Origin of the sequence: Paracoccus versutus, from assembly GCF_029909795.1 — a bacterium.
GTDB lineage: Bacteria > Pseudomonadota > Alphaproteobacteria > Rhodobacterales > Rhodobacteraceae > Paracoccus > Paracoccus versutus.
This window is the reverse complement of record NZ_CP038196.1, coordinates 2,015,044-2,205,000: the sequence shown is the minus strand read 5'-3', so window position 1 is coordinate 2,205,000 and position 189,957 is coordinate 2,015,044. Positions and strand designations below refer to the sequence as shown.

The 189,957-nt window shown below is 69.3% G+C and carries 187 protein-coding genes (1 of these 187 only partly in view); 67 read left to right on the top strand and 120 right to left on the bottom strand.

Annotated elements, in window-relative coordinates:
* From rpsI to E3U25_RS10865, 3 genes are all read right to left on the bottom strand, one after another.
* Positions 1-388, bottom strand: the 5' portion of a protein-coding gene (rpsI, locus tag E3U25_RS10875; protein ID WP_036749038.1) for a 30S ribosomal protein S9. It extends 92 nt beyond the left edge of the window; 388 of the gene's 480 nt are visible here — the first part of the coding sequence; its start codon is at positions 386-388; the stop codon falls past the left edge of the window.
* Positions 389-391: 3 nt separating this feature from the next.
* A complete protein-coding gene (rplM, locus tag E3U25_RS10870; protein ID WP_024845806.1) occupies positions 392-856 on the bottom strand; it encodes a 50S ribosomal protein L13 in 465 nt (154 codons plus the stop codon).
* A 150-nt stretch (positions 857-1,006) separates the two neighbouring features.
* Complete coding sequence (locus E3U25_RS10865; protein ID WP_036749037.1) at positions 1,007-1,429, bottom strand: PaaI family thioesterase; 423 nt, start codon at positions 1,427-1,429, stop codon at positions 1,007-1,009.
* An 84-nt stretch (positions 1,430-1,513) separates the two neighbouring features.
* Between E3U25_RS10865 and E3U25_RS10860 the strand changes: the two genes are divergently transcribed.
* On the top strand, positions 1,514-2,314 hold the full coding sequence (locus tag E3U25_RS10860; protein WP_116220419.1) for an enoyl-CoA hydratase: 801 nt from the start codon (positions 1,514-1,516) through the stop codon (positions 2,312-2,314).
* Between the two features lie 11 nt (positions 2,315-2,325).
* Here the strand turns inward: E3U25_RS10860 and E3U25_RS10855 are convergent, their stop codons facing one another.
* The 8 genes from E3U25_RS10855 to E3U25_RS10820 all read right to left on the bottom strand — a co-directional run bounded on the left by E3U25_RS10855 (position 2,326) and on the right by E3U25_RS10820 (position 13,654).
* Entirely contained in the window at positions 2,326-3,069 is a 744-nt protein-coding gene (locus tag E3U25_RS10855; protein ID WP_036749030.1) for a cytochrome c biogenesis CcdA family protein, read from the bottom strand.
* A 77-nt stretch (positions 3,070-3,146) separates the two neighbouring features.
* Complete coding sequence (locus E3U25_RS10850; protein ID WP_116220420.1) at positions 3,147-5,837, bottom strand: Rne/Rng family ribonuclease; 2,691 nt, start codon at positions 5,835-5,837, stop codon at positions 3,147-3,149.
* A gap of 553 nt (positions 5,838-6,390) precedes the next feature.
* Positions 6,391-7,716: a sigma-54-dependent transcriptional regulator gene (locus E3U25_RS10845; protein ID WP_036749029.1), complete on the bottom strand. Its 1,326-nt coding sequence runs from the start codon at positions 7,714-7,716 to the stop codon at positions 6,391-6,393.
* A gap of 19 nt (positions 7,717-7,735) precedes the next feature.
* A complete protein-coding gene (locus E3U25_RS10840; protein ID WP_036749022.1) occupies positions 7,736-9,529 on the bottom strand; it encodes a sensor histidine kinase in 1,794 nt (597 codons plus the stop codon).
* A gap of 64 nt (positions 9,530-9,593) precedes the next feature.
* Positions 9,594-10,262 (bottom strand): phosphoribosylformylglycinamidine synthase subunit PurQ, encoded by a 669-nt coding sequence (gene purQ, locus E3U25_RS10835; RefSeq protein ID WP_116220421.1) that lies wholly within the window; start codon positions 10,260-10,262, stop codon positions 9,594-9,596.
* A 240-nt stretch (positions 10,263-10,502) separates the two neighbouring features.
* Positions 10,503-11,717, bottom strand: coding sequence for an NADP-dependent isocitrate dehydrogenase (locus E3U25_RS10830; RefSeq protein WP_116220422.1), 1,215 nt, complete (start codon positions 11,715-11,717; stop codon positions 10,503-10,505).
* Positions 11,718-11,833: 116 nt separating this feature from the next.
* Complete coding sequence (locus E3U25_RS10825) at positions 11,834-12,958, bottom strand: HD domain-containing protein (RefSeq protein ID WP_116220423.1); 1,125 nt, start codon at positions 12,956-12,958, stop codon at positions 11,834-11,836.
* Positions 12,959-12,994: 36 nt separating this feature from the next.
* Positions 12,995-13,654 (bottom strand): alpha/beta hydrolase, encoded by a 660-nt coding sequence (locus tag E3U25_RS10820; RefSeq protein WP_036749011.1) that lies wholly within the window; start codon positions 13,652-13,654, stop codon positions 12,995-12,997.
* Positions 13,655-13,819: 165 nt separating this feature from the next.
* Between E3U25_RS10820 and iscR the strand changes: the two genes are divergently transcribed.
* The 13 genes from iscR (at position 13,820) to E3U25_RS10755 (ending at position 27,604) form a co-directional block, all read left to right on the top strand.
* A complete protein-coding gene (iscR, locus tag E3U25_RS10815; RefSeq protein WP_024845794.1) occupies positions 13,820-14,278 on the top strand; it encodes a Fe-S cluster assembly transcriptional regulator IscR in 459 nt (152 codons plus the stop codon).
* A gap of 3 nt (positions 14,279-14,281) precedes the next feature.
* Positions 14,282-15,307 carry a Gfo/Idh/MocA family protein gene (locus tag E3U25_RS10810; protein WP_036749005.1) on the top strand — a complete coding sequence of 342 codons (1,026 nt, stop codon included), beginning with the start codon at positions 14,282-14,284 and terminating at the stop codon, positions 15,305-15,307.
* Positions 15,308-15,430: 123 nt separating this feature from the next.
* Positions 15,431-16,537 carry a carboxynorspermidine decarboxylase gene (locus tag E3U25_RS10805; protein ID WP_114536013.1) on the top strand — a complete coding sequence of 369 codons (1,107 nt, stop codon included), beginning with the start codon at positions 15,431-15,433 and terminating at the stop codon, positions 16,535-16,537.
* Between the two features lie 46 nt (positions 16,538-16,583).
* Positions 16,584-17,807 (top strand): saccharopine dehydrogenase family protein, encoded by a 1,224-nt coding sequence (locus E3U25_RS10800; RefSeq protein ID WP_116220424.1) that lies wholly within the window; start codon positions 16,584-16,586, stop codon positions 17,805-17,807.
* A 109-nt stretch (positions 17,808-17,916) separates the two neighbouring features.
* Positions 17,917-19,251, top strand: coding sequence for an AI-2E family transporter (locus E3U25_RS10795; RefSeq protein WP_114536015.1), 1,335 nt, complete (start codon positions 17,917-17,919; stop codon positions 19,249-19,251).
* Between the two features lie 71 nt (positions 19,252-19,322).
* Positions 19,323-20,336, top strand: coding sequence for a GlxA family transcriptional regulator (locus E3U25_RS10790; RefSeq protein WP_036749313.1), 1,014 nt, complete (start codon positions 19,323-19,325; stop codon positions 20,334-20,336).
* Between the two features lie 81 nt (positions 20,337-20,417).
* Entirely contained in the window at positions 20,418-20,870 is a 453-nt protein-coding gene (locus E3U25_RS10785) for a hypothetical protein (RefSeq protein ID WP_116220425.1), read from the top strand.
* A 220-nt stretch (positions 20,871-21,090) separates the two neighbouring features.
* A complete protein-coding gene (locus tag E3U25_RS10780; protein ID WP_036748986.1) occupies positions 21,091-22,266 on the top strand; it encodes a toxic anion resistance protein in 1,176 nt (391 codons plus the stop codon).
* On the top strand, positions 22,263-23,291 hold the full coding sequence (locus E3U25_RS10775; protein ID WP_116220426.1) for a DUF2927 domain-containing protein: 1,029 nt from the start codon (positions 22,263-22,265) through the stop codon (positions 23,289-23,291). Before E3U25_RS10780 ends, E3U25_RS10775 begins: the two co-directional genes overlap by 4 nt.
* 82 nt (positions 23,292-23,373) lie before the next feature.
* A complete protein-coding gene (locus tag E3U25_RS10770; protein ID WP_116220427.1) occupies positions 23,374-24,513 on the top strand; it encodes an SPFH domain-containing protein in 1,140 nt (379 codons plus the stop codon).
* 1 nt (position 24,514) lies between these two features.
* A complete protein-coding gene (locus E3U25_RS10765; RefSeq protein WP_072463746.1) occupies positions 24,515-25,801 on the top strand; it encodes a TFIIB-type zinc ribbon-containing protein in 1,287 nt (428 codons plus the stop codon).
* An 18-nt stretch (positions 25,802-25,819) separates the two neighbouring features.
* Positions 25,820-26,740: a carbohydrate kinase family protein gene (locus E3U25_RS10760; RefSeq protein WP_116220428.1), complete on the top strand. Its 921-nt coding sequence runs from the start codon at positions 25,820-25,822 to the stop codon at positions 26,738-26,740.
* Between the two features lie 183 nt (positions 26,741-26,923).
* Positions 26,924-27,604 (top strand): exopolysaccharide biosynthesis protein, encoded by a 681-nt coding sequence (locus E3U25_RS10755; RefSeq protein WP_084197434.1) that lies wholly within the window; start codon positions 26,924-26,926, stop codon positions 27,602-27,604.
* A gap of 9 nt (positions 27,605-27,613) precedes the next feature.
* On the opposite strand, the gene E3U25_RS10750 is transcribed toward E3U25_RS10755, so the two are convergent.
* The 17 genes from E3U25_RS10750 to E3U25_RS10670 form a co-directional block, all read right to left on the bottom strand.
* Positions 27,614-28,339 carry a GntR family transcriptional regulator gene (locus E3U25_RS10750; protein ID WP_281029255.1) on the bottom strand — a complete coding sequence of 242 codons (726 nt, stop codon included), beginning with the start codon at positions 28,337-28,339 and terminating at the stop codon, positions 27,614-27,616.
* Positions 28,340-28,398: 59 nt separating this feature from the next.
* Entirely contained in the window at positions 28,399-29,427 is a 1,029-nt protein-coding gene (locus E3U25_RS10745) for a Gfo/Idh/MocA family protein (protein ID WP_116220430.1), read from the bottom strand.
* Complete coding sequence (locus E3U25_RS10740) at positions 29,424-30,164, bottom strand: SDR family oxidoreductase (RefSeq protein ID WP_116220431.1); 741 nt, start codon at positions 30,162-30,164, stop codon at positions 29,424-29,426. Before E3U25_RS10740 ends, E3U25_RS10745 begins: the two co-directional genes overlap by 4 nt.
* A gap of 14 nt (positions 30,165-30,178) precedes the next feature.
* Positions 30,179-31,492 (bottom strand): TRAP transporter large permease, encoded by a 1,314-nt coding sequence (locus E3U25_RS10735; protein ID WP_116220432.1) that lies wholly within the window; start codon positions 31,490-31,492, stop codon positions 30,179-30,181.
* 4 nt (positions 31,493-31,496) lie between these two features.
* Positions 31,497-32,012: a TRAP transporter small permease subunit gene (locus E3U25_RS10730; protein WP_052096274.1), complete on the bottom strand. Its 516-nt coding sequence runs from the start codon at positions 32,010-32,012 to the stop codon at positions 31,497-31,499.
* A gap of 58 nt (positions 32,013-32,070) precedes the next feature.
* Positions 32,071-33,060, bottom strand: coding sequence for a TRAP transporter substrate-binding protein (locus E3U25_RS10725; RefSeq protein ID WP_166435370.1), 990 nt, complete (start codon positions 33,058-33,060; stop codon positions 32,071-32,073).
* A 46-nt stretch (positions 33,061-33,106) separates the two neighbouring features.
* Positions 33,107-34,795 carry a hydantoinase B/oxoprolinase family protein gene (locus E3U25_RS10720; protein ID WP_116220434.1) on the bottom strand — a complete coding sequence of 563 codons (1,689 nt, stop codon included), beginning with the start codon at positions 34,793-34,795 and terminating at the stop codon, positions 33,107-33,109.
* Complete coding sequence (locus E3U25_RS10715; RefSeq protein ID WP_244294828.1) at positions 34,788-36,845, bottom strand: hydantoinase/oxoprolinase family protein; 2,058 nt, start codon at positions 36,843-36,845, stop codon at positions 34,788-34,790. Before E3U25_RS10715 ends, E3U25_RS10720 begins: the two co-directional genes overlap by 8 nt.
* A 257-nt stretch (positions 36,846-37,102) precedes the next feature.
* Positions 37,103-37,990: a LysR family transcriptional regulator gene (locus E3U25_RS10710; protein ID WP_052096272.1), complete on the bottom strand. Its 888-nt coding sequence runs from the start codon at positions 37,988-37,990 to the stop codon at positions 37,103-37,105.
* A gap of 151 nt (positions 37,991-38,141) precedes the next feature.
* Positions 38,142-39,026 (bottom strand): formyltetrahydrofolate deformylase, encoded by an 885-nt coding sequence (purU, locus tag E3U25_RS10705; RefSeq protein ID WP_116220436.1) that lies wholly within the window; start codon positions 39,024-39,026, stop codon positions 38,142-38,144.
* Between the two features lie 132 nt (positions 39,027-39,158).
* Positions 39,159-40,064, bottom strand: a complete 906-nt coding sequence (gene folD / locus E3U25_RS10700; RefSeq protein WP_116220437.1) for a bifunctional methylenetetrahydrofolate dehydrogenase/methenyltetrahydrofolate cyclohydrolase FolD — start codon at positions 40,062-40,064, stop codon at positions 39,159-39,161.
* A 74-nt stretch (positions 40,065-40,138) separates the two neighbouring features.
* Entirely contained in the window at positions 40,139-40,570 is a 432-nt protein-coding gene (locus E3U25_RS10695) for a RidA family protein (RefSeq protein WP_116220438.1), read from the bottom strand.
* Positions 40,567-41,784: a pyridoxal phosphate-dependent aminotransferase gene (locus tag E3U25_RS10690; protein WP_116220439.1), complete on the bottom strand. Its 1,218-nt coding sequence runs from the start codon at positions 41,782-41,784 to the stop codon at positions 40,567-40,569. The genes E3U25_RS10695 and E3U25_RS10690 overlap by 4 nt, the downstream gene beginning before the upstream one ends.
* 88 nt (positions 41,785-41,872) lie before the next feature.
* Complete coding sequence (locus tag E3U25_RS10685) at positions 41,873-42,463, bottom strand: sarcosine oxidase subunit gamma (protein ID WP_116220440.1); 591 nt, start codon at positions 42,461-42,463, stop codon at positions 41,873-41,875.
* A complete protein-coding gene (locus E3U25_RS10680) occupies positions 42,456-45,389 on the bottom strand; it encodes a sarcosine oxidase subunit alpha family protein (protein WP_116220441.1) in 2,934 nt (977 codons plus the stop codon). Before E3U25_RS10680 ends, E3U25_RS10685 begins: the two co-directional genes overlap by 8 nt.
* Positions 45,386-45,670 (bottom strand): sarcosine oxidase subunit delta, encoded by a 285-nt coding sequence (locus E3U25_RS10675; RefSeq protein ID WP_116220442.1) that lies wholly within the window; start codon positions 45,668-45,670, stop codon positions 45,386-45,388. The genes E3U25_RS10680 and E3U25_RS10675 overlap by 4 nt, the downstream gene beginning before the upstream one ends.
* Before the next feature lie 9 nt (positions 45,671-45,679).
* Positions 45,680-46,930: a sarcosine oxidase subunit beta family protein gene (locus E3U25_RS10670; RefSeq protein ID WP_116220443.1), complete on the bottom strand. Its 1,251-nt coding sequence runs from the start codon at positions 46,928-46,930 to the stop codon at positions 45,680-45,682.
* A 113-nt stretch (positions 46,931-47,043) separates the two neighbouring features.
* On the opposite strand from E3U25_RS10670, the gene E3U25_RS10665 reads away from it, so the two are divergent.
* Together E3U25_RS10665 and E3U25_RS10660 are read left to right on the top strand one after the other, a co-directional pair.
* Positions 47,044-48,075: a GlxA family transcriptional regulator gene (locus tag E3U25_RS10665; RefSeq protein ID WP_243700313.1), complete on the top strand. Its 1,032-nt coding sequence runs from the start codon at positions 47,044-47,046 to the stop codon at positions 48,073-48,075.
* Entirely contained in the window at positions 48,042-48,839 is a 798-nt protein-coding gene (locus tag E3U25_RS10660) for a response regulator (protein WP_052096227.1), read from the top strand. Before E3U25_RS10665 ends, E3U25_RS10660 begins: the two co-directional genes overlap by 34 nt.
* 11 nt (positions 48,840-48,850) lie before the next feature.
* Here the strand turns inward: E3U25_RS10660 and E3U25_RS10655 are convergent, their stop codons facing one another.
* Positions 48,851-51,256 carry an ATP-binding protein gene (locus E3U25_RS10655; RefSeq protein ID WP_116220444.1) on the bottom strand — a complete coding sequence of 802 codons (2,406 nt, stop codon included), beginning with the start codon at positions 51,254-51,256 and terminating at the stop codon, positions 48,851-48,853.
* An 8-nt stretch (positions 51,257-51,264) separates the two neighbouring features.
* Positions 51,265-51,918: a substrate-binding periplasmic protein gene (locus tag E3U25_RS10650; protein WP_166435371.1), complete on the bottom strand. Its 654-nt coding sequence runs from the start codon at positions 51,916-51,918 to the stop codon at positions 51,265-51,267.
* Positions 51,919-52,168: 250 nt separating this feature from the next.
* Between E3U25_RS10650 and E3U25_RS10645 the strand changes: the two genes are divergently transcribed.
* Genes E3U25_RS10645 through E3U25_RS10630 form a run of 4 tightly spaced genes read left to right on the top strand, consistent with a single transcriptional unit; the run spans position 52,169 to position 55,403 of the window.
* Positions 52,169-53,002, top strand: coding sequence for a transporter substrate-binding domain-containing protein (locus E3U25_RS10645; RefSeq protein WP_036759698.1), 834 nt, complete (start codon positions 52,169-52,171; stop codon positions 53,000-53,002).
* A 13-nt stretch (positions 53,003-53,015) separates the two neighbouring features.
* Entirely contained in the window at positions 53,016-53,771 is a 756-nt protein-coding gene (locus E3U25_RS10640) for an amino acid ABC transporter permease (RefSeq protein ID WP_036759696.1), read from the top strand.
* A complete protein-coding gene (locus E3U25_RS10635; protein ID WP_116220446.1) occupies positions 53,761-54,642 on the top strand; it encodes an amino acid ABC transporter permease in 882 nt (293 codons plus the stop codon). The genes E3U25_RS10640 and E3U25_RS10635 overlap by 11 nt, the downstream gene beginning before the upstream one ends.
* 11 nt (positions 54,643-54,653) lie before the next feature.
* A complete protein-coding gene (locus E3U25_RS10630) occupies positions 54,654-55,403 on the top strand; it encodes an amino acid ABC transporter ATP-binding protein (RefSeq protein WP_116220447.1) in 750 nt (249 codons plus the stop codon).
* 293 nt (positions 55,404-55,696) lie between these two features.
* Here E3U25_RS10630 and E3U25_RS10625 read toward each other — a convergent pair whose 3' ends face one another.
* From E3U25_RS10625 to E3U25_RS10610, 4 genes are read right to left on the bottom strand one after another with little or no spacing between them, the layout of a single operon-like run.
* Positions 55,697-56,308, bottom strand: coding sequence for a hypothetical protein (locus E3U25_RS10625; RefSeq protein WP_116220448.1), 612 nt, complete (start codon positions 56,306-56,308; stop codon positions 55,697-55,699).
* Between the two features lies 1 nt (position 56,309).
* Positions 56,310-59,192, bottom strand: a complete 2,883-nt coding sequence (locus E3U25_RS10620; protein ID WP_116220449.1) for an FAD-dependent oxidoreductase — start codon at positions 59,190-59,192, stop codon at positions 56,310-56,312.
* Entirely contained in the window at positions 59,189-59,458 is a 270-nt protein-coding gene (locus E3U25_RS10615; protein ID WP_116220450.1) for a sarcosine oxidase subunit delta, read from the bottom strand. The genes E3U25_RS10620 and E3U25_RS10615 overlap by 4 nt, the downstream gene beginning before the upstream one ends.
* A gap of 9 nt (positions 59,459-59,467) precedes the next feature.
* Positions 59,468-60,709 carry an FAD-dependent oxidoreductase gene (locus E3U25_RS10610; protein WP_116220451.1) on the bottom strand — a complete coding sequence of 414 codons (1,242 nt, stop codon included), beginning with the start codon at positions 60,707-60,709 and terminating at the stop codon, positions 59,468-59,470.
* Between the two features lie 172 nt (positions 60,710-60,881).
* Between E3U25_RS10610 and E3U25_RS10605 the strand changes: the two genes are divergently transcribed.
* Entirely contained in the window at positions 60,882-61,784 is a 903-nt protein-coding gene (locus E3U25_RS10605; RefSeq protein WP_036759713.1) for a LysR family transcriptional regulator, read from the top strand.
* Between the two features lie 9 nt (positions 61,785-61,793).
* Here the strand turns inward: E3U25_RS10605 and E3U25_RS10600 are convergent, their stop codons facing one another.
* The 3 genes from E3U25_RS10600 to E3U25_RS10590 are packed head-to-tail and all read right to left on the bottom strand — an operon-like array spanning position 61,794 to position 63,132.
* Entirely contained in the window at positions 61,794-62,234 is a 441-nt protein-coding gene (locus E3U25_RS10600) for a DUF2269 family protein (RefSeq protein ID WP_244295101.1), read from the bottom strand.
* A 53-nt stretch (positions 62,235-62,287) separates the two neighbouring features.
* Entirely contained in the window at positions 62,288-62,791 is a 504-nt protein-coding gene (locus E3U25_RS10595; protein WP_116220452.1) for a Rossmann-fold NAD(P)-binding domain-containing protein, read from the bottom strand.
* The gene (locus E3U25_RS10590; RefSeq protein ID WP_116220453.1) at positions 62,731-63,132 is read right to left on the bottom strand and encodes an NAD-dependent epimerase/dehydratase family protein; all 402 of its coding nucleotides are present in this window, start codon (positions 63,130-63,132) and stop codon (positions 62,731-62,733) included. The genes E3U25_RS10595 and E3U25_RS10590 overlap by 61 nt, the downstream gene beginning before the upstream one ends.
* A gap of 318 nt (positions 63,133-63,450) precedes the next feature.
* Here E3U25_RS10590 and E3U25_RS10585 point away from each other — a divergent pair, with 318 nt between their 5' ends.
* On the top strand, positions 63,451-63,996 hold the full coding sequence (locus E3U25_RS10585) for a CAP domain-containing protein (protein WP_114535702.1): 546 nt from the start codon (positions 63,451-63,453) through the stop codon (positions 63,994-63,996).
* Between the two features lie 21 nt (positions 63,997-64,017).
* Here E3U25_RS10585 and E3U25_RS10580 read toward each other — a convergent pair whose 3' ends face one another.
* The 8 genes from E3U25_RS10580 to tauA all read right to left on the bottom strand — a co-directional run bounded on the left by E3U25_RS10580 (position 64,018) and on the right by tauA (position 72,612).
* Positions 64,018-64,998 carry a phosphate acetyltransferase gene (locus E3U25_RS10580; protein WP_116220454.1) on the bottom strand — a complete coding sequence of 327 codons (981 nt, stop codon included), beginning with the start codon at positions 64,996-64,998 and terminating at the stop codon, positions 64,018-64,020.
* Positions 64,999-65,001: 3 nt separating this feature from the next.
* Positions 65,002-66,018 (bottom strand): YeiH family protein, encoded by a 1,017-nt coding sequence (locus E3U25_RS10575; RefSeq protein WP_072462047.1) that lies wholly within the window; start codon positions 66,016-66,018, stop codon positions 65,002-65,004.
* 211 nt (positions 66,019-66,229) lie between these two features.
* A complete protein-coding gene (gene xsc / locus E3U25_RS10570) occupies positions 66,230-68,011 on the bottom strand; it encodes a sulfoacetaldehyde acetyltransferase (protein WP_116220455.1) in 1,782 nt (593 codons plus the stop codon).
* A gap of 12 nt (positions 68,012-68,023) precedes the next feature.
* Positions 68,024-69,415, bottom strand: a complete 1,392-nt coding sequence (locus E3U25_RS10565) for an NAD(P)/FAD-dependent oxidoreductase (protein WP_116221637.1) — start codon at positions 69,413-69,415, stop codon at positions 68,024-68,026.
* Between the two features lie 8 nt (positions 69,416-69,423).
* The gene (locus E3U25_RS10560) at positions 69,424-69,846 is read right to left on the bottom strand and encodes a nuclear transport factor 2 family protein (RefSeq protein ID WP_116220456.1); all 423 of its coding nucleotides are present in this window, start codon (positions 69,844-69,846) and stop codon (positions 69,424-69,426) included.
* A 92-nt stretch (positions 69,847-69,938) separates the two neighbouring features.
* A complete protein-coding gene (locus E3U25_RS10555) occupies positions 69,939-70,766 on the bottom strand; it encodes an ABC transporter permease subunit (protein ID WP_036756128.1) in 828 nt (275 codons plus the stop codon).
* Positions 70,759-71,568 carry a taurine ABC transporter ATP-binding protein gene (locus E3U25_RS10550; RefSeq protein WP_036756131.1) on the bottom strand — a complete coding sequence of 270 codons (810 nt, stop codon included), beginning with the start codon at positions 71,566-71,568 and terminating at the stop codon, positions 70,759-70,761. Before E3U25_RS10550 ends, E3U25_RS10555 begins: the two co-directional genes overlap by 8 nt.
* Before the next feature lie 66 nt (positions 71,569-71,634).
* Complete coding sequence (tauA, locus tag E3U25_RS10545; protein WP_281029283.1) at positions 71,635-72,612, bottom strand: taurine ABC transporter substrate-binding protein; 978 nt, start codon at positions 72,610-72,612, stop codon at positions 71,635-71,637.
* Between the two features lie 205 nt (positions 72,613-72,817).
* Between tauA and pdxR the strand changes: the two genes are divergently transcribed.
* From pdxR to E3U25_RS10520, 5 genes are all read left to right on the top strand, one after another.
* Positions 72,818-74,305, top strand: a complete 1,488-nt coding sequence (gene pdxR / locus E3U25_RS10540; protein WP_072462061.1) for a MocR-like pyridoxine biosynthesis transcription factor PdxR — start codon at positions 72,818-72,820, stop codon at positions 74,303-74,305.
* A gap of 397 nt (positions 74,306-74,702) precedes the next feature.
* Positions 74,703-75,212 carry a bifunctional 3-hydroxydecanoyl-ACP dehydratase/trans-2-decenoyl-ACP isomerase gene (fabA, locus tag E3U25_RS10535; RefSeq protein ID WP_036756139.1) on the top strand — a complete coding sequence of 170 codons (510 nt, stop codon included), beginning with the start codon at positions 74,703-74,705 and terminating at the stop codon, positions 75,210-75,212.
* A 21-nt stretch (positions 75,213-75,233) separates the two neighbouring features.
* Complete coding sequence (fabB, locus tag E3U25_RS10530) at positions 75,234-76,463, top strand: beta-ketoacyl-ACP synthase I (protein WP_072462122.1); 1,230 nt, start codon at positions 75,234-75,236, stop codon at positions 76,461-76,463.
* A gap of 19 nt (positions 76,464-76,482) precedes the next feature.
* Positions 76,483-77,271 (top strand): enoyl-ACP reductase FabI, encoded by a 789-nt coding sequence (locus E3U25_RS10525; protein WP_036756142.1) that lies wholly within the window; start codon positions 76,483-76,485, stop codon positions 77,269-77,271.
* The gene (locus E3U25_RS10520) at positions 77,271-78,098 is read left to right on the top strand and encodes an alpha/beta fold hydrolase (protein WP_116220457.1); all 828 of its coding nucleotides are present in this window, start codon (positions 77,271-77,273) and stop codon (positions 78,096-78,098) included. Before E3U25_RS10525 ends, E3U25_RS10520 begins: the two co-directional genes overlap by 1 nt.
* 433 nt (positions 78,099-78,531) lie before the next feature.
* Here E3U25_RS10520 and E3U25_RS10515 read toward each other — a convergent pair whose 3' ends face one another.
* Positions 78,532-79,566 (bottom strand): Ldh family oxidoreductase, encoded by a 1,035-nt coding sequence (locus tag E3U25_RS10515; RefSeq protein ID WP_116220458.1) that lies wholly within the window; start codon positions 79,564-79,566, stop codon positions 78,532-78,534.
* A gap of 141 nt (positions 79,567-79,707) precedes the next feature.
* On the opposite strand from E3U25_RS10515, the gene E3U25_RS10510 reads away from it, so the two are divergent.
* Both E3U25_RS10510 and aspA read left to right on the top strand, forming a co-directional pair.
* Positions 79,708-80,604 carry a LysR family transcriptional regulator gene (locus E3U25_RS10510; RefSeq protein WP_114537646.1) on the top strand — a complete coding sequence of 299 codons (897 nt, stop codon included), beginning with the start codon at positions 79,708-79,710 and terminating at the stop codon, positions 80,602-80,604.
* Between the two features lie 157 nt (positions 80,605-80,761).
* Positions 80,762-82,168, top strand: coding sequence for an aspartate ammonia-lyase (gene aspA / locus E3U25_RS10505; protein ID WP_116221638.1), 1,407 nt, complete (start codon positions 80,762-80,764; stop codon positions 82,166-82,168).
* Positions 82,169-82,205: 37 nt separating this feature from the next.
* Here the strand turns inward: aspA and E3U25_RS10500 are convergent, their stop codons facing one another.
* Complete coding sequence (locus tag E3U25_RS10500; protein ID WP_116221639.1) at positions 82,206-83,408, bottom strand: pyridoxal phosphate-dependent aminotransferase; 1,203 nt, start codon at positions 83,406-83,408, stop codon at positions 82,206-82,208.
* Positions 83,409-83,513: 105 nt separating this feature from the next.
* Between E3U25_RS10500 and E3U25_RS10495 the strand changes: the two genes are divergently transcribed.
* Both E3U25_RS10495 and E3U25_RS10490 read left to right on the top strand, forming a co-directional pair.
* Positions 83,514-83,759, top strand: a complete 246-nt coding sequence (locus E3U25_RS10495) for an FAD assembly factor SdhE (protein ID WP_051419801.1) — start codon at positions 83,514-83,516, stop codon at positions 83,757-83,759.
* Between the two features lie 91 nt (positions 83,760-83,850).
* Positions 83,851-84,369: a MarR family winged helix-turn-helix transcriptional regulator gene (locus E3U25_RS10490; protein ID WP_370362661.1), complete on the top strand. Its 519-nt coding sequence runs from the start codon at positions 83,851-83,853 to the stop codon at positions 84,367-84,369.
* A 328-nt stretch (positions 84,370-84,697) separates the two neighbouring features.
* Here E3U25_RS10490 and E3U25_RS10485 read toward each other — a convergent pair whose 3' ends face one another.
* Entirely contained in the window at positions 84,698-85,126 is a 429-nt protein-coding gene (locus E3U25_RS10485) for a VOC family protein (protein WP_116220459.1), read from the bottom strand.
* Between the two features lie 156 nt (positions 85,127-85,282).
* On the opposite strand from E3U25_RS10485, the gene thyX reads away from it, so the two are divergent.
* Entirely contained in the window at positions 85,283-86,188 is a 906-nt protein-coding gene (gene thyX / locus E3U25_RS10480) for an FAD-dependent thymidylate synthase (RefSeq protein WP_036756272.1), read from the top strand.
* Positions 86,189-86,245: 57 nt separating this feature from the next.
* Here thyX and E3U25_RS10475 read toward each other — a convergent pair whose 3' ends face one another.
* On the bottom strand, positions 86,246-87,028 hold the full coding sequence (locus E3U25_RS10475; RefSeq protein ID WP_036756275.1) for a 3-hydroxybutyrate dehydrogenase: 783 nt from the start codon (positions 87,026-87,028) through the stop codon (positions 86,246-86,248).
* 396 nt (positions 87,029-87,424) lie between these two features.
* Between E3U25_RS10475 and E3U25_RS10470 the strand changes: the two genes are divergently transcribed.
* The 3 genes from E3U25_RS10470 to E3U25_RS10460 are packed head-to-tail and all read left to right on the top strand — an operon-like array spanning position 87,425 to position 89,750.
* On the top strand, positions 87,425-89,281 hold the full coding sequence (locus E3U25_RS10470) for an extracellular solute-binding protein (RefSeq protein WP_116220460.1): 1,857 nt from the start codon (positions 87,425-87,427) through the stop codon (positions 89,279-89,281).
* Entirely contained in the window at positions 89,278-89,412 is a 135-nt protein-coding gene (locus E3U25_RS10465; protein ID WP_255469645.1) for a hypothetical protein, read from the top strand. Before E3U25_RS10470 ends, E3U25_RS10465 begins: the two co-directional genes overlap by 4 nt.
* Complete coding sequence (locus E3U25_RS10460) at positions 89,412-89,750, top strand: hypothetical protein (RefSeq protein ID WP_036756157.1); 339 nt, start codon at positions 89,412-89,414, stop codon at positions 89,748-89,750. The genes E3U25_RS10465 and E3U25_RS10460 overlap by 1 nt, the downstream gene beginning before the upstream one ends.
* 60 nt (positions 89,751-89,810) lie before the next feature.
* Here the strand turns inward: E3U25_RS10460 and ade are convergent, their stop codons facing one another.
* A complete protein-coding gene (gene ade, locus E3U25_RS10455) occupies positions 89,811-91,586 on the bottom strand; it encodes an adenine deaminase (RefSeq protein ID WP_116220461.1) in 1,776 nt (591 codons plus the stop codon).
* A gap of 63 nt (positions 91,587-91,649) precedes the next feature.
* Between ade and recO the strand changes: the two genes are divergently transcribed.
* Positions 91,650-92,378: a DNA repair protein RecO gene (gene recO, locus E3U25_RS10450; protein WP_116220462.1), complete on the top strand. Its 729-nt coding sequence runs from the start codon at positions 91,650-91,652 to the stop codon at positions 92,376-92,378.
* On the opposite strand, the gene E3U25_RS10445 is transcribed toward recO, so the two are convergent.
* The 3 genes from E3U25_RS10445 to E3U25_RS10435 form a co-directional block, all read right to left on the bottom strand.
* Complete coding sequence (locus E3U25_RS10445) at positions 92,347-92,736, bottom strand: META domain-containing protein (protein WP_036756165.1); 390 nt, start codon at positions 92,734-92,736, stop codon at positions 92,347-92,349. The two genes, recO and E3U25_RS10445, sit on opposite strands and share 32 nt — an antisense overlap.
* Before the next feature lie 25 nt (positions 92,737-92,761).
* The gene (locus tag E3U25_RS10440) at positions 92,762-93,181 is read right to left on the bottom strand and encodes an META domain-containing protein (protein WP_036756167.1); all 420 of its coding nucleotides are present in this window, start codon (positions 93,179-93,181) and stop codon (positions 92,762-92,764) included.
* A gap of 77 nt (positions 93,182-93,258) precedes the next feature.
* Complete coding sequence (locus tag E3U25_RS10435) at positions 93,259-94,914, bottom strand: acyl-CoA dehydrogenase family protein (protein WP_116221640.1); 1,656 nt, start codon at positions 94,912-94,914, stop codon at positions 93,259-93,261.
* A gap of 732 nt (positions 94,915-95,646) precedes the next feature.
* On the opposite strand from E3U25_RS10435, the gene E3U25_RS10430 reads away from it, so the two are divergent.
* The 5 genes from E3U25_RS10430 to E3U25_RS10410 are packed head-to-tail and all read left to right on the top strand — an operon-like array spanning position 95,647 to position 99,955.
* Positions 95,647-96,420, top strand: coding sequence for a sulfite exporter TauE/SafE family protein (locus E3U25_RS10430; RefSeq protein WP_116220463.1), 774 nt, complete (start codon positions 95,647-95,649; stop codon positions 96,418-96,420).
* Positions 96,421-96,448: 28 nt separating this feature from the next.
* Complete coding sequence (gene dapE, locus E3U25_RS10425) at positions 96,449-97,597, top strand: succinyl-diaminopimelate desuccinylase (protein ID WP_116220464.1); 1,149 nt, start codon at positions 96,449-96,451, stop codon at positions 97,595-97,597.
* Entirely contained in the window at positions 97,594-98,013 is a 420-nt protein-coding gene (locus E3U25_RS10420) for a GNAT family N-acetyltransferase (protein ID WP_116220465.1), read from the top strand. The genes dapE and E3U25_RS10420 overlap by 4 nt, the downstream gene beginning before the upstream one ends.
* Positions 98,010-98,525 carry a hypothetical protein gene (locus E3U25_RS10415; RefSeq protein WP_116220466.1) on the top strand — a complete coding sequence of 172 codons (516 nt, stop codon included), beginning with the start codon at positions 98,010-98,012 and terminating at the stop codon, positions 98,523-98,525. The genes E3U25_RS10420 and E3U25_RS10415 overlap by 4 nt, the downstream gene beginning before the upstream one ends.
* A 50-nt stretch (positions 98,526-98,575) precedes the next feature.
* On the top strand, positions 98,576-99,955 hold the full coding sequence (locus E3U25_RS10410; RefSeq protein ID WP_116220467.1) for a glutamate--cysteine ligase: 1,380 nt from the start codon (positions 98,576-98,578) through the stop codon (positions 99,953-99,955).
* Positions 99,956-99,988: 33 nt separating this feature from the next.
* Here the strand turns inward: E3U25_RS10410 and E3U25_RS10405 are convergent, their stop codons facing one another.
* From E3U25_RS10405 to E3U25_RS10380, 6 genes are all read right to left on the bottom strand, one after another.
* On the bottom strand, positions 99,989-100,432 hold the full coding sequence (locus tag E3U25_RS10405) for a DUF2852 domain-containing protein (RefSeq protein WP_036756180.1): 444 nt from the start codon (positions 100,430-100,432) through the stop codon (positions 99,989-99,991).
* Between the two features lie 98 nt (positions 100,433-100,530).
* The gene (locus E3U25_RS10400) at positions 100,531-101,142 is read right to left on the bottom strand and encodes a TetR/AcrR family transcriptional regulator (protein WP_072462075.1); all 612 of its coding nucleotides are present in this window, start codon (positions 101,140-101,142) and stop codon (positions 100,531-100,533) included.
* 9 nt (positions 101,143-101,151) lie between these two features.
* The gene (locus E3U25_RS10395) at positions 101,152-101,442 is read right to left on the bottom strand and encodes an HPr family phosphocarrier protein (RefSeq protein ID WP_116220468.1); all 291 of its coding nucleotides are present in this window, start codon (positions 101,440-101,442) and stop codon (positions 101,152-101,154) included.
* Positions 101,439-101,864: a PTS sugar transporter subunit IIA gene (locus E3U25_RS10390; protein ID WP_036756189.1), complete on the bottom strand. Its 426-nt coding sequence runs from the start codon at positions 101,862-101,864 to the stop codon at positions 101,439-101,441. The genes E3U25_RS10395 and E3U25_RS10390 overlap by 4 nt, the downstream gene beginning before the upstream one ends.
* Before the next feature lie 24 nt (positions 101,865-101,888).
* Positions 101,889-102,848 carry an RNase adapter RapZ gene (gene rapZ, locus E3U25_RS10385; protein ID WP_052095936.1) on the bottom strand — a complete coding sequence of 320 codons (960 nt, stop codon included), beginning with the start codon at positions 102,846-102,848 and terminating at the stop codon, positions 101,889-101,891.
* Between the two features lie 9 nt (positions 102,849-102,857).
* Positions 102,858-103,286 carry an HPr kinase/phosphorylase gene (locus tag E3U25_RS10380; RefSeq protein ID WP_036756192.1) on the bottom strand — a complete coding sequence of 143 codons (429 nt, stop codon included), beginning with the start codon at positions 103,284-103,286 and terminating at the stop codon, positions 102,858-102,860.
* A 235-nt stretch (positions 103,287-103,521) separates the two neighbouring features.
* On the opposite strand from E3U25_RS10380, the gene E3U25_RS10375 reads away from it, so the two are divergent.
* Positions 103,522-105,120, top strand: a complete 1,599-nt coding sequence (locus E3U25_RS10375; protein ID WP_036756195.1) for a phosphoenolpyruvate carboxykinase — start codon at positions 103,522-103,524, stop codon at positions 105,118-105,120.
* A gap of 214 nt (positions 105,121-105,334) precedes the next feature.
* On the opposite strand, the gene rnr is transcribed toward E3U25_RS10375, so the two are convergent.
* The 9 genes from rnr to purC all read right to left on the bottom strand — a co-directional run bounded on the left by rnr (position 105,335) and on the right by purC (position 115,639).
* The gene (gene rnr, locus E3U25_RS10370; protein WP_116220469.1) at positions 105,335-107,599 is read right to left on the bottom strand and encodes a ribonuclease R; all 2,265 of its coding nucleotides are present in this window, start codon (positions 107,597-107,599) and stop codon (positions 105,335-105,337) included.
* Positions 107,600-107,643: 44 nt separating this feature from the next.
* Positions 107,644-107,865 carry a formate dehydrogenase subunit delta gene (locus tag E3U25_RS10365; RefSeq protein WP_036756200.1) on the bottom strand — a complete coding sequence of 74 codons (222 nt, stop codon included), beginning with the start codon at positions 107,863-107,865 and terminating at the stop codon, positions 107,644-107,646.
* Between the two features lie 6 nt (positions 107,866-107,871).
* Entirely contained in the window at positions 107,872-108,687 is an 816-nt protein-coding gene (gene fdhD / locus E3U25_RS10360; protein ID WP_116220470.1) for a formate dehydrogenase accessory sulfurtransferase FdhD, read from the bottom strand.
* A 4-nt stretch (positions 108,688-108,691) separates the two neighbouring features.
* Positions 108,692-111,571 carry a formate dehydrogenase subunit alpha gene (gene fdhF, locus E3U25_RS10355; RefSeq protein ID WP_116220471.1) on the bottom strand — a complete coding sequence of 960 codons (2,880 nt, stop codon included), beginning with the start codon at positions 111,569-111,571 and terminating at the stop codon, positions 108,692-108,694.
* Positions 111,568-113,109 (bottom strand): formate dehydrogenase beta subunit, encoded by a 1,542-nt coding sequence (locus E3U25_RS10350; protein WP_116220472.1) that lies wholly within the window; start codon positions 113,107-113,109, stop codon positions 111,568-111,570. Before E3U25_RS10350 ends, fdhF begins: the two co-directional genes overlap by 4 nt.
* Positions 113,106-113,597, bottom strand: a complete 492-nt coding sequence (locus tag E3U25_RS10345; protein ID WP_036756210.1) for a formate dehydrogenase subunit gamma — start codon at positions 113,595-113,597, stop codon at positions 113,106-113,108. Before E3U25_RS10345 ends, E3U25_RS10350 begins: the two co-directional genes overlap by 4 nt.
* A gap of 76 nt (positions 113,598-113,673) precedes the next feature.
* Positions 113,674-114,546 (bottom strand): LysR family transcriptional regulator, encoded by an 873-nt coding sequence (locus tag E3U25_RS10340; RefSeq protein ID WP_036756288.1) that lies wholly within the window; start codon positions 114,544-114,546, stop codon positions 113,674-113,676.
* A gap of 76 nt (positions 114,547-114,622) precedes the next feature.
* Positions 114,623-114,862, bottom strand: coding sequence for a phosphoribosylformylglycinamidine synthase subunit PurS (purS, locus tag E3U25_RS10335; protein WP_024843653.1), 240 nt, complete (start codon positions 114,860-114,862; stop codon positions 114,623-114,625).
* Positions 114,863-114,874: 12 nt separating this feature from the next.
* Complete coding sequence (gene purC, locus E3U25_RS10330) at positions 114,875-115,639, bottom strand: phosphoribosylaminoimidazolesuccinocarboxamide synthase (protein ID WP_024843654.1); 765 nt, start codon at positions 115,637-115,639, stop codon at positions 114,875-114,877.
* 147 nt (positions 115,640-115,786) lie between these two features.
* On the opposite strand from purC, the gene E3U25_RS10325 reads away from it, so the two are divergent.
* Positions 115,787-116,101, top strand: coding sequence for a DUF1476 domain-containing protein (locus E3U25_RS10325; RefSeq protein WP_116220473.1), 315 nt, complete (start codon positions 115,787-115,789; stop codon positions 116,099-116,101).
* 46 nt (positions 116,102-116,147) lie between these two features.
* Here E3U25_RS10325 and E3U25_RS10320 read toward each other — a convergent pair whose 3' ends face one another.
* Genes E3U25_RS10320 through E3U25_RS10310 form a run of 3 tightly spaced genes read right to left on the bottom strand, consistent with a single transcriptional unit; the run spans position 116,148 to position 118,439 of the window.
* The gene (locus tag E3U25_RS10320) at positions 116,148-117,485 is read right to left on the bottom strand and encodes an MATE family efflux transporter (RefSeq protein WP_116220474.1); all 1,338 of its coding nucleotides are present in this window, start codon (positions 117,483-117,485) and stop codon (positions 116,148-116,150) included.
* A gap of 5 nt (positions 117,486-117,490) precedes the next feature.
* Complete coding sequence (locus E3U25_RS10315; RefSeq protein ID WP_116220475.1) at positions 117,491-117,994, bottom strand: PaaI family thioesterase; 504 nt, start codon at positions 117,992-117,994, stop codon at positions 117,491-117,493.
* A gap of 1 nt (position 117,995) precedes the next feature.
* Entirely contained in the window at positions 117,996-118,439 is a 444-nt protein-coding gene (locus E3U25_RS10310) for a PaaI family thioesterase (RefSeq protein ID WP_036756218.1), read from the bottom strand.
* 137 nt (positions 118,440-118,576) lie between these two features.
* Here E3U25_RS10310 and E3U25_RS10305 point away from each other — a divergent pair, with 137 nt between their 5' ends.
* The 6 genes from E3U25_RS10305 to E3U25_RS10280 all read left to right on the top strand — a co-directional run bounded on the left by E3U25_RS10305 (position 118,577) and on the right by E3U25_RS10280 (position 125,626).
* Complete coding sequence (locus tag E3U25_RS10305) at positions 118,577-119,017, top strand: MerR family transcriptional regulator (protein ID WP_036756220.1); 441 nt, start codon at positions 118,577-118,579, stop codon at positions 119,015-119,017.
* Between the two features lie 92 nt (positions 119,018-119,109).
* Positions 119,110-119,499, top strand: coding sequence for a MerR family transcriptional regulator (locus E3U25_RS10300; protein WP_036756222.1), 390 nt, complete (start codon positions 119,110-119,112; stop codon positions 119,497-119,499).
* A gap of 22 nt (positions 119,500-119,521) precedes the next feature.
* Positions 119,522-121,300 (top strand): acyl-CoA dehydrogenase C-terminal domain-containing protein, encoded by a 1,779-nt coding sequence (locus E3U25_RS10295; protein WP_116220476.1) that lies wholly within the window; start codon positions 119,522-119,524, stop codon positions 121,298-121,300.
* 280 nt (positions 121,301-121,580) lie between these two features.
* Positions 121,581-122,222, top strand: coding sequence for a glutathione S-transferase family protein (locus tag E3U25_RS10290; protein ID WP_116220477.1), 642 nt, complete (start codon positions 121,581-121,583; stop codon positions 122,220-122,222).
* On the top strand, positions 122,219-123,430 hold the full coding sequence (locus tag E3U25_RS10285; protein ID WP_116220478.1) for an acetyl-CoA C-acetyltransferase: 1,212 nt from the start codon (positions 122,219-122,221) through the stop codon (positions 123,428-123,430). The genes E3U25_RS10290 and E3U25_RS10285 overlap by 4 nt, the downstream gene beginning before the upstream one ends.
* 12 nt (positions 123,431-123,442) lie before the next feature.
* Positions 123,443-125,626 carry a 3-hydroxyacyl-CoA dehydrogenase NAD-binding domain-containing protein gene (locus E3U25_RS10280; protein WP_116220479.1) on the top strand — a complete coding sequence of 728 codons (2,184 nt, stop codon included), beginning with the start codon at positions 123,443-123,445 and terminating at the stop codon, positions 125,624-125,626.
* Between the two features lie 226 nt (positions 125,627-125,852).
* Here the strand turns inward: E3U25_RS10280 and E3U25_RS10275 are convergent, their stop codons facing one another.
* Positions 125,853-126,860: an adenosine kinase gene (locus E3U25_RS10275; protein WP_036756234.1), complete on the bottom strand. Its 1,008-nt coding sequence runs from the start codon at positions 126,858-126,860 to the stop codon at positions 125,853-125,855.
* Positions 126,857-127,525 carry an endonuclease III gene (gene nth, locus E3U25_RS10270; protein WP_051419489.1) on the bottom strand — a complete coding sequence of 223 codons (669 nt, stop codon included), beginning with the start codon at positions 127,523-127,525 and terminating at the stop codon, positions 126,857-126,859. Before nth ends, E3U25_RS10275 begins: the two co-directional genes overlap by 4 nt.
* A 101-nt stretch (positions 127,526-127,626) precedes the next feature.
* On the opposite strand from nth, the gene E3U25_RS10265 reads away from it, so the two are divergent.
* Entirely contained in the window at positions 127,627-128,223 is a 597-nt protein-coding gene (locus E3U25_RS10265; protein ID WP_114537669.1) for a methylated-DNA--[protein]-cysteine S-methyltransferase, read from the top strand.
* Between the two features lie 161 nt (positions 128,224-128,384).
* On the top strand, positions 128,385-129,032 hold the full coding sequence (locus E3U25_RS10260; RefSeq protein ID WP_114537670.1) for a YiaD family glycine zipper/OmpA-like lipoprotein: 648 nt from the start codon (positions 128,385-128,387) through the stop codon (positions 129,030-129,032).
* A 171-nt stretch (positions 129,033-129,203) separates the two neighbouring features.
* Here the strand turns inward: E3U25_RS10260 and E3U25_RS10255 are convergent, their stop codons facing one another.
* The 5 genes from E3U25_RS10255 to E3U25_RS10235 all read right to left on the bottom strand — a co-directional run bounded on the left by E3U25_RS10255 (position 129,204) and on the right by E3U25_RS10235 (position 131,874).
* Complete coding sequence (locus E3U25_RS10255; protein ID WP_036756240.1) at positions 129,204-129,758, bottom strand: F0F1 ATP synthase subunit B; 555 nt, start codon at positions 129,756-129,758, stop codon at positions 129,204-129,206.
* Positions 129,755-130,414, bottom strand: a complete 660-nt coding sequence (locus E3U25_RS10250; RefSeq protein ID WP_181180816.1) for a F0F1 ATP synthase subunit B' — start codon at positions 130,412-130,414, stop codon at positions 129,755-129,757. Before E3U25_RS10250 ends, E3U25_RS10255 begins: the two co-directional genes overlap by 4 nt.
* 77 nt (positions 130,415-130,491) lie before the next feature.
* On the bottom strand, positions 130,492-130,725 hold the full coding sequence (locus tag E3U25_RS10245; RefSeq protein WP_010394077.1) for a F0F1 ATP synthase subunit C: 234 nt from the start codon (positions 130,723-130,725) through the stop codon (positions 130,492-130,494).
* 58 nt (positions 130,726-130,783) lie between these two features.
* Positions 130,784-131,530, bottom strand: coding sequence for a F0F1 ATP synthase subunit A (locus E3U25_RS10240; protein ID WP_036756242.1), 747 nt, complete (start codon positions 131,528-131,530; stop codon positions 130,784-130,786).
* A 2-nt stretch (positions 131,531-131,532) separates the two neighbouring features.
* On the bottom strand, positions 131,533-131,874 hold the full coding sequence (locus E3U25_RS10235; protein WP_036756244.1) for an AtpZ/AtpI family protein: 342 nt from the start codon (positions 131,872-131,874) through the stop codon (positions 131,533-131,535).
* 185 nt (positions 131,875-132,059) lie between these two features.
* Between E3U25_RS10235 and E3U25_RS10230 the strand changes: the two genes are divergently transcribed.
* The gene (locus E3U25_RS10230) at positions 132,060-132,416 is read left to right on the top strand and encodes an ArsR/SmtB family transcription factor (RefSeq protein ID WP_036756246.1); all 357 of its coding nucleotides are present in this window, start codon (positions 132,060-132,062) and stop codon (positions 132,414-132,416) included.
* Positions 132,417-132,471: 55 nt separating this feature from the next.
* On the opposite strand, the gene E3U25_RS10225 is transcribed toward E3U25_RS10230, so the two are convergent.
* Positions 132,472-134,073 (bottom strand): bifunctional metallophosphatase/5'-nucleotidase, encoded by a 1,602-nt coding sequence (locus tag E3U25_RS10225; RefSeq protein ID WP_116220480.1) that lies wholly within the window; start codon positions 134,071-134,073, stop codon positions 132,472-132,474.
* Between the two features lie 133 nt (positions 134,074-134,206).
* Here E3U25_RS10225 and E3U25_RS10220 point away from each other — a divergent pair, with 133 nt between their 5' ends.
* Together E3U25_RS10220 and E3U25_RS10215 are read left to right on the top strand one after the other, a co-directional pair.
* Entirely contained in the window at positions 134,207-134,539 is a 333-nt protein-coding gene (locus E3U25_RS10220; protein ID WP_072462128.1) for a DUF952 domain-containing protein, read from the top strand.
* A complete protein-coding gene (locus E3U25_RS10215) occupies positions 134,536-135,594 on the top strand; it encodes a quinone-dependent dihydroorotate dehydrogenase (protein WP_116220481.1) in 1,059 nt (352 codons plus the stop codon). Before E3U25_RS10220 ends, E3U25_RS10215 begins: the two co-directional genes overlap by 4 nt.
* Here E3U25_RS10215 and cysE read toward each other — a convergent pair.
* The 26 genes from cysE to E3U25_RS10085 all read right to left on the bottom strand — a co-directional run bounded on the left by cysE (position 135,591) and on the right by E3U25_RS10085 (position 159,510).
* The gene (cysE, locus tag E3U25_RS10210; RefSeq protein WP_114537672.1) at positions 135,591-136,430 is read right to left on the bottom strand and encodes a serine O-acetyltransferase; all 840 of its coding nucleotides are present in this window, start codon (positions 136,428-136,430) and stop codon (positions 135,591-135,593) included. The genes E3U25_RS10215 and cysE overlap by 4 nt on opposite strands.
* Before the next feature lie 62 nt (positions 136,431-136,492).
* Positions 136,493-137,215, bottom strand: a complete 723-nt coding sequence (locus E3U25_RS10205) for a DUF2793 domain-containing protein (RefSeq protein WP_114537673.1) — start codon at positions 137,213-137,215, stop codon at positions 136,493-136,495.
* Positions 137,208-141,098 carry a baseplate multidomain protein megatron gene (locus E3U25_RS10200; RefSeq protein ID WP_116220482.1) on the bottom strand — a complete coding sequence of 1,297 codons (3,891 nt, stop codon included), beginning with the start codon at positions 141,096-141,098 and terminating at the stop codon, positions 137,208-137,210. The genes E3U25_RS10205 and E3U25_RS10200 overlap by 8 nt, the downstream gene beginning before the upstream one ends.
* A 15-nt stretch (positions 141,099-141,113) precedes the next feature.
* Positions 141,114-141,539, bottom strand: a complete 426-nt coding sequence (locus tag E3U25_RS10195; RefSeq protein WP_116220483.1) for an NlpC/P60 family protein — start codon at positions 141,537-141,539, stop codon at positions 141,114-141,116.
* Entirely contained in the window at positions 141,536-142,354 is an 819-nt protein-coding gene (locus E3U25_RS10190) for a DUF2163 domain-containing protein (RefSeq protein WP_116220484.1), read from the bottom strand. The genes E3U25_RS10195 and E3U25_RS10190 overlap by 4 nt, the downstream gene beginning before the upstream one ends.
* Positions 142,351-142,983: a DUF2460 domain-containing protein gene (locus E3U25_RS10185; protein WP_116220485.1), complete on the bottom strand. Its 633-nt coding sequence runs from the start codon at positions 142,981-142,983 to the stop codon at positions 142,351-142,353. Before E3U25_RS10185 ends, E3U25_RS10190 begins: the two co-directional genes overlap by 4 nt.
* A gap of 3 nt (positions 142,984-142,986) precedes the next feature.
* Entirely contained in the window at positions 142,987-143,649 is a 663-nt protein-coding gene (locus tag E3U25_RS10180; protein WP_036760248.1) for a phage tail tape measure protein, read from the bottom strand.
* A gap of 24 nt (positions 143,650-143,673) precedes the next feature.
* Positions 143,674-143,883 (bottom strand): phage tail assembly chaperone, encoded by a 210-nt coding sequence (locus E3U25_RS10175; protein ID WP_036760250.1) that lies wholly within the window; start codon positions 143,881-143,883, stop codon positions 143,674-143,676.
* Positions 143,880-144,197: a gene transfer agent family protein gene (locus E3U25_RS10170; protein WP_036760252.1), complete on the bottom strand. Its 318-nt coding sequence runs from the start codon at positions 144,195-144,197 to the stop codon at positions 143,880-143,882. The genes E3U25_RS10175 and E3U25_RS10170 overlap by 4 nt, the downstream gene beginning before the upstream one ends.
* A 1-nt stretch (position 144,198) precedes the next feature.
* Positions 144,199-144,612 carry a phage major tail protein, TP901-1 family gene (locus E3U25_RS10165; protein WP_024843686.1) on the bottom strand — a complete coding sequence of 138 codons (414 nt, stop codon included), beginning with the start codon at positions 144,610-144,612 and terminating at the stop codon, positions 144,199-144,201.
* A 12-nt stretch (positions 144,613-144,624) separates the two neighbouring features.
* Entirely contained in the window at positions 144,625-145,044 is a 420-nt protein-coding gene (locus tag E3U25_RS10160; protein ID WP_116220486.1) for a DUF3168 domain-containing protein, read from the bottom strand.
* On the bottom strand, positions 145,041-145,391 hold the full coding sequence (locus E3U25_RS10155) for a head-tail adaptor protein (protein WP_036760254.1): 351 nt from the start codon (positions 145,389-145,391) through the stop codon (positions 145,041-145,043). The genes E3U25_RS10160 and E3U25_RS10155 overlap by 4 nt, the downstream gene beginning before the upstream one ends.
* Positions 145,388-146,011 (bottom strand): head-tail connector protein, encoded by a 624-nt coding sequence (locus E3U25_RS10150; RefSeq protein WP_116220487.1) that lies wholly within the window; start codon positions 146,009-146,011, stop codon positions 145,388-145,390. Before E3U25_RS10150 ends, E3U25_RS10155 begins: the two co-directional genes overlap by 4 nt.
* A 127-nt stretch (positions 146,012-146,138) precedes the next feature.
* Positions 146,139-147,305: a phage major capsid protein gene (locus tag E3U25_RS10145; RefSeq protein ID WP_072462096.1), complete on the bottom strand. Its 1,167-nt coding sequence runs from the start codon at positions 147,303-147,305 to the stop codon at positions 146,139-146,141.
* A gap of 23 nt (positions 147,306-147,328) precedes the next feature.
* Positions 147,329-147,886: an HK97 family phage prohead protease gene (locus tag E3U25_RS10140; protein ID WP_181180864.1), complete on the bottom strand. Its 558-nt coding sequence runs from the start codon at positions 147,884-147,886 to the stop codon at positions 147,329-147,331.
* Complete coding sequence (locus E3U25_RS10135) at positions 147,867-148,100, bottom strand: GTA head formation protein, RCAP_rcc01685 family (protein ID WP_024843692.1); 234 nt, start codon at positions 148,098-148,100, stop codon at positions 147,867-147,869. The genes E3U25_RS10140 and E3U25_RS10135 overlap by 20 nt, the downstream gene beginning before the upstream one ends.
* Before the next feature lies 1 nt (position 148,101).
* Entirely contained in the window at positions 148,102-149,301 is a 1,200-nt protein-coding gene (locus E3U25_RS10130) for a phage portal protein (protein ID WP_116220489.1), read from the bottom strand.
* Positions 149,302-149,449: 148 nt separating this feature from the next.
* Positions 149,450-150,841: a DNA-packaging protein gene (locus E3U25_RS10125; RefSeq protein ID WP_175562342.1), complete on the bottom strand. Its 1,392-nt coding sequence runs from the start codon at positions 150,839-150,841 to the stop codon at positions 149,450-149,452.
* Entirely contained in the window at positions 150,741-151,100 is a 360-nt protein-coding gene (locus tag E3U25_RS10120; protein WP_052096250.1) for a hypothetical protein, read from the bottom strand. The genes E3U25_RS10125 and E3U25_RS10120 overlap by 101 nt, the downstream gene beginning before the upstream one ends.
* 317 nt (positions 151,101-151,417) lie before the next feature.
* Positions 151,418-152,596 carry an endolytic transglycosylase MltG gene (gene mltG, locus E3U25_RS10115; RefSeq protein ID WP_116220490.1) on the bottom strand — a complete coding sequence of 393 codons (1,179 nt, stop codon included), beginning with the start codon at positions 152,594-152,596 and terminating at the stop codon, positions 151,418-151,420.
* Complete coding sequence (fabF, locus tag E3U25_RS10110) at positions 152,593-153,855, bottom strand: beta-ketoacyl-ACP synthase II (RefSeq protein ID WP_114537680.1); 1,263 nt, start codon at positions 153,853-153,855, stop codon at positions 152,593-152,595. The genes mltG and fabF overlap by 4 nt, the downstream gene beginning before the upstream one ends.
* Before the next feature lie 107 nt (positions 153,856-153,962).
* Positions 153,963-154,733 carry an enoyl-CoA hydratase-related protein gene (locus E3U25_RS10105; protein WP_072462101.1) on the bottom strand — a complete coding sequence of 257 codons (771 nt, stop codon included), beginning with the start codon at positions 154,731-154,733 and terminating at the stop codon, positions 153,963-153,965.
* Between the two features lie 9 nt (positions 154,734-154,742).
* Positions 154,743-155,870, bottom strand: a complete 1,128-nt coding sequence (locus E3U25_RS10100; protein ID WP_116220491.1) for an acyl-CoA dehydrogenase family protein — start codon at positions 155,868-155,870, stop codon at positions 154,743-154,745.
* A complete protein-coding gene (locus E3U25_RS10095) occupies positions 155,867-157,051 on the bottom strand; it encodes an acetyl-CoA C-acyltransferase (protein ID WP_281029282.1) in 1,185 nt (394 codons plus the stop codon). Before E3U25_RS10095 ends, E3U25_RS10100 begins: the two co-directional genes overlap by 4 nt.
* A 23-nt stretch (positions 157,052-157,074) precedes the next feature.
* Positions 157,075-157,842, bottom strand: a complete 768-nt coding sequence (locus tag E3U25_RS10090; RefSeq protein WP_116220493.1) for an SDR family NAD(P)-dependent oxidoreductase — start codon at positions 157,840-157,842, stop codon at positions 157,075-157,077.
* Positions 157,843-157,851: 9 nt separating this feature from the next.
* Entirely contained in the window at positions 157,852-159,510 is a 1,659-nt protein-coding gene (locus E3U25_RS10085) for an acyl-CoA synthetase (RefSeq protein WP_116220494.1), read from the bottom strand.
* 128 nt (positions 159,511-159,638) lie between these two features.
* Here E3U25_RS10085 and E3U25_RS10080 point away from each other — a divergent pair, with 128 nt between their 5' ends.
* A complete protein-coding gene (locus E3U25_RS10080) occupies positions 159,639-160,661 on the top strand; it encodes an AraC family transcriptional regulator (RefSeq protein ID WP_116220495.1) in 1,023 nt (340 codons plus the stop codon).
* On the opposite strand, the gene E3U25_RS10075 is transcribed toward E3U25_RS10080, so the two are convergent.
* The 3 genes from E3U25_RS10075 to E3U25_RS10065 form a co-directional block, all read right to left on the bottom strand.
* Positions 160,618-161,601: a Fic family protein gene (locus E3U25_RS10075; protein ID WP_116220496.1), complete on the bottom strand. Its 984-nt coding sequence runs from the start codon at positions 161,599-161,601 to the stop codon at positions 160,618-160,620. The two genes, E3U25_RS10080 and E3U25_RS10075, sit on opposite strands and share 44 nt — an antisense overlap.
* 147 nt (positions 161,602-161,748) lie before the next feature.
* Complete coding sequence (locus tag E3U25_RS10070) at positions 161,749-162,858, bottom strand: ParB/RepB/Spo0J family partition protein (RefSeq protein ID WP_036759866.1); 1,110 nt, start codon at positions 162,856-162,858, stop codon at positions 161,749-161,751.
* The gene (locus E3U25_RS10065; protein ID WP_036759868.1) at positions 162,855-164,159 is read right to left on the bottom strand and encodes an AAA family ATPase; all 1,305 of its coding nucleotides are present in this window, start codon (positions 164,157-164,159) and stop codon (positions 162,855-162,857) included. Before E3U25_RS10065 ends, E3U25_RS10070 begins: the two co-directional genes overlap by 4 nt.
* A gap of 482 nt (positions 164,160-164,641) precedes the next feature.
* Between E3U25_RS10065 and E3U25_RS10060 the strand changes: the two genes are divergently transcribed.
* From E3U25_RS10060 to E3U25_RS10025, 8 genes are all read left to right on the top strand, one after another.
* Positions 164,642-165,316, top strand: a complete 675-nt coding sequence (locus E3U25_RS10060) for a DnaA N-terminal domain-containing protein (protein WP_072462107.1) — start codon at positions 164,642-164,644, stop codon at positions 165,314-165,316.
* 81 nt (positions 165,317-165,397) lie between these two features.
* Positions 165,398-165,655, top strand: coding sequence for a PepSY domain-containing protein (locus E3U25_RS10055; protein ID WP_072462108.1), 258 nt, complete (start codon positions 165,398-165,400; stop codon positions 165,653-165,655).
* A 147-nt stretch (positions 165,656-165,802) separates the two neighbouring features.
* On the top strand, positions 165,803-166,765 hold the full coding sequence (gene bioB / locus E3U25_RS10050) for a biotin synthase BioB (protein ID WP_181180863.1): 963 nt from the start codon (positions 165,803-165,805) through the stop codon (positions 166,763-166,765).
* The gene (locus E3U25_RS10045) at positions 166,762-167,877 is read left to right on the top strand and encodes an aminotransferase class I/II-fold pyridoxal phosphate-dependent enzyme (protein WP_116220498.1); all 1,116 of its coding nucleotides are present in this window, start codon (positions 166,762-166,764) and stop codon (positions 167,875-167,877) included. The genes bioB and E3U25_RS10045 overlap by 4 nt, the downstream gene beginning before the upstream one ends.
* Positions 167,865-168,485, top strand: a complete 621-nt coding sequence (bioD, locus tag E3U25_RS10040; protein WP_072462111.1) for a dethiobiotin synthase — start codon at positions 167,865-167,867, stop codon at positions 168,483-168,485. Before E3U25_RS10045 ends, bioD begins: the two co-directional genes overlap by 13 nt.
* Complete coding sequence (bioA, locus tag E3U25_RS10035; protein WP_116220499.1) at positions 168,485-169,774, top strand: adenosylmethionine--8-amino-7-oxononanoate transaminase; 1,290 nt, start codon at positions 168,485-168,487, stop codon at positions 169,772-169,774. The genes bioD and bioA overlap by 1 nt, the downstream gene beginning before the upstream one ends.
* Complete coding sequence (locus E3U25_RS10030; protein WP_116220500.1) at positions 169,771-170,379, top strand: pimeloyl-ACP methyl esterase BioG family protein; 609 nt, start codon at positions 169,771-169,773, stop codon at positions 170,377-170,379. The genes bioA and E3U25_RS10030 overlap by 4 nt, the downstream gene beginning before the upstream one ends.
* A 103-nt stretch (positions 170,380-170,482) precedes the next feature.
* Positions 170,483-171,226 carry a methyltransferase domain-containing protein gene (locus E3U25_RS10025; protein ID WP_116220501.1) on the top strand — a complete coding sequence of 248 codons (744 nt, stop codon included), beginning with the start codon at positions 170,483-170,485 and terminating at the stop codon, positions 171,224-171,226.
* Here the strand turns inward: E3U25_RS10025 and E3U25_RS10020 are convergent.
* The 7 genes from E3U25_RS10020 to dld all read right to left on the bottom strand — a co-directional run bounded on the left by E3U25_RS10020 (position 171,223) and on the right by dld (position 178,935).
* Positions 171,223-171,888 carry a GntR family transcriptional regulator gene (locus E3U25_RS10020; protein ID WP_036759884.1) on the bottom strand — a complete coding sequence of 222 codons (666 nt, stop codon included), beginning with the start codon at positions 171,886-171,888 and terminating at the stop codon, positions 171,223-171,225. The two genes, E3U25_RS10025 and E3U25_RS10020, sit on opposite strands and share 4 nt — an antisense overlap.
* A 58-nt stretch (positions 171,889-171,946) precedes the next feature.
* Positions 171,947-172,516 (bottom strand): 2'-5' RNA ligase family protein, encoded by a 570-nt coding sequence (locus E3U25_RS10015; protein WP_072462115.1) that lies wholly within the window; start codon positions 172,514-172,516, stop codon positions 171,947-171,949.
* A gap of 48 nt (positions 172,517-172,564) precedes the next feature.
* A complete protein-coding gene (locus E3U25_RS10010) occupies positions 172,565-173,203 on the bottom strand; it encodes a LutC/YkgG family protein (RefSeq protein WP_116220502.1) in 639 nt (212 codons plus the stop codon).
* Entirely contained in the window at positions 173,200-174,627 is a 1,428-nt protein-coding gene (locus E3U25_RS10005) for a lactate utilization protein B (protein WP_072462117.1), read from the bottom strand. The genes E3U25_RS10010 and E3U25_RS10005 overlap by 4 nt, the downstream gene beginning before the upstream one ends.
* Positions 174,624-175,394, bottom strand: a complete 771-nt coding sequence (locus E3U25_RS10000) for a (Fe-S)-binding protein (RefSeq protein ID WP_116220503.1) — start codon at positions 175,392-175,394, stop codon at positions 174,624-174,626. The genes E3U25_RS10005 and E3U25_RS10000 overlap by 4 nt, the downstream gene beginning before the upstream one ends.
* Before the next feature lie 9 nt (positions 175,395-175,403).
* Positions 175,404-177,170 carry an L-lactate permease gene (locus tag E3U25_RS09995; RefSeq protein WP_036759893.1) on the bottom strand — a complete coding sequence of 589 codons (1,767 nt, stop codon included), beginning with the start codon at positions 177,168-177,170 and terminating at the stop codon, positions 175,404-175,406.
* Positions 177,171-177,249: 79 nt separating this feature from the next.
* Positions 177,250-178,935, bottom strand: coding sequence for a D-lactate dehydrogenase (dld, locus tag E3U25_RS09990; RefSeq protein WP_116220504.1), 1,686 nt, complete (start codon positions 178,933-178,935; stop codon positions 177,250-177,252).
* 215 nt (positions 178,936-179,150) lie between these two features.
* Between dld and E3U25_RS09985 the strand changes: the two genes are divergently transcribed.
* The 4 genes from E3U25_RS09985 to E3U25_RS09970 all read left to right on the top strand — a co-directional run bounded on the left by E3U25_RS09985 (position 179,151) and on the right by E3U25_RS09970 (position 182,285).
* On the top strand, positions 179,151-179,924 hold the full coding sequence (locus tag E3U25_RS09985) for an FCD domain-containing protein (protein WP_114537699.1): 774 nt from the start codon (positions 179,151-179,153) through the stop codon (positions 179,922-179,924).
* A gap of 63 nt (positions 179,925-179,987) precedes the next feature.
* The gene (locus tag E3U25_RS09980; RefSeq protein WP_036759899.1) at positions 179,988-180,266 is read left to right on the top strand and encodes a hypothetical protein; all 279 of its coding nucleotides are present in this window, start codon (positions 179,988-179,990) and stop codon (positions 180,264-180,266) included.
* Between the two features lie 130 nt (positions 180,267-180,396).
* A complete protein-coding gene (locus E3U25_RS09975; protein ID WP_036759901.1) occupies positions 180,397-181,773 on the top strand; it encodes a GntP family permease in 1,377 nt (458 codons plus the stop codon).
* 26 nt (positions 181,774-181,799) lie between these two features.
* Entirely contained in the window at positions 181,800-182,285 is a 486-nt protein-coding gene (locus E3U25_RS09970; protein WP_036759907.1) for a gluconokinase, read from the top strand.
* A 185-nt stretch (positions 182,286-182,470) separates the two neighbouring features.
* Here E3U25_RS09970 and E3U25_RS09965 read toward each other — a convergent pair whose 3' ends face one another.
* The 5 genes from E3U25_RS09965 to E3U25_RS09945 all read right to left on the bottom strand — a co-directional run bounded on the left by E3U25_RS09965 (position 182,471) and on the right by E3U25_RS09945 (position 189,762).
* A complete protein-coding gene (locus E3U25_RS09965) occupies positions 182,471-183,907 on the bottom strand; it encodes a cryptochrome/photolyase family protein (protein WP_116220505.1) in 1,437 nt (478 codons plus the stop codon).
* A 153-nt stretch (positions 183,908-184,060) separates the two neighbouring features.
* The gene (gene ilvD, locus E3U25_RS09960; RefSeq protein WP_116220506.1) at positions 184,061-185,899 is read right to left on the bottom strand and encodes a dihydroxy-acid dehydratase; all 1,839 of its coding nucleotides are present in this window, start codon (positions 185,897-185,899) and stop codon (positions 184,061-184,063) included.
* 402 nt (positions 185,900-186,301) lie between these two features.
* Positions 186,302-186,478, bottom strand: a complete 177-nt coding sequence (locus E3U25_RS09955; protein WP_166435372.1) for a hypothetical protein — start codon at positions 186,476-186,478, stop codon at positions 186,302-186,304.
* Between the two features lie 136 nt (positions 186,479-186,614).
* Positions 186,615-188,555, bottom strand: a complete 1,941-nt coding sequence (locus E3U25_RS09950; protein WP_116220507.1) for a MacB family efflux pump subunit — start codon at positions 188,553-188,555, stop codon at positions 186,615-186,617.
* A 1-nt stretch (position 188,556) separates the two neighbouring features.
* Positions 188,557-189,762 (bottom strand): efflux RND transporter periplasmic adaptor subunit, encoded by a 1,206-nt coding sequence (locus tag E3U25_RS09945; RefSeq protein ID WP_116220508.1) that lies wholly within the window; start codon positions 189,760-189,762, stop codon positions 188,557-188,559.
* Positions 189,763-189,957: the final 195 nt, after the last annotated feature.

Below are 189,957 nucleotides of genomic sequence, written 5' to 3'. Positions count from 1 at the left end.
CCGCCTTCAGCGCGGCGCGCAGGCTGGGCTCGTGCAGTTGCAGCGCCTTCGAGATGCCGTGCTTGACCGCACCCGCCTGGCCCGACAAGCCGCCGCCGGCAACCGTGGCATAGACGTCGTACTGGCCCGAGACGCCGGCCACTTCGAAGGGCTGGCGCAGGATCATCTGCAGCACCGGACGGGCGAAATATTCCGCGATGTCCTTGCCGTTCACGACCACCTTGCCCGAACCCGGCTTGACCCAGACGCGGGCGACCGCGTCCTTGCGCTTGCCGGTGGCATAGGAGCGGCCCAGCGAATCGCGCTGCGCCTCGCGAACCGGGGCAGCCGCCGGGGCAGCCGTCGCGACCGATTTCAGATCGTCGAGGGTTTTGATGTCTTCGGCCATGGCTTACGCGCTCCGGGTATTCTTGGCGTTCATGGACTTGACGTCCAGCACTTCGGGCTGCTGAGCTTCGTGCGGATGCTCGGCGCCGGCATAGACGCGCAGGTTGGTCATCTGCTTCTTGCCCAGCTTGTTGCGCGAGATCATGCGCTCGACGGCCTTGATCACCACGCGCTCGGGGTGGGCGCCTTCCAGCACCTGCCGCGCGGTGCGGTGCTTGATGCCGCCCGGATGGCCGGTGTGCCAGTAGTATTTCTTGGCGTCGCGCTTGTCGCCGGTCATCTGCACCTTGTCGGCGTTGATGATGATGACATTGTCGCCCATGTCCATGTGCGGGGTGAAGGTCGGCTTGTGCTTGCCACGCAGGCGCATCGCGACGATCGAGGCAAGACGGCCCAGAACGACGCCCTCGGCGTCGATCAGGATCCACTTCTTCTCGATTTCCGCCGGTTTCGCGGTATAGGTTTTCATCTGTCGGTCCCTTTGGGGGCTGTAATTCGAGATGGGCGTATATCGGCAAAAGCCGGGCGCAGGTCAAGTGCGCGATGCCTGGAATCCCGCAGCCATATCAATGGCTTGTGAAATAGGTATCAAAATACCGCAAAACAACCCCCGCCCACATCAGCGTTTCGGCGGAATCGCATAGGTCATCGAGCAGCGCGCCACCGGCTCCTCGGTCCCGTCCGAGCGGATCAGCACCTCGCCCACGGCCAGCATGCGGCCCAGCTTGAGGATGCGGCAATCGGCCAGCAGGTCGCGCCCCGCCTCGGGCTTGCGCATGAAGTCGATCGAGGCATTGGTGGTCACGGCCAGCGCCACCTCGCCGATGCGGGCCAGGATGGCCAGGTAGATCGCCACGTCGGCCAGCGCGAACATGGACGGGCCGCTGACGGTCCCGCCGGGGCGCAGGTGCCGGTCGTCCACCTTCAGCCGCGCGGTCAGCCCCGTCTCGTCCAGCGATTCCACCCGCACCTGGCCCGCGATCTGCGGAAATGCCCGGTCCAGAAATTCGTTCAGCGCCTCGCGGCCCATTGCCAATGCCATGCTTCCCCCCTGCCGGAACGGCGGCTAGACTGCCCGGCAAAGCCCGGTAAAGACAAGCCGCGCCGTGGCGTCAGGAGGAATGGCATGAAGGATGGAAACCCCCAGCCGCTGGTGCTGCGCCAGGACGACGGCCCCGTTGCGCGCCTGATCCTGAACAGCCCGATGAATTACAACGCGCTGTCCACGGCGATGATCGACGCGCTGTCCGATGCGCTGGACGAGATCGCGGCGGAGGACGCCATCCGGGTGGTGGTGCTGGCCGCGCGCGGCAAGGCGTTCTGCGCCGGCCACGACCTGCGCGAGATGCAGGGCGCCCGCAATGACGAGGATGACGGCCGCGCCGCCTATGAACGGCTGTTCTCGCGCTGCGCCCAGATGATGCAGAAGCTGCCGGCCCTGCCCCAGCCCGTCATCGCCGAGGTGCAGGGCATCGCCACCGCCGCCGGCTGCCAGCTGGTCGCCAGCTGCGACATGGCCGTGGCGGCCGAGGGCGTGCGCTTTGGCGTGAACGGGGTGAACATCGGGCTGTTCTGCTCGACCCCGATGGTGGCGCTGACCCGCGCCATTCCGCCGCGCGCCGCCTTCGAGCTGCTGGTGACGGGCGAATTCATCGACGCCCGGCGGGCGCACGAGCTGGGCCTGGTGAACCGCGTCGCCGCGCCCGCGGCACTGGAGGCCGAGACGATGGCCCTGGCCCGCGGCATCGCCGCCAAGCTGCCCGCCGCCGTGCGCATGGGCAAGCGCGCCTTCCACGCGCAGCGCAACCTGGGCCTTGCGGATGCCTATGAGACCGCGGGCGCGGTGATCTGCGAGAACCTGCTGCTGCCCGACACGGCCGAGGGCATCCAGGCCTTCCTGGAAAAGCGCCCGCCCAACTGGGATTGACCGAACTGGGATTAACCCAGCGCGGCCAGCCAGGGAAAGGTTTCCAGCAGCCAATAGGCAAAGGTCGGGAAGGCGCCGGTCAGCAGCGCCGCCCCGACCACGACCAGCAGCACGCCCATCATGCGCTCGATCAGCTTCAGATGCGGCTTGATGCGGTTCATCACCCCGATGGCGCGGTTGACGAAGATGGCCGACAGCAGGAAGGGAATGCCCAGCCCCAGCGCATAGACCGCCAGCAGCGCCGCGCCGCGCCCTGCCTCGGCCCCGGTGGCGGCCAGGGACAGGATCATGCCAAGCTGCGGCCCGATGCAGGGCGTCCAGCCAAAGGCAAAGGCCAGCCCCAGGATATAGGCCCCCAGCGACGAGCCGCCCTTGTCGCCGGCATCCAGCCGCGCCTCGGTATCCAGGAAGGGGATGCGGATGATGCGCAGGAAATGCAGGCCCATGATGATGACCACCACCCCGGCCCCGCGCGCCAGCCAGTCCTGCCATTGCAGGAACATCCGGCCAAAGGCCGATGCCGCCATGCCCATCAGCAGGAAAACCGTCGAAAGCCCCAGGACGAAGAACAGCGCCGGCACCACCGCGCTGCGTTCGCCCGTCTTCAGCCCGCCAACGCCGACCCCCGTCATATAGGCCAGATAGGGCGGCACCACCGGCAGGACGCAAGGCGACAGGAAGGACAGGATCCCGGCCAGCAGCGCGACCGTCGCGGCGGGCAGAAAGGCGGCGTCTGCAAGCTCGATTCCCAACATGTCCGGCACCTTGGCTCATGGAAAGGGCGCGGGAAAGCCCCGCGCCCGTAACGCTTTCGTGGGAAGGCTGCGACAGATCAGCCCAGGGACCACCAGCCGCGACGCTTGGGACGCGCCGACTCTTCGTTCGCGGCAGCTGGAGCCGGCTCGGGCATGGGCGCCGGTACGGCCTCGGGTGCAACGGTCGATTCGGCCTCCGCCACGGCGGTCTCGTGCTCCGCGGCCTCGGGTTCCGCGGCTGCGGCTTCCTCGGCGTCGGTCGCCACGGGTCCGGCAGCTTCCGCCTCCGCCTCGGCCTCGGCCGCCTGATCGGCAGCAGCCTCGGCAATCGGCTCCTCGGCCTGCGCATCCTGCGCAGCATCCGCCGACGCGGCCTCCACGACAGGCTCCGCGACGGGCTCGACCGCCTCGACGGCAGGCCCCGCCTCAACACCCGCCTGCGGCGCGTCCGCGGCGGCGTCGCTCGGCTCTTCCGTCTTGCGGCGGCGGGTCCGGGTGCGGCGGCGCGGCTTCTCGGCGGCGTCGGCATCGGCTTCGACCGCATTCTCGGCCTCGGCCACCACTTCCGCCACGGCCTCGGCCGGCGTCACCTCGGCTTCGGCGGGCTGCTCGGCCGGCTCGGCTTCAGAGGCCGCATCCTCGGCACCCTCCTCGGCGTGATCCAAGCCATCCTCGGCATGGGACGCCTCGCCCTCGCCGTTCTTGCCGCCGCGGCGACGGCGGCGGCGACGCCGGCGCTTGCTGCCGTTCTCGCCCCCCTCGCCATTCTCGCCGCCTTCGGCATGGCTGTCCTCGGCGCGGTCTTCCTCCTCGGCGATCTCCTCGACCTCTTCCTCGACCGGCTCCTCGTCGTCGATCTGCGCCATCAGCCGGGCATCGACCGAAACCACGGGCGAGACCACCTCGGGCACATTGCGGGTCGCGGTCTTGAACTTCTCGATCGCGTAATCGGGCGAGATCAACGCCGGATCGGCCTCGACCCGGACCGACAGCCCATAGCGCGCCTCGATATTGGCGATATGCTCGCGCTTGGCGTTCATCAGGAAGTTCGCCACCGCGACCGGCGCCTTGACCAGCACCTCGCGGGACCGCTTGCGGGTGCCCTCTTCCTCGATGGCGCGCAGAATGGTCAGCGCCAGGCTGTCGTCCGAACGGATCAGCCCGGTGCCGTGGCAATGCGGGCAGGGCTGCGTGGTCGATTCCAGCATCCCCGGCCGCAGGCGCTGGCGCGACATCTCCATCAGGCCGAAGCCCGAGATGCGCCCGACCTGGATGCGCGCCCGGTCGGTCTTGAGCTTGTCCTTGAAGCGCTTCTCGACGGCGGCGTTGTTCTTGCGCTCCTCCATGTCGATGAAGTCGATGACGATCAGCCCGGCCAGGTCGCGCAGGCGCAGCTGGCGGGCGATTTCCTCGGCGGCCTCCAGGTTCGTCTTCAGTGCGGTGTCCTCGATCGAGCCTTCCTTGGTGGCCCGGCCCGAGTTCACGTCGATGGCGACCAGCGCCTCGGTGACGCCGATGACGATATAGCCGCCGGATTTCAGCTGCACGACCGGGTTGAACATGCCGGCCAGATAGCTTTCCACCTGATAGCGCGCGTAAAGCGGCATCGGGTCGGTGTAATGCTTCACGTTCTTGGCATGGGACGGCATGATCATCTTCATGAAGTCCTTGGCCGTGCGATAGCCGCGCTCGCCCTCGACCAGGACCTCGTCGATCTCCTTGCTGTAGAGATCGCGGATCGTGCGCTTGATCAGGTCGCCTTCCTCATAGATCGGCGCGGGCGCGATGGACTTGAAGGTCAGCTCACGGATCTGTTCCCACAGTCGCATCAGGTATTCGTAGTCGCGGCGGATTTCCGTCCGTGTCCGCTGGCTGCCGGCGGTGCGGATGATCAGCCCGGCGCCTTCCGGCACCTCCAGCTCGCTGGCGATCTCCTTCAGCTTCTTGCGGTCGGCGGCATTGGTGATCTTGCGGGAAATCCCGCCGCCGCGCGCGGTATTGGGCATCAGCACGCAATAGCGGCCGGCCAGCGACAGATAGGTGGTCAGCGCGGCGCCCTTGTTGCCCCGCTCCTCCTTGACGACCTGGACCAGCATGATCTGCCGGACCTTGATCACCTCCTGGATCTTGTAGCGGCGCGCGCGGGGCTTGCGGGGGGGCGAGATCTCCTCGGCCACATCCTCCTCGGCGACCGATTCGATGCCATCGTTCTCGGCGGCGTCATCGCCTGCCGGCTCGTCGGCTGCATCGGGGGCGACCGCGGCAGCATCCTCGGCCGTCGCCAGCGGTGCGGCCTCGGCCACGGCCACCGCAAGATCCTCGCCCCCCGCGGCCTCGCCTTCCGAGGGGTCCAGCACGGCCATCCCCGCGATCTCGTCCGAGACCACGACGGCATCGCCGCTGTCGGCGGCAGCGGCCTTGGCCGGCTTGCGGCGGCGCGGGCTACGCTTCTTCTCGCCCTCGTCGGCCTCGGCGGCGGCGGCCTGGCGTTCTTCCTCGATCAGCGCCTTACGGTCGGCGGCGGGGATCTGGTAGTAATCGGGATGGATCTCGGCAAAGGCCAGGAAGCCGTGGCGATTGCCGCCGTAATCCACGAAGGCGGCCTGCAGCGAGGGTTCGACCCGCGTCACCTTGGCCAGGTAGATGTTGCCAGCAAGCTGCCGCTTGTTGACCGTCTCGAAATCAAATTCCTCGACTTTGGTTCCATCCACCACGACAACCCGAGTTTCCTCGGAATGCGTGGCGTCGATCAGCATTTTCTTTGACATGTTTCCGTCTTTCGGGCCGCCGGACCGGCCCGCACGGTGGCGGGGGCAAGGTTCGGCTGCCGCATGAGAGGACAGCGAAAGCCGCACCGCCAGCAGCAATCGCGGCGGCCGGGGAACCCCCCTGCCACCGTTGCCGATCAAGCTGCGTTGCGCGATCCATCGCGTCTGTTTACCTTTCTTGGCCCATCCCGCTCGCGCGGTCGGGGCTGCGATCTACGGTCGCCCAGAGGCCCCCTGGGGGCGTGGGCAGGATTTTCCGCGCGTGGCACCACCGGCACTTTTCAGGTGTCGCGGCTGGCTGGCGCGCTGCGAAACTGGCGAGGTCGAGCAACCATTGGTTGTGGCGCCCACCCTACAGGGGCAAGATAGCGGGGAAGGGCGCGCCGTTACAATCTGTTTTTGGTCAAAGCGCCGGGATTTGCCGATCCGCCCATCCCGCCCGCCCCCCGGCAGGGGCGCGCCGCGGCAGGCAAATCCCCAGGCCAGATCCCGCGCCCCGGCTATTTCTCCGTTCCCCAAATACCCATGTCCGACCGGGCCGGAGGCGTGCCGCTCACAGGTAATCGCTGCGGCTCAGCCCGTATTTCGCCATCTTCTCGTTCAGCGTCCGGCGCGGCAGACACAGCTCGTCCATGACCGCGGCGATGCTGCCCTTGTGGCGGCGCATGGTATTGTCGATCAGCATCTTCTCGAAGCTCTCGACATATTCCTTGAGCGGCTTGCCCTCGGTCGTGGTCGCCTCCTGCGTATCCTCGCCGTCGGCCATCAGCAGCGAGGCGATGGATCCCGAGCCGCGGCGGTTCTGCAAGACCGCGCGCTCGGCCACATTGATCAGCTGGCGCACATTGCCCGGCCAGGGCGCCTGCAACAGCTGCGCCGCCTCCTGCGCCGTCACCTGCGGCGGCTCGCAGCCGTATTCCTCGGCGAATTGCTCGGTCATGCGGGTGAACAGCGTCAGGATGTCCTCGCCGCGCGAACGCAGCGGCGGCAGGGTGATCTTCAGCGCGGTCAGGCGATAGAACAGGTCGGGACGCAGCGAATCCTCGGCCCGGCGCCCCTCGCCGCGGGCGTTGGAAATGGCGATGATCCGGGTCTCGGCCGGGCTGCCCTGCTCGGCGATGAAGGCCAGAAGCCGCGCCTGCAGGGGATCGGACAGCGCCTCGATGTCCTCCAGGCACAGCGTGCCGCCGCGGGCCTCCTCGACCGCGGGCAGCCCGCTCTCGACCGGGCCGAACAGCTTGGCCGAAAGGATCTCGTCACTATAGGCCGCGCAGGAGATCGGCACGAATTTCTTCGAGGCGCGCGGCCCCACCGCATGCAGCGCATGGGCGACCAGGGTCTTGCCGGTGCCGGTCTCGCCGTCGATCAGCACATGGCCGTCGGCCTGGCCCAGGTCCAGGATGTCCTCGCGCAGCCGATCCATGACCGGGCTCGACCCGATCAGCTTGGACATGACCTGCTGGCCCTCGGACAGGTCGCGGCGCAGGGCGCGGTTGTCCAGCGTCATGCGCCGGGCCTGGGTCGCCTTCTTGACCAGCTCGGTCAACCGCTCGGGGTTGAAGGGCTTTTCCATGAAGTCCATGGCGCCGATGCGCATGGCCTCGACCGCCATCGGCACATCGCCATGGCCGGTGATCATGATGACCGGCAGGCCCGAATCGATGCCCATCAGCCGCTTGAGAAAGGCCATCCCGTCCATGCCCGGCATGCGGATGTCGGAAATCACCACCCCCGGCCAGTCGGCGCCGATCGCCTTCAGCGCCTCTTCGGCGGTGGCGAAGGTCTCGGCGTCGAAGCCCGACAGCGCCAGCCACTGGCTGATGGATTCGCGCATGTCCGGTTCATCGTCCACGACGGCTATCTTCAAAGTGCGGCTCATGGGCCTTTACCTCTTTTCTTCATTCCGCCGCCAGCCGCGTCCCGGCCTTGTGGCCGGGATCGTGCAGCGGCAGCTCAAGTTCGAATACGGCGCCCCTGCCCCCCTCGTCCGAGGCGTTATGCGCCGTCAGACGCCCGCCGAAATCGGCCGCGATCCCGGACGAGATCGCCAGCCCCAGGCCGGTCCCCTCTCCGGGCTTCTTCGTGGTGAAGAAGGGTTCAAACAGATTTTCCAGATCCGATACACCCGGACCGTTGTCGCGCACGGACAAGAATGCGTGAGAGCCGGCGCTGACGGTGATCTCGATCGCCGGGTCGCGCAGCCCCTTGATCGCATCGACCGCGTTGCGCAGCAGGTTGATGATGATCTGCTCCAGCCGGATGCGGTCGCAATAGACCATGACCGGATAGCGCGGGATGTTGCGCTGCAGGCGGATGGTGCGGCTTCGCAGCTGCGGCTCCATCATCACCAGCGCGCTCGACAGCGCGGCGCGCAGGTCGACCGGCTCGAAGGCCTCGCCGCCCTTCCTGGCATAGGATTTCAGCTGCCGGGTGATGGCGCCCATGCGCTCGACCAGGTCGTCGATGCGCTGGAAGCTCGACAGCGCCTCCTCGGCCCGGCCGCGCTGCAACAGAAGCCGTGCCCCGGCCAGATAGGTCTTCATCGCCGCCAGCGGCTGGTTCAGCTCGTGGCTGACGCCCGCCGACATCTCGCCCAGGGCCGCGAGCTTGCTGGACTGCTGCACGGTCTGCTCGGCCACGCGCAATTCCTTCTGCATCCGCTCGCGCTCGGCGATCTCGCGCGTCAGGCGCAGGTTCAGCGCCCGCAGGTCGGCCGATTCGCGCATCCAGGCCGCCGATTCCACCCGCGCCCGGCGCGACAGCAGATAGAACACCGCCGCCAGCAGGATGGCAAAGCCCATGATGACCATGGCCAGCACCGCATTCACCCGCTCGCGCACCGACTCGTAGGTGGTGAAGGCGATCATCTTCCAGCCGCGGAAGGGGATGCGGGTCTCGGACTGCATCACCGCGCGGCCCTGCACATAGGCGTCGGCCGGGGTCGCCGCCCAATCCGCCGTGACCTGGAAGGCCCGCGCGATGGCCGAGGGCGCCGAGCGCACCGCCAGGGCCTCGGGCAGGGTCAGCCCGCGCCAGCGCGGCTCGGTCGACAGGATGATCTGCCCCTCGCTGTCCGTCACCGCGATCGCATCGGAAATCCCCGCCCATGACCGCACCAGCCGGGTCAGGTCCGCCCCCACCACGACCACGCCCAGCGTGCGCCCGTCCGACATGACGGTGCGGGAATAGGTGAACTCATAGGCCCCCTGCGGCGAAGGCGAGACGGTGAACACCGTGTCCCGCGACCGCAGCGCCTCGACGAAGAACGGCTCCTGCACGTAATTGGTGCCGATCAGGTTGCGGTCGGTCGAGCCCACGACCCGCCCCGAGGCGTCCAAGAGCTTGATCGAGGCCGCCGCGATCTCCTTCTGGGCCGAGATCAGCCGCGCCGAGGTGCCCGAGAAATCATTGCCCGACAGCGCCGAGATCAGCGCCGGGTCGCGCGCCAAGAGCAGGGGCACCACCGAGGTGCGCTGCAATTCCGACAGCAGGTTGCCGGTATAAAGCGCCGAGCGCAATTCGGTGCGCACCCGCGTCGTCTCGGAAAACCGCGCCGTCAGCCAGGCATTGGTGAACCAGATCGTGCCCGCGGCCACGACCAGCAGCACGGCGATCACGCCGCGCAGTCCCCAACGGCTGGTCAGACCCGCCCTGCCTTCCGGGAACCCGATGGAACTGTCTTCCTCTCGCATGAGCCTCCGGCACCGCCCTCGTAAGGGTCGATGCAGTCTAGTGCGCGAAAGAGCGCCGCTCAAGTCAGGCCGCGACAAGCTCCTGCATCAGCGAGGCAAAAAGCCTCGCGCCATCGGTGCCGCCATGGGCCGGATCGGCGGCACGCTCGGGATGGGGCATCATGCCCAGCACCCGGCGGTTCTCCGACAGCACCCCGGCGATATCCTCGACCGAGCCGTTGATGCCCGGCGCATAGGTAAAGGCGATCCGGTCCTGGTCCTTCAGCGCCGCCAGCCCCTCGGCGTCGATCTGGTAGTTGCCGTCGTGATGGGCGACCGGCACCCGGATCTCCTCGCCCGCCCGATAGGCGGCGGTAAAGGGGCTGGCCGCGGTCGCGACCCGCAGCACCGCCTCGCGGCACAGGAACCGCAGCCCGGCATTGCGCATCAGCGCGCCGGGCAGCAGGTTCAGCTCGGTCAGCACCTGGAAGCCGTTGCAGATGCCCAGCACATAGCCGCCCCGCGCCGCATGGGCCTTGATCGCGCCGGCGATGGGCGAATGCGCGGCGATGGCGCCGCAGCGCAGGTAGTCGCCAAAGGAAAACCCGCCCGGCACCGCGACCAGGTCGGTGCCCGCCGGCAGCGCCTCGTCCTTGTGCCAGACCCGCACGACCTCGGCGCCCGCCTGCTGCAGGGCGACGGCCAGGTCGCGATCGCAATTCGATCCGGGAAAGGTGATGACGGCAGCTTTCATGGCGGGCCTCCGGGATTATGCCTCGCGCTTCCCATACTCCAGTCCGCGCCGCGTGTTAAGCGGCTTTGCACCGCCCCCGGATTTCTTCGTTCCCCAAATACTCAAGAATCCGCGACGCAGCGCCGCCGCCGGCCTCCTGCCCGCTTCACCGTTTCGCAAATACGCCGGAATCCGCGCCGATCATGCGAAAAGGGCCGGGATCCCTCCCGGCCCTCGCAATCCGACATCTTTCCGGGCGGATCAGCCCGCCAGCGCCTTGTTCAGGTATTCGTCGACCTTTTCCAGATAGCCCATGGTGGTCAGCCATTTCTGGTCCGGCCCGACCAGCAGCGCCAGGTCCTTGGTCATGTGGCCGTCCTCGACCGCCTGCACCGTGACCTTCTCCAGCGTCTCGACGAAATTCATCAGCGCGGCGTTGCCGTCCAGCTTGGCGCGGTGCTTCAGCCCGCCGGTCCAGGCAAAGATCGAGGCGATCGAGTTGGTCGAGGTCTGGTTGCCCTTCTGGTGCTCGCGGTAATGCCGCGTCACCGTGCCATGCGCGGCCTCCGACTCGACGATCTTCCCGTCCGGCGTCATCAGCACCGAGGTCATCAGCCCCAGCGAACCGAAACCCTGCGCGACCGTATCCGACTGCACGTCGCCGTCGTAGTTCTTGCAGGCCCAGACATAGCCGCCCGACCATTTCATCGCCGAGGCGACCATGTCGTCGATCAGGCGATGCTCGTAATGGATGCCCTTCTTCTTGAACTCGGCCTCGAACTCTTCCTCGTAGACCTTCTGGAACAGGTCCTTGAAGCGGCCGTCATAGGCTTTCAGGATGGTGTTCTTGGTCGAGAGATAGACCGGATAGCCGCGGTTCAGCCCGTAGTTCATCGAGGCGCGGGCAAAGTCGATGATCGACTGGTCGAGGTTGTACATCGCCATGGCCACGCCGGCGCCGGGCGCCTGGTAGACCTCGTGCTCGATGGTCTCGCCATCCTCGCCGACGAACTTGATCGTCAGCCTGCCCTTGCCGGGAAAGAGGAAATCGGTGGCCTTGTACTGGTCGCCGAAGGCGTGGCGGCCGACGACGATGGGCTGGGTCCAGCCGGGGACCAGGCGCGGCACGTTCTTGCAGATGATCGGCTCGCGGAAGATCACGCCGCCCAGGATGTTGCGGATGGTGCCGTTGGGCGATTTCCACATCTTCTTCAGGCCGAATTCCTCGACCCGCGCCTCGTCGGGGGTGATGGTGGCGCATTTCACGCCGACGCCGTATTGCTTGATCGCCTCGGCCGCGTCCACGGTGATCTGGTCCTGGGTGCGGTCGCGCTCCTCGATGCCCAGGTCGTAGTATTTCAGGTCGATGTCCAGATAGGGCAGGATCAGTTTCTGCTTGATGAAGTCCCAGATGATCCGGGTCATCTCGTCGCCGTCGAGCTCGACGACGGGGTTCTCTACCTTGATCTTCGACATGGGTGGTCCCTTCGATTAGGATTCGGCTCGGCCGCGCTATAGCGGCATTCCGAACGAAAGGAAAGCCCGGTATGCGATTGCATACCGATTGACCCCAAGCCCCCGCAGCCGTGGGATCAGCCGCGGAAATACACCTGCGCGCTTTCGCTGAGCCAGTGCCACAGCGTCGGCGCGCCGCGTTCGATGCGCAGGCCCACGCGCTCGACCAGCTGGGCATAGGTCACGCGGTATTCCGCCCAGGTGCCGCCGCCCGAAGCGATGTTCTGCATCACCGGCTGCGCCCGGTCCAGCGACTTGGCAAAGACCGCGTCGGGGGTCTCGTTCGCCTCGAACTCGGCCCAGAGCGCGCGCAATTCGGCCCCCTGGGGCGCGGGCAGCAGGCCGAAGATCCGCTCGGCCGCCTCGGCCTCGGCCTGCAATTGCGCGGTGCCGTGATGGGCGGCGCCGTTCTGGGCGTGGATCGGCACGTCGCCGGTGTCGATCTCGACCAGGTCGTGGATCAGCAGCATGCGGATCACCCGGCCGATCTCCACCGCCGGCCCGGCATGGGGCGCCATGACCAGCGCGTAAAGCGCCAGGTGCCAGCTGTGCTCGGCGCTGTTCTCGCGCCGCGAGCCGTCGCAAAGCAGGCTGGCGCGCAGCACCGATTTCAGCCGGTCGGCCTCGGCCAGGAAGGCCAGGCGCTGCGCCAGTTCGCCGCAGGGCGCGCAACCCTCCAGCAGGGCCTGCGCCGCCTCCATCGCCTCGGGCCATTCCGCCCAGAGCCGCCGGGCGCGGCCCGAGGTCATGTTGTCGCGCACGATGGCGACATGATCGGCCAGGGGCTCGGGCGCGCAAAGCACCTGGAACAGCGGCTGGACATGGTCCATGCGCTTGGCCATGCGGGCATCCGGGCTTTCGCCCGCCTCGAACTCGTGCCACAGGGCCATCAGCGCCTCGCCGCCCGGCAGCATGCCGAACAGCCGGCGCGCCGCGGCTTCCTCGGCCGCCTGCACGGCGGCCATGTCATGGGCCAGGTGGATCGGATGGTCGCCGCAGTCGATCTCGACCAGGTCGTGCAGCAGCAGCATGGCGATGGCGCGGTCCGAGGCGCCGAAGACCAGCGCATAGAGCGCGACGTGCCAGCTGTGCTCGGCGCTGTTTTCCGGCCGCGACAGGTCCATCAGCACATTCGCCCGCTCGACCGATTTCAGCCGGTCGGCCTCGGTCAGGAAGGCAAAGCGCAGGGTCAGGTCGGTCATGGCAAAGCCCCAGGCCGGCCCGGCCGGCCCGGTTCCCTATCGCGTGTTCTCGGTCAGGCGGCGGCGCACATAGGCCTGCACCGTGTCGATCATCGGCTTCATATGCGCCTCGTCGTCGCGGAAGAAATGGTCCGCGCCCTCGATCTCCTCATGGGTGATGGTGATGCCCTTCTGCTCGCGCAGCTTGCCGACCAGCGCATGGGTGTCCTTGGGCGGCGCCACGCGGTCGGCGGTGCCGTTGATGATCAGCCCCGAGGAGGGGCAGGGCGCGAGGAACGAGAAGTCATACATGTTCGCCGGCGGCGCGACCGAGATGAAGCCGGTGATCTCGGGCCGCCGCATCAGAAGCTGCATGCCGATCCAGGCGCCGAAGCTGAAGCCCGCGACCCAGCAATGCTTGGAATTGGGGTTCATCGCCTGCAGGTAGTCCAGCGCCGAGGCGGCATCCGACAGCTCGCCGATGCCCTGGTCGAACTCGCCCTGGCTGCGGCCGACGCCGCGGAAGTTGAACCGCATGACGGTGAAGCCCATGCGGTGGAAGGCATAGTGCAGGTTGTAGACGACCCGGTTGTTCATCGTGCCGCCATATTGCGGATGCGGGTGCAGGATGATGGCGATGGGGGCGTCGGGCGCGGCTTGCGCGTGATAGCGGCCTTCCAGACGACCTTCGGGACCGGGGAAAATCAGTTCGGGCATGGGCTTCCTTTGAAACTCGGGTTCCTTGACCCTGTGACGGCGCGGCTCTAGATCGTCAATCTGGGAAGCGCGCCCGACATAGGCAAGACGCATTCAAGGACGGCGCCGGGGAATTAGCCCCTGGCTTACGCGTCGTCAATGGTTTGCGGCTGGAGGAGAGGCAAGATGAAACTGTCCACCAAGGGACGTTACGCAATGGTCGCCCTGGTCGACCTGGCCATCGCCAAGGGCGACGAGTTGACCTCGCTGGCCGAGATCTCCAAGCGGCAGGACATCTCGCTGCCCTATCTGGAGCAGCTCTTCGTCCGCCTGCGCCGGGCCGGGCTGGTCGATTCGGTGCGCGGGCCGGGCGGCGGCTACCGGCTGGCCAAGGCGCCCGAGACGATCCGCGTCGCCGACGTGCTGGAGGCGGTGGACGAAACCGTCAGCGCGCTGCATGTCGGCGCCGGCGCCTCGGGCGGGGTCTCGGGCTCGCGGGCGCAGACGCTGTCGAACCGGCTGTGGGAAAGCCTGTCGGCACATGTCTATGTGTTCCTGCACAACCACACGCTGGCGGACGTGGCCCGCAACCAGCTGCTGCCCTGCCCCGCCCTGCCCAAGATCCTGTCGATCGTGGACGACTAGGCCATGCGGGTGCTGGTCGCCGGCCTGGGCAACATGGGGCGCAGCCACGCGCTGGCCTGGCTGAAGCAGCCGGGGGCCGAGATCGTCGGCCTGGTCAACCGCTCGCCCGTGGACCTGCCGCCCGAACTGGCCGCGATCCCGCAAAGCCAGGACTTCCACGAGGCGCTGCACCGCCTGCGCCCCGACGTGGCGGTGATCGCCACCTATTCCGACAGCCATGCCGAATATGCCATCGCCGCCATGCGGGCGGGCGCGCATGTCTTCGTCGAAAAGCCCCTGGCCACCACGGTCGAGGACGCCCGCCGCGTGGCCGAATGCGCGGGCGAGACCGGCCGCAAGCTGGTCGTCGGCTACATCCTGCGCCACCATCCCAGCTGGCAGCGCCTGATCGCCGAGGCGCGCGCATTGGGCGGGCCCTATGTCTTCCGGCTGAACCTGAACCAGCAAAGCTCGGGCCCGACCTGGCAGGTCCACAAGGCGCTGATGCGCACCACGCCGCCCATCGTCGATTGCGGCGTGCATTACGTCGACGTCATGTGTCAGATCACCGACGCGCCGCCGGTCGAGGTGCGGGGGATGGGCCTGCGCCTTTCGGACGAGATCGCGGCGGACATGTACAACTACGGCCATTTCCAGGTGCTGTTCCAGGACGGCTCGCTGGGCTGGTACGAGGCGGGCTGGGGGCCGATGATGTCCGACACCGCCTTTTTCGTGAAGGACGTGGTCAGCCCGCGCGGCGCCGTCAGCATCCGCATGCCCCAGGACGCGCGCTCGGACGACATCGACACCCATACCCGCACCGCGACCCTGCGCCTGCACCGCGTCGGAGAACCGGACCACGACATCTCGATGCGCGACGAACCCGGCCACCAGCAGCTTTGCGACGCCGAGGCCGCCTTCATGGCCCGCGCCATCGCCGGGGACATGGACCTGGAGCGGCACATGCGCGACGCGGTCTCCTCGCTCGCCGTTTGCCTGGCCGCGGACGAATCGGTGCGCACGGGCCAGCCGGTGCGATTGCGCATCTGACGCACCCGTCCATCGCACCCGCCGTCACACGCCCGTCACGCTTTCTTGCGAAATGCGGCCCGTGGCCCTAAATGAGCCATTCGTTTTCCGCTTTCACGGTCGCAAGGCCAGAGGTTCCGCGCCATGTCCGATCTGCAGACGCCCTATTACCTGATCGACCTTGCGAAGCTGCGGGTGAACATGGAGCGAATCCGCTATCTGCGCGAACGCTCGGGCGCGAAATGCCTTCTGGCGCTGAAATGCTTCGCCACCTGGTCGGCCTTCGACTTCATGCGCGACTTCATGGACGGCACCACCTCGTCCTCGCTGTTCGAGCTGCGGCTGGGGCACGAGGAATTCGGCAAGGAAACCCACGCCTATTCCGTCGCCTGGGCCGATCACGAGATCGACGAGGCGCTGGGTTACGCCGACAAGATCATCTTCAACAGCCTGGGCCAGCTCGACCGTTTCGGGGCCAAGGCGGCCGGGCGCGGCATCGCCATGGGGCTGCGGCTGAACCCGCGCTTCTCGACCTCGGGCTTCGACCTGGCCGACCCGGCCCGCCCCTTCTCGCGGCTGGGCGAATGGGATCTGAACCGGCTGGAGGCGGCGCTGGACCGCATCTCGGGCGTGATGATCCACTACAATTGCGAGAATGCCGATTTCGAGCTGTTCGACGCGCAGCTGGGTCGGATCGAGGCCGAGTTCGGCGGCTTCCTGGAAAAGCTCGACTGGGTCAGCCTTGGCGGCGGCATCCATTTCACCGGCGAGGGCTATCCGCTGGACCGGCTTGCCGACCGGCTGCGGGCGTTCTCGGACCGCTTTGGCGTGCAGGTCTTCCTGGAACCGGGCGAGGCCAGCATCACCCGCTCGACCTCGCTGGAGGTGACGGTGCTGGACACCATCCACCACGGCAAGGACGTGGCCATCGTCGACTCGAGCATCGAGGCGCATATGCTCGACCTGCTGATCTATCGCGAAACCGCCAAGCTGCCGCAGGACGGCGAGCATCCCTGGCAGGTCGCGGGCAAGACCTGCCTCGCGGGCGACATCTTCGGCGAGGGCCGCTTTCCCCGGCCGCTGAAGGTCGGCGACCGCATCAGCATCGCCGATGCCGGCGGCTATACCATGGTCAAGAAGAACTGGTTCAACGGCGTAGCCATGCCCTCGATCGCGATCCGGGACGAGGACGGAACGATCCGCCTGGTCCGCCGGTTCACCTATGACGACTACAAAGCCAGCCTGTCCTGAACAGGCGCAAGCCATCCCCTTTCCCAGCCCCGAAAAGGAGACTGAATTGGCCAAGAACGTGCTCATCATCGGCGCCGGCGGCGTCGCCCAGGTGGTCGCGCATAAGGTGGCGCAGAACGCCAAGGAATTCGGAACGCTGCATATCGCCAGCCGAACCGTGTCCAAGGCCGAGAAGATCATCGCGAGCATTCGTGAGAAAGGCCATTCGGTCGAATTCACCGCCCATCCGCTGGACGCCATGGACAGCGCCGCCGTGGCCGCGCTGATCCGCCAGATCGACGCCGGCATCGTCATCAACGTCGGCTCGGCCTTCGTCAACATGACCGTGCTGCAGGGCTGCATCGAGACCGGCGCCGCCTATATCGACACCGCGATCCACGAAGACCCGGCCAAGATCTGCGAGACGCCGCCCTGGTATGCCAACTACGAATGGAAGCGGCGCGAGGATTGCGAGAAGGCCGGCGTCACCGCCATCCTGGGCGCGGGCTTCGATCCCGGCGTGGTCAACGCCTATGCCCGGCTGGCCGAGGACGAATATTTCGACAAGATCGACTCGATCGACATCGTCGACATCAACGCCGGCAGCCATGGCCGCTGGTTCGCGACCAATTTCGACCCCGAGATCAACTTCCGCGAATTCACCGGCACCGTCTATTCCTGGCAGGGCGGCGAATGGCGGCAGAACCAGATGTTCGAGGTCGGCCGCGAATGGGATCTGCCCGTCGTCGGCAAGCGCACCGCCTACCTGTCCGGCCATGACGAGGTCCACAGCCTCTCGGCCCGCTACAAGGACGCCGACGTGCGCTTCTGGATGGGCTTCGGCGAGCATTACATCAATGTCTTCACCGTGCTGAAGAACCTCGGCCTGCTTTCCGAGCAGCCGGTCAAGACCGCCGAGAGGCTGGAGGTCGTGCCGCTGAAAGTGGTCAAGGCCGTGCTGCCCGACCCGGCCAGCCTGGCGCCCGACTACGAGGGCAAGACCTGCATCGGCGACCTGGTCAAGGGCACGCTGGACGGCAAGCCGGGCGAGATCTTCATCTACAACGTCGCCGACCACAAGGACGCCTATAACGAGGTCGGCAGCCAGGGCATCAGCTATACCGCGGGCGTGCCCCCGGTCGCAGCGGCGATCCTGGTCGCGCGCGGCACCTGGGACGTGAAGCGCATGGTCAATGTCGAGGATCTGCCCGCCCGCCCCTTCCTGGAGCTGCTGGGCGACCTGGGCCTGCCCACCCGCGTCATCGACGCCTCGGGCGACCACCCGCTCTAGGCACGGCCCGGACGGCTTGCCGAAAACGCCCGCGGCGGGGGAACCCGGCCGCGGGCTTGGCGTTTCCCTCGGCGCCGCACGGGGGGCGCGGAACGGGGGGAGGGGACGCATGCCGCCAGATCAGGAACGCCGCAGCCACATGTTTCCCTTTTCCGCCCCCACCGACAAGGGCGTGGCCAAGGTGGCGAACTGGGCGGTGATCGGCATCTTCCTCATCCTGCTCTTCAGCTTCTTCGCGCAGGCGCGCAGCTTCCTGATGCCGGTGACGCTGGCGATCCTGCTGTTCTTCGTCTTCGTGCCCTTCCGCCGGCTGATGGAGCGGCTGGGCATCGGCGCCATCGTCACCGCCGCCATCGTCTCGCTGGGGCTGGTGGTGGCGGTGGTGCTGATCGGCTTCGTCATCTCGGGCCCGGCCAACCGGCTGATCGAGAACGCGCCGCAGATCACCGAGCGGCTGGAACAGCGCTTTACCGAGATCCGCAGCAATTTCCGCGGCCTGGAGCGCGCCGCCGAAAAGATCGACGAGATCGCCGGCGGCGGTTCCTCCCCGCCCGAACCGGCCACGCCGCCCGGTGAAACCTTGCCCGACGCGACGCTGACCGGCACGCTCAGCGCGATCCCCGCCCCTGGTGCGCCGCAGCCCCCCGACCAGCAGATCCAGGTCGAGGTGAACGCCACCCCCGAGACCTCGACGCTGGCCAGCGCGCTGGACCTTGGCCCGGCGCTGGTCGGGCAGATCATCTTCACGCTGTTTTTGCTGTTCTTCCTGATCTCCTCGGGCGACCTGCTTTACCTCAAGATCGTGCAGAGCTTCGATTCCATGCGCGAAAAGCGCGCGGCCTACCTGGCGCTGCGCGAGATCGAGGACAGCCTGGGCACCTATCTTGGCGCGATCACCCTGATCAACGCCTGCCTGGGGCTGGCCATCGGGCTGGCGATGTGGGCCTGGGGCATGCCCAGCCCGGTGCTGTTCGGGCTGGCGGCCTTCCTGCTGAACTTCATCCCCTACCTGGGCTCGGTCGCCGGCATCATCATCGCGACGCTGGTCGGGGTCTTCGTCTTCGACGACCTGTTCACGCCGCTGATGGTCGGCCTGACCTACCTGGGCCTGACCGCGCTGGAAGGCCAGCTCATCACGCCCTATTTCGTCTCGCGCCGCCTGCAGCTGAATACGGTGGTGGTGTTCCTGACCGTCGCGCTCTGGGCCTGGCTCTGGTCGGTGATCGGCATGATCGTCGCCGTGCCGTTGCTGGTGGTGATGCGGGTTCTGGCCGAACACATCCCCGGCCTGCAGAAATTCGGCAATTTCCTGGCCGGCGAGGATCCGCCCGCGCTGGAGGACGAGGACGAGGAAGAGGCGCGGGAACTGGTCGAGGCCGGCGACGAGGCCGAGGATGCGGCCCAGGCCTCGGCGGCCACCATGGTCCTGGCCACCAAGGATTGATCGCGCCGGCTCTGGATAAATGGCGAAAACATGGCATGATCGCGACGCCATCCATGGACGAATCGCGACAGATGCCTGAACACGATCCCTCGCCCGACCCGAACCAGCCGCGACTGCGCATCGGCTTCGTGCTGACGCCGCGCTTCACGCTGTCGGCCTTTGCCACGTTCGTGGACGTGCTGCGGCTGGCGGCCGACGACGGCGACGGCTCGCGGCCGATCCGCTGCCGCTGGCGCGTGCTCTCACCCGACATGGCGCCGGTGCAATCCTCCTGCGGCATGCGCATCGAACCCGAGGAGCGGCTGGGCGACCCCACCCGCTTCGACTACATCATCACCGTCGGCGGGCTGATCGACGGGGGGCCGGGCCTTTCGCCGGACCAGGCCGCCTTCCTGCGCCGCGCCGCCCTGGCGCGGGTGGCGCTTGGCGGGCTTTGCACCGGGGTCTTCGCCATGGCCCGCATCGGGCTGATGGACGGCTATCGCTGCTGCGTCAGCTGGTTCCACCACCAGGATTTCCTGGCCGAGTTCGAGCGGATGCGCCCGGTCTCGGACCAGATCTTCGTGGTGGACCGCGACCGGATTTCCTGCTCGGGCGGGGTCAGCGCGGCGCATCTGGCCGCCTTCCTGGTCGACCGCCACCTGGGCCGCGCCGCCGCGCGCAAGGCGCTGTCGATCCTGATGATCGACGAGCCGATGGCCGGCGACCGCCCCCAGCCCGGCCTGCCGCTGGAACTCAATGCCCGCGACCCGCTGGTGCGCCGCGCGCTGCTGGCCATGCAGCAGAACCTGCATGCGCCGCTGTCCATCGCCCGCATCGCCAAGGATCTGGGCGTCGGGCGGCGCAAGCTGGAGCGGCATTTCAACGCCGACCTGGGCCTTCCGCCCGCCGATGCCTCGATCCGCATCCGGCTGGCGCAGGCGCGCATGCTGCTGGCGCGCACCGACCGCACCGTCACCCGCATCGCCGAGGAGACCGGCTTTTGCGACGCCTCGCACCTGATCCGCGTCTTCCGCGAGACCGAGGGCACCACGCCCGACCTCTGGCGCCAGAACCGCGTCCCCCTGGCGCAGGACGCGCCCTGACCGGCCGTTGCACGGCGCCATCCTGCAACGCGCCGCGCCGCGCCGGATAATGCGGCGCCATTCGGATGAGGAGAGGGTGAGATGCCGAACAAAGCCACAGTCAGGGGCGTTCTGATGGATGCGACGCTTGCGCCGATCGCGGCGGGCAAGATCGTCGCGACGCTTCAGGGCTCGGACATATTCGACGGCGGGCTGCGGGTGGTGACGCAGAAGGTCGAGGCGACGACGGACGCGCAGGGCGGCTGGTCGCTGGATCTGATCGTGAACGGCGAGGGCGAGCGGGCGGGCACGACCTGGACCATCGAGGGCTACAACCACTATGTCGCCAAGGTGTTCGAGGCGAAATCGCTGTTCCTGGCCTCGGCGCTGGCGACGACGCTGGGCGAGCTGGAGCGGACCAGCGCGCAGAACCTGCGGGCCGCGCGCGAGGGCAACGTGGCGCGGCTGATCAGCGTTTCGGACCATGACAGCTACCTGGCGCTGCCCGAAAGCCAGCGCCGCCCGAACGACCTGGTCCTGGTCAAGCCGCAGTAGCGCGCCCCGTCCGGGCGATGCGTGGCGGTCCCGCTGGCCGGGGCCGCCATTTTTCATGCGCGGCTGCCCGGCGATTCGCCGCGCCGCTCGCCCGCTTTCCGGCAGGATGGCAACACCGGAAAGGCAAAGGGAACCTTCGCGCCGGCCTCTCGTTGAACTCGGCTGCAAACGGCCTATTCTGCAACCGGGCCCTTGTTCCATCACGAAAGGACGACGCCGGATGACCACCCAGACGCAGGCCAGCGCCCAAGCCGCCTTGGACGAGATCCAGACCGTGACCGCGGTCGTCCTGCCCGAACCCCCCGCCGCCGCGCCGACGCTGACCGAGGCCGAGCCTGCCATCGCCGAGGAGATCCGCAAGCGCATGGCCGAGGTCGACATCCGCGACTCGGGCTCGATCGTGCATTTCGGCGCCCGCGCCCAGAACGAGCTGCAGGAAATCAGCCAGGCGATGCTGGCGGACGTCAAGAACAAGGACGTGGGCCCCGCCGGCGAGTCGCTGCGCGAGATCGTGACCACCATCCGCGGCTTTTCCGTCAGCGAACTCGACGTGCGGCGCGAGCGCAGCTGGTGGGAAAGGCTGCTGGGCCGCACCGCGCCCTTTGCCAAGTTCGTGGCCAATTACGAAGAGGTGCAGGGCCAGATCGACCGCATCGCCATGGATCTGGACCAGCACCAGCACCGGCTGCTCAAGGACATCAGGTCGCTGGACCTGCTTTATGAGCGCACGCTGAACTTCTATGACGAACTGGCGCTCTACATCGCCGCGGGCGAGGAGAAGCTGGCGCAGATCGACCGCGACGAGATCCCCGCCAGGGAAGCCGCCGTCGAATCCGCGGCCGAGAACGACAAGGTCATGGCGGCGCAGGAGCTGCGCGACCTGCGCTCGGCCCGCGACGACCTGGAGCGGCGGGTCCACGACCTCAAGCTGACCCGGCAGGTGACGATGCAGTCGCTGCCCTCGATCCGGCTGGTGCAGGAGAACGACAAGTCCCTGGTGACAAAGATCAATTCCACGCTGGTGAACACCGTGCCGCTGTGGGAAACGCAGCTGGCCCAAGCCGTCACCATCCAGCGCAGCGCCGAGGCCGCCCGCGCGGTCAAGGAAGCCAACGACCTGACCAACGACCTCTTGACCGCCAACGCGAAGAACCTGCGCGAGGCCAATGCCCAGATCCGCACCCAGGTGGAGCGCGGCGTCTTCGACATCGAGGCGGTGCGCACCGCCAATGCCGAGCTGATCTCGACCATCGAGGACAGCCTGCGCATCGCCGACGAAGGCCGCACCCGCCGCGCCGCCGCAGAAGAGGATCTGAAGGTGATGGAGGCCGAATTGCGCAAGACCCTCGCCTCGGCCAGCGCCCGATCCGCAACCCCCGCAGCAAAGACGCCGTGACCCTGCCAGCCCGATCTCGCCTGCCCCTGTCCCTTGCGCTGGCCTTGCTGGCGCTGCTTGCCGCCTGCGCGCCCGAGCCGCCGGCCGAGGCGCCGCCCACCCCGGTCGAGGCCCCGCCGCCGCCCGAACGTCCCGACCCGCCGGTCGACCAGGCGGCCCTGCGCCGGGAACGCGCCGAAAGCGCCCGTGCCGCCACCGCCCGCGCCGAGGCCGCAGCCACCTCGCCCGCCAGCCGCAACATGCGCGACTACCTCGCCGGCGTCGAGCAGGCGCTGATCGCCCGCGGCCGGCTGCGCATCGACAGCGGCGACGAAATCGCGCTGACCCCGGAAAAGCTGACCGACACCTTCATCGAGGTCGCGCTCTACGACGAATATGTGCGCGAGGGCGGCAAGCTGGTCTCGCGCCCCACGCCGGCGCCGCTGCGGCGCTGGCAGCAGCCGGTGCTGCTGCGGCTGGAATTCGGCGATTCGGTCGCCCCCGACCAGCGCGCCCGCGACCGCGCCGAGATCGCGGGCTTCGCCGCCCGGCTTGCCCGCATCAGCGGCCATCCGGTCGCGGTGACGGGCGGCGCCGGCAATGTCGCCGTGCTGATCCTGAACGAGGACGAGCGCCGCGCCGTCGGCCCGCGCCTGGCCGCGCTGGTGCCCGGCATCCCGCCCGGCGACATCGCCGCGCTGCGCGACCTGGCGCCGCAGAACTATTGCACGGTCTTTGCCTATTCCAACGGCAATTCCCCGGTCTATGCCCAGGCGGTGGCGCTGATCCGGGCGGAACTGCCGCCGCGCCTGCGCCGCTCCTGCATCCACGAGGAACTGGCCCAGGGCATGGGGCTGGCCAATGACAGCCCGCGCGCGCGGCCCTCGATCTTCAACGACAACGAAGAATTCGCCTACCTGACCCGGCATGACGAGCTGCTGCTGCAGATCCTCTACGACGCCCGGCTGCGTCCAGGCATGACCGAGGCCGAGGCCCGCCCCATCGTGCTGCAGATCGCCCGCGAATTGCTGGAGACCGAAGCATGAGCCGCCGTCCGGGGGCTTGACGCCGGGCCGCTGCGGGTCACTATCGCGGGCAAGCGTCCCGCAGAGCGAAAGGCAGCCCCCCATGAGCATCTTCGACATCCTCGGCGGCGAGTTCATCGAGATCATCGAATGGACCGACGACTCGCGCGACACCATGGTCTATCGCTACCCGACCGTCGGCAAGGCGATCAAATACGGCGCCAAGCTGACCGTGCGCGAGGGCCAGGCCGCCGTCTTCATCCATGAAGGCCAGCTGGCCGACGTGTTCCAGCCCGGCCTCTACATGCTGGAGACCAACAACCTGCCGGTCCTGACCCGGCTGCAGCACTGGGACCACGGCTTTCGCAGCCCGTTCAAGTCCGAGGTCTATTTCGTCAACACCACCCGCTTCAACGACCTGAAATGGGGCACCAAGAACCCGGTGATCGCCCGCGACCCGGAATTCGGCCCGGTGCGCATCCGCGCCTTCGGCACCTATTCCATGCGCGTGACCGACCCCGGCCGCTTCATGACCGAGATCGTCGGCACCGACGGCGAATTCACCCGCGACGAGATCAGCTTCCAGCTGCGCAACATCATCGTGCAGGAGTTTTCGCGCATGATCGCCGGCTCGGGCATCCCGGTCCTCGACATGGCGGCGAACACCGGCGACCTGGGCCAGATGGTCGCCAAGGCGATCAGCCCGACCGTCGCCGCCTATGGCCTGACCATCCCGGAATTCTACATCGAGAACATCAGCCTGCCCGACGAGGTGGAACGGATGCTCGACAAGCGCACCTCGATGGGCATCGTCGGCGACCTGAACCGCTTTGGCCAATATGCCGCGTCCGAGGCGATGCTGAACGCCTCGAACCAGCCGGGCGGCATGGGCACGGGCATCGGCGCCGGCCTGGGTGCGGGAATGGGCGCGGGGCTGGGCGCCGCCATGGCGCAGCGCGGCCCCTGGGGCGCTGTGCCGCAGCAGCAGGCGCCCCAACAGGCCCCGCAAACCCCACCGCCGCTGCACCACCCCGAGACGGTCTGGCACATCGCCGTGAACGGCCAGGCCGACGGCCCCTATGGCCGCGCCCATCTCGGCCGCCTGGTGCGCGAGGGGGCCTTCACCCGCGAGACGCTGGTCTGGACCCCCGGCCAGGACGGCTGGAAACCGGCCGAGGAGGTCGCCGAACTCGCCCAGCTCTTCACCGTCGCGCCGCCGCCCCCGCCGCTGCCCAAGGGCTGAGATGCCGACACCCCCCTCGGAATACCGCTATCCTTGCGAGAATTGCGGCGCGAGCCTGGAATTCTCGCCCGGCCAGCAGGGGCTGGTCTGCCCCTATTGCGGGCATAAGCAGCATATCGGCCCCGGCCCCGCCCGCGCGCCCGCCCGCCAGGCGCAACAGGGGCCATGGGGCGAAAGCGCCATCCTGCTGGACCCGGCAACCGGGCGGGCGCTGCAATGGGACGGCGGGCACAAGGCGCCGCAATTGCAGGAACTGCCGCTGGAACACGGGCTGTCGCTGGACCAGCACAGCGACCTGACCGAGACGGTGCGCACCCTCTCCTGCCCGAACTGCGGCGCCAAGGTGGAAATCACCAGCGACCGCCACGCCTCGGCCTGCCCGTTCTGCGCCACGGCCGTCGTGACCGACACCGGCACCACCCGCCTGATCAAGCCGCAGGGCCTGCTGCCCTTCGTCATCACCGAGGCGCAGGCCAAGACCGCGCTCGAGGACTGGCTGCACGGGCTCTGGTTCGCCCCCTCGGGCCTGACCGCCTATGCCCGGCGCGGCAAGAAGATGAGCGGGGTCTATTCGCCCTTCTGGACCTTCGACGCCGACACCGCCTCGCGCTACAGCGGCGCGCGCGGCGACTGGTATTACGAAACCGTCTACGTCACGCAAATGGTGGACGGCCGCCAGCAGCGCGTGGCCCGGCAGGTGCGCAAGACGCGCTGGACCCCGGTCTCGGGCCAGGTGGCGCGGAATTTCGACGACGTGCTGGTCTTGGCCTCAGGCTCGCTACCGCGCCGGATCACCGATGCGCTGACGCCCTGGGATCTGTCGCACCTGGTGCCCTACCAGCCCGAATACCTCGCCGGCTTCCTGGCCGAGGGCTATACGATCCCGCTCGGCTCGGGCCATGACATCGCCCGGCAGGAAATGGCCGGGGTCATCGCCATGGACGTGCGCCGCGCCATCGGCGGCAACGAACAGCGCATCACCGGCATCGAGACCCGCTACGGCGACGAGACCTTCAAGCATATCCTGCTGCCGGTCTGGACCGCCGCCTATCGCTACAACGGCAAGAGCTACCGCTTCGTCGTCAACGGCCAGTCCGGCCGGGTGCAGGGCGAACGGCCCTGGTCGGCCTGGAAGATCGCCTTCGCCGTCCTGCTGGCGCTGGCCCTGCTTCTTGCCGCGCTGTGGCTGAACGAGCGGGGCGGTTTCATCCGCATTGGCGCGGCGCCGGTCACGCAGGATATTTCCATCGCCGGCAGTTACCGCTATCAGGAGGCAGGAGCGGGCTGACGAAGGAAGGGAGAGGCTATGATCCTTTGCGCCGGGGAATCGCTGATCGACATGGTGCCCGAGGGCGCCGGCTACCGTCCCCTGCCGGGGGGCGCGGTCTACAACACCGCCATCGCGCTTGGCCGCATGGGCATCGACACGGGCTATCTCTGGCCGATCTCGCGCGACAGCTTCGGCGAGATGCTGCTGCGCCCGCTGGCCGAGGCCGGGGTGGATACCGGGCTTTGCCCGCGCAGCGACCGGCTGACCACGCTGGCCTTCGTGACCCTGACCGGGGGCGAGGCGCGCTATTCCTTCTACGACGAGGGCTCGGCCGGGCGCATGTTCGCCCCCGATGACCTGCCCGAGATCCCCGATACGGTCTCGGCGCTGTTCATCGGCGGCATCAGCCTGGTGCCCGACCCCTGCGGCGCCGCCGTCGAGGCGCTGGCGGAGCGCGTCCGCCACCGCATCCCGGTGATGCTGGACCCGAACATCCGCCCCTTCTTCATCGCCGACGAGGCGGCCTATCGCGCCCGGCTCGACCGGCTCATCGCCATGGCCGACCTGGTCAAGCTTTCGGGCGACGACCTGGAATGGCTGATGCCCGGCACAAGCTTCAAGGAAGCGGCCGCCGCCATCCTTTCCCGCGGGCCGCGGGTGGTCTTCCAGACCGGCGGCTCGGCCGGGGCGCGGGCGCATTGGTCGGGCGCGCCGCTGGCCGCCCAGGCGGTCCGGGTCGAGGTCGCCGACACCATCGGCGCCGGCGACACCTTCAACGCCGGGGTGCTGGCCGCGCTGGACCGCGCCGGCGTGCTGACGCGCAAGGGGCTGGAGGCGCTGGCGCCGGAATCCATCGCCCAGGCGCTGGCGCTCGGCACCCGCGCGGCGGCGATCACCGTCTCGCGTCCCGGCGCCAACCCGCCCTGGGCGCATGAACTGGCCGCCCTGCCGGGCTGAATGGCGCGGGCACCCGCATCTTCTCTGTTGCCCAAATACCCGAACGCCAAGGCGGCAACCCCAGGCCGCCGCGCGCCTCGGGAAGCCGCCTGGCAAGCGGACGACAAGGCATTTCCGCCTTGAAACCCCGGCCGCCCGACCCAAGATAGAACCACCGAACCGCGGCAACCGTCAGGAGACAGAATGCCTGCGCCAGGCGAAAGCCCGCCCACAGGCGATCCCGGTCCGGCGGCAGGGGACCGAGGCCCGCGGCCGGGGCACGGCCCGCCCCGGCGGCGCCAGCATCTTTCGGACGTGCTGACCCGGATCGCCGGCGACGCCGGCCGCGACCGGATCAGCGTCACCGACCTGCTGGTCCTGCTCGAAGGGCGGGCGACGGCGGGGCTGCTGCTGCTCTTCGCCTTTCCCAACATCCTGCCCATGCCGCCGGGCACCTCGGGCATCCTGGGCCTGCCGCTGGTCTATCTGTCCTTCCAGATGATGCTGGGCCAGCGGCCCTGGCTGCCGCGCTTCATCGCCCAGCGATCGCTGCCGCGCACGGAATTCGCGGCGATCCTGTCGCGCAGCGCGCCCTTTCTGGTCCGGGCGGAAAGGCTGCTCTCGCCCCGCATCCCGCCGCTGTCCGCGCCGCTGGCGGTGCGGCTGGCGGGCGGGCTGTGCCTGGGGCTGTCGGTCGTGCTGCTGCTGCCGATCCCGCTGGGCAACATGCTGCCGGCGCTGGCCATCGCCATCCTCGCGCTTGGCGTGCTGGAGCGGGACGGGCTGTGGATCATCGCCGGCAGCCTGCTTGCGGTCCTGGCCTTCGCGCTCATCTGGGGCGTGATCTGGGCCTTCCTCCGCGGCCTGGCCCTGCTGCTTGCCTGAACCGCCCGCTCAGGACAGCCCGGCCGTCAGGTCCAGGCCCTCCACGGCGGGGTCGATGCGGAACAGCACCTTCTCGACACGGTTGCGGGTCAGGACGTAATGGTCCACCGCAAACCGGTCGGCCAGCTCGATGTCGCAAGCCTGGATCGCGGCATACAGGGCGCGGTGCTGGCGCTCGGTTTCCGCCAGATGCGCCGCCAGCTCTTCCTTGGTGGTCGGGTTCAGGTATTCCACCGTGCTGACCTGGGCAAAGCAGGCGCGCGCCAGGCGAATGGTGCCCAGCAGCGCATTGTCGTAGAAAGCCGAGAAATAGCGGTTATGCGCCGCGCGCGAGATCGCCAGGTGGAATTGCAGGTTCGCCTCGGACCGCTCGACGCCGTTCGACACGTCCTTGCTGCGCTCAAAGGCCAGCATGGTCTTTTTGATCGCGGCGAGGTCGTCGTCGGTGCGGTGTTCGGCGGCCAGGCGATGGATCAGCCGGCTCGACACCAGCAGCGCGTCGTAAAGCTTGGGCACCTCGTCGAAATCCATCGTCGCGACGATGGCCTTGCGGCCGTGGCGCTGGACCAGCCCGTCCGAGATCAGCTGGATGATGGCCTCGCGCACCGGCGTGCGCGACACCTCCATCTGCTCGGCAAGGTCGGCCTCGTCCAGCACCAGCCCCGGCCGCAGTTCAAGCCTCAGGATGGCCTCCCGGATCTTCCTGGCGACTTTCTGGCCGTCCCGTTCATCCACGGATCTGTTCATCGTCATCCCGAAATGCGTTCTCTTTCAATGGCCGCGGCCCAGGCACGTCAGGCCGTGGCATCCAATATGGATGTAGCCGGGCGCGCGACCTGCGTCCACTCCGCATCGGCCGCGGCGGAAATCGCGATGGCCTCCATGGCCGCCACGCCCTGCAGCGCCTGGAGAGGCGAGACCGGATAGGGCCGGTCCGACCGGGCCTTGCGGGCGAAGGCGTCGAGTTCCTGCGCCAGGCTGTCGCAGGGATCGAAGGCCCGCCGCTCCTGCCGGCCCGACAGGTCCGAGGTGATCAGGGTGGCCTGGTCCGGCATCTGCGCCCAGCCCTGCGAGCCAAAGACGTGCAGCCGCCAGAAGCCGGCGGTCGCCATCAGCGTCGAAAGGCTGCCGGTCGCGCCCGATTCGAAATCCAGCATCACGCTGGTCACGTCCTTCAGCTGCGCCGAAACCGCGGCGCGGCGGCTGATGGCCGAGACCCGCCGCACCGGCCCCAGCAGCGCGATCATCGCATCGAGGACGTGGATGCCCATCGCGGCCATGCCGCCCGCCGGGTTTTCCCGGTCGTCGCCGCGCCACATCTGGTCGCTATAGTGATAGCCGAAATCGCCGGAAAACGCGCCCTCGACATGCAGGGCCCGCCCCAGCGCACCCGCTTCAAGCTGTCCCGCAAGCGCCTGGAAGGCCGGCAGGAAGCGGCGGTTGAACCCCACGCACAGCGCGACGCCCGCCGCCTGCGCGGCGGCCAGCGCCGCCTCGGCCTCGGCCAGCTCCAGGGTCAGCGGCTTTTCCACGAAGATATGCTTGCCCGCCTGCGCCGCCCGGCGGATCTGCGCGCCGTGCTGGCTGTGCGGCGTGGCCAGGACGACGGCATCGACCTCGCCCTCTTGCAGCACCGCGTCCAGGCCCGGCAGCAGCGCCAGCCCCTGGTCGCGGCAGAAATCCTGGGCCTTGGCGGGCGAACGGGTGGCGGCATGGGTAAAGCGCAGGGCGGAGCCGGGATTGCCGGCATTGGCCCGGACCAGGTTCTGGCCCCAGCGGCCCAGGCCCACGATCGCCGCGCGCAGGGGTGCGATTTCCGTCACAGCTTCGCACCCCCGTCAATCACCAGCTGGCTGCCGGTCATGAACGCCGACAGATCCGAGGCAAGATAGACCGCCAGTTCCGCGATCTCGGCCGGGGTTCCCATGCGGCCAAGCGGCTGGCGCGCGGCAAAGTCGCGGCGCGCGGCGGCGCTGTCGGGCATGGCCTCGATCCGCGCGGTCATCGAGGGCGTCTCGACGGCCGAGGGGCAGATGGCATTGCAGCGGATATTGGCCGAGGCATAGTCTCGGGCGACCGATTTGGTCATGCCGATCACCGCCGCCTTGGTCGCGCCATAGGCAAAGCGGTCCGGCGCCGCCCCGATGGACGAGATGACCGAGGCGACGTTGATGATGCTGCCGCCCTTTTGCGGCACCATCCGCCCGACCGCCGCCCGCATCATCAGAAAGACCGAGGTCGCGTTCAGGTCCAGCGACCTTTGCCAATCCTCGGCCGTGCAGGCTTGCAGGTTGCCGACCGCGACCATGCCGGCGCAGTTGACCTGCACGTCCAGCCGCTCCAGCCCGGCGTGGAAGGCCTCGACTGCCGCCGCATCGGTGACGTCGATGCGGGCGACGCGCAGGCCGGGGTGCCGGGCCGCCAGTTCCGCCAGCCCCCGTTCGTCGCGGTCGAGCGCATGGACCCTTGCCCCCTCGCGCAGATAGGCAAGCGCGGTTTCCCGGCCGATGCCCGATGCCGCGCCCGTCACCACGCAGACCTTGTTCTCCAGCCGTCCCATTTCCTTGCCTCGCCTCATTTCTGGAACAGGTAGTCGGGCAGCCACAGCACGATCTCGGGGAAGACGGTGATCAGGACCACGCCGAAGCACATCAGGAAGAAGAACGGCACGCAGGCGACGATGATCCGCGCGATGGACGCCTTGGTCAGATCCTGGAGGATGAACAGGTTGAAGCCCACCGGCGGGGTGATCTGCGCCAGTTCCGCCATCAGGATCAGGAAGATGCCGAACCAGATCGGGTCGAAGCCCGCCGCCAGGATCAGCGGCAGCGTGATCGGCAGGCTCATCACCATCATCGAGATGCCTTCCAGGAACATGCCCAGCAGCAGGTAGAACAGCACCAGGATGAAGATCAGCTGATAGGGCGACAGCGCCAGCCCGTCGATCACCGCGGCGATGTTGTGGGGCACGTGCATGAAGCCCATGGCGGTGGACATGAAGGCCGCGCCGATCATGATGGCCGAGATCATGCAGCTGGTATGGACCGAAGCCTTGAGGCTGGCGATGAACGTTTCCCACGACAGCTGCCAGGTGCAGGCCGCATAGACCAGCGTCACCGCCACCCCGATCGCCGCCGTTTCCGAAGGCGTGGCCAGGCCGGAATAGATCGCGCCCAGCACCACGCCGATCAGGATGCCGATCGGGGCCAGGTTGGCGATGCCGACCAGCATCTCGCGCAAGGTCGGGGCGGTGGTGTCGGCGGGCGCCACCGCCGGCCGGATCAGGCTGTAGATGATGACATAGACCGAATAGATCCCGGCGATCATCAGGCCGGGGATCAGCCCCGCCGCGAACAGCCGCGAGATCGAGACCTCGGCCAGCACGCCATAGACGATCATCATGATCGAGGGCGGGATCAGCAGGCCCAGGCTGCCCGCCCCGGCCAGCGAGCCATAGGAAAGCGCGCTGGAATAGCCGCGTTTCTTCAGCTCGGGGATGGTGATCTTGCCGACCGTGGCGGTGGTCGCCGCGCTCGATCCGCAGATGGCGGCAAAGACGGCCGAGCCGAAGATGTTGGTGTGCAGCATCCGGCCGGGCAGGTAATAGGTCAGCGGCGACAGCCCGCGGAACAGCCGGGTCGAGACGTCGGTGCGCAGGATGATCTCTCCCATCCAGATGAACATCGGGATGGCCGACAGCTCCCATGCGGTCGAGCTGCGGATGACCAGCGGCGCCAGGATGGTACCGATGCGGTGGACGGGCATGTCGATGAACAGCGCCAGGCCCAGGGTGCTGACGACAAGCAGCCCGGCAAAGACCCAGACGCCGATCCCCAGGAAAAAGATGACGAGGGCAAGGACGCCGAAGGCGACGATCAGGGATTCCATTGGTTCATTCTCCCTCGATATGCTCTTCGGGGACGCCGTGGATCACGGTGTCGAGCGCGGATGCGACCAGCTGGATCAGGAAGATGACCAGCCCGGCGAAGATCGCCGCGGCGATATACCAGGTCGGCGTCGCCGTCAGGCCGGGGCTGACCGAGCCGCGCAGGAAGTCGCGCACCAGGATCAGCCAGATATAGCGGGCCATGAAGGCGAACATCGCGAAGGTCGTCGCAACGCAGAACAATTCGACCGCGATGGCGGCCCGGCCGCGCAGGAAGCGGCGCAGCAGGCTGACGCGCACGTGCTTGCGGCTCATGAAGGTGTGGCCCATCGCCAGGAAGGCCATCGCCCCGGTCGCATAGCCGACATATTCGCCCATCGAGTTGGTCGAGCTGGCGAAGAAGTTGCGCAGGATGATTTCAAGGATGATGTGGACGACGATATAGACCAGAAGCGCGGCCGAAACCGCTATCCCGGCGCCCGAGCAGATTTCCGATATGCGAATGACCGCACGCGAAAGCATGTTTCCGACCTCATGATGATTGCGATGGGGGCGCGCAATCCCTGCGCGCCCTGCCGGGTCACGAACCGCGCTTTGCGGCGTATTCGTCCAGGATCTGCTGGCCGACGGGGCCGACGGCCTTCAGCCATTCGTCATAGACCTCCTGGCCGGACTGGCGCAGGAACTCCAGAAATTCGGGCGGCACGTCGGTGGTGATGGCGACGCCGTTGGCGCGCATCTCCTCGAAATTCTGCGCCACGCGCTTTTCCAGGTCGGCCCAGGCCGCATCGCTGGCCTTTTCGGCGGCATCGCGGATGATGGCCTGCTGTTCCAGGGTCAGGCTGTCGTAGATGTCCTTGTTCATATGCGTCATGTTCAGCGCCATCGAATAGTTCACCGCGGTGAAGTTATCGAGGAATTCCCAGAACTTGGAACTGGCGCCGCCATCCGCCGAGGTCAGCACCGAGTTGATGCTGCCCGCGGCAAGCTGCGGGACGGTGTCGGCCCAGCTGATCTGGACGGCCGTCGAGCCGGCATTGGACAGGGTGCGCACGCCGCTGGCATCCCAGCCGCGGATCTTCAGCCCGGCCATGTCGCCCTCGGCGGTGATCGGCGCCTGCGCCCAGATGCCCGAGGGCGGCCAGGGCGTCGCCCAGAGCAGCACCTGGTTGTGCTTTTCGAACACCGCCTCGTAATGCGGGCGCGCGACGTCCCAAAGCAGCTTCGCATCGGCGTTGGTATTGGCGACGAAGGGCAGGGACGACAGCAGGAACAGCGGCTCGATGCCCGACAGCGAGGTGGTGATGGTATCGGCCATGTCCAGCGCGCCGTCGCCCACCGCGTCGAACTGGTCCACCGACTTGTAGCCGATCGAGCCGCCGTAATGGCCGGTGATCTTGATGTCCCCGCCCGAGGCTTCGTGGACCGCCTCGATGAACACCTTGTCCGCCTGGCCCATGATGGTGCTTTCGCCGTATTCGTTGGCAAGATCCCAGGAATGGCTTTGCGCCAAGGCGGCGCCCGACAGGGCCACCAGGGAAAATGCCGCGCTCAGGATTCTGTTTTGCATTTGTTTTTCCTCTCTGTTGAACTGCGGGCCGCACCGGGCCCTGGCCCTAGGCGACCTTTTGCGGCGCGTAATGCGCGGCCACGAAATCCGCGGTGAACTTGCCCGAGGCCAGATCCTCGCGGATCGCTTCGGGCGTCCGCTCGCGCGGGTCGCCATAGCCGCCGGCGCCGGGGGTCTCGATGACGACCACGGTTTCGTCGGTGACGAAGATGCCGGTGATCTTCGAGGGCAGATCCCTGGACGAGCCGTCGTCGTTGCGCAGGCGGAACTGGCCCGTCGCGCCCGGCATGCCGCCGAAGATGCCCCAGGGCCGGTGGCGGAAGCGGTCGCCGACGCCGTTGAACTCGCAAAGATGGCCGATGGGGCGGATGGCACGGCGGATGCCCATGCCGCCGCGGTGCTTGCCCGCGCCGCCGGAATCGGTGATCAGCGAATATTCCTCGACGCGCAGCGGGTATTCCAGCTCGATCGCCTCGACCGGCAGGTTGGCGGTGTTGGTGATATGGACCTGGACGCCGTCCTTGCCGTCCTTGGCCGCGCGCGCGCCCATGCCGCCGCCCAGCGTTTCCAGGTAGACATAGGAATGGCCGGTCTGCGGATCGGTGCCGGCAAAGACCGCGCTGGTATTGGCGCCGTTGGCCGCGCCGATGACGCGGCCGGGCAGCGCCTCGGCAAAGGCGCCCAGCACCACGTCCACCACGCGCTGGCAGGAATTGGCGCGCATGGCGACGCCCGCCGGATGGGCGCAGTTCACGAAACTGCCCGGCTCGGCCCGGATCTCGATCGCGTCGAAGATGCCCTGGTTGTTCGGCACCTCGGGGTCCAGCAGCGCCTTGAGCGCATAGCAGACCGCCGATTTCGTGGTGTTCAGCGTCATGTTGAAATTGCCCGGAACCTGCGGCGAGGTGCCGGTGAAGTCGAAGACCACCTTCTCGCCCGCCTTCCTGACGGTCAGGGCGATCCTGACGTCCTCGGTGCCCAGCCCGTCGTCGTCCATGACATCGGCAAAGCTGTATTCGCCGTCCGCCACCCCGGCGATCGCCTTGCGCATCCGCTGGTTGGTGCGGCTGACGATCTCGTCGCACAGGGCCGCCAGGTGGTCGGCGCCATGCCGCGCCACCATCTCGCCGATGCGCTTGACGCCCAGCTTGACCGCCGCGATCTGCGCGTTCAGGTCGCCCAGCCGCTCGTCCGGCAGGCGCATGTTCAGCAGCAGCAGGCGCATGATGTCGTCGCAGCGCTCGCCCTTGCGGAACAGGCGCAGGATCGGGATGCGCAGCCCCTCCTTGTAGATCTCGTTCAGCCCGCCCGACATCGAGCCGACCGAGGCGCCGCCGACGTCGGCATGGTGGACGATATTGGCCACGAAGCCCAGCAGCCGGTCGCCGTCGAAGATCGGCATCGCCATGTTGATGTCGGGCAGGTGCGAGCCGCCCGCGACATGCGGGTCGTTGGCGATGAAGATGTCGCCCGGCGTCAGGCTGCCTTCATATTGCTCCAGGATCAGGCCGATCAGCCCCGACATCGAGGCCAGGTGGATCGGCAGCGCGTTTTCCGCCTGGACGATCAGCCGGCCGTTGCGGTCGGCGATGGCGGTCGAATGGTCGTGGCGCTCCTTGATATTGGTCGAGAATGCGCTGCGCATCAGCGTCAGGAAGCATTCGTCGGCGATCGACCGCAGGCTGTTCCAGCTGATTTCGATGGTGATCGGATCCAGCGACAGGGGTTTAGTCATCGTTGCGTTCCATAATCATGTTCATTGCGCCATCAATGCGAAGCGTCCATCCGGGCGGCACCAGCGTCGTGGTGTCGAACTGGGTGATGAGCGCCGGGCCGATGATGCCGACGCCCTCGGCCAGTCCGTCGCGGGCATAGACCGGGGTCGGCACGAAGCCGGTCTGCTCGAACCAGATCTGCTCGGTCGCGGCGGGCTTGGCCTCGCCCGCCGGGCGCGCCGCATCGACCGCCTGCTTGGCGAATTCCATCGTCGCCCGGATGCGGACGTTGACCACCTCGACCGGGGCGTCGGGGTTGCAATGGCCATAGGCCGCCTCGTGCTGGCGGAAGAAGGCCTGCTTCAGCTCTTCGACCGGGGGCAGCGCGGGGGCGTGTCGGCTGGTGCCCAGTTCGACCGGCAATTCGTAGTTCTGCCCGATATAGCGCAGGTCCAGGATGACGGTCTGGCTGCGGCTGACGACATGGGCGGCATCCTCGGCATCGGCGGCCAGCCATTCCTCGGCCTGCGCGCCCAGCCGGCCGATCGACTCGGCGATGACGGCCAGGTCGCCGTCCAGCGGGCAGCGGCAGGTGGTGACGTAGTTCTCCTGCAGGTCCGAGACGATCAGCCCCTCGGCGCACAGGATGCCCGGCGCGCGCGGGACCAGGATGCGGCGCATGGCCAGGATCTCGGCCACGTCCGCGGCATGCAGGCCCCCCGCGCCGCCAAAGCACATCAGCGTATAGTCGCGCGGATCCTGCCCCTTCTCGATCGAGACCGCGCGGATGGCCCGCGCCATGTTCGAGGCGGCGACGCTGACGATGCCATGCGCGGCCTTCTCCAGTGATACGCCCAGCGGCTCGCTGATCCGGGCGACGGCGGCCCTGGCCAGGTCGGCGTCGATCCTGAAGCCGTCGGCCAGCCGCGCCGGCAGCCGGCCCAGCACCACGTTCGCATCCGAGACCGTGGGCTTGTCGCCGCCGCGCGCATAGCAGGCCGGGCCCGGCACCGCCCCCGCGCTCATCGGGCCGACCTTCAGCAGCCCGTCGGCGCCCAGATGCGCGATCGAGCCGCCGCCGGCGCCGACGGTGTGAATGTCGACCGTGGGCAGGCGGATGCGGAAACCGGCGATGTCGCGCAGGTTCGAGGTGCCGACCTTGCCGCCCTGGATCAGCGCGACATCGGTGCTGGTTCCGCCGATGTCCAGGGTGATGATGTCCTCGATCCCCGACATGGCCGCGGCCGCGGCCGCACCCACCGCACCCGCGGCCGGCCCGGAAAGCGCCGTGCGCACCGGAAAGCGCGAGGCCAGCTCGATCGACATCAGCCCGCCCGCCGACTGGAAGATGCCCAGGGCGGCCTTGGGCGCCGTCTTCTGGATCGCCGCGCTCAGCCGGTCCATGTAGCGGCTGACCTCGGGTTGCAGGAAGGCGTTGATGACCGTGGTCGAGAAACGCTCGTATTCGCGGAACTCGGGATGCACCTCGCTCGAGATCGAGACGTAGAGGTCGGGATAGGCCCGGCGCAGCGCCGCCGCGATCCGCTCTTCATGCTCCGGGTTCAGGAAGGAGAAGATCAGGCAGACGGCCAGCGATTCCACGTCGCTCATCGGGCCGAGTTCCGCAATGATGGCATCGATCTCGGCCTCGGTCAGCGCGACGATCGCCTCGCCGCGGGGGCCGATCCGCTCGCAGACCTCCAGGCGATGCTCGCGCTCGACCAGGGGCGGCGGCGCGTCGGTCTGCAGGTCGTAGATGGCCGGGCGGACCTGGCGGCCGATCTCCAGCAGGTCGCGAAAGCCCTTGGTCGTCACCAGCCCGGTTTTCGGCCCCTTGCGCTGAAGCAGCGCGTTCGTCGCCACCGTGGTGCCATGGGCGAAGCGGACGATGTCCTCGCCGTCGATCCCGGCCTTGTCCTGCAATTCCCGCAACCCGTTCAAGATCGCCTCGGACGGATCATGCGGCGTCGAAGGCCGCTTGTGCAGGACCGATTGCCCCGTCGACAACCGCCGCGCCGAAAAATCGGTGAAGGTTCCGCCGACATCGACCCCGATTACCCAGTCTCCCATCATATGCTCCTGAAATTTCCAATGAATTTCGCGGCGATCCAGGCCGGGAAATTCGATTCTTGAAATTCAGTATGCAAATCGGATGCCCTGCGTCAAATGATTCCGACGCCTCGCAGGCAAGAAAATCGCGTTTCGGTGTTCAAACTGGATTCTGAAACCGGGCGCGCCGGCCCCTGCCCACGCGCCGGGCAGAGCGCGCGGAAAACAGCCATGCGTGATGCGAAAAACCCCGAATGCCGGCGCAAGGACCGGGCGGGCTAGCGGGCCGCAGGATCGCCGGAGAAATGGCCCGACACCCATTCCATGAAGCTGCGGACCGCGCCGGTTTCCTTGCGCTTCGGGTTGCGGCTCATCGCCAGCACATGCGGCACGGCGACGCCCGGCCCCAGCGGCGCGGTGATGCTGCCGCCGGCCAGCAGCCTTTCGGCATAGGTCGAATAAAGCACCGTCAGCCCCGCCCCGGCCGCGGCCAGTTCCAGCGCCGAGACGGCGGTATCGACCCGCAGCAGCGGCAGGCCGGGTGTCCGGCGCAGGCCCATCCCATCCGACCATATGTCCCAGAGCGAGTATTTCCCCTGGATCTCGATCTGGGGGATCTCCTGCAAGGGGGTGCTGCGCGCCGCGGATTCGGCATGCCGGCCGGCGCCGACCAGGACCAGCCGCTCGCTGCACAGGACGATCGCCTCGGGCGCGATCAGCTCCGGCTTTTCAAAGGCGAAGCTGACATCCGCCAGGTCGATGTTCGGATCGGTCCAGATCGAGCTGTTCAGCTGCACGGCGATGCCGGGATGGCCGGCCAGGAATTCGCCAAGCCGCGGCGCCATCCACAGGTTCAGAAACGAGATCGGCGCCGAGACGGTGATGCCCTGCCGTTCGCGGCGCCCCGTCAGCCCCCTGGTCGCCGCCTCGGCCATGTCGAGGGCCTGGGTGATGCCGGGCAGATAGGCCTTTCCGGCAGAGCTGAGTTCCAGGCCGCTCGCCTGGCGCCGAAACAGCGGGCGGCCGAAATACTGCTCGAGCGCCCGCACCCGCTGGCTGATGGCCGCCTGCGTGCAGTTCAGCTCGTCCGCGGCGCGGGTAAAGCTCAGATGCCGCGCCGCCGCCTCGAAGGCCTGGAGATAGACGAGATGGGGAAGTTCGCGCATGACGCCGGCTCATAATTCCTCAGGCGGGCATAGCGAATTCGAGGCCAGGCCGCAAATGCGCCGCCTGCCGTGCCTTCCCCGCTGCTTGCCTCCGGCGGGGATATTTGTCCACGGAAGACCGGGGCGGGGGCTGGGGGTGGGGGGCGCTGTTTCACCCCATTCTTTCGGATGCGTAGCTTCCTGGCGAGGCGGGAAAGACCACGGTCTTGTTGCCGTTGAGGAACACCCGGCGGTGGATATGGGCGTGGATGGCGCGGGCCAGGACCTGGCTTTCGACGTCGCGGCCGAGGCTGACGTAGTCCTCGGGCGATTGCGCATGGGTGACCCGGACGGTGTCCTGCTCGATGATCGGGCCCTCGTCGAGGTCGGCGGTCACGTAATGGCTGGTCGCCCCGATCAGCTTCACCCCGCGCTCGAAGGCCTGCTTGTAGGGGTTGGCGCCCTTGAAGCTCGGCAGGAAGGAATGGTGGATGTTGATGATCCGCCCCGACATCTTCTTGCACAATGCATCCGACAGCACCTGCATGTAGCGCGCCAGCACCACCAGCTCGGCCCCCGAATCCTCGACCACCGCCATCAGCTGCGCCTCGGCCTGCGGCTTGTTCTCGCGCGTGACCTTGATGCAGTGGAAGGGGATGTCGTGGTTCACCACCACCTTCTGGTAGTCCATGTGGTTCGAGATCACCGCCACGATCTCGATCGGCAGCGCGCCGATGCGCCAGCGATAGAGAAGGTCGTTCAGGCAATGGCCGAAGCGGCTGACCATGATCACCACCTTCATCTTCTCGGCCTCGTCATGGATGGCGTAGTCCATGGCGAAGGGCTCGGCCGGGCCGGCCAGGCCCGCACGCAGCGCCTCCAGCCCCACGCCCTCCTCCGAGACGAAGCTCACCCGCATGAAGAAGCGCCCGGTCTCGGTATCGTCGAACTGCGAACTGTCGGTGATGTTGCAGCCATGCTCGGCCAGAAAGCCGGCCACGGTGGCGACGATGCCGCGCGTCGAGGGGCAGGCGACCGTCAGCGTGTATTTCTTCATCTGGCTCTCCACTGAAAGGGCAAGCGCCCTGGTTTCTTCCGTGTGCAAATATCCCGGGGGGACGCTCCTGCGGCCCCCTCGAGGGGCCGCAGGAGCGGGGGGGCAGCGCCCCCCGCCGTCCCGCGCCATCCCTCAGGCCGCCGCGCCTTCGGCCCGGCCCGGGTCCGGCTCGGGCAGGCCATGCGCCCGGCAGCAGGCCACCAGCGTATTGGCCAGCAGGCAGGCGATGGTCATCGGCCCCACGCCCCCCGGCACCGGGGTGATCGCGCCCGCCACCTGCGCCGCGCCCGCGAAGTCCACGTCGCCGACCAGCCGCGACCGGCCCTCCTCCTCGATGCGGTTGATGCCCACGTCGATCACCGTGGCGCCGGGCTTGATCCACTCGCCCCGGATCATCCGCGCCCGGCCCACCGCCGCCACCAGGATGTCGGCCCGCCGGCAGACCGCCGCCAGCTCGCGGGTGCGGCTGTGGGCGATGGTCACCGTGCAGTTCTCGGCCAGCAAGAGCTGCGCCATCGGCTTGCCCACGATGTTGCTGCGCCCCACCACCACCGCCTCCAGCCCCGACAGATCCCCGAGCGTCTCGCGCAAGAGCATCAGGCAGCCCGAGGGCGTGCAGGGCACCAGCGCCTTCTGCCCGGTCCCCAGCAGCCCCACGTTCAGCGCATGGAACCCGTCCACGTCCTTTCGCGGGTCGATGGCGGCGATCACCGCCCCGGCGTCCATATGCGCGGGCAGCGGCAGCTGCACCAGGATGCCGTGCACGGCCGGGTCGGCATTGAGCCGCGCGACCAGCGCCAGCAGCGCCGCCTGCGGCGTCTCGGCCGCAAGCCGGTGCTCGAAGCTCGCCATCCCCGCCTCGCGCGTCTGGACCGCCTTGTTCCTGACATAGACCTGGCTCGCAGGATCCTCGCCCACCAGAACAACCGCAAGCCCGGGCACCAACCCGTGCCCAGACCGCAGCCGGTCCACAGCCTCGGCAACACGCGCCCGCAACCCGGCCGCAAAGCCCCGCCCGTCGATGATCCTTGCACCCATAAGCCATTCTCCTTGCAATGTCCGCAGCCCGCCCCAAGGCAAAAGCCCGGCGCCCACACGCGCGGCGCGGCAGATCAGACCGCCGCCACCATCTGGATTTCGACCGGCGCATTCCCCGGCAGCGTCGCCACGCCCACCGCGCAGCGGCTGCCGATGCCGCTTGCGCCCAGCTGTTCCTTGAGGAACTGCGAGGCGAAATCGGCAAGCGCGGAATGCGCGGCAAACCCCGCTTCCGCGGCGACATAGACGGTCAGGCTGAGGACGGCCGCCAGATCCTCGCCCGGCGCCAGGGTCGCACGCGCGGCCCGCAGGGCGTTGCTGCAGGCCAGCACCACCGCCTCGCGCCAGGTTTCCAGCGGCTGGTCCCTGCGGACCGGGCCGCTGAACATCAGCCGGCCGTTCACGCGCGGGGTCATCCCGGCGGTGAAGATCAGCGATCCGTGCCGCGTTGCCGCGACGTAATCGCCCTGCGGCACCGGGTTGCCCTGTCCGGGAGCCGCGCTCATGCGCGATACCGTTCAACCAGCGCCGCCAGGCGCTCGACCGCGGCCGTCGCCGCCGCATGGTCCTGCGAGAAGTTCAGCCGGATGCTGTCGCCGGAATGCGGGCCGAACTCGGTGCCGGGGGTGACGATGACGCCCGCCTGCAACCGCAGCGCCTTGACGAAATCCACGTGGCCAATGGTCAGCGCGGGCAGGCTGGGAAACAGGTAGCTGCCGGCCTGCGGCGCGCGGACGAAACACCCCTCGATGCCGCCGAACAGCGCCAGCAGGTCGTCGCGGATCGCCTGGTGGCGGGCGATGCGCTCGGCCATCCAGCCCTCGGGCTCGGCGAACCAGGTCCGCAGCACCGCCTGCGAATAGCCTGCCGCGCGCAGGGACACGATGGCTTGCAGCTTTTCCATGCGGGCGATGACCTGGGTCGAGCCGAAGGCGACCCCCAGCCGATAGCCGCTGAGCGATTCGGTCTTGGACGGGCCCATGATGGTCACGACGTTTTCCGCGTCGATGTCCATGGCCCGCAGATGCGTATAGGAGGCCGAGGGGTAGAGCAGCCGCGAATACAGCTGGTCCACGATCACGGTCGCGCCGTATTGCGCCGCCAGCGCCGCGATCCGGGCGATCTCGTCCTGCGAATAGACCACGCCGGCGGGGTTGTTCGGGTTCGAGAACAGAAACAGCCTTGCCCCGGCGCGGAATGCCGCCTCCAGGCCGTCCAGGTCCAGGCCCGCCTGCCCCGCCGCAGCCTCGCGATAGGCCAGCCGGACGGGAAGCATCTCGCCCTCGAAGAACTCGACCAGCTTGCGGTTGGCGAAGTAGTCGGGCTGGACGATGGCGACCTTGTCGCCCCGCGAAACCGTCGCGGCCACGGCCAGGAACAGCGCGCCCTGCGTGCCGGGGGTGATGATCAGCCCGTCCCGCGCATCGACGGGCGCGCCGGTAAAGCCGGCCAGCCGCGCGCCCACCACCTCGCGGATGCCCAGGTCGCCGCGATATTCGGTATAGGCCTGCGCCCCGCCCAGGGCGACGCCGGCCGAAAACGCCTCGAAGGCGCCGGGCGTCGGCTCATGCGCATCCACGTCGCCATGCGAGAAATCGACCGGGCGGCCCGAGAGCTTGTCCCCCCGCAGGAAGCCCTCGGCGCCCGCCGGGCCTTGCCGGACCTCTTGTCCGGGGGCGTTATCGGTGCCCAACTTGCTGAATTTGCTTTGGATCGACATGGTGGTTTTCCCTTTCCCGCAGCGGGGGTTTGACGTTGCGGGCAGCCTATTGCCTTTGGGTCGATGGTAAAAACTGGCTTTTGTAGAATCAGACGATAGGAAAACCGTCGTCCGGCGCCGCGGCCGCCCCCTGCCGCCGCAGGGTGGTGGCCAGCGCATGCCACAGCGACCCGGCCATGCTGCGCATCCCCAGCACCGCCAGCCGGTCGGGGGCGCGGCGGATCAGGAAGACGCCCATGTGATGCGCCAGGGTCCGGGTGGCGCTGCCGGGGCCGAAGCCGTCGGGGTCGATATTGGCCAGCCTTTCCAGCAGCGCCCGGATCGGCGCCTCGCCCCGGTCCGAGACGATCTCGAACGCCGCCCAGCCGTCGGTCTGGTCCGTGACCGAGCAGCCCGGCGTCCCGGCGGCCAGCACGGCCGCGAAATCTTCGGCGGCGCGGCCGGGGGCCTCGATCATCCACTGGCCGGGGCCGGTCCAGAAGGCGGCGATGCCCTGCCCCTCGGCCCATCGCCCCGGTCCGGGCAGGGCCAGCCCCAGCGGCGCGGGCTGGGCGGCGCCCTGGCGCAGCGCCAGCGACGCCAGGGCAAGGCCGGCATTCTCGGTGATGCGCAGCGCGCCGAAACGCTGGTCGGCGGGCGTGGCGGCGCCAAGCGCGGTGATCGGGGTCAGGTCAGTCACGCAGGCGCCCTCCTTCGGGGTCGATGAAATGGGGCGAAACGACGCGCAAAGGCACGCTCTGCCCCTGCAACGGGTTGGCGGCGACGATCACCTCGCCCATGCGGGCAGCGCCGTTTTCCAGAAAGCCCAGGCCGATGGCATGGCCCAGATGCGGCGAATGGCAGGCCGAGCTGATCCAGCCCTGATCGGTCCAGGTGTCCTGCGCCTCGCCCTGGCGGAACAGGTGCGAGCCGGGGACCACCGGCTGCGCCGGATCGACCGGCTGCAAGCCGACCAGCACGCGGGTCTCGGCCAGCATCCCCTCGCGCCGCGACATGACCGCGCCGATGCCATCCTTTTTCGCCGACACCATCCGGCCCATGCCCAGCATCTGCGCGCTGGTCTGGCCGTTCAGTTCGTTGCCGGCGGCATGGCCCTTTTCGATGCGCAGCACCCCCAGCGCCTCGGTGCCATAGGGGGTGGCGCCCAGGTCGGCGCCCGCCTCGACCAGCCTTGCCATCAGCGCATCGCCATAGCGCGCCGGCACCGCGATCTCATAGGCCAGCTCGCCCGAGAAGCTGATGCGGAAAAGCCGCGCCCGAAGCCCGCCGCAGACGGTCAGCCCGGCGCAGGCCATGAAGGGAAACGCCTCGTTCGACAGGTCGAACCCGTCCACGATCCGCTCCAGCAGCCGGCGCGCGTTCGGGCCGGCGACGGAAAGCTGCGCCCAGGCGTCGGTGGTCGAGATCAGCTGCACGTCCAGCTCGGGCCACAGGCATTGCCGGGCGAACTCCATGTGGCGATAGACCGGGCCGGCCTGCGCGGTGGTGGTGGTCACGACGTAATGGTCCGCGGCCAGCCGGGCGCAGGTGCCGTCGTCCCAGGCCACGCCGTCCTCGCGCAGCATCAGCCCATAGCGGGTCATCCCGACCCGGAGGCTGGCCATGGCGTTGCAATAGAGCCGGTCCAGGAACGCGCCCGCGTCCGCGCCCTGCACGTCCACCTTGCCCAGCGTGGTCACGTCGCAGATGCCGACGCCCTTGCGGGTGGCCAGAACCTCGCGGTCCACGGTCTGGCGCCAATGCGTCTCGCCCGCGCGGGGGAAGTATTGCGCCCGCATCCAGGGCCCGACCTCGACGAAGACCGCGCCCTGGGATTGCGCCCAGGCATGGGTCGGCGTCAGGCGGCGCGGGCGGAAATGCGCGCCGCTGTCGCCGCCGCCCAGCACCGACAGCGAGACCGGCGTATAGGGCGGGCGGAAGATCGTGGTCCCGGTCTGCGCGATCGGCTTGCCGGTCAGTTCCGACATGACCGCAAGCGCGGTGACATTCGCCGTCTTGCCCTGGTCGGTCGCCATCCCCAGCGTGGTCCAGCGCTTCAGATGCTCGACCGGGCGCATGTTTTCCTGATGCGCAAGCGCGATGTCCTTGACCGTCACGTCGTTCTGGAAATCGACCCAGGCCCGGCCCTTGCCCGGCACATGCCAAAGCGGGCGCAGGTTCTGCGCCTGGTCCTCGGCCTGCGGCAGGTCGGGCAGCGGGGCATCCATGTCCAGCTCGGCCAGGGCGCGGCGCGCGGCCTCGGCGCCCGAGCGCAGGGCCTGCGCGGTGCTGCCCCGGCCCTCGGCCGCGCCGGCCGCGATCAGGCCGGCCAGGCCGTCCTTGCCGGGGACAAAGGCGTGCAGCGCGTCGCTCCAGACCGGCCGGCCGCGGTGATGCGAGGCCAGGTGCAGGTTCGGGTTCCACCCGCCCGTCACGCCCAGCGCCCCGCAATCCAGCCATTGGCTGCGGCCATGCTGGCGGACCTCGATCCGGGTCAGGCCCAGCCGGCCCCTGGTGTCACCAACCACAGCGCCGGCGAACAGCGGATAATCCCCCATCGCCACCGCATCCGCGCGGCTGTCGATGACGCCGGCGATGCCGACCCCCTTGGCCGCCAGGTCGAGCGCGGTGCGATGGCCGTCGTCGTTGTTGGTAAAGACGGCCACCCGCCCGGCCGGGCTGACCGCCCAGCGGTTGGCATAGGCCCGCATCGCACCCGCCAGCATGATGCCGGGGCGGTCGTTGTTGGCAAAGGGGATATGGCGCTCGGTCGCGCCCGCCGCCAGGATCGTCCGCCTGGCGGTGATGCGCCAAAGCACCTGGCGCGGCCCGCCCTGCGGTTGCGGCAGGTGGTCGGCCAGCCTTTCGACCGCGCCGTGGACGCCGTGGTCGAATGCCCCGAAGACGGTGGTGCGGCGCATGATGCGCAGGTTCGGCAGGCTGGCCAGCTCCGCCTCGACCCCGGCCACCCATTCGGGGGCGGGCGCGCCGTCCAGCGGATGCGTCTCGGCCAGAAGCCGGCCGCCCAGGCGGAAATCCTCGTCCGCCAGGATGACCCGGACCCCCGCGCGCGCCGCGGTCAGCGCCGCCGCCAATCCCGCGGCCCCGGCGCCGATCACCAGCAGGTCGCAATGCAGGAAGCCCTTGTCGTATTCGTCGGGGTCGGGCTGCATCGACAGCCGGCCCAGCCCCGCCGCCCGGCGGATCGCGGGCTCGTAGAGCTTTTCCCAGAAGGCGCGCGGCCACATGAAGGTCTTGTAATAGAAGCCCGCCGCGAAAAAGGGCGACAGCCGGTCGTTCACCGCCATCAGGTCGAAACGCAACGAGCCGACGCGGTTCTGGCTGCGCGCCCGAAGCCCGTCGTAAAGCTCGGCCACGGTGGCGCGGGTATTGGGCTCTTGCCGGGCGCCGTCGCGCAGCTCGACCAGCGCGTTCGGTTCCTCGGACCCGGCCGAGATGGGGCCGCGCGGGCGGTGATACTTGAAGCTGCGCCCCATCAGCCGCACCCCGTTGGCCAAGAGCGCCGAGGCCAGCGTATCGCCGGGATGGCCGGAATAGCGGCGCCCGTCGAAGGTAAAGCTCAGGCTGCGCGAGCGGTCGACCAGCCCACCGGACAGCCGGGTCATGCCGCACCGCCTTTCAGCTTGACGTCGCGGGCCAGTTCGGCGCCCAGGATGCGATGCGTCACCGTATCGCGGGTCACGATCAGCCACGAGCGGTCGCCCTGTTCGTGGAACCACAGCTCGCGATGCACCCCGGCCGGGTTGTCGCGCAGATAGATGTATTCGGCAAAGGCCGCCTCGGCGCCCTCGGCCATGCCATCGGGCCGCGCGATCAGGCGGGCATCGCCCAGATAGGTGAACTCCTGCGCGTCGCGGGGGCCAAGCAGGGGATGGGGGATCAGCATCACATGACCTCAGTGCAGGTTCGGCGTGGGGCCCACGCCCTTTTCGTCGATGACATGGCCGCGCGCGAAACGGTCCAGCCGATAGAAGCGGGCGGTGTCGTGCGGGGTGTCGGTGGCCATGAGATGCGCAAAGGCATAGCCGCTGGCCGGCGTCGCCTTGAAGCCGCCATAGCACCAGCCCGCATTCAGATAGAGCCCCTCGACGGGGGTGCGGTCGATGATCGGGCTACCGTCCATCGACATGTCCATGATCCCGCCCCAGATCCGCAGCAGCCGCGCCCGCCCGATCATCGGCATCAGCGCCATGCCGCTTTCGGCGACGTCCTCGACCACCGGCAGGTTGCCGCGCTGCGCATAGGAGTTGTAGCCGTCGGGATCGCCACCAAAGACCAGCCCGCCCTTGTCGGACTGGCTGACGTAGAAATGCCCGGCGCCGAAGGTGATGACCCCCGGAATGGTGGGCTTGAGCCCCTCGGACACGAAAGCCTGCAGGACATGGCTTTCGATGGGCAGGCGCAGCCCCGCCGCCGCCATCACCCGGCTGGACGAGCCCGCCACCGCCACCCCCACCTTGCCCGCGGCAATAGGGCCGCGCGAGGTCTCGACCCCGCGGATGCGGCCGCCTTCGATGCGAAAGCCGGTGACTTCGCAGTTCTGGATCAGGTCGACCCCGGCCATGTCGGCGCCGCGGGCATAGCCCCAGGCCACCCCGTCGTGGCGCGCGGTGCCGGCCCGGCGCTGCAGCAGCCCGCCCTTGATGGGAAAGCGGGCGTTGTCGAAATTCAGGAAGGGCGCCATCGCCCGCACCTGCTCGCGGTCCAGCAATTCCGCATCCGCCCCCGCCAGCAGCATGGCATTGCCGCGCCGGCGATAGGCGTCGCGCTGGCCGTCGCTGTGGAACAGGTTCAGGATGCCGCGCTGGCTGACCATGGCGTTGAAGTTGAACGCCTGCTCCAGCCCCTCCCACAGCGTCATCGAGAACTCGTAGAAGGGCTCGTTGCCCGGCAGCAGGTAGTTCGAGCGGATGATGGTGGTGTTGCGGCCGATATTGCCCGACCCCAGCCAGCCTTTTTCCAGCACCGCGATGCGCGACTGCCGGAAGGTGTTGGCCAGGTAATAGGCCGTCGCCAGCCCATGCCCGCCGCCGCCGACGATGACATAGTCATAGGCCGGCTGCGGATCGGGATTGCGCCACAGGGGCTTCCAGCCCTTGTGACCCCTGATCGCCTCGGCAAATACCCTGAGTGCTGAAAAGCGCACCTTCGACCCCGTATTGACGTTTCGCCGCCAGATTACGGCTTTCCCGCCGCCAGTCTTTATCCAAGGCGGCCATGTTCTTGCCCATATGCGCCAGGGCTGCTATGCGGCGGCGCATGACCCCGCCCGCCTCCATCGGTTTCCTGCTCTTGCCCGGCTATGCGATGATGTCGCTGGCCTCGGCGATCGAGCCGCTGCGGGCGGCCAACCAGCTGGGTCCACGCCCGCTCTACCGGCTGGATTTCCTTGCCGCCGAAAGCGGGTTCGTCGCCTCATCGGTCGGCGGCGGCTTCAACTGCGCCGCCCTGCGCGAGGCGGCGGCCGACCTGGACCTGCTGTTCGTCGTCGCCGGCGGCAACCCGATGCTGCATGACGATCCGGCGCTGATCCACGGCCTGCGCAACCTTGACCGCCGCGGGGTCCGGCTGGGCGGGATTTCCGGCGGCGCGGCGGTGCTGGCGCGGCATGGGCTGATGGAGGGGCGGCGCTTCACCGTCCATTGGCTGCATATCGAGGAATTGCAGGAACTCGCGCCCGGCCTGCTGATCGAGCGCGCGCTTTATGTCATCGACCGCGACCGCTACACCTGCGCCGGCGGCGTCGCCGCCTTCGACATGATGTGCGCGATGATCGCCAGCCAGCACGGCGCCGCATTCGCGCATGAGGTCAGCGACTGGTTCATCCATTCCCGGATGCGCACCGCCTCCGAGCCGCAGCAGCTTGATCCCGCCCGGCGCTACAACCTGCACCACCCCCGGCTCGAGGCGGCGGTGCGGCTGATGACGACGCATATCGCCGATCCGCTGTCCGCGGCGCAGCTGGCCGGCCTGTCCGGTTGCAGCACCCGGCAGCTGCAGCGCCGCTTTGCCGATCATTTCGGCATGAGCATCTCGGATTTCTATCGCAACCTGCGGCTGGAAAAGGCCGACGAGCTGCTGCGCCATTCCGCCCTGCCGCTGGCCGAGATCGCCCAGCTGACCGGCTTTGCCACCGTGCAGCATTTCTCGCGCTGCTTTGCCCGGCATTTCGGCACGCCCCCCGCGCGGCGCAGGCGGGACGGGACGGTGGGCGGGGGCCTTGCGCCGCCGCCCGCGCCCGCGCAATCTGCAACGCCATGGAAAACCTCAAGCGAAACCTGCCGCCGCTGACCAGCCTCGTCGCCTTCGAGGCGGCCGCCCGGCTGGGCAGCTTTTCCGACGCGGCGCGCGAACTGAACGTCACGCGCGAGGCGGTCAGCCGCCAGATCCGCGCGCTCGAGGCCCATCTGGGCCTGTCGCTTTTCGAGCGCAGCGCCAACAGCACCGTGCTGCGCGACTGGGGCGCGCGCTATTTCGAAACCGTGTCGGGCAACCTGGAAAACATCGCCCTGGCCTCGGTCGCGATCCGCGGCGACGAAAACGACGAGGAACCACCCGAGCTGCCGATGGAATCCGACCAGGAGCGCATCCTGATCGTGGACGACATGCCGGCCAATATCCGCAGGCTGCACGACGTGCTGCACGGCCGCTACCAGGTCGTCGCCCATACCCGCGCCGAGGACGCGCTGGACTGGCTGCTGGCGGGCGGCGAGGCCGACCTGATCATGCTGGACGTGCGGATGTCGGGAATGGACGGCTATGCGCTGTGCCGCCGGCTCAAGGCGATGCCGCGCCTGGCCAAGGTGCCGGTGATGTTCCTGACCAGCCTGGACGCGCCCGAGGACGAGACCGAGGGCTTTTCGGTCGGCGCCTGCGACTATGTCGCCCGGCCCTTTGCCCCGGCGGTGCTGCTGGCGCGGATCCGGGTGCAGCTGGACCTGCGCCGGTCGAACATGGCGCTGGAAAACCTGCTCCAGCGCCGCGCCGACCGGCTGGAGCGGGCCGAGGCGCTGCTGGCCGGCATCCGCCGCAGCCTGGCCGATTTCCAGGGCTGATCGGGGCGCGGCTAACCGGGCGACGGCTCGCGCGTCTCCTCGGGCCGGGTCGCGGCCTCGTCCAGCCGGTCCAGGGCCGCGGCGATGCGGTCCATGTCCACCGGGTCTTCCTGCACCGCATGGCAGACCTCGGCCGCGCCCAGTTGCAGCGCCGCGCCCCTGATCGCATGCAGCGCCTCGGCCAGCGGCATCCCGCCCGCCAGCAGGCCGCGCCATTCCTCGATCTCCTCGGGGATCCGCGCCCGCCATCGCGCCGCAAGCTGCCGGTCGCCGCCGGTGTTGCGGTCCAGCGCGGCATAATCCAGCACCGGCAGGGCATCCTCGAGCACCGAGGCCAGCGTCCCGGCCAGGGCGGCGCCGGTCACGGGCTTGGGCAGGAAGGCCGCGAAACCGGCATCGCGGCAGGCCAGCCGCGTCTGGGTGGACACGTCGGCGCTCGAGGCGATGACCGGGATCGCCAGCCCCCGCGCCCGCAATGCGCCCATCAGGGCGATGCCGTCCATTTCCGGCATGTGCAGGTCGGTGATGATCGCATCGGGCAGCGGATGGTCCAGCGCCGCCAGCGCCACACGCCCGCCCGGCGCCGAGGCGACCCTGACGCCAGAGCGCCGCAACAGCTCCTCCATCACGTCGCGGTTGATCTTGCGATCCTCGACCACCAGGACGCGCCTTGCCCGCAACGCCGGCGAGGGGGCGGGACCGGCGGGCGGGCGATCCGGGGCCAGGCGCAGCTCGCGATGGGTCAGGGGCTGCGGCAGGGCCGCCCCGGCCAGGGTCAGCCCGCCGTCGGCAAGCCGCAGCACGGCGCCGTCCGGCGTGCCCGTCATCCGCGCGCGATCCAGCATCCGGCCGATACGGCGGCGCAGGGCCGGGTCGGGGATGTCCAGCAGCGGGCGCGGCAGGACCGGCGGCGGGTCGGCGGCCGGCGGACCGGGGTCCAGCGGCAGTTCCAGCACGAAGAGGCTGCCCACCCCCGGCCGGCTGTGCAGCGTCAGGCGACCCTGCATGCCCTGGGCCATCTGCCGGGCGATGGCCAGGCCCAGGCCCGTGCCCGACACCTCGCGCGAGATCGTCGCATCGGCCTGGGTGAAGGGATCGAAGATGGCGGCCTGGTCCTGTTCGGCGATGCCGTTGCCGCTGTCGAAGACCGAGAGCCGCAGCCGATCGCCCCGGCGAAAGACCCGCAGCGCGATCCGGCCCTGGGCGGTGAACTTGACGGCATTGCTGGTCAGGTTCAGCAGGATCTGCGTCAGCTTCTGCCGGTCGCCCAGGATCGTCGCCGGCACGTCGGCGGCGATGTCGCCCTCGAGCCGCAGCGGGCGCGACCCGATCAGCGCGCGGGTCTGGGCGATCACCTCGTCGAAGACCGCGTCCACCGCAAAGGGCCGGCGCTCGAAGACCATGTGCCCGCCTTCGAGCTTGGACAGGTCCAGCACGCTGTCGATGCTGCCCAGAAGCTGCCTTGCCGCGCCTTGCATGTCGGCGACCTGCCGGCGCGAGGCGGCGGGCAGCCGGTCGGCCAGCAGCAGTTCCGACAGGCCGGTGATCGCGTTCAGGGGCGTTCGCAGCTCATGGCTCATATTGGCCAGGAAGGCCGATTTCGCCCGCGACGCCGCCAGCGCGTCGTTGCGCGCCACCACCAGCTCGGCGGTGCGCTGCTCGACCTCGTCGCGCAGGTGGTCGCGATAGCGTTCCATCTGCGCGACCGTGCGGGTGAAATCCTGCGCCAGCCGCGCGATCTCGTCGTCGCGGGAACGCAGCCGCCCGGCCGCCGGGCCGGTCAGGCGGAACCCCCGCCCCTCGCGCAGGCCCTGCGCCGCCCGGCTCAGCGCGCCCAGGGGCGAGATGACGTAGCGCCTTGCCAGCAAAAACAGCAGCCCGGCCAGCAGCAGCGCCTGCAGGACGGCGGTCAGCACGATGCGCAGCGCCTGCCGGGTGAAGTCGTTGTAAAAGCCCACGAACGAGAAGGTGACGTCGAGCCTTGCGATCTCGGCCACGCCGTCGGGCGCCCGCAGGACGACCGAGCGGGTCTGCGTCAGGCGCTCGGGCGGCAGCATCCAGCCCTTCAGCCAGGCCGGCAGGGCGGCGGCGGGACGCTGGACCTGGAAGCGGGGGATCTGCGCCACCCGCAGCTGCTCGGGCGACAGCAGCAGATCCTCGATCCGCAGCGACAGGATCAGCGGCGCATCGACCAGCCGGTCCAGGATGGCCTGGACCGTGGTCAGGTCCACGTCCCAATAGGCGCGCTCAAGCTGCGGCGCGGCGGAATAGAGGATCCGCTCGGCATTGCCCGTCGCCACCGCGATGCCGCGGCGCAGGTCCGCGACGGCGCTGGCCCCGCCCAGCCCGATGCCCGAGACGATGCTGACCAGCGCCCCGGCCAGCACCATCCGGCGCGCGATGCTGCCCGTGCCCATGCCGCGCCTCACCCGCCCAGCCTGTGGCGCAGGATCGCCGCGATCCGGCCCTCGGCATGCATCCGGCGCAGCACGGCGCCCAGCCGCTCGGCCTTGTCCCGCCCGGCATCGCTGCGGGGAAAGCCGACATAGCGGCCGCGCACGTCCAGCGCGGTGGGCAGGACGCGGACCCGATCCTCGACCGCCAGCTTGCGCATGGCGTGGCGCAGGTTGGCCTCGCCGCCCACCACCACGTCGGCCCGGCGCAACAGCAGCTTGCGCAGGCTGGTCTCGTCATCGACCGAGCCTTCGTGCAGGAAATGCGTCGAGGCGTCGAAGGCGGGGGTATAGGTAAAGCCGTCGACCACGCCCACCGAATACCCGGCCAGCACGCCCAGGCCGGCAAAGTCGCGCAGGGGCGAATCCGCCATGACGACGAAGACCAGCCGCGTCGTCCGCAACGGCCCGACCATCAGCCAGTTGCGGAACCGCTCGGGGGTCGGCGCCAGCTGGAACAGCCCGTCCGCCTCGCCCATGCCCGGCGCCAGCAGCGCCCGGCGCCAGGGCAGGGGCACGAAGCGCATCCCGATCCCCAGCCGCAGGGCGGCATCGCCCAGGATGTCGATGTCGGCGCCGACGAACCGGCCGCTGTCCAGGTAGTTGTAGGGCGCGAACTCGTCCATCCCGACCATCGTCCAGGTTTCGGGCCCCGCGCGCAGGGCCGAGGGCGCGGCACAGGCAGCCGCCCAGCCCGCAAGCCCGCCCAGCACGCGGCGGCGCGCGACTGCGGCAGGGGGCGCGGCGCATGATGGCGCGGCCTTCCCGCCTTTGTCCGGGGAAATAATGTTGCCGCAGCAGGGCAATGTTTTCGTCTCTCACGCTCTGTCGGAGGGCTTTGCTAGTCCTCTCATAATCAACAGGAGAGTCCCATAGATGAAAACCATCCTCGCCACCCTTCTGGCGTCCGCGGTCGCGCTTGCGCCGCTGGCCGCCGCCGCCGAAAGCTGCACCAATGCCGGGCTGAAGCGCATCCAGGATCGCGGCACCCTGATCGCCGGGGTCAAGGCCGACTACAAGCCCTGGGGCTATCGCGACACGGCCGGCAACATCGTCGGGCTGGAGATCGACATGGCGCAGATGGTCGCCGACACGCTGGGCGTCAAGCTGGAGCTGGTGCCGGTGATCGCGTCGAACCGGATGCAGTTCCTGCAGCAGGGCCAGATCGACCTGATGATCGCCACCATGACCGACACCGCCGACCGGCGGGCGATGGTGGGGATCAAGGGGCCGAACTACTATGCCTCGGGCACGGCGGCGCTGACGCCCAAGGCGATGGGCCTGACCGATTGGAACGCATTGCGCGGCAAGCCGGTCTGCGGCGTGCAGGGCTCGTTCTACCTGCAGAAGATCGAACAGGAATACGGCGCCACCATCGCCGCCTTCGGCAACGCGGCCGAGGCCAAGCAGGCGCTGCGCGACAAGAAATGCGTGGCCTTCGTCTATGACGACACCACCATCGGCGCCGATTACGCCGCCGGCGGCTGGGACGATTTCGAGATCTCGCTGCCGGTCGAGGATTTCGCGCCCTGGGGCCTGGCCGTCGCCAAGTCCGAGGAAAGCTGCGCGCTTGGCCAGATCGTCTCGGGCCTGCAATACGCCTGGCACCGCGACGGCACGCTGATCGAGCTGGAAAAGAAATGGGGCGTCGCCGCCAGCCCCTTCCTGGCCGACATGCACGCGCGGATGGCCGATCCGCTGGCGCAGTAGGGGCCGCGCGCCGATGCTGACGGACATGCAGGATTTCTTCCGGGAACTGGCCGCCACCTCTCCGCACTGGAACTTCATCTGGCTTTACGATCCGGTCCAGATGGACCGGGTTCTGGGCGGGCTGTGGATGACCATCAAGCTCAGCCTGGCCTGCCTGGTGTTTTCCGTCGTCATCGGCGTCGTCGGCGCCTGGGCGCAGGAGGCGAAAAGCCGCCTTCTGCGCAGCGCGGTGCAGGGCTATGTGCAGTTCTTCCGCAACACGCCGCCGCTGATCCAGCTGCTGTTCTTCTATTTCGCGCTGGGGCAGTTCACCCCCAGCTACAGCCCCGACGGCTGGCTCGAGGTGCCGATCATCTCGAACGTCGGCTGGGCGATCATCGCGCTGTCCTTCTTTGCCGGCGCCTTCAACATCGAGATCTTCCGCGCCGGGATCGAGGCCGTGCCCCATTCCACCCGCGAGGCTGCGGAATCGCTGGGGATGACGCGGCTTCAGGCCTATACCAACGTGGTGCTGCCGCTGACCCTGCGGATCTCGCTGCCGGCGCTGTCGGCCAATCTCATCAACCTGGTCAAGACCACCAACCAGGCCTATGCCATCGCGGTCCCCGAACTGCTTTACCAGTCCGTCTCCATCTGGAACGATTTTCCCTCGGCCCAGAACCCGACCATGCTGCTGATGATGGTCTGCTACCTGGGGCTGGTCGGGCTGTTGTCCCTGGGCATGGGCCAATGGGAACGCAAGCTGAGGATTCCAGGCTATGGCGTATAAAACCCCCGTCCCGATGGCCAAGGGCGCGCTGCCGGTGCTGCTGCCCTTTGCCCCGCGCGGCCCGGCCTATGACGCGTTCTTCGCGACGCGCTGGCTGGCCGCGATCCCGGCCGGCTGGATCGTGGCGCTGGCGGCGCTGTTTCCCGCCATGGTCCTGGCGCAGGCCGGCGCCGCCGCCGCCATCGAAACCCCGCTGGAAAAACTGCTGCGCTGGATGCCCTTCCTGTTCACGCAGGGCTTCCTGTTCAACGTGCTGATCTCGGTCCTTGCCATGGCGATCGGGACGGCGGTCGGCGCCTTTGCCGGGCTGGCGCTGATCTCGCGCGCGCGGCTGTTGCGCGCCGTCGCGCGGGTCTATGTCACCTTCTTCCGCAACGTGCCCTGGCTCGTGCTGCTGTTCATCGTGCTGCTGGCCTTTCCGTTCCAGATCAAGGTCTTCGGCATGACGATCCCCCTGCCCGGCTGGATCAAGACGGTAATCGGCCTGGCCATCCCGGTATCGGCCAACATCGCCGAGGTGGTCCGCGGCGCCGTCCAGTCCGTGCCCACCGCGCAATGGGAGGCGGCCGAGTCGCTGGGCTTCACCCGCCGCCAGACCATCTGGCAGATCATCCTGCCGCAATGCTTCAAGCGGATGCTGCCGCCCTGGATGAACTGGTACGCGATCCTGACCATGTCCACGCCGCTCTGCTCGCTTCTGGGCGTGGGCGAGATCATCAGCCTGACCCGGCAGGCCATGGAGGCCGAGGGCAACCGCCCCGAACTCCTGATCCCCTTCTACGGCTTCGCGCTGCTTCTGTTCCTTGCATACTGCTATCCGATCGCCCGCCTGACCCTGCGGCTGGAACGTCGGTTCGCGGTCAAAAACTGAAAGGGTGTCCCATGACAAACTGGACCGCCGACCAGCCCATCGTCCGCCTGCGCGACGTCCACAAATCCTATGGCCAGGTCGAGGTGCTTCGCGGCATCAGCATGGACGTGATGAAGGGCGAGGTGATCTGCATCATCGGCCCCTCGGGATCGGGCAAGTCGACGCTGATCCGCTGCATCAATGCGCTGAACGACATCCAGGCCGGCTCGATCCAGGTCGAGGGGCAAGAGGTCCACGACCCCAGGCTGGACAAGCTGGCCTTGCGGCGCAAGGTCGGCATGGTCTTTCAGCAATACAACCTGTTCCCGCACAAGACCGCGCTGCAGAATGTGATGATGGCGCCGGTCAAGGTGCTGAAGGAAAAGCCTGCCGAGGTCGAGACCCGCGCCCGCGCCCTGCTGAAGAAGGTGCGGCTGGAGGGCAAGGAGAACCACTATCCGGGCGAGCTTTCGGGCGGCCAGCAGCAGCGCATCGCCATCGCCCGCTCGCTGGCGATGCGGCCCGACGTGATGCTGTTCGACGAGGTGACGGCAGCGCTGGACCCCGAGACGGTCAAGGAAGTCCTTGTCACCATCAAGGATCTGGCCGCCGAGGGCATGACCTGCATCCTGGTCACGCATGAGATGGGCTTCGCGCGCGAGGTCGCCGACCACATCTATTTCACCGACCGCGGCGTGATCGTGGAACACGGGCCCCCGGCCGAGTTCTTTACCCAGGCCAAGGACGCGCGCACCCGCGATTTCCTGGACCAGGTGCTGTAGCGCCGGCTAGAATCCGAACGCCTGCCCGATCCGGCGGATCGGGCGGGCATTTTCGCGGCCGGCAGGGCAAGGCGTGCGGACAAAGGCGGGCGATCAGCCCCCCAGGCGGCCCATCCCGAATACCCGGCGGCACATCGGTGACGAAATCCGTCGCGTAATCGAACAAGGCCACGTCGAGACGCGCGCACCCGCGATCTCCTGGGCTAGGTGCTGTCGCGCCCCAAGAACGCAACGCCCGCCCGATCCGGCAGATCGGGCGGGCGTCTTCATGTTCGCCAAAGGGGGGCGGGCGATCAGCCCGTCAGGCGGCCCATCTGGAATCCCGCCAGCACGTCGGCGACGAAATCCGCCGCATAGTCCGACGAAGCCACGTCGAACAGCATGTCCAGGCCGGGCTGGCCGTTGCGGTCGTTGCGGACCAGCACCGCATCCATGTGCAGGGCGCGGGTCTGGACCACGGCGCCGGGACCGAAAACATGCGGCCGGGTATCGACCGCGGTCAGCAGCGGCAGGGCATCGGCCAGGCCCGGCCCGGTCAGGGCCAGCCAGCACCAGGTCTCCTCGCGCCAGGCGTCGAAGCCCTTGGGGCCGGCGGCCTGCTGCCAGTCCTGCCGCAACGCGGCCAGCCCCGTTGGTCCGGCGAGGGGATCGGCCAGCAGGACGACCTCGTCGCCGCCCAGCCGGACGACGGTCATGCCGGGGGCCTCGGCCGTTCGGTGGATGGTGTCGGGCAGCGGGCAGCCGCGGCCGGACAGCCACGCGGCCGTGCCGGGCCCGCGCAACCCGAAACGCGGCAGCGCGGACAGGTCGAGCATCCAGTCCCGGCCGTCCTGGGGCCAGGCGTCCAGCAGCGGCAGCCGGTCGGCAAGCGGCCATATCCGGGCCGGTGCGGCAAGCGCGGTCATGTCACATCTCCTGTCGTGCGTTGTCTTTGTCATGGAAGGGCAGCGCGACGACGGGCGCCTCGACCTCGGCGCCGGCAAAGCCGCGCAGGGTGATCCGCGACCCCGGCTCGGCCTGGTCGGGGGCGACATGGGCCAGCCCGATCCATTGCCCCAGCGTCGGCGAATACCCGAAGGAGGTGACATGGCCGACAGGCTTGCCGTCCTGAAGCACCAGCGCGGATTCGCCCACCCCGGCCGCATTCCCCTCGTCCGGCAGGGCAAAGCCGCAAAGCCGGCGCTTGTCGCCCAGGGCGCGGCGGCGCTCGACCGCGGGCTTGCCGATGTAGAAGGGCTTCTTGCGCGACAGCGCCCAGCCCATGCCCAGCTCGTCCGGCGTGGACAGCGCATCGGTGTCCTGCCCGATGATGATATGGCCCTTTTCCAGCCGCAGGATGCGCGACGCCTCGAGCCCATAGGGCCGCAGCCCCAGGTCCGCCCCCGCCTCGAGCAGCGCCGCCCAAAGCCCGGCGGCATGGGATTGCGGCAGGTGGATCTCGTAGCTCAGCTCGCCGGTGAAGCCGATGCGCATGACCCGGACCGGACAACCCGCCAGTTCGCCCTCGCGCCCGTCCAGGAAGGCAAAGCCCTCGCGGCCGAAGTCGATGCTGCCGGGCAGGCGCTCCAGCACCTCGCGCGCCCTGGGGCCGGTCAGATTCATGGCGCCGAAGGCCGCGGTCACGTTCTGGATGTCCACCCTGGCGCCCATGATGGTCTTTTGCAGCATCATCTCGGCGAAAAGCCGATCGACCGCGCCGGTGGTCGCCGTCACGTAGAAATGCTCGTCCGACAGGCGGAAGGCCACGCCGTCGTCCAGGATCGACCCCATCTCGTTCAGGGCCAGGCAATAGCGCACCCGGCCCACCGGCTGCCCGGCATGGGCCATGGTATAGATGCGGTCCAGGAAGGCCCCCGCATCCGGCCCGCGGATCTCCAGCTTGCCCAGGGTCGAGACGTCCAGCATCCCCGCCGCCTCGCGCACCATGCGGATCTCGCGCCGGATCGCATCCTCGGGCGCGTCGGCGCCGGGATAGACCAGGGGCCGCCACCAGGCGCCCACCGGCGTCATCCGGGCCCCGGCCGCCAGATGGGCAGCGTGCAGCGGCGTGCGGCGGTGGCGTTCGGGCGTGGTATCGGCCAGAAGGCCCAGCCTTTCCGGGCCGAAGGGCGGGCGCGCGGTGGTGATGCCGACCTCGGCCAGGCTGCGCGCGGTCTTGCGGGCGACGATGCGCGCCGTGGCCAGCGCCGAATGCCGCCCCTGCGACGGCCCCATGCCGACGGTGGAATAGCGCTTCACCAGCTCCAGTTCGCGATAGCCGTCGGCGATGGCGTTCTCGATGTCCTTGACCTGGAGATCCTCGTCGAAATCGACGAAGTCGCGGCCCTTGGGATGGGCTGGCGAGGGCGCGGCGCGGCGCCAGCCGGCCTGCACCGGCGCCGGCGCCGGCAGTTCCTGCGCGGGCGCCAGGCCCAGCCCGGCCGCGGCGCCCAGCCCGGCGATCCGGCCGCTTTCGATCACCGCCGCCAGGTCGGACAGGCCCGCCGCCGCCCCGGCAAGGTGGACATGATCCGGCACCCCGGTGATCGAGAAGCGCGTGCCGCCGTCGTCCGAGGACAGCCGCGCCCCGGCATGAAGCGCAAGCTGGTAGCCCGGCGTATAGCCGCCGGCCATGACCAGCAGGTCGCAGTCCAGCCGGGTCCGGCCGCCCTGGCGGTCCTGGACCTCGACCGCCTTCAGGTGCAGGCCGCCGCGGGCCTGCCGGATGGTGCAGCCGCGCATGACCGGCACCCCGCGCCGCGCCAGTTCCGGGGCAAGGCCGTCGCGGTCCTCGACCTCGGGGTCGATCACCGCGGCGATCCTGACGCCGGCGTCGTCCAGGTCCAGGGCCGCCAGATAGCCGTCGCGGTCGCCGGCATAGACCACCGCCCGCCGGCCCGGACGCACGCCGTAATGCCGCATCAGGCGCTGCGCGGCCGAGGACAGCATGACGCCGGGCAGGTCGTTGTTGCGAAAGATCAGCGGCTGCTCGTGCGCGCCGGTGGCCAGCACCAGCTCGGCCGCGCGGATGCGGATCAGGCGGTCGCCTTGCAGCACCGGCAGCCAGTTGTCGGCGAAATGCCCGTTGCAGGTCGCGCCGGACAGGACCGCGATCCCGGCCGCCGCCGCCTGCCGGCGCAGCGCGTCCAGGTGGCGGGCCGCATCGGCGGTTTCGACGCCGAAGCGGGCATAGGTCAGCGCGCCGCCCAGTTCCGGCTCCTTCTCGACCAGGATCACGTCGGCGCCCGCCTCGGCGGCGGCGATGGCGGCGGCAAGGCCGGCCGGCCCCGCCCCCACCACCAGCACGTCGCAATGCCGGGTTTCCTTGAGATAGCTGCGCGGCGCCGGGTCCAGGCTGACGGTGCCCAGCCCGGCCGAGGCGCGGATGATCGGCTCCCACAGCTTCAGCCAGCTATTCCTGCGCGGCCCGAAGAAGGTGCGGTAATAGAAACCCACCGGCAGGAAGCGGCCCAGGTGGTCGATGATGCGGCCGCGATCCCGGCGCAGGCTGCCGCTGACGTTCAGCGGCGTGACCGCCATGCCCTCGGCCACCTGGCGCAGGTCGGCGCGGACATTGGCCTCGTCGCCGATCTGCACCAGGGTATTGGCGTCCTGCCCGGCCATGGTCAGGATGCCGCGCGGGCGGTGATACTTGAAGGACCGCGACAGGATCCATTCGCCCTTCGCGGCCAGCGCGCTGGCGATAGTGTCGCCGGGATGGGCAGAGACGGGCCGCCCCTCGAAGGTGAAGCCGATGGCGGCGTTGCGGTCGATGCGGCTGCCCCAGCCGTGGCCAAGTCTGTTGCTCATGCGGCGCTCGTGGGTTTGTCTGCGTCCGAACCCTTCAGCCAGGTGCGCAGGATTTCATCCGAGATCAGGTTGCGTTCAGCGATGAACACCGTGTTCGAGGGGGTGTGGCGCCACCATTCGCGCAGCACGCCCATCGGGTTCGGCGCCAGGAAAAGCCGCTCGACCAGGGTTTCGTCGCGGGCCTCGTCCTCGGCTTGGACGGGGCCGAGCCATTGGAATTCGGAAATATTGCGGGGCCCGTTCACCGGGCAGGTCATGATCTTCATCGCAGCACCTCAATGCCCGGCCGCCGTGGCGCCCATTTCGTTCAGAAGCTCGAATCGCGCAAAGCGCTCCAGCGCAAAGGGCATCAGGATGTCGGGCACCCGGCCGGTCGCGATGGTTTCGGCCATGCGCTTGCCCGCCACCGCCGTCGCCTTGAACCCCCAGGTGCCCCAGCCCGCGTCCAGCCAATAGTTCTGCAGGGGCGAGGCGCCCATGATCGGGCTGAAATCCGGGGTGATGTCGGTGATCCCCGCCCATTGCCGCAAAAGCTTGACGTTGTGCAGGAAGGGCATCAGCTGCAGCGCGCCGGTGGCCAGCGCCTCTTTCTGCGGCAGGCTGGAGCGGGTCGAGGCCAGCTGGTAGGGGTCGGTCCCGCCGCCGATCACGATCTCCCCGCGCGAGGACTGCACCAGATAGGTATGCAGGTTCGACGAGGACAGCAGGATGTCCAGGAACGGCTTGAGCGGCTGCGTGACCATGGCCTGCAGGGGAAAGCAGCGGATCGGCAGCCGGATGCCGGCCATTTCGGCGATGCGCCCGTTCATCCCGCCCGCCGCCTGCAAGACCTGCCCGGCCAGGACGGTGCCGCGATTGGTCCGTATCTCGGTCACGCGGCCGCCGGCGATGCCGAAGCCCGTGACCTCGGTGCGCTGGTGGATCTCGACCCCGCGCTCGGCGGCGCGCTTGGCATAGCCCCAGGCGACGGCGTCGTGGCGCGCGGTGCCGCCGTCGGCGTGCCACAGCCCGCCCAGGACCTCGTGCTGGCCGCCGAAATCCATGTTCACATGCGGGCACAGCTCCTGCACGGTCTGGGCATCCACGACCTCGGCGCGGATGCCGGCATGCTTGCCCATCTCGGCCCGCAGGCGAAAGCTGCGCATGGCCGCGTCGGAATGGGCCAGCGTCAGCTGGCCGCGCTGCGAGAACATGACGTTGAAGCCCAGCTCCTGCGACATGGTCTCGAACAGCGAGACGCCTTCGCGATAGAACTCGATCGAGGGCAGCGTCAGGTAGTTCGAGCGCACCGTCGTCGTGTTGCGCGCCGTGTTGCCGCCGGCCAGATAGCCCTTTTCCAGCACGGCGATGTTCGAGATGCCGTGGTAATGCGACAGGTAATAGGCCGCCGCCAGCCCGTGGCCGCCGCCGCCGATGATGACGACATCGTAGCTTTTGCGCAGCTCGGGCGTGGAGGGAATGTCGCGATAGGGCCGGTGGCCCCGTCTCAACCCGTATTTCAGCAATTCGATCGGCATGCGTCGTCCCCGGTTTTCCGCCGCCAGTCTTGCCGCCGGCCGCTGCGCGGGCAAGAAACGGAACCTGGCCCTCAGACCCCGTTTTCGTAATGGCCGGAAAAGAAAACCCGCTGGCAAGGGGCAGGCCGTCCCGCTATAATGGCCGGCGGCCCGGCAGATGAGGATCGGCCCCATGGACCTGCGCTTTCTGGAAACCTTCATCGCCATCGCCGATTGCGGCTCGATCGCCGAGGCGGCCCGGCGGCTGAACCGCACGCCGGCGGCCCTGACCCAGCGCCTGCACGCGCTGGAGCAGGAGCTGGGGCACAAGCTGGTCCTGCGCTCGGGGCGCACGGTGCAGCCCACGGCCGAGGGGCTGGCGATCCTGGATCACGCCCGCGCGCTGGTGCAGGGCGCGCGCGATCTTCAGGCGCTGGCGGCGAACGGGGTGCCGGCGGGGCAGTTGCGGCTGGGCGCGACCGCGACCTCGCTGACCGGATTGCTGCCGGCCATCATCACCCGGCTCAGCGCCGACTATCCCTCGATCGAATATTTCGTCCAGCCCGGCTCGTCGGTCGATCTCTACCATCGCGTGGTCGAGGGACAGCTGGACGCGGCGATCATCGTCAGGCCGCAATTCGCCATCCCGAAATCCACCGACTGGCTGACCATCCGCGACGAGCCGCTGGTCTTCATCGCCTCGCAATCCGCGCCGCCGCTCGACCCGCATGTGCTGATCGAGCGGTCGCGCTTCATCCGCTACGACCGCAACCAATGGGGCGGGCAGATCGTGGACAAATACATCCGCGACCACGGGCTGAAGGTGCAGGAATGGCTGGAGCTGGACGCGCTGGACGCCATCGCCGCGCTGGTGGACCGGGGCCTGGGGGTGGCCATCGTCCCCGACTGGGCGCCGCCCTGGCCGGATGGGCTGCGGCTGCGCAAGACCCTGCTGCCCGCCGGCGAGGCGCGGCATACCGGGGTGATCTGGCAGCGGTCCGGCGCCCGGCATCCGGCGGTCCACGCCTTTGTGCAGGCCTGCCGGACGGTCTTTGCCGGGCCGGCCGCCGGCGGCAGGGGCCGGCCGCAGCCCTGAGGCGGGGCCCTACCAGATCTGCGCCGGCCGCGCGATCATCAGCCAGAAGATGCCCGGCACGGCGGCAAAGGCCGGAAAGCCGAAGGCGAACCAGGCCCGGAACAGCCGAAAACAGCGCGGCGGCAGCGCCCCCCGGTGCAGCGCCGAGACGGCCAGGCCGCGCATCTGCATCTGCATCTGCATCCAGACCACCGGCAGCCAGAAGGCGCCGGTCAGCAGATAAAGCAGCAGCGACAGCACGATCCGATGCTCGCCCAGCCCATGGCCCAGGTGCCAGGCCAGCGCGCCCGCGACCACCCCCGGCCCGGCCAGCGCCCGATGCATCAGTTCCAGCCCGTTCTCGAAATCCGTGGTCAGCGAGATGATCGCGGTCAGCGTCCAGAACAGCACCAGCACCACGAACAGCACCGGCTTGATGGGATAAAACCGGGCGAACCAGCGCTCCCGCACCGTGGCCGGGCGCGCGCGCAAGGTCTCCTCCAGGCCGCGGGGCCGGATGCCGGTCAGCTGGGTCCAGGGCGCCGGGTCGCCGACGGCGCCGTGGCGGATCTCGGCCCGCGCGGTGCTGCGCAGCGGCGGGCGCCGGCCCAGCCTGCCCGCCAGGTCGCCCGCCCGGTAAAGCAGGCCCGCCACCAGCCAGGCAGCGCCAGCGGCCGCGCCGGGCGCCAGCCCAGCCAGGCGCGATGCAGCGCCCCCACCTGGGCAAAGGACAGTCGCTCTGGCCCGGCCAGTTCCAGCGCCAGCCGTGCCGGCCGGTCGGGCGGGACGAAGAACGCCACGGTTTCGGCCACATCCTCCAGCGCCGCCCCCTGCAGGGGGCCGGTCTCGGGCATCACCGGCAGCACGGGCAGGGCCGCCAGGCCGCGGATCAGCGCGCTGGCGCCAAAGACCGGCCCGCCCAGCACCACCGAGGGCCGCAGGATCACCCAGTCCGGGTCCAGCGCCATCAGCGCCCTGTCGCCCTTGAGCTTGCTGGCCGAATAGGCCGAGGCCTGCCGCCGGTCCACCCGATGGCCGAGAAATGCACGGCCCGCCGCACCCCCGCCGCCGCGCAGGCGCGAAACAGCGCCTCGGCCCCGGTGGCATGGGCGGCGGCGGTATCCTCGCGCGCATTGTCCTGCAGCACGCCGACGCAGTTCACCACCGCGTCGATGTCGCGAAGATGCGGCAGCCAGGTCTCGGGCTCGCGCGCCTGGCGGAAATCCACCCGGATCCAGCCCGAGACCGCGCCGGGTGCCGCCGGCGCGGCGCTGCGGGTGGTGCCCAGGACGACATGGCCGTCGGCGACCAGCCGGGTGCAGACGCTTTGCCCGATCAGCCCCGTCGCCCCCGTCACCAGCACCCCCATGGCCGGCCTGCATCGGGGGCTGTATCGGGGGCTGGGCCGGCCGCCTCACGCCTGATCGGGCGGCTCATCGGTCGTTTCTCCCTGGGATTTGCACGAGAATTCCGCGAGGACCAGGTGAAGCGCCCGCAAGCGGCCTTGTTCCAGCGCCGCAGCGGATCAGGAACCATGTCCCCTTCCGGGTCGTTCTACACGCATGACGTGTCCGAAGATCGCCGGCACAGCCCCAGGGCGCCGCGACCCGCATTTCCATCGTGCTTTCGTTCAGGTTTTTCCAGTCGTGCCGCAGGCGTTCTTCCATCGCATCAGGAGGAAAACACGATGCCGCACGAAATCCCCCACCCCGCATGCACCGCGGTTGCGGCCTGCCTGCTGCTTGCCGCCTGCACCGCGCCGCCAAGCGCCGGGCCGGACAAGGCCTATGACGTGCAGGTCTCGGCGCCGGGCCTGGTCGAATGCAGCACCCCCAGCCCGCAGGTCGTCCGTTCCGGCCTCAGCGCCACCAACCGCGCCCGCAGCCAGGCCGGGCTGCCCGCGGTCCAGGCCAATGCCCTGCTGTCGCAGGCCGCGGCCGCCCATGCCTGCGACATGGCGCAGCGCGGCCGGATGAGCCATGCCGGCAGCCGCAGCAGCGGCCCGGCGCAACGGCTCAAGGCGCTGGGATATGCGCCGCGCATCACCGCCGAGAACATCGCCGCCGGCCCCTACGGCGCCGACCAGGTGCTGGGGGAATGGAACAGCTCCAGCGGGCACCGGGCCAATATCCTGATCCCGCAGGTCCGGCAGTTCGGCATCGGCCACGCCACCGGCGCGGATGGCCGGACCCGCTTCTGGTCGGCCGTCTATGCCGCGCCAGCCGGGCGCTGAACGCAGCGGGTCGGGCCGCCGCTAGGACGCGGCGACCGGCCCGGGCTTTGCTGTCTGGACGGCTGTTACGGCTGCTGCGTCGACGATGTCTTTGACGGAGCATCCTCGCGAGAGGTCGTTTGCGGGTTTTGCCAGTCCCTGCAGGATGGGCCCGATGGCGGTGAGGCCGCCCAGGCGCTCGGCGATCTTGTAGCCGATATTGCCCGCGGCGAGGTCGGGAAAGACGAAGACGTTCGGCCGCCCCGACAGCCGGCTGGCCGGCGCCTTCCTCGCCCGGATCGCCTCGTCCAGCGCGGCGTCGAACTGCATCTCGCCATCCACCTCGAGATCCGGGGCCGCGGCGCGGATCAGCGCCAGCGCCTCGCGCAGCCGGCCGAGGCTCGGGTGGTCGGCCGAGCCCGCGGTCGAGAAGGACAGCAGCGCCACCCGCGGCTCCTCGGCCAGCAGCCGGCGGCAGCTTTCGGCGGCCGAAAGCGCGATGGCGGCGAGCTCCTGCGCGTCGGGCTGGATCACCAGCCCGCAATCGGCAAAGATCATGCCGCCCCTGATCGGCGCGCCCGGCCCGCAGGACAGCATCAGGAAAAAGCTCGACACGATGCCGGCATCGGGGGCCCGGCCGATGATCTGCAATGCGGCGCGGACGGTGTCGGCGGTGGTGGCGACGGCGCCGCCCAGCGTGCCGTCGGCCTGGCCCAGCCGCACCCGCATCGCCGCCTGGCGGATCGGGTCGCGCATCTCGGCCAGCGCGCGTTCGCCGGTCATGCCCCTGGCCGCGCGCATGCGGTGCCAATGGTCGGCCAGTTCCGCCAGGTCGGGCGCGCCGGCCGGGTCGATGCGGCGGGCGCCGGGGATCTCGGGCCCGCCCATCAGGGTGACGCGCGCCAGCCCCTCGGCCAGCAGCCGGCGGGCGGCCTCGGCCACGCGCGGGTCGTCGCCCTCGGACAGGATGATGTGGCGGTCCAGCGCCTTGGCGGTCTGGTGGATGCGCTCGAGCGGTTTCATCTCTTACCCCAGGAAATGCAGGCCGGCGACGACGAAGACGCCCAGGAACACGGTCTCGGCCACGATCAGCCCGATGGCGCCGGCGCCGACCTCGAGCATCTTGCCGAGCGAGGTCTTGATGCCGACCGCGGCGATGGCGATCAGCAATGCCCAGCGGGACAGCTGCCCGGCGAAGTCCGAGACCGCCGGCGGCACCAGCCCCAGGCTGTTGAGCGTGGCGAGCGCGAGAAAGCCGATGACGAAGCCCGGCAGCAGCGGCGGCGCCTTGCCGCCCCGGCGGTCCGAAAGCCCGCGCGCCCGGATCGCCAGGGAAAAGCACAGCACCACCGGCGCCAGCATGGCGACGCGGATCAGCTTGACCAGGGTCGCGGTCTCGCCCGCCTCGGGGCCGATCGAGAAGCCGGCGCCGACCACCTGGGCGACGTCATGGATGGTGCCGCCCAGGAAGACGCCGGAATCGCGGGCGGTGAAGCCGAAAAGCCCGGCCAGCATCGGGTAGAGCACCATGGCCACGGTCGAAAGCACGGTGACGGAGAGCACGGTGAAGACCAGGTCGCGCTCGGATTTCTCGTGCCGGGGCAGGACGGCGGCGATGGCCATGGCCGCCGAGGCGCCGCAGATCGCCACCGAGCCGCCGGTCAGCAGCGCAAAGCGCCAGCCGCGGCCGGCCAGCCGGCTGGCGGCAAGGGCGAACAGGATGGTCAGCACCACGCCCGCCGCCACCAGCGCGATGGCGCCCGGCCCCAGCGCCGCCAGCATGCCGGCCGAGATGCGCGCGCCCAGAAGCGCCACCCCCAGCCGCAGCACGGTGCGCGCGGTAAAGGCGATGCCGGGGGCGGTGCGGGTGCCCTCCTCGGCCAGGAAGTTCAGCGCCAGGCCCAAAAGCAGCGCCATCAGCATGGCGGGGGCGCCGTAATGATCCGACAGGAACTGCGCCGTGGCCGCGACCAGCGCCGAGACGGCGAAGCCCGGAAAGGCTTCCTCGATCAGGCCGCGCGAAGGGATCATGGTGGAAATCATCGTCCTCACCGGGATGCGGGGATGGGCCGGGGCGCTTGTTGCTGCGCGCCGGGGGGTGTCATGGGGGCCGCGGGCGGGGCGGGGCGCCGAGGGGGGCTCTGCCCCCCTCGCGCTTGCGCGGCCCCTCGATGGGGCCGCGCAAGCGCCCCCCGGGGTATTTGGGAAACGGAGAAAGGCAGGGGACGCCCCGGCCTTCCGCCGCCGTCCCGCCTCAGGCCGCGCCCTGCTGGGGGCGCATGTCGGCCGGGTCGATGCCGGCGACCACCACCGGCTTCTTCATCGCGTCGCGGCGGAAGGGCTCGCCCAGTTCCTGGTTCAGCAGCACCTCGATGAAGGTGGTCTCGCGGTTCTTCATCTGCCGCTCGACCGCATCGTGCAGCGCCGCGGTCAGTTCCTCCTGGCTCTTCACCTGCACGCCGACGAGCCCGCAGGCCTGGGCGATCTTCGCATAGGAGGTGTCGCGGTCCAGCTCGGTGCCGACGAAGTTGTTGTCGTACCACAGCGTGGTGTTGCGCTTTTCCGCCCCCCACTGGTAGTTGCGGAAGATCACCATGGTGATCGCCGGCCAGTCCTCGCGGCCGCAGGCGGTCATCTCGTTCATCGAGATGCCGAAGGCGCCATCGCCGGCAAAGCCGATCACCGGCACGTCCGGATTGCCGATCTTGGCGCCCAGGATCGCCGGGAAGCCGTAGCCGCAGGGCCCGAACAGCCCCGGCGCCAGGTATTTCCGCCCGGCCTCGAAGCTCGGGTAGGCATTGCCGATGGCGCAGTTGTTGCCGATGTCCGAGCTGACGATCGCCTCTTTCGGCACCGCCTGCATGATCGCCCGCCAGGCCTGGCGCGGGCTCATCAGCCCGGCGTCGCGCCTGCGCGCGTCCTCGTTCCATTCGGTGCCGGGATCGTCCTCCTCGTGGTCCAGGCTCGACAGTTCCTGCGCCCAGCGGGACCTGGTCTGCGCCACCAGCGCCTTGCGTTCCGCCCGGCCGGCATCGCCGGCGGTGGGGGCAAGCTGCGCCAGGATGCCGCGCGCCACCTTGGCCGCGTCGCCCTGGATGCCGACCGTGACCTTCTTGGTCAGCCCGATGCGGTCGGCGTTGATGTCGACCTGGATGATCCTGGCGTCCTTCGGCCAGTAGTCGATGCCATAGCCCGGCAGGGTCGAGAACGGGTTCAAGCGCGTGCCCAGCGCCAGCACCACGTCGGCCCTGGCGATGATCTCCATCGCCGCCTTCGAGCCGTTGTAGCCCAAGGGGCCCATGGCCAGCGGGTGCGAGCCGGGGAAGCTGTCGTTGTGCTGGTAGTTCGAGCAGACCGGCGCATCCAGCCGCTCGGCCAGCCTGGCCAGCTCCGGGATCGCGCCCGACAGCACCACGCCGGCGCCCGACAGGATCACCGGGAACTCGGCCCCGGACAGCAGCTTTGCCGCCTCGGCCACCGCCTGCTCGCCGCCCGCGGGCCGCTCGAAGGCGACCACCTGCGGCAGCTCCACGTCGATGACCTGGGTCCAGAAGTCGCGCGGGATGTTGATCTGCGCCGGGGCCGAGTTGCGCCAGGCCTGCATGATCACCCGGTTCAAGACCTCGGGGATGCGCGAGGCGTCGCGCACCTCTTCCTGGTAGCAGACGCAATCGGCGAAGATGCGCATCTGCTCCATCTCCTGGAAGCCGCCCTGGCCGATGGTGCGGTTCGCCGCCTGCGGCGTGACCAAGAGCAGCGGGGTGTGGTTCCAGTAGGCGGTCTTGACCGGCGTGACGAAGCCGGTCACGCCGGGGCCGTTCTGCGCGATCGCCATCGACATCCGGCCGGTCGAGCGGGTGAACCCGTCCGCCATCATCCCGGCGTTCGTCTCGTGCGCGCAGTCCCAGAACGTGATCCCAGCCCTGGGAAACAGGTCCGACACAGGCATCATCGCAGAGCCGATGATCCCGAACGCATGCTCGATCCCGTGAAGCTGGAGAACTTTCACAAAAGACTCCTCAGTGGTCATTCTCATGGCGATGGCTCCTTATTTGCGCTCGTCGCGGAAGTGATAGAGTTTGTAGAGGCCCCATTGGCCGAGGCGCCGGAACGGCGTCCTCCAGCCCTCATGCGGCAATTCGTCGTTGAAGATCGGCAGCCTGGGCACAGCCTCGCCCGCGACCAGCTGCGCCATGCGCCGCCCGGCCATGGCGGAATACATCACGCCGTTGCCGCCATAGCCCAGCGCATAGAAGGCGCCGGGCAGGTCGGCCAGTCCGGTGATGCGCGGCATCATGTCGTGGCTGACATCCACCCAGCCCCACCAGCTGTAGTCCAGCTCGATCCCGCGCAGGGCGGGGAACTTGCGGGCCATCCCCTGCTTCAGCGCCTCCAGATGCGCCGGGTTCGCGGCATCGCGGCCGGTGATCGCGGCACGCGAGCCGATCTGCAGCCGGTTGTCGGGCAGCAGCCGGTAGTAATGCCGCAGCGTCCGGGTGTCGGTCAGCGGCGAGAGCTTTTGGATGCCGACCGCCTCCAGCTCGCCCGGCGTCAGCACGCGGGTGACGATGCTGTTCGACATGATCGGCATCAGCCGGTCCCTGAGCCGCGGGTGCAGGCCGCGCGGCGCATAGGCCGCCGTCGCCACCGCCACGCGCTTGGCGCGCACCGTGCCGCCCGGCGTGCGCAGGTGATGCACGCCGCCGCGGTATTCCCAGCCCTGCACCGGGCTGTCGACATGCACTTTCGCGCCCAGTTCGCGGGCGACGCGCAGGTAGCCGAAGGCCAGCTTCGCGGCATGGATGCCGACGCCGTCCACCTCCCACATGGCGCCATGCGCCTCCATGTCGCGCACGACGGTCCGGTGCAGCTCGTCGCGCGAGATCATGCGGGCGTCATAGCCGAAGGTCTCGCGCAGAAGCGCCGCCTCCTTCTGCAGCGCGGGCATCACGCTGGCCTTGTGGGCGATGTAGTAATGCCCGCCGTCCTGCGGATCGCAGTCGATCGCATGGTCGCGGATCAGCCCGCGGAACAGCTCGAACCCTTCGCAGACCTCGGCATGCAGGCCCTTGGCGGTATCGAGGCCCCAGCGCTCGATCCACTGGCTGCGCTTGAGCCGGCCCGAACTGACCTGCGCCTGCCCGCCGTTGCGGGTCGAGCAGCCATAGGCGACGCCGTTCGCTTCCAGCACGGTCGCCTTGATGCCGTGCATCTTGGCCAGGTGGAGGGCGCAGGAAAGGCCGGTATAGCCCGAGCCGATCACCACCACGTCGGCATCCATGTCGCGCGTGACCGGGCCGTCGTCCGCAGGCGGCTCGCCGGCGGTGCCGATCCAGTAGGTCGGCGCGTAATCGCTGCGCGGGCCCAGGCTGCGGCTGGTGATGGGGTCATAGAACGGGTCGTAGGGCTGCGCGCCCGCTCGTTTCTCGATCGCCTGCATGGCGGGCCTCATTTCTCGGCAAGGGCGGAGGCGGGGGCAGGGGCGGGGATGGCCGGGCGCTGCTTGCGGATCGCCTGCTTCTCGACGATCCGGCCGTCCGCGATGCGGAACAGGTCCACGCCCTGAACTTCGGTCCGGCTGCCGTCCGGGTTGGTGGCGCGGAAGGTCCATTGCGACACGCCGCGGGTGCCGTCCTCGGACAGGAAATGCGTGTGGTCGGCCCATTCGACGTCCGGCATCGTGGTCCAGACGGTCTCGAAGGCCCTGGCGATGGCGGCCTTGCCCTCGACCTTGTTGCCGTATTCATGCTCGCCGGCGACGGTGTAGAACACGCAATCCTCGGCGAAATGGGTCATCACGCCGTCGATGTCGTGGCGGTTGAAGGCGTCGAAGGTGGCCTTCAGGTCGGCGGCGGTCAGCTTGCGGGTCATCGGTGGATACTCCTCTCCCGGTCGGCGGCGCGCGGGCGCGCCTCCGGGACGTTTGCGGTGAATGGTTGCGGGTCAGCTCCGGCGGACGGGGGTCAGACCTTGCCCTTCCAGGGGATCAGCGCGCGCTCGATGCGGCGGATCAGCAGGTCGAAGGCAAAGGCCAGGATGCCGATCACGATGATCCCCATGATCACGGCGTCGCTGGCCAGGTATTCGGCCGAGTTCAGCACCATGAACCCCAGGCCGCGGTGGGCGGCGACCATCTCGGCCGCGACCAGCGTCGTCCAGCCCACGCCGATGCCGATGCGCATGCCGGTGAAGATCTCGGGCAGCGCCGCCTTCAGGATGACGTGGAAGATCACCTGCAGCTTGCTGGCGCCCATGGCGTAGGCGGCATGGATCTGCTCGATCGAGACCGAGCGCACGCCGGCGCGCGCCGCGATGGCCATGGGGGCAAAGATCGCCAGGAAGATCAGGAAGACCTTGGGAAACTCGCCGATGCCCAGCCAGATGATGATCAGCGGCAGATAGGCCAAGGGCGGCAGCGGGCGGTAGAACTCGATGATCGGGTCCAGCAGGCCCCGGACCACCCGGTTCACCCCCATCAGGATGCCGACCGGCACCGCGACGGCCAGCGCCAGGAAGAAGGCGCCCAGCACCCGGCCAAGGCTGGCCAGCGTATGCTGCACCAGGGTCGAGTTCGACACCCCCTCGGTCGCGGCCAGCACGAACTTGCCCCAGACCGCGGCGGGCGAGGGCAGGAACAGCGGCCTGACCCAGCCCATGCCGGTGACCAGGAACCACAGCGCGATCAGCGCCAGCGCCGTGGCCAGGCTGATGAGCGCGCTGGAGCCGTCGCCGGGGGCGCCGTAGGATACGCCGGGCCGGGCCGGGCGTGCTTTCATCAGCCGGTCAAGCATGGATCTTTTCCTGCTCGCCGGCGCGTTCGTCGCCATAGATGATGCCAAGGATCTGCTCCCTCATCTCGATGAAATCGGGGCTGGACTTGATGGCGCGGGCATTGCCCTCGGCCAGGAAGCGGCGGTTGAAGTCCAGCTCGTAGGTGTGGGTGATGCGGCCCGGCCGCGGCGACATGACGATCAGCCGCGAGCCGAGGAACAGCGCCTCCTCGACGCTGTGGGTGATGAAGAAATACATCTTGTCGGTCTGCTGCCAGATCTGCAGCAGCAGTTCCTGCACCGTCTCGCGGGTCAGCGCGTCCAGCGCCGCCATCGGCTCGTCCATCAGCAGCATGGCCGGGTCGCAGGTCAGGGCGCGGGCAATGCCGACGCGCTGCTGCATCCCGCCCGACAGGTGATAGATCATGTGCTTGTGGAAGTCCTGCAGGCCGACCAGCGCCAGGTTCTTCACCGCGCGCTCGCGCCTTGTCCTGGCATCCACGCCCTGCAGTTTCAGGCCGAATTCCACGTTGTCGATGACGTTCAGCCAGGGCAGCAGCGCGTGTTTCTGGAACACCACGCCGCGCTCGGCGCCGGGGCCGGCGACCGGGCGGTCGCCCAGCGTGATCTGCCCGGCCGAGGGCGCCATGAACCCGGCCATCAGGTTCAGGAGCGTGGTCTTGCCGCAACCCGAGGCACCCAGCGCCACGACGAAATCGCCGCTCTTGACCTCGAGGTTCACGCCTTTCAGCGCCGTGACAGGGGCGCCCTTGTGATGGCCCGGATAGATCAGGCTGACGTCGGAAACTTTCAGTGTCTGCATATCAGCGGTCTTTCAGAGGAAAGGGTTGAAGCGCGCGGGAAGGCGGCCCCGCAGGGGGCCCGCCGCCTATTGCGCCGCGGCCTGGGCGAAGCTCGGGTTCACGAAGGGGGCGTAATCGTCCAGCGCGCCGTCGATCTGCTTCTGCTCGACCAGGAAGCGGGCGCTTTCGCCCAGCGCGCGCACCGCGCCGCCGGTCAGCCAGGTCTCGGATGCCTGCTCGGCCGCATCCGGGAAGGACAGCATGTTCAGCGCCTCGACCGTGCCGGCGGCGTCGCCGCCGATCATCTTGACGATGCCCGCGACCTGCGGGGAATCCTCGGTCCAGGCCGCCTTGTCGGCATTGTAATCGGCATAGGCCCCGGCCAGCGCCTTGGTAAAGGCGGCCATGAAGTCCGGGTTCTCGGCAGCGAATTTCTTGTCCGCCACCAGCCCGTCGAAGGTCGGCACGCTGGCCGCGCCGATCTGTTCGCTGTCGGCGATGACCGCGCCTTCCTTCATCAGCTCGGTCAGCACCGGCGGCCAGACATAGGCCGCGTCGATGTCGCCGCGCTGCCAGGCGGCCAGGATCTGCGGCGGCTTCATGTTCAGGATGTTGACGCCGCGCGGGTCGATCTTCCAGACTTGGTCCATGCCCACGAGCAGGTGGAAATGCGAGGTCGAGACGAAGGGCACGGCGACGTTCTTGCCGGCCAGATCCTCGGGCTTCTCGATGCCCGAGCCGTTGCGGGCGACCAGCGCCTCGGACTTGCCGATATTGTCGAGGATCCAGAACAGCTCGAACTCCACCCCGCGCGTCGCCGCGGCGGCGATCCCGGTCGAGCCGATCACCCCCACCGGCACGTTGCCCGAGGCAAGCGCCGTCGAGATGTCGCCGCCCGAGGAAAACTGCCGCCAGTCGATCTTGTAGCCCGCCTCCTTGGCCGCGGCGTCCAGCCGGCCGTCGGCGATGGCGGCGATGAAGGGGCCGACGATCTGCTGGTAACCGACGACCACGGTGGTCTCGGCATGGGCGGGGGCCAGGCCGAGGCCGGCGCCAAGCGTCATCGCGGCCAGGAAGGCTCCGGCCCGGTTCATGTTGGTCATTCTTGTGACTCCCTGTCTTTCGATTGTTGGTCTTGCGACGCGGCCGAGCCTGTCGGCTCAGCCCCGGTGATTGGCATGGGCAACTCTGCACGGTTGCTTCTGCGGCAAAATGTTGCAGGTGACGGGGCGTAACGATATGTCCAGATGAAAGCAAAGATAAGGCCAGATGAGCGACCGGATTCCCGTCGAAATGTTCTTTTCCCGCGACAGCGATGCAGGCACGCTGCAGGCGCGGCTGGCGGCGGCCATCGTGCGGGCGATCCTGGAGACGCGGGCGCGGCCGGGCACGCGGCTGCCCTCGTCACGGGGGCTGGCCGCTGCGCTGGGGATTTCGCGGATGACGGTGACGCTGGTCTACCAGGAGCTGGTCAGCCAGGGCTATCTGGAGACGCGGGCACGGTCCGGCATCATCGTCGCCGCCACCGTGCCGCACCGCCGGCTGAAGGTGCAGGAGCCCGTGCCGCACGAGACCGCGCTCGACTGGGACAGCTGGCTTGCGGGCCAGCTGCCGCGGCAGCGGGTGATCCGCAAGCCGGCGAACTGGCGCGACTTCCGCTATCCCTTCATCTACGGGCAAAGCGACGCGGCGCTCTTCGACCACAACGCCTGGCGCGACTGCGCCCGCCGGGCTTGGGGGACGCGGGATTTCGGCGAGCTGGCCTCGGATCTCTACGGCGCCGACGACCCGATGCTGATCGACTACATCTGCTCGCATTCCCTGCCCCGCCGCGGCATCCAGGCCGAGCCGGACGAGGTGCTGGTGACGCTGGGGGCGCAGAACGCGCTGTTCATCGCCGTCGAGCTGCTGGCGCGCGGCGACCGGCTGGCCGTGACCGAGGATCCGGGCTATCCCGATTTCGCCGAGACCCTGCGCCGCGCCCACAGCCCGACCACCTTCCTCGACGTGGACGAGGGCGGGCTGAACCCCGAGCTGCTGCCGCAGGGGACGCGGCTGGTGATCGTGACGCCCAGCCACAACATCCCGACCGGCGCGACCATGCCGCTGGCGCGGCGCCGCGACCTGCTGGCCCGCGCCGCCGCGCATGATTTCCTGATCGTCGAGGACGATTACGACTTCGAGATGTCCTATCTGGCCCCGCCGGCGCCGGCGCTGAAATCGCTCGACCGGTCGGGGCGGGTGATCTATGTCGGCAGCTTCTCGAAATCGCTGTTTCCGGGGCTGCGCATCGGCTACATGGTGGCGCCGGCGCCCTTCATCGCGCGGGCCCGCGCGCTGCGCGCCATCATGCTGCGCCACCCGCCGAACCACCTGCAAAGGATCACCGCCTATTTCCTGGCGCTCGGCCATTACGACGCGCATATCGTGCGGCTGCGCGGGGCGCTGAAACGCCGCCGCGCGCTGATGGAGCAGGCGCTGGCGGCCACCGGGCTGCGCATCGCCGGGGCGGCGCGCTCGGGCGGGTCGAGCCTGTGGATCGAGGGACCGGCCGGCATCGACAGCGCCGTCCTGGCGGCAAGGCTGCAAGAGGACAGCGTGCTGATCGAGCCGGGCGAGGTCTTCTTCGAAACCCCGCCGCAGCCCTGCGCCTTCTTCCGGCTGGGCTATTCCTCGATCCGCGAGGGGGACATCGCACCGGGCATCGCCCTGATCGCCCGCCGCACCCGCGAACTGGCCGCGGAACAGGCCGGCTGACCGCCCGTTCCCCCGTCATGGGGGCTTTGCCCCCGCGCGTTCCGCGCTCCCCCAGGATATTTCGGCACGAAAGAAGCCGCGGCCCGGTATCCTCCGCCCGGTTCTTTCGTGTTGAAATATCCTGCGGGGGTCTGGGGGCGCAAAGCCCCCGGATGCGGCGCCGGCCATGGCGCGCAAGGCCCGCCCGTCCTGCCGGGCGGGGAAAGCTGCGGCAAATCGTCCGCCGCGCCTCCGTCTTTGGCAACCGCCGGCATATCCGACGCAAAAACCCGCAAAACCTGCGCCCTTGCGCCCTGCCGGGACGGAATGATAGACCCGAAAGCAAGTGCGGCGCGGGCCTTGCCCGGCAGCCGCCGCAGCAGTTAACGCAACGTCGGATCGAGGGGAACACACGCGCATGACGATGACACGGACCAGCTTTGACAAGGAAGATCTGCTGGCCTGCGCCCGTGGCGAGTTGTTCGGCCCCGGAAATGCCCAATTGCCCGAGCCGCCGATGCTGATGATGGATCGCATCACCGAGATTTCCGCCGATGCCGGCCCGCATGGCAAGGGCCATGTCGTCGCCGAATTCGACATCCATCCCGACCTGTGGTTCTTTGCCTGCCATTTTCCCGGCAATCCGATCATGCCGGGCTGCCTGGGCCTTGACGGGCTGTGGCAGCTGACCGGCTTCAACCTGGGCTGGCGCGGCTGGCAGGGGCGCGGCTATGCGCTTGGCGTGGGCGAGGTCAAGCTGACCGGCATGGTCCGCCCCGACCGCAAGCTCTTGCGCTATTTCGTCGATTTCACAAAGGCGGTCCAGACCCGTCGCCTGACCATGGGCGTCGCCGACGGCCGTGTCGAGGCCGACGGCGAAACCATCTATGAGGTCAAGGACATGAAGGTTGCCCTGTCGGCCGCCTGACACATGAACAAGGAGCACGCCATGCGCCGTGTCGTCATCACCGGGCTGGGCATCGTCTCTCCCATCGGCAACAATGCCACCGAGGTCACCGAAAGCCTGCGCGCTGGCCGCTCGGGCATCGTCTTCGCCCCCGAATATGCCGAGCACGGCTTTCGCAGCCAGGTTCACGGCATGCCGCAGATCGCCGTCGAGGACCATATCGACAAGCGCAACCTGCGCTTCATGGGCGCGGGCGCGGCCTATAACTTTATCGCCATGCAGCAGGCGATCGAGGATGCGGGCCTGGCGCCCGAGGATGTCTCGAACGAGCGCTCGGGCCTGGTCATGGGCTCGGGCGGGCCGTCGACCGCCAACCTGTTCGAGGCGCATCGCACCGTGATCGAGAAGGGCGCGCCCAAGCGCATGGGCCCCTTCATGGTCACGCGCTGCATGTCCTCGACCAATTCGGCCTGCCTGGCCACGCCCTTCAGGATCAAGGGCGTGAACTATTCGATCACCTCGGCCTGCTCGACCTCGGCGCATTGCATCGGCAACGGCACCGAGCTGATCCAGATGGGCAAGCAGGACATCGTCTTCGCCGGCGGCGGCGAGGAGCTGGACTGGACGCTCAGCTGCCTGTTCGACGCCATGGGCGCGATGTCGTCGAAATACAACGACACGCCCCAGACGGCCTCGCGCCCCTTCGACGCGACCCGCGACGGCTTCGTCATCGCTGGCGGCGCCGGGGTAGTGGTGCTGGAGGAGCTGGGCCACGCCCTGGCCCGCGGCGCCCGCATCTATGCCGAGGTCACCGGCTATGGCGCGACCAGCGACGGCTATGACATGGTCGCCCCTTCCGGCGAGGGCGGCGAGCGCTCGATGCGGCTGGCGCTGTCCACCCTGCCCGAGGGGCGGCGCGTCAGCTATGTCAATGCGCATGGCACCTCGACCCCGGTGGGCGACGTGGGCGAGATCAAGGCGCTGCGCCGGGTCTTTGGCGAGGGCGCGGTGCCGCCGGTGTCATCGACCAAGTCGCTGACCGGCCATTCGCTGGGCGCGACCGGCGTGCATGAGGCGATCTATTCGCTCTTGATGATGCAGCAGGGCTTCATCGCCGCCTCGGCCAACATCACCGAGCTGGACCCCGAGATCCGGCCCGAGGAGATTGCGCAGACGCGCATGGATGACGTCGATTTCGATAGTGTCCTTTCCAACAGTTTCGGTTTTGGCGGCACCAACGCCACGCTGCTCCTGTCGAAATACCGCGAATAAACCAAGAAAAGGTTAAGCCATGAGCGAATTGATGAAAGGCAAACGCGGCCTTGTGATGGGGGTCGCGAATGACCGCTCGATCGCTTGGGGGATTGCGAAGGCGCTGGCGGATCAGGGCGCGGAACTGGCCTTTTCCTATCAGGGCGAGGCTTTCGGCAAGCGGGTCGAGCCCTTGGCGCAATCGCTGGGCTCGGACTTCCTGATGGATGTCGACGTGCTGGACGACGAATCGCTCGACCGCGCCTTTGCGGCGATCGAATCGCGCTGGGGCGGGCTGGATTTCCTGGTCCATGCCGTCGCCTATTCCGACAAGAACGAGCTGACCGGGCGATTCATCGATACGACCCGCGACAATTTCAAGAATTCCTTGACGATTTCGTGCTATTCGCTGATCGACCTGGCCCGGCGGGCGCAGCCCCTGATGACGAATGGCGGCTCGATCATCACGCTGACCTATGCCGGCTCGAACCGGGTCACGCCGTTCTACAACGTCATGGGGGTGGCAAAGGCCGCATTGGAATCCTCGGTCCGCTACCTGGCCAACGACCTGGGCCCCGAGGGGATTCGCGTCAACGCGATCAGCCCCGGCCCGATGAAGACCCTGGCCGGCGCGGCCATCGGCGGCGCCCGCAAGACCTATCGCCATACCGAGGCCAATGCCCCGCTGCGCGCCAATGCCACGCTGGAGGCGATCGGCGGCACGGCGGTCTGGCTGTGTTCGGACTGGGGCGCCTGCACCACGGGCGAGATCGTGCTGGTCGATGGCGGCTATCACGTGCTGGGCATGCCGCAGTCGGAAAACCTGTGATGCCCGTCCGCTTCTTCCAGGCCGAGGACGGCGCCCGGCTGGCCTATCGCGACGAGGGCGAGGGGCTGGCGGTCCTGGCCCTGCCGGGGCTGACCCGGACGGGGCGGGATTTCGACTATCTGGCGCCGCATCTGGCCGGCGTGCGGCTGATCCGGCCGGATTACCGCGGCCGCGGCGATTCGGATTGGACCGGCGCGGACAGCTATACCGTCCCGCAAGAGGCGCGGGACGCGCTGGCGCTGCTGGATCACCTGGGCATCGCGCAGGCGGCGGTGCTGGGCACCTCGCGCGGGGGGATCATCGGCATGCTGCTGGCCGCGACGGCGCGCGACCGGCTGTTGGGCCTGTGCCTGAACGATGTCGGCCCGGCATTGCAGCGCAGCGGGCTGGAGCGGATCTTCGACTATGTCGGCCGCAACCCGGCCGCGAAAAGCCTGGAGGACATGGCAGAGCGCCTGCCCGCGCTCATGCCCGGCTTTGCCGGCGTGCCGGCAAGCCGATGGCTGGACGAGGCGCGGCGCCATTACGCCGAGACGCCCGCGGGCCTGCGCATCAACTACGACCCCGCCCTGCGCGAGGCGTTCCTGGCCGCCTTCAATGGGCCCGAGGTCGATCTGTGGCCGCTGTTCGACGCCGCGCAGGGGCTGCCCCTGGCGCTGGTGCGCGGGGCAAACTCGGACCTGCTGGCGCATGAGACCGCGACCGAGATGCGCTGCCGGCATCCCCAGATGATCCTGGCCGAGGTGCCCGATCGCGCCCATGTCCCCTTCCTCGACGAGCCCGAATCGCTCGCCACGATCCAGGATTGGCTTGCCGCCATGCGCTAGGTTGATCCGCCCGCCGCAAGGTCCGGGCATGATCGAACGGCCCGTCGCGGTTCTGGATCGGCACCGCGGCACCGCGCGGGCCTGTCCGCGGGGCCGTGGCAGCGCGGCCCGGCGGCCTGCCAGTCCGGCGGCTGGCGTGGCGAGGATCCGCCGCTCCAGTTCCGCCGATGCCGCGCCCGGTGGCCCGCCCTGAGCCGAGAACCGACGGCTAGGCTTCTGCACCTGATGCACAGGATCGGAACGGGGGCCTGCCTTGCAAGCCCCGCGCAATGCCGGCGTCGCGCATGATCGGCCCCTGCCCTGGGGCCGGCCGCACCGCCTGGGACGGATGGACGATTCTGCTCAGCCGCTTTCCGGCAGCCAGCGCACGGGACAGGCCGCGATGCATGCCGACCGCCGGTCGTGCAGCCGCTTGGCCCCCGCCGGACCGCGATCAGCCCAGCGCCGCCAGCCCCTCGCGCTGGAAGCGCTCGATCAGCGCCAGTTCGGCGGCGGTCAGGGCGATGCCCTCGGCCTCGGAGCGGGCGCGGGCGGCAAGGCGGCGCTGGCCGGGCAGGCGCGCGCCCTGGCCCAGGATGGCGTCGAACAGCGCCTCGGCCGCAGCCAGCGGATCACCGGGCCGGCCTGCGGCGAAACGCGCCGGCGAAAAGGCCAGGATCAGCTCGCCATGCCTGGGTGCCAGGGCCAGCGTGCCCAGTTCGTCCAGCGCGCCCTGGCTGGTCAGGTCGCCGATCATCACCCCCGCCAGCAGCTCGACCATGGTCGAGATGGCCGAGCCCTTGTGCCCGCCAAAGGGCAGCATGGCCCCGGCCAGCGCCGCCTGGGGATCGGTGGTGGGCTGGCCGGCCGCGTCCAGCGCCCAGCCTTCGGGCAGGGGTTCGCCCGCCCGCGCCAGCAGCTCGATCTCGCCCCGCGCCGCGGCCGAGGTGGCGAAGTCGAAGACGTAGGGGGCGGCCCCCGCACGCGGCCAGGCAAAGGCGATGGGGTTGGTGCCCAGGATCGGCCGGTTGCCGCCCGCCGGGGCGACGGTGGCATAGCTGGGGCACATGGCAAGCCCGGCAAGGCCGCGCGCCGCCAGCGCCTCGACCTCGGGCCACAGCGCCGAGTAATGCACGCAATCGTTGATGACCAGCGCCGCCAGCCCCAGCTTTTCCGCGCGGCCGGCCAGCGCCGGCAGGCCCAGTTCGAAGGCGGCGGGGGAAAAGCCGCCGCCGGCCCCGACCCGGATCACGGCGCTGCCCTCGTCGATCAGCTCCGGCCGCGCATCGGGGGAAACCTTGCCGGCCGCCAGGGTGCGCAGGCTGCCTTCGATGCGATAGATGCCGTGCGATTTCGCGCCGTCGCGCTCGGCGGCGGTGATGATGCGGGCGATGGCATCGGCCTGCTGGGCGTTGAAGCCGGCGCGCATGAAAAGCGACTCGACCATCCGGCCAAGCTCGGCCACCGTCACCATCGTGCTGTCGTCCATGCGCCCTTCCCCGTCTGATGCCCGCCAGAAAACCGGATTTTCCCGCCAGGGGCAAGCATTCAGGCCCGATTGCCGCCCGCAAGGCGGCCAGGCATGGCGCGCCCGCGCCGGCTCGGCTAAAGCGGCAGGAAAGGGGGGCGCATGGATCTGAAATGGCTTGAGGACTTCCTGAGCCTGGCCGAGACGCACAGCTTCTCGCGCTCGGCCGAGCTGCGCGGCGTCACGCAAAGCGCCTTCAGCCGCCGCATCCGCGCGCTGGAGGAATGGCTGGGCACCGACCTGCTGTCGCGCGACAGCTACCCGGTGTCGCTGACGCCCGAGGGCGTGCTGTTCCGCGAGACGGCCGAAGAGGTCGTGCGCATGATCCTCGCCCGCCGCGCCGAGTTCCGCGACCATGCCCGAAGCCGGGGCGGCGAGATTTCCTTCGTGGCGCTGCACAGCCTGACCGTGACCTTCCTGCCGGGCTGGCTGATGCGGCTGAAGGCGGCGGCGGGGCAGATGACCAGCCGCGTCAAGCCCGAGAATTTCGACCGCTGCATCGAGGCCCTGACCGAGGGCGGCTATGACTTCTTCCTGACCTATGCCCATCCGCAGGTGAACATCCCGCTGGACCCCGCGGGCTATCCGCATCTGGTGGTGGGCCAGGACAGCCTGGTCGCCGTCGCCCGCCCCGGCTTTCCGCAGGAATGGCGGACCGAGGGCATGCCGATGCTGAAATATTCCCGCGGCTCGTTCCTGAACGCCATGGCGCGCATCGCGCTGGCGCAGCCCGGCGCGCCCAGGGTCTATGTCGCCCATACCGACGAAGCCAGCATGGCCGAGGCGATGAAAAGCATGGCCGTGGCCGGGCATGGCCTGGTCTGGCTGCCCCGCCGGCTGGTCGAGGCCGAGATCGCGACCGGCCGGCTGGAGGTCGTGGCCCCGGAACTGCCGATGGAGATCCGGCTTTACCGCAATGCGGCGCGCGGCCGCGGCATCACCGGGCGGGTCTGGCAGGCCGCGCGCGAGTTGGGCGAAGGTTATGCAGGATCGGAATAACCCAGCGCGACTTCGCATTGGAAAATACCCGCGATCCTGCCTAAATCTTTGACACATGGGGCGCGCGAACGCCCTGCCTATCGCAACAGATCCGACAGAAATGCGCATCGCGCCCGCACCGCCACCGGCGGGCGGCGCGCCTGCGCCCGAGGTGAACATGACCAAGACCCGCATCGAACACGACCTGCTTGGCGACCGCGAGGTGCCCGCCAACGCCTATTGGGGCGTCCACACCCTGCGCGCCGTCGAGAATTTCCCGATCTCCGGCAGGCCCATCGGCGAAATTCCCGAGCTGATCCGCGCGCTGGCCGCGATCAAGCAGGCGGCGGCGCTGGCCAATGCCGATCTGGGGCTGCTTTCGGCCGAGCGCCGCGACGCCATCGTCGCCGCCTGCGAGGAAATCCGCGCCGGCCAGCTGCACGACCAGTTCGTCGTGGACCAGATCCAGGGCGGCGCCGGCACCTCGACCAACATGAACGCCAACGAGGTCATCGCCAACCGCGCGCTGGAGATCATGGGCCATGCCAAAGGCGAATACAAATACCTGCATCCCAACGAGCATGTGAACATGAGCCAATCGACCAACGACGTCTATCCGACGGCGTTGCGGCTGGCCTCGTGGCGGGGCTTGCAGAACGTGATCGCGGCGCTGGCCTCGCTGCGCGGCGCCTTTGCCGAGAAGGGCGCGGAATTCGCCGAAATCCTCAAGATGGGCCGCACCCAGCTGCAAGAGGCGGTGCCGATGACCCTGGGCCAGGAGTTCAACGCCTTCGCCATCACCATCGGCGAGGACGAGATGCGCCTGGCCGAGGCCGCCAGCCTGATCTGCGAGATCAACCTGGGCGCCACCGCCATCGGCACCGGCATCACCACCCATCCCGACTATGCCGAGCGGGTGCGGGCGCGGCTGGCCGAAATCACCGTGATCCCGGTCGTCACCGCCCCCGACCTGGTCGAGGCGACGCAGGATTGCGGCGCCTTCGTGCAGGTCTCGGGCGTGCTGAAGCGGGTGGCGGTCAAGCTGTCGAAGATCTGCAACGACCTGCGGCTGCTGTCCTCGGGGCCGCGCGCCGGCTTCAACGAGATCAACCTGCCGGCGAAACAGGCCGGTTCCTCGATCATGCCGGGCAAGGTGAACCCGGTCATCCCCGAGGTGGTCAACCAGGTCGCCTTCGAGGTGATCGGCAACGACATGACCATCACCATGGCCGCCGAGGGCGGGCAGTTGCAGCTGAATGCCTTCGAGCCGGTGATCGCCTACAGCATGTTCCGCTCGGTCAGCCACCTGATCGCGGCCTGCAACACGCTGGAGCATAATTGCGTGCGCGGCATCACCGCCAATCGCGACGTGCTGAAGGAAACCGTGCGCCGCTCGATCGGCATCGTCACGGCGCTGAACCCCTATATCGGCTATGCCGCCGCCACCGAGCTCGCGACCGAGGCGCATCTGACCGGCCGCGGCGTCTATGAGCTGGTGCTGGAAAAGGGGCTTTTGCCAAAAGAGCGGCTGGACGCCATCCTGCGCCCGGAAAGCCTGACCAGGCCGCAGCTTTTCGTCAACTAAGGCAGGCGGGGCGGGGTTTCGGCCCCGCCGCTTCGCTTTAGCGCAGCCCCTCGCAGAACCCCTTGATCCGCGCGCAGGCATCCGCCAGCACCGCGTCCGATGTGGCGTAGGAGATGCGGAAATGCGGCGAAAGCCCGAAGGCCGCGCCAAAGACCACCGCGACCCCGGTCTCGTTCAACAGCGCGGTGGCGAATGCCTCGTCATCCGCGATCAACGTGCCGCCGGCCGAGGTCTTGCCGATCAGCGCCGCGATCGAGGGGTAGACGTAGAACGCCCCCTGCGGCACCGGGCAGTCGATGCCGGGACAGGCGTTCAGCCCCGCCACCACCAGGTCGCGGCGGCGCTGGAACACGGCGCGGCTTTCCACGATATAGTCCTGCGGCCCCTGCAACGCGGCCAGCGCGGCATATTGGCTGATCGAGCAGGGGTTCGAGGTCGATTGCGACTGCAGCTTGGCCATGGCGCGAATCAGTTCCTCGGGGCCCGCGCCATAGCCGATGCGCCAGCCGGTCATGGCATAGGCCTTCGACACGCCGTTCATGGTCAGCGTGCGCGATTTCAGCCCCGGCTCGACCTGGGCCGGGGTGACGAAGCGGAAATCGTCGAAAACCAGATGCTCGTAGATGTCGTCCGCCAGCACCCAGACCTGCGGATGGCGCATCAGCACCTGGGTCAGGGCGCGCATGTGTTCGACGGCATAGCCCGCGCCGGTGGGGTTCGAGGGCGAATTGAGGATCAGCCATTTCGTCCGCGGCGTGATCGCCGCCTCCAGCTGTTCGGGGGTGATGCGATAGCCGTTCTGCATCGCGCCCTCGACCACCACGGGCGTGCCGCCGGCCAGCAGCACCATGTCCGGGTAGCTGACCCAATAGGGCGCGGGAATGATGACCTCGTCGCCCGGATTCAGCGTCGCCATCAGTGCGTTGTAGAGGATCTGCTTGCCGCCGGTGCCGACCGTCACCTGCGCGGGCGCATAGTCCAGCCCGTTTTCCCGCGCGAACTTGTCGCAGATGGCGCGCTTCAGTTCCGGGATGCCGTCCACCGCGGTATAGCGGGTATGGCCGGCGTCGATGGCGGCCTTGGCCGCCTCGCGGATATGCGCGGGCGTGTCGAAATCGGGCTCGCCGGCGGACAGGCCGATGATGTCCCGCCCCTCGGCCGCAAGCTCGCGGGCGCGGGTGGTGATGGCGATGGTGGGCGAGGGTTTGACGCGGGCGAGCGTCTGCGACAAAAAGCTCATCGAATTCATCCTGCGGCTGGCTGCCCCGTCATAGGGGCGGCGCCGCGGACAGGCAAGCCGGGGGCAAGCGTGGACGAGAACGAAGCAAGGCTGAAGCGGCTGCGGATGCGCAGCTGGCGGCGGGGCACCAAGGAGATGGACCTGATCCTGGGCCCGTTCTCGGACAGCGAGCTTGACGGGCTGAGCCCCGAGGAGCTGGACCTTTACGAGGCGCTGCTAAGCGAAAACGACCAGGATCTGTATCCCTGGATCACCGCCCGGCTGGGCGACGCCCGCCCAGGACCGCAGGCGCTGCTGCCCATCCTGGACCGCGTGGCGGGTTTTGCCCATCAGCGGCTGGCACGGAAATAGGCGCAATTTTAGCAAACTGCGCGGCGATTAACCGAAGATTGGCAAATCTGCGCCATGGTGGCGGAAACGAGGCCAAGAACGGAACCCGCTTATGCAACAGCGCAGCTCTGCCCACACGGTGCCGGCCCTGCGGCCCTTGCCGCCGCGGACCAACCGGGCCGACGCCTATCTGGAAAGCCTGCAAATGCTGGAGCGGCTGCATCGGCTTTTGCTGGATCTGGTCAAGGACGAGTTCGAGCGGCTGGGCCGCTCGGACCTGACGCCGGTGCAGGCGCTGCTGATCTACAATCTCGGCACGTCGGAGGTGACGGCGGGCGAATTGCGCTCGCGCGGGATGTATCAGGGCTCGAACGTCTCCTACAATCTCAAGAAGCTGGTCGAGCTGGGCTATGTCCACCATGAACGCTGCGAGATGGACCGCCGCGCGGTCCGGGTGCGGCTGACCCAGACGGGGCAAGAGGTGCGCGATTGCGTGGCGCGGCTGTTTGCCCGCCATGCCGAAGGGCTGGAACTGTCCGGCGTGCTGGACGATCCGCCCATCGAGGCGGTGAACCTGCAATGGCGCCGGGTCGAAAGATTCTGGGCCGAGCAGATCCGCTACATCTATTGAATCGCGCCGCCGCGGCATGGCCCGGCGGCGCCGTCATGCCCGGCCCGCACCGGCATCGGCCGCGGGGGCCCTTCTCCCCGCCGGCCGGTCCCGGCAACGGGCCGGGCATCCAGCGTCTCAATGCGCGCGGTCAGGTCTGCGATCAGCCGACCCGACCCGGCGCAGGCCGGGCATGTCCAGACCTTGCGCCGCCTTGTGCCGGGGCCCCGCCCCCTACCAGTGGCCGGTGTTCTGCATGCTGGCCCAGGGCTCTTGCGGCGGCCCGGCCCGACCCGGCGCGGGCCGGGTATGTCCAGACCCTGCGCCGCCTTTCGCCGGGCCCCGCCCCCTACCAGTGGCCGGTGTTCTGCATGCTGGCCCAGGGCTCTTGCGGCGGCAGCGCCTCGCCCTCTTGCAGCAATTCGATCGAGATGTTGTCGGGGCTGCGGACAAAGGCCATGTGGCCGTCGCGCGGCGGGCGGTTGATGGTCACGCCCGCATCCATCAGCCTCTGGCACATCTCGTAGATATCTTCGACCCGATAGGCGAGATGGCCGAAATGCCGGCTGTCCGAGGGCAGGCCGTCGTCGCCGTCCCAGTTCCAGGTCAGCTCGACCGGGCATTCCGGCTGGCCGGGCGGCGCCATGAAGACCAGGGTGAAGCGCCCCTTCTCATTGTCGATTCGCCGCGTCTCCTCCAGCCCGAGCAGGCGGAAGAATGCCATCGTCTTTTCCAGATCGAGCACGCGGACCATGGTGTGCAGATAGCGGACCTTCATCTGTCGCTCCTTTCCGTTCGCTGCGACCAGACTGGCATGGCGGCGGCCGGACCGCAACGTGGGGCGATCGGCTGCACCCGCCGCGTCCATACTGCCGGTTGATTGAATCCCCCGTCGGTGCCACAAGATATGCCCAACAGCACGAAGGATTCCGCCATGCCCCTGACCCCCGAACAACAGGCCGAGATCGACGAGCTGCGCGCCAGCCCGCGCCCCACCCTGCGCGCCGTCTCCGAGGGGATGGAGGGCCATCTCTACCGGGCGCATCCGGTGCTGGATCACGGGCTGGTGCGGGTCATCGACTACATGGGCGACGACGGCGCGATCACCCAGGCCGCGCGGGTCAGCTATGGCCGCGGCACGAAATCGGTCAGCAACGACGAGGGGCTGATCCGCTACCTGATGCGGCACTGGCACTCGACCCCGTTCGAGATGTGCGAGGTCAAGTTCCACGTCAAGCTGCCGGTCTTCGTCGCCCGGCAATGGATCCGCCACCGCACCGCCAACGTGAACGAATATTCGGCGCGCTATTCGATCCTGGACCGCGAATTCTACATCCCCGCCCCCGAACACCTGGCCGCGCAATCGACGGTGAACAACCAGGGCCGCGGCCAGGTGCTGGAGGGGGACGAGGCCGCCCGCGTCCTCGACATCCTGCGCGAGGACGCGATGCGCAGCTATGACCATTACGAGGCGATGCTGAGCCAGGAGGGCCAGCAGGGCCTGGCGCGCGAACTGGCGCGGATGAACCTGCCGGCGAATGTCTATACGCAATGGTATTGGAAGGTCGACCTGCACAACCTGTTCCATTTCCTGCGCCTGCGCGCCGATGCCCATGCGCAATACGAGATCCGCACCTATGCCGAAACCATGTGCGGCATCGTCAAGGACTGGGTGCCCTTCGCCTACGCCGCCTTCGAGGATTACCGGCTGGGCGGCATGCAGCTTTCCGCCAGGGGCGTCGAGGCGCTGAAGCGCCGCCTGGCCGGCGAGACGGTCACGCAGGAAAACAGCGGCATGAGCAAGGGCGAATGGCGCGAGTTCGAGGCGGCCTGGGGCTGACCGCCCGCCCGCGATCCCCTTGGGCAAAGGGGCGGGAAACCCCGTCGCGGCGGCGCCCTAAAGCGCCGTCCACCCCCCGTCCACCGAGATCGTCGTGCCGGTGATCTGCTCGGCCGCCGGCGAACACAGGAAGACCGCCGTGCCGCCCATCTGCTCGACCGTGGCGAACTGCCCCGAGGGCTGGCGGTGCAGCATGACCTTGGCGATCACGTCCTCGCGGCTCAGGTTGTGGGTCTTCATCTGGTCGGGGATCTGCTTTTCCACGATGGGCGTCAGCACATAGCCGGGGCAGATGGCGTTGCAGGTGATCGGCTCCTTCGCCGTCTCCAGCGCCGTCACCTTGGTCAGGCCGACGATGCCGTGCTTGGCGGCGACATAGGCCGACTTGTATTCGCTGGCCGTCAGCCCATGCGCCGAGGCGATGTTGATCACCCGCCCCCAGCCCGCCTCGCGCATCAGCGGCAGCGCCACCGCCGTGGTGTGAAAGGCGGAGGACAGGTTGATGGCGATGATCGCGTCCCATTTCTCGGCCGGGAAATCCGGGATCGGCGCGACATGCTGGATGCCGGCATTGTTCACCAGGATGTCGCAGGCGCCGGCCTTTTCGATCAGGGCGCGGCACTCGGCCCCCTTCGACATGTCGGCCTGGATGTAGCGGACCTTGACGCCATGCTCGGCGGCCAGGCTTTCGGCCAGGGCGTGATCCTCGGGCGCGTCGGTAAAGCTGTTCAGCACCAGATCCGCCCCGGCCCGCGCCAGCTCATGCGCGATGCCAAGCCCGATCCCCGAGTTCGAACCCGTCACCACCGCCGTCTTGCCGCCAAGGAATTTCTGGAACATCGCTGCCTCCACGCCTGCGTTGCTGTTGCCGCCGCAGCATGGGGAAAAAGCCCGCACCGCACAAGGTCGGACACCGGCGGCGCGGCAAGGCGCGGGGGCCGCCGGCGATGGCAGGGGAAATACCGCTTCGTTCACTTTTTTGCGCGCTCGATTCCCCCGGCGGGCGCGGGCAGGCAAGGCTGCGGCCGGATCGCGAAACCCCCAAGAAAAAAGCGCCCGCACAAGGCGGGCGCAAGTCATGAGGCAGGTTTCATACAGGCAAGAAACCTATCGAGCAGTGCCTTATCTATACGCTTTTCGCCCCATGAGTCCAAGGCGTAAGTTTGCTTCAAGGTGAACGGGCGGTTAATCTGGGCACGGGCAGAACCAACGACCCGGAAAACAGGGCCATCGAGCATGCGATTCTTCAAGTTTGCTAACGAATCCGCGATCTGGCGGCGAATCGCCCTGTACCTGTGTGTTGCATCCATGCCGCTGGCAAGCCTTGCCGAACCCCGGCATGCCATTGCAATGTATGGAGAACCTGCGCTTCCGGCCGGCTTCACCCACCTGCCCTATGCCAATCCCGAGGCGCCCAAGGGCGGCACGATTCGCCTGGCCGAGACGGGCACCTTCGATTCGCTCAACCCCTGGATCCTGATGGGCAACCCGGTCTGGCCGATCTTCACCCAGCCGGGGTTGGTGACCGAGTCGCTGATGATGCGCTCGATCGACGAGCCCTTCACCCTCTACGGCCTCCTGGCCGAAAGCGTCGAGACCGATGCCGACCGGACATGGGTCGAGTTCACCCTGCGCCCCGAGGCCCGCTTTTCCGACGGCACGCCGGTAACGATCGAGGACGTGATGTGGTCCTATGAGGTGCTGGGGACCAAGGGGCATCCGCGCTATACTGCCGTCTGGTCCAAGGTCGAGACGATGGAACAGACCGGGCCGCGCTCGGTCCGGTTCACCTTCAACACCGCCGACCGCGAGCTGTCGATGCTGATGGGCATGCGGCCGATCCTGAAGAAGGCGCAATGGCAGGGGCGCGATTTCGGCCAGTCCAGCCTGATGGTCCCCATCGGATCGGGGCCCTATGTCATCGACAAGGTCGATCCGGGCCGGGCGATCAGCTTTCGCCGCAACCCGGATTACTGGGGCCGCGACCTGGCGGTCAGCCGGGGGCTGCACAATTTCGACGTGATCCGCTATGACTATTTCGGCGATGCCTCGGCCATGTTCGAGGCGTTCAAGGCCGGCGAGATCGACGTCTGGCGCGAACTGGTCGCGGCGCGCTGGGAACGCAATTTCGACTTTCCCGCCATGCGCGACGGCCGGATGGAGAAATCCGAGATCGCGCATGGCCGCCCCTCGGGGATCATGGGGCTGGTGATGAACACCCGCAATCCGCTGTTTGCCGACTGGCGGGTGCGGCAGGCGATGATCGAAGCCTTCAACTATCGCTTCATCAACATGACGCTGACCGGCGGCAAGGATCCGCGGATCACCAGCTATTTCGCCAATTCCGATCTGGCGATGCAGCCCGGCCCCGCCACCGGGCGCGAGGCCGCGTTGCTGGCCCCCTTCGCCGACCAGCTGCCGCCCGGCACCATCGAAGGCTATGCCCTGCCCAAGGGCGGCGAGCGCGCCATCGACCGCCGGGGCATCCGCGCCGCGCTGGACCTGCTGGGCGAGGCCGGCTGGACCGTGCAGGAGGGCGAGCTGCGCGACGCGAAGGGCCGCCCCTTCGCCTTCGAGATCCTGCTGAACCAGTCGGGCAGCGCCATGCGCACCAGCGCCGAGACCCGGCAGATCATCGACATCTTCGTGCAATCGCTGCGCAATCTGGGCATCCGGCCGACGGTGACGATGCTCGATGCCGCGCAATATGTGGAACGGACGAACAATTACCAGTTCGACATGACCTGGTATGAACGCGGGCTGTCGCTGTCGCCCGGCAACGAACAGCGGCTCTATTGGGGCCGCGAGGGCGTGGCCAAGCCGGGCAGCCGCAACTGGATGGGCATGGACAGCCCCGCCGCCGAGGCGATGATCGCCGAGATGGGCCACGCCCGCACACATGAGGATTTCGTCGCAGCGGTCAGGGCCCTTGACCGAATCTTAACCGCCGGACGCTATGTCATCCCGGTCAGCTATTCACGGATTTCCCGCTTGGCCCATCGTGCCGACCTGGATTATCCTGAAAACACGCCGCTTTATGGTGACTGGCCCGGCTTCATGCCAGAAACCTGGTGGCAGGAGGAAAGAGAATGAAATTCAGTCGGATCGCAGCCATCCTGACCCTTCTTGCGCTTGCCGCGTGCAATACCGTGGCCGGCGTGGGCGAGGACATCACCGGCGCCTCGCGCATGGTGCAGGGCGGCCTGGGCGGAGGAGGCTACTGATGAAATGGGTTCACGTCCGCGACAACTGGCCCGCCTTCTTCGAGGCCATCGTCGAGAAATGGCCTGCGGCCGATGAAAGCGACCTCGAGGAGATCGACGGCGACCAGCGCGCCTTCATCACCTATATCGCCGAAGTCACCGGGCAGGAGATCGACGAGACCAAGGACGAGATCCGCGAATGGCTGGCGGGCGAAATCCCCTCGGACATCGTCATGGACCCGATCCACGACAATCACTCGATCAACCTGTCGGCGAAATATGTCGGCGAGGGCGAGGACGAATATGACGACGACGCCCGCTTCGGCGATGACGACGAAGTGCCCGACGACGGCGACTGACGCACGCGCCGCGGCCAGCCCCGGCCCATCCCGGCCGGGGGTCGTGCCGGGGCTGCAGGGCTAGACCAGCAGGTCGACCAGTTCGAACCGGGTCACGTCGACGATGCCCAGGTCCGAGATGCGCAGCTCGGGGATCACCACCAGCGCCAGGAGCGAATGCTGCATATACGCGTTGTTGAGCCGGCAGCCGCAATCCTGCATCGCCTTGACGATCCCCTGCGCCGCCTCGGCCACTTCCTCGGCGGGCAGGTCGGACATCAGCCCGGCGATGGGCAGCGCCACCGTCGCCAGTTCCTCGCCGTCGCGGAACACGGTGACGCCGCCGCCGATCCGGCCCAGGTGGTTGGCCGCCGCCGCCATGCTGTCGCGGCAGGTGCCGACGACGATCATGTGATGGCTGTCATGCGCCACGGTCGAGGCCACCGCCATCCGGCCCTGGTAGCCGAAGCCCGAGACGAAGCCGTTCACCACGCCGCCCGTCGCCCGGTGGCGTTCGACCAGCGCGATATGGCAGGTCTCGCCCTGCGCCTCGATCACGCCGTCGCGGATCGGCAGCTCGGCGGTCAGCGCGCGGGTCGGGGCCTGGTTCTCGACCACGCCGATCACCCGCACCCGCGCGCTGTCGCCCATGGCGCGCACGGCGAAATCCGCGCCGGCAAGGCGGCGCCCCAGATGCACCGAGTTGCGCGCCTCGTCGGGCCAGGCGATGCGCGGGCAATCCACCAGCAGCTTGCCGCCTTCGGCGACCAGCCGCCCCTGCGCGATCACCGCCTCGATGGGCAGGCTGTGCAGGTCGCGGGTCAGGATCACGTCCGCCCGCCGACCCGGCGTGATGCTGCCCAGCTCGCGTTCCAGCCCGAAATGCTGGGCCGCGTTGATCGTCGCCATCTGGATCGCCACCAGCGGATCGCAGCCGCAGTCGATGGCATGGCGCACCACCCGGTTCATGTGTCCGTCATGGACCAGCGTGCCGGAATGGCTGTCGTCGGTGCAAAGGATGAAGAAGCGCGGGTCGAGCCCCTTTTCGGTGATCGCGGTGATCTGGCTTTCAACGTCATACCAGGCCGAGCCCAGCCGCATCATGCAGCCCATGCCCTGGCGCACGCGGGCGATGCCCTGCGCCTCGGTCGTGGTCTCGTGGTCGTCCGCGGCGCCGCCGGCGACATAGGCGTGGAAGGGCCGGCCCAGGTCGGGGCTGGCGTAATGGCCGCCCACCGTCTTGCCGGCGGCGCGGGTGGCGGCGATCTCGGCCAGCATCTGCCGGTCGCCCGCGGCGACGCCGGGAAAGTTCATCATCTCGCCCAGGCCGACGATGCCGTCCCAGCCCATGGCCTGCGCCACCTCGCCCTCGGTGATCGGCTGGCCGGTGGTCTCCAGGCCGGGGGCGGATGGCGCGCAGCTGGGCATCTGGGTAAACATGCTGATCGGCTGGAGCAGCGATTCGTCCCGCATCAGCCGCACGCCGTTAAGCCCCAGCACATTGGCGATCTCATGCGGGTCGTGGAAGATCGTCGTCGTGCCATGCGGGATCACGGCGGCGGCAAAGCCGGCGGGCGTCAGCATCCCCGATTCGACATGCATATGCGCGTCGATCAGGCCGGGAACCATGTAGCGGCCCGCCGCCTCGATGACCTGCGTATCGGGGCCGATCGAGGGCCCGGCATCGGCGCCGACATAGGCCACCCGGCCGTCGGCCACGGCGATGTCGATGCCGGGGATCACCTCGCGGGTGTGGACATTGACCCATTGCCCGCCCCGGATCACCAGATCCGCCGGCGCGCGCCCCGCCGCCACTTCGACCAGCCGGGCCTGGGCCTCGATCCACGGTTTCAACATGCCTGCCTCCTTGTCCGTCGCCCCCAGATTGCGGCAGGGTGGCGCGAAAGGAAAGGCGGCGCGATGGAATGGAGCGGCGAGGCCAGCGTGATGGCGCTGCAACGGCACGGCGAAAGCGCCGCGATCCTGACCGTGCTGACGCGCGAGGCAGGGCTGATCCGCGGCCTGGTGCCCGGCGGCGCCAGCGCCAGGCGCGCCGCCATGCTGCAGCCGGGCAACCGGGTCAGCCTGCGCTGGCGGGCGCGGCTTGAGGAACAGCTGGGCACCTTCAGCATCGAGCCGGCGCGGGCGCGGCCGGGGCTGCTGGCCGGTGCCGATGCGCTGGCCGGGGTGAATGCCGTCACCGCGCTGCTGACCTTTGCCCTGCCCGAGCGCGACCCCCATCCCCACCTTGCCGCCGCGACCGAGGCGCTGCTGGACCTGATGGACGCGGGCGAGGATTGGGCGGAAGCCTATCTGCGCTGGGAAATGCGGCTTCTGGACGAGCTGGGCTTCGGGCTGGACCTGACCAGCTGCGCGGTGACGGGATCGCGCGAGGGGCTGGCCTATGTCAGCCCGCGCTCGGGCCGGGCGGTTTCGGCGCAGGCGGCGGGGGACTGGGCACCGCGGCTCTTGCCCCTGCCCGCCATGCTGGGCGGGCGCGGCAATGGCGGGATCGAGGACGCGCTGGCCCTGACCGGGCATTTCCTGCAATCGCGGCTGGCCGAGAGCCATGCGGGCAAGCCCCTGCCGCCCGCACGCGCCCGGCTGGTCGCCCGGCTTACGGCGTCGCGATCCGCCAGCGGATGGTGACATCCGGGCCGGTCATCACCAGCTCCTCGCCCTCGCGCCTGGCCTCGCGCACCGCGCCGAGCGCCTGGAAGAACGCGTGCTCGCCGCCCTCTTGCAGGCAGGCGCGGCGCGTCACCGCCAGCGCGCCCAGGTCCAGCGCCGGCAGCGCGGCGTTGTTGCGGCCGGTGAACAGGTTGCAGGGCCCCTGCCCCGAGACCGCGCCGTCCTCGGCGATGCGCAGGCTCGGCGTGCCCGAAACCGTGACGCCCTCGACCGCGACCAGCGCATAGTCGCCGGGGATCTGCGCCGCGCCGTCCGGTTCGGCCGCGCAGGCGGCCAGGCCCAGGGGCAAGGACAGGGCCAGGATCAGCTTGCGCATGGCGCGCCTCCTTCCGGGCAAGGGGTCATTCCTTGCGATAGCCCGGCTCATAGGTCAGGTAGGTCGGCCCCTTGATGGTCAGCACGCCGCCCTCGAAGGTGATGCCGTCGGCGGCCGACAGCGCCTGCAGATAGCGCGTCTCCAGCCGGCCGGCATTGCCCGAACAGGCCATCTCGGTCGTGGTCAGCGGGCCCAGCGCAAAGCCCGGCGGCTCGGCGGTCTGGCTGGCCGAATACTGGTTGCAGGGCGCCTTGCCCGAAATCGAGCCGTCCGCCGCGATGGTCATGCCGACATTGCGCTGCGGCACGGTGTCGGAACCGATGCCGACCAGCACATAGGCGCCGGTCGGGATATTGCTGCCCGGAACGTCGGGCGTGGCGGGCTCGCAGGCGGCAAGGCCGAGCGTGGCGGCGAAGGCCACGGAAATCATCGGGATGCGGTTCATGGGCAGCTCCGTTACGTCATGTTGCTGCCATAATGCCCTAACGGCCCCCGCTGTCCAGCAGGGGCCGGAATTTCATCCTAGTCCAGTAGCCTGCGTGCAATAACCTGGGCCTGGATCTCGGCCGCGCCCTCGAAGATGTTCAGGATGCGCGCGTCGCACAGCACGCGGCTGATGGCGTATTCCAGCGCAAAGCCGTTGCCGCCATGGATCTGCAAGGCATTGTCGGCCGCCGCCCAGGCGACGCGCGCGCCCAAGAGCTTGGCCATGCCGGCCTCCAGGTCGCAGCGCCGGCCGTGGTCCTTTTCCCAGGCGCTGAAATAGGTCAGCTGGCGGGCGATCATGATTTCCACCGCCATCATCGCCAGCTTGTCGGCGACGCGCGGGAACTCGATCAGCGGTTTGCCGAACTGCTTGCGGTCGATGGCGTATTGCATGCCGATCTCGGCCGCCGATTGCGCCACGCCCACGGCGCGGGCGGCGGTCTGGATGCGCGCCGATTCGAAGGTCTCCATCAGCTGCTTGAAGCCGCGCCCCGGCTCGCCGCCCAGCAGGTTCTCGCCCTTGACCCGGAAGCCGTCGAAGCCGAGTTCGTATTCCTTCATGCCGCGATAGCCCAGCACCTCGATCTCGCCGCCCGTCATGCCGGGGGTCGGGAAGGGGTCGTCGTCGGTGCCCGGCGTCTTTTCCGCCAGGAACATCGACAATCCGCGCCAATCCGTGGTCTCGGGGTCGGTGCGCGCCAGCAGCGTCATGACATGGGTGCGCTGCGCATGGGTGATCCAGGTCTTGTTGCCGGTGACGACCCAATCCTCGCCGTCGCGCACGGCCCGCGTGCGCAGGCTGCCCAGGTCCGAGCCGGTATTCGGCTCGGTAAAGACCGCCGTCGACAGGATCTCGCCCGAGGCCAGCGCCGGAAGCCATTTCGCCTTCTGCGCCTCGGTGCCGCCGCAGAGGATCAGCTCGGCCGCGATCTCGCTGCGGGTGCCCAGCGAACCCACGCCGATATAGCCGCGCGACAGCTCCTCGGTCACGACCACCATCGAGGCTTTCGAGAGGCCCAGCCCCCCGAATTCCTCGGGGATGGTCAGGCCAAAAACGCCCAGCTCGGCCAGTTCCTCGATGATCTCCATCGGGATCAGCTGGTCCTTCAGGTGCCATTCATGGGCGTTGGGGATCACCCGCTCGTCGGCATAGCGGCGGAACTGGTCGCGGATCATCTCCAGATCCTCGTCCAGCCCGGTGGCGCCAAAGGTGGCGCGGCCATGGTTGTCCTGCATCAGCCGCGCCAGCTCGGCCCGCGCCTGGGCGGTATTGCCGCGCATCAGCGCGGCCGCCGCCTCGCCCGGCTTCCAGTCGATGCCCAGGTCCGAAAGCCGGGCGAACTCGGTCTGGCTCATCGGGATGCCGCCGGCGATCTGGGTCAGGTATTCGCCCAGGCCGATCTGCAGGATCAGCGCCTCGGTGCGGCCCAGGCCCCCCGCCTCGGCCAGCCGCCCGGCCCAGCCGGCCAGCTGGCGCACCGATTCGACATAGGTCGCCAGCCAGGACAGCGCATGGGCGGCGTGCTGGTGTTCCTCCAGAAGCGCCGGTTGCGGCTTGCCCGCGGGGGCGACCAGCGCGCGCAGCGCCTCGGTCGCGCGGGATTGCAGGGATTCGAGTTCCGGCAGGGCCTCGCCTGCAAGCGCAAGCAGGGCGGAAGGCGTATCGGCTGGCATCGCGGGCATGTCCTTCATGGCAGATTCCTTCATGCGGCGTTGCAGCATGACTAGCCGTTTCGCAATTGCAGCGCAACTATCATGCGCGATATAGCCGCATTATGAACTAAAATGTCCCGTCAGTCGCGCCTATTGCCGGGCTGGGTGCCCACGGAATATGGGCCGGGACGATGGCACAGCGCCAGGCTGCTGCCGTCGAGCAGGACGGTCTGGCAACGGTCGATCCCCCTTTGCGACCGGCCCTAGGACAAGGGGGAACACCGTGTCGAACCCTTCCGCCCGGCCCCGCCCAGCAGCTTGCCTATTGCGTCCGCGCCCCGAGTGACGGCGGGGCCGTGCCTTGGCCCGAAGCGGCTGGCGAGGGCCTTGGCATGGCGGGGCGTGAACCGCTGGACATCCAGCCGGATGCGCAGCGATCCAGGGCCTGCCGTAGGTCAGGCTGACATCCCTGCGCCACATGGCCGGATGGGTCTGGTCCGCCACCGTCACCGGCACGCAATCGGCCGTCGGCGCTGCCGTTCCTCGGCAGCGCGCCCTTGATCCGGGCGCTGCTCCGGCTCGGGGCGAGGGGCGTGCCAGCCGCCCCGTGCTTCCGGCCCAGGCCGAGGCGTTGCCGGTGATCCGGTCTGGCGCGCGGGGGGATGGCGCCTCTTTCCGCCTGGGAGCCTGCCTCTTGTGCTTTGCGGAAAGATCCGAGGCGCGCTAAGCACCTTGCCAGAACCCGCAGAATCTTAGCGTCGCCCAAGGAACATGTTCGGCCTCGATCCCTTCCATTTCTGGATCGCCATCGCGATCACGCTGTTTTCCGGCTTCGTGAAGGGTGCCATCGGCTTTGCCATGCCGATGATCATGCTGGCGGCGCTGGGTTCCTTCCTGCCCGCCCAGCAGGCGGTCGCCGCGGTGATCCTGCCGGTGCTGGTCACGAACATCCGCCAGGCGCTGCGCGGCGGCTGGCGCCCGGCATGGCAGGCGACCTGGGACTGGCGCTGGCATGTCGGCATGGTGGTGCTGTTCATCCCGGTCAGCGCCTTTTTCGCGACCCGCGTGCCGCAAGGGCTGATGTATGCGCTGATCGGCCTGCCGATCATGCTGTTCGCGCTGTGGCAGATCCTGGGGCGCAGCATGGTCCTGCCCGTCCATCACCGCCGCCGCGTGGAGATCGCGACCGGCGTGACCGGCGGGCTGATCGGCGGCATCTCGGGCATCTGGGGGCCGCCGCTGCTGGTGCTGCTGCTGTCGCTGCACGTGCCCAAGGCCGAGCAGATGCGCGTGCAGGGCGTGGTGTTCTTCATCGGCGCGGCGGTGCTGACCGCCTCGCATCTGCAATCGGGGCTGCTGAACGCCCGGACCCTGCCGTTCTCGGCGATCCTGGTCATCCCGGCGCTGATCGGCATGGGGCTGGGCTATCTGGCGCATGACCGGCTGGACGCGGCGCGGTTCCGGCGCTGGACGCTGCTGCTGCTGGTGCTGACCGGCGCCAACCTGCTGCGCCGCGCGCTGGAGCTTGCGGGCCCGGCGGTGTAACCAGGGGGCCAAAAGCGAAAGGCCGCCCATGACCACGATCCCCGATCCCGCCCAACTGACCGCAAGGCTGATCCGCTGCGCCTCGGTCACGCCCGACGAGGGCGGCGCGCTGCTGCTGCTGGCGGATGTGCTGGGCGCGGCGGGCTTCGAATGCCATCGCGTCGACCGCGAGGGGGTGCCGAACCTGTTCGCGCGCTGGGGGGCCAAGGGCGCGCGCAGCTTCGGCTTCAACGGCCATACCGACGTGGTGCCGCCCGGCGATCCGGCCAGCTGGACGCATCCGCCCTTTTCCGGGCACGAGGCCGAGGGCTGGATCTGGGGCCGGGGCGCCACCGACATGAAATCCGGCGTCGCCGCCTTCGTCGCCGCCGCCATCGGCTTCGTGACCGAGACCCCGCCGCCGGACGGCGCGGTGGTCCTGGCCATCACCGGCGACGAGGAGGGGCCGGGCAAGCACGGCACCCGCGCGCTGCTCGACTGGATGGCCATGCATGGCGAGCGGATGGATGTCTGCATCGTCGGCGAGCCCTCGAACCCCGACCGCATGGGCGAGATGATCAAGATCGGCCGCCGCGGCTCGATGACCCTGCAGGTCGAGGCGCATGGCATCCAGGGCCATGCCGCCTATCCGCATCGCGCCCGCAACCCGATCCACGCGCTGCTGCGGCTGCTGCACGAGCTGACCGAGGCGCCGCTGGACGAGGGGACCGAGCATTTCGACCCCTCGGGCTTGCAGGTGACGACGGTGGATTGCGGCAACCCGGCCTCGAACGTGATCCCGGAACGGGTGCGGGCGACGATCAACATCCGCTTCAACGACGCGTATACGTCGGGCAGCCTCGACCGCATGATCCGGGCGCGGGCGGCGGCGATCTCGGCCGATACCAAGGTGGATTTCGCCATCTCGACCGACGTTTCGGGCGAAAGCTTCCTGACCCGGCCCGGCCCCTTCGTCGACCTGGTCGCCGGCGTGGTGCGCGAGGAGACGGGGCTGACCCCCGCGCTTTCCACCTCGGGCGGCACCTCGGACGCGCGTTTCGTCAAGGATCACTGCCCGGTGCTTGAATTCGGGCTGGTGGGGCATTTCATGCATCAGGTGGATGAGCGCGTGCCGGCCGAGCAGGTGCGCCAGCTTGCCCGCATCTATCGCCGCATCCTGGAGCGTTACTTCGCATGATCGAAAAGACCACCGACCTTGCGACCTGCCGCGCGATCCGGCGCGCGGTCTTCATCATCGAGCAATCCGTCCCCGAGGCCGAGGAATGGGACGGCCGCGACGGCGAGGCGATCCACCTGCTGGCCCGCGACGCCTCGGGCGCGGCGGTGGGCACCGCCCGCATCCTGGTCCAGGGCGCGACCGGGAAGATCGGCCGCGTCGCCGTGCTGCAATCCGCCCGCGGCACCGGCGCCGGCGCGGCGCTGATCCGCGCGGCGCTGGAGGAATTGCGCGCCATGCCCGGCGTCACCCGCGCCAAGCTGGGCGCCCAGACCCATGCCATCGGCTTTTACGAAAAGCTGGGCTTTGCCGCCTATGGCCCGGAATACGACGATGCCGGCATCCCGCATCGGGACATGGCGCTGGACCTGGGATGATCCGCCCGGAGCTGGCCGAAAAGCTGCGCCCCTGGGCCGAGACCGGCACCGCGCTGGCCGCGACCGCCTTCGGGCTGTGGGTGTTCTCGCTGGGCGGCTGGATCCTGTGGCCGATCGGCGCCGCGATCGCCGGGGCCTCGGCGCTCTGGGCGCTGGACGCGCGGCGGCGGATGCGGTTCCGCCACGACACGCTGGGCCCCGGCATGGTCGAGCTGGACGAGGGCGCGATCCGCTACCTGTCGCCCAACCGGCTGCTGGGCGGCGAGATCGCGCTGCGCGAGTTGAACGAAATCCGGCTGATGCGGCTGAACGGCCGCCGGCACTGGCGGCTGAAAAGCGCCGACGGGCAGGCGCTGCTGATCCCCGTCGATGCCTCGGGGGCCGAACATCTGGCCGGCGCCTTCGCCACCTTGCCGGGGATCGAGATGGGCCGGGTCGCCGCCGCGCTGGCCGAGGGGGCGCCCACGATCCAAACCCTTTGGACGAGGCCGGTTCGCGCCCGCTTGACTTGAGCCGCCCGCCTTGCCACCTGTGGCGGGCAAAGGCAAACGAAAGGCCACCGATGTCCATTCCCCAACAGGGCGGCGGCCCGATCGAACGTCCCGAACAGCTGACCGAATACCTCGCCTCGGGCGAAAAGCCGCGGGAAAGCTGGCGGATCGGCACGGAACACGAGAAATTCGGCTATCGCCACGCCGACCTGATGCCCCTGCCCTATGAGGCCGCGCCCGGCCAGCCCTCGGTCAAGGCCATGCTGGAGGGGTTGCAGGCCCGCTTCGGCTGGACCCCGGTGCTGGAGGCCGGCCATATCATCGGGCTGGAACGCGACGGCGCCAATGTCAGCCTGGAGCCGGGCGGCCAGCTGGAACTCTCGGGCGCGCCGCTGGAGACCATCCACCAGACCTGCGACGAAGTGAACCAGCACCTGGCCGAGGTCAGAAGCGTCGCCGACGAGCTGGGCGCGGGCTTCATCGGCCTGGGCGCGGCGCCGGTCTGGACCCAGGACCAGATGCCGATGATGCCCAAGGGGCGCTACCGGCTGATGACCGACTACATGGGCCGGGTCGGCACGCTGGGCACGCAGATGATGTATCGCACCTGCACGGTGCAGGTGAACCTGGACTTCGCCTCGGAAGCCGACATGGTGCAGAAGCTGCGCGTGGCGCTGGCCCTGCAGCCGGTGGCGAATGCGCTGTTTGCCAATTCGCCCTTCCTCGACGGCAAGCCGAACGGCTGGAAAAGCTGGCGCGCGCATATCTGGCAGAACCTCGACGCCGCACGCACCGGCATGCTGCCCTTTGCCTTCGAGGACGGGTTCGGCTACGAGGCTTGGGTCGATTACGTCCTCGATGTGCCGATGTATTTCGTCTATCGCGACGGCAAGTATATCGACGCGCTGGGGCAGAGCTTCCGCGATTTCCTGAACGGCCGCCTGCCCGCCCTGCCGGGCGAGATCCCGACGCTGTCGGACTGGGCCGACCACCTGACCACCGTTTTCCCCGAGGCGCGGGTCAAGAAATTCATCGAGATGCGCGGCGCCGACGGCGGCCCCTGGCGGCGGCTCTGCGCCCTGCCGGCGCTGTGGGTCGGGCTGCTTTACGACGCCTCGGCGCTGGATGCGGCCTGGGATCTGGTCAAGGGCTGGGACGCCGAGACGCGCGAATCCTGGCGGCAGGGCGCCGGCCTTCTGGCGCTGGATGCCGAGGTGAACGGCACCAGGATGCGCGACCTGGCGCGCGAGGTGCTGGCGATTTCCGAGGCGGGGCTCAAGGCGCGGGCCCGCACCGGCTCGGGCGGGCTGGTCCCGGACGAGACGCATTTCCTGAACACGCTGAAGGAAAGCGTCGAGACCGGCAGGGTGCCGGCCGACGAGCTGCTGGAGAAATACCAGGGCGAATGGGCGGGCGACCTCAGCCGCATCTATGCCGAATATTCCTATTGAAGCAGGGCCGGGTGATCCCCGGCCCTTTTCGCATCACGCCTGCGGCTCGATCCTGGGAGCCGGCGGCTCATCCGGTTCCTTGCGGCTTTGGATGAACTGGTCGAACTCGGCCTTGTCCTTGGCTTCGCGCAGTTTTTGCAGGAAGTCCAGGAACTCGCGATGCTCGTCCTCCAGCCGCTTCAGCGTTTCCTCGCGATAGGCGTCGAAGGCGGTGTTGCCGGTCGGCGCCGCGTATCCGAGGCCATGGCTGCGGCCGTGGCGGTGGTGATGATGGCGGTGGCGGCAGGAAAACATGCGTTTGCTCCAGATCATGTAACCCAGGATGGCAAGGCCCAAGGGCCAGCAGGCGATGAAGGCCAGGATCATGGCGGCGATCCAGGCGCCCTTCCCGCGTTCGTCCAGCCAGTCCCGGATGCCGGCCAGCACGGCGCCGACCCGGTCAAGGACGGAGGGGCGCGGGGCGATGTCAGTGTTCATTGCGGTCCCTTTCCGATGTGAATGTTAATCACATTTACATAGATGGAGCGCAGCCGGCCGGGTTCAAGGGAAACGGCGGAAATTTTCATGGGAAAGTTTCAGTCGGGGATCACGCCCAGCCCGCGCAGATAGATCAGCGCCCCGCTTTCCAGCATGTCGCCCGCCGAGATGGGCGAGCGCGAGCCGGGCTTGCCGCGGCCGAACAGCTCGACCACGCCATGGCTCAGCGCCCAGACATGGTCGGCGACCATGCCCGGCGGCGGGCGGCGCCCATTGGGCAATTGGGCAAACAGCGTCTCGGCCCCGCGCACCAGGATGCCGCGCGCCCGTTCCGAGGCCTGCGACAGCCCGGCATTGCCGGCGATCGAGATGCCCGATTCGAACATGGCCATGTAGAAGCCGCGCCGCTCGGCGGCAAAGGTCAGGTATTCCTGGCCCATGCGCAGGAACGCGGTCAGCGGCCGCGGCCGGCCCTGGTCGAAGGCGGCCTCGAGCCGGTCGGCGAATTCCTCGAAGCCCTGCCGGGCGACCTCCTCCAGCAGATCCTCGCGCCCGGCGAAATGGCGATAGGGCGCGGCGGCGCTGACCCCGGCCAGGCGTGCGGCCTCGGCCAGGGTAAAGGCCTGCGGGCCCTTTTCCTCGATCAGCTGCACCGTGGCCTCGACAAGGGCCTGGCGCAGGTTGCCATGGTGATAGGAGGTGCGGGCCATGTCCGGCCCTTACATGCCTTCGCCGAAGTAATCCTCGACCAGGGCGGTCAGCGCATCGGCCAGCTCCCGCGCCTCGGCCCCGCGGGTGGTGACGCGAATCGCGGTGCCGCGCGGCGCGGCCAGCATCAGCAGGCCCATGATCGAATCGCCCGAGACGCTGATGCCGTCCTTTTCCACGGTGGCCTGGGCGTCGAAGCGTTCCACCGTCTCGACGAACTTCGCGCTGGCCCGCGCGTGCAGGCCCTTTTCGTTGATGATCGCCAGTTCGCGGGTGACGGCCCCGTTGGTCATGTCATTCATGAAGCGGCACGTTTGGGAATGGGAAGCACATCGGCAGGCAGGACGTCATAGCTGTTGATGTACTTGCGTCCCGCATCCTTGGCCAGCGTCACCGCATCGGCCACCGACAATTTGCGCGATTTCGCCAGTTTCACCAGCATCGGCAGGTTCGCCCCATAGAGAATCGAGCGGTTCCGCGTCGCACAGGCCATCAGCGACAGGTTCGAGGGCGAACCCCCGAACAGATCCGTGACCACCACCACGCCGTCGCCCGCATCCACCGCATCCGCGGCGGCGCAGATTTCGGCCTGCTTCTCGCCCCGGTCATGGTTTTCCTCGATGGCCACGGCCTTGATCCCGGTTTGCGGCCCCACCACATGCTCGACGGCCGAGAGATACTCCCTGGCCAGCCCACCATGCGCCACGATGACAATCCCGATCAATTCGCCCCACCACGCACCAGCCGTTCACCCTTGCGCCAAAGCTGTGCGAGAGGCCCGCATATGGCCATCATCCCCAGGTGCCGGCGCCTTTTCACGGCGTTCAAGTTCCCGATGTCTAATTGACACTTGCCAGCCTGCTTTCGCAAGCGCATCTGCCATTTTTTCCGCCATTGTGACAGAACGGTGTCGCCCCCCGGTGCAGCCGAAGCCGATCGCCAGGTGCGCCTTTCCCTCATCCAGATGGGCAGGCAGGGTGAAAAGCACAAGATCCTGCACCCTGCGGAAGAATTCGTCGAATCGCGAATCGGCCATCACATAATGCTGAACCGGCGAATCGCGGCCATCCAGCGGCCGCAGTTCCGGCTGCCAATGCGGATTGGCCAGGAAGCGGCAGTCGAACATCATGTCCACCCCGCGCGGCACGCCGCGCTTGTAGGAAAAGGACTGGACCGAGACGGTCAGCCGCCGCCCCGGCTCAGTCTCGAACCAGCGGGCCAGTTCCGCCTTCAGGTCATGCGGCGACAGCTCGGACGTATCGACCAGCACGTCGGCGCGGGCGCGGATCGGCGACAGCATGTCGCGCTCGGCGATGATGGCGTCGAGCGGCGAGCCCTCGGCGCGCAGCGGATGGCGGCGCCTGGTTTCGTTGAACCGCCGCAAGAGCTGCTCGGTCGTGCAGTCCAGGAACAGCACCTCGGGCGCATATTCCGGGAGTCGGGTCAGCCGGTCGATCAGCTCGATCAGGTTGGCGACCGAGAAGTCGCGGTTGCGCACGTCCAGCCCCAGGGCCAGCGGCATCGGCCGCGCCGGCCCGTCCAGCAGCCGCGGGATCAGCGACAGGGGCAGGTTGTCGATCGCCTCGTAGCCCAGATCCTCCAGCACGTTGATCGCCGTCGAGCGCCCGGCCCCCGACGGGCCGGTGATCAGCACCAGCCGCTGGGCCTGTTCCTCCTGGCTGTCCATGGCGCTTGCCGCCTCCGGCATGGCTTGACCCTACCTTTCGTGCAAATCCGTATCCGCCCGGCCAGCGACAAGGTATTGCAACAGTATTGACGCAAGATGAACGCGGCCGGCCCCAAGGACAAGGGGCACGGACCTGCCCATTAGGTCAAGCCGCCGGTCGGGCGGCAGCCGGTCGGGCTCGGGGCGCGCCAGATCGACTGCCAGGGCCAGCTCGACCGGGCCATGCGGCGCGGCATGCAGGATGCCCACCCCCCGCGCCTCGATCCGGCCGCGGATCGAATCGGGCGCATCGGCGAGGATCCGACCGCCCTCGCGGCGCAGGACGGTGCGGTCGTCCGCCACCAGCGCCGCGCCAAGCGCCATCATCTGCAGCGCCAGCACGGACTTGCCCGCGCCCGAGGGCCCCAGGATCAGCAGCCCCCGTTCCCGGTGGGCGATGCAGCTTGCATGCAGGATCATGGCTTCCTTCCCCTTGCCTCTTGCCGCGGCGCGAATCGCCCCGGACCCCTACGCCGGACCAAGGGCCTTTGTGACGTTTTCCCGAAGCCAAGACCACGATCCGACAAATGATTGCGCTAACCGTGTCTGATTGCGCTAACCCTGCCCATATGTGCGCTTTCGCCGGGGAAATGCCGTGTTATAGGACGCGCAACGGCCGCTGCCGGCCCGGACTATCAGCAGGAGCAAAGGTGCCATGACCGAACCGCGCGTCAATCCGAATTGCCGTCTCGAAGACCAGGGGATCACGGGGCTCGGCAATGTCCACTACAACCTGCTGGAACCGGCGCTGGTCGAGGCGGCGATCCAGCGCGGCGAAGGCAAGCTGGGCCTGGGCGGCACCTTCCTGGTCTCGACCGGCGCCCATACCGGCCGCTCGCCCAAGGACAAGCATGTGGTGCGCACGGCGTCGGTGGAAGACAGCATCTGGTGGGAAAACAACCGCCCGATGGAGCCCGAGGCCTTCGACCGGCTCCATGCCGACATGCTGGAGCACATGAAGGGCAAGGACTATTTCGTGCAAGACCTCTACGGCGGCGCGGATCCTGCCCTGCGCCTCGACGTCCGGGTCGTGACCGAACTGGCCTGGCACGGGCTTTTCATCCGCCACCTGCTGCGCCGCCCGGAAGCGGCCGAACTGGCCGGCTTCGTGCCCGATTTCACCATCATCAACTGCCCCTCGTTCAAGGCCGACCCGGCGAAACATGGCTGCCGCTCGGAAACGGTGATCGCGCTCAACTTCGAGAAGAAGCTGATCCTGATCGGCAATACCGCCTATGCCGGCGAGAACAAGAAATCGGTCTTCACGCTGCTGAACTACATCCTGCCGGAAAAGGGCGTGATGCCGATGCATTGCTCGGCCAACCACGCCATCGGCAATCCCGACGATTCCGCGATCTTCTTCGGCCTGTCGGGCACCGGCAAGACCACGCTTTCGGCCGATCCCTCGCGCACGCTGATCGGCGATGACGAGCATGGCTGGTCGGACCACGGCATCTTCAACTTCGAGGGCGGCTGCTACGCCAAGACCATCAACCTCTCGGCCGAGGCCGAGCCGGAAATCTACGCCACCTGCTTCAAGTTCGGCACCGTGGTCGAGAACATGGTCTACGACCCCGACACGCTGGAGCTGGACTTCGAGGACAACTCGCTGACCGACAACATGCGCTGCGCCTATCCGCTGGAGCAGATCTCGAACGCGTCGGAAACCTCGCTGGGCGGCCAGCCCAGGAACGTGATCATGCTGACCTGCGACGCCTATGGCGTGCTGCCGCCGATCGCGCGGCTGACCCCGGCGCAGGCGATGTATCACTTCCTGTCGGGCTTCACCTCCAAGACGCCGGGGACCGAGGTCGGCGTGACCGAGCCGACGCCCACCTTCTCGACCTGCTTCGGCGCCCCCTTCATGCCGCGGCGGCCGGAAGTTTATGGCAAGCTCCTGCAGGAAAAGATCGCCAAGACCGGCGCGGCCTGCTGGCTGGTCAACACCGGCTGGACCGGCGGCGCCTTCGGCACCGGCAAGCGCATGCCAATCAAGGCGACCCGCGCCCTGCTGACCGCGGCGCTGGACGGCTCGCTGAACCAGGTCGAGTTCCGCAAGGATCCGAATTTCGGCTTCGAGGTTCCGGTTTCGGTTCCCGGCGTCGAGGACAAGCTGCTCGACCCGCGGCAGACCTGGGCGGACGGCGCCGCCTATGACGCCCAGGCCCGCAAGCTGGTCGGCATGTTCAGCGACAATTTCGCGCAATATGCCGACAAGATCGACGACGACGTCCGCGCCGCCGCCATCGGCTGAAGCATGACGCGGAAATGAATCAAGGGGCGGTCAAATGGCCGCCCCTTTCGCTTGCGTCGCCGCCGCAAGGGGGCTTTGCGCCCCCGCCAGCCTGCGGCTGACTCCCCCGCAGGATATTTGGACACGAAAGAAGCCGGCGGAGTCGCCACATCGCTTCTTTCGTGCTCAAATATCCTGGGGGAGCGCGGAACGCGCGGGGGCAAAGCCCCCTTCTTCAGCCCTGCCGCCGAACCCGCCGCCGCTTTTGCGCGCGCTTGATCTCGGCCAGCCGGGCCTGGGTGGCGCGCTTGCGCATCGGTCTCTTGCCGCGCCCGCCGCCCGAGCCTTGCGGCAGCGGCCGGCCTTCGAGTTCCAGCAGTTCCAGCATCAGCCCGCCGGTCAGCGGCACCGCCTCGGTCAGGCGGACGGTCACGCGCTGGCCGATGCCGATCTCGAGCCCGGTCTCGGAGCCCATCAGCACCTGCGCCTCGGGGTCGTAGTGGAAATATTCCCGGCCGATCTCGCGGATCGGCAAGAGCCCGTCCGCCCCGGTCTCGTCCAGCCGCACGAAGGCGCCGAAACGCTGCACGCCGCTGATGCGGCCGGTGAACTCGGCCCCCACCCGGTCGGCCAGATAGGCGGCGAGATAGCGGTCGGTGGTGTCGCGTTCCGCCGCCATCGAGCGGCGCTCGGTTTCCGAGATATGCTGGGCGGTTTCCGAAAGCGTCTCGATGTCCTGCGCCGACAGCCCGTCATCGCCCCATCCATGCCCCATGATCAGCGCACGATGCACGATCAGGTCGGAATAGCGCCGGATCGGCGAGGTGAAATGCGCGTAAGAGCGCAGCGCCAGCCCGAAATGGCCGAAATTCTCGGGGTTGTAATAGGCCTGCTGCATCGAGCGCAGCGCCGTCATGTTGATCAGCTCGTCGAATTCCGAGCCCTCGGCCTGTTTCAGCAGACGGTTCAGGTGCCGGGTCTGCAGCACCTGCCCCTTGGCCAGGGTAAAGCCCGAGGCCTCGGCCACCTCGCGCAGGGCGTCCAGCTTTTCGACCGTCGGCTCCTCGTGGACGCGGTAAAGCAGCGGGCGGCGCAGGCGCTCCAGTTCCTCGGCCGCGGCGACATTGGCCAGCACCATGAATTCCTCGATCAGCCGGTGCGCGTCGTAGCGTTCGCGGAAGTTCACCGATTTCACCCGACCGTCAGGGGTCAGCTCGATACGGCGCTCGGGCAGGTCCAGCTCCAGCGGCTGGCGGCGCTGCCGCGCGGCCTTGAGCAGCCTGTAGGCGTGCCAGAGCGGGTGGATCACGGCGTCGAGCAGCGGCGCGGTCTGGTCGTCCGGGCTGCCGTCGGCCGCCGCCTGCGCCTGTTCATAGGCCAGGCTCGCGGCCGAGCGGATCATGCCGCGGTGGAAGCTGTGGCCGGTCTTGTTGCCCTGCGCGTCCAGCCGCATCCTGACCGCGATGACCGGCCGGTCCACGCCCTGGTGCAGCGAGCAGAGGTCGCTCGACAGGATGTCGGGCAGCATCGGCACCACCCGGTCGGGGAAATAGGTGGAATTGCCGCGGTTCCTCGCCTCGCGGTCCAGCGCCGAGCCGGGGCGGACGTAATGCGCCACGTCGGCGATGGCGACCCAGACCGTGGCGCCGCCGTCCTCATGCGTCTCGGCCGCCACGGCATCGTCGCGGTCGCGCGCGTCCGAGGGGTCGATGGTGATGAAGGGCAGGGGGCGCAGGTCCTCGCGCCCCTTCATCGTCGCCGGGCGGGCGGCATCGGCCTCGGCGATCGCCTCGTCGGGGAAATCGTCGGGGATGCCGTGCTGGTGGATGGCGATCAGGCTGACCGCCCTGGGCGCCGACGGGTCGCCCAGCCGCTCGACGATCCGCGCCACGGGCAGGCCGATGCGGCCGCGGGGGCCGACCTGCTCGGCCTCGACCAGTTCGCCGCTTTTCGCGCCATGCACGTCGCCGGGGCGGATCTGCCATTCCTTGTCCTGGCCCTTGTCGATGGGCAGGATGCGGCCGCCCGCCTCGGACCCGCCGGCCGCGGCGCGGAAGATGCCGACGATGCGGTGCTGCACCGTGCCGATGCGGCGGATCAGCCGGGCCTGGTAGTCGTGATCCTCGCCCCGCGTCTCGATCAGCCGGGCCAGGATGCGCTCGCCCGGCGCCACCGCCGGGTCGGATTTCAGCGCCGCATAGAGGATGCGCGGCATCGGCCCCTCGCCCTGCCATTCCAGCGGCTTGGCGAAGATGTCGCCGTCGCGGTCCGGCGGCAGCAGCTGCAGCACCGTGACCGGCGGCAGCCGCTCGGCATCGTGGTAATGGCGGCGGCGGCGTTCCAGCAGCCCCTCGGATTCAAGCTCCTTCAGCAGCCGCTTCAGCTCGATGCGCTCGGCACCCTTGATGCCGAAGGCTTTCGCGATGTCGCGTTTCGCGGTGGCGTCCGGGTGGGCGGACACCCAGTCGAGAATCTCTTGCCGGGAAGGTAGCTGTGCCATGCCGCCACGCTAGCACGACGCCAGACGGGGTGGCAGGGGCAAAATCAGGCGGCCGGCAGGCGGACGAAGGCGGCCGCCTCGCGCACCACCGGGTCGGCCTCGGCCCCGGCGCGGATCTGGTCCACGAAATCCTGCCGCATCCGCGGCGTCCAGGATTCGTTGATATGCGCGGCCACCGCCTCGGGCGCCGGCCGGTCGGGCTGGGTGCCGAAGAATTGCGCCATCTGGCTGGCCATGCGGATCAGTTTCGAATGGTCGTGGGACATGTCGCCTCAGCTTCCGGCAATGCGCCGGGGATGGGTGTAAAGATCGAAGCTCGCGCCCCTGGCGCGGGCGATCAGGGTGATGCCGGCGCGCTCGGCCCATTGCAGCGCCAGGGCCGTCGGCGCGCTGGCACCGATCAGGATCGGCGCGCCGATGCGGGCGGCCTTCTGCACCAGGTCGACCGACAGGCGCGAGGACATGACGATGGCGCCCTGCCCGGCCGCCTGTCCGGCAAGCGCCAGCGCGCCCGCCAGCTTGTCCAGCGCATTGTGCCGCCCGACATCCTCGCGCGTCAGGCCATGGGCACCGTCCCAGAAGGCGGCGCCGTGGATGGCGGGGGTCCGGTGCCGCAAGACCTGGCCCTGGGTCAGCGCGGCCATGGCGCGGGCCACGTCCGCGGGCGGCATGGACCAGTCCGAGGCGACCGGCACGATCCGGGGCAGCGCCGCCTCGATGCTGTCGACGCCGCACAGCCCGCAGCCCACCGGGCCGATCATGCTGCGCCGCCGCTCGGCCAGCCGGGCGGCCAAGCCGGGGCGCAGCCAGAGCCGCGCCTCGCGCGCGGGAAAGCCGCCGGCGGAAACCTCGGCCTCCTCGAAGCCCTCGACATCCTCTGGCGCGGCGACCAGCCCCTCGGTCAGGGCGAAGCCCAGGGCAAAGTCGCGCAGGTCATGCGGCGTCGCCATCAGCACCGCCTGGCTCATGCCGTCGATGACAATGGCCACCGGGCATTCCTGCGGCGCCGGGGGCGGCTCGATGGGCCGCCAGCCGCCGCCCTGGCCTTCGCCGTCCCAGCGCAGCACGCCGGCCTTCACGTCCCGCATGCCGTCACTCGGCAGCGGTGGGCAGGATGCGGCGGGCGAGGTCGGAATGATGGCGATACTCCTCTTGCCATTCCGAGGGGCCGTTCGAGGGGCTGACCTGCACGGCCGTCACCTTGAACTCGGGGCAGTTGGTGGCCCAGTCGGAATTGTCCGTCGTCACCACATTGGCCTGAGTCGTCGGGTGATGGAAGGTCGTATAGACCACGCCCGGCGCCACCCGCTCGGTGATATGCGCGCGCAGCGTCGTGTCGCCCGAACGCGAGGCCACGCGCACCCAGTCGCCTTCGCGGATGCCGCGGTTTTCGGCGTCCGAGGGATGGATCTCCAGGATGTCCTCGGGGTGCCAGACCACGTTCTCGGTCCGCCGGGTCTGGGCGCCGACGTTGTATTGCGACAGGATCCGCCCGGTGGTCAGCAACAGCGGGAAGCGCGCCCCGGTGCGTTCCTCGGTCGCCACATATTCGGTATGGACGAACTTGCCCCGGCCGCGCACGAAGCCGTCGATATGCATGACCGGCGTGCCCAGCGGCGCCTTGTCGTTGCAGGGCCATTGCACCGAGCCCTCGCGCTCCAGGAGGTCGTAGCTGACGCCGGCGAAGCTGGGGGTGGTCAGCGCGATCTCGGCCATGATCTCGCGCGGGTGCGTATAGGACCAGGCGGCGCCCATGCGGTTGGCCAGCATCTGGGTGACTTCCCAGTCCTCGTAGCCGTTCTTGGGCGTCATGGCGCGGCGGACCATGTTGATGCGGCGTTCCGCATTGGTGAAGGTGCCGTTCTTTTCCAGGAAGCTCGAACCCGGCAGGAAGACATGCGCATAGTTCGAGGTCTCGTTCAGGAACAGATCCTGCACGACGACGATGTCCATCGCTGCCAGCGCCGCGGTGACGTGCCGGGTGTCGGGGTCGGATTGCACGATGTCCTCGCCCTGGCAGTAGAGCCCGCGGAACCGGCCGGCCAGCGCCTCGTCGAACATGTTGGGGATGCGCAGGCCCGGTTCGGGCGACAGCTCGACGCCCCAGGCGCGTTCATAGATCGCCCGCGTCTCGGGGTCCGAGACATGGCGATAGCCCGGATATTCATGCGGGAAGCTGCCCATGTCGCAGGAACCCTGCACGTTGTTCTGGCCGCGCAGCGGGTTCACGCCGGTGCCGGGCTTGCCGATATTGCCGGTCAGCATCGCCAGGTTGGCGATGGCCATGACGGTGGTCGAGCCTTGCGAATGCTCGGTCACGCCCAGGCCGTAATAGATGCTGGCGCGGGGCGCGGCGGCATAGGCGCGGGCGGCCTTGCGGATCAGCTCGGCCGGGACGCGGGCCAGCGTCTCGACCGCCTCGGGCGCATGGCGCGGATCCAGCAGGAATTCGGCATAGGCCAGGAACTCGTCCCAGTCGCAACGCTCGCGGATGAAGGCCTCGTCATAAAGCTTTTCGGCCACGATCACATGCGCCATGGCGGTCAGCATGGCGACATTGGTGCCGGGGCGCAGCGGCAGGTGCAGCCCCTCGCCCATATGCGGGGTCTTGAGCAGGTCGATCTGGCGCGGGTCCAGCACGATCAGCCCCGCCCCCTCGCGCAGCCGCTTGCGCAGCCGGCTGGCAAAGACCGGGTGCCCATCGGTCGGGTTGGCGCCGATGACCAGCGCCAGGTCGGTCTCATCGACCGAATCGAAGTCATGCGTGCCGGCCGAGGTGCCGAAGGTGGTCTTCAGCCCGTAGCCAGTGGGCGAATGGCAGACGCGGGCGCAGGTGTCGGTGTTGTTGTTGTGAAACACCGCACGCGCCAGCTTCTGCACCAGATAGGTTTCCTCGTTGGTGCAGCGCGACGAGGTGATGACGCCGATGGAATCGCGCCCGAAATCCGCCTGCGCCTGCCGCAGCCGGGTGGCGGCGAAATCCAGCGCCTCGTCCCAGCTGACCACGCGCCAGGGATCGGTGATCCGTTCGCGCACCATGGGCTGGGTCTGGCGTTCGCGATGCGTGGCATAGCCCCAGGCAAAGCGGCCCTTGACGCAGCTGTGGCCATGGTTGGCCTTGCCGTCCTTGCTGGGCACCATGCGCACCACTTCCTCGCCGCGCATATGCGCGTCAAAGGAACAGCCGACGCCGCAATAGGCGCAGGTCGTCTTGACGATATGCTCGGGGGTGCCGATCTGGATCACACTGTTCTCGATCAGCGTCGCGGTCGGGCAGACCTGCACGCAGGCGCCGCAGCTGACGCAATCCGACGACAGGAAACTGTCCGAGGCCATGCCGGCGGAAACGCGGCTGTCGAAGCCCCGCCCCTCGATGGTCAGCGCGAAGGTGCCCTGCACCTCCTCGCAGGCGCGCACGCAGCGCGAGCAGACGATGCATTTCGCCGGATCGAAGGTGAAATAGGGGTTCGACTGGTCCTTGGGCCGGTATTCCGGGTTCGGCCCCTCGGCGTCGCGGCGGGCGAAATGGTTCTTGCCCGGCTCATAGCGCACCTCGCGCAGGCCGACGGCGCCGGCCATGTCCTGAAGCTCGCAATCGCCATTGGCGGCGCAGGTCAGGCAGTCCAACGGATGGTCGCTGATGTAAAGCTCCATCACCCCCTTGCGAACCTGGGCCACCTCATCGGTCTGGGTATGGACCACCATGCCCTCGGCCACCGGAGTCGTGCAGGATGCCGGCAGGCCCCGCATCCCCTCGATCTGCACCACGCAAAGCCGGCAGGAGCCGAAGGCGCTGACATGATCGGTGGCGCAAAGCTTGGGCACCGAGATCCCCGCCACGGCGGCCGCGCGCATGACGCTGGTTCCGGCGGGAACGCTGACCGGGATACCATCCACCAGCAGGTTCACGGTAACGTCGGAGTTGACCGCGGGGGTGCCCATGTCGCGGTCGGGAATGATGAAATCCTTCATTCGGCGGCCTCCCGGCTCCTGATTGTGGGGCGGGGCTCGCGGCGCCCGCTGAAATCCTCGGGGAAATGGGTCAGCGCCGACATGACCGGGAAGGGCGCAAAGCCCCCCAGCGCGCAGAGCGAGCCCCATTTCATCGTGTTGCAAAGATCGGTGAGGATCGGGATCCCCGTCTCGTCGCCCTGGGCGATGCGGTCGATGGTCTCGACGCCCCGGATCGAGCCGATGCGGCAGGGCGTGCATTTGCCGCAGCTTTCCACGGCGCAGAACTCCATGGCAAAGCGCGCCAGCTTCAGCATGTCGGCCGTGTCGTCGAAGACGGTGATGCCGGCATGGCCCAAGAGCCCCTCCTTGGTGGCCAGTTCCTCGTAGCCGAAGGGCACGTCGAAATCCCAATGCGGGATATAGGAGCCCAAGGGCCCGCCCACCTGCGCCGCCTTGACCGGCCGGCCCGAGGCGGTGCCGCCGCCGATCTCCTCGATGATCTGGCGCAGGCTCATGCCAAAGGCGGCCTCGAACAGCCCGCCGTATTTCACGTTCCCGGCGATCTGGATCGGGATGGTGCCCTTGGATCGCCCGATGCCCAGCTTCGCGTATTCCGCCCCGCCATGGGTCAGGATCCAGGGCACCGAGGCCAGCGAGATCACGTTGTTGACCACCGTCGGCCGGCCCAGGAAGCCCTCCAGCGCCGGGATCGGCGGCTTGGCCCGCACCACGCCGCGCTTGCCCTCCAGGCTGTTGAGCAGGCTGGTTTCCTCGCCGCAGACATAGGCGCCGGCGCCGACCCGCACCTCCATGTCATAGGCATGGCCCGAGCCCAGCACCGACTGGCCCAGGATGCCGGCCTGCCGCGCCTTGCCAATGGCGGCCTCCATCAGCCGGATCGCGTCGGGATATTCGCTGCGGATATAGACATAGCCCTGCACCGCGCCCACGGCGATGCCGGCGATCGCCATGCCCTCGATCAGGACCAGCGGATCGCCCTCCATCAGCATGCGGTCGGCGAAGCTGCCCGAATCGCCCTCGTCGGCATTGCAGACGATGTATTTCCGCGCCGCCTTGGCGCCAGCCACGGTCTTCCACTTGATCCCGGTCGGGAAACCGGCGCCGCCCCGGCCGCGCAACCCGGATTCGGTGACTTCCGCGACGATCCGTTCCGGCCCGATGCCGATGGCGCGGCGCAGGCCGGCCAAGCCGCCATGCGCCTCGTATTCCTCGACCGACAGCGGGTCGATCACGCCGACGCGGGCAAAGGTCAGCCGGGTCTGCGCCTTCATCCAGGGCAGATCCTCGACCGGACCCAGCGCCAGCGGATGATCGCCGCCGGTGCGGATCGCCTCGGCGACCGAGGCCGCGTCCTCGGGCCCGACGGGCCCATAGCCATGGCGCACGCCCTGGCGCTCGACCTCGACCAGGGGCTCCAGCCAGATCATGCCGCGCGTGCCGTTGCGAGTGACGGTGAACTCGCGCCCCAGCGCCTCGGCCACCTCGTCGGCGCCCAGCGCCCGCGCGGCGGCATCCAGGGGAACCCAGACCCTCATGCGCCCGCCCCCATGCCCGCTTCAGCCACCAGTTTCCGCACCTTGGCCAGGTTGGCCCGGCCAACCAGCCTGTCGCCCATCTGGGCCGAAGGCGCACAGGCGCAAAGCCCCAGGCAGAACACCGGCTCCAGCGTCAGCCGCCCGTCCGGCGTGGTCTGGTGCCAGTCGATCCCCAGCGCCTGGCGCACCTCATCGGCCAGCGCCTCGGCGCCCATCGACTGGCAGGCCTCGGCCCGGCACAGCCGCAACACATGCCGGCCATGCGGATGGTCGCGGAAATCGTGATAGAAGCTGACGACGCCATGAACCTCGGCGCGGGTCATGCCCAGGGCCTCGGCCAGCACCGGCTGCGCCTCCTCGGGAACATGGCCCCATTCGGCCTGGATGTCGTGCAGGATGGGCAAAAGCGGCCCCTCGCGGCCCTTGTGGGCGGCGATGATTTCGTCAAGGCGCAAAAGGAAATCAGCGTCGATCGCTGGTGAAGTCATGGCTGGGTCGGTCCGGGCTCAATTGTTTTACCCAGACTAGAGCCCCACGATAGACAGAACAATCGTGATATATCGTCTATTGATTGAAAGTATCAATCGACGAGACGATGCGGATCAGCGCCTCGACCAGCGGCGGATGCGGCTCGCGCCGGGCGACGACCAGCCCGACCATATGCCCGTTCCCGGTCAGGTCGCGCGCCCGCACCCCCTCGGGCAGCGGCAGCCCGCGCGCCAGAGCCCGCGGCAGGATGGCAGCCCAGTCGCCGGTCGCCACATGCGACAGGATCGCCAGCATCGAGGTCGATTCGACCCGCGGCAGCGCATCCGCCCCGGCCTCGACCAGGTGCCGGGTGACGATGCGGCGGTTCTGCATGTCCGGGGTCAGCAGGCATAGCGGCCGGGTGGCGGTCTCGGCCCAGTCCGCCGGCCCGGCCAGCTCGCCGCGGTCGATCAGGCAATAGGTCTCGCGATACAGCGGCAGGCTCTGCACCCGGCCCAGCGGCTCGCTGTCCAGGTAGGTGACGCCGGCATCCAGCTCCAGCGCCTCGATCTGGTCGCGGATCTCGTCCGAGCTGCGCGACAGGATCGAGACCCCGGCATTGGGATGGCGGCGCAGGAAAGGCCCGGTCAGCTCGGCGATTCGCGGCATGGCGGTCGGGATGACGCCGATGCGCAGCCGCCCGGAAACGCCCTTGCGGCTCGCCTGCATCTCGGCCTGCATGGCGCGGGCATCGGCGACGATGCGCCGCGCCCAGCCCAGCACGCGCTCGCCCTCGGGCGTCAGCCCCTGGAAACGCGAACCGCGCCGGACCAGCTGCACGCCCAGCTGCTCTTCCAGCGCCCGGATGGCGGATGACAGGGTGGGCTGGGTGATGCCCAGCGATTCGGCGGCGCGGCCGAAATGCTTCTCGCGCGCCAGGGCCATGAACATGGACAGCTTGTCGATCACGAAGCCGCCCTCCCCAAGCCCGTTCTTTCGTGCCCAAATATCCCGGGGTCCGGGGCAGAGCCCCGGCCCGAACGGATCAGACGATCTCGACCGCGTATTTCTCGATCACGGTATTGGCCAGCAGGCCCTCGCACATGCGCGCGACCTCGGCCTTCGCCGCCTCGGCATCGGATGCCGCCAGGTCCAGCTCGATCACCTTGCCCTGGCGCACGCCCGAGACGCCGGCAAAGCCCAGGCCCCCCAGCGCGTGCCGGATCGCCTCGCCCTGGGGATCCAGAACGCCATCCTTCAGCATGATGGTGACACGGGCTTTCATCGGCAGGGCCTCTCAGTTGATCAGGGTGGGTTTGGTCAGCGAGGTGGTGTTGGCGGGCATCAGGCCCAGCCGGCGCGCCACCTCGGTATAGGCATCGGTCAGGCTGCCCAGGTCGCGGCGGAACACGTCCTTGTCCAGCTTCTGCCCGGTCTTCACGTCCCAGAGCCGGCACGAATCCGGGCTGATCTCGTCGGCGACCACCAGGCGCATGAAATCGCCGTCCCAGATGCGGCCGACCTCGATCTTGAAGTCGATCAGCTTGATGCCGACGCCGAAGAACACGCCCGACAGGAAATCGTTCACCCGCAGCGCCAGGCTCACGATGTCGTCCAGGTCCTGCTGCGAAGCCCAGCCGAAGGCGATGATGTATTCCTCGGACACGAAGGGATCGCCCAGCTCGTCGTTCTTGAAGCTGTATTCGACGATGGGGCGCGGCAGCGGCGTGCCCTCCTCCATGCCCAGGCGCTTCGAGATCGAGCCTGCGGCGAAATTACGCACGATCACTTCCAGCGGGATGATCTCGACCTGGCGCACCAACTGCTCGCGCATGTTGATGCGGCGGATGAAGTGGTTCGGCACGCCGATATTGGTCAGCCCGGTCATGAAGAACTCGGACAGGCGGTTGTTCAGCACGCCCTTGCCCTCGACCGTGGCCTTCTTCTGGGCGTTGAAGGCGGTGGCGTCATCCTTGAAATACTGGATGAGCGTGCCGGGCTCGGTGCCCTCGTAGAGGATCTTGGCCTTGCCTTCGTAGATTTTCTTGCGCCTTGGTGCCATGCTGCGCGTCTCCCGTCCGCAAGGTGACAATCTTTATGCGGCTATAGGCCAGAAACGGGGTCATGGGCAATACGGGCTTGCGATGGCCCGCCCGCATGGGCATATCCTGCGCAATATCCACGGGATAATCCCAAGCCGGAGGCCGCCATGACCACTTTTGACGACCGCGAGCGCGCGCATGAGGCGAAATTCGCCCATGATGCGGAACTGAACTTCAAGGCCGAGGCGCGGCGCAACCGCCTGCTGGGCGAATGGGCGGCCGGCCTTCTGGGCAAGACGGGCGACGATGCCCGCGCCTATGCGCTGACCGTCGTCACCTCGGATTTCGACGAGCCGGGCGACGAGGACGTGTTCCGCAAGCTGGCGGCCGACCTGGCCGGCCAGGCCGACGAGGCCACCATCCGCGCCAAGATGGCCGAGCTGCGCGTCACCGCGCGCGAACAGATCATCAACGAGCTTTGAGCTTTCGCAAGACGCCGACGCCCCGGCTTCCGGGGCGTTCCGCATCTCAGCCCGCCGCCGCCACGACCCTGGGATAAAGCCGCCACATGGTCAGGCCGCGCAGCGCGTTCAGCGCCATCAGCGCCGCCCAAAGCCCATGGTTGCCCCAGATCGGCGGCAGCACCGCCACCAGCACCGCATAGATCCCGACCGCGACCAGCATGGCGTCGCGCATCTCGCGCGTGCGGGTGGCGCCGATGAAGATGCCGTCCAGCATCCACGAGGCGATGCCGACCAGCGGCGCCGCGACCAGCCAGGGCAGGAACGCGCGCGCCTGGGCCCGCACCTCGGGCGCGGTGGTCAGCAGGTCGATGATCGCCGGCCCGCCCAGCAGGAACACCGCCGACAAAAGCCCCGCGCCCAGGACGCCCCAGGCCGAGGTCAGCCGCGCCGCCTGCCGCAGCCGGTCGGGCCGGCGCGCGCCCACCGCCTGCCCGACCAGCGATTCGGCGGCAAAGGCGAAGCCGTCCAGACCATAGGCGACGATGGACAGGAATTGCAGCAGCACCTGGTTGGCGGCCAGCGTCACGTCGCCCTGCCCCGCGGCCAGGAACATGAAGGTGGTGAACGACCCTTGCAGCAGCACCGACCGGATCAGGATGTCGCCGTTCACCCGCGCCAGTTCCTCGATCCGCTCGCGCGCCAGCAGCCCGGCGCGCCGGATCGCCGCGCGCAGGGCATCGCGCGCAAACCACAGCCCCAGCGCCAGGCCGGACCATTCCGCGATCAGCGTCGCGCCCGCGACGCCGCGCACGCCCCAGCCCAGATCCAGCACGAACCACAGGTCCAGGACGATGTTCAGCCCGTTCATCAGCAATTGCAGCGCCAGGATCCGGCGCGTCCGCTCGGTGGCGATCAGCCAGCCGGTAACGGCGTAAAGCGAGATGGTCGCCGGCGCCCCCCAGATACGCAGCGCCAGGTATTGCCGGGCCAGCGCCTCGACCTCGGCCGAGGCCGGCGCCAGCCGGAAGGCGCCGGCAAACAGCAACCCCTGCGCCAGGATGAAGACCAGCCCCGCCGCCAGCCCGATCCCCAGCGCCCGCAGCAGATGTGCGCCGGCTTCGCCATCGTCGCCCGCGCCATGCGCCTGCGCCACCAGCCCCGAGGTGCCCATGCGCAGGAAGCCGAAGATCCAGTAGACCGAGGTCAGGATCACCGCGCCCAGCCCCACCGCACCGATGGGCGCGGCCTCGCCCAGCTGGCCGATGACGCCGGTATCCACCGCGCCAAGAATGGGAATCGTCGCGTTCGACAGCACCACCGGCAGGGCGATGGCCAGCACCCGGCGGTGCGAGAGATCGGCCTCGGCCCGGTTCCCCGACCGGCCGGCCAGCGTCTCAGCCATGCTCCTCAGCCATCCTGCGGCATCAGGAAATGCCCGGTCGCCTGGGCCAGCAGCTTCTGGCGCTGGTCCTGCCAGGCCTCGACATGCACGCTGGCATAGCGCCGCCCCGAGCGCACCACCCGCGCCCGCGCATAGGCGTCGCGCGGCAGGCCGGAACGCAGGTAGTCCACGGTGAAGTCGATGGTCTTGGGCAGGCGCGGCAGGCTTTCGGGCACGGCTGCGTCGGGGGCGATGCGGCCCTGCTCCATGTCTTCCCAGATCGCGGTCCAGGTCAGCTCGACGATGGCCGTGACCTCCAGGAAGGCGGCCGTCACCCCGCCATGGATCGCCGGCAGCATCGGGTTGCCGATCAGCTTCTCGTCAAAGGGCAGCACGGCGGTCAGTTCGTCGCCGCGGCGGTCGAAGCCGATGCCCAGCCAGCGGATATAGGGCACGCTGGAAACCAGCGCGTTCAGCGTGTTGTTGCGCCGCGACTTGATGGCGTCGAGGGGTTCGTTGCGCGGGGCCATGTCACCTCTCGACGGTAAAGGCGCCGGTGGCCGAGGCCACGGGCCGGGATTCGTCGTCATCCATCGCCCAGGCGCGCACGAAGGCGACCGAGCGGGTGATGTGATAGCAGCTTGCCTTGGCGCGGATGGTCTGGCCGGGCGTCGCCGCGCGCATGTAGTCGATGCGCAGGTCGATGGTCGCGGTCGAGCGCGCCCCGGTCGGATGCGCCATCACCGCCGCGCCGCTGCACGTGTCCATCAGGGCCGAGATCACCCCGCCATGGATCACCCCGCTGCGCGGATCGCCGACCAGATCCTCGCGCCAAGGCAACGAGATCTCGGCCCCCTCGGCGGAAAGCTGGTCCAGCCGCATGCCAAGCGCCCGCGCATGGGGGATCACCTCGATGAACTGGCGCGCGATGCGCCGGCGTTGTTCAAGCTCGTCCTCTGGCGACGGTTCGCTCATGCCCCTGGCCTCTTGCTTGGCTTGCAGGCGGCAATGGTAGCAGCCCGCGACCCGCAGGCAAGCCCGCCCGACCAATGGTTGAGTTTGATCCGCCCCCGCGCTAGGCTGCGCCGCAACCGCAGCATAGAGTTCATCCGATGTCCGATAGCGAATACATTGGCTTCAAGGAAATGTGCGCACGGTTCGACGTGACGCCCCGGACGCTGCGCTATTACGAATACATCGAGCTGCTCAGCCCCCGCAAGGAAGGCCGCTCGCGCTTCTACGGCCCGCGCGAGATCGCCCGGATGAAGCTGATCCTGCGCGGCCGCCGCTTCGGCTTCTCGCTCGAGGACATCCGGCAATGGCTGCTGATCTATGGCGAAAAGGGCACGCAGGAGCAGTATCGCGTCTGGATCGAGCTGGCCGACCGCCAGCTCGAGGTGCTGCGCCAGCAGCGCGACGAGCTCGAAGCCTCGATGACCGAATTGCTGGCCCTGCGCAACGACACCGTCGCGATCCTGGACGGCATGGGCCAGGATGGCGCGGGCCAGGACGGGGCGGGCCAGAACGGCGCCGGGACGGCGAAAAGGGGCTGAGCCGGGCGCTGACGCCACGTCCCCCCTTACGCGCACGTCAACTCGACCTATATTCCCCGGCAAGTGAATGTGCCAAGGGGAGAGGATCGGCCATGGGCGACGAGCTGTTGACCATCCGCCAGATGTGCGACGCCTTCGACGTCACGCCGCGCACGCTGCGATTCTACGAATCCCGCGAATTGCTGTTTCCGCAGCGCCGCGGCCAGCATCGGCTTTACGGCCGCTCGGACCGCGCCCGGCTGACCCTGATCCTGCGCGGCAAGCGCTTCGGCTTCTCGCTGGAGCAGATCCGGCAATTGCTGGAGCTTTACGACCCGGCCGAACGCAACATCACCCAGACCGAAGCCACGCTCGCCACCGCCCGCGACCGGCTTGCCGACATGGAGCGGCAGCACCGCGAACTGGGCGAAGCCATCGCCGAGCTGCGCCAGCAGATCGCCGAGGGCGAGGCCGCGCTGCAAAGACTGAAATCCGACGCCTGAGGGCGAACTTTCGGGAGGACCGATGACCACCTATTCCGCGCCCATCCGCGACATGCAATTCGTGCTGCATGACGTGCTGGACATCTCGAACCAGGATCTGCCGGGTTACGGCGATCTTGACCGCGACTTCACCCAGGCCGTGCTGGAGGCGGCCGGCAAGCTCGCCTCCGAGGTGCTGGCGCCGCTGAACGCCGTCGGCGACCGCGAGGGCTGCACGCTGGAAAACGGCGTGGTCCATACCCCCAGGGGCTTCCTGGAAGCCTTCGAACAGATGCGCGAGGGCGGCTGGACCGCGCTCGACTGCGACCCGGAATACGGCGGCCAGGGCATGCCCTATGTGATCGGCCTGGCGGCGGGCGAGATGTTCTCGGCCTCGAACATGGCCTTCACCATGTATCAGGGCCTGACGCATGGCGCCTATTCCGCCATCCACGCCCATGGCACCGAACAGCAGAAGGCCACCTACCTGCCGAAGATGGTCAGCTGCGAATGGACCGGCACCATGAACCTGACCGAGCCCCATGCCGGCACCGACCTGGGCCTGCTGCGCACCAGGGCCGAGCCGCAGCAGGACGGCAGCTACCTGATCACCGGGCAGAAGATCTTCATCTCGGCCGGCGACCACGACATGTCGCAAAACGTGATCCACCTGGTCCTGGCCAAGGCGCCGGGCGGGGGCGAGGGCACCAGGGGCATCTCGCTTTTCATCGTGCCGAAATTCCTGGTCGACGAGGACGGCTCCCTGGGCGACAGGAACGCCGTCTCGGTCGGCAACCTGGAAGAAAAGATGGGCATCCACGGCAATGCCACCTGCGTGATGAACTATGACGGCGCGAAAGGCTGGCTCGTGGGCGAGCTGCACAAGGGCATGCGCGCCATGTTCACCATGATGAACGAGGCCCGGATCGGCGTCGGCCTGCAAGGCTATTCCGTGGCCGAGGCCGCCTATCAGAACGCCGTCGCCTATGCCCGCGACCGGCTGCAGGGCCGCGCGGTGACGGGCGATGCCAACCCTGCGGGTCCGGCCGATCCGCTGATCGTGCATCCCGATATCCGCCGCAACCTGATGGACCAGAAAAGCTTCCTCGAGGGCGCCCGCGCGCTGGCCTTCTGGGGCGCGCATCTGATCGACCGCGCCGTTCTGGCCGAGGACAAGGAGGCCCATGACCTCGTCTCGCTGCTGACGCCGGTGATCAAGGGCTTCCTGACCGACAAGGGCTTCGAGACGGCGGTGCAGGCCCAGCAGGTCTTCGGCGGCCACGGCTATATCGAGGAACAGGGGATGTCGCAATTCGTCCGCGACGCCCGCATCGCCATGATCTACGAGGGCGCGAACGGGGTGCAGGCGCTGGACCTCGTCGGCCGCAAGCTCGCGGCCGAGGGCGGCAAGCCGGTCATGGCCTTCTTCGAGCTGGTCAAGGCCGAGATCAAGGCGCATGAGGGCGACGCGGCGCTGAAGGCCGGCTTCTGCGAGCCGCTGAAGGCGGCCTCGAAGGATCTGCAATCGGCGGCGATGTTCTTCATGGAACAGGGCATGAAGAACCCGAACGCGGCGCTGGCGGGCTCCTACGACTTCATGCACCTCTTCGGCCATGTGGCGCTGGGGCTGATGTGGACGCGGATGGCGGCTGCGGCCAAGGCGGCGCTGGATGGCGCTACCGAGGATCCGGCCTTCCACGAGACCAAGCTGGCGACCGGCCGCTATTACATGGCGCGACAGCTGCCGATGACCGCGGCGCATCTGGCCCGCATCCGCTCGGGCGCCGAGCCGGTGATGGCGCTGGATGCAGGGCGGTTCTGAAACGGGCAAGGGGGGCGCCTGGCGGCAAGGTCGCATGGGTATTTGGGCAACGAAGAAATCGGCAGGTTGCGCCCCGGCCACCCCCGCGGTTCAGGCGGGACAGGTTTTGGCCAAATGACCGGGGCGACTTCTCCGTTGGCGGTCATCGGCTCCCCAGCCTGTACCGCACCGCCGAGTTTCGCAGGGAGCGGTTAAGACAAGGTTAAGGCGCGTCTTCTTCGTTGTAAAAATACCCATGCGACCGGGAAGCCCGGCGCCAAGTCGAAGGAAAGGAAACAGCATGACCGCCCAGCTTCACTGCTTCGGAGAATCCGGCCATTCCTACAAGGTGGCGCTGATGATGCAGCTGACCGGTCATCCCTGGCAGCCGGTCTTCGTGGATTTCTTCGGCGGCGCCATGCGCGGCGCCGACTATCGCGCCTTGAACGGGATGGGCGAGGCGCCGGTCTACGTCGAGGACGGCCTGACCCTGGCCCAGTCGGGCGCGATCCTGCTGCACCTGGCCGAAAGGACCGGGCGCTTCATGGACGGCGACCGGAGCGAGATCCTGCGCTGGCTGTTCTGGGACAACCACAAGGGCTCGTCGCAATTCGGCACGCTGCGCTTCCTGATGAACTTCCTGCCGCCCGAGAAACGCCCCGCCGAGGTCATCGCCTGGCTGCAGGGGCGCTGCAAGGCGGCGCTGAAGACGCTGGACGGGCATCTGGCCGGGCGCGACTGGCTGGCGGGCGACCGGCCCACCATCGCCGACCTGTCCTGTTGCAGCTATCTCTATTACCCCGAGCCCTTCGGCTTCGACCGCGCCGAATGGCCCCGGATCGACGCCTGGCTGGACCGCATCCAGGCCCTGCCCGGCTGGAAACATCCCTATGACCTGATGCCCGGCAATCCCGCGGACCGGGCCGCGAAGGAGGACGCATGACCGAAGCCTATATCTACGACGCCGCCCGCACCCCGCGCGGCAAGGGCCGCCCGGACGGCAGCCTGCACGAAGTCACCTCGGTCGCGCTTTCCGCCCGGCTGCTGAATGCCGTCAAGGAGCGCAACGGGCTCGAGGGCCATGCCGTCGAGGACGTGATCTGGGGCAATGTCACCCAGGTCAAGGAACAGGGCGGCTGCCTCGCCCGCTCGGCAGTGCTGGAATCCGACCTGGACGAGTCGATCCCCGGCCTCGCCATCAACCGCTTCTGCGCCTCGGGCATGGAGGCGGTGAACCTGGCCGCGAACCAGGTCAGGGGCGGCGCAGGCGACGCCTATATCGCCGGCGGCGTCGAGATGATGGGCCGCGTCGCCATGGGCAGCGACGGCGCCGCCATCGCCGTGGACCCCAGCCTGACCTTCAAGACCTATTTCGTCCCGCAGGGCATCAGCGCCGACATCATCGCCACCGAATACGGCTTTACCCGCGAAGAGGCCGATGCCCTTGCCGTCGAGAGCCAGCGCCGCGCCGCCATCGCCTGGGATGAGGACCGCTTCGCCAGGTCCATCGTGCCGGTCAGGGACCAGAACGGCCTGACCATCCTCGACCGCGACGAATACATGCGCCCCGGCACCACGCTGGAGGATCTGGCCAAGCTGAAGGCCAGCTTCAAGGAGATGGGCGAGTCCATGCCCGGCTTCGACAAGGTGGCGATGCTGAAATACCCGCATCTGGACCGCATCGAGCATATCCACCACGCGGGCAATAGCTCGGGCATTGTGGACGGCGCCGCTGCCGTGCTGATCGGCAATGCGGAATTCGGCAAGGCGCATGGGCTCAAGCCCCGCGCCCGCATCCGCGCCACCGCCAAGATCGGCACCGACCCGACCATCATGCTGACCGGCCCGGTGCCGGTGACGGAAAAGATCCTGCGCGACGCAGGCATGGCGATCAGCGACATCGACCTCTTTGAGGTGAACGAGGCCTTCGCCTCGGTCGTGCTGCGCTTCATGCAGGCCTTCCAGGTCGATCCCGCCGTGGTCAACGTCAATGGCGGCGCCATCGCCCTGGGCCACCCGCTGGGCGCCACCGGCGCCATCATCATCGGCACGCTGCTCGACGAGCTGGAGCGGCAGGACAAGACCGTGGGCCTCGCCACGCTCTGCATCGCGTCCGGCATGGGCGCGGCCACCATCATCGAGCGCGTCTGAGCGGAGGGGAAGATGACCGATTTCACCATGGATAAAGGCGCCGACGACGTCGCCATCATCACCTGGGACGTGCCCGGCAAGTCGATGAACGTGCTGTCGCTGGACGGCGCGGCCGAATTGAACGCGCTGATCGACGAGGCCCTGGCCGACGCGGCCGTGAAGGGCATCGTCATCACCAGCGGCAAGAAGGACTTCGCCGCCGGCATGGACCTGAACGTCATCGCCGGCATGAAGCAGGGCGGCGCGCAGGCGGTCTTCGACGGGGTGATGACGCTGCACCACCTGCTGCGCAAGATCGAGCTGGCCGGCATGGACCCCAAGACGAAAAAGGGCGGCAAGCCCATCGCAGCCGCCCTGCCCGGCACGGCGCTGGGAATCGGGCTGGAGCTGCCGCTGGCCACGCATCGCATCTTTGCCGCCGAGAACCCGAAGGCCAGGATCGGCCTGCCCGAGATCATGGTCGGCATCTTCCCCGGCGCCGGCGGCACCACCCGGCTGGTGCGCAAGCTGGGCGCCATGGGCGCCGCGCCCTTCCTGCTGGAAGGCAAGCTCTCGGACCCCGCCAAGGCGAAATCCGCCGGCCTGATCGACGAGGTCGTTGCCGACCCCCTGCAAGCCGCCCGCGAATGGGTGCTGAAGGCGGGCGATGCCGACCTGGTCAAGCCCTGGGACGCCAAGGGCTACAAGATGCCGGGCGGCGAGCCCTATAGCCCTTCCGGCTTCATGACCTTCGTCGGCGCCAGCGCCATGGTGCATGGCAAGACCCTGGGCGTCTATCCGGCGGCCAAGGCCCTGCTGAGCGCCGTCTATGAAGGCGCCATGGTGCCCTTCGACACGGCGCTGAAGATCGAGGCGCGCTGGTTTACCAACGTGCTGATGAACCCCTCCAGCACGGCGATGATCCGCAGCCTCTTCATCAACAAGGAGGCGCTGGAGAAGGGCGCGAACCGCCCCGAGGCGCCGGACCAGACGGTCAGGAAACTCGGCATCCTCGGCGCCGGCATGATGGGCGCCGGCATCGCCCATGTCTCGGCCATGGCCGGGATCGAGGTGGTGCTGATCGATGCGACGCAAGAGGCGGCCGAGCGCGGCAAGTCCTATTCCACGGGCCTGCTGGACAAGGCGATCAGCCGCCGCAAATCCACCGAAGAGAAGAAGGCCGAGGTGCTTGCCCGCATCACGCCCACCACCGATTACGCCGCCCTGCAAGGCTGCGACCTGGTGGTCGAGGCAGTGTTCGAAGACCCCGCCGTCAAGGCCGAAGTCACCAAACGCGCCGAGGCGGTGATCCCGCAGGACGCGATCTTCGCCACCAACACCTCGACCCTGCCGATCAGCGAGCTGGCCAAGGCCAGCGCCCGGCCCGACCAGTTCATCGGCATCCATTTCTTCAGCCCGGTGGACAAGATGCTGCTGGTCGAGATCATCAAGGGCCGCGAAACCGGGTCGCGCGCGGTGGCCAAGGCGCTGGACTTCGTGCGCCAGATCCGCAAGACGCCCATCGTGGTCAACGACGCGCGCTTCTTCTACGCCAATCGCTGCATCATCCCCTATATCAACGAGGGCATCCGCATGGTGGCCGAAGGGGTCAGCCCCACGCTGATCGAGAACGCGGCCAAGATGATGGGCATGCCGCTGGGACCGCTGCAACTGGTGGACGAAACCTCGATCGACCTGGGCGTCAAGATCGCCAAGGCGACGCGCGCGGCCATGGGCGAGGCCTACCCGGACGGGGCGGTGGACCAGGTGATCTTCCGGCTCGCCGACCAGGGCCGGCTGGGCCGCAAGACCAAGGCCGGCTTCTACGATTATGACGAGGCCGGCAAGCGCCAGGGCTTCTGGTCGGGCCTCGCCGCCGAATGGCCCGAAGCCGACACCCAGCCCGAGCTGACCGAAATCCAGCACCGGCTGATGTTCGCGCAATCGCTGGAAGCCGTCCGCGCCCTGCAGGAAGGCGTGCTCGAGGACATCCGCGAGGGCGACGTGGGCGCCATCCTCGGCTGGGGCTTCGCGCCCTGGTCGGGCGGCCCCTTCGGCTGGCTCGACATGCTGGGCGCCCCGCGTGCGGTCGAGATCGCCGAGGATCTGGCGGCGAAATTCGGCGCCCGCTTCGCCGCGCCGCAACTGCTCAAGGACATGGCCGCGAAAGGCGAAAGCTTCTACGGCCGGACCGGCGCCGGCAACAAGGCTGCCTGAACTCTCGCGGCGGGCAGGGCCGGTTAAGCCTTGTCCGCCCGGTTGCCGGGGTATTTGAAGAACGGAGAAAAACCGGCGCCGGGCCAATTCCGCACCCCCGGCAGGAAACCCGCAACCAGGGCATTTCACCGTTTCCCGAATACTCAAAGAAAAAGCGCCGAAGGGTTCCCCCTTCCGGCACTTCTCTGTTGCCCAAATACCCCAGGGACCGCGCCCCAAGGCGCGATCAGGCCAGTTCCTCGGCCCGGAAGGCCGCGCGCAGGTCGCTTTCGGGCCGGGCGCCGACATGGCCGATGACCTCTGCTGCCGCGATGCAGCCCATCCGCCCCGCCGCCGCCAGGTCGGCGCCGATGGCCAGCCCATAGATCAGCCCGGCCGCGAACTGGTCGCCCGCCCCGGTCGCATCCACCGGCACCACGCGATGCACCGGCGCCGTTACCCGCTCGGCCCCGCGGATCAGGATCGCATCCTCGCCCGAGCGGGTGCAGATCACCGTCCCGCAATCGGCCGAGGCCAGGCGCAGCGCCTCCTCCAGATCCTCGACCTGATAGAGCGACTGCCATTCGTGGACATTGCCGATGACGTAATCCATCGGCCCCGCCACCAGCCGGCGGAAATCGGCGCGGTGACGGTCGACGCAGAACGGATCGGACAGCGCGATCCCCGCCTGCCCGCCCGCCGCGTGGCAGGCATCGGCCGCCTTCAGGAAGGCCGCCTTGCCGGCGTCCTTGTCGAAGAGATAGCCTTCCAGGAACAGCCAGTCCGCGCCGCTGAAGGTCGCGGGGTTCACGTCGTCGGGCCCCAGTTCGCCGGAAATCCCCAGGTAGGTGTTCATCGACCGCTCGCCATCCGGCGTCACGAAGATGATCGAGCGCGAGGTCGGGGCCACGTCCCCCGCCACAGGCGGGTTGACGAAGACCGTGCCCTGCGCCTCGGTCTGCTCGGCATAGCTCAGCCCCAGAGGATCGCCCGCCACCTTGCCGATGAAGGCCGTGCGCAGCCCCAGCATTCCCAGCCCCGCCAGGGTGTTCGCAACCGAGCCGCCCGGCACCAGCCGCGCCTTGCCCGCCTGCGGATCGGCCGATTGCGCCGCCATCAGGAACTCGGATCGCGCGCGGTCGACCAGCTGCATGATGCCCTTTTCCACCCCCAGCCGCGCCAGCGTCGCATCCGAGGTCGGCGCGATCACATCCATCACGGCATTGCCGATCCCGATCACGTAGGGGGTGGTCATTCGGTCTTCTCCTCATAGGGGCAGAGATCTTCGATGGGGCAGATCCGGCAACGCGGGCGCCGCGCCTGGCAGATATAGCGGCCGTGCAGGATCAGCCAGTGATGCGCGTTCTGCTGGAAGGGGACGGGGACGTTGTCCTCGATGGCGCGCTCGACCTCCTCGACGTCGCGGCCCGGCGCGATGCGGGTGCGGTTGCCGACGCGGAAGATATGCGTGTCCACCGCCTGCGCCGGAAAGTTGAACACGCTGTTCAGCACGACATTCGCCGTCTTGCGCCCGACGCCGGGCAGGGTCATCAGCGCCGCGCGCGATTGCGGCACCTCGCCGCCATATTCCTCGACCAGCCGGCGCGACAGGGCGATGACGTTCTTGGCCTTCTGGCGGTAGAGCCCGATGGTCTTGATCTCCTCGGTCAGCGCCTCGACGCCCAGCTCCAGCATCTGTTGCGGCGTGGTCACGCGCTGGAACAGCGATTTGGTCGCCTTGTTCACCCCGACATCGGTCGCCTGCGCCGACAGCGCCACCGCCACCAGCAGGGTGAAGGCATTCACATATTGCAGCTCGGTCACGGGATGCGGATTGGCCTCGCGCAGGCGCGAAAAGATCGCGACCTGGGCCGCATAGGGCAAGGCGGGGGGAAGGCGGGAAAGGGTGCTGCGTGCCATGCGCCCCCAGATGCCCTGCCCCGCCGCCATGCGCAAGCTTTCCCGTATGGATTTGGCCCGCGGTTGCGCTAGGCTGACACAGCGACAATTGCGAGTCAGGCATGACACGAACGCTTTTCTCCCTTGCCCAGCCCCAGCCGGGGCTGCGGGTCTCGATCACCACGCAGCCGGCCCAGCATGCCGGCGCGGTGCTTTGTCGCGGGCGCTTTCCGACGCCGCTCGGCACCGTGGTCGCGCTGGGGGCGGGCGGCGCGCTCTGGGCCCTGGGCTTTGCCGGTCCCATGCCCGAGGACCGGGTCGAGGCCGACCTGGTCGCCCGCTTCCCCGGCGCCCGGCTGGTCAAGGCCCCCGAGGCGCTGGCCCCCGCCATCCAGACCCTGCTGGCCGGCGAGGGCGAGATCGCCGTCCGCCTTGGCGGCACCGCGTTCCAGTTGCAGGTCTGGCGTGCCCTGGCCGAAGTGCCGCCGGGACAGGTCATCAGCTATGCCATGCTGGCCGAGCGCATCGGCCGTCCGAACGCCCTGCGCGCGGTCGGCACGGCGGTCGGGCAGAACCCGGTCTCCTGGGCGATCCCCTGCCATCGCGTGACCCGCACCGACGGCCGCATCGGCGGCTATCATTGGGGCGAGGCGGTAAAGCGCGCGCTGCTTGCGCGCGAAGGCGCGAGCATCGCGCCCCGCGCCATCGCCGCTTTGTGAGCCGCGTGCCTCGATTTCCCGTCTATTCCTGTGGAGTTGGCCCGGAACCCATGCCAATGTGACCGCGTTTGGGCATCAGCCGCCGGCCCCCGGAGACGGGAAGGCCGGCCGCGTCGCAAGGACAGGCGGCGTAGGATCGCCCTGAAAAGAAAGGTGAAGGAATGAAGACCCGTATTTCGCTGCTTCTCGCCTCGGCGGGCGTGATCGCCATCAGCGCCTGCGCGCCGACCGATCCCTACGGCCAGCCCCAACAGACCAGCCGCACCCAGCAGGGCGCCATCGCCGGCGCGGTGGTGGGCGGCCTGATCGGCGCCGGCGAAAGCCGCTCGAACGCCGTGAAGGGCGCGATCATCGGCGCGACGGCGGGCGCCGTCGGCGGCTCGATCCTGGACCAGCAGCAGCGCGCGTTGCAGCAATCGCTGAACAACCCGAACATCCAGATCGTGAACCACGGCACCCATCTGTCGGTGGTGATGCCGGAAACCACGCTGTTCGCGACCGATTCCGCGGCGGTGGGGGCGCAGGGGCAGAACGATCTCTACACCATCGCCCGCAACCTCAACCAATATCCCAACAGCCGTATCCAGATCGTCGGCCATACCGACAGCACCGGCTCGGCCGCCTACAACCAGGATCTGTCCGAGCGCCGGGCGCGTTCGGTCGCGGGCATCCTGGGCGCCGGCGGCGTGTCGCAATCGCGCCTCACCACCATGGGCCGCGGCGCGACCCAGCCGGTCGCCTCGAACGACACCGCTGCCGGCCGGGCGCAGAACCGCCGCGTGGAGATCCTGATCATCCCGACCCGCTGATCGCGGCAGGGACGCCAGGCGCGGGCCGGCAGCCGAAAGGCGGCCGGCCCTTTGCTTTTGCGCCCTCGATGGGCGGAAAAGGAAAAACCCCCGAAGCGTCTCCGCCTCGGGGGTCCGGTCACTGTCCCATGGGGATGCTTGGCCGCACCCCTCTCGTTCGATTCCGCAGCCTCAGTTCAGCCGCCGGCCCACTTCCTCGATGGCCTGGTCGATGCCGGCGCTGCGCTCGGCCGGGCTGGCCTGCTTGCCCAGGATCTCGGTCGCGGCACCGATCGCCGTCTGGATAGCCCGGTCGCGCACGGCGCGCACGGCATCGGCCTCGGCGCTGGCGATCTGTTCCTCGGCGGCCTTCAGCCGGCGCTCGATCGACAGTTGCAGCGCCTTCTTGGCCTTTTCGGCTTCCGAAACCGCCTCGCGCTTGGCATTGGCGACGATCTCGTCCGCCTGGCCCTTGACCTCGCGCTGGCGGCGCTCGTAGCTCGCATAGATCTCCTGCGCTTCCTCGCGCAGGCGGCGGGCTTCGGCCAGGTCGTTGCGGATGCCCTCGGCACGCTTGTCCAGCAAGCCGCCGACGATCTGCGGCACGCGGAACCAGACCAGGATGCCGACGAACAGCAGGAAGGCCAGCGTGACGATGAAGTCGGTATTGCGCAGCGAGAAGAACGGGCCCGAAGCCGCAAGCGCCGGGCTTGCCATCAGGGCAAAGAGAACGCTCAGACGTTTCATTGCAGCGCCCCCTTCAGTCGCTGGTCGACCGCCGCATCGACCAGACCCTGGTCAACCTTGCCGCCGAAATTCTCCACCAAGGCCGCAGTCACCTCGCGGGCGACATTGCGCGCGTCCTCGATGGCCGAGGCGCGGATCTCGCCGATGCGCTTTTCGGATTCCGCCGCGCGCGCGGCGATTTCCGCATCGGCATGGGCGATGGCGGCGTCCAGTTCCTTCTGGATCTCGGCCTTGTTGGCGGCCACGATCTTGCCGGCCTCGGCGCGGGCGTCGGCCAGCGCCTTGTCATAGGCGGCCTCGGCCTCCTTGGCCTTCTGCTTGAATTCCTCGGCAGCCATCAGGTCGCCGGTGATGGCGCCCTGGCGGTCCGAGATGACGCCGCCGATGCGCGGCAGCGCGATCCGCGACAGAACCCAGTAGATCACCGCCAGGATGACCAGCAGCCAGAAGATCTGGTTGCCGAAGGTGGTGAAATCCAGTTGCGGCATGCCGGGGGCGCTGGCGGCATGGCCAGCCGCGCCATGGGCTGCATCCGCCGCGGCCACGGCATGGGCCGCATCGGCGCCATGACCCGCCGCTTCGGCGGATTCGGTGATGATCACCGTTTCAGATTCTTCGACCACGACGGGCGCGGTCTGTTGCAACAGGCTGAACATATCCTACCCCATGCCGGTCGTTTCACAATCGGGTGGGCGCGTGACGCCCCCACCCAACCGCAAGGATGGCAAAAGGATCAGACTGCGAACAGCAGCAGCAGCGCGACCAGGAACGAGAAGATGCCCAGGGCTTCCGCAAAGGCCATGCCGATGAACAGCGTGGCGGTCTGCGAGGCAGCGGCCGACGGGTTGCGCAGCGCGCCCGCCAGGTAGTTGCCGGCGACATTGCCCACCCCCATGGCGGCGCCCGCCATGCCGACGCAAGCCAGACCGGCGCCGAGATACTGTCCCAGTTGACCCAGATTTTCCATGTTCATGCTCCTTGAGGCTTTTGGAAAGGGTTTTCGTTTCAGACCTTGGCTGCCCGGCTCAGTGCGCCGGATGCAGCGCGTCCTTCAGGTAGACGCAGGTCAGGATGGTGAAGACATAGGCCTGGATCAGCGCCACCAGCACCTCGAGCCCATACATGGCGGTGATGGCGACGACCGAAACCGGCGCGATGGCGGCAATGGCGGCGAAGGCGGCAAAGACCTTGATCACCGCGTGGCCGGCCATGATGTTGCCGGCAAGTCGGATGGAATGGCTGACCGGCCGCACGAAATACGAGATCAGCTCGATCACAGCCAGCACCGGGCGCAGCGCCAGGGGCGCCGAGCTGACCCAGAACAGGCCCAGGAAATGCGCGCCGTTCTTGACGAAGCCCAGCACGGTCACGCCGACAAAGACCAGCACCGCCAGCACCGCCGTCACGGCGATATGCGAGGTCGGCGAAAAGCTTTTCGGCAGCAGGCCCAGGAAGTTCGCGAACAGGATGAAGCAGAACAGCGTCATCACATAGGGGAAGTATTTCAGCCCGTCCTTGCCGGTCACGTCCTCGACCATCTTGTGGACCATGCCGTAAAGCAGCTCGGCGATGGACTGGACGCGGTTCGGCACGATGGCCCGGCCGCGGGTGCCAAAGACCAGAAGCGCGGTGATCGCCAGCGCCGCCAGCGCCATCCACAGCGTCGCATTGGTCGGCGTGTACCAGTTCACCGGCCCTTCGCCAAACAGCGGTTTGACGACGAACTGGTCCATCGGATGGAAAACCAGACCACCTGCTTCTTCTTCTGCCATCGTCATTCACCCTTGTCGTCGCCGGGACGTCCCGGTGTCTTGCCTATCTCGTTCGCGGTCCGCATCATGGTCCTGATGCCGGCCGCCAGTCCCAGCAGCACGAAGACCACCATGAAGACCGGCTGCAGGCCGGTCAGATAGTCCAGCCCGTATCCGATCCCGAAGCCCAGGGCCAATCCCGCCACCAGCTCGGTCACCATGCGCCAGGCCATGTTGGCCTGGCTGAAATGCTCTTCCCCGCGCGAGGCCGGCTTGTCCGCCGCCTTCTTACCCAGCCGGGCCTCCAGCGCGCGCAGCCGCTCCGCGTCTCGGGATCGCGCGGCGTCATGGTCGTCCTCGGCCACGGCTCACACCCCCGTTATCGGTTGGCGCGGTGATAGGGACTCGCGCCCCCCGAGTCAAGCAAGGCCCCGGAAATTGCAACCTATTGAAAAACAAAGCTTCCGCGAAAGCCGCCCATCGCGGAAACCCGGCCTTGCGGTCCGGTGGCCATCCGCTCCATATTCAACCGGCAAGTTAAGCAAAGCCGATGCCCGCACAGCAACCCAGCCTCGACGCCATTTTCTCCGCCCTCGCCGATCCGACCCGGCGGGCGATCCTTGGCATGCTGCTGGAAGACGACATGGCGGTGACGGATGTGGCGGCGCCCTTCCAGGTCAGCCTGGCGGCGATCTCCAAGCATCTCGCCGTGCTGGCGGCCGCGGGACTGATCCGGCAGGAAAGGCGCGGGCGCATCATCTGGTGCAAGCTGGAACCCGACGGGCTGCGCAACGCCTCGGTCTGGATGCAGGGCTTCGGCCAGTTCGAGCCGGTGGACCTGGACGATTTCGAACGCTTCCTGCGCGAAGCCCTGCCGCTGGCGGATGGCGACGAAGCCAAGTCCTGATGACCCCCGAACGCAAAAAAGGGCCGGGCTTATGCCCGGCCCCTTTGCGTTCCTGTCATTTCACGGTGATGCGGCCATCCACCCGCGCCACGAAGCCCGGCCCCTGCTTGGCCAGGTATTCGGCCAGCACATCCGCCAGATCCGGCCCGAAGTCATAGGCGTTCATCGCGTTCTCGGCAAAGACCCTGTAGCCGTCGCCGCCCGCGCGCATGTAATTCTGCGAGACCACGCCATAGACCGCCTCGGGATCGATCGGCACCCAGTCCGAGCCGTCGCGCACCTGCACGTCGCTGATCCGGCTGCCCGCCGGGGCCGAGGGATCCAGCGTGTATTTCAGCCCGGCGACCTGGGCAAAGCGCCCGGCGCCCTCCTCGATCTGGCTCGCGCCGTTTTCCAGCCCCGCGACCACGTCCGCGCCCTTCAGCTGGAACGTGGACAGCGTGTTCTGGAAGGGCAGGACCGACAGCACGTCTCCCATCGTCACCACCCCCGCGGCGATCGAGGCGCGCAAGCCCCCGCCGTTCTGGATCGCGATGGTGATGCCCTGGTCCTTGACGCGTGCCAGCATGGCGTCGGCGACCAGGCTGCCCATCTCGCATTCCCGCGCCCGGCAAGTTTCCCGGCTGCCGTCGATCGGCGCCGCGATCTCGGCCACGCGCTTCTGCTTGAGTTGCTCGATGGGCGCGGCCATCTCCTTGACCCGCGCGGCCAGCTTCTCGTCCGGCGCGACCGAGCCGTCCAGCAGGATCGGCTGCCCCTCGGCCTTGACCAGCTTGCCCTCGTCGTCCCAGGTCAGGACCAGATGGCCCAGGTATTTGCCATAGGCATAGGCGGTCGCCACCGGAACCTCGGTGCCGTCCGCGCCCTTGACCATGGTCGGATAGGGACCGGCGGCACCTTCGAGCTGGCCCAGCAGCGTATGGCTATGCCCGCCGACGACCGCGTCGATCCCGGCCACCTCGGCCGCGAATTCCTGGTCGCGCCTGTAGCCGGAATGGGTCAGCGCGATGATCTTGTTCACGCCCTGCTCGGTCAGTTCCTGGACGTCGGCCTTCAGGCTGTCCATGTCGTCCATGAAGATGACCTTGTCGCCCGGCGAGGCGGTCTCGGGCGTGTCCATCGCCAGGGCCGAGACGATGCCCACCTGCTCGCCGCCGACATCCAGCACCAGCACGTCGCCGACCTTGTCCTTCAACTCGGGCGATTGCGACAGGTCCAGGTTGCCCGAGACGACCGGAAACTTCGCGCCCTCCGCCAGGATCTGCAGCCCCTGCGGCCCGTCGTCGAATTCGTGATTGCCGACCGCCATGGCGTCGAAGCCGATGGCGTTCATGAACTCGACCGTGTCCTTGCCCTTGTAGGTCGTATAGAACAGGCTGCCCTGGTACTGGTCGCCCGCGTCCAGCACGATCACGTTCTGGCCCTCGGCCTTCAGCCCGTCGCGCAGCTCGCGGATCTTGGTCGCCAGCCGCGCCACGCCGCCGAAGCACCCATCCTGCGCCTCGGTCTCGGCGTCGCAGGTGCTGTCATAGGCGTTGATCGGCTCGATCCGGCTGTGGAAATCGTTGATATGCAGGACATGCAGCGTATAACCCGCCTGCGCCGCGCCCGAAGACAGCGCGACGATCGCCGCCGAAACCATGAGCCCGCGTTTCATCTCGATCCCTCTCACCCCGAATGTCTGGATGGGCGGCAGATTGCGGGATGCCGGCCGCGGCGTCAATTGGCGAAGCCGTTGGGGCGACGCGATGCCGCTTGACGCCCCGCATCACGCGACGCATGAACCCGCCATGCTGGTTTACAAGATCTTCCGCACCGCCGAGTTCCAGGCATTCCAACGGCAGGGCCGCAGCGCCGGCGCGCCGGTGGACCTGGCGGACGGCTATGTCCACCTCTCCACCGCCGCGCAGCTGCCCGGCACCCTGTCGCGCCATTTCGCGGCCGAGGACGGGCTGCACCTGCTGGCGCTGGACGGCGACGCCCTGCCCGAGCTGCGCTGGGAACCCTCGCGCGGCGGCGATCTCTTTCCGCACCTCTACCGCGAATTGCGCATGGGCGACGTGATCTGGAGCCGCCCCCTGTCCCTCGGCCCCGCCGGCCACGACATCGGAGATCTCGCATGACCCCCATCGAGCGGCTGGGCCTTGCCGCGCTGCATCGCCTGGACCCCGAACGCGCGCATGACCTCTCGATCCTCGCCCTGCGGCTCGGGCTGGTGCCGCTGCCGGGCTGGCCCGTCACCTCCGACCGGCTGCGCACGCAGCTCGCCGGCCTCGACCTGCCGAACCCGGTGGGTCTGGCGGCCGGCTACGACAAGAACGCCCGTGCCCTGCCCGCATTGATGCGCGCGGGCTTCGGCTTCGTCGAGGTCGGCGCCGCCACCCCGCGCCCGCAGCCCGGCAACCCCAGGCCGCGCCTGTTCCGCCTGACCCAGGACCGCGCGATCATCAACCGCTTCGGCTTCAACAACGAGGGCGCGCAGGCCATCGCCGACCGGCTCGCCCAGCGCCCGCCGGGCATCCCGGTCGGGCTGAACATCGGCGCGAACAAGGACAGCGCCGACCGCAGCGCCGATTTCGCGCAGGTGGTGCGCATTGCCGGCGCCCATGCCGATTTCCTGACCGTCAACGTCTCTTCGCCCAATACCGAGAAGCTGCGCGACCTCCAGGGCCCCCAGGCGTTGTCGGCCCTGCTGCAAGGCGTGCTGGCGGCGCGCGACGCGCTGCCGAACCGCCCGCCGGTGTTCATCAAGATCGCCCCCGACCTCGACGATGCCGCGCTGGCCGACATCGCCGCCGTGGCGCTGGCCGCCCCGGTCGATGCGATCATCGCCACCAACACCACGCTTTCGCGCGACGGCCTCGCCTCGCCGCATTCCGGGGAAACCGGCGGCCTCTCCGGCGCGCCGCTCTTCGACCGCGCCACCCGCATCCTCGCCCGGCTCTATCGCGAGACGCAGGGCCGCGTGCCGCTGATCGGCGTCGGCGGCATCGGCTCGGCCGAGCAGGCATGGCAAAAGCTGCGGGCCGGCGCCTCGGCCGTCCAGATCTATTCCGCGCTGGTCTACCAGGGCTTCTCGCTGGCCGCCCGGATCGCGCGCGACCTCGACCAACGGCTCGCACGCGAAAACCTCACGCTGGCCGAGCTGACCGGCAGCGGCAACGCCGACTGGCTCTAGAACAGGTCTTCGTGGCCCAGAAGCTGGTTCATCGTGTTCGACGGGTCGGCGCAGCCCGCATCGCCCACGATCCGCGCCGGCACCCCGGCCACGGTCTTGCAGGGCGGCACCTCGGCCAAGACGACCGAGCCGGCGGCGATGCGCGAATGATGGCCGACGCGGATATTGCCCAGCACCTTGGCGCCGGCGCCGATCATCACGCCGTTGCCGATCTTGGGATGGCGGTCGCCATCCTCCTTGCCGGTGCCGCCCAGCGTCACCGAATGCAGCATCGACACATCGTTGCCGACCACCGCCGTCTCGCCGATGACGATGGAATGGGCATGGTCGATCATCACGCCCGTGCCGATCTTCGCCGCCGGGTGAATATCGACGCCGAACACTTCCGAGCAGCGCATCTGCACGAAATAGGCCATGTCGCGGCGGCCCTGCTGCCACAGCCAATGCCCGATGCGATAGGCTTGCAGCGCCTGGTAGCCCTTGAAGAACAGGATCGGCTGCATCAGCCGGTGCGTCGCCGGGTCGCGGTCATAGACCGCCAGCAGGTCCGCCTGCGCCGCCGCCGACAGTTCCGGCGCGCGGGCAAAGGCATCGTCGGCGATCTCGCGCAGGATCTGCTCGCTCATCTCGCGCGAGGCGAGCTTCAGCGAAAAGCGATAGGCCAGCGCCGCCTCGAATGTGGCATGATGCAGCAGCCCGGCATGGATCAGCGCGCCCAGCAGGGGCTCGTCGCGCACGGCGATCCGCGCCTCGCGCTGGATGCGGCCCCAGACCGAATCGCGCGGGGCATCGCGCGCGTCGGACAGCGGCTCGATCATGTCTTTCTGCAAGTTCATACGGGCGCCCGTCAGTTTCACCCGCCGAGTCTAGCGGAAACCGGCGGGCGCGAAAAGTCCGCTCAATCCGGCAGCCGCAATTCCCACCAATGCAGCACGATGCGCACCTTGCCGCCGGCGAACTGCCCGCCCGCGGCCGTCAGCCGCAGGGGCGCAGGCTCCCAGAACACCACGGGCGGCGAGGCAAGCCCCCGCGCCCAGGAGCCCTGCGCCTTGCCCAGCCCGTGACCGAATCGCGTCAGGCTGTCCGAACTGCCCGCCGTGCCCAGCGACCAGGATGTCGCGCTGCCGGTGATCGCCTCCAGCACCCGCGCCGTGGCGCCGATGACCAGCGCGCCGGACGGCACGGCCATCGCCGTCTCGAACCACGCGCCCGCGCCCAGCGTCACATCCTCGTCAAGCTGCCGCGCCAGCAGGCCCGAGCCGTGCTGGCCCAGGGTGATGGCGCCGGGCACCCAGGCCGCCCCGCCATGGATCGCCACCACCCCCTGGTCGGCGACCAGCGCCCGCCGGCCGAAACCCGGCTCGACAAAGACCCAGCCGCCGTTCGCGCCGATGGCGATCTTGCCGCCCTGCCCCTCCCAGGCGTTGACCGCGCCCTGCGGCACGCCCCAGCACAGCCCGTCCACCACCGTCTCGGGCGGGGTGATGCGGGTCAGGCTTTGCAGCACCAGGTCCACCTGCCCGTCCAGCCGCATCAGCGCCTCGTTCACCGTGACATGTTTCTGCGCCTGCGCCGGCATCAGCAGCGGCAGGGCGCAATTCGCGGTCGTGTTCTCAGACATGGATCATCCTCCTTGCATGGGGCCCGGCCCCGAACGTGTCGGAAAGCTGGGCGACCTCGACGGCAAAGCCGCCGCCCGCCGCGGCCTGGGCCCAGACGCCCTCAGGCACCGCCCAGCGCGGCTCGGCCAGCACGGCCTCGGCCAGCACCTGCCCGTCCCGGACCAGCCGGGCGGCGTAACGCTCCTGCGCCTCGCCCAGCGGCACGTCCGGCCCGTCCCAGCCGTCGCCCTGTATCCGCGTGCGCCGCACCCAGGTCACGACCCGGCCGCGGACCTCCAGGTGGCAGGGCGACAGCGGCCGCAGCCCGGCGCCGCGGAACGCCGCGGCGACGTGGCGATAGCTGGGGTCGTCCGGGCTGCGCGTGGCCGGCCCGATGCGCCAATGCCGCAGCTGGTTGCGGGCCGAGGGCGCCAGCTCCACCTGCGCCGCCGCCCCGTCCAGCAGCACCGCCACGCTGCCCGCCGGCCAGACCGCCGGCATGAAGGCATCCGTCCCCGCCTGCCCGCGCAGCCGCATCGAGATCTCCCATAGCCCGGCCGAAACCAGCCGCGCCTCGGCGAATTGCAAAAGCTCCCAGCCCTCGGCCGAGCCGTCGCCGATCGCCAGCAGGTTCGCGCCCGCCAGCAGCGCCTCGACCCCGGCCGAGCGCAGGTTGCCGCCCTTGACCCGCAGCCGCAGCGCCGGCCCGCGGTCCCAGACCCCCGGCCGCGCCGCCGAAAGCGGCCCTTCCGTCACCCCCATGACCGAAGGCTCGGCCAGCGTCGCGTTCAGCGCATAGCCCCCCGCCTCCTCGGTCGAGACCCAGGCCGCCGCCGCCCCCGGCCAGGGCGTCGCCGTCACCGCCAGATGCGGCGCATGCGCCACCTCGTCGCCGCGCAGCAGCGGCAAGTCCAGGAACACCGGCCAGACCGGGATCGGCGGCACGAAGGGGCGCAGCGCCGCCTCGCCCTCGACCACGCGGGCCGGGCGATAGACCCCCGGCTCGACCCGCACCGCGTCCACCGTGATCGCGCCCGCGCGCTCGATGCGGTCGATGCGCCAGCGCTTGGCCTCGGCCGACCCCTCGGCCAGCCGCACCACGTCCCCCGGCCCCAGATGCCCCAGCGAGGGCGGCAGGGCAAAGCGCACCGCGTCCCGCGCCACCGCCGCCTCCGACAGCCAGCGTTCCGCCAGCGCCCGCCCCTCGCCGCGGGTCAGCGCCATCGCCAGCTCGCTGTCCGAGACCGCCAGGAACTCGGCCCCCGGCATCACCGTCTCGGCCGTGCGCGCGGCATAATCGCCGCCCGCCTCGACATGGGTCAGCCGGATGCGGCCCACCATCTCGGCATCGGCGGCGCGCGAAACCTCGACGGCCGCGACCTCCTCGGCCAGCGCCATGTCCTCCGGCCCCAGCTCGGCATCGACCCGCGCGCCGCGCATGACAAAGCGCAGGACGCCGTCGCGCTCGACCGCGTCGAACCCATGCGCCAGCATCAGCGGTTGCAGCGCCGCCCGCCCCGTCTCGGCCCCCGACAGCGCATAGCCGCGCACCAGCCCGCGCAGCGCCTCGGCGTCGAATGCCCGCACCCCCGCCTCGCGGCAGATCTCGGCCACCACATCGGCCAGCGGCACCGCGCCGGCGCGACCGTTGAGCCAGTGCCCGCGCTCCCATGCCGGGCCGTCCGACCACAGGTCCAGGCGCGCCGGGAACGCCGGATAGGGCCGCGCGTCCCAGCACCAGACATGCGCGCGCGCCATGTCCACCATCCGCCCCGCCCCGGTCCGCCCGAACGCCGCCCGCGCCGGATTGTTCGCCGGATCGCCCCAGAACCCGGTCATCGCCCGCACATAGGCCGCCTGCACCAGGTCGTCCCGCCGCCCGTCCGAGAAATACGGCAGCATGGATTCCGAACTCATCGCATCCAGGAACTTGTTGGGCTGGTTCGTGCCCTTGTCCAGCGCGGCGCAGCCCATCTCCGTGAACCACACCGGCTTGCTGCCCGGCACCCAGGCCGAGGGCTGCGCCCGCCGCACCCCGCCGATGCGGTCGTGATGCGCGTTCTGCCACCAGCCGCGGATGTCCTTGTAGCGCCAGATCCAATGCTCGTGATGCGGGCCGTCATGAATTGCCGTGCGTCGCTGCGCCTGCCGGTCGGCATCGCTGGCGTAATACCAGTCGTAGCCCTCGCCGCCGGCGACATTGGCCAGCAGATAGGCCGGATCATCGATCCGCCCGTGACGGGCGTCCAGGTGATCCTCGCCCTCGCGCCAGTCCGACAGCGGCATGTAATTGTCGATGCCGATGAAGTCGATGTTCTCGTCGGCCCAAAGCGGATCCAGGTGGAAATGCACGTCGCCGTTGCCGGGATGATGGCCGAAATATTCCGACCAGTCGGCGGCATAGCCGACCTTGACCCCCTCGCCCAGGATACCGCGCACATCCGCCGCCAGCCGCCGCAACTCCTGCACGGCCGGAAAGGAATGCCCGGCCGCCATGATCGTCGTCAGCCCGACCATCTCGGACCCGATCAGGAAGGCGTCGATCCCGCCCGCGGCCGCGCAAAGATGCGCGTAATGCAGGATGAACCGGCGATAGGACCACTCGGCCGGCCCGTCGTAACCGATCACCGAACCGTCGCGGGTGAAATCCCCGGCCTCGGCCGTGCCGAAGAACCGCGCCACCTCCTCGGCGGCCTCGGCGGTGCCCACGGGACTGCCCTCGCGCCCCGGCGCGACGCTGGCGGTGATGCGCCCGCGCCAGGGCATGACCGGCTGGTCCGAGGCCCCGCTCCAGGGATCGGGCCGGCCGTTCCCCGCCAGCTGCTCCATCAGGATGAAGGGATAGAACACCGCCTTGCGCCCGCTTTCGCCGATCGCCCGCAGCGCCTCGACGACCGAGCCGTCGGCGGGCGTGCCGCCATAGATCGGCCGCCCGTCCACCCGCGCCACCGCCTGCGCCTCATCGCGCCCGATGCCGCCGGCCCGCCAGGCCATCCCCTGGCCATCGCGCGACAGATCCTCGACCTTGGGCCGAACCGTGCATTCGCCGGCCCGCAGATCGTCGCCGAACCAGGACACCACCAGCGAGACCGAGCCGACACGCGGCAGTTCCCGCCCCAGGGTCGCCATCGAGGCCAGGAAGTCCGTCGCCCCCAGCGCGCTGTTGTGGTTGGCGACCTGCATCTCGCCCAGGCCCATGTCATAGCGGACCGGCGTCGTCGCCAGCGCATATTCGCCGGTGCCGGGGATCATGGCCACCGCCCGCACCTCGCGCGACAGGCCCCGCCCCTGCCTGGCCGCCCGCACCACCTCGAAGGACAGCTGCGGCACCCGGTTGCCCCAGGTCTCCAGCGCCAGATCCTCCAGCACGACATAGGCCAGGCCGCGATAGGCCGGGGCCGCCTCGCCCTCCTCGGCCGCAATGGCCGGGTCGGGCAGCTGCTCTTCGTCGCCCAGGTAAACCCGCATGTTCAGCGCATCGGCCGAGACCTCCTCGCCATCCGCCCAGATGCGCCCGACCCCCAGGATCGGCCCCTCGCACAGCGCCAGCGCCAGGCTTGCCCGATAGCCGATCTCGGTCACGCGCGGGCCCGAGCCCTTGCCGCCGCCATGGCTGCGCCGGGTCTCGACCAGCGGGCCGGCCCAGATCGCATGGCCCGGCACCCGCATCTGCCCCCAGATGCGCGCGATCGGCGTGCCCTCGCCCGCGGTCTGGATGCGCATCCGGTCCACGCGGCCGGTCTCGACCGCCTTCGAGCCGCCGCCCAGCAGGCGCTGGTCGATCATCCGGCCCAGGCTTGCGCCCACCGCCCGGCCGATGACGGCGCCCGAAAGCCCCAGAACCGTGCCGCCAAAGCCCGCACCCAGCGAGGCACCCACCGCCGCCAGCAGAATCGTCGCCATTGCTTTCCCTTTTCCCTATAGCGGCGGAAACCGGAACCGCCCGGCGATCCGCGCCCGCCACGGCGCCGACAGCGGGCTTTCCACCACGCCATGCCGGTCATAGGCATGCACGAAGCTGGCCCGCTCGCCGATGTCCGCCACTATTCCCATATGCTTGGCCGGCGCCCCGGCCCGCATGCGAAAGACCAGCACGTCGCCCGGCCGCTCGTCGGGCGCGGGCCGCAGCAGCCGCCCGGCCCCGCCCAGCAGCAGCTCGGCCCCGCCGACCTCGCCCCAGTCGGGCGTATAGGCCGGCATGGCCTCGGGCTCGGCGCCGCACAATTCGCGCCACACCCCCCGCACCAGCCCCAGGCAATCCGTCCCCGCCCCCTTGACCGAGCCCTGATGCACATAGGGCGTGCCGATCCAGGCCCGCGCCGCCCGAACGACGGCCGCGCTCATCGGTTCACCTTGGGCGCGATCAGCCAGTCCTCGGGCGGCAGGTGCGGAAAGCCGCGAAAGTTCAGGTAGTTCAGGAACTTCATCCGGCAGGTCTCGGCCCGCTTGTCGCAACCCGCCTCCAGCCGCACCCGGTCGCCCGCGGCGGGCCGGATACCCAGCGCGGTCCACAACTCGACCTCGCGCCGCGCGCCGGGCAGGGCGGCATCCGCCTTGACCAGGCCCGACAGCCCCTCGGCCGCGCCGGTCAGCACGACCAGCCGGCCATGCTCGAACCAGCCGCCGTCATGGCCCGCGATGCCCGACAGCGCCAGCCGGCCCTCGTCCTCGGCCTCGACCACGCCCTCGGCCGAATAGCCGGCTCGCGCCAGGTCGAACCGGCACTGCCCGTCCCCCAGCATGGCCGAGCAGCGCGGATGATAGACCCGCCCCTGCGCCCGGTTCAGCGGCTCGGACAGGCCGCGCAGCTCGGCGCGGAACGCCGCGCCGCTGCGCACCACCTCGCCCAGATGGCCGCGAAAGACCAGCCGGCGGTTCGCGCTGTCGGTCCAGTCCACCTCCCACAGGCGCACATCGGCGCCGTCCCAGCGCCCGGCCATCAGGTCGCGCTCGGTGATGGCGCTGTCCGACAGCGCCCCCACCGCCTCGCTGTTGTCCACCGACAGGCCAAGGCCCTGCACCAGCGCCCGCGCGCTCAGCCCGCTGTCGGGCCGGAAGGTCACGCCGTCGAAGGACAGCGCCAGGTCGTGGTCGGTAAAGCCCAGCACCAGCCCGTCGCGCCGCGCGACCGCCCAGGCCCGCGCAATCGTCTCGGTCATGCCCGCACCTCCACCACCGGCACCTGCGGCAGGTCGCCCGCCTGGAAGGACGCGACCGAGACCGCGATCCGGTCGGTGTCGAAGCGCACCGGCACGTCGAACTCGAACCCCGCCGTGACCACGGCCCCCGGCTCGGGCGGCGCGGCGAAACTGACCACGCCCGTCGCCCAGTCCACCGCGAAATCCACCCCGGCGCGCAGCTCGACATTCCCGGCCCCGGCCAGCACCGTGCCCTGGACCGGCTTCGCCACCGGCCGCCAATAGCGCGCCGGACCCGAGGCATAGGCCTTGCGCAGCGCAAACTCGCGCCGCATCCCGTCGCCCATGCCGATCTCCTGGTCCTGGAAGCTCACCGCCGAGCTTGGCGCGCAGGACTTGCAATCGGCCCAATCCTTCCAGCGAAACCCGTGCATCTGCCCGGCCCGCGCCTCGAAAAAGGCGATCAGCGCCGCCACATCGTCCAGCGAGCGCAAGCCCAGCCCGGCGTCATAGCGCCGCCGCGAATGCGCCCAGGGCGTGCGCCGCTCCTCGTGGCCGTTGGTCAGCGCGACGATTTCCGTCCGCCGCTCCGGCCCCCCGACCGAGCCGAAGGACAGGTTCGCCGGGAACCTGATCTCGTGAAATGCCATGGCTCACCCGTTCCTTTCCCCGCGCGCCAGCAGCCGGCCCATCTGGGCGGCGATCTGGCTCTGGCTGCGCTGGAACCCCGCCACGTCGGGGGTCGAGACGTTGAAGGTCACGCTGACCGGCCGCCCCCCGCCCTGGGCCGCGACCCCCAGCCGCCCGTCCGCGCCGCGGCGCAAGGGCATGATCGCCTCGGCCCCGGCCTCGCCCATCAGCCCGGTCGCGCCGCGCATCGGGAAATAGGTCGGCTGGCTCACCACGCCCCCCTTGGCAAAGGGCATCACCCGCCCCTGCGCGAAGGCGGCGCCATCCGCAAAGGGCAGCGCCGCCGAGACCATGCCGTTCACCCCCTGCGCGATCGCCCCGGCCAGCGCCTGCTCGATCGGCTTCATCGCCACGGCGAATGCGCTGTCGGCCATGCTGCGCGCGATGCCCTTCAGCGCGTCCGACAGCTTCATGCCGTCGAAGGCCAGCCCCGAGAACGCCCGGCGCAGCCCGCTGCCGATGCCCGATGTCAGCGTGCCCACCTCGCGGTTGGTATGGACCATCGAGGCCCGCAGCCGCGCCAGTTCGGCGTCGAACTCCGCCGCCAGCCGCGCGCTCTGCTCCAGCCCCCGGCCCAGCGCGGGACCGTCCTCGTCCAGCCGGTCCAATCCGTCCTTGTTCGCCATGACGGCGCCTCCTTTTCCCTCATGCTAACCGGCGGGCCGGTCGGGATAGCGCGCGACCAGCTCGGCCAGCCGGTCGCGCGTCATCGCCGCGCCCCGCGCCTCGACGCCCAGCATCAACGCCAGCTCGGCCGGGGTCAGCGCCCAGAACTCGGCCGGCGTCAGCCCCAGCCCGCCCAGCCGCGCCGGGCCCAGGCCCATGCGCATCAGCCCCGGCCAGTCCAGCCCGCCGCTCATGCGCCCTCGATGCGAAAGGCCCGCGCCAGCAGCGCCGCCGCCGCATGGGCCGCGGCGACCGGCCCACCGCGCAGGTCCGCCGAGGCCAGCGCGTCCATGCCGCCCGGCCAGCCGCCCGCCCGCAGGCCCGCGACCAGCACCGCCATCACGTCGCGGCTGGAAAACCGCCCGCCCTCGAAGCGCTCGACCAGCGCGATCATGCTTTCCGCGCCCAGCTCGGCCTCAAGCCCGGCCAGCGCGCCCAGCGTCAGCCGGGCGACATGGCGCCGCCCGTCCAGCCAGATCTCGACCTCGCCCGCCAGCGGATTGGCCATCTCAGAACGCGACGAAGCTGATCGCGCCCGCGCTTGCCATGGAAATCTCATAGGTCGCCTCGCCATTGTAACTGCCCGCATATTCCAGCGCCGTGATCTGGAACGGCCCTTCGACCGTGCCGAAATCCGGGATCACCACCTGGAAGCGCGGCACCTCGCCGTCGAAGAACACCTGCCGCGCGCGCTCGTCCGTGGTCCCGTCCCGGAACACCCCCGAGCCCGAGATGCTGGCCGAGCGCACCCCCGCGCCCGCCAGCAGCTCGCGCCAGCGCCCCTCGCTTTCCAGGCTCGTCACGTCCACCGTCTCGGCATTGAAGCCCAGCCGGGTCGCCCGCAGCCCCGCCACGGTCTCGAAATGGCCGTCGCCGGTCATGTCCATCTTGATCAGCAGGTCGCGTCCGTTCTGCACCGCCATCACCGTCTCTCCTCAACCCAGGTCGATGCGCGCGCGAAAGGTCAGGTCGACCCGCCGCCCCGCGCCGTTTTCCGCCCGCCGCGCGCGGGCACGCAGGAACCACAGCCCCGCCAGGTGCCCGCGATCCAGCGCCATGTCGGCCGCCTCCAGCGCCTCGCTGACCGCGACCGCCGCCGCCTTGACCGCGCCGAAGCCGCCCGCCGCCTCGGCCCCCGACAGGACCGAGACGACGAAATCATGCACCGCGCCGCCGGCCGTCATGTCGCCCGCGTCGCGCACCTCCTCGGGCCCCAGCGAGACATAAAGCCCCGCCGGCGCCGCCACCGGCATGGCGTCATAGATCGCGTCGCCCACCAGCGCCGCCAGCGCGCCGTCCTCGCGCAGGCGGCGATAGGCCGCGGCCTGCAGGGCGGCCGTTGCAAGATAGCTCATGCCAGGGACTCCTCTTTCGCGATGCAGACCAGCCAGCGGCCGCCGGCATCGCTCTCGGCCACCGCCTCGATGCGAAAGCGCCGGGCGGCCGCGCCCTCGCCCAGCCGGAGCCGCTGCTCGGGGCGCGGGCGGCGGGCATCGCCGGCAGGCGCCGCCCTGACGGTGATCCGCCAGGTCACGACGCTCTGCGCCCCCACCTCGGCGATGCGCTCCGCCCCCGCGCCCGACCGCATCTCGGCCCAGAGGCGCCCGACCTCCTGCCAGGTCAGGCGGAACCCGCCCATCCCGTCGGGCACCCGGACCGGGGATTCCACCACCAGCGGCACCGTCGGTCGCGGCGCCCTCATGCCCGGCCGCGCGACTGGCCGCGCCCCCCCAGCACCCGGACCGAGCGCCAGCGCTCGATCAGCGCGCTGACGCCAAAGGGCAGCGCCCCCGCCGAGCCCTCGAAGCTGCGATCCTCGTGATAGCGCGCGGCCAGCAGCAGCACCGCCTGCGCCAGGTCGGCCGGCAGCCCCGCCCATTCCGCCGCGAACCCGGCGCGAAAGGTGATCTCGGCGAACCCGCCCGAGGGCACCGCCGGCAGGAACGTCCCCACCGGCGCCAGCACCGGCCGCTGCATGTCCGGCACCAGCCGCCAGGCCGCCGGATCGACCGGCACCGCCGCGCCCGCCGCATCGGCGATCCCGACCGCCTCGACCGCCTCGACCGGGGCCAGCGGCAAGGGCTGCCCCTCGGGGTCGCGCCATTCCTCCAGCCGCAGCCGGAACCGCCGGGCCAGCAGCACCTTGCCGGTGCGCGCCTCGACGGTGGCGACGGCCGGGCGCAGGAAACCCGCCAGCGCCGCGGTCTCGGCCCCATCATCGGCGCCGCCCAGGTCGAACCCCGTCCCCAGCCGCAGATGGTCCCGCAACACCGCGACGGGCAGCGCCCCGGCTGCGGGCGCCGTCACTTCCACAAGCATCATCCTCGTCTCTCCCACTCGCAGGGCTTCGGGCAAAAGGGGGCCGCGCCGCTGCACCCTCGCGCGCGCGGACAGTTGCACTTGCCAGCAGGGCGCAGATCCCCGGCGCGGCCCCCGCTTCGGCCCCGGATCAGCCGAAGACCATCAGCTTGACGGCACGGGCGTCGGTGACGCCGCCGCCCACCCGCTTGGTGGCGTAGAACAGCACATGCGGCTTGGCCGAGAAGGGATCGCGCAGCACCCGCAGGTCCGGCCGCTCGACGATGGTATAGGCCGAGCGGAAGTCGCCGAAGGCGATGGAATGCGAGCCCTGCGCGATGTCGGGCATGTCCTCGCAGACCAGCACCGGATAACCCAGAAGCTGCGCCGGCTGGCCCATGGCCAGGCTGTCCGCCCACAGGAAGCGGCCGTCCGCGTCGCGCATCTTGCGCACCGCGGCGGCGGTCTTGGAATTCATCACGAAGCTCGCATTGGCGCGGTATTGCGCGCCCAGCGCATAGACCAGGTCGATCAGCGCATTCGCCGGGTTGGTCGCGGCGAAATCGCCGTTCCCGCCCGACGGGATGGTGCCGATCTGCACATTGGTCGCGGTGCCGTTCGGCGCCTTGGCATGGGTCAGGATGCCGCGCGGCTTGTTCACGCCGTCGCCGCCGATGAAGGCCATGGCCTCGGCGCGGGCGAATTTCTCGGCGATGCGCCCGGCCAGCCAGGTCTCGACGTCGAAGGCGGCATCGTCCAGCAGGCGCTGGCTGGCCTTGGGCATGGCGGAAAGCTCATGCACCGGGATCACCACCCGCTGCACGGTGGGGGTGCCGGTCTCGGCCTGGGCCGTGGCCTCGGTGGCCCAGCCATGGGCGATGTCGCCCATGTCCACCAGCACCTCGTAGCTGGCCGATTCCACCGCCACCACATTGGCGACCCGGCGCAGCGAAGCGGTGACGTTCAGCGCCTCCTGCACCTGCATGGCCACCGTCGGCGCCGCCAGGAAGCCCCCGTCCGAGCCGGTGGTCATCGCCTTGCCCTCCAGCGGCAGGCCACGCAGCGCGCCGTCGTCGCCATGGCGGATATAGGCGTCGAAGGCCTTCTGGTGCGGCGCGCCCTGGTCGGCCTCGGCCGACAGGGGGGCGCGGGCGCGGGAAATCGTCTTGCGGTCCAGCATGGTCATGCGTTCTTCCTGTGCTTCCAATCGGTTCTGAATCTCGCTGCGGAATGCCTTCAACTCCTGGACAAAGCCCAGCATCTCGGCCCCCAGGTCGCCGGGCACATCCGCCCCGGCCGCGGCTTTCACCTCGGTCATGATCCCCTCCGTTTCGGTGAAACTCACTTGGCGCGCAGCGCCAGCGTCGCGGCCCGGAAGGCCGCCGCCATCTCGTGCAGCCGGTCCGACTTGGCCCCGACCTTGGCCTCGGCCAGCATCGGGAACGTCACCAGCGACACCTCCCACAGCTCGACCTCGGAAAGCAGGCGCCGGCCCTTGCCGTCGCGCTCGGCGGAAACGGTGCGATAGCCGATCGACAGCCCGTCGATGGCCCCCGCCGCGACCAGCGCCGCCGCCTCGCGGGCCTGGGCGATCTCGGGCAGAAGCCGCCCCTTGACCCAAAGCCCCTTCTCGTCCTCGCGGATCTCCTCCCAGACGCCGATGGGCCGGGCGGGATCGTGCTGCCACAGCATCCGCACCCGGTCGCCCCGCGCCTCCAGCCGCTTCAGGCTGGCGGCATAGGCGCCCCGGACCACGACGTCGCCGCCCTGGTCGGTCAGGCCGAACAGGCTCGCATAGCCCTCGATCCGCGTGCCCTCGGCCACCACCGGCCCGCCGGCGGCATATTTCAGCTCCAGCCCGTCATTCTTCCGATCCACCTCACCCTCCTTTCGGCGCATATTCCAGGATGGACTGCACCGCCTGGGTCAGGATGACCGCGACGACGCCATAGACGGTCATCCACAACCGCCGTTCCAGCCCCTCGATCAGCGCCTCGATGCGCTCCAGCCGGCGCTCCACCTGGGAAAATTGCAGCGCCATGATCCGCTCCTGCGTCTCCAGGCGCTGGTCGTGCCAGTCGAAGGGCTCCTTGACGAAACGCGAGCCCTCCATCTCACCCCTCCCCCTCCGGCAGGGGCGGCAGCCCCAGCGCCGCCCGCTTCTCGGCCGGGGTCAGGAAGCCGGCCTCGCCGACGCGCTTCCATTGCTGGTCGCGCTCCTCGGCCAGGGCCGGCACCTGGTCGGGATCGGCGCGCAGGTCGATCTCGGCCCCCAGGTGCTCGGACAGCCACCAGGCCAGGGCGCCGGCCACGCGCGAGACCAGCGGCAGCACCGTCAGCCGGTAGAAGGCCCGGTGCGCCTCGGCGTAATTGGCATAGGTCGCCTCGCCGGGAATGCCGATCAGCATCGGCGGCACGCCGAAGGCCTGCGCGATCTCGCGCGCGGCGGCCAGCTTGGTCTGGTGGAACTCCATGTCGCTCGGCGAAAACCCCATCGGCTTCCAGTCGAGCCCGCCCTCCAGCAACATCGGCCGCCCGGCGTTCCTCGCGCCCTGGTGATGCATCTCCATCTCGGTCACAAGGCGCTCGTACTGGTCCGGCGACAGGCTGCCCTGGCCGTCGGCGCCCCGGTAGACGATGGCGCCACTGGGCCGCGCCGCATTGTCCAGAAGCGCCTTGGACCAGCTCGAGGCGCTGTTGTGGACATCCACCGCCACCGCGGCCGCCTGCATGGGCGACAGCCCGTGATGGTCGTCCAGCGGATGAAAGCTGCGGATATGGCAGATCGGATCGGGACTGCCGGCCATGTCGAAGCGGACCTTGCGCCCGCCCACGCCATATTCATAGGCGACCGGCCAGCCGTCCGGCCCCGGCACCACCGCCATCCGGTCCGCGCGCAGCACGTGCAGCTCGGCCGGCAGCCCCTTCGCGCCCTCGCCCACCGCCTCCAGATAGCCGTCGCCGCTCAGCAGGATCTGGCCGTAGAGCGCCTCGAACAGCTCGGCCCGGCCCTGGCCCGGATTGGGCCGGCGCAAGAGGTCCAGCACCGGATGCACCTCATAGCGGCGCTCGCGGTCCTGGCAGATCAGCGGCACGGCGGCGGCCGCCTCGGCGATCAGCCGCACGGCGCGGAACCCGACCGGATTGCCGACGAAGCCCAGGCGCATCAGGCTGACCGTGTCGCGCGGCGACCAGACCACGCGGCCCGAACCCGCCGCCAGCGCCACCAGCTTGCCGGCGGCGCTGGCCTTCTTCTCGACCGCGACGGGCGGCCTCGCGGGCGCAGCCCCCCGCCCGAACCAGGGAAATGCCATCGGTTCCTCCTGAATCCCAATGAAAAAGGGGCCGCGCCCGCGACCCCTCCCGGACCCCGAAAGGCCCTTCTCCGTTTCGAAAATACCCTGGGGGGAGCGCCTGCGGCCCCCCGTCGAGGGGGGCCGCAGGCGCGGGGGGCAAAGCCCCCTAAAGCCCCCGCACCGCCGGGCGCAGGTGATGCGCCCCCGGCTCGATCATCAGCTCGTGGATCGCCCAGACCAGCGCATCCAGCCGGTCGGGCGACCCCCTGCCGTCATAGCCCGCGACCGTCATGCGGCACATCTGCTCCTCCAGCAGCCCCAGCCCGCGCAGGTGGCTGACCCGCCCCTGCTCGTAAAGCGCCGCCACCGGCTCGGCGCGCAAGCCCTTGCCGCGCCCCGCCCGCAGGGCGCGGAACGGCACCAGCGGATCGACCTGGCGGATCACGCTCTCGACCAGGTCGCCGCCCTGGTTGACCTCGGCCACCAGCCGCTCGGCCCCGTGCCGCCGCATCGCCGCGATCGCCGCCCGCGCCCAGTCCAGGGGCCCGCCCCGGACCGAGGCATCCTCCAGCACATAGGCCCGCCAATCCGTCACCGGCCCCTCGGCCACCACCCCGGCGACCACGATGCCGCATTCGTCCGAAGCCGCCCCCGCCGTCACCGCCGGATCGACCGCGACGACGATGCGCGACAGCGCCGGCGCCGCCTCGGCGCGGCAGCGCTCCAGCAGGCCCGCGCTCCACAGCGCCCCCTCGACATCCTCCAGCAGCAGCCCCTCCAGCTCCTGCCGCCCCAGCCGGGTGCCGCCATAGCGCGCCTGCACCTCGGCCAGGAAGCTCTCGGCCAGATAGGCCCGGTTCGCGTCGGTCGGCGCATGGGTGGTCACGGTCGAGGACTGCCGCAACAGCCGCTTCAGCACCGCCACGTTGCGCGGCGTGGTGGTGACGACCTGCTGCGGATGCGGCCCCAGCCGCAGCGCGAATTGCAGCATGTCCCAGCATTCCTCGGCCTTCTTCCACTTGGCCAGCTCGTCGACCCAGGCCGCGTCGAACTGCGGCCCGCGCAGCGCCTCGGGCTCATGGGCCGAGTATAGCTGCGCCGTGGCCCCGTTCGGCCAGACCAGCCGCCGCCGCCCCGCCTCCCATTCCGGCCGCCGGTCCGGCGGGGACGAGGCCAGGATCCCCGATTCCCCGAACACCATCACGTCGCGCGCCTGGTCCAGCGTCTCGCTGACCAGCGCCACCCGGCGCGCGCGGCCCGGCGCCTCGGGGGTCGCGCCCTCGACCTGGGCGCGCACCCATTCGGCGCCGGCACGGGTCTTGCCCGCGCCGCGCCCGCCCATGATCACCCAGCTCTTCCAGTCGCCCTCGGGCGGCAGCTGGTGCGGCAGCGCCCAGAACTCGAAAAGCCAGGGCAGCGCCGCCAGCGCATTGTCGCCCAGCCCCCCCAGGAACGCGTCAACCTCCTCGGGCCCGGCGCAGGCAAGCCAGGCGGCGCCCGATCTCGTCTCGTGCCGCGTCAAGGTCGAGTGCGCCTGCACCGACCCGCCCGGCAGCATCCTTGCGAAGCTTGTCAACCTTGCTCCTTTCCTCCAGCACCATCTGGGTCGCGGCCCGCAGTTCGCGCACCAGCTTGCCGGATTCCTTCAACTCGCCGGTCTCGCCGGCCTCGATCCTTTCCCGCAGCCGGTTCAGCTCGGCCGCATAGGACCGGAACAGCCCATCCGCGATCTCCAGCACGTTTGTGTCCGCCGCCTCGGCGCCGGGCACGAAAGGCCCTTCCGGCGCCTGCGGCCCCGGATCGAAACTCTTGGTCATTCTTGATCGCCCTGCCCTCGTGTGCCTGTCCGCACGAGCGAGACATGAAAAAAGCGGCCTCGGGGTCGCCCCCCGGCCGCTTGCCCATCTCTCCCAGCATGGATAATTTCTACTTCAGGGCGTGCGCCGAGTCAACGCAAAACCCCCGGTTGATCGCCGCGGCGCCGATTTCCCCCGCAAGAACAATCCCTTGCCGAATGCAACACCGCAGCGCACGCCCGGCGCAACACCCGCCGCCGCCGGGTCCGGGGCGCAGGCATGCGCCTTCTCCGTTCCCCAAATACCCAAAAAACCGACCGGCCCTCCGGCAAGGCCGATCAGTCGCCCTGCACCGGCGACAGCGGCTGGCCGCGCTGGCGCTCGATCTCGCGCCAGCGGGCGACGTTGCGGTTGTGCTCCTCCAGCGTGCGGGCAAAGGCGTGCCCGCCCGAGCCGTCGGCCACGAAGAACACGTAATCGGTATCTTCCGGGTCCATCGCCGCGGCGATGGCGGCCCGGCCGGGATTGGCGATGGGCGTCGGCGGCAGCCCGTCGATCTGATAGGTGTTGTAGGGCGTGCGCCGCCGCAGTTCCGAGGCGCGGATGCCGCGGTCCAGGACCCCCTTGCCGCCGGTGATGCCGTAGATCACCGTCGGGTCGGTCTCCAGCCGCATCCCCTGCCGCATCCGGTTGACAAAGACGCTGGCCACCATCCGGCGCTCGTTCGGCTGCCCGGTCTCCTTCTCGATGATCGAGGCCATGACCAGCGCCTCCTCGGGCGTGGCATAGGGCAGGTCGGGCTCGCGCGCCTCCCAGGCCGCGGCCAGGATCGCCGCCTGCCGCCGCTCCATCTCGGCCAGCAGCGCGGCGCGGTCGGCGCCCTTCTCGACGTCGTAGGTGTCGGGGGCGAGGCTGCCCTCCTCGGGCAGGTCCGCGACCTCGCCGCCCAGGAAGCCGGCCTGCTTCAGCCCCTCGGCCACCTGCCAGCTCGTCACCCCCTCGGCGACCGAGATGCGCAGCCGCGCATCCGGCTTGGCCTCCGCGGCCGCGATGACCTCGGGCACGGGCTCGCTGGCGGGGTTGTATTTCGCCTGCTCGGCAAAGACCCCGGTCTCGGCATCCATGTCGCGCAGGATCACCGAGTTCTCGCGCACGCCGATGCGGAACACCACCTCGGTGCCGCAGGTGCTGGGACCGCCGGCGGTGATGACCCGGACGATCTCCTCCATGCTGGACTGCGGCGGCATCAGGTAGGAGCCGTATTTCAGATCGCGCGATTTCCCGGCATAATCGGCGCCCGCCCGGAAGATATAGGCATTGGACACCACGCCCTGCTCGGCCAGCTGCTGGCTGACCGCGTTCAGGCTGGCGCCGGGGGCCACGCGCACGCAGGCGGCCACGGCGCTGGGGCCGGGCCGGGTGTATTCGTGCTTGCCCCAGGCGATGGCCGCCGCGACCGCGATCAGGATCACGATCAGCAGCGTCAGGAAATTCGACGCGATGTGGCGCCAGATCATTCCTTGACCCGTCCCATCACCAGGCTGGCATTGGTGCCGCCGAAGCCGAAGCTGTTGGACAGCACATGGTCCACCTTGCGCCGCACCGCGGCATTGGCGGCCAGGTCGATCGGCGTCTCGCGCGCCTGGTCGTCCAGGTTGATGGTCGGCGGGCAGATCTGGTCGCGGATCGCCAGGATGCAGAAGATCGCCTCGACCGCGCCCGCCGCGCCCAGCAGGTGCCCGATGCTCGACTTGGTCGAGGACATCACCACATTGCCCGCCGCATCGCCCATCAGCCGCTCGACCGCGCCCAGCTCGATCACGTCGGCCATGGTCGAGGTGCCATGCGCGTTGATATAGTCCAGCTCGCCCGGCGTCAGGTTCGCCCGCTTCAGCGCGTTGGTCATGCTGCGGAAGCCGCCGTCGCCGTCCTCGCTGGGGGCGGTGATGTGATAGGCGTCGCCCGACAGGCCATAGCCCAGGATCTCGGCATAGATCCTGGCGCCGCGCGCCTTGGCATGCTCGTATTCCTCCAGCACGACGACGCCGGCGCCCTCGCCCATGACGAAGCCGTCGCGGTCCACGTCCCAGGGCCGGCTGGCCGCCTTGGGGTCGTCCTCGCGCTTGGTGGACAGCGCCTTGCAGGCGTTGAAGCCGGCGATGCCGATCTCGCAGATCGGGCTCTCGGCGCCGCCCGCGATCATCACGTCCGCGTCGCCCAGCATGATCAGCCGCGCCGCGTCGCCGATGGCATGCGCCCCGGTCGAGCAGGCCGTGACCACCGCATGGTTCGGCCCCTTGAAGCCGAAGCGGATCGAGACCTGGCCCGAGACCAGGTTGATCAGCGCCCCCGGAATGAAGAAGGGCGAGACCCGCTTCGGCCCGCGTTCCTTGATCAGCACCGCGGTATCGGCGATCGAGGAAAGCCCGCCGATGCCCGAGCCGATCATGACCCCGGTGCGCTCGCGCTCGTCCTCGTTCGCCGGCTCCCAGCCGGAATCCTTCACCGCCTGCGTCGCGGCGGCCATGCCGTAAAGGATGAAGTCGTCGACCTTGCGCCGGTCCTTGGGCTCCATCCAGTCGTCGGGGTTGAACGTCCCGCCCGAGCCGTCGCCAAAGGGGAGCTCGCAGGCATATTTCGTCGCCACGTCCTTGGTGTCGAACCGGGTGATCGGTCCGGCGCCGGATTCCCCGGCCAGAAGCCTCGACCAGGTCTCCTCGACCCCCGAGGCCAGCGGCGTGACCATCCCCAGTCCGGTGACGACAACTCTGCGCATGCACGGGCTCCCTTCGCAACGCTCAATCGGGCAGGTTCTACACGCCGCCCGCCCGCCGCGCAACGCAAAGCGCCGCCCGGCCGGCGGGCTGCCGCCCCCGGTTCCGGTCAGTCGCGGTGAAACTCCGGCTTGCGCTTTTCCAGAAAGGCCCGCATGCCCTCGCGCTGGCCCTCGGTGCCGAACAGCCGGTGGAACAGCCGCCGTTCCCAGGCCACGCCCTCGGCCAGCGACAGCTCCTCGGCCCGCATCACCGCCTCGCGCGCCAGCCGCGTCGCCGGCCGCGAATAGCCGGCGATCTGCCGCGCCGCCGCCATCGCCTCGGGCACGACCTGATCGTCGGGCACCACCCGCGCCACCAGCCCGGCGCGCAGCGCCTCGGCCGCGTCCATCATCCGCCCGGTCAGGTGCAGGTCCATCGACAGCGCCCGCCCGATCAGCTTCGTCATCCGCTGCGTGCCGCCCATGCCGGCGATCACGCCCAGCTTGACCTCGGGCTGGCCGAATTTCGCCCCCTCGCCGGCGATGGCGAAATCGCACATCATCATCAGCTCGCAGCCGCCGCCCAGGGCATAGCCGTTCACCGCCGCGATCTTCGGCGTGCGCGTCGCGGCGAAGCGGTCCCAGATGGCAAAGAAATCCGCCTCGACCATTGCCTCGGCGCTCTTCTCGGCCATTTCCGAAATATCCGCCCCCGCGGCGAAGGCGCGGTCCGAGCCGGTGACGACGATGGCCCCCACCCCCCGGTCCGCGTCCAGCGCCTCGGCCGCCGCCGTCAATTCCTCGGCCAGGGCCGAGTTCAGCGCGTTCAGCGCCTCGGGCCGGTTCAGGCGGATCAGCGCCACCCGACCCTCCCGCGTGATCTCGATCAGCTCAGCCATGCTCCCCCCTCACAGGTTGCGGGCGATGACGAGGCGCTGCACCTCGCTCGTCCCTTCGTAGATCTGGGTCACGCGCACGTCGCGATAGATGCGCTCGACCGGATAGTCGGCCAGGTAGCCGTAGCCGCCATGGATCTGGATCGCCGCCGAACAGACCTTCTCCGCCATTTCCGAGGCGAAGAGCTTGGCCATGCTGGCTTCGGTCAGGCAGGGCTTGCCCGCCTCGCGCAACTGCGCCGCGCGCAGCACCATCAGCCGCGCCGCGTCGATCTGCACCGCCATGTCGGCCAGCTTGAAGGCCACCGCCTGATGCTCGATGATCGGCCGGCCGAAGGTGATGCGTTCGCGCGCATAGGCCAGCGCCGCCTCATAGGCGCCGCGCGCCATGCCGACCGCCTGCGCGGCGATGCCGATGCGCCCGCCCTCCAGGTTCGACAGCGCGATCCGGTAGCCCTCGCCCTCTTCGCCCAGCCGGTTCTCGACCGGCACCCGCATCCCGCTGAACGCCAGCGCGCAGGTGTCCGACGAATGCTGCCCCAGCTTGTGCTCGACCGAGACGACCTCGTAGCCCGGCGTATCCGTCGGCACGATGAAGGCGGAAATCCCCTTCTTCCCCGCCGCCGCATCGGTCACGGCAAAGACGATCACCACCGAGCCGTTCTTGCCGCTGGTGATGAACTGCTTGCTGCCGTCGATGACATAATACCCGCCCTCGCGCCGCGCCCGCGTGCGCAGGTTCGACGCGTCCGAGCCGGCATGCGGCTCGGTCAGCGCAAAGCCGCCGATCCATTCGCCGCTCGCCATCCTGGGCAGGAAGCGCGCCTTCTGCTCCTCGGTGCCGAAGCGCAGGATCGGCACGCAGCCGACCGAGCTATGCACCGACATGATGGTCGAGCACGCCCCGTCCGCCGCCGCGATCTCCTCCAGCGCCAGCGCATAGGCGACCGTGCCGGTCTCCGACCCGCCATGCTCCTCGGGCACCAGCATGCCCAGGAACCCCAGTTCGCCCATTTCGGTCAGCTCGGCGCGCGGAAATTCATGCGCCCGGTCGCGCGCCGCCGCCCCCGGCGCCAGCCGCTCTTGCGCAAAGTCGCGCACGGCGTCGCGGATCTGCTCCTGTTCCTCGGTCAGCATCATTGCATCCTCTCGATGGCGACCGCCGTCGCCTCGCCCCCGCCGATGCAAAGCGTGGCGATGCCGCGCTGGCCGCCATGCGTCTCCAGCGCCGCCAGCAGCGTGACCAGCACCCGCGCACCCGACGCGCCGATGGGATGGCCCAGCGCGCAGGCGCCGCCATGGATATTCACCGCCTCATGCGACAGGCCCAGATCGCGCATCGCCGCCATGGCGACCACCGCGAAAGCCTCGTTCACCTCGAACAGATCATAGTCTGAAAGCGCCGTCCCGGTCCGCTCCAGCAACCGCCGGACCGCACCGATGGGCGCGGTCGGAAACAGCCCCGGCTTGTCGGCAAAGGTCGCGTGCCCGACGATCCGCGCCCGCGGCACCAGCCCGCGCCGCTCGGCCTCGGAGGCCCGCATCAAGACCAGCGCCGCCGCCCCGTCCGAGATCGAGGAACTGTTCGCCGCCGTCACCGTGCCCCCCGGCCGGAAGGCCGGCTTCAGCGTCGGGATCTTGTCCAGCCGTGCCTTGCCCGGCTGCTCGTCGGTATCGACCACCACCTCGCCGCCGCGGCCCTTGACCGTCACCGGCGCGATCTCGCCCGCGAAATGCCCGGCGGCAATCGCCTTCTGCGCGCGGGTCAGCGAGGAAATCGCGAACTCGTCCTGCGCTTGCCGTGTGAACTGATAGGCTTCGGCGCAATCCTCGGCGAATGTGCCCATCAGCCGGCCCTTGTCATAGGCATCCTCCAGCCCGTCCAGGAACATGTGGTCCATGACCTGCCCATGGCCCATGCGATAGCCCGAGCGCGCCTTCGGCAGCAGATAGGGCGCGTTCGACATGCTTTCCATGCCGCCCGCGACCACGACATCGGCCGAGCCGGCCAGGATCAGGTCATGGCCCAGCATCGCCGCCTTCATGCCCGAGCCGCACATCTTGTTGACGGTCGTGGCCCCCGCGCCCAGGGGCAGGCCCGCGCCCAGCGCCGCCTGCCGCGCCGGGGCCTGGCCCTGGCCGGCGGGCAGCACGCAGCCCATGATGATCTCGTCCACCGCCTGCGGGTCCAGGCCGCCCAGCGCGGCGCGGATCGCGGTCGCGCCCAGCGCCGCGGCCTCGACCCCGGCGAAATCGCCCTGGAAGCCGCCCATCGGCGTGCGGGCCGCGCCCGTGATGACAATCGGATCGGTGCTCATGATGACTCTCCCCTATTTCGGCGGCCTTATTTCGGCGCCATGCGCAGCGCGCCGTCCAGCCGGATGACCTCGCCGTTCAGCATCTGGTTCTCGACGATATGGCGCACCAGCGCCGCATATTCCGCAGGATTGCCCAGCCGCGGCGGGAAAGGCACGTTGGCGCCCAGGCTGTCCTGCACCTCCTGCGGCAGCCCGGCCATCATCGGCGTGGCAAAGATGCCCGGCGCGATGGTCATCACCCTTATGCCGTGCCGCGCCAGTTCCCGCGCCGACGGCAGGGTCAGCGCCGCGACGCCGCCCTTCGAGGCCGCATAGGCCGCCTGCCCGATCTGCCCGTCATAGGCCGCGATCGAGGCGGTGTTGACGATCACCCCGCGCTCGCCGCCCTCGCCCGGCGCGTTCTTCGCCATGGCATCGGCGGCCAGCCGCAGCATGTTGAACGTGCCCACCAGGTTGATCTGGATGGCGCGGGCAAAGCTCTCCAGCCCATGCGGTCCCTCGCGCCCGACGATCTTCTCGCCCGGAGCCACGCCGGCGCAGTTCACCGCCACGTCGATCCGGCCGAAAGCCTCCAGCGCCGCGGCGATGGCCGCCTCGCCCTCCGGGCCGCTGGTCACGTCGGTCCTGACGAAACGCGCCGCCGCGCCCAGTTCCGCCGCCATCGCCGCACCGGCCTCGGCATTGACGTCCAGCAGCACCGCCCGCGCACCCGCGCCGACCGCCATGCGCGCCACCGCCGCGCCCAGGCCGGAGCCGGCGCCTGTGATCACAAAAACCCTGTTCTCGATCTGCATGGTATCCCCCTACCTCTGCGCCAGTTTCTCGACTTCCGCCTTGCGCAGGATGAAGCGCTGGATCTTGCCGCTCGGCGTCTTCGGCAGGTCGGCGACAAACTCGATCATCCGGGGATAGGCATGGGCCGACAAGCGTTTCTTCACGTGCTGCGCCAGTTCCTCGCGCAGCGCCTCGGTCCCCTCGACGCCCTTGGCCAGCACCACGAAGGCTTTCACCACCTCGGTCCGCTCGGGGTCGGGCACGCCGACCACCGCCGCCTCGACCACGGCAGGATGCTCGATCAGCGCGCTTTCCACGTCGAAGGGGCCGATGCGATAGCCCGAGGATGTGATCACATCGTCCGACCGGCCGATGAAGCTGATCGACCCGTCCGGCTCGAACTCCACCGAATCGCCGGTGCGGTAATAGCCCCCCGCCAGCGCCGGCGTCGCCTGGTTCAGGTAGCCCGAAAACCACATCAGCGGCGAACGCTTCATGTCGATGGCCAGCACGCCCGGCTGGTTCGGCCCCAGTTCGCAGCCCGCATCGTCCAGCACCACCACGCGATAGCCCGGCATGGCGAGGCCGGCCGAGCCCGGACGCACCGGATGCTCCAGCCCGTGATGGTTGTTCACGCACATGCCCATCTCGGTCTGGCCGTAATGGTCATGGATCGGCACCGCCAGATGCTCGGCGAACCAGCGGATGATCTCGGGGTTCAGCGGCTCGCCGGCGGAACTGACCACCCGCAGCTGCCCCTTGACCGCCGCGGCCGCCTCCGGCCCCGCCGCGATCAGCAGCCGATAGGCGGTGGGCGAGCCGGCAAGGCTCGTCACCCCCATGCGCTGGATGATGCGATAGGTGGTCTCGGCAGTAAAGCCGCCCTCGTAGAAGATCGTCGCCTGCCCCAGCAGCAAGGGCCCGGTCAGCGCGTAATACAGCCCATAGGCCCAGCCCGGATCGGCGATGTTCCAGAACACGTCGCTTTCGCGCAGGTCCACCGCATCGCGCATATAGGCGCCAAAGGCCAAGAGCGCCCGCAAGGGCACCGGCACCCCCTTGGGCAGGCCGGTGGTGCCCGAGGTGGACATCATCATGAACAGATCCTCGCCGCGCCGCATCACCGGCTCGAACGCGTCCGAGGCCATGGCCAGCGCCTCGCGGAAATCCACGTCGCCCGGCGCCAGCGGCCCGTCGCCGCGCAGCACGGCGACCAGCGGGCAGTCCTCGACCTCGTCCAGCTTGGGCCGCTGGGCGGCATTCGTCACCACCAGCTTGGCGCCGCTGGTCCTCAGCCGATGCTCGATCGCCTTGGGGCCGAAGGCGGTGAACAGCGGCTGGTAGACCGCGCCCAGCCGCCAGGCGCCCAGCACCGTGGCGACCAGCTCGACCGTGCGCGGCAACAGCCCGGCGACCACGTCGCCCGGCCGGATGCCCTTGTCGCGCATCAGGTTCGCCGCCCGCGCCGCCATGCCGCGCAGGTCCTCGAAGGTGTATTCCGTCAGCGCCTCGTCCGGCGACAGGCAGCGCAGCGCCACCCGGTTCGCGCCGCAATGGCGGTCGCAGCATTCGACGCAGGCGTTCAGCCCGGTCTCCAGGTCGCCGCGCAGCCCGGCGATGGCGTCCTCGATACGGAACCGCGCCACGGCCTCGTCATAGCGCGTCCGGGACAGGGTGGTCGCAGACATGTCTCTCCTCCTCAACTCTCCCGCATGACGCGGTTTCCCCGAGTTCGGCGGCAGCTTAGCGCCGGCGACATTGCAAACAATGCCATTGGCGGCCAGAATATCTGATCGGTTTTGCAACAAGGGGCGCCATGGAACGCCGCACCATCACCCCCGGCTTCGTCGAGGACGCGCTGGACTGCCTTCACCGCCGCGGCATCGACCCCGCGCCGCTCCTGGCGCAATCCGGCATCCCGGCCCTGGGCGAGCCGGTCTCGAACCTGCAATACGGCAAGCTCTGGCTCGCCATCGCCGACCGCATCCGCGACGAGTTCTTCGACGAGGCCGCCCGCCCCATGCGCCCCGGCAGCTTCCAGCTGCTCTGCCAGGCGGCGCTGCATGCCGGCACGCTGGAGCGCGCCCTGCGCCGGGCGCTGCTGTTCCTGTCGGTCACGCTCGACGACCCCACCGGCACCCTGCGCCTGCGCGACGGCCAGGCCGAGATCGTGCTGCGCGACGCCGGCCCGCCGCGCCGCGCCTTCGCCTATCGCACCTACTGGCTGATCCTGCTGGGCGTCATGTGCTGGCTGATCGGCCGCCGCATCCCGCTGATGCAGGTGGATTTCGCCTGCCCCGCGCCGGAGAACCGCCGCGACTACCACCAGTTCTTCGGCGCGCCGGTGCATTTCGGCCAGCCCGCCAGCCGGCTGACCTTTGCCGCCAGCTACCTCGCCCTGCCCACCATCCGCAGCGAAAAGGCGCTGGAAGGCTTCCTGCGCGGCGCGCCCGCCAACATCCTTCTGCGCTATCGCCACGACCAGGGGCTTTCCGCGCGCATCCGCGCCCGGCTGCGCGCCGCCGCGCCCGAGGACTGGCCGGATTTCGACCGCCTCGCCGCCGAGCTGCGCCTGTCCCCCGCCACCCTGCGCCGCCGATTGCGGGCCGAGGGCCAGGGCTTCGCCGCCATCCGCGCCGAGATCCGGCTGATGCGCGCCCGCCAGCTTCTGCGCGACACCGACCTCAGCGTGGCCGAGATCGCCGCCCGCCTGGGCTATGGCGAACCCAGCGCCTTCCACCGCGCCTTCCTGAAGATCGCCGGCACCACGCCGGCCGCCTTCCGCCGCGACGCGCTCAGCCCGCCAGCATCCACAGCCGGAACCGCCGCCCGCCGGTGATCTCGCGCGCCAGACCCAGCGCCTTCATCCGCGACAGCATCCGCTCGGCGGTGTCGCGGCTGATGCCGGCGCTTTCCTCCAGCATCGCCGCGTTCAGCAAGGGATGCGCCGCCAGCGCCCGGATCACCCGGCCGGCGTTCTCGCCCTTGACCCCGGCCATCGCCTCCAGCGCGCGGGCCTGCCAGTCGGCCACCCGCGCCAGCTCGTGCCGCGCATCCTGGATCCCGGCGGTGACTGCGGCAAGATGCCGCGCCATGCGCTCGGCCGGGCTGCCGCCATCGACCCAGACCCCGCGGCCATGCCGGCCCAGCGGCACGAAGCGCAGCGCCTCGCAGCCCTCGGCCATGTCGCGCGCGGTCCAGGTCGCGGGCTCGGCCAGCATCTCGGGCGCCGAGAGCCCGCAGAGCCGCCACAGCACCCGCAGCGCCGCCGCCCTGACCAGCGGCGACAGCCCCGCGACCTGCCCGGCCAGGTCGCGGAACTCGGCCACCGCCGCGTCGAAATCCCGGCCCGTCGGCCGCGTCGCCAGCAGCTCGTCCAGCCCGGAAACCGCGGCCCGGTGCAGCCCCAGGAAGCCGCGCAGGTCGCGCGCATCGCCCTGCCCCTCCAGCCGGCGGATGCCCCAGCGCGCCAGCCGCATCGCCTCCAGGTCGGCGCCGGCCCGCGCCTCCATCAGGTCGCGGCCGATCTCCTCGCGGCGCAAGGGCGTGCCCTGCGCCCATAGCATCGCCTCGACCTCGATCAGCGCCAGCCGGCGGTTGGCGCCGGCCCGCGCCTCGGGCTCCAGCGCCGCGACCACGCCCTCCAGCCGCCCCAGCGCGAATGCGGCGCGGGCCAGTTCCGCGGCCTGCCCGGCCTCGGCGGAAAACCACGCCGAGGCATCAAAAAACTGGTGCGCGACCGATTTTCCGTGATATTCTATGTCCGAAGCGGATGGCATGTTTCCCGACCTGCAAGCAGCCTTATCCGCAGAATAACCCCATTTTGCGGATCACTGGAAGAGGGGGCGTTCACCCCCCCTGCCCCGATGCCCCTGGCCGGCCCCGAAAGGCCCGCGGCGGGGGCCGGACCTTCCCCGCGGGGAAGGTCAATCCAGGCTCTCCAGCATCACCCGCACCGCCGCCTCCAGCTTGCGCCGGTCCACGGCCGAGAAGTCGCGCGGCAGCCGGATCTCCAGCCGCCCGTTCGAGGCGGTGCATTTGGCGCTGCCCTGCGGCCGCTGGATCTGGAAGCTGATGCGGGCCTTCCCCGCGGGGACGGTCGGCGTGGTGCTGCGCGGCGCGGCGGCCGGCGATTCCTCGTCGCCCGCCAGCCCGGCATAGCGGCGCAGCAGCTCCAGCTCGTCCTTGACCGAGCGCGAATCCCAGTTCTTCAGCTCGGCCCGGATCGCGGCCGCCGTGCCCGGCACCTCGTCCAGCCGTTGCGCCAGCGCCAGCCCCAGCGCGCGCGGGATGTCGGGCGCGTAAAGCAAGGCATCGCCCAGGGCCTCGACCAGCCGGATGAAGCTGCGGATATAGCTGCGCTTCTGGTAGCCGGCGGATTTGAACAGGATCGCCACCGCCTTCTCGGGGTCGTTCTCCTCGGTCACGGGGTCCATGGCGTAATGCAGCGCCAGCTGCGCCATCTCGGCAAACGAGATGTCCTTGCGCACCATGTTCTCGTCGACCATGCGCCGGTATAGCCGCTCCAGCTCGTCGCCGCGCGCCGCGATACCGGCCGGGATGCGGCCCCATTTCTCGACGTCGCCCGTCTCTTCCAGCAGCTGGCGATAGGCCGACAGCCGGCGCCAGCCCTGGATCAGCTCATAGCGGCCGTCCTCGGCCGGCTCGACCCGGATCGGGTTCGACAGGCCGATGTCGCGGATCGACTCGACCAGCTCGGTCAGCTCGTAATCCGGCCCGGCGGCGCGGTCGCGGATCAGCTTCTGCGCGTCGATGGCGTCCAGCGGGATCAGGTCGGTGATCAGCCCGGCGCGCTTCAACCGCACATGTTCCTGCGCCAGCGCATCGTTCTCGGCCCGGATCTGCGCCTCCAGCCGCGCGCGGTCGCGGGTGGATTCGGCGGTCTCGGTGATGGCGGTGGCCATCGGGCCGCGGCGATGCTCCTTTTCCTCCTTCCCCGCGGGGAAGGTTTCCGGCACGGCCGCGGCGGGCTCGTCCGGCATCTCGATCTCGAACATGCGGCGCTTGCGGCTCATGCCTCGCCCTCCAGCTTGTCCCAGGCGGCGACGACATGGGACTTGAACTCCTCATAGGCCTGGTCGAAGGTCGCCCGCGCCCGCCGCCAGGTGCCGCGCGTCATCTCGCGATAGTCGATCTCGTAGATCGAGGACAGGAACCGGCCGGATTGCTCGACCGCGCGGGTCAGCTCGATCGGATGCTGGGCCATGTGCTGGCCGAAGACCTGCTGGAAGGCGCCGTACATCGCCTGGTGCAGCTCGTTCGACGGCTCGTAGCGCGTCATCAGGAAGCGGATGTCGGCAAAGGCCTTGGGCAGCTTGATCTTCCCCGTGGGGAAGTTTTCGAAGCCATGCGACAGGTCTTCCAGCGCCTCGGACAGCTGGCCGATAAAGCTGGTGGTCGAGTCGTATTCCCAATAGCCGGGGCCCGAGGGGATATAGAGCATGTCGGCGGCAAAGACCGCGTTCATCGACTGATAGCCGATGGCCGGCGGGCAGTCGAAGAGGATCAGGTCATAGGCATCGTCCGCCAGGCTGTCGAGAAAGCGCGACACCGCACCGAAGAAGGTCCATTCCGGGTTCAGGTGCCGGTATTGGGCGCTGGCGAACTCGACGAAGGCGGCGTTGGCGCAGCTCGGGATGATGTCGATGGTCGGCCAGGCGGTCGGCTTGATGAAGTCCGCCGGGCGCAGCATGCCCAGACCCATGTCGCGGATCGAGGCCGGCAGCTTGCGCTGGGGCAGGGCAGTGCCGCTCTCGGCGCCGCGGGCGGCGGCGTTCATGCGGTCGGTCTCGCGCTCCAGGTCGCGGGCCATGATGCCCCAGACGGTATGGTCCTCGCCCACGTCGGTCAGGCCCATGGAATGCGACAGCGTGGCCTGCGGGTCGAAGTCGACGACCAGCACCCGGTAGCCGTCCAGCGCCGCGGCATGGGCGAAGTGCAGCGCCACGGTCGACTTGCCGGCGCCGCCCTTGAAGTTGGCGATGGCGGCGCGGAAGGCGCGCTTGCCCTCGGCCCGCCAGGGCATCAGCGTCTTGCGGTTGATGCGGATGCGGCGGCGCAGCTCGTTGATCTCGTCGAGCGAGAACCAGCGCTGGCGGCCGTCCTCCTCGACTTCCCCGAGGGGAAGGTTCGGCTCGGCGGCGAGCTTGCCGCGGAAGGTGGACTGGTTGATGCGGAAGATCAGCTCGGCCACCTCCCAGCTGGAGAAGCGGCGCAGCGTCTTTTCATTGGCCGGGCTGAAGGTCTGGCGCCGGATCCAGCCCTGCATCTTCAAGGATTGCGCCTGCAGCTTGGCGAGGTCTTCGTGCGTATACATAGGATGCCTGTATTTCTAGGACGCAGATTTTCTTCCGTTTCGCTTTTACGCCGGATTTGCACATTTGGCAAAAGGCGTTTTAATGGAATGGCCAGGATGCGGAGATTGCGGGGTTTTCCTGCATCGCCCGGCGAATCGGCCGGCGAATCCCTGGGCCGCAAAACCCGGAACGCTAACGCGGAAATGGGGGACGGGTTGGCGCGTTGCATCCCGGATTGGGGGACAAAACGTCGCTATTGGGGGACGGCCTGGATGACCCCCTATACCATTTGATACCGATTTTCTTTGATGATTTGGACCGGGAAACCGGGCCGGCGGGGAATCGCTTGACAGAATCGGATTTCAGGACGCAAATACGGAAGGGATGACGAAAAGCGTTTCAAACGGTGGCAAACCGACGCCGTCATCCCGGTCTTGCCCGGCGGGCAGGACAAGGCGGGCAGATGGAAGGCAGCCGGGAATACCGGGGCGCAGGAGCAGACATGCAGGTGATCCGTGCCGTCGGCCGAGAGGCGGCGGCGAAGAAATACGACTTGCTCTCGGCCATGATGGCGCATGGGCTGGCCGGCGACAAGCATCGCCAGCGCCTGGTGCTGCGGCTGATGGCGCTGATCACCACCCGCTATAACTGGCAGCGCGACGAACTGACCATCGGCCAGCGCGAGATCGCGCGGCTGTGGTGCGTGGACGAGCGCACCGTCAAGCGCGAGATGGCCAAGCTGCGCGCCCTTGGCTGGATCGAGATCAAGCAGCAGGGCGCGCGCGGCCGGGTGTCGGTCCTGGGCCTGAACCTGGAGCGTATCCTGTTGGATACAAAGGCGGAATGGCCGAACATCGGCCCGGATTTCGTCGAGCGTGTCGGCGGCCGCCGGGCCGAGCCGGCCAATAATGTCGTGCCGCTGCACCGGCCCGAGCCGATGCCGGCCGAGGGGCTGTGGGCCGAGGCGCGCGCCCGGCTGGCCGAGGAGGATCCGGCGCTGTTCGACGCCTGGTTCGCCGGGCTGATGGAGGCCGAGCGCAACGAGACCTGCCTGACGCTGTTCGCGCCCAGCCGCTTTCATGCCAATTACGTCCAGACCCATCTGCTGGAGCGGCTGCGCATCGCCGTGCAGCGCTGCGACGGGCGCGTCGGCAAGCTGCGCATCCTGGGCCCCTGAGCGCCGCGGGCGCTGTAAGCGGGCTGTCAGCCCGGTCCTGCTATTGCGGTGGCACGAAACGCAAATGCAGGAGAAAGAATCATGCGTCTTGTTGCCTTGATCCCGGCCATTCTGGCCTTGGCGACCCCGGCCGTCGCCCATGACCGCTGCCATGTGCCGCACGATCAGCGGCGTCCGGCCAACGAATTGCGGGCCGACCTGGCCGCCAAGGGCTGGACCGTCCGCAAGATCGAGATGGAGGACGGCTGCTACGAGGTCCACGGCCAGGACCGCAGCGGCCTGTCGGTCGAAGTCCTGTTCGATCCGGCCAGTTTCCAGGAAAGGGGACGGGACGATTGAGCGGGCAGGGCGCCCTTTTGCCTGGCGAAAGGGTGCCCGCCCAGCCAGTCGGCGATTGTTCCTGAAATAATAGATAATATATACGGATTAACAAAGCGGCCTTGCCGGTTTTATAGATATCTCCACATGAGGCTCAGGGAGGTATCCATGCCCCAGCAATCGCGCCGCGCCGCCGAGATCTATCGCCTGCCGCTGATGGAACTGCTGTTCCAGGCCCAGACCGTGCATCGGGCGCATTTCGACCCGAATGTCGTGCAATGCTCCAAGCTCTTGTCGATCAAGACCGGCGGCTGCCCCGAGGATTGCGCCTATTGCTCGCAATCGGCGCGCAACGGCTCGGACCTGCCGGCCTCGAAGCTGATGGAGGTGCAGCGGGTGCTGGCCGAGGCCCGGCGCGCCAAGGAGGCCGGGGCCACGCGCTATTGCATGGGCGCGGCCTGGCGTTCGCCCAAGGAACGCGACATGCCGGCGGTGCTGGCGATGATCCGCGGCGTCAAGGCGCTGGGGATGGAGACCTGCATGACGCTGGGCATGCTGGACGCGGACCAGGCGCTGTGGCTGAAGGACGCGGGGCTGGACTATTACAACCACAATATCGACACCTCGGAGCGCTATTATTCCGAGATCATCACCACGCGGACCTTCCAGGACCGGATCGAGACGCTGGAGCGGGTGCAGGCGGCCGGCATCAACGTCTGCGCCGGCGGCATCGTCGGCATGGGCGAGACCGAGGAGGACCGCATCTCCATGCTGGAGACGCTGGCCGGGCTGGAGGTGCCGCCGCAATCGGTGCCGATCAACATGCTGATGCCGATGGCGGGCACGCCGCTGGCGGATGTGCCCAAGCTCGACCCGATCGAGATGGTGCGCACCATCGCCACGGCGCGCATCCTGATGCCGACATCCCATGTGCGGCTGTCGGCCGGGCGGTCCGAGATGAGCGACGAGATGCAGGCGATGTGCTTCTTTGCCGGGGCCAATTCGATCTTCGTCGGCGACACGCTGCTGACCGCCGGCAATCCCGGCGAGGACAAGGATGCGCGGCTGTTCGCCAGGCTCGGGCTGCGGGCCGAGGTGCTGGACGCGTCGCAGGAGGGCTGCGCGGCATGAGCTTTGTGCGGCATCGGGCGGCGCTGGACGCGCTGGCGCGGCGCGGGCGGCTGCGGCGGGTGGCGCCGGCCGCGGGGCTGGATTTCGCCTCGAACGACTACCTGGGGCTGGCAGGGTCGGAACTGCTGGCCGGGGCGGCGCGGGATGCGCTGGCGCGCGGCGTGGCGCTGGGGGCAGGGGGGTCGCGGCTTTTGCGCGGCAACCACGGCGAGCATGAGGCGCTGGAGGCCGAGGCGGCGGCTTTCTTTGGCGCCGAGGCGTGCCTTTACATGGGCGGCGGCTTCCAGGCCAACCAGGCGATCTTTTCGGCGCTGCCGATGCAGGGCGACCTGGTGCTGCACGATGCGCTGGTCCATGCCAGCGCGCATGAGGGGATGCGGCTGGGCCGGGCGGAATGCCGCGGCTTTGCCCATAACGATGCCGCGGATGCGGCGCGGGTCGTCGCGGAATGGCGCGCGGCTGGCGGGCGCGGCCGGGTCTGGATCGCGGTCGAGAGCGTCTATTCGATGGAGGGCGACCTGGCGCCCTTGCCGGCGCTGGCGGCGCTGGCCGCGCGCGAGGATGCGGTGCTGGTGGTGGACGAGGCACATGCGACCGGCGTCTTTGGCCCGCAGGGCAGGGGGCTGGCGCATGGGTTGGGCTGCGCGCTGGTGACGCTGCATACCGGGGGCAAGGGGCTGGGCGCCTCGGGCGCGCTGGTCTGCGCCGACCGGGTGCTGGTCGAGGTGCTGGTGAACCGGGCGCGGCCCTTCGTCTATGCCACCGCGCCCTCGCCCTTGTCGGCGGCGGTGCTGCGCGCGGCTTTGCGGGCGCTGGCGGATGATCCGGCGCTGGTCGCGGGCGCGCGGGCGCGCATGGCGCAGGCGCGCGATGCGGCGCGGGGCTGCGGCATCGCGGCGCAGAGCCAGATCGTTCCGGTGATCGTCGGCGACGACCATCGGGCCCTGGCGCTGGCCGCGGCCTTGCAGGCGCAGGGCTTCGACGTCCGCGCGGTGCGGCCGCCGACGGTGCCCAGGGGGACGGCGCGGCTGCGCCTGTCCGTCACCGGCAATGTCGGGGCGGCCGAGATCGCGGCGCTGTTTGCGGCGCTGGAGGCGGCATGGGTGCGGTGATCGTGGCGGGCACCGATACCGGCATCGGCAAGACGGTCTTCAGCGCCGGGCTGACCCGTGCGCTGGGGGCGAGCTATTGGAAGCCGGTGCAGGCCGGGCTGGAGGAGGAGACCGACAGCGAGACCGTCGCGCGGCTGTCCGGCCGGCCGGTGCTGGCCGAGGTCTATCGGCTGCGGCTGCCGGCCTCGCCGCATCTGGCGGCCGAGCGCGAGGGGGTCGAGATCGATCCGGCGCGGCTGGCGCTGCCGCAGGTGGCCGGCCCGCTGGTGGTCGAGGGCGCGGGCGGGCTGATGGTGCCGCTGACCCGGCGGCTGCTTTACCTGCAGGTCATCGCCGGCTGGGGCGCGCCGGTGGTGCTGTGCTGCCGCACCGCCTTGGGCACGATCAACCATGCGCTGCTGTCGCTGGTGGCGCTGCGGGCCGCGGGCTGCCGGGTGGCGGGCGTGGCCTTCATCGGCGAGGAGGCCGAGGACAGCCGCCGGGTGATCCGCGAGATCGGCGCGGTGCGCGACCTGGGCCGGCTGCCGCTGCTGGAGACGGTGACGGCCGGGACGCTGGAGGCGGGTTTCGCCGGCATCGACGTCGATGCGATCCGCGAGGTGCTGTGATGCGGGATTTCGACCGGCGGCACCTGTGGCATCCCTATGGCTCGATGCGCGAGCCGGGGCCGGTGCATGAGGTCGCGGCGGCCGAGGGGGTGTGGCTCACGCTGGCGGACGGGGCGCGGATGATCGACGCCATGTCCTCCTGGTGGGCGGCGGCGCATGGGCATCGCCATCCGCGGCTGGTCGCGGCGATGCAGGCGCAGCTGGCCCGGCTGCCGCATGTCATGTTCGGCGGGCTGACGCATGGGCCGGCCGTCGGGCTGGCGCGGCGGCTGGTCGGGATGCTGCCCGCGGGGCTGGACCGCATCTTCTATTCCGACAGCGGCTCGGTCGCGGTCGAGGTGGCGCTGAAGATGGCGGTGCAGGCGCAGCTTGGGCTGGGGCAGGCGGGGCGGGTGGCTTTCGCCTCGGCCCGCGGCGGCTATTACGGCGATACCTGGAAGGCGATGAGCCTGTGCGATCCCGAGACCGGGATGCACAGCCATTTCGGCGCCGCCTTGCAGGTGCAGCATTTCGTGCCGCGCCCGCCCATCCCCTTCGGCGCGGAATGGACGGACGATCCGGCGCGGAACGGGCTGGGGGCGGTCGAGGCGCTGCTTGCGGAAAAAGCGCGTGAAATCGCGGGGTTCATCATCGAGCCGGTGGTGCAGGGCGCGGGGGGCATGTGGTTCTATCACCCGCGCTGGCTGGCCGGGGTTCGGGCGCTGTGCGACCGGCATGGCGTGCTGCTGATCCTGGACGAGATCGCCACCGGCTTCGGCCGCACCGGCACGCTTTTCGCCATGGAGCGCGCCGGGGTGGTGCCGGACATCCTGTGCCTGGGCAAGGCGCTGACCGGCGGCATGATGAGCTTTGCCGCCACCGTCGCCTCCGGCCGGGTGGCCGAGGCGATCTCGGACGGGCCGGCGCCGGTCCTGATGCACGGGCCGACCTTCATGGGCAATCCGCTGGCCTGCGCCGTGGCCTGCGCAAGCCTGGACCTGCTGGCCGAGGGCGCCTGGCAGGGGCAGGTCGCGGGGATCGAGGCGGGGTTGGCGCAGGGCCTTGCCCCGGCGCGCGGCCTGCCCGGCGTGCGCGACGTGCGGGTGCTGGGCGCCATCGGCGTGATCGAGCTGCGCGAGGCCCTGGACATGGCGCGCGTGCATGGCTTTTGCCGCGAAAGCGGGGTCTGGCTGCGGCCCTTCGGGCGGCTGCTTTACTGCATGCCGCCCTTTGTCGCCCGGCCCGAGGAGGTGGCGCGCATCTGCGCCGCCATGGTCGAGATCGCGGGCTGGCCCGCGGACCGGCCATGAGGGCGGAATGGCTGCGCCGCGAGGGCGCGTCCGAGCTGATCGTGGTGCTGACCGGCTGGGCGGCCGGGGCGGCGCCGTTCCGGCACCTGGCCGGGGCGGCGGATGTGCTGGTGCTGTCGGATTACCGCGACCTGGCCCTGCCGGACTGGCCGCGGGGATACGCGGCGATGGACCTGGTCGCCTGGTCCTTTGGCGTGGCGGCGGCCTGCCGGCTGCCGGGCCTGGCCGGCTTTCGCCGCAAAGTCGCGGCCTGCGGTTCCTGGGCGCCCTGCGACGACGACCTGGGCATCCCGCGCGAGACGGTGCGGGCCACGGCGGCGAACCTGTCCGAGGTCTCGCTGCGGCAATTCGGCCGGCGGGCGGGCTGCGCCGTCGCCGCGGGCGCCGATCCCGCCGCGCTGCGCGACGAGTTGCAGGCGGTGATGGGCTGGGACGCCGGGCAGGTGCCGGGTTTCGACCGCATCTGGCTGGGCGCGGCCGACCGCATCTTTCCGCTGAAGAACCTGATCCGCGCCTGGCAGGGCTGGCCGGTCGAGACGCGGGTGCTGGAGTGCGGGCACAATCCCTTTGCGCAATGGCGCGACTGGGCCGAGGTGCTGGCATGAGCGGCGCATTGGCATCCGCGCTGGCCGGGGGGCATGGGTGCGGCCCGGAAGGCGCGGGCCGGGGGAAACCCTTGCCCTGTCGCCCCACGCCGGGGGTCGGGGCATGACCGCGCTGGCCGGGCGGGTGGCGCGGTCATTCGCGCGCGGCATGGCGACCTATGACGGCGCGGCGCTGGCGCAGCGGCGGATCGCGGCGCGGCTGTTCGCGGCCTATCGCCGGGCCGCGCCGGGGCACCGGCCGGCGCGGGTGCTGGAGGCGGGCCATGGCTCGGGCCACCTGACGCGGCACCTGCTGGGGCTGCGGCCCGCGCGGCTGTGGCTCAATGACCTGGCCGCGCCGGAACTGCCGGGGGTGGCGGCGGAATACCGGCCGGGCGACATCGCCGAGGTGGCGCTGCCGGGGGCGGTGGACCTGGCCGCCTCGGCCTCGATGATCCAATGGGTCGCCGATCCGGCGCGGGTCGTGGGCCGGCTGTGCGATACGGTGGCGCCGGGGGGCTGGCTGGCGCTTTCGGGGTTCGCGCCGGGGCATTTTCCCGAGCTGCGGGCGCTGGGCAGCCGGGCGGCGGCGCCGTCATACCTGAGCGGGGCGCAGATGGCGGCGCTGCTGCCGGCGGGCTGGCGGGTCCGGGGTGCGGGGGAATGGCGGATCGTGCTGCATTTCCCCGGCGCGCTGGAGGTCTTGCGCCACCTGCGCGCCACCGGGGTCAACGGCTGCGCCGGGCATATCCGGTCGCCGGGCGCGCTGCGCGACTTCATGGCGCGCTACGAGGCATTGCACGGGGGCCCGCGGGGCGTCGCGCTGACCTATGTCGCCAGCTGGCTGGTGGCCGAGCGGCGCGGCTAGCCGTGGATGGCGAAGGCGTCGCGCTTGTCGCTGGCCGGGGGCGCCGGGCGGCGGCCGATCCAGCGCACATGGCGCGCCAGCGTGGCGCAGGCGGCGTCCACGTCGCCCTTGCGCAGCGCGGCCAGGATGGCGCGGTGGTCGTGGTCGGTCCGCGTCTCCCAGTTCGACTGCCAGGCGGCGAAGAGGAAGCGCGCGCTGGCGGCGTGCAGGTCGTCGATGGCGGCCAGCAGCCGCGGCATGGCGCAGGGGGTCAGGATCAGCTTGTGGAAGCGGCGGTTCGCCGCCTCCCACGAGCGCACGTCGCGCGAGGCGTCGCCGGCCTTGGTCGCCTCTTCCGCCGCATGCAGGATGGCCGGGGTCAGGTGCGGCGCGGCATGGCGCAGCGCCAGTTCCTCGAGCGCGGCGCGCATCTCGGCCACCTCCTTGACCTCGGGCAGGTCGAAGGCGGCGACGCGGACGCCGCGGCGCGGCTCGCTGATCGCCAGGCCCTGGGCTTCGAGGCGGCGGAAGGCTTCGCGGACGGGGACGTGGCTGGCGCCGAATTCCTCGGCGATGCGGTCCTGGCGCAGGCGCTCGCCGGGGCCGATCTCGCCCGCCACGATGCGGTCGGCCAGCACGCGGCTGATGCGGACCGCCAGGGTTTCTTCTGATCCCGCGCTCATGGCGCCATGGATAAGGCGGGCGGCGGGGATTGTCGATAAGGCTTCGGCGCCCCGCGGTTCAGCGCAGCGGCCAGCGCGCCAGCGGCACGTGCCGGCCCAGGCCCTGCAGGCTGTCGATCAGCGTAAGCTGGTCCACCCGCCAATGCACCGGCGGGACCGCGATGCCCTGCGGCGGCAGGGGCTTGCCATAGGCCAGCGTCACATGCGGGGTGACGCGGTGGCGGGCGACGCCCAGCCCGGCGCCGGCCAGCCGCTGCCACAGCGTCTGGCACAGCGCGTCGGGGGCGGGGTTTTCCTGCCGGCCGACCAGCACCAGCGGCCGGTCGCGGCGGCGCGGCGGCCCGAAGGTGGTCAGCTGGTCCAGCACCAGGTCGAAGGCGGGAAAATCCAGCCCCTCCAGCGGGCGGCCGAGCGCCTCGGCCATCCATGGCTGGAGCTGCGGGGTACGGATCACCGGCAGGATGGTCATGTGCAGCGTCGCGCGGCGAAAGCGGTCGCGGCGCTGGGCGAGCTGCCAGGCGGCCTCGATCCGCGCCACCACCTCGGGCGGCGGGATGGCGACGAAAAGCAGGAAATGCTCGCGCGGCGTTTCCTGCGGCATTTCCTGCGCTTGCGGGGCGTCGGGCATCGCGGCCTCCCATCGGTGCCGCAATGCTAGGACAAATCGGCGCGGCGGTCAGCCCGCGATCAGGATGACATGCAGGAAGCCGGGGCCATGGGCGCCGCGGACATAGCTGCCCTCGATGTCGGTGGTGCCGCTGGGGCCGGTGATCAGGATGGCGTTGCGCGGGATCGCCTGGGCGGCAAGGCGGGCGGCATAGTCCTCAAGGTAGGGCAAGAGCGTCGCCTCGCGCAGCAGCACGACATGGTGCAGCGGCAGGAAGGACAGCAGGATCGGGTTCTGCGGTCCCGAATGGATGACCAGAGAGCCGCTTTCGGCGATGCCGTAAAGCGCCAGGCCAAGCGCCGCGGGCTCGTCCGCGGCGACGCCCGGATGCGGGGCGAGGCCCTGCCAGTCCAGCCCCGCCAGTTCCGGCGCCGGCTGCATGGCGAAGCGGGGCGGCAGGCCATGCGCGTCCAGATAGCGGGCCATGGCCCGCGGCACCTCGGCCAGCGTGGCGATGCGGTCGATGGTGGTGCCGAGCGCGGCGGCCTTCAGCGCGAAGGCCTCGGGCAGTTCCGGCGCGGCAAGGCGCGGGCGGGCGGCGTAGGGATCCTCAAGCAGGGCGGCGGCCTCGGCCGCGATCCGCTCGGGCGGCTTGCCGGGGCCGAGGGTGGCGCGGATGGCCGAAAGGATGCGGTCGCGGGCGGTCATTTGCGGGCCTTCTGCTGGGCGCGGTATTGGTCCATGAAGCTGCGGGCCGCCGGGCGCGGCAGGTCGCGGTGGTCGGTCCAGCCCCCGGCCAGCGGCAGGCGCGAAATCCAGCCGCCCTTGCCGAACAGCCGCAGCGCGGGCAGCCCGATGCGGGTCGCCAGGCGATAAAGCCGCGGCCGGCGGGCAAATTGCGCCCAAAGCCCGATGCCGGCGCGGACCGGGCCGGGCTCCAGCCCCTCGCGCCAGCTGCGGCGGCGCCAGGCGCGCAAGAGCGTGGGGATCGGGATGCCGACCGGGCAGACCTCGGCGCAGCGGCCGTTCATGGTGCAGGCATTGGGCAGGTCGCGGGACGCCGCCAGCCCGTCCAGCACCGGCGTCAGCACCGAGCCCATCGGGCCGGGATAGGTGCCGCCATAGGCATGCCCGCCGATCTGGCGATAGACCACGCAATGGTTCATGCAGGCGCCGCAGCGGATGCAGCGCAGCATCTCGCGGAACTCGTCGGCCAGCATCTTCGTGCGGCCGTTGTCGACCAGGACGATATGCATCTCCTCGGGCCCGTCGGCATCGCCGGGGCGCTTCGGGCCGGCGTGGAAGGTGGTGTATTGCGTCATCTCGCCGCCCGTCGCCGACCGCACCAGCAGGCGCAGCAGCGCAAGGGCGTGCGCGGTCGAGGGCACCAGCTTCTCGATCCCCGCGGTGACGATATGGATGCGCGGGGGCGTGGTGGTCAGCTCGGCATTGCCCTCGTTGGTGACGGTGCAGGTGGCGCCGGTGTCGGCGACCAGGAAATTCGCGCCGGATATGCCGATGTCGGCCGACAGGAATTTCTCGCGCAGGACGCGGCGGGCGCTTTGCACCATGGTCGCCGGGTCTTCGGCGGCGGGCGGCGGCTGGTGGCCGGTCTTGAAGAGTTCCGCCACCTGCTCGCGGGTGCGGTGCATGGCGGGCCAGATGATATGCGAGGGGGCCTCGCCCGCCAGCTGGATGATATGCTCGGCCAGGTCGGTCTCGACCCGCTCGATGCCGGCATCGGCCAGGGCATGGGGCAGGCCGATCTCCTCGCCCAGCATGGATTTGGCGCGCGTCACCAGCCTGGCGTCGGCGGCCAGGCAGATGCGGGTGACGATGGCGCGGGCCTCGGCATCGTCGCCGGCCCAGTGGACCTGCGCGCCGCGGGCGGTGGCGTTCCGCTCGAACATCTCCAGGTAATGGCCCAGATGGGCGATGACATGATCCTTGATCGCCTGGCCGCGGGCGCGGGCGGCCTCGAATTCGGGGAATGCGGCCAGGGCCGCGGCGCGCTTTCGCTCGGCATTGCCGGTGGTGCGGTCGATGGCGGTCTTCAGCACCGGGTCGGCCAGGGCCGCCGCGGCGCGAGCCTTGAACGGGGCCTTGAACGGGGCCTTGAAGGGCGCGTTCATGGCGCGTCCTCGCCGATGGCGGGGCCCTGGGCGCGGCCGGCCAGCACCTCGACGGTGTGGAAGCAGCGGGTCTTGGCGCCGCGGCGATGCAGCTTGCCGGCCATGTTCATCAGGCAGCCCAGGTCGCCGGCCAGCAGGAGGTCGGCGCCGGTGGATTCGACCGCCTCGGCCTTTTCGGTGACGATGGCGTTCGAGATGGCGGAATATTTCACGCAGAAGGTGCCGCCGAAGCCGCAGCAGGCGTCGTTGCCGGGCAGGCCGCGCATCTCCAGCCCCTCGACCTGGGCCAGCAGTGCGCGCGGCTGCGCGGCGACGCCCAGCTCGCGCAGGCCCGAGCAGCTGTCGTGATAGGTGGCGGAGGCATCGCACCTCCGCCCCCGTGGCATGAAGCCCATGACATCGTGGAGGAAACTGGTGATCTCATGGGTCTTCGCCGCCATGGCGCGGGCGCGGGCGGCCCAGTCCGGGTCGCCCGCCAGAAGTTCCGGGTAGCCATGCACCATGGTCGCCGCGCAGGAGCCCGAGGGCAGGACGACATGGTCGTAGCCCTCGAAGGCGGCGATGGTCTGGCGGGCCAGATGCGCCGCGTCGCGGTCGTCGCCGCTGTTCAGCGCCGGCTGGCCGCAGCAGGTCTGGGCCTGCGGCACCTCGACCACGCAGCCCGCTTCCTCAAGAAGCTGGAGGGCCGCGAAGCCGATCTGCGGGCGGATGGCGTCGACAAGGCAGGTCACGAACAGACCGACTGTCGGTTTTGGCTCTCCGGTCATGGTTTCCCCCTAGTTGGCGACGGTGTCGGGACGGGGGCCGCGGTTGCGCGACATGAAGAACAGCACCGCACCCGCCCAGATCGCGGCGGCGACCCACCACATGGGGTTGCCGGTCAGCAGCGCAAAGCCGATCAGCCCGCCCTGCACGACGTAATAGGCCATTGGGATCAGGGTCTGGCGGATGATCGCGCCCTCGCGGTCGGTCAGCCCGACGGTGGCCGAGGCGGCGACGACGTTATGGACGCAGATCATGTTGCCGGCGGCCCCGCCGATGGCTTGCAGCGCCACCACGGTGCCCGCGCCCGCAGCCCCCAGGCCGATCTGTTCGGCGGTCGAGAACTGGAAGAGCGAGAACATCATGTTGCTGACCGTGTTCGAGCCGGCGACGAAGGCGCCCATGGCCCCGATCAGCGGCGCGAACATCGGCCAGGCATCCCCCACCACCGACGAGACGCCCTGCGCCAGGACGATGGGCATGCTGGCATAGCTGTCCGAGGCCGAGTTCAGGAACACCTGCACCATCGGCACCGCCAGCAGCAGCGCCGGGGCGGCGGCGATCATGGTCGTGCCCGAAGCCTTGAGCGCCCGGCCGTAGTCGCGCCCCGACATGCCGTGCAGCACGAAGGTAAAGAGCGAGGCCAGGATCAGGATCGTGCCGGGCAGGAACAGCACCTGCACCGAGGCGTTGATGCCCGAGCCGAACAGGTCGCGGAAGGCGATCGTCATCTCGGGCGAGGTGAGCCATGCCTTGATCGGCGCGATCGAGCGGGTGATGACCAGCAGGGCCACGACGAAGACATAGGGCGCCCAGGCCTTGACCAGCGGCATCACCGGCTTGTGGGCATTGTGGTCCTCGAGATCGTCGAGCTTGCCGACCCAGTTGTCGTTCCAGTCGCGGCGCGGCGGGAAGTCGAAGCTTTCCCTGGGGATCAGGAAGCCGCGTTTCGCCGCCGGCACCACGATCATGAGCCCGACGATGCCGCCCAGGAGCGAGGGGAATTCCGGTCCCAGCGTCGCGGCGATGAGGTAGTAGGGCACGGTGAAGGCGAGGCCCGCGAACAGTGCGAACTTCCAGATGCGGAAGCCTTCGGCAAAGGAGCGGTTGGCGCCGAAGAAGCGCGTGAGCATCCCGACCAGGATCAGCGGGATCAGGAAGCCGATCAGCCCGTGGATGGTGGCGACCTTGACCGCGATCTCCAGCAGGTAGTCGCCGAAGGCCATGGGCGCGATGGTCGCCTCGACGATCTGCTGGTCGGCAAGGCCGGTGCGCACGCCGACCAGGATCGGCGTCCCGACCGCGCCGAAGGAGACCGGCGTGCTCTGGATGATCAGCGTCACCATGACGGCGGCCATGGCGGGAAAGCCGATGGCGACCAGCAGCGGCGCGGCGATGGCCGCCGGCGTGCCGAAGCCCGAGGCGCCCTCGATCAGCGAGCCGAAGAGCCAGGCGATGATGATCGCCTGCACCCTCCGGTCGGGCGAGATCGAGGTGAAGCCGGCCCGGATCGAGCGGATGCCGCCGCTTTCCTCGAGCGTGTAGAGCATCAGGATGGCGCCGAAGACGATATAGAGCAGGCTGACCGCGGTCACGGCGCCGTTGACGGTGGCGCCCAGGACCTTGTTAAGCTCGGTGCCCCAGATCAGTAGGGCGGTGGCGGCGGTGACGAGATAGGCCACCAGCATCGAGAACTTGGCCGATTTCGCCAGCACCACCAGCAGCACGAAGACCGTGGCGATGGGCAGCAGGGCCAGGATGAATGTGATTAGTCCAGCCATCTTTCCTCCTCAGATGGGGCGGGCGGTTCCGCCGTTGCGGGTGCGCAATCCTGCGCGGTCGTCTTGGATGGCGCCGGCGTCAATGCCAATGCGCGCATTTCGAGGTCTGGCCGATGCCGGGGTTCAGGCTGTTGGTCGGGTCCAGCTGCCGGTAGAAGCCGGCCAGCTCCGGCTTGGCGTGGTAAAGATGGCCGACGTTATGCTCGGCCGGGTATTCGGCGCCGCGCCGGTCCAGCAGGCGCCACATCTCATGTTCCACGGCCAGGCAGTCCTGGCCCTTTTTCACCACATAGTCCTGGTGGAAGACGTGGCAGAAGAAATGGCCGTAATAGAGCTTCTTCTCGATCTTCGCGTCCAGGTCGGGCGGCAGGCGCTCGACCCAGTCGCGGTCGTTGCGGCGCAGCGCGATGTCCAGCGCCACGATGTCCTGCACCTCGCGCGCGTGGATGGCGCGGTAGCGCACGGCGGCGCCGGCCACGGCGAAGCGGTGCAGGAAGGCGGCCTTGCCCTCGTCCGGGGTGCATTCGAACATGTCGCCCTGGGCCGAGGGGAAGATGCCGGTCAGGTAGTCGCGCGCCTCGGCGATGCCCGCCCCGCCCATGCGCAGAAGCAGGTGGTGTTCGTAGCGGTCGCGGAAGTCGTTCATCCGCTTGGGCAGGTGCTGGGGGGCGAGGGATGCCACCCCCTGCGCCAGCCGGTCCGAAAGCGTCGCGCCCAGGCCCAGCCGCTCGGTCAGCGCGTCCATGCGCGCCTTGGCGGCGAAGAAGGCGGGCATGCGGTCGGTGCCGGCATGGCGGATGAACAGGAAGGTGTCCTTGCCGTATTTCGCCGCCACGTCATAGGCTTCGCGGTGGATGTATTCGCCGGCGATGGGCAGGCTCTGGAAATGCGCCAGGATATGGCGGCGGATCCCGGTCAGCTCGTCGGGATCGTTGCTGCCGACATAGAAGACCGCCGTGTCCTTTTCGGCCTGGAACGTGTCCAGCCGCACGGCAAAGACGGCGAGCTTGCCGGCGCAGCCCGACGCCTCGTGCAGCCGGCGCGGATCGGCGTTGAAGCGGGCGGGGGTCTGGGCCTCGATGTCCCGGACGTGGTCGGCATATTCGCGGTCCGAGGCCCAGGCGTCGGTGGGCGCGGGCGCGGGCAGCTTGCCCGCCTCGACGCGGGCGAGGATTTCCTCGGGGTCGTCGCCGAGGTCGAGGCCCAGGTGGTTGACCAGCGCGACCGAGCCGTCGGCGCGGATCTCGGCGTAAAGGCTCATCTCGGTATAGGCGGGGCCGCGCTGGATCAGCGCGCCGCCGGAATTGTTGCAGATGCCGCCCAGGACCGAGGCCCCGATGCAGGATGAGCCGATCACGGAATGCGGCTCGCGTCCCAGCGGGCGCAGGCGCTTTTCCAGGCTGTCGAGCGTCGCGCCGGGCAGGCAGACCGCCTGTTCGCCCGCGCCGAGCAGGTGGATGCCGCGCAGGCGCATGACCGAGACCAGCACGATCTCGCGGTCGTAGTCATCGCCCCAGGGAGTCGAGCCGCCGGTCAGCCCGGTATTCGCGGCCTGCAGGATCACCGCGCGCCCCGAGGCGACGGCGGCGTTCAGCACCCGCCACATCTGCACCAGAGAGCCGGGGCGGACCACCGCGGCCACCGGCCCCTCGCCATAGCGGAAGCCGCGGGTGTAGCGGCGCGTCGTGCGGGGCGCGGTCAGCACATGCCCTCGCCCGACGATGGCGCGCAGGCGGTCCAGCAGGTCCGCACGGTCTGCCGTCATGGCTTTCCCCCCTCCCTTGATGCAATCGACCCGGCGCTGCACGGCACCGGCTGATCAGATTGCTTTACCTTCCCTCCTTTCTTGGTAAAATAATTTTACCGCTTGGGTCAAGTGGGAAATCCATTGCGCCCGACCCGGCGCTGCGGCTAATCTGCAGGACCGGATGTCGCCGCCTAACCCACTGAATTTCCGGCGGTTGCCCAGAGGAGTCGGAGATGGCCAGCGAAGTGAACAAGGGCGCCCCCGCTGCGGAGACCACCGCGCGCCATATCGAGGATCTGATTCTCGAAGGTTCGCTGCGCCCCGGTGATCCGCTGCTGGCCGAGCGCGAGATGGCGCTGCGGCTGAACGTGTCGCGCCCGACGCTGCGCCAGGGCATCCGCATGCTGGAGGACAAGGGGCTGATCGTCGCCGATCCGGGCGGCGGGCGGCGGGTGGCGCCGCTGGCCACCTCGATCACCGATCCGCTGGTCGAGCTGATGGCCTCGCGTCCCGAGGTGGTGGACGATTACCTGGAGCTGCGCGCCACGCTGGAGGGCATGGCGGCCAGCCTGGCGGCCACGCGGGCCAACGACGTGGACCGCGCGACCCTGACCCGCTGCATGGAGCGCATCCACCAGGCCCATGCCGAGGCCGATTTCCGCGAGGAGGCCGAGGCGGACGTGGACCTGCATGTCGCCGTCTACGAGGCCAGCCACAACATCGTGCTGTTGCAGATCATGCGGGCGCTGTCGGGGATGCTGCGCAAGGGCGTGTTCCACAACCGCGAAAAGCTGTATGCCCGGCCCGAGGTGCGCGACGTGCTGCGCGCCCAGCACCGCGCCATCTATGACGCGATCATGGCCCGCGACGCGCCGGCGGCGGCGCGGGCGGCGCAGGACCACATGATCTATACCAAGCGCGTGCGCGCCGAGATCATCGCCGCCGAGGCGCGGCTGGAAATCTCGCTGCGGCGGATCGAGGGCGGCAGCCTGACCTCGCGGAACTGAACGGCTTTGCCGGTTCCGGCATCTGTGCCATCATGATTCCCGGAAAACTCAGGGAAATCGCGCATGGACAGGATGGACAGGCTGGCCGCGCGGATCGACGGCCTCGAAGGCCGGGTGATCGCGCATCGCCGCACCTTTCAGAAGCTGCTGGAGCTTTCGCCCGAGAGCGTGCAGGCCGAGATGCTGCAATGGCTGGAGGATCGCGAGGTGATGCTGGACGGCCAGGAAGACCCCGGCGTCGTGTCCGGCCCCGAGGCGGCGCTGGAGCTGGCACTGTCGGACGAAATGCGGCTGCTGCACGATCTTGCCACCGCGGCGCGGCACCGGCGCGAAACGTCTTAACTTTTCACCCGGCATCTGTTATCGCTAACGGCCACGAAAACCGACGGATGCCTGGCCGCGCCCCGAATCTGCGGGCGGCAGGACCAGGCCCTAGCCGTCCCACGACCCTTTCGCTGGAGGAGCCCCTTTCATGAATCCTGTCGAGCCCGTTCACAGCACGGTCGTGCTGTTGCTGATCGCCCTGGCGGCGGTTCTAGTGCTGCTGGTCCTGATCATGCGGTTCCGGCTGCATGCCTTTGTCTCGCTGGTCCTGGTCAGCCTGATGACCGCGATGGTCGCGGGCGTTCCCATGGCCGATGTCATCGCGGTGCTGATGCAGGGCTTCGGCTCGACCCTGGCCACGGTGGCGCTGCTGGTGGGTTTCGGCGCCATGATCGGGCGCCTGCTGGAGATCACCGGCGGCGCGCAGGTGCTGGCGGACCGGCTGATCGGCCAGTTCGGCGCCGAGCGCGCGCCCTTTGCGCTGGGCGTGGCCTCGCTGCTGTTCGGCTTTCCGATCTTCTTCGACGCCGGGCTGGTGGTGATGCTGCCGATCATCTTCAGCGTGGCTTACCGCTTTGGCGGTTCGGTGCTGCTTTACGCGCTGCCGGCGGCCGGGGCCTTTGCGGCCATGCATGCGCTGCTGCCGCCGCATCCGGGGCCGGTGGCGGCGGGCGACCTGCTGGGCGCGGACATCGGGCTTTTGGTGGTGGTCGGGCTGGTCGTGGCGCTGCCGACCTGGTTCTTCGGCAGCTACCTGTTCGGGCTCTGGGCCGGGCGGCGCTTCGTGCTGCCGATCCCCGAGATCCTGGGCGCGGTCGAGGCCGAGGGCCATGACCGCATCCCGCCCAGCTTCGGCACGGTGATGCTGGTGCTGCTGCTGCCGCTGGCGCTGATCTTCCTGAACACCGGGCTGGGCACGCTGGCGACCATGGGCGTCGTCGATGCCGGCGCGGGTTGGGTCACGGTGCTGCGGCTGATCGGCCAGACGCCCATCGCGCTGCTGATCACCGTGCTGGTGGCCATGGCGCTGCTGGGCCGCGGCCGCAGCGCGACCGAGATCGAGCGCATCATGGACGGCGCGCTGGCGCCGATCTGCGCCATCATCCTGGTCACGGGCGCCGGCGGCATGTTCGGCGGCGTGCTGCGCGCCAGCGGCATCGGCGAGGCGCTGGCTTCCAGCCTCGACGCGGTGGGCATGCCGCTGATCGTGGCGGCCTTCGTCATCTCGATGGCGCTGCGGGTGGCGCAGGGCTCGGCCACGGTGGCCCTGACCACCACCGCCGGGCTGATCGCGCCGACGGTGGCGGCGACCACGGGGCTGAGCGAGTTCGACCGCTGCTTCCTGGTGGTGGCCATCGCCGGCGGCGCGACCGTGCTGAGCCATTTCAACGATTCCGGCTTCTGGCTGGTCGGGCGGTTCCTCGACATGGACGAAAAGACCACGCTGAAGACCTGGACGGTGATGGAGACGCTGCTGGGCACCATCGCCTTCGGCTTCGCCCTGATCGGCTGGTGGCTGCTGTGAGCGGCGCGGTGCAGCATATCGTGGTCATGGGCGTCTCGGGCTGCGGCAAGAGCACCACGGGCGAGGCGCTGGCCGCGCATCTGGGCTGGCCCTTCGTCGAGGGCGACAGCTTCCACCCCGAGGCCAATGTGGCCAAGATGCGCGCGGGCATCCCGCTGGACGACGACGACCGCGCGCCCTGGCTGCGGGCGCTGGCCGCCGAGATCGGCCGCAACGAGGCGCTGGGGCAGTCCTCGGTCATCGGCTGTTCCTCGTTGAAGCGGGCCTATCGCGACATCCTGCGCGAGGGCGCGCCGCGGGTGCGCTTTCTGCACGTGCATGGCTCGCGCGCGCTTCTGGAAAGCCGGCTGTCGCATCGCGAGGGGCATTTCTTCCCGGCCAAGCTGCTGGATTCGCAGCTGGCCACGCTGGAGCCGCTGGCGGCGGACGAGGACGGCGTGGTGGTCGACATGGCCCTGTCGGTCGAGGACCAGGTCCGGCAGGCGCTGCGCCAAATGGGGCTGGAGGGCTAGCAGGCTGCTGAAAAAGTCCTTGCGACAGGACAGCGCGGGCGGGAACCGGGAAATCCGCCTCAAACTTGCCGAAAACACCCCATTTCGGGCCGATATCAACTGGATCCAGAACGATTTCCGCTGCGCCGCCCTCTCGAAATCCTTTTTCAGCAGCCTGCCAGGGCCGCGCCGGGCTGGCGCGGCGGTCAGCGGTCATCGACTGGGGCCTGGCGGCGGAAGGCGGCATGGGCCTCCAGCGCGCGGGCCCGGCCTTGGGCCAGCCTCTCGGGCGTGGCGCGGTCCTGCCAGGTGCAGGGCACGTCCCAGCCGGGCGGCAGGCTGTCGAAATAGGCCCGCGCCTTTTCGCCCTCGGCGCCCTGCCAGCCCAGCAGCCAGCGCCGGCGATAGCGGCCCTGCGGGTCGAATTGCGCGGCCTGCCGTTCGGGGTTGAAGATGCGGAAGAAGGGCGCCGCATCCGGGCCGCAGCCCGCCACCCATTGCCAGTTCATCGCATTCGCGGCCGGATCCCAGTCGGTCAGGCTGTCGGCGAAATGCGCCAGCCCCAGCCGCCAGTCGGTCAGCAGGTGCTTGGTCAGCCAGCTGGCCGCCACCATGCGCACCCGGTTGTGCATCCGCCCGGTCACGCGCATCTCGCGCAGCCCGGCATCGACCAGCGCGATGCCGGTTTCGGCCCGGCGCCAGCGGGTCAGCGCGGCGCTGTCGCCGCGCCAGGGGAAATCCGCCCATTCCGGCCGCCAGGGCTGGCGTGCCAGCCGGGGACACTCGATCAGCAGGTGCCAGGCGAATTCGCGCCAGATCAGCTCGGTCAGGAAGGCCGCGATGCCGGGGCTGGCGGCGGGATCGGCCTTGGCGCGGGCCGAGGCGATGGCCCAGAGGTCGCGCGGGCCGATCTCGCCCATGGCCAGATGCTCGGACAGGCCCGAGGTCGCCTGCAGGTCGGGGCGGTCGCGCTGCGCGGCGTAACCCGCGGCGCGGTCCAGGAAATCGCCGAGCCGGGCCTGCGCCGCGGCCTCGCCCGCGGGCAGGGCGTGGCGCTCCAGCACCGCGCGGCCGCGATGCAGGTCCGGGGCCAGGTCCAGCCGGTCGAGCGCCAGCCCCCGCGGCGGGTCGGCCAGCGGTGAAAGGCTCGCCGCTTCGCCGCCGGGCCGGTCGGGGCCGATGGCGCGCAGGGCGCGGGCGAAGGGGGTAAAGACGCGATAGGCGCCGCCCGAGCCGGTGCGCAGGGCGCGGGGATGCACAAGCAGATGGCCCGGATGCAGCACCAGCCGCACGGGCGTGCCGGCCAGCGCCCGGCCCAGCCGCTGCTGCGCGGCGATGGTCGCGGGTTCGGGCCAGTCGTTCCTGTGCAGCGACCCCGCGCCGATGCGGGCGGCCAGGGCGGGCAGGATGTCCCAGGGCTCGCCTTCCAGCACCAGCACGGTCGCGCCGTGGCGGCGGCGCAGTTCGGCATCGAAGGCCAGCAGGGCGCGCTGCAGCCGCCAGCGGCTGGCCGCGCCCTGCGCCCGCAAGGCGCCGTCGATCAGGAAGACCGGCAGCACCGGCCCCGCGCCCGCGGCGGCGGCCAGGGCGGCATTGTCCCGGAAACGGAAGTCGCGGCAAAGCCACAGGATGCTGGGCGGCATGGGCGGGGTCCGGCTGGATGCTCGCCGGCCAGTCATCAGGGTTTCGCAGGCCGGCGCAAGCCCCGCCGGCGAGACCGGTCGGTGGGGCCGGTTCGGCGGGGCAAGGCCGCCCCCGCCCCGCCGCCTTGCGGCAGGACCGGGGGCTTGGCGGGACTATTCCGGCAGGATGCGCACCGCGCCCTTGTCGGCCGAGGCGGCGAATTGCGCATAGACCCTGAGCGCGGCCGAGACCTGGCGCTGGCGCGGCTGCGCCGGTTTCCAGCCCCTGGCGTCCTGTTCGGCGCGGCGGGCGGCCAGCTCGTCCTCGGGCACGGCCAGGCGGATCGAGCGGTTGGGGATGTCGATCTCGATCCGGTCGCCGTCGCGGACCAGGCCGATGGTGCCGCCGGCCGCCGCCTCGGGGCTGACATGGCCGATGGAAAGCCCCGAGGTGCCGCCCGAGAAGCGGCCGTCGGTGATCAGCGCGCAGGCCTTGCCCAGCCCTTTCGATTTCAGGTAGCTGGTCGGATACAGCATTTCCTGCATGCCCGGCCCGCCCTTGGGGCCTTCGTAGCGGATGACGACCACGTCGCCGGCCTCGACCTTGCCGGTCAGGATGCCGGAGACGGCGGCGTCCTGGCTTTCATAGACCTTGGCCCGGCCGGAAAACACCAGGATGGATTCGTCCACGCCGGCGGTCTTCACGATGCAGCCGTCCAGCGCGATATTGCCCTTGAGCACCGCCAGCCCGCCGTCCTTGGAGAACGGCGCCTTGGCCGAGCGGATCACGCCCTTTTCGCGGTCGAGGTCCAGGTCCGGCCAGAGCGTCGCCTGGCTGAAGGCCATCTGCGTCGGCACGCCGCCCGGCGCGGCCAGGAACAGCTCGCGCGCCTGCGGGTCGTTGCTGCGGGCGATGTCCCATTGGTCGATGGCGGCGCCGATCGTGGGGGCGTGGACGGTCGGGCAGTCGCGGTCGATCAGCCCGGCGCGGTCGAGTTCCCCAAGGATCGCCATGATGCCGCCGGCGCGATGCACGTCCTCCATATGGACATTGGCGGTGTTCGGCGCGACCTTGCACAGGCACGGCACCTTGCGCGACAGCGCGTCGATGTCGTCCATGGTGAAATCCACCCCGCCTTCCTGGGCGATGGCCAGCAGGTGCAGCACGGTATTGGTCGAGCCGCCCATGGCGATGTCGAGCGACATGGCGTTCAGGAACGCGGCCTTGCTGGCGATGGCGCGGGGCAGGACGCTGGCGTCGTCCTGTTCGTAATGGCGGCGCGTCACCTCGACGATGCGGCGGCCGGCCTCCAGGAACAGGGTCTTGCGCAAGGCATGCGTGGCCAGGGTCGAGCCGTTGCCGGGCAGCGACAGGCCGAGCGCCTCGCTGAGGCAGTTCATGGAATTGGCGGTGAACATGCCCGAGCAGGAGCCGCAGGTCGGGCAGGCGGCTTCCTCGATGGCGGCGAGGTCGGCGTCCGAGACCTTGTCGTCGGCGGCGGCGACCATGGCGTCCACCAGGTCCAGCGAGACCTTGCGCCCGTCGCCCAGCGTGACCTTGCCCGCCTCCATCGGCCCGCCGGAGACGAAGATCGCCGGGATGTTCAGCCGCATTGCCGCCATCAGCATGCCGGGGGTGATCTTGTCGCAGTTCGAGATGCAGACCATGGCGTCGGCGCAATGGGCGTTGACCATGTATTCCACCGAATCGGCGATGAGTTCGCGCGAGGGCAGGGAATAAAGCATGCCGTCATGGCCCATGGCGATGCCGTCGTCGACCGCGATGGTGTTGAATTCCTTGGCGATGCCGCCGGCCGCCTCGACCTCGCGGGCGACCATCTGGCCCAGGTCCTTCAGATGCACATGGCCCGGCACGAACTGGGTGAAGCTGTTCACGATGGCGATGATCGGCTTGCCGAAATCGCTGTTCTTCACCCCGGTCGCGCGCCAGAGGCCGCGGGCCCCCGCCATGTTGCGGCCGTGGGTGGTGGTGCGGGAACGATATGCGGGCATGGCTGGGTTCTCTGTCGTCTGATTGTCCGTGCTGAGCGGCCAGTATCACGAAGAAATTGGCGAGGTTATCCCTTATCACGCTTTGCGCCGGGCGATACCCCCGATTTCGCGGGGCGACCCGGGGCATCAGCCGCCCGGCCAGCCGGCCCATGGGCAGAAGCGTCCCGACATGGCGCGGCGGCGGGACGGTGGCCGGGGCCGAGGGGGCTGCGCATCGCCGCAACCAGCCCCGCGCGGGTCCGCCTTGCCGGAATCGTCGCCGTCATCGCCTGCCTTCGCTGCGCCCCGTCCTGGGGCGGTTCCGGCCGGGTTCCGGCATGAAGCCGCCATCGGGCGGAAGGCGCATCTTTCCTCAGGCGCCTGGGATGGCGCGCAGCCGGTGCCGCCGCAGGGCGGGCCGCGTCATTCCAGCCACAGGTCGCGCAGGAGCGATTGCGCCAGATGATCCACCGAGCCGCCGTCGAGCCGCACGCATCGCTCGTGGCCCGCATAGGACACCCGGATGGTGTCGCCCGTGACCTCGTATTCGCCGGAGACGAGCGCCCCCTTGCGCCCGGTAAGAGTGACTGTGCCTTTCATTGTCCCTGTTCCTTTCCTCCTTCCATACCAGCAGTTTGGGCGCGGAAGCCGAGTCTGGGAAGTTCGCCTTTGGGACAGGTGCCGCGACTGTGTGCCTGCTGCAACAGTCGCGGCAAAGGCGCAAAACGGGGGAATCTCACCCTTTTTCGAGTGCTGTTACGGGTTCGAGCTTTGCGGCGTTGACGGCTGGGAGGTAGCCGAAGACCAGGCCGATGCCGCAGGCGCTGGCCAGGGCGGCGACCATGGAGAGGGGCGAATAGACCAGGGTGAAATTGCTGCTCAGCCGCTCGAAGGCCAGGCCGAAGCCAAGCGCCGCCAGGATGCCCGCCGCGCCGCCGATGACGCAGACCAGCACCGCCTCGATCAGGAATTGCGCGCGGATGTCGCCGCGCCGCGCACCCACCGCCATGCGCAGCCCGATCTCGCCGATGCGCTCGGTCACGGAAACCAGCATGATGTTCATCACCCCGATGCCGCCGACCAGCAGCGAGATCACCGCGATGGCCGCGACCAGCAGCGTCAGCGTCTGCGTGGTCGAGGTGATGGTCTGGCGGATCTGGTCGTTGTTGACGATGAAGAAATCCTTGCTGCCATGGCGCCGGACCAGCAGGTCCGAGACCATCTGCTCGGCCAGCGCCATGTCCACCTCGTCGGCGACGCGCAGCGTCAGCCCGCTGACGCTGGTCGAGCCCAGGTAGCGCGCCTGCACCGTGGTATAGGGCGCATAGACCGTCAGGCTGGTGGAGCCGCCGGGGCCGCGGTTCTGCGCCTCGGCCACGCCGATCACCCGCAAGGGCACCTTGCCGGCCATGAAGACCTGCCCCAGCGCCGCGCCCTCGCCGAACAGGCTCTGGCGGGTGCTCTCGTCGATGACGACGTTCTGGCCCATCTCCGCCACGTCGCTTGCGTCGAAGCCGCGGCCCTGGGTCAGCGCGACGCCGGCCACGTCGAAATACTGCTCGCCCACGCCGCTGATCTGGGCGCTGGCCTCGGTCGCGCCGTGGCGCAGGGTCTGCGCGCTGCTGACCGTCGGGCTGACCGAGGCGACATGGGGCTGGCGCGCCAGCGCCGCGCCGTCGGCCGTGACCAGCGTCGTCACCCGCCCCGAGCGCATGTCGCCGAAATCCCGGCCGGGATAGATCTGCAGCGTGTTCGTGCCCAGCCCGGCGATATTCTGCAGCACGCGCTGGCGCGAGCCCTCGCCAAGCGCCACCACCGAGACGACCGAGGCGATGCCGATGATGATGCCCAGCATGGTCAGGAAGCTGCGCAGCTTGTGGGCGCGCATGGCCAGCACCGCCATGCGCAGCGCCTCGGCCAGCCGGCCCAGCACCGGGGCGGCGGCGCGGGCGGGCGGCAAGGCGGCCAGCCGCGCGGGCTCGGCGGGCGCATCGCTGCGGCGGTCGGCGATGATGCGGCCGTCGGCGATCTCGACCACGCGGCGGGCGCGGGCGGCGACCTTGGGGTCGTGGGTGACGATGATGACGGTGCGGCCCTCGGCGTTCAGCCGTTCCAGGATGCCCAGCACCTCGTCGCCGCTGCGGCTGTCGAGCGCGCCCGTCGGCTCGTCCGCCAGGATCACGCGGGCGTCGTTGACCAGCGCGCGGGCGATCGAGACCCGCTGCTGCTGGCCGCCCGAAAGCTGGCCCGGCCGGTGGCCCAGCCGGTCGCCCAGGCCCAGCCGGTCCAGCAGGTCGCGGGCGCGGGCGCGGCGCGCCTCGCGCGGCAGGCCGCGATAGATCGCCGGCACCTCGACATTCCCCAGCGCCGTCATCTCGGAAAGCAGGTGGTAGCGCTGGAAGATGAAGCCGAAGGTTTCGCGGCGCAGCGCCGCCAGCTCGCCCGGATCGCGCTGCGCCACCTCGCGCCCGTCCAGGAGGTAGCTGCCCGAGCTGGGCCGGTCGAGGCAGCCCAGGATGTTCATCAGCGTCGACTTGCCCGAGCCCGAGGCGCCCATGACGGCGACGAATTCGCCCTGGGCGATGTCGAGGTCGATGTCCTTGAGCACGCGCAGCACCCCCTCGCCCGAGGGGTATTCGCGCGCGATGCCGCGCAGCCGGATCAGCGGGGATCCCATCTCAGCCACCCAGCGGGCCCATCATGCGCCGGCTGCTGCGGGGGGCCGCGCCGGCCGCCGGGGCGCCGCCCTGTTCGCCGGTCACCACCTGCTCGCCCTCGTCGAGGCCCGAGACCACCTCGGCCACCACCTTGTCGTTGAGCCCGATCACCACGTCGCGGGTCTGGATGCCGCCGCCCGCGGCCAGCACCCGGACCTGGTGGCTGCCGTCGGGGTTGCGCCGGCCAAGCGCGCTCGACGGGATGGTCAGCACGTCCTGCGCCGCGCCCAGGACGATGCTGACCTGCGCCGTCATGTAGCTGCGCAGGTGCCCGTCGGGGTTTTCGACCGGGACGATGCCGGTGTAATAGATGGCGCCGCTGCTGCTGTCGGTGCTGGCGCCGCCCTGGATGGCGCTGTCGTTGACGATGCTTTGCGGCGCCGGGGCGATGGAGGCCAGCACGCCGCGATAGCTGCGGCCGCTGTCGTCGAGCAGGGTGAAGCGCACCTGCTGGCCGGGCCGGACCTTGCCGATGTCGGCTTCCGAGATCTCGGCATGCACCTCCATGCGGTCCAGCTGCCCCAGCACGACGATGGTGGGCGAGGACTGCACCGCGTTCACCGTCTGCCCGGCCTGGCTGACGATGGCCAGCACCGTGCCGGCAGTGGGCGCGGTGATGCGGGTATAGTCGAGGTCGGTCCGGGCGATCTCGATCGCGACCTCGGCCTGGGCGATCTGCGCCTGGAGCGCGGTGATCTGGGCGCGGGCCACCGCGACGTCCTGCTGGGCGCTGTCGATGGTGCTGCGCGCGGCCGCGGCCGAGCGGATCAGGTTTTCCGACCGCTCCAGCGTCTTTTCCGCCAGCGCCAGCACCGCCTGCCGCTCGGCCATCTGCGCGCTGAGATTGGCCAGCGCCGCCTGGGCGGTGCGCAATTCGTTCGCCTGCTGGACCGAGTCGATCCGGGCGATCAGGTCGCCCTGTTCCACCCGCTGGCCCAGCCGGACCGCCAGTTCGGTGATCCGCCCCGAGACCTGCGCCCCCACCGCCACCAGGCTCGAGGGCTTCAGCCGCCCCTCCGCCAGAACCGCCATCTCGATGTCGCCGCGCGCGACCGGCGCGCTCATGTAGCCGGGGGTCGCGGACTTGCCCTCGGTAAGCCCGGCCACGCCGGCCAGAACGGCGACCAGCGCCACGGCGGTCAGGGCAAGGGCTAAGGGCTGGCGCATCGGGGCACTCCGTAACATTCGGCCGGACCCGGCCGGGCGACAAGGTATCACACGGGCGCGGCTTCGCCCCCGTTTCGCGACGCTTTTAGCGTGGTTCCCGCCGCGACGCGACCATGGTTTTGCCATCCGGGCCGGGTTGTAAATGCGGCCGATTGTACCCTGCCGCCGCGGAAATGACCTTGTATTTCAGTAAGG

Bases quoted from the DNA above. Each gene is read 5' to 3' on its own strand.
- E3U25_RS10590 (WP_116220453.1), bottom strand. From the start codon at position 63,132: ATGGGGGTGCTGGTGACGGGGGCGACGGGGCTGATCGGGCAAAGCGTC.
- E3U25_RS10395 (WP_116220468.1), bottom strand. From the start codon at position 101,442: ATGAATGACATGACCAACGGGGCCGTCACCCGCGAACTGGCGATCATC.
- dld (WP_116220504.1), bottom strand. From the start codon at position 178,935: ATGACGGCAGACCGTGCGGACCTGCTGGACCGCCTGCGCGCCATCGTC.
- E3U25_RS10740 (WP_116220431.1), bottom strand. From the start codon at position 30,164: ATGGGACGGCTGGAGAACAAGGTCTGCGTGGTGACGGGCGCGGCATCG.
- E3U25_RS10215 (WP_116220481.1), top strand. From the start codon at position 134,536: ATGACCCCCATCGAGCGGCTGGGCCTTGCCGCGCTGCATCGCCTGGAC.
- recO (WP_116220462.1), top strand. From the start codon at position 91,650: ATGGAATGGAGCGGCGAGGCCAGCGTGATGGCGCTGCAACGGCACGGC.
- E3U25_RS10105 (WP_072462101.1), bottom strand. From the start codon at position 154,733: ATGGCTGAGCTGATCGAGATCACGCGGGAGGGTCGGGTGGCGCTGATC.
- E3U25_RS10560 (WP_116220456.1), bottom strand. From the start codon at position 69,846: ATGACCCGCAAGCTGACCGCCGCCGACCTGAAGGCCACCTTCGACGCC.
- E3U25_RS10855 (WP_036749030.1), bottom strand. From the start codon at position 3,069: ATGTTGGGAATCGAGCTTGCAGACGCCGCCTTTCTGCCCGCCGCGACG.
- aspA (WP_116221638.1), top strand. From the start codon at position 80,762: ATGACCAAGACCCGCATCGAACACGACCTGCTTGGCGACCGCGAGGTG.
- E3U25_RS10735 (WP_116220432.1), bottom strand. From the start codon at position 31,492: ATGGAATCCCTGATCGTCGCCTTCGGCGTCCTTGCCCTCGTCATCTTT.
- fabF (WP_114537680.1), bottom strand. From the start codon at position 153,855: ATGCGCAGAGTTGTCGTCACCGGACTGGGGATGGTCACGCCGCTGGCC.
- nth (WP_051419489.1), bottom strand. From the start codon at position 127,525: ATGGCACGCAGCACCCTTTCCCGCCTTCCCCCCGCCTTGCCCTATGCG.
- E3U25_RS10445 (WP_036756165.1), bottom strand. From the start codon at position 92,736: ATGCGCAAGCTGATCCTGGCCCTGTCCTTGCCCCTGGGCCTGGCCGCC.
- E3U25_RS10690 (WP_116220439.1), bottom strand. From the start codon at position 41,784: ATGTCGATCCAAAGCAAATTCAGCAAGTTGGGCACCGATAACGCCCCC.
- E3U25_RS10010 (WP_116220502.1), bottom strand. From the start codon at position 173,203: ATGACCGCCCGCGACCGCATCCTTTCGGCCATCCGCGCCACCCTCGGC.
- E3U25_RS10680 (WP_116220441.1), bottom strand. From the start codon at position 45,389: ATGACCCGGCTGTCCGGTGGGCTGGTCGACCGCTCGCGCAGCCTGAGC.
- E3U25_RS10770 (WP_116220427.1), top strand. From the start codon at position 23,374: ATGAGCATCTTCGACATCCTCGGCGGCGAGTTCATCGAGATCATCGAA.
- E3U25_RS10625 (WP_116220448.1), bottom strand. From the start codon at position 56,308: ATGACCGCGCTTGCCGCACCGGCCCGGATATGGCCGCTTGCCGACCGG.
- ade (WP_116220461.1), bottom strand. From the start codon at position 91,586: ATGTTGAAACCGTGGATCGAGGCCCAGGCCCGGCTGGTCGAAGTGGCG.
- bioD (WP_072462111.1), top strand. From the start codon at position 167,865: ATGGGTGCGGTGATCGTGGCGGGCACCGATACCGGCATCGGCAAGACG.
- E3U25_RS10460 (WP_036756157.1), top strand. From the start codon at position 89,412: ATGAAATGGGTTCACGTCCGCGACAACTGGCCCGCCTTCTTCGAGGCC.
- E3U25_RS10310 (WP_036756218.1), bottom strand. From the start codon at position 118,439: ATGAGCGAACCGTCGCCAGAGGACGAGCTTGAACAACGCCGGCGCATC.
- E3U25_RS10305 (WP_036756220.1), top strand. From the start codon at position 118,577: ATGTCCGATAGCGAATACATTGGCTTCAAGGAAATGTGCGCACGGTTC.
- E3U25_RS10440 (WP_036756167.1), bottom strand. From the start codon at position 93,181: ATGAACCGCATCCCGATGATTTCCGTGGCCTTCGCCGCCACGCTCGGC.
- E3U25_RS10245 (WP_010394077.1), bottom strand. From the start codon at position 130,725: ATGGAAAATCTGGGTCAACTGGGACAGTATCTCGGCGCCGGTCTGGCT.
- E3U25_RS10430 (WP_116220463.1), top strand. From the start codon at position 95,647: ATGTTCGGCCTCGATCCCTTCCATTTCTGGATCGCCATCGCGATCACG.
- E3U25_RS10220 (WP_072462128.1), top strand. From the start codon at position 134,207: ATGCTGGTTTACAAGATCTTCCGCACCGCCGAGTTCCAGGCATTCCAA.
- E3U25_RS10715 (WP_244294828.1), bottom strand. From the start codon at position 36,845: ATGGGAGACTGGGTAATCGGGGTCGATGTCGGCGGAACCTTCACCGAT.
- thyX (WP_036756272.1), top strand. From the start codon at position 85,283: ATGCCCCTGACCCCCGAACAACAGGCCGAGATCGACGAGCTGCGCGCC.
- E3U25_RS09970 (WP_036759907.1), top strand. From the start codon at position 181,800: ATGGGCGTCTCGGGCTGCGGCAAGAGCACCACGGGCGAGGCGCTGGCC.
- E3U25_RS10730 (WP_052096274.1), bottom strand. From the start codon at position 32,012: ATGCTTTCGCGTGCGGTCATTCGCATATCGGAAATCTGCTCGGGCGCC.
- E3U25_RS10350 (WP_116220472.1), bottom strand. From the start codon at position 113,109: ATGAGGGTCTGGGTTCCCCTGGATGCCGCCGCGCGGGCGCTGGGCGCC.
- E3U25_RS10475 (WP_036756275.1), bottom strand. From the start codon at position 87,028: ATGTTCCAGAAATTCCTTGGCGGCAAGACGGCGGTGGTGACGGGTTCG.
- E3U25_RS10810 (WP_036749005.1), top strand. From the start codon at position 14,282: ATGCGGGTGCTGGTCGCCGGCCTGGGCAACATGGGGCGCAGCCACGCG.
- E3U25_RS10250 (WP_181180816.1), bottom strand. From the start codon at position 130,414: ATGTTCAGCCTGTTGCAACAGACCGCGCCCGTCGTGGTCGAAGAATCT.
- E3U25_RS10465 (WP_255469645.1), top strand. From the start codon at position 89,278: ATGAAATTCAGTCGGATCGCAGCCATCCTGACCCTTCTTGCGCTTGCC.
- E3U25_RS10375 (WP_036756195.1), top strand. From the start codon at position 103,522: ATGACCGAACCGCGCGTCAATCCGAATTGCCGTCTCGAAGACCAGGGG.
- E3U25_RS10850 (WP_116220420.1), bottom strand. From the start codon at position 5,837: ATGTCAAAGAAAATGCTGATCGACGCCACGCATTCCGAGGAAACTCGG.
- E3U25_RS10755 (WP_084197434.1), top strand. From the start codon at position 26,924: ATGCCTGCGCCAGGCGAAAGCCCGCCCACAGGCGATCCCGGTCCGGCG.
- rapZ (WP_052095936.1), bottom strand. From the start codon at position 102,848: ATGCCGGAGGCGGCAAGCGCCATGGACAGCCAGGAGGAACAGGCCCAG.
- E3U25_RS10660 (WP_052096227.1), top strand. From the start codon at position 48,042: ATGGAAAACCTCAAGCGAAACCTGCCGCCGCTGACCAGCCTCGTCGCC.
- E3U25_RS10410 (WP_116220467.1), top strand. From the start codon at position 98,576: ATGTCCATTCCCCAACAGGGCGGCGGCCCGATCGAACGTCCCGAACAG.
- E3U25_RS10500 (WP_116221639.1), bottom strand. From the start codon at position 83,408: ATGAGCTTTTTGTCGCAGACGCTCGCCCGCGTCAAACCCTCGCCCACC.
- E3U25_RS10405 (WP_036756180.1), bottom strand. From the start codon at position 100,432: ATGAACACTGACATCGCCCCGCGCCCCTCCGTCCTTGACCGGGTCGGC.
- E3U25_RS10125 (WP_175562342.1), bottom strand. From the start codon at position 150,841: ATGCTGCCGGGCGGGTCGGTGCAGGCGCACTCGACCTTGACGCGGCAC.
- folD (WP_116220437.1), bottom strand. From the start codon at position 40,064: ATGGGTGCAAGGATCATCGACGGGCGGGGCTTTGCGGCCGGGTTGCGG.
- E3U25_RS10005 (WP_072462117.1), bottom strand. From the start codon at position 174,627: ATGAACGCGCCCTTCAAGGCCCCGTTCAAGGCCCCGTTCAAGGCTCGC.
- E3U25_RS10840 (WP_036749022.1), bottom strand. From the start codon at position 9,529: ATGCGAGAGGAAGACAGTTCCATCGGGTTCCCGGAAGGCAGGGCGGGT.
- E3U25_RS09985 (WP_114537699.1), top strand. From the start codon at position 179,151: ATGGCCAGCGAAGTGAACAAGGGCGCCCCCGCTGCGGAGACCACCGCG.
- E3U25_RS10710 (WP_052096272.1), bottom strand. From the start codon at position 37,990: ATGCGCGAACTTCCCCATCTCGTCTATCTCCAGGCCTTCGAGGCGGCG.
- fdhF (WP_116220471.1), bottom strand. From the start codon at position 111,571: ATGAAGGATTTCATCATTCCCGACCGCGACATGGGCACCCCCGCGGTC.
- mltG (WP_116220490.1), bottom strand. From the start codon at position 152,596: ATGATCTGGCGCCACATCGCGTCGAATTTCCTGACGCTGCTGATCGTG.
- ilvD (WP_116220506.1), bottom strand. From the start codon at position 185,899: ATGCCCGCATATCGTTCCCGCACCACCACCCACGGCCGCAACATGGCG.
- E3U25_RS10845 (WP_036749029.1), bottom strand. From the start codon at position 7,716: ATGAGCCGCACTTTGAAGATAGCCGTCGTGGACGATGAACCGGACATG.
- E3U25_RS10550 (WP_036756131.1), bottom strand. From the start codon at position 71,568: ATGCAGACACTGAAAGTTTCCGACGTCAGCCTGATCTATCCGGGCCAT.
- E3U25_RS10160 (WP_116220486.1), bottom strand. From the start codon at position 145,044: ATGAGCTATCTTGCAACGGCCGCCCTGCAGGCCGCGGCCTATCGCCGC.
- pdxR (WP_072462061.1), top strand. From the start codon at position 72,818: ATGAGCGACCGGATTCCCGTCGAAATGTTCTTTTCCCGCGACAGCGAT.
- E3U25_RS10520 (WP_116220457.1), top strand. From the start codon at position 77,271: ATGCCCGTCCGCTTCTTCCAGGCCGAGGACGGCGCCCGGCTGGCCTAT.
- rplM (WP_024845806.1), bottom strand. From the start codon at position 856: ATGAAAACCTATACCGCGAAACCGGCGGAAATCGAGAAGAAGTGGATC.
- E3U25_RS10240 (WP_036756242.1), bottom strand. From the start codon at position 131,530: ATGGCAGAAGAAGAAGCAGGTGGTCTGGTTTTCCATCCGATGGACCAG.
- E3U25_RS10490 (WP_370362661.1), top strand. From the start codon at position 83,851: ATGCAACAGCGCAGCTCTGCCCACACGGTGCCGGCCCTGCGGCCCTTG.
- fdhD (WP_116220470.1), bottom strand. From the start codon at position 108,687: ATGCGGGACGTGAAGGCCGGCGTGCTGCGCTGGGACGGCGAAGGCCAG.
- E3U25_RS10470 (WP_116220460.1), top strand. From the start codon at position 87,425: ATGCGATTCTTCAAGTTTGCTAACGAATCCGCGATCTGGCGGCGAATC.
- E3U25_RS10485 (WP_116220459.1), bottom strand. From the start codon at position 85,126: ATGAAGGTCCGCTATCTGCACACCATGGTCCGCGTGCTCGATCTGGAA.
- E3U25_RS10080 (WP_116220495.1), top strand. From the start codon at position 159,639: ATGGAACGCCGCACCATCACCCCCGGCTTCGTCGAGGACGCGCTGGAC.
- purC (WP_024843654.1), bottom strand. From the start codon at position 115,639: ATGGCACCAAGGCGCAAGAAAATCTACGAAGGCAAGGCCAAGATCCTC.
- E3U25_RS10045 (WP_116220498.1), top strand. From the start codon at position 166,762: ATGAGCTTTGTGCGGCATCGGGCGGCGCTGGACGCGCTGGCGCGGCGC.
- E3U25_RS10090 (WP_116220493.1), bottom strand. From the start codon at position 157,842: ATGCAGATCGAGAACAGGGTTTTTGTGATCACAGGCGCCGGCTCCGGC.
- E3U25_RS10135 (WP_024843692.1), bottom strand. From the start codon at position 148,100: ATGGAGGGCTCGCGTTTCGTCAAGGAGCCCTTCGACTGGCACGACCAG.
- E3U25_RS10030 (WP_116220500.1), top strand. From the start codon at position 169,771: ATGAGGGCGGAATGGCTGCGCCGCGAGGGCGCGTCCGAGCTGATCGTG.
- dapE (WP_116220464.1), top strand. From the start codon at position 96,449: ATGACCACGATCCCCGATCCCGCCCAACTGACCGCAAGGCTGATCCGC.
- E3U25_RS10610 (WP_116220451.1), bottom strand. From the start codon at position 60,709: ATGCCGATCGAATTGCTGAAATACGGGTTGAGACGGGGCCACCGGCCC.
- E3U25_RS10785 (WP_116220425.1), top strand. From the start codon at position 20,418: ATGCCGAACAAAGCCACAGTCAGGGGCGTTCTGATGGATGCGACGCTT.
- E3U25_RS10065 (WP_036759868.1), bottom strand. From the start codon at position 164,159: ATGTATACGCACGAAGACCTCGCCAAGCTGCAGGCGCAATCCTTGAAG.
- tauA (WP_281029283.1), bottom strand. From the start codon at position 72,612: ATGACGCTTGGCGCCGGCCTCGGCCTGGCCCCCGCCCATGCCGAGACC.
- E3U25_RS10575 (WP_072462047.1), bottom strand. From the start codon at position 66,018: ATGATTTCCACCATGATCCCTTCGCGCGGCCTGATCGAGGAAGCCTTT.
- E3U25_RS10765 (WP_072463746.1), top strand. From the start codon at position 24,515: ATGCCGACACCCCCCTCGGAATACCGCTATCCTTGCGAGAATTGCGGC.
- cysE (WP_114537672.1), bottom strand. From the start codon at position 136,430: ATGAACTTGCAGAAAGACATGATCGAGCCGCTGTCCGACGCGCGCGAT.
- E3U25_RS10130 (WP_116220489.1), bottom strand. From the start codon at position 149,301: ATGGCATTTCCCTGGTTCGGGCGGGGGGCTGCGCCCGCGAGGCCGCCC.
- E3U25_RS10225 (WP_116220480.1), bottom strand. From the start codon at position 134,073: ATGAAACGCGGGCTCATGGTTTCGGCGGCGATCGTCGCGCTGTCTTCG.
- E3U25_RS10315 (WP_116220475.1), bottom strand. From the start codon at position 117,994: ATGGCCCCGCGCAACGAACCCCTCGACGCCATCAAGTCGCGGCGCAAC.
- E3U25_RS10280 (WP_116220479.1), top strand. From the start codon at position 123,443: ATGACCGATTTCACCATGGATAAAGGCGCCGACGACGTCGCCATCATC.
- fabA (WP_036756139.1), top strand. From the start codon at position 74,703: ATGACGATGACACGGACCAGCTTTGACAAGGAAGATCTGCTGGCCTGC.
- E3U25_RS10300 (WP_036756222.1), top strand. From the start codon at position 119,110: ATGGGCGACGAGCTGTTGACCATCCGCCAGATGTGCGACGCCTTCGAC.
- E3U25_RS10640 (WP_036759696.1), top strand. From the start codon at position 53,016: ATGCTGACGGACATGCAGGATTTCTTCCGGGAACTGGCCGCCACCTCT.
- E3U25_RS10060 (WP_072462107.1), top strand. From the start codon at position 164,642: ATGCAGGTGATCCGTGCCGTCGGCCGAGAGGCGGCGGCGAAGAAATAC.
- E3U25_RS10000 (WP_116220503.1), bottom strand. From the start codon at position 175,394: ATGACCGGAGAGCCAAAACCGACAGTCGGTCTGTTCGTGACCTGCCTT.
- E3U25_RS10275 (WP_036756234.1), bottom strand. From the start codon at position 126,860: ATGACCACCCCCTACGTGATCGGGATCGGCAATGCCGTGATGGATGTG.
- E3U25_RS10865 (WP_036749037.1), bottom strand. From the start codon at position 1,429: ATGGCATTGGCAATGGGCCGCGAGGCGCTGAACGAATTTCTGGACCGG.
- E3U25_RS10150 (WP_116220487.1), bottom strand. From the start codon at position 146,011: ATGATGCTTGTGGAAGTGACGGCGCCCGCAGCCGGGGCGCTGCCCGTC.
- E3U25_RS10290 (WP_116220477.1), top strand. From the start codon at position 121,581: ATGACCGCCCAGCTTCACTGCTTCGGAGAATCCGGCCATTCCTACAAG.
- E3U25_RS10165 (WP_024843686.1), bottom strand. From the start codon at position 144,612: ATGGCGGTGCAGAACGGACGCGACCTGCTGATCAAGATGGACATGACC.
- E3U25_RS10760 (WP_116220428.1), top strand. From the start codon at position 25,820: ATGATCCTTTGCGCCGGGGAATCGCTGATCGACATGGTGCCCGAGGGC.
- E3U25_RS10555 (WP_036756128.1), bottom strand. From the start codon at position 70,766: ATGCTTGACCGGCTGATGAAAGCACGCCCGGCCCGGCCCGGCGTATCC.
- E3U25_RS10185 (WP_116220485.1), bottom strand. From the start codon at position 142,983: ATGGCATTTCACGAGATCAGGTTCCCGGCGAACCTGTCCTTCGGCTCG.
- E3U25_RS10795 (WP_114536015.1), top strand. From the start codon at position 17,917: ATGCCGCCAGATCAGGAACGCCGCAGCCACATGTTTCCCTTTTCCGCC.
- E3U25_RS10055 (WP_072462108.1), top strand. From the start codon at position 165,398: ATGCGTCTTGTTGCCTTGATCCCGGCCATTCTGGCCTTGGCGACCCCG.
- E3U25_RS09975 (WP_036759901.1), top strand. From the start codon at position 180,397: ATGAATCCTGTCGAGCCCGTTCACAGCACGGTCGTGCTGTTGCTGATC.
- E3U25_RS10675 (WP_116220442.1), bottom strand. From the start codon at position 45,670: ATGCTGATCCCCCATCCCCTGCTTGGCCCCCGCGACGCGCAGGAGTTC.
- E3U25_RS10180 (WP_036760248.1), bottom strand. From the start codon at position 143,649: ATGGCGAACAAGGACGGATTGGACCGGCTGGACGAGGACGGTCCCGCG.
- E3U25_RS10320 (WP_116220474.1), bottom strand. From the start codon at position 117,485: ATGGCTGAGACGCTGGCCGGCCGGTCGGGGAACCGGGCCGAGGCCGAT.
- E3U25_RS10380 (WP_036756192.1), bottom strand. From the start codon at position 103,286: ATGATCCTGCATGCAAGCTGCATCGCCCACCGGGAACGGGGGCTGCTG.
- E3U25_RS10175 (WP_036760250.1), bottom strand. From the start codon at position 143,883: ATGAGCGGCGGGCTGGACTGGCCGGGGCTGATGCGCATGGGCCTGGGC.
- E3U25_RS10780 (WP_036748986.1), top strand. From the start codon at position 21,091: ATGACCACCCAGACGCAGGCCAGCGCCCAAGCCGCCTTGGACGAGATC.
- E3U25_RS10645 (WP_036759698.1), top strand. From the start codon at position 52,169: ATGAAAACCATCCTCGCCACCCTTCTGGCGTCCGCGGTCGCGCTTGCG.
- E3U25_RS10325 (WP_116220473.1), top strand. From the start codon at position 115,787: ATGACCACTTTTGACGACCGCGAGCGCGCGCATGAGGCGAAATTCGCC.
- E3U25_RS10630 (WP_116220447.1), top strand. From the start codon at position 54,654: ATGACAAACTGGACCGCCGACCAGCCCATCGTCCGCCTGCGCGACGTC.
- E3U25_RS10100 (WP_116220491.1), bottom strand. From the start codon at position 155,870: ATGATGCTGACCGAGGAACAGGAGCAGATCCGCGACGCCGTGCGCGAC.
- E3U25_RS10285 (WP_116220478.1), top strand. From the start codon at position 122,219: ATGACCGAAGCCTATATCTACGACGCCGCCCGCACCCCGCGCGGCAAG.
- E3U25_RS10415 (WP_116220466.1), top strand. From the start codon at position 98,010: ATGATCCGCCCGGAGCTGGCCGAAAAGCTGCGCCCCTGGGCCGAGACC.
- E3U25_RS10170 (WP_036760252.1), bottom strand. From the start codon at position 144,197: ATGGCCAATCCGCTGGCGGGCGAGGTCGAGATCTGGCTGGACGGGCGG.
- E3U25_RS10075 (WP_116220496.1), bottom strand. From the start codon at position 161,601: ATGCCATCCGCTTCGGACATAGAATATCACGGAAAATCGGTCGCGCAC.
- E3U25_RS10695 (WP_116220438.1), bottom strand. From the start codon at position 40,570: ATGAGCGCGGCTCCCGGACAGGGCAACCCGGTGCCGCAGGGCGATTAC.
- E3U25_RS10205 (WP_114537673.1), bottom strand. From the start codon at position 137,215: ATGTCTGAGAACACGACCGCGAATTGCGCCCTGCCGCTGCTGATGCCG.
- fabB (WP_072462122.1), top strand. From the start codon at position 75,234: ATGCGCCGTGTCGTCATCACCGGGCTGGGCATCGTCTCTCCCATCGGC.
- E3U25_RS10525 (WP_036756142.1), top strand. From the start codon at position 76,483: ATGAGCGAATTGATGAAAGGCAAACGCGGCCTTGTGATGGGGGTCGCG.
- E3U25_RS10145 (WP_072462096.1), bottom strand. From the start codon at position 147,305: ATGACCGAGGTGAAAGCCGCGGCCGGGGCGGATGTGCCCGGCGACCTG.
- iscR (WP_024845794.1), top strand. From the start codon at position 13,820: ATGAAACTGTCCACCAAGGGACGTTACGCAATGGTCGCCCTGGTCGAC.
- E3U25_RS10585 (WP_114535702.1), top strand. From the start codon at position 63,451: ATGCCGCACGAAATCCCCCACCCCGCATGCACCGCGGTTGCGGCCTGC.
- E3U25_RS10400 (WP_072462075.1), bottom strand. From the start codon at position 101,142: ATGGCCCGCACCTCCTATCACCATGGCAACCTGCGCCAGGCCCTTGTC.
- E3U25_RS10515 (WP_116220458.1), bottom strand. From the start codon at position 79,566: ATGGACGACAGCACGATGGTGACGGTGGCCGAGCTTGGCCGGATGGTC.
- E3U25_RS10265 (WP_114537669.1), top strand. From the start codon at position 127,627: ATGACACGAACGCTTTTCTCCCTTGCCCAGCCCCAGCCGGGGCTGCGG.
- E3U25_RS10085 (WP_116220494.1), bottom strand. From the start codon at position 159,510: ATGTCTGCGACCACCCTGTCCCGGACGCGCTATGACGAGGCCGTGGCG.
- bioB (WP_181180863.1), top strand. From the start codon at position 165,803: ATGCCCCAGCAATCGCGCCGCGCCGCCGAGATCTATCGCCTGCCGCTG.
- E3U25_RS10295 (WP_116220476.1), top strand. From the start codon at position 119,522: ATGACCACCTATTCCGCGCCCATCCGCGACATGCAATTCGTGCTGCAT.
- E3U25_RS10725 (WP_166435370.1), bottom strand. From the start codon at position 33,060: ATGCAAAACAGAATCCTGAGCGCGGCATTTTCCCTGGTGGCCCTGTCG.
- E3U25_RS10510 (WP_114537646.1), top strand. From the start codon at position 79,708: ATGGATCTGAAATGGCTTGAGGACTTCCTGAGCCTGGCCGAGACGCAC.
- E3U25_RS10020 (WP_036759884.1), bottom strand. From the start codon at position 171,888: ATGAGCGCGGGATCAGAAGAAACCCTGGCGGTCCGCATCAGCCGCGTG.
- E3U25_RS10655 (WP_116220444.1), bottom strand. From the start codon at position 51,256: ATGGGCACGGGCAGCATCGCGCGCCGGATGGTGCTGGCCGGGGCGCTG.
- E3U25_RS10435 (WP_116221640.1), bottom strand. From the start codon at position 94,914: ATGAAGGACATGCCCGCGATGCCAGCCGATACGCCTTCCGCCCTGCTT.
- E3U25_RS09955 (WP_166435372.1), bottom strand. From the start codon at position 186,478: ATGAAAGGCACAGTCACTCTTACCGGGCGCAAGGGGGCGCTCGTCTCC.
- E3U25_RS10565 (WP_116221637.1), bottom strand. From the start codon at position 69,415: ATGCAGGCGATCGAGAAACGAGCGGGCGCGCAGCCCTACGACCCGTTC.
- bioA (WP_116220499.1), top strand. From the start codon at position 168,485: ATGCGGGATTTCGACCGGCGGCACCTGTGGCATCCCTATGGCTCGATG.
- E3U25_RS10720 (WP_116220434.1), bottom strand. From the start codon at position 34,795: ATGACTAAACCCCTGTCGCTGGATCCGATCACCATCGAAATCAGCTGG.
- E3U25_RS10495 (WP_051419801.1), top strand. From the start codon at position 83,514: ATGCGCAGCTGGCGGCGGGGCACCAAGGAGATGGACCTGATCCTGGGC.
- E3U25_RS09980 (WP_036759899.1), top strand. From the start codon at position 179,988: ATGGACAGGATGGACAGGCTGGCCGCGCGGATCGACGGCCTCGAAGGC.
- purU (WP_116220436.1), bottom strand. From the start codon at position 39,026: ATGAAGAAATACACGCTGACGGTCGCCTGCCCCTCGACGCGCGGCATC.
- E3U25_RS10140 (WP_181180864.1), bottom strand. From the start codon at position 147,886: ATGCGCCGAAAGGAGGGTGAGGTGGATCGGAAGAATGACGGGCTGGAG.
- E3U25_RS10200 (WP_116220482.1), bottom strand. From the start codon at position 141,098: ATGGCGACGATTCTGCTGGCGGCGGTGGGTGCCTCGCTGGGTGCGGGC.
- E3U25_RS10605 (WP_036759713.1), top strand. From the start codon at position 60,882: ATGGACCTGCGCTTTCTGGAAACCTTCATCGCCATCGCCGATTGCGGC.
- E3U25_RS10805 (WP_114536013.1), top strand. From the start codon at position 15,431: ATGTCCGATCTGCAGACGCCCTATTACCTGATCGACCTTGCGAAGCTG.
- E3U25_RS10195 (WP_116220483.1), bottom strand. From the start codon at position 141,539: ATGAGCGCGGCCGTCGTTCGGGCGGCGCGGGCCTGGATCGGCACGCCC.
- E3U25_RS10620 (WP_116220449.1), bottom strand. From the start codon at position 59,192: ATGAGCAACAGACTTGGCCACGGCTGGGGCAGCCGCATCGACCGCAAC.
- xsc (WP_116220455.1), bottom strand. From the start codon at position 68,011: ATGAGAATGACCACTGAGGAGTCTTTTGTGAAAGTTCTCCAGCTTCAC.
- E3U25_RS10025 (WP_116220501.1), top strand. From the start codon at position 170,483: ATGACCGCGCTGGCCGGGCGGGTGGCGCGGTCATTCGCGCGCGGCATG.
- E3U25_RS10650 (WP_166435371.1), bottom strand. From the start codon at position 51,918: ATGGACGAGTTCGCGCCCTACAACTACCTGGACAGCGGCCGGTTCGTC.
- E3U25_RS09945 (WP_116220508.1), bottom strand. From the start codon at position 189,762: ATGCGCCAGCCCTTAGCCCTTGCCCTGACCGCCGTGGCGCTGGTCGCC.
- E3U25_RS10155 (WP_036760254.1), bottom strand. From the start codon at position 145,391: ATGAGGGCGCCGCGACCGACGGTGCCGCTGGTGGTGGAATCCCCGGTC.
- E3U25_RS10825 (WP_116220423.1), bottom strand. From the start codon at position 12,958: ATGACCGACCTGACCCTGCGCTTTGCCTTCCTGACCGAGGCCGACCGG.
- E3U25_RS10580 (WP_116220454.1), bottom strand. From the start codon at position 64,998: ATGAAACCGCTCGAGCGCATCCACCAGACCGCCAAGGCGCTGGACCGC.
- E3U25_RS10820 (WP_036749011.1), bottom strand. From the start codon at position 13,654: ATGCCCGAACTGATTTTCCCCGGTCCCGAAGGTCGTCTGGAAGGCCGC.
- E3U25_RS10015 (WP_072462115.1), bottom strand. From the start codon at position 172,516: ATGCCCGACGCCCCGCAAGCGCAGGAAATGCCGCAGGAAACGCCGCGC.
- E3U25_RS09950 (WP_116220507.1), bottom strand. From the start codon at position 188,555: ATGGGATCCCCGCTGATCCGGCTGCGCGGCATCGCGCGCGAATACCCC.
- E3U25_RS10830 (WP_116220422.1), bottom strand. From the start codon at position 11,717: ATGTCGAAGATCAAGGTAGAGAACCCCGTCGTCGAGCTCGACGGCGAC.
- E3U25_RS10615 (WP_116220450.1), bottom strand. From the start codon at position 59,458: ATGAAGATCATGACCTGCCCGGTGAACGGGCCCCGCAATATTTCCGAA.
- E3U25_RS10635 (WP_116220446.1), top strand. From the start codon at position 53,761: ATGGCGTATAAAACCCCCGTCCCGATGGCCAAGGGCGCGCTGCCGGTG.
- E3U25_RS10860 (WP_116220419.1), top strand. From the start codon at position 1,514: ATGAAGGATGGAAACCCCCAGCCGCTGGTGCTGCGCCAGGACGACGGC.
- E3U25_RS10790 (WP_036749313.1), top strand. From the start codon at position 19,323: ATGCCTGAACACGATCCCTCGCCCGACCCGAACCAGCCGCGACTGCGC.
- E3U25_RS10260 (WP_114537670.1), top strand. From the start codon at position 128,385: ATGAAGACCCGTATTTCGCTGCTTCTCGCCTCGGCGGGCGTGATCGCC.
- E3U25_RS10345 (WP_036756210.1), bottom strand. From the start codon at position 113,597: ATGACTTCACCAGCGATCGACGCTGATTTCCTTTTGCGCCTTGACGAA.
- E3U25_RS10665 (WP_243700313.1), top strand. From the start codon at position 47,044: ATGACCCCGCCCGCCTCCATCGGTTTCCTGCTCTTGCCCGGCTATGCG.
- purS (WP_024843653.1), bottom strand. From the start codon at position 114,862: ATGAAAGCCCGTGTCACCATCATGCTGAAGGATGGCGTTCTGGATCCC.
- rnr (WP_116220469.1), bottom strand. From the start codon at position 107,599: ATGGCACAGCTACCTTCCCGGCAAGAGATTCTCGACTGGGTGTCCGCC.
- E3U25_RS10190 (WP_116220484.1), bottom strand. From the start codon at position 142,354: ATGACCGAGACGATTGCGCGGGCCTGGGCGGTCGCGCGGCGCGACGGG.
- E3U25_RS10120 (WP_052096250.1), bottom strand. From the start codon at position 151,100: ATGACCAAGAGTTTCGATCCGGGGCCGCAGGCGCCGGAAGGGCCTTTC.
- E3U25_RS09965 (WP_116220505.1), bottom strand. From the start codon at position 183,907: ATGCCGCCCAGCATCCTGTGGCTTTGCCGCGACTTCCGTTTCCGGGAC.
- E3U25_RS10365 (WP_036756200.1), bottom strand. From the start codon at position 107,865: ATGTCCCACGACCATTCGAAACTGATCCGCATGGCCAGCCAGATGGCG.
- E3U25_RS10255 (WP_036756240.1), bottom strand. From the start codon at position 129,758: ATGAAACGTCTGAGCGTTCTCTTTGCCCTGATGGCAAGCCCGGCGCTT.
- purQ (WP_116220421.1), bottom strand. From the start codon at position 10,262: ATGAAAGCTGCCGTCATCACCTTTCCCGGATCGAATTGCGATCGCGAC.
- E3U25_RS10070 (WP_036759866.1), bottom strand. From the start codon at position 162,858: ATGAGCCGCAAGCGCCGCATGTTCGAGATCGAGATGCCGGACGAGCCC.
- E3U25_RS10230 (WP_036756246.1), top strand. From the start codon at position 132,060: ATGCCCGCACAGCAACCCAGCCTCGACGCCATTTTCTCCGCCCTCGCC.
- E3U25_RS09995 (WP_036759893.1), bottom strand. From the start codon at position 177,170: ATGGCTGGACTAATCACATTCATCCTGGCCCTGCTGCCCATCGCCACG.
- E3U25_RS10420 (WP_116220465.1), top strand. From the start codon at position 97,594: ATGATCGAAAAGACCACCGACCTTGCGACCTGCCGCGCGATCCGGCGC.